The sequence below is a fragment of the Sorangium sp. So ce362 genome, from assembly GCF_051519845.1.
Classification (GTDB): domain Bacteria; phylum Myxococcota_A; class Polyangia; order Polyangiales; family Polyangiaceae; genus Sorangium.
The window spans coordinates 9,562,925-9,793,610 of the sequence record NZ_CP150332.1; the positions used below are offsets into that span (position 1 = coordinate 9,562,925).

191 protein-coding genes are annotated in these 230,686 nt (G+C 71.6%); 85 read left to right on the forward strand and 106 right to left on the reverse strand.

The genetic code is table 11. The features are described 5' to 3' along the window. Positions 1-331: 331 nt before the first annotated feature. The gene (locus WMF17_RS36770) at positions 332-1,231 is read left to right on the forward strand and encodes a fumarylacetoacetate hydrolase family protein (RefSeq protein ID WP_437598045.1); all 900 of its coding nucleotides are present in this window, start codon (positions 332-334) and stop codon (positions 1,229-1,231) included. 37 nt (positions 1,232-1,268) lie between these two features. Here the strand turns inward: WMF17_RS36770 and WMF17_RS36775 are convergent, their stop codons facing one another. Then, on the reverse strand, positions 1,269-1,751 hold the full coding sequence (locus tag WMF17_RS36775) for a hypothetical protein (protein WP_437598046.1): 483 nt from the start codon (positions 1,749-1,751) through the stop codon (positions 1,269-1,271). Beyond that, positions 1,748-2,263: a hypothetical protein gene (locus tag WMF17_RS36780; protein WP_437598047.1), complete on the reverse strand. Its 516-nt coding sequence runs from the start codon at positions 2,261-2,263 to the stop codon at positions 1,748-1,750. The genes WMF17_RS36775 and WMF17_RS36780 overlap by 4 nt, the downstream gene beginning before the upstream one ends. Positions 2,264-2,433: 170 nt before the next feature. On the opposite strand from WMF17_RS36780, the gene dacB reads away from it, so the two are divergent. Beyond that, positions 2,434-4,008, forward strand: a complete 1,575-nt coding sequence (dacB, locus tag WMF17_RS36785; protein ID WP_437645701.1) for a D-alanyl-D-alanine carboxypeptidase/D-alanyl-D-alanine endopeptidase — start codon at positions 2,434-2,436, stop codon at positions 4,006-4,008. Positions 4,009-4,171: 163 nt separating this feature from the next. Here dacB and WMF17_RS36790 read toward each other — a convergent pair whose 3' ends face one another. The 4 genes from WMF17_RS36790 to WMF17_RS36805 form a co-directional block, all read right to left on the reverse strand. Continuing rightward, the gene (locus WMF17_RS36790; RefSeq protein ID WP_437598049.1) at positions 4,172-5,968 is read right to left on the reverse strand and encodes a sigma-70 family RNA polymerase sigma factor; all 1,797 of its coding nucleotides are present in this window, start codon (positions 5,966-5,968) and stop codon (positions 4,172-4,174) included. Between the two features lie 1,111 nt (positions 5,969-7,079). Next, the gene (gene rplT / locus WMF17_RS36795) at positions 7,080-7,439 is read right to left on the reverse strand and encodes a 50S ribosomal protein L20 (protein ID WP_437598050.1); all 360 of its coding nucleotides are present in this window, start codon (positions 7,437-7,439) and stop codon (positions 7,080-7,082) included. Between the two features lie 26 nt (positions 7,440-7,465). Further along, the gene (gene rpmI, locus WMF17_RS36800) at positions 7,466-7,663 is read right to left on the reverse strand and encodes a 50S ribosomal protein L35 (RefSeq protein ID WP_437481252.1); all 198 of its coding nucleotides are present in this window, start codon (positions 7,661-7,663) and stop codon (positions 7,466-7,468) included. Positions 7,664-7,885: 222 nt separating this feature from the next. Continuing rightward, the gene (locus WMF17_RS36805) at positions 7,886-11,734 is read right to left on the reverse strand and encodes a DUF3857 domain-containing protein (protein ID WP_437645703.1); all 3,849 of its coding nucleotides are present in this window, start codon (positions 11,732-11,734) and stop codon (positions 7,886-7,888) included. Positions 11,735-12,458: 724 nt separating this feature from the next. Between WMF17_RS36805 and WMF17_RS36810 the strand changes: the two genes are divergently transcribed. From WMF17_RS36810 to rimI, 6 genes are all read left to right on the forward strand, one after another. Then, positions 12,459-12,941, forward strand: coding sequence for a roadblock/LC7 domain-containing protein (locus tag WMF17_RS36810; protein WP_012239856.1), 483 nt, complete (start codon positions 12,459-12,461; stop codon positions 12,939-12,941). Positions 12,942-12,952: 11 nt separating this feature from the next. Next, positions 12,953-13,543: a GTP-binding protein gene (locus WMF17_RS36815; RefSeq protein ID WP_437481258.1), complete on the forward strand. Its 591-nt coding sequence runs from the start codon at positions 12,953-12,955 to the stop codon at positions 13,541-13,543. 426 nt (positions 13,544-13,969) lie between these two features. Further along, positions 13,970-14,479 (forward strand): hypothetical protein, encoded by a 510-nt coding sequence (locus WMF17_RS36820; RefSeq protein ID WP_437645704.1) that lies wholly within the window; start codon positions 13,970-13,972, stop codon positions 14,477-14,479. Between the two features lie 99 nt (positions 14,480-14,578). Then, a complete protein-coding gene (gene alr / locus WMF17_RS36825) occupies positions 14,579-15,859 on the forward strand; it encodes an alanine racemase (protein ID WP_437645706.1) in 1,281 nt (426 codons plus the stop codon). A 65-nt stretch (positions 15,860-15,924) separates the two neighbouring features. Beyond that, positions 15,925-17,121 carry a vWA domain-containing protein gene (locus WMF17_RS36830; protein ID WP_437645708.1) on the forward strand — a complete coding sequence of 399 codons (1,197 nt, stop codon included), beginning with the start codon at positions 15,925-15,927 and terminating at the stop codon, positions 17,119-17,121. Continuing rightward, positions 17,118-17,642, forward strand: a complete 525-nt coding sequence (rimI, locus tag WMF17_RS36835; protein ID WP_437645709.1) for a ribosomal protein S18-alanine N-acetyltransferase — start codon at positions 17,118-17,120, stop codon at positions 17,640-17,642. Before WMF17_RS36830 ends, rimI begins: the two co-directional genes overlap by 4 nt. Positions 17,643-17,657: 15 nt before the next feature. Here rimI and tssM read toward each other — a convergent pair whose 3' ends face one another. Continuing rightward, complete coding sequence (gene tssM, locus WMF17_RS36840) at positions 17,658-20,561, reverse strand: type VI secretion system membrane subunit TssM (protein WP_437598056.1); 2,904 nt, start codon at positions 20,559-20,561, stop codon at positions 17,658-17,660. 123 nt (positions 20,562-20,684) lie between these two features. Beyond that, on the reverse strand, positions 20,685-21,242 hold the full coding sequence (locus WMF17_RS36845; RefSeq protein ID WP_437645711.1) for a hypothetical protein: 558 nt from the start codon (positions 21,240-21,242) through the stop codon (positions 20,685-20,687). A 451-nt stretch (positions 21,243-21,693) separates the two neighbouring features. On the opposite strand from WMF17_RS36845, the gene WMF17_RS36850 reads away from it, so the two are divergent. Next, a complete protein-coding gene (locus tag WMF17_RS36850) occupies positions 21,694-22,431 on the forward strand; it encodes a metallophosphoesterase family protein (protein WP_437598058.1) in 738 nt (245 codons plus the stop codon). A gap of 171 nt (positions 22,432-22,602) precedes the next feature. Here the strand turns inward: WMF17_RS36850 and WMF17_RS36855 are convergent, their stop codons facing one another. Together WMF17_RS36855 and rpoZ are read right to left on the reverse strand one after the other, a co-directional pair. Beyond that, positions 22,603-23,472: a class I SAM-dependent methyltransferase gene (locus tag WMF17_RS36855; protein WP_437598059.1), complete on the reverse strand. Its 870-nt coding sequence runs from the start codon at positions 23,470-23,472 to the stop codon at positions 22,603-22,605. Positions 23,473-23,593: 121 nt separating this feature from the next. Beyond that, complete coding sequence (rpoZ, locus tag WMF17_RS36860) at positions 23,594-23,839, reverse strand: DNA-directed RNA polymerase subunit omega (RefSeq protein WP_437598060.1); 246 nt, start codon at positions 23,837-23,839, stop codon at positions 23,594-23,596. A gap of 147 nt (positions 23,840-23,986) precedes the next feature. Between rpoZ and pyrH the strand changes: the two genes are divergently transcribed. The 3 genes from pyrH to WMF17_RS36875 all read left to right on the forward strand — a co-directional run bounded on the left by pyrH (position 23,987) and on the right by WMF17_RS36875 (position 27,171). Next, positions 23,987-24,748: a UMP kinase gene (gene pyrH, locus WMF17_RS36865; protein WP_437598061.1), complete on the forward strand. Its 762-nt coding sequence runs from the start codon at positions 23,987-23,989 to the stop codon at positions 24,746-24,748. 130 nt (positions 24,749-24,878) lie between these two features. Further along, entirely contained in the window at positions 24,879-25,949 is a 1,071-nt protein-coding gene (locus WMF17_RS36870; protein ID WP_437645713.1) for a peptidylprolyl isomerase, read from the forward strand. Continuing rightward, a complete protein-coding gene (locus WMF17_RS36875) occupies positions 25,936-27,171 on the forward strand; it encodes a KamA family radical SAM protein (protein WP_437598063.1) in 1,236 nt (411 codons plus the stop codon). The genes WMF17_RS36870 and WMF17_RS36875 overlap by 14 nt, the downstream gene beginning before the upstream one ends. A 9-nt stretch (positions 27,172-27,180) precedes the next feature. Here WMF17_RS36875 and WMF17_RS36880 read toward each other — a convergent pair whose 3' ends face one another. Continuing rightward, positions 27,181-29,841 carry a protein kinase domain-containing protein gene (locus WMF17_RS36880; protein ID WP_437645715.1) on the reverse strand — a complete coding sequence of 887 codons (2,661 nt, stop codon included), beginning with the start codon at positions 29,839-29,841 and terminating at the stop codon, positions 27,181-27,183. 709 nt (positions 29,842-30,550) lie between these two features. On the opposite strand from WMF17_RS36880, the gene WMF17_RS36885 reads away from it, so the two are divergent. From WMF17_RS36885 to nusB, 8 genes are all read left to right on the forward strand, one after another. After that, positions 30,551-32,116 carry an acyl-CoA carboxylase subunit beta gene (locus tag WMF17_RS36885; RefSeq protein ID WP_437645717.1) on the forward strand — a complete coding sequence of 522 codons (1,566 nt, stop codon included), beginning with the start codon at positions 30,551-30,553 and terminating at the stop codon, positions 32,114-32,116. A gap of 320 nt (positions 32,117-32,436) precedes the next feature. Beyond that, positions 32,437-32,985 carry a hypothetical protein gene (locus WMF17_RS36890; RefSeq protein ID WP_437598066.1) on the forward strand — a complete coding sequence of 183 codons (549 nt, stop codon included), beginning with the start codon at positions 32,437-32,439 and terminating at the stop codon, positions 32,983-32,985. A 799-nt stretch (positions 32,986-33,784) separates the two neighbouring features. Then, the gene (locus WMF17_RS36895) at positions 33,785-36,451 is read left to right on the forward strand and encodes an Rne/Rng family ribonuclease (protein ID WP_437645718.1); all 2,667 of its coding nucleotides are present in this window, start codon (positions 33,785-33,787) and stop codon (positions 36,449-36,451) included. 6 nt (positions 36,452-36,457) lie between these two features. Then, positions 36,458-36,820, forward strand: a complete 363-nt coding sequence (locus WMF17_RS36900; protein WP_437598068.1) for a PilZ domain-containing protein — start codon at positions 36,458-36,460, stop codon at positions 36,818-36,820. 17 nt (positions 36,821-36,837) lie between these two features. Further along, positions 36,838-37,581: a riboflavin synthase gene (locus WMF17_RS36905; RefSeq protein ID WP_437598069.1), complete on the forward strand. Its 744-nt coding sequence runs from the start codon at positions 36,838-36,840 to the stop codon at positions 37,579-37,581. Then, positions 37,526-38,806 (forward strand): 3,4-dihydroxy-2-butanone-4-phosphate synthase, encoded by a 1,281-nt coding sequence (ribB, locus tag WMF17_RS36910; RefSeq protein WP_437645720.1) that lies wholly within the window; start codon positions 37,526-37,528, stop codon positions 38,804-38,806. Before WMF17_RS36905 ends, ribB begins: the two co-directional genes overlap by 56 nt. Positions 38,807-38,909: 103 nt before the next feature. Beyond that, positions 38,910-39,419 carry a 6,7-dimethyl-8-ribityllumazine synthase gene (ribH, locus tag WMF17_RS36915; RefSeq protein WP_437598070.1) on the forward strand — a complete coding sequence of 170 codons (510 nt, stop codon included), beginning with the start codon at positions 38,910-38,912 and terminating at the stop codon, positions 39,417-39,419. A gap of 16 nt (positions 39,420-39,435) precedes the next feature. After that, positions 39,436-39,858, forward strand: a complete 423-nt coding sequence (gene nusB / locus WMF17_RS36920) for a transcription antitermination factor NusB (RefSeq protein ID WP_437575709.1) — start codon at positions 39,436-39,438, stop codon at positions 39,856-39,858. A 19-nt stretch (positions 39,859-39,877) separates the two neighbouring features. On the opposite strand, the gene WMF17_RS36925 is transcribed toward nusB, so the two are convergent. From WMF17_RS36925 to WMF17_RS36940, 4 genes are all read right to left on the reverse strand, one after another. Further along, entirely contained in the window at positions 39,878-42,340 is a 2,463-nt protein-coding gene (locus WMF17_RS36925; protein WP_437598071.1) for an endonuclease MutS2, read from the reverse strand. Next, positions 42,340-44,286 (reverse strand): sigma 54-interacting transcriptional regulator, encoded by a 1,947-nt coding sequence (locus WMF17_RS36930; protein WP_437645722.1) that lies wholly within the window; start codon positions 44,284-44,286, stop codon positions 42,340-42,342. The genes WMF17_RS36925 and WMF17_RS36930 overlap by 1 nt, the downstream gene beginning before the upstream one ends. Positions 44,287-44,336: 50 nt before the next feature. Then, positions 44,337-45,401: a hypothetical protein gene (locus WMF17_RS36935; protein WP_437645724.1), complete on the reverse strand. Its 1,065-nt coding sequence runs from the start codon at positions 45,399-45,401 to the stop codon at positions 44,337-44,339. Between the two features lie 83 nt (positions 45,402-45,484). Beyond that, positions 45,485-46,483, reverse strand: coding sequence for an NAD(P)H-dependent glycerol-3-phosphate dehydrogenase (locus WMF17_RS36940; protein ID WP_437645726.1), 999 nt, complete (start codon positions 46,481-46,483; stop codon positions 45,485-45,487). A gap of 109 nt (positions 46,484-46,592) precedes the next feature. Here WMF17_RS36940 and WMF17_RS36945 point away from each other — a divergent pair, with 109 nt between their 5' ends. From WMF17_RS36945 to WMF17_RS36960, 4 genes are all read left to right on the forward strand, one after another. Beyond that, positions 46,593-47,666, forward strand: a complete 1,074-nt coding sequence (locus WMF17_RS36945; RefSeq protein WP_437645728.1) for a hypothetical protein — start codon at positions 46,593-46,595, stop codon at positions 47,664-47,666. A 201-nt stretch (positions 47,667-47,867) separates the two neighbouring features. Then, entirely contained in the window at positions 47,868-49,322 is a 1,455-nt protein-coding gene (gene lepB / locus WMF17_RS36950; protein ID WP_437645729.1) for a signal peptidase I, read from the forward strand. Between the two features lie 114 nt (positions 49,323-49,436). After that, entirely contained in the window at positions 49,437-50,090 is a 654-nt protein-coding gene (locus tag WMF17_RS36955; RefSeq protein WP_437598077.1) for a hypothetical protein, read from the forward strand. Positions 50,091-50,228: 138 nt separating this feature from the next. Then, positions 50,229-51,398: a zinc-binding dehydrogenase gene (locus WMF17_RS36960; RefSeq protein WP_437598078.1), complete on the forward strand. Its 1,170-nt coding sequence runs from the start codon at positions 50,229-50,231 to the stop codon at positions 51,396-51,398. A 5-nt stretch (positions 51,399-51,403) separates the two neighbouring features. Here WMF17_RS36960 and kbl read toward each other — a convergent pair whose 3' ends face one another. Then, complete coding sequence (gene kbl, locus WMF17_RS36965; protein ID WP_437598079.1) at positions 51,404-52,594, reverse strand: glycine C-acetyltransferase; 1,191 nt, start codon at positions 52,592-52,594, stop codon at positions 51,404-51,406. Positions 52,595-52,860: 266 nt separating this feature from the next. Between kbl and WMF17_RS36970 the strand changes: the two genes are divergently transcribed. After that, positions 52,861-53,925 carry a hypothetical protein gene (locus WMF17_RS36970; protein WP_437598080.1) on the forward strand — a complete coding sequence of 355 codons (1,065 nt, stop codon included), beginning with the start codon at positions 52,861-52,863 and terminating at the stop codon, positions 53,923-53,925. 32 nt (positions 53,926-53,957) lie between these two features. Beyond that, on the forward strand, positions 53,958-55,370 hold the full coding sequence (locus tag WMF17_RS36975; protein ID WP_437598081.1) for a DUF4331 domain-containing protein: 1,413 nt from the start codon (positions 53,958-53,960) through the stop codon (positions 55,368-55,370). A gap of 39 nt (positions 55,371-55,409) precedes the next feature. Here the strand turns inward: WMF17_RS36975 and WMF17_RS36980 are convergent, their stop codons facing one another. Beyond that, a complete protein-coding gene (locus WMF17_RS36980; protein WP_437598082.1) occupies positions 55,410-56,402 on the reverse strand; it encodes a hypothetical protein in 993 nt (330 codons plus the stop codon). On the opposite strand from WMF17_RS36980, the gene WMF17_RS36985 reads away from it, so the two are divergent. Next, a complete protein-coding gene (locus WMF17_RS36985; RefSeq protein ID WP_437598083.1) occupies positions 56,402-57,943 on the forward strand; it encodes a tetratricopeptide repeat protein in 1,542 nt (513 codons plus the stop codon). The two genes, WMF17_RS36980 and WMF17_RS36985, sit on opposite strands and share 1 nt — an antisense overlap. Before the next feature lie 118 nt (positions 57,944-58,061). Here WMF17_RS36985 and WMF17_RS36990 read toward each other — a convergent pair whose 3' ends face one another. Further along, a complete protein-coding gene (locus WMF17_RS36990; RefSeq protein WP_437598084.1) occupies positions 58,062-58,523 on the reverse strand; it encodes a hypothetical protein in 462 nt (153 codons plus the stop codon). A 14-nt stretch (positions 58,524-58,537) separates the two neighbouring features. Here WMF17_RS36990 and WMF17_RS36995 point away from each other — a divergent pair, with 14 nt between their 5' ends. Beyond that, positions 58,538-59,605, forward strand: a complete 1,068-nt coding sequence (locus WMF17_RS36995) for an endonuclease/exonuclease/phosphatase family protein (RefSeq protein WP_437598085.1) — start codon at positions 58,538-58,540, stop codon at positions 59,603-59,605. Positions 59,606-59,651: 46 nt separating this feature from the next. Here the strand turns inward: WMF17_RS36995 and WMF17_RS37000 are convergent, their stop codons facing one another. Continuing rightward, positions 59,652-60,365, reverse strand: a complete 714-nt coding sequence (locus tag WMF17_RS37000) for a hypothetical protein (RefSeq protein WP_437598086.1) — start codon at positions 60,363-60,365, stop codon at positions 59,652-59,654. A 223-nt stretch (positions 60,366-60,588) separates the two neighbouring features. Continuing rightward, positions 60,589-61,626 carry a polysaccharide deacetylase family protein gene (locus WMF17_RS37005; protein ID WP_437598087.1) on the reverse strand — a complete coding sequence of 346 codons (1,038 nt, stop codon included), beginning with the start codon at positions 61,624-61,626 and terminating at the stop codon, positions 60,589-60,591. 495 nt (positions 61,627-62,121) lie between these two features. Here WMF17_RS37005 and WMF17_RS37010 point away from each other — a divergent pair, with 495 nt between their 5' ends. Continuing rightward, the gene (locus tag WMF17_RS37010; RefSeq protein ID WP_437645731.1) at positions 62,122-62,682 is read left to right on the forward strand and encodes a hypothetical protein; all 561 of its coding nucleotides are present in this window, start codon (positions 62,122-62,124) and stop codon (positions 62,680-62,682) included. Here the strand turns inward: WMF17_RS37010 and WMF17_RS37015 are convergent. After that, complete coding sequence (locus tag WMF17_RS37015) at positions 62,648-63,388, reverse strand: ComF family protein (protein ID WP_437645733.1); 741 nt, start codon at positions 63,386-63,388, stop codon at positions 62,648-62,650. The genes WMF17_RS37010 and WMF17_RS37015 overlap by 35 nt on opposite strands. A gap of 152 nt (positions 63,389-63,540) precedes the next feature. Here WMF17_RS37015 and WMF17_RS37020 point away from each other — a divergent pair, with 152 nt between their 5' ends. The 3 genes from WMF17_RS37020 (at position 63,541) to WMF17_RS37030 (ending at position 69,010) form a co-directional block, all read left to right on the forward strand. Then, entirely contained in the window at positions 63,541-66,513 is a 2,973-nt protein-coding gene (locus tag WMF17_RS37020; protein WP_437645735.1) for a GYF domain-containing protein, read from the forward strand. Next, positions 66,510-67,346 (forward strand): hypothetical protein, encoded by an 837-nt coding sequence (locus WMF17_RS37025; RefSeq protein ID WP_437645737.1) that lies wholly within the window; start codon positions 66,510-66,512, stop codon positions 67,344-67,346. Before WMF17_RS37020 ends, WMF17_RS37025 begins: the two co-directional genes overlap by 4 nt. A gap of 194 nt (positions 67,347-67,540) precedes the next feature. Further along, positions 67,541-69,010 carry an alginate export family protein gene (locus WMF17_RS37030; protein WP_437645739.1) on the forward strand — a complete coding sequence of 490 codons (1,470 nt, stop codon included), beginning with the start codon at positions 67,541-67,543 and terminating at the stop codon, positions 69,008-69,010. A gap of 168 nt (positions 69,011-69,178) precedes the next feature. On the opposite strand, the gene ftsH is transcribed toward WMF17_RS37030, so the two are convergent. The 7 genes from ftsH to mnmA form a co-directional block, all read right to left on the reverse strand. Beyond that, positions 69,179-71,125 (reverse strand): ATP-dependent zinc metalloprotease FtsH, encoded by a 1,947-nt coding sequence (gene ftsH / locus WMF17_RS37035; protein ID WP_437598093.1) that lies wholly within the window; start codon positions 71,123-71,125, stop codon positions 69,179-69,181. A 171-nt stretch (positions 71,126-71,296) separates the two neighbouring features. Further along, the gene (gene tilS, locus WMF17_RS37040) at positions 71,297-72,298 is read right to left on the reverse strand and encodes a tRNA lysidine(34) synthetase TilS (protein ID WP_437645741.1); all 1,002 of its coding nucleotides are present in this window, start codon (positions 72,296-72,298) and stop codon (positions 71,297-71,299) included. Further along, positions 72,295-72,570, reverse strand: coding sequence for a hypothetical protein (locus WMF17_RS37045; RefSeq protein ID WP_437645743.1), 276 nt, complete (start codon positions 72,568-72,570; stop codon positions 72,295-72,297). The genes tilS and WMF17_RS37045 overlap by 4 nt, the downstream gene beginning before the upstream one ends. Positions 72,571-72,679: 109 nt before the next feature. After that, positions 72,680-74,077 carry a class I SAM-dependent RNA methyltransferase gene (locus WMF17_RS37050; protein WP_437645745.1) on the reverse strand — a complete coding sequence of 466 codons (1,398 nt, stop codon included), beginning with the start codon at positions 74,075-74,077 and terminating at the stop codon, positions 72,680-72,682. Beyond that, the gene (locus tag WMF17_RS37055; RefSeq protein WP_437645747.1) at positions 74,074-76,341 is read right to left on the reverse strand and encodes a protein kinase domain-containing protein; all 2,268 of its coding nucleotides are present in this window, start codon (positions 76,339-76,341) and stop codon (positions 74,074-74,076) included. Before WMF17_RS37055 ends, WMF17_RS37050 begins: the two co-directional genes overlap by 4 nt. Positions 76,342-76,531: 190 nt before the next feature. After that, the gene (locus WMF17_RS37060) at positions 76,532-77,185 is read right to left on the reverse strand and encodes a hypothetical protein (RefSeq protein ID WP_437598098.1); all 654 of its coding nucleotides are present in this window, start codon (positions 77,183-77,185) and stop codon (positions 76,532-76,534) included. Next, complete coding sequence (gene mnmA, locus WMF17_RS37065) at positions 77,182-78,339, reverse strand: tRNA 2-thiouridine(34) synthase MnmA (RefSeq protein ID WP_437598099.1); 1,158 nt, start codon at positions 78,337-78,339, stop codon at positions 77,182-77,184. Before mnmA ends, WMF17_RS37060 begins: the two co-directional genes overlap by 4 nt. Before the next feature lie 146 nt (positions 78,340-78,485). Between mnmA and WMF17_RS37070 the strand changes: the two genes are divergently transcribed. Next, positions 78,486-79,808 (forward strand): response regulator, encoded by a 1,323-nt coding sequence (locus WMF17_RS37070; RefSeq protein WP_437598100.1) that lies wholly within the window; start codon positions 78,486-78,488, stop codon positions 79,806-79,808. Positions 79,809-79,869: 61 nt separating this feature from the next. Here WMF17_RS37070 and WMF17_RS37075 read toward each other — a convergent pair whose 3' ends face one another. Further along, a complete protein-coding gene (locus WMF17_RS37075) occupies positions 79,870-80,436 on the reverse strand; it encodes a CPBP family intramembrane glutamic endopeptidase (RefSeq protein WP_437645749.1) in 567 nt (188 codons plus the stop codon). Between the two features lie 144 nt (positions 80,437-80,580). On the opposite strand from WMF17_RS37075, the gene purQ reads away from it, so the two are divergent. The 4 genes from purQ (at position 80,581) to WMF17_RS37095 (ending at position 83,838) form a co-directional block, all read left to right on the forward strand. Further along, positions 80,581-81,300 carry a phosphoribosylformylglycinamidine synthase subunit PurQ gene (gene purQ / locus WMF17_RS37080; protein ID WP_437598102.1) on the forward strand — a complete coding sequence of 240 codons (720 nt, stop codon included), beginning with the start codon at positions 80,581-80,583 and terminating at the stop codon, positions 81,298-81,300. Beyond that, positions 81,297-82,094 (forward strand): zinc ribbon domain-containing protein, encoded by a 798-nt coding sequence (locus WMF17_RS37085; protein ID WP_437598103.1) that lies wholly within the window; start codon positions 81,297-81,299, stop codon positions 82,092-82,094. The genes purQ and WMF17_RS37085 overlap by 4 nt, the downstream gene beginning before the upstream one ends. Next, positions 82,072-83,373, forward strand: coding sequence for a DNA methyltransferase (locus WMF17_RS37090; protein WP_437598104.1), 1,302 nt, complete (start codon positions 82,072-82,074; stop codon positions 83,371-83,373). The genes WMF17_RS37085 and WMF17_RS37090 overlap by 23 nt, the downstream gene beginning before the upstream one ends. Positions 83,374-83,481: 108 nt before the next feature. After that, positions 83,482-83,838 carry a hypothetical protein gene (locus WMF17_RS37095; RefSeq protein ID WP_437645751.1) on the forward strand — a complete coding sequence of 119 codons (357 nt, stop codon included), beginning with the start codon at positions 83,482-83,484 and terminating at the stop codon, positions 83,836-83,838. Positions 83,839-83,865: 27 nt separating this feature from the next. Here WMF17_RS37095 and WMF17_RS37100 read toward each other — a convergent pair whose 3' ends face one another. Beyond that, the gene (locus WMF17_RS37100; protein ID WP_437645752.1) at positions 83,866-85,134 is read right to left on the reverse strand and encodes an NAD(P)/FAD-dependent oxidoreductase; all 1,269 of its coding nucleotides are present in this window, start codon (positions 85,132-85,134) and stop codon (positions 83,866-83,868) included. 123 nt (positions 85,135-85,257) lie between these two features. Between WMF17_RS37100 and WMF17_RS37105 the strand changes: the two genes are divergently transcribed. The 6 genes from WMF17_RS37105 to WMF17_RS37130 are packed head-to-tail and all read left to right on the forward strand — an operon-like array spanning position 85,258 to position 87,437. Further along, the gene (locus tag WMF17_RS37105) at positions 85,258-85,569 is read left to right on the forward strand and encodes a 2Fe-2S iron-sulfur cluster-binding protein (protein WP_437598107.1); all 312 of its coding nucleotides are present in this window, start codon (positions 85,258-85,260) and stop codon (positions 85,567-85,569) included. Positions 85,570-85,601: 32 nt separating this feature from the next. After that, entirely contained in the window at positions 85,602-85,751 is a 150-nt protein-coding gene (locus tag WMF17_RS37110) for a hypothetical protein (RefSeq protein ID WP_437598108.1), read from the forward strand. Between the two features lie 11 nt (positions 85,752-85,762). Next, positions 85,763-86,275 carry a thiamine pyrophosphate-binding protein gene (locus WMF17_RS37115; protein WP_437645754.1) on the forward strand — a complete coding sequence of 171 codons (513 nt, stop codon included), beginning with the start codon at positions 85,763-85,765 and terminating at the stop codon, positions 86,273-86,275. Further along, entirely contained in the window at positions 86,272-86,835 is a 564-nt protein-coding gene (locus WMF17_RS37120) for a thiamine pyrophosphate-dependent enzyme (RefSeq protein WP_437645756.1), read from the forward strand. The genes WMF17_RS37115 and WMF17_RS37120 overlap by 4 nt, the downstream gene beginning before the upstream one ends. Next, the gene (locus WMF17_RS37125; RefSeq protein WP_437645757.1) at positions 86,832-87,014 is read left to right on the forward strand and encodes a hypothetical protein; all 183 of its coding nucleotides are present in this window, start codon (positions 86,832-86,834) and stop codon (positions 87,012-87,014) included. The genes WMF17_RS37120 and WMF17_RS37125 overlap by 4 nt, the downstream gene beginning before the upstream one ends. A 54-nt stretch (positions 87,015-87,068) precedes the next feature. After that, positions 87,069-87,437 (forward strand): PDZ domain-containing protein, encoded by a 369-nt coding sequence (locus WMF17_RS37130; RefSeq protein WP_437598112.1) that lies wholly within the window; start codon positions 87,069-87,071, stop codon positions 87,435-87,437. A 16-nt stretch (positions 87,438-87,453) separates the two neighbouring features. Here the strand turns inward: WMF17_RS37130 and WMF17_RS37135 are convergent, their stop codons facing one another. Continuing rightward, the gene (locus WMF17_RS37135; protein ID WP_437598113.1) at positions 87,454-87,849 is read right to left on the reverse strand and encodes a YbjN domain-containing protein; all 396 of its coding nucleotides are present in this window, start codon (positions 87,847-87,849) and stop codon (positions 87,454-87,456) included. Between the two features lie 342 nt (positions 87,850-88,191). Between WMF17_RS37135 and metK the strand changes: the two genes are divergently transcribed. Both metK and WMF17_RS37145 read left to right on the forward strand, forming a co-directional pair. Continuing rightward, entirely contained in the window at positions 88,192-89,439 is a 1,248-nt protein-coding gene (gene metK, locus WMF17_RS37140) for a methionine adenosyltransferase (protein WP_437598114.1), read from the forward strand. A 343-nt stretch (positions 89,440-89,782) separates the two neighbouring features. After that, positions 89,783-91,093 (forward strand): hypothetical protein, encoded by a 1,311-nt coding sequence (locus tag WMF17_RS37145; RefSeq protein WP_437598115.1) that lies wholly within the window; start codon positions 89,783-89,785, stop codon positions 91,091-91,093. A gap of 82 nt (positions 91,094-91,175) precedes the next feature. On the opposite strand, the gene WMF17_RS37150 is transcribed toward WMF17_RS37145, so the two are convergent. Next, on the reverse strand, positions 91,176-91,811 hold the full coding sequence (locus WMF17_RS37150) for a phenylalanine--tRNA ligase beta subunit-related protein (protein WP_437598116.1): 636 nt from the start codon (positions 91,809-91,811) through the stop codon (positions 91,176-91,178). Between the two features lie 269 nt (positions 91,812-92,080). On the opposite strand from WMF17_RS37150, the gene WMF17_RS37155 reads away from it, so the two are divergent. Both WMF17_RS37155 and WMF17_RS37160 read left to right on the forward strand, forming a co-directional pair. After that, positions 92,081-94,729: an O-antigen ligase family protein gene (locus WMF17_RS37155; protein WP_437598117.1), complete on the forward strand. Its 2,649-nt coding sequence runs from the start codon at positions 92,081-92,083 to the stop codon at positions 94,727-94,729. Positions 94,730-94,788: 59 nt separating this feature from the next. Next, positions 94,789-96,054 carry a hypothetical protein gene (locus WMF17_RS37160; RefSeq protein WP_437598118.1) on the forward strand — a complete coding sequence of 422 codons (1,266 nt, stop codon included), beginning with the start codon at positions 94,789-94,791 and terminating at the stop codon, positions 96,052-96,054. A gap of 41 nt (positions 96,055-96,095) precedes the next feature. Here WMF17_RS37160 and WMF17_RS37165 read toward each other — a convergent pair whose 3' ends face one another. Then, a complete protein-coding gene (locus WMF17_RS37165; protein ID WP_437598119.1) occupies positions 96,096-99,362 on the reverse strand; it encodes an FG-GAP-like repeat-containing protein in 3,267 nt (1,088 codons plus the stop codon). Between the two features lie 487 nt (positions 99,363-99,849). Here WMF17_RS37165 and WMF17_RS37170 point away from each other — a divergent pair, with 487 nt between their 5' ends. From WMF17_RS37170 to WMF17_RS37185, 4 genes are all read left to right on the forward strand, one after another. Then, a complete protein-coding gene (locus tag WMF17_RS37170; protein ID WP_437598121.1) occupies positions 99,850-102,138 on the forward strand; it encodes a GumC family protein in 2,289 nt (762 codons plus the stop codon). 13 nt (positions 102,139-102,151) lie between these two features. Continuing rightward, the gene (locus WMF17_RS37175; RefSeq protein ID WP_437598122.1) at positions 102,152-103,720 is read left to right on the forward strand and encodes an O-antigen polymerase; all 1,569 of its coding nucleotides are present in this window, start codon (positions 102,152-102,154) and stop codon (positions 103,718-103,720) included. Positions 103,721-103,862: 142 nt separating this feature from the next. Then, entirely contained in the window at positions 103,863-105,128 is a 1,266-nt protein-coding gene (locus tag WMF17_RS37180; RefSeq protein ID WP_437598123.1) for a glycosyltransferase family 4 protein, read from the forward strand. Further along, the gene (locus tag WMF17_RS37185) at positions 105,125-106,660 is read left to right on the forward strand and encodes a heparinase II/III domain-containing protein (protein WP_437598124.1); all 1,536 of its coding nucleotides are present in this window, start codon (positions 105,125-105,127) and stop codon (positions 106,658-106,660) included. Before WMF17_RS37180 ends, WMF17_RS37185 begins: the two co-directional genes overlap by 4 nt. 63 nt (positions 106,661-106,723) lie before the next feature. On the opposite strand, the gene WMF17_RS37190 is transcribed toward WMF17_RS37185, so the two are convergent. Then, on the reverse strand, positions 106,724-107,470 hold the full coding sequence (locus WMF17_RS37190; protein ID WP_437598125.1) for a class I SAM-dependent methyltransferase: 747 nt from the start codon (positions 107,468-107,470) through the stop codon (positions 106,724-106,726). A 67-nt stretch (positions 107,471-107,537) separates the two neighbouring features. After that, entirely contained in the window at positions 107,538-109,049 is a 1,512-nt protein-coding gene (locus tag WMF17_RS37195; RefSeq protein ID WP_437598126.1) for a glycosyltransferase family 4 protein, read from the reverse strand. An 825-nt stretch (positions 109,050-109,874) separates the two neighbouring features. Between WMF17_RS37195 and WMF17_RS37200 the strand changes: the two genes are divergently transcribed. From WMF17_RS37200 to WMF17_RS37235, 8 genes are all read left to right on the forward strand, one after another. Further along, entirely contained in the window at positions 109,875-112,031 is a 2,157-nt protein-coding gene (locus tag WMF17_RS37200; protein WP_437598127.1) for a bi-domain-containing oxidoreductase, read from the forward strand. A gap of 173 nt (positions 112,032-112,204) precedes the next feature. Further along, positions 112,205-112,819, forward strand: a complete 615-nt coding sequence (locus WMF17_RS37205; RefSeq protein ID WP_437598128.1) for a MerR family transcriptional regulator — start codon at positions 112,205-112,207, stop codon at positions 112,817-112,819. A gap of 17 nt (positions 112,820-112,836) precedes the next feature. Continuing rightward, the gene (locus tag WMF17_RS37210) at positions 112,837-114,054 is read left to right on the forward strand and encodes an IscS subfamily cysteine desulfurase (RefSeq protein ID WP_437604343.1); all 1,218 of its coding nucleotides are present in this window, start codon (positions 112,837-112,839) and stop codon (positions 114,052-114,054) included. A 72-nt stretch (positions 114,055-114,126) separates the two neighbouring features. Continuing rightward, positions 114,127-114,576 carry a Fe-S cluster assembly scaffold IscU gene (iscU, locus tag WMF17_RS37215; protein WP_437598129.1) on the forward strand — a complete coding sequence of 150 codons (450 nt, stop codon included), beginning with the start codon at positions 114,127-114,129 and terminating at the stop codon, positions 114,574-114,576. Between the two features lie 54 nt (positions 114,577-114,630). Further along, on the forward strand, positions 114,631-115,110 hold the full coding sequence (locus tag WMF17_RS37220) for a HesB/IscA family protein (RefSeq protein WP_437598130.1): 480 nt from the start codon (positions 114,631-114,633) through the stop codon (positions 115,108-115,110). Positions 115,111-115,167: 57 nt separating this feature from the next. After that, a complete protein-coding gene (hscB, locus tag WMF17_RS37225; RefSeq protein WP_437598131.1) occupies positions 115,168-115,704 on the forward strand; it encodes a Fe-S protein assembly co-chaperone HscB in 537 nt (178 codons plus the stop codon). After that, positions 115,701-117,710, forward strand: a complete 2,010-nt coding sequence (gene hscA, locus WMF17_RS37230) for a Fe-S protein assembly chaperone HscA (protein WP_437598132.1) — start codon at positions 115,701-115,703, stop codon at positions 117,708-117,710. The genes hscB and hscA overlap by 4 nt, the downstream gene beginning before the upstream one ends. Beyond that, positions 117,710-118,066, forward strand: coding sequence for a 2Fe-2S iron-sulfur cluster-binding protein (locus WMF17_RS37235; RefSeq protein WP_437598133.1), 357 nt, complete (start codon positions 117,710-117,712; stop codon positions 118,064-118,066). The genes hscA and WMF17_RS37235 overlap by 1 nt, the downstream gene beginning before the upstream one ends. A gap of 43 nt (positions 118,067-118,109) precedes the next feature. Here the strand turns inward: WMF17_RS37235 and WMF17_RS37240 are convergent, their stop codons facing one another. Together WMF17_RS37240 and WMF17_RS37245 are read right to left on the reverse strand one after the other, a co-directional pair. Then, a complete protein-coding gene (locus WMF17_RS37240; RefSeq protein ID WP_437481426.1) occupies positions 118,110-118,385 on the reverse strand; it encodes a hypothetical protein in 276 nt (91 codons plus the stop codon). A gap of 117 nt (positions 118,386-118,502) precedes the next feature. Then, a complete protein-coding gene (locus WMF17_RS37245; RefSeq protein WP_437598134.1) occupies positions 118,503-119,618 on the reverse strand; it encodes a glycosyltransferase family 4 protein in 1,116 nt (371 codons plus the stop codon). A 357-nt stretch (positions 119,619-119,975) separates the two neighbouring features. Here WMF17_RS37245 and WMF17_RS37250 point away from each other — a divergent pair, with 357 nt between their 5' ends. Then, a complete protein-coding gene (locus tag WMF17_RS37250) occupies positions 119,976-120,530 on the forward strand; it encodes a DUF4142 domain-containing protein (protein WP_437645759.1) in 555 nt (184 codons plus the stop codon). Between the two features lie 48 nt (positions 120,531-120,578). Here WMF17_RS37250 and WMF17_RS37255 read toward each other — a convergent pair whose 3' ends face one another. The 17 genes from WMF17_RS37255 to trxA all read right to left on the reverse strand — a co-directional run bounded on the left by WMF17_RS37255 (position 120,579) and on the right by trxA (position 137,107). Next, positions 120,579-121,196 carry a hypothetical protein gene (locus WMF17_RS37255; protein ID WP_437598136.1) on the reverse strand — a complete coding sequence of 206 codons (618 nt, stop codon included), beginning with the start codon at positions 121,194-121,196 and terminating at the stop codon, positions 120,579-120,581. Next, positions 121,193-121,831, reverse strand: coding sequence for a hypothetical protein (locus WMF17_RS37260; protein ID WP_437575774.1), 639 nt, complete (start codon positions 121,829-121,831; stop codon positions 121,193-121,195). Before WMF17_RS37260 ends, WMF17_RS37255 begins: the two co-directional genes overlap by 4 nt. Positions 121,832-121,964: 133 nt before the next feature. Then, on the reverse strand, positions 121,965-122,372 hold the full coding sequence (locus WMF17_RS37265; protein ID WP_437598137.1) for a hypothetical protein: 408 nt from the start codon (positions 122,370-122,372) through the stop codon (positions 121,965-121,967). Between the two features lie 231 nt (positions 122,373-122,603). Next, positions 122,604-123,695 carry a redox-regulated ATPase YchF gene (gene ychF, locus WMF17_RS37270; protein ID WP_437598138.1) on the reverse strand — a complete coding sequence of 364 codons (1,092 nt, stop codon included), beginning with the start codon at positions 123,693-123,695 and terminating at the stop codon, positions 122,604-122,606. A gap of 93 nt (positions 123,696-123,788) precedes the next feature. Beyond that, positions 123,789-124,706 carry a hypothetical protein gene (locus WMF17_RS37275; protein WP_437598139.1) on the reverse strand — a complete coding sequence of 306 codons (918 nt, stop codon included), beginning with the start codon at positions 124,704-124,706 and terminating at the stop codon, positions 123,789-123,791. Between the two features lie 2 nt (positions 124,707-124,708). Next, the gene (locus WMF17_RS37280; protein ID WP_437598140.1) at positions 124,709-126,178 is read right to left on the reverse strand and encodes an MBOAT family O-acyltransferase; all 1,470 of its coding nucleotides are present in this window, start codon (positions 126,176-126,178) and stop codon (positions 124,709-124,711) included. A 144-nt stretch (positions 126,179-126,322) separates the two neighbouring features. Further along, positions 126,323-126,565 carry an acyl carrier protein gene (locus WMF17_RS37285; RefSeq protein ID WP_437598141.1) on the reverse strand — a complete coding sequence of 81 codons (243 nt, stop codon included), beginning with the start codon at positions 126,563-126,565 and terminating at the stop codon, positions 126,323-126,325. Then, entirely contained in the window at positions 126,555-128,273 is a 1,719-nt protein-coding gene (locus tag WMF17_RS37290; protein WP_437645761.1) for an HAD-IIIC family phosphatase, read from the reverse strand. Before WMF17_RS37290 ends, WMF17_RS37285 begins: the two co-directional genes overlap by 11 nt. Positions 128,274-128,515: 242 nt before the next feature. Further along, the gene (locus WMF17_RS37295; RefSeq protein ID WP_437598144.1) at positions 128,516-129,427 is read right to left on the reverse strand and encodes a class I SAM-dependent methyltransferase; all 912 of its coding nucleotides are present in this window, start codon (positions 129,425-129,427) and stop codon (positions 128,516-128,518) included. A 140-nt stretch (positions 129,428-129,567) separates the two neighbouring features. Then, complete coding sequence (locus WMF17_RS37300) at positions 129,568-130,638, reverse strand: DegT/DnrJ/EryC1/StrS family aminotransferase (RefSeq protein ID WP_437598145.1); 1,071 nt, start codon at positions 130,636-130,638, stop codon at positions 129,568-129,570. Positions 130,639-130,682: 44 nt separating this feature from the next. Beyond that, positions 130,683-131,357 (reverse strand): acyltransferase, encoded by a 675-nt coding sequence (locus WMF17_RS37305; RefSeq protein WP_437645763.1) that lies wholly within the window; start codon positions 131,355-131,357, stop codon positions 130,683-130,685. After that, on the reverse strand, positions 131,354-132,943 hold the full coding sequence (locus tag WMF17_RS37310) for a hypothetical protein (protein WP_437645765.1): 1,590 nt from the start codon (positions 132,941-132,943) through the stop codon (positions 131,354-131,356). Before WMF17_RS37310 ends, WMF17_RS37305 begins: the two co-directional genes overlap by 4 nt. 81 nt (positions 132,944-133,024) lie before the next feature. Continuing rightward, positions 133,025-133,297 carry a preprotein translocase subunit SecG gene (gene secG, locus WMF17_RS37315; RefSeq protein WP_437598148.1) on the reverse strand — a complete coding sequence of 91 codons (273 nt, stop codon included), beginning with the start codon at positions 133,295-133,297 and terminating at the stop codon, positions 133,025-133,027. A gap of 105 nt (positions 133,298-133,402) precedes the next feature. Further along, complete coding sequence (gene tpiA / locus WMF17_RS37320) at positions 133,403-134,236, reverse strand: triose-phosphate isomerase (RefSeq protein ID WP_437604344.1); 834 nt, start codon at positions 134,234-134,236, stop codon at positions 133,403-133,405. Between the two features lie 5 nt (positions 134,237-134,241). Beyond that, positions 134,242-135,477, reverse strand: a complete 1,236-nt coding sequence (locus WMF17_RS37325) for a phosphoglycerate kinase (protein WP_437598149.1) — start codon at positions 135,475-135,477, stop codon at positions 134,242-134,244. A 4-nt stretch (positions 135,478-135,481) separates the two neighbouring features. Next, on the reverse strand, positions 135,482-136,507 hold the full coding sequence (gap, locus tag WMF17_RS37330) for a type I glyceraldehyde-3-phosphate dehydrogenase (RefSeq protein WP_437598150.1): 1,026 nt from the start codon (positions 136,505-136,507) through the stop codon (positions 135,482-135,484). A gap of 276 nt (positions 136,508-136,783) precedes the next feature. Then, positions 136,784-137,107, reverse strand: coding sequence for a thioredoxin (gene trxA / locus WMF17_RS37335; protein ID WP_437481459.1), 324 nt, complete (start codon positions 137,105-137,107; stop codon positions 136,784-136,786). Between the two features lie 242 nt (positions 137,108-137,349). On the opposite strand from trxA, the gene WMF17_RS37340 reads away from it, so the two are divergent. Together WMF17_RS37340 and WMF17_RS37345 are read left to right on the forward strand one after the other, a co-directional pair. Further along, a complete protein-coding gene (locus WMF17_RS37340) occupies positions 137,350-137,964 on the forward strand; it encodes a hypothetical protein (RefSeq protein ID WP_437598151.1) in 615 nt (204 codons plus the stop codon). An 82-nt stretch (positions 137,965-138,046) separates the two neighbouring features. Continuing rightward, complete coding sequence (locus WMF17_RS37345) at positions 138,047-138,769, forward strand: polyprenol monophosphomannose synthase (protein ID WP_437598152.1); 723 nt, start codon at positions 138,047-138,049, stop codon at positions 138,767-138,769. Between the two features lie 31 nt (positions 138,770-138,800). On the opposite strand, the gene WMF17_RS37350 is transcribed toward WMF17_RS37345, so the two are convergent. Continuing rightward, entirely contained in the window at positions 138,801-140,201 is a 1,401-nt protein-coding gene (locus WMF17_RS37350) for a serine/threonine protein kinase (RefSeq protein WP_437598153.1), read from the reverse strand. Positions 140,202-140,332: 131 nt separating this feature from the next. Here WMF17_RS37350 and WMF17_RS37355 point away from each other — a divergent pair, with 131 nt between their 5' ends. Both WMF17_RS37355 and WMF17_RS37360 read left to right on the forward strand, forming a co-directional pair. Continuing rightward, positions 140,333-141,235 (forward strand): slipin family protein, encoded by a 903-nt coding sequence (locus WMF17_RS37355; RefSeq protein ID WP_437598154.1) that lies wholly within the window; start codon positions 140,333-140,335, stop codon positions 141,233-141,235. Beyond that, positions 141,232-142,206 carry a hypothetical protein gene (locus WMF17_RS37360; RefSeq protein WP_437598155.1) on the forward strand — a complete coding sequence of 325 codons (975 nt, stop codon included), beginning with the start codon at positions 141,232-141,234 and terminating at the stop codon, positions 142,204-142,206. Before WMF17_RS37355 ends, WMF17_RS37360 begins: the two co-directional genes overlap by 4 nt. A 70-nt stretch (positions 142,207-142,276) precedes the next feature. Here the strand turns inward: WMF17_RS37360 and WMF17_RS37365 are convergent, their stop codons facing one another. Together WMF17_RS37365 and WMF17_RS37370 are read right to left on the reverse strand one after the other, a co-directional pair. Then, complete coding sequence (locus WMF17_RS37365) at positions 142,277-142,933, reverse strand: alpha-ketoglutarate-dependent dioxygenase AlkB family protein (protein ID WP_437598156.1); 657 nt, start codon at positions 142,931-142,933, stop codon at positions 142,277-142,279. Between the two features lie 56 nt (positions 142,934-142,989). Beyond that, entirely contained in the window at positions 142,990-144,207 is a 1,218-nt protein-coding gene (locus WMF17_RS37370) for an STAS domain-containing protein (RefSeq protein ID WP_437604345.1), read from the reverse strand. A gap of 241 nt (positions 144,208-144,448) precedes the next feature. Here WMF17_RS37370 and WMF17_RS37375 point away from each other — a divergent pair, with 241 nt between their 5' ends. Next, positions 144,449-145,672, forward strand: coding sequence for a Bcr/CflA family multidrug efflux MFS transporter (locus WMF17_RS37375; protein WP_437604346.1), 1,224 nt, complete (start codon positions 144,449-144,451; stop codon positions 145,670-145,672). Here the strand turns inward: WMF17_RS37375 and WMF17_RS37380 are convergent. Further along, complete coding sequence (locus WMF17_RS37380; RefSeq protein ID WP_437598157.1) at positions 145,650-146,036, reverse strand: hypothetical protein; 387 nt, start codon at positions 146,034-146,036, stop codon at positions 145,650-145,652. The two genes, WMF17_RS37375 and WMF17_RS37380, sit on opposite strands and share 23 nt — an antisense overlap. Positions 146,037-146,927: 891 nt before the next feature. On the opposite strand from WMF17_RS37380, the gene WMF17_RS37385 reads away from it, so the two are divergent. Next, positions 146,928-148,814, forward strand: a complete 1,887-nt coding sequence (locus tag WMF17_RS37385) for an APC family permease (RefSeq protein ID WP_437598158.1) — start codon at positions 146,928-146,930, stop codon at positions 148,812-148,814. Positions 148,815-148,850: 36 nt separating this feature from the next. Here WMF17_RS37385 and WMF17_RS37390 read toward each other — a convergent pair whose 3' ends face one another. Then, positions 148,851-149,810 (reverse strand): gluconeogenesis factor YvcK family protein, encoded by a 960-nt coding sequence (locus tag WMF17_RS37390; RefSeq protein WP_437598159.1) that lies wholly within the window; start codon positions 149,808-149,810, stop codon positions 148,851-148,853. 45 nt (positions 149,811-149,855) lie between these two features. Further along, positions 149,856-150,614, reverse strand: coding sequence for a DNA methyltransferase (locus WMF17_RS37395; protein ID WP_437604347.1), 759 nt, complete (start codon positions 150,612-150,614; stop codon positions 149,856-149,858). Positions 150,615-151,318: 704 nt separating this feature from the next. On the opposite strand from WMF17_RS37395, the gene WMF17_RS37400 reads away from it, so the two are divergent. After that, positions 151,319-152,080, forward strand: coding sequence for a hypothetical protein (locus tag WMF17_RS37400; RefSeq protein ID WP_437598160.1), 762 nt, complete (start codon positions 151,319-151,321; stop codon positions 152,078-152,080). 77 nt (positions 152,081-152,157) lie between these two features. On the opposite strand, the gene WMF17_RS37405 is transcribed toward WMF17_RS37400, so the two are convergent. Next, positions 152,158-152,478: a hypothetical protein gene (locus WMF17_RS37405; RefSeq protein WP_437645767.1), complete on the reverse strand. Its 321-nt coding sequence runs from the start codon at positions 152,476-152,478 to the stop codon at positions 152,158-152,160. 189 nt (positions 152,479-152,667) lie between these two features. On the opposite strand from WMF17_RS37405, the gene WMF17_RS37410 reads away from it, so the two are divergent. From WMF17_RS37410 to WMF17_RS37420, 3 genes are all read left to right on the forward strand, one after another. After that, on the forward strand, positions 152,668-153,420 hold the full coding sequence (locus tag WMF17_RS37410; protein ID WP_437645769.1) for a hypothetical protein: 753 nt from the start codon (positions 152,668-152,670) through the stop codon (positions 153,418-153,420). A gap of 520 nt (positions 153,421-153,940) precedes the next feature. After that, positions 153,941-154,453 carry a hypothetical protein gene (locus WMF17_RS37415; RefSeq protein WP_437598163.1) on the forward strand — a complete coding sequence of 171 codons (513 nt, stop codon included), beginning with the start codon at positions 153,941-153,943 and terminating at the stop codon, positions 154,451-154,453. Positions 154,454-154,540: 87 nt separating this feature from the next. Beyond that, entirely contained in the window at positions 154,541-156,388 is a 1,848-nt protein-coding gene (locus tag WMF17_RS37420) for a hypothetical protein (protein WP_437645771.1), read from the forward strand. Between the two features lie 27 nt (positions 156,389-156,415). On the opposite strand, the gene WMF17_RS37425 is transcribed toward WMF17_RS37420, so the two are convergent. From WMF17_RS37425 to WMF17_RS37455, 7 genes are all read right to left on the reverse strand, one after another. Continuing rightward, positions 156,416-157,378: a hypothetical protein gene (locus tag WMF17_RS37425; RefSeq protein WP_437645773.1), complete on the reverse strand. Its 963-nt coding sequence runs from the start codon at positions 157,376-157,378 to the stop codon at positions 156,416-156,418. 39 nt (positions 157,379-157,417) lie between these two features. Beyond that, the gene (locus tag WMF17_RS37430; protein ID WP_437598166.1) at positions 157,418-158,626 is read right to left on the reverse strand and encodes a hypothetical protein; all 1,209 of its coding nucleotides are present in this window, start codon (positions 158,624-158,626) and stop codon (positions 157,418-157,420) included. A gap of 756 nt (positions 158,627-159,382) precedes the next feature. Further along, on the reverse strand, positions 159,383-160,633 hold the full coding sequence (locus WMF17_RS37435; RefSeq protein ID WP_437645775.1) for a serine/threonine-protein kinase: 1,251 nt from the start codon (positions 160,631-160,633) through the stop codon (positions 159,383-159,385). Between the two features lie 229 nt (positions 160,634-160,862). Continuing rightward, positions 160,863-162,611 (reverse strand): ABC transporter permease, encoded by a 1,749-nt coding sequence (locus WMF17_RS37440; protein WP_437598168.1) that lies wholly within the window; start codon positions 162,609-162,611, stop codon positions 160,863-160,865. After that, positions 162,608-163,846 (reverse strand): ABC transporter ATP-binding protein, encoded by a 1,239-nt coding sequence (locus WMF17_RS37445; protein ID WP_437598169.1) that lies wholly within the window; start codon positions 163,844-163,846, stop codon positions 162,608-162,610. Before WMF17_RS37445 ends, WMF17_RS37440 begins: the two co-directional genes overlap by 4 nt. After that, positions 163,843-165,963 carry a hypothetical protein gene (locus WMF17_RS37450; RefSeq protein WP_437645776.1) on the reverse strand — a complete coding sequence of 707 codons (2,121 nt, stop codon included), beginning with the start codon at positions 165,961-165,963 and terminating at the stop codon, positions 163,843-163,845. The genes WMF17_RS37445 and WMF17_RS37450 overlap by 4 nt, the downstream gene beginning before the upstream one ends. Continuing rightward, a complete protein-coding gene (locus WMF17_RS37455) occupies positions 165,960-167,024 on the reverse strand; it encodes an AAA family ATPase (protein WP_437651432.1) in 1,065 nt (354 codons plus the stop codon). Before WMF17_RS37455 ends, WMF17_RS37450 begins: the two co-directional genes overlap by 4 nt. 98 nt (positions 167,025-167,122) lie before the next feature. Between WMF17_RS37455 and WMF17_RS37460 the strand changes: the two genes are divergently transcribed. Next, positions 167,123-167,668: a hypothetical protein gene (locus WMF17_RS37460; RefSeq protein WP_437598171.1), complete on the forward strand. Its 546-nt coding sequence runs from the start codon at positions 167,123-167,125 to the stop codon at positions 167,666-167,668. A gap of 33 nt (positions 167,669-167,701) precedes the next feature. On the opposite strand, the gene cysK is transcribed toward WMF17_RS37460, so the two are convergent. Further along, on the reverse strand, positions 167,702-168,658 hold the full coding sequence (gene cysK / locus WMF17_RS37465) for a cysteine synthase A (RefSeq protein WP_437645778.1): 957 nt from the start codon (positions 168,656-168,658) through the stop codon (positions 167,702-167,704). A 51-nt stretch (positions 168,659-168,709) separates the two neighbouring features. After that, complete coding sequence (locus WMF17_RS37470) at positions 168,710-169,780, reverse strand: sulfate/molybdate ABC transporter ATP-binding protein (RefSeq protein WP_437598174.1); 1,071 nt, start codon at positions 169,778-169,780, stop codon at positions 168,710-168,712. Positions 169,781-170,145: 365 nt separating this feature from the next. Here WMF17_RS37470 and WMF17_RS37475 point away from each other — a divergent pair, with 365 nt between their 5' ends. Continuing rightward, a complete protein-coding gene (locus WMF17_RS37475) occupies positions 170,146-171,093 on the forward strand; it encodes an NAD-dependent epimerase/dehydratase family protein (protein WP_437645780.1) in 948 nt (315 codons plus the stop codon). Between the two features lie 459 nt (positions 171,094-171,552). On the opposite strand, the gene WMF17_RS37480 is transcribed toward WMF17_RS37475, so the two are convergent. The 25 genes from WMF17_RS37480 to WMF17_RS37600 form a co-directional block, all read right to left on the reverse strand. Then, positions 171,553-172,329: a PP2C family protein-serine/threonine phosphatase gene (locus WMF17_RS37480; protein WP_437645782.1), complete on the reverse strand. Its 777-nt coding sequence runs from the start codon at positions 172,327-172,329 to the stop codon at positions 171,553-171,555. 187 nt (positions 172,330-172,516) lie between these two features. Further along, positions 172,517-172,765, reverse strand: coding sequence for a hypothetical protein (locus WMF17_RS37485; RefSeq protein ID WP_437598177.1), 249 nt, complete (start codon positions 172,763-172,765; stop codon positions 172,517-172,519). 470 nt (positions 172,766-173,235) lie between these two features. Next, on the reverse strand, positions 173,236-174,786 hold the full coding sequence (locus WMF17_RS37490; RefSeq protein ID WP_437645784.1) for a PGRS family protein: 1,551 nt from the start codon (positions 174,784-174,786) through the stop codon (positions 173,236-173,238). A 20-nt stretch (positions 174,787-174,806) separates the two neighbouring features. Beyond that, positions 174,807-175,916 (reverse strand): hypothetical protein, encoded by a 1,110-nt coding sequence (locus WMF17_RS37495; protein WP_437598179.1) that lies wholly within the window; start codon positions 175,914-175,916, stop codon positions 174,807-174,809. Positions 175,917-176,021: 105 nt separating this feature from the next. Beyond that, entirely contained in the window at positions 176,022-176,270 is a 249-nt protein-coding gene (locus tag WMF17_RS37500) for a PP2C family protein-serine/threonine phosphatase (protein WP_437645786.1), read from the reverse strand. After that, complete coding sequence (locus WMF17_RS37505) at positions 176,267-176,806, reverse strand: PP2C family protein-serine/threonine phosphatase (protein ID WP_437645788.1); 540 nt, start codon at positions 176,804-176,806, stop codon at positions 176,267-176,269. Before WMF17_RS37505 ends, WMF17_RS37500 begins: the two co-directional genes overlap by 4 nt. Before the next feature lie 123 nt (positions 176,807-176,929). Continuing rightward, the gene (locus tag WMF17_RS37510; protein WP_437645790.1) at positions 176,930-177,313 is read right to left on the reverse strand and encodes a hypothetical protein; all 384 of its coding nucleotides are present in this window, start codon (positions 177,311-177,313) and stop codon (positions 176,930-176,932) included. A 5-nt stretch (positions 177,314-177,318) separates the two neighbouring features. After that, positions 177,319-178,905 carry a hypothetical protein gene (locus tag WMF17_RS37515; protein WP_437645792.1) on the reverse strand — a complete coding sequence of 529 codons (1,587 nt, stop codon included), beginning with the start codon at positions 178,903-178,905 and terminating at the stop codon, positions 177,319-177,321. A gap of 149 nt (positions 178,906-179,054) precedes the next feature. Continuing rightward, positions 179,055-180,170 (reverse strand): hypothetical protein, encoded by a 1,116-nt coding sequence (locus WMF17_RS37520; RefSeq protein ID WP_437645794.1) that lies wholly within the window; start codon positions 180,168-180,170, stop codon positions 179,055-179,057. 201 nt (positions 180,171-180,371) lie between these two features. Further along, positions 180,372-181,775, reverse strand: coding sequence for a PGRS family protein (locus tag WMF17_RS37525; protein WP_437645796.1), 1,404 nt, complete (start codon positions 181,773-181,775; stop codon positions 180,372-180,374). A gap of 187 nt (positions 181,776-181,962) precedes the next feature. Next, on the reverse strand, positions 181,963-183,114 hold the full coding sequence (locus WMF17_RS37530) for a hypothetical protein (protein ID WP_437645798.1): 1,152 nt from the start codon (positions 183,112-183,114) through the stop codon (positions 181,963-181,965). Between the two features lie 172 nt (positions 183,115-183,286). Next, a complete protein-coding gene (locus WMF17_RS37535; protein WP_437645800.1) occupies positions 183,287-184,693 on the reverse strand; it encodes a PGRS family protein in 1,407 nt (468 codons plus the stop codon). 164 nt (positions 184,694-184,857) lie between these two features. Further along, the gene (locus tag WMF17_RS37540; RefSeq protein ID WP_437645802.1) at positions 184,858-185,973 is read right to left on the reverse strand and encodes a hypothetical protein; all 1,116 of its coding nucleotides are present in this window, start codon (positions 185,971-185,973) and stop codon (positions 184,858-184,860) included. A 32-nt stretch (positions 185,974-186,005) separates the two neighbouring features. Next, the gene (locus WMF17_RS37545; protein WP_437645804.1) at positions 186,006-187,229 is read right to left on the reverse strand and encodes a hypothetical protein; all 1,224 of its coding nucleotides are present in this window, start codon (positions 187,227-187,229) and stop codon (positions 186,006-186,008) included. 169 nt (positions 187,230-187,398) lie between these two features. Continuing rightward, the gene (locus tag WMF17_RS37550; RefSeq protein ID WP_437598185.1) at positions 187,399-188,175 is read right to left on the reverse strand and encodes a PP2C family protein-serine/threonine phosphatase; all 777 of its coding nucleotides are present in this window, start codon (positions 188,173-188,175) and stop codon (positions 187,399-187,401) included. Positions 188,176-188,625: 450 nt separating this feature from the next. Then, on the reverse strand, positions 188,626-190,116 hold the full coding sequence (locus WMF17_RS37555) for a hypothetical protein (RefSeq protein ID WP_437645806.1): 1,491 nt from the start codon (positions 190,114-190,116) through the stop codon (positions 188,626-188,628). 138 nt (positions 190,117-190,254) lie between these two features. Beyond that, positions 190,255-191,100 carry a hypothetical protein gene (locus WMF17_RS37560; protein ID WP_437645808.1) on the reverse strand — a complete coding sequence of 282 codons (846 nt, stop codon included), beginning with the start codon at positions 191,098-191,100 and terminating at the stop codon, positions 190,255-190,257. 442 nt (positions 191,101-191,542) lie between these two features. Further along, entirely contained in the window at positions 191,543-193,054 is a 1,512-nt protein-coding gene (locus WMF17_RS37565) for a PGRS family protein (RefSeq protein ID WP_437598188.1), read from the reverse strand. Between the two features lie 72 nt (positions 193,055-193,126). Then, positions 193,127-194,254 (reverse strand): hypothetical protein, encoded by a 1,128-nt coding sequence (locus WMF17_RS37570; protein WP_437598189.1) that lies wholly within the window; start codon positions 194,252-194,254, stop codon positions 193,127-193,129. A 163-nt stretch (positions 194,255-194,417) separates the two neighbouring features. Continuing rightward, on the reverse strand, positions 194,418-195,812 hold the full coding sequence (locus WMF17_RS37575; RefSeq protein WP_437598190.1) for a PGRS family protein: 1,395 nt from the start codon (positions 195,810-195,812) through the stop codon (positions 194,418-194,420). Between the two features lie 185 nt (positions 195,813-195,997). Continuing rightward, on the reverse strand, positions 195,998-197,128 hold the full coding sequence (locus tag WMF17_RS37580; protein ID WP_437598191.1) for a PEGA domain-containing protein: 1,131 nt from the start codon (positions 197,126-197,128) through the stop codon (positions 195,998-196,000). A 32-nt stretch (positions 197,129-197,160) separates the two neighbouring features. Continuing rightward, positions 197,161-198,204 (reverse strand): hypothetical protein, encoded by a 1,044-nt coding sequence (locus WMF17_RS37585; RefSeq protein WP_437645810.1) that lies wholly within the window; start codon positions 198,202-198,204, stop codon positions 197,161-197,163. A gap of 27 nt (positions 198,205-198,231) precedes the next feature. After that, a complete protein-coding gene (locus WMF17_RS37590) occupies positions 198,232-199,071 on the reverse strand; it encodes a sigma-70 family RNA polymerase sigma factor (protein ID WP_437645812.1) in 840 nt (279 codons plus the stop codon). Beyond that, positions 199,068-199,367: a hypothetical protein gene (locus WMF17_RS37595; protein ID WP_437645813.1), complete on the reverse strand. Its 300-nt coding sequence runs from the start codon at positions 199,365-199,367 to the stop codon at positions 199,068-199,070. The genes WMF17_RS37590 and WMF17_RS37595 overlap by 4 nt, the downstream gene beginning before the upstream one ends. A gap of 47 nt (positions 199,368-199,414) precedes the next feature. Then, positions 199,415-201,361: a protein kinase domain-containing protein gene (locus WMF17_RS37600; protein WP_437645815.1), complete on the reverse strand. Its 1,947-nt coding sequence runs from the start codon at positions 201,359-201,361 to the stop codon at positions 199,415-199,417. A gap of 278 nt (positions 201,362-201,639) precedes the next feature. Between WMF17_RS37600 and WMF17_RS37605 the strand changes: the two genes are divergently transcribed. The 4 genes from WMF17_RS37605 to WMF17_RS37620 all read left to right on the forward strand — a co-directional run bounded on the left by WMF17_RS37605 (position 201,640) and on the right by WMF17_RS37620 (position 205,600). After that, positions 201,640-202,458: a hypothetical protein gene (locus tag WMF17_RS37605; protein ID WP_437645817.1), complete on the forward strand. Its 819-nt coding sequence runs from the start codon at positions 201,640-201,642 to the stop codon at positions 202,456-202,458. A gap of 573 nt (positions 202,459-203,031) precedes the next feature. Then, positions 203,032-203,997 (forward strand): glycosyltransferase family 2 protein, encoded by a 966-nt coding sequence (locus WMF17_RS37610; RefSeq protein ID WP_437645819.1) that lies wholly within the window; start codon positions 203,032-203,034, stop codon positions 203,995-203,997. Further along, positions 203,994-204,611 (forward strand): class I SAM-dependent methyltransferase, encoded by a 618-nt coding sequence (locus WMF17_RS37615; protein ID WP_437598198.1) that lies wholly within the window; start codon positions 203,994-203,996, stop codon positions 204,609-204,611. The genes WMF17_RS37610 and WMF17_RS37615 overlap by 4 nt, the downstream gene beginning before the upstream one ends. Positions 204,612-204,613: 2 nt before the next feature. Beyond that, the gene (locus tag WMF17_RS37620; protein ID WP_437598199.1) at positions 204,614-205,600 is read left to right on the forward strand and encodes a lysylphosphatidylglycerol synthase transmembrane domain-containing protein; all 987 of its coding nucleotides are present in this window, start codon (positions 204,614-204,616) and stop codon (positions 205,598-205,600) included. A gap of 36 nt (positions 205,601-205,636) precedes the next feature. Here WMF17_RS37620 and WMF17_RS37625 read toward each other — a convergent pair whose 3' ends face one another. Beyond that, positions 205,637-206,275: a hypothetical protein gene (locus WMF17_RS37625; protein ID WP_437598200.1), complete on the reverse strand. Its 639-nt coding sequence runs from the start codon at positions 206,273-206,275 to the stop codon at positions 205,637-205,639. A 110-nt stretch (positions 206,276-206,385) separates the two neighbouring features. On the opposite strand from WMF17_RS37625, the gene WMF17_RS37630 reads away from it, so the two are divergent. The 4 genes from WMF17_RS37630 (at position 206,386) to WMF17_RS37645 (ending at position 211,641) form a co-directional block, all read left to right on the forward strand. Continuing rightward, positions 206,386-208,536: a DUF2079 domain-containing protein gene (locus WMF17_RS37630; RefSeq protein WP_437598201.1), complete on the forward strand. Its 2,151-nt coding sequence runs from the start codon at positions 206,386-206,388 to the stop codon at positions 208,534-208,536. Further along, positions 208,511-208,954 (forward strand): universal stress protein, encoded by a 444-nt coding sequence (locus WMF17_RS37635; RefSeq protein ID WP_437598202.1) that lies wholly within the window; start codon positions 208,511-208,513, stop codon positions 208,952-208,954. The genes WMF17_RS37630 and WMF17_RS37635 overlap by 26 nt, the downstream gene beginning before the upstream one ends. Before the next feature lie 212 nt (positions 208,955-209,166). Then, positions 209,167-210,381, forward strand: coding sequence for an ammonium transporter (locus tag WMF17_RS37640; protein WP_437598203.1), 1,215 nt, complete (start codon positions 209,167-209,169; stop codon positions 210,379-210,381). A 510-nt stretch (positions 210,382-210,891) separates the two neighbouring features. After that, a complete protein-coding gene (locus WMF17_RS37645; RefSeq protein WP_437598204.1) occupies positions 210,892-211,641 on the forward strand; it encodes a YebC/PmpR family DNA-binding transcriptional regulator in 750 nt (249 codons plus the stop codon). Positions 211,642-211,663: 22 nt separating this feature from the next. On the opposite strand, the gene WMF17_RS37650 is transcribed toward WMF17_RS37645, so the two are convergent. Then, positions 211,664-212,461 (reverse strand): CPBP family intramembrane glutamic endopeptidase, encoded by a 798-nt coding sequence (locus tag WMF17_RS37650; RefSeq protein WP_437598205.1) that lies wholly within the window; start codon positions 212,459-212,461, stop codon positions 211,664-211,666. Beyond that, entirely contained in the window at positions 212,458-213,762 is a 1,305-nt protein-coding gene (gene coaBC, locus WMF17_RS37655; RefSeq protein WP_437598206.1) for a bifunctional phosphopantothenoylcysteine decarboxylase/phosphopantothenate--cysteine ligase CoaBC, read from the reverse strand. The genes WMF17_RS37650 and coaBC overlap by 4 nt, the downstream gene beginning before the upstream one ends. Positions 213,763-213,908: 146 nt before the next feature. Between coaBC and WMF17_RS37660 the strand changes: the two genes are divergently transcribed. Next, positions 213,909-214,442, forward strand: coding sequence for a putative signal transducing protein (locus WMF17_RS37660; protein ID WP_437598207.1), 534 nt, complete (start codon positions 213,909-213,911; stop codon positions 214,440-214,442). Positions 214,443-214,595: 153 nt separating this feature from the next. Beyond that, positions 214,596-215,624, forward strand: coding sequence for a tryptophan--tRNA ligase (locus tag WMF17_RS37665; protein ID WP_437645821.1), 1,029 nt, complete (start codon positions 214,596-214,598; stop codon positions 215,622-215,624). Between the two features lie 58 nt (positions 215,625-215,682). On the opposite strand, the gene WMF17_RS37670 is transcribed toward WMF17_RS37665, so the two are convergent. The 4 genes from WMF17_RS37670 to WMF17_RS37685 form a co-directional block, all read right to left on the reverse strand. Further along, positions 215,683-217,428: a VanW family protein gene (locus tag WMF17_RS37670; protein ID WP_437598210.1), complete on the reverse strand. Its 1,746-nt coding sequence runs from the start codon at positions 217,426-217,428 to the stop codon at positions 215,683-215,685. Between the two features lie 65 nt (positions 217,429-217,493). Further along, complete coding sequence (locus WMF17_RS37675; protein ID WP_437645823.1) at positions 217,494-218,819, reverse strand: serine/threonine-protein kinase; 1,326 nt, start codon at positions 218,817-218,819, stop codon at positions 217,494-217,496. A 268-nt stretch (positions 218,820-219,087) separates the two neighbouring features. Then, on the reverse strand, positions 219,088-221,349 hold the full coding sequence (uvrC, locus tag WMF17_RS37680) for an excinuclease ABC subunit UvrC (RefSeq protein WP_437598212.1): 2,262 nt from the start codon (positions 221,347-221,349) through the stop codon (positions 219,088-219,090). Between the two features lie 97 nt (positions 221,350-221,446). Then, positions 221,447-222,124, reverse strand: coding sequence for a hypothetical protein (locus WMF17_RS37685; protein WP_437645825.1), 678 nt, complete (start codon positions 222,122-222,124; stop codon positions 221,447-221,449). A gap of 1,429 nt (positions 222,125-223,553) precedes the next feature. Here WMF17_RS37685 and WMF17_RS37690 point away from each other — a divergent pair. Then, positions 223,554-224,006 carry a DNA-binding protein gene (locus WMF17_RS37690; protein WP_437575826.1) on the forward strand — a complete coding sequence of 151 codons (453 nt, stop codon included), beginning with the start codon at positions 223,554-223,556 and terminating at the stop codon, positions 224,004-224,006. Positions 224,007-224,995: 989 nt separating this feature from the next. After that, a complete protein-coding gene (locus WMF17_RS37695) occupies positions 224,996-225,121 on the forward strand; it encodes a hypothetical protein (protein ID WP_437645826.1) in 126 nt (41 codons plus the stop codon). 2 nt (positions 225,122-225,123) lie between these two features. Here WMF17_RS37695 and WMF17_RS37700 read toward each other — a convergent pair whose 3' ends face one another. Continuing rightward, entirely contained in the window at positions 225,124-226,380 is a 1,257-nt protein-coding gene (locus WMF17_RS37700) for a DUF2062 domain-containing protein (protein ID WP_437645828.1), read from the reverse strand. A gap of 3 nt (positions 226,381-226,383) precedes the next feature. After that, positions 226,384-227,256 carry a tetratricopeptide repeat protein gene (locus WMF17_RS37705; protein WP_437598215.1) on the reverse strand — a complete coding sequence of 291 codons (873 nt, stop codon included), beginning with the start codon at positions 227,254-227,256 and terminating at the stop codon, positions 226,384-226,386. Positions 227,257-227,374: 118 nt separating this feature from the next. On the opposite strand from WMF17_RS37705, the gene WMF17_RS37710 reads away from it, so the two are divergent. Continuing rightward, positions 227,375-229,456 carry a peptidoglycan DD-metalloendopeptidase family protein gene (locus tag WMF17_RS37710; RefSeq protein ID WP_437645830.1) on the forward strand — a complete coding sequence of 694 codons (2,082 nt, stop codon included), beginning with the start codon at positions 227,375-227,377 and terminating at the stop codon, positions 229,454-229,456. Between the two features lie 186 nt (positions 229,457-229,642). Here WMF17_RS37710 and rpsI read toward each other — a convergent pair whose 3' ends face one another. Together rpsI and rplM are read right to left on the reverse strand one after the other, a co-directional pair. After that, on the reverse strand, positions 229,643-230,035 hold the full coding sequence (gene rpsI / locus WMF17_RS37715; RefSeq protein ID WP_437598217.1) for a 30S ribosomal protein S9: 393 nt from the start codon (positions 230,033-230,035) through the stop codon (positions 229,643-229,645). 8 nt (positions 230,036-230,043) lie between these two features. Then, positions 230,044-230,493, reverse strand: a complete 450-nt coding sequence (gene rplM / locus WMF17_RS37720) for a 50S ribosomal protein L13 (RefSeq protein WP_437481539.1) — start codon at positions 230,491-230,493, stop codon at positions 230,044-230,046. Positions 230,494-230,686 lie beyond the last annotated feature (193 nt).

Here is a 230,686-nt window from a genome sequence, read left to right on the forward strand (position 1 = left end):
CCGCACGGCTCCGTCAACAGAACCGAAGCCGGAGGAAACCCCGCGAGGGGGAATCCCGCACCGGCAACAGAACCTGACCTGCCGTGCGAGCCCGTCTGCAACCGGACGGGCCCGAGGCAAGCCTGCGCGACGTGATGCCGCTCTGAATCCGCCGGCATTCTAGGCCGCTCTCCCAGCGCGTCAATGCAAAGGGCAATCCGATCTCCCAAGAAGGCCTGGGCCCCTCGGGATCGGGCCCGACCGCGGCCGCGGGAGCGGGAGCTCCAGCCGCCCGAGGCTTCGGCGGACCGGGATGGTACGCTCCGCCAGCGCTCCGCGACCTGGCCACGCCATGAGAATCGCCCACGTGCTCCAGCTGGCGACGTCCACCCAGGTCGTCGCGCTGGAACGGGACGGTGCGCTCTACGACGTCGCGGAGCTCGAGCGCCACTTCGGGACGAAGCTCGCTGACATCCGCGGCGTCTCGGACTTTCACACCCGCGTCGTGGCGCTCCGTTGTGCCGGTCTCCACGCGCTGGACGACCGGCTCCTCAGCGGAGATCGCCCCTCGTCGACGCAGCTGCAACCGGCCACCGTCCTGTGGCTGCCTCCCTGCGCCACCGACCGCGCGGCGTACATCCAGCTCGGGCCTTACGCGCACGGCGCAGAGCGCCCCTGGTATCGGTTCGGCAACAGCCGCGCGCTGCTTGGACAGGATGCAGCGATCCCCTTCCCCGCGCTCGAGGACGACCCCGACTACGAGCTGAACCTGGCGGCGCTCCTCTGCGAGGATCTTCGGCGCGCCACGCCGGAGGAAGTGGAGCGCGCGATCGCCGGCTACACCGTGCTGAACGACTGGACCGCGCGCGGCCTGGAGGCGCGATCGCTGGCGGGCGGGTTGCCGCCTTCAGAAGCGAAGGATTTCGCGACGCAGCTCGGCCCGGTGCTCGTCACGCCCGACGAGCTCGGCCCGGTCGCGGAGCTGCGGACCCAGGTCCGCGTTGGCGCCGAGGCGCTCCCCTGCTCTCGCGTCGGCGAGTGGGCCTTCTCGCTGATCGAATCGGTCGCGTACATCAGCAACCACATCGAGCTGCGCGCAGGCGACGTGGTCGGAGCAGGCCGGGTCTTCGGCGGGAGCGCCGGCCGGCAGGTGCCGTACGGCGCCAGCGTGGAGCTGATGATCGAGCGCATCGGACGACTGACCGGCAAGCCGGTCCGCGGCCCCGCTCCGTTGCCATGGCGCCGCGGGTGAGCGGCGCCGGCGCATCGCCGCGCGTGGCCCTCGGCGGTCAGAACGAACCGACGACGCCGAGGCCCACGCCGGTCGCGGTGATCACCGGGGCCGGCCGCACCGTCAGCGCCGCGGGCTCCACCGGCTGCGCCGAGCGTGCCTCGGTGGTCATGAAGACGCCCTCGGCGACGAGGCCGAGGCCAGCGAGCTGCGCGAGCCCGCCGACGACGGTGAGCGCCCCGCGCAGATACAGCTTCGCTCCGCAGTCCGGATCGTCAGCGGCGCAGTCGTTCTTGGCGAGCGCGAGCCAGGGGCCCGCGATCGGGATCTTCAGCTCGCTCGACCCGGGCACCTCGGGCCAAGAGGACGCGGCCAGGAACGCCGCGCCATAGGCGAGGGCCGTCACGGCCGCCCCGCCGACGATGACCTTCGCGCGCGCTGACGACGGCGGATACCGCGGAGGTACCGCTGGCTCCTCCGCGTCGGCGGAAGCAGCGGTCAACGCGAGCACGGCGGCGACGGCGAGGGCGGAGCTCTTCATGGAGTCTTCGTGCTGGAGGGCGCGGAGCCGGACTTCTTCGACGGCAGCTTCACCGTGTACGGAACCTCGAGCGGCTCGCCATCGAACGGCAGCACGATCTCTCCGACGAAGGCACGCTTGACGCAAGATTCGGCAGGCGTTCCGGCGAAGGGCGGCCCGACCAGCACGTCGGTCACGCGCCCCTTCTGGCCGTCGAACACGACCTTGACCTCGCCCTCGCCAGTCGGCGCGCTGGGCACGACCTCGGCGCAGTTCGCCGCCTTGTCGCCCCCGCGCCGCAGCGCGATCTCCATCTGCTTCTTCTGGTCGACGTTGAGCCCGCCGCCGTCGTCCGGTGACGCGCTCGTCTCGGCGGCGTCCGAGCTGCCCGTCTCCGCCGGTGCGGCCTGGTCGGAGTTTGCCTGGTCGAAGTTGTAGTCTTCCCCTGCCTGCTTGGGCTTGGCGCCGGAGCATGCCGTCGCCGCGAGGATGATGAGCGGCAAGAGCGCGCGGGTCGAATGCTGCTGGGACACGGAGTCCTCCCTTCGAACAGAACGTGAAGGTGTGCCTGCGCGCACCGTAGCAAGCTCTCCTTTACAAGGACAACCCCGAGCGCGCACCGAGAAGCATCGCCGGGCTGCGCCGAGGCGGTCGACCGGAGGAAGCGCCCGCGGTGGAGACATTGTAGACCCGGAGAGCCGTCATGCCTCGACATCCCCGCCGCGCCGTATCCGTGGTCGCGCTCGTGCTCTCGTCGATCCTCGCCCGCCCGGGTGGCTCGCAGCCGCTCGACGGCGGCACGAGCCCCGCGGAGCGCTCGACCCGCAAGGAGGAGCTCACGCACGGCATACCCGGTGCCTCGAGCGCACCCCGGTCGCCCCTCGGAGCGCATGGACCTCGAAAATTCGACCCAGGCCGCGCTCGAGAGCAGCTCGAGAAGCTCGCCACCGGCGTGCATCGCTCGGGGGGGCGGGTCGGCGTGCTCGCGCTCGACATCGCGAGCGGAGCGACCCTCGCCGCCTTCGACGAGCGCGGCCTGTACAACCCCGCATCCAACGCGAAGCTCTTCACCGCAGCCGCTGCGCTGCGCCTGCTCGGCCCGGGCTACCGCTACCTGACCGGCCTCTACGGGGAGGCATCGAACGGGAGCGTCGCCGAGCTCGTGCTCCGAGGTGCCGGAGATCCGTCGCTCAGGACGCGCGATCTCTGGGAGATGGCGCGCGACCTGCGCGCGGCCGGCATCCGCAAGGTCACCGCGATCGCGATCGACCAGGGGTACTTCGACGCGCGCTTCGTGCCTCCGGCCTTCGAGCAGCAGCCGGATGAGTGGGCGGCTTTCCGCGCCCCGGTCGCTGCGGCCTCGCTGAACGCGAATGCCTTGCGCTTCACGGTGCGCCCGTCGAGAGCGGGTCAGGCCGCTTCGGTCGCGATCGATCCTCCAGGCTTCACGGTGCTCCGTGGCACCGTGACCACCGCGAAGCGCGGCACGCCTGAGAAGATCGTCGTCCGACTCGAGTCGAGCGGTCAGCGCCTCGTCGCGCACCTCAGCGGGCACGTTCCGGAGGGCGGCCGCGCGGTGAGCCTCGCGAGGCGCGTCGATGATCCGCGCATGGTCGTGGCGTACGCGCTCAAGGAGATGCTGCAGGAGGTGGGCGTCGAGGTCTCCGGTGAGGTGCGGCTCGGCGGCGAGCATCAGAAGCGGCTCCTTGTGGCTCACCGCTCGGCGCCTCTCGGCGAGCTCCTCGCCCCCCTCGGGAAGGACAGCGACAACTTCTACGCAGAGACGATCTTCAAGACGCTCGCCGCCGAGAAGCGCGGACGCCCCGGCACAGCTGAGGCCGCGGCGGAGCTGGTCGGCGAGATCCTGACCGAGCTCGACGCCTTCGGAGAGGGCGTCGTCCTGCGGAACGGCTCCGGCTTGTTCGACGCGGCCCGTGCATCGCCAGCGTCCATCGTCCGGCTGCTCCGCGCCGCGCACCTCGATCCGGCGCTCGGCGCGGACTTCACCGCGCAGCTCGCGATCGGCGGCGTGGACGGGACCTTGCGCGGCCGCTTCCGCGGGTGGTCGAAGGAGCGCGCCATCCGCGCCAAGACGGGGACGCTCGCCTCGGTGGTGGCCCTCTCCGGCTACGTCCTCCCGCCGCCCGGCCGATCTCCGATCGCCTTCGCTGTCCTGGCCGCCGACGTCCCGGGGAACATCGAGCCGGTACGAAGAGCGATCGACGACTTCGTCGGTGCGCTCGCCGACGAGCTCTGGAAGGGTGCGCGCACGCCGTGAAGGCGTGCGCGTCCACGGCCACGTGTGCAGCCGCGACGAGCTCCCGATCCCCGCCCGCCGCTGCGCGTGCCCACGCACGAGCGGGATCAGGCGGCTCGATCAGCACGGCCGCGCAGCGTTGCGCTGCGCGGCCGCATCATCGTACCCGCTCGGCGCTCGTCGCTCAGTAGTCGCGCATCTGCTTGCGGATCTTGCCGAGCGCCTGCTCCTGGAGCTGACGGATGCGCTCGCGCGACAGGTTGTACTTGTCGCCGATCTCCTTGAGCGTGAGCTCATCCTCATCGTCGAGGCCGAAGCGCCAGCGGATGATCCGCGACTCGATCGGCGTGAGCGTCGTCAGAAGCCGCCGGACCTCGTCGCTCCACTTCCTGTTCGCCAGGTGGTCGAACGGCGACAGCGCGTTCTCCTCCTGGAGGAAGTCGATGAACTTCCGCCCGTCCTCGTCACCGACTGGGCGGTCGAGAGAGAACGGCGTCTCCGCGTAGAAGTCCTTCACCTTGTCGAGCTTCTCGCGCGGGACCCCCGTCTCCTTCTCGAGCTCCTCGATCGTCGGCTCGTGCCCGGTGCGCGCGATGATCGCCTGCGTCGCCCGCGCTACGCGGTTGTACGTGTCGAGCATGTGGACCGGGATGCGGACAGCGCGGCCCTTGTCGGCCAGAGCTCGGCTGATCGCATGCCTGATCCACCAGGACGCATAGGTCGAGAAGCGGTAGCCGCGGCTGTGATCGAAGCGCTCGACCGCCTTCATCAGCCCGATGTTGCCCTCCTGGATCAGGTCGATGAGCGGCAAACGCCCGCGGTTGTACCGGCGTGCGATCGACACGACGAGCCGCAGGTTGGCCTTCACGAAGCGGTTCTTCGCGTCGTGCTGCGCCTGGAAGGATCGCTCGACCCGATCGAGATACCGGCGGTACGAGCTGGACAACGGGAGCCTCGGCCGCGTGGGACGCGTCTCCTCGGGATCGCTCACGTCGTCCTCGAAATCGGGCTCGCGCACGAGATCGCGCGCGATGGTGAAGGCACGCGCCATCCAGAGGCGATCCGAGTCGGGCAGCCGGACGGCGGCAGCGAGCTCCTCGGAGAGCTGGGTCCACGGCTTCTCCTGCTCGGGCAGGAGCTTCCCCTTCTGCTTCTTGGCGAGGCGAACGAGCTTCTGCAGCTCCGCGATCTGCGGGGCCTTCACCTCATCCTCGCCGGCCTTCACGACATCCTCCTCGAGCGCGGTGAGGATGTATTCGGCCGCAGGCAGGTACGAGAGGAGAGCCACCCAGTGGTCCACCTCCGTGCGCTCGACCGCGCGTGCGGTGTCGAGCTCCTCGTCCGGCCCCATGACGGGATGCAGCGCCATGTCGCGGAAGTAGCGGGCGAGCATCGAGTCGCCGCCGCCGTCCTCGACATCCTTCAGCTCCCGATCCTGGCTCTTCGTCCGCTCGGGCTGGGGCAGCCGCTCGATCGGCCCGATGTCCAGGTCGATGAAGTCGGCCGCCCGATCCTCATCCAGGATCTCCGCCGGGCGGGGTCGGACGGCGGTCTCCTCCGCCTGGTCGTCTTCCAGAAGGTTGAGGGCTGCGATTTCTGGCGTGGCTGTCCCACCCTGAGCGAGCGGGTCGCCCTTCACTACAGTGGCGTTGCTCTTGGTCGACCTCATGGCGGCTCCCTCCACGGTGGTAGCTCCTTGAAAGTGCGAGCGCGGCGACTGGCTGTCCCCGAATCCTTCGACCTCGGAGACCCCCGGATCGGTGGTCTGCGATGCCGCCCGCCGGGGAGCCGATGCGGTCTCGGCTCCCTGCAAGCTCTTGGATGCCGCGAGCCGCGCAGAGGTACCTACAGCAGAGGACTTGGCGTTTCTCCGCGCAGTTTCTGGACGGCGGGCGGTCGACGTGCTCATCTTGGTCTTTGTGTCGGCGTTCACTTCTAAACGGCTGACCTTGCGAGATTGAAATGCCTCGTCACCTTTCAACGGCGGGCGAGACGATTTCGTGCCAAACAGGGAGCAGGAGCTGACCGAAGGAGCCCCTGTTGAAACTGGCAACCGCTGGTGCTTTCTTTTGATTCCGGTCGAACTCTTCGCGCCTGAGGCAGGCCTGCTCTTGCAGAGTGATGCCCTTGAGCTAGCTCCCGATGGCAGCCTAACTCCAGAAGCAAGAACAGTGCCTTTATTGGCGTGCGTTCCGTGTTCTCCCGTTTGAGAGCTTGACCTGGGTGCGGTATGTAGAGTGGAAGGTGCCGTCCGTGTCGTGTCGAGCGAAACATTTCGCTGCGACCGAGCCGAACTGCATGGCTGGGTACGCTTGTGGGGACGCAACAACATCGGCGACCTGTCTCCTTGGGGGGCACATCGAGCTCGCTGGCCTCCCACGGTTTGGTAGGGCCGCCCTCGCAGCACAGGCAAGGGAATGCGCTGTCCTTTCCAGGGTCTAGGATGGGCCGAAGCCGATCGCTGAGGCCGTTCTCTCAGTGAGCTTCGATGTTTCCTGAACCTGGGCCTCCCGATGGCAATGTCGAGCCCTCACCCGACGGCTGAAGGCGGAGAAGGTTATTTTTCACGACAGATCGCCTGGAAAGTTAGTATTTCCAGGCATCGGGCCAGGCTCAGCGGCGTCGCAGCGAAGTACGCCCCCAGACCCGGGATGACGGACGGGAATGGCCTGAGGGACGTCAGGTCCCGAACGTGCGAGGCCCACGTCGAGCGGCGGTGGCTACCCGGTGGAGCGCTCAGAGATCCTGAAGGTGGGTCCGAGCTTACCCTGGCAGCAGGGTCATAGGGTGCCATCAAAGATGCGTAACCGGCGTGCAGGATGTGCACACTGTGCATTTGTTCGGCACCCATTCGCCTCACCGTGGGGAAGGGCGACGCTTCTTACGCCAAGGGCATAACGGCCTGCCCCCTCACAACGATGACGCTCGGACCTCTACGCCACGGCGCATGGCCCGAGCGGCCTGCTGAATGAAGCAGGATCGGCGTAAGAAATGCTACAAATTGTCGTATTGGCGTCCAGACGGGGCGGTCTAGCAGGCTCGACCGGCTGACGGAAGCTCAGCGGAACGAGCAGGCAGACCGCCCGGTGCCGTCACTTCGCGGCGGCAGGCGCGGCAAGCTTTGCCACGGCACCGAACGACGCCGGATCGTGGATCGCGATCTCCGAAAGGATCTTCCGGTCGAGCGCGATGCCTGCCTTCTTGAGCCCGTTCACGAGGCGAGAGTAGGTCGTGCCATTCAGGCGCGCGGCAGCGTTGATCCGGGTGATCCAGAGACGACGGAAATCACGCTTCTTGAGCTTACGGCTGATGTAGCCGTACTCCCAGGCATGACGCAGGACCTCGACCGCCTGGCGGAAGCGATTCTTCCGGCCGAGGAAGTAGCCCTCGGTTTGATTGAGGACGCGGTTGCGACGACGACGGGCCTTGAACCCTCTTTTTACGCGCGGCATCGGAGTTTTACCTCACTGATCCAGGGTCAGCCGTAAGGAAGAAGCAGCTTGACGCGCTTCTCCATCGCCGAATCGACCATGTCGTTCTTGCGGAGACGACGCAGGCGCTTCTTGCTTTTTTCCTGCATGCAGTGGTTGAGCCCGCACTTGCTGCGGCGAATCCGGCCGGAGCCGGTCACCTTGAACCGCTTGGCCGCGGCCCGGTTCGTCTTCATCTTCGGCATGACGCCCTCGATCCGAGTGCCTACCGCTCCCAGCGGCCACCCTCCGAACCACCGGAGAGGCTGTTCCTTGCCGCAGAGATGCGTAGAGGGGGCGCTTTATGGCGACCCGCCGCGAGGTTGTCAAGGCCCAGGCAGGGGGCAGGCGCCGGTCGACGAGCTCCCAGGGCCGCAGGCTCAGGCAGGGCCGCAGGCTCAGGCAGGGCCGCAGGCTCAGGCCGTCGCTCACTTGCCGAGCACGGCCCGCTGGCCGAACGCCCGGTCCGCCGTCTCGCAGAACCTCCTGAAGGCCATGTACTCGGACGGCTTGATCCGGGACTTCGTCAGGGAGATCTGGCTGCGGACGACGATCTTCCCTGCGGACTGCTCGACCGAGATGGAGAACTTACCGAACGGGGTGTCCACCTCCTGGGGCAGCGGCGCCCTGGTGACGCGCCACCCTGCCGGGAGGCGGATCGACCATTCATCCCGGCGCGTGGTGAGCGCAGGGATGATCACGTCGCGGGTGCGCACCGAGAGGGAAGCAAACTCGGTGGCGAGGCGCTGGGCGGGGACAGCTGGGACCGACAGGGTGTCGCCCTCCGCGCGAGCGAGCGCGACAGCTTTTCCTCTCGCCCGCAGCCTCACCGGCAGCTCGATGTCCTCGAGGTCGTTCACCTCGACGCCGGCCTTGCCGGGAGCCAGCTCGACCGTCCCGAAATCCGCGGCGAGGTCCCGACCTGCCCGATCGCGGCGCGTCCCCTCCGCCATGTAGCGGGTCCGCCAATCCGGCGCGAACGCGCCGGCCACCTGGATGTCGACCCCGAGCTGAGCTGACCCGTCGGCGCCGAGCGCGATGTCGACGGTCCGGTGCACGACGGAAGCCTCCGGCGCGGGCTCCGGGAGGCGGACGAGCTTCGGCTTGCCCTCGTTGATCTGAAGCGCCACCGCTCCGCGATCCATGATCGGCAGCTCGGTCGTGCCGGAGTGCTCTGCCGTTCCGTCGAGGTAGAGGTCGAGCGAAGGCACATACGCGATCGCGTGGTCGAACGGAGCGAGGCTCGCGGGCTCCGGCTCGATGCCGCCTCGCATGCGGGTGCGCACGAGGACGATCGTCGCCGGGATGCCGATCTCGCGGAGCATCGTGACGATCAGCGTCGCCTTGTCCTTGCAGTCACCCCAGCCGCGAGCGAGCGTCTGGGCACACCTCCTCGGGCGGATGCCGTCGATGCCGAACTCGAGCGCCACGTAGCGGGTCTCGGTCGCGTACTTGTAGATCGCGCGGACCTTGCTCAGGTCGTCGTTGAGGTTCTTCGTGATCTCGCGCACCCGCTTGCGCACCTCATCGTCCACATCGAACTGCTCCCGCGCGAGGCCCCAGTACCAGGAGCCGACCTCGTCCCAGCTCTTGAACGTCGAGACGTGAACGTGCGCGAGGATCTCGGACCACGCGGGCATCGCCGGCTCGGGGGCGACCGCCGGGACGGAGGCGGCAGAGAAGCGGAAGATGCGTCGGTCGGCGTCTTCCTTGGTCTCGCGCACGAGGCCAGGCAGGGGGGACGCGAAGATGTGGAACGGCTTCGCCTTCGGCGTGATCAGCACGTACTCGCTGCTGGCGATCGGCTCGTCTCCCTGGAGGTACTCGATCTCGCCGAAGTGATCGGCGATCTCGTTGCGAGGGCTGACGTCGTCGATGCGGTACCGCAGCTCGACGACGTCGCCTGCGTTGAGCCGCGGGAAGCTGACGTAGAACGTGCGCGCCGAGGTGTACATCGCGAGCGCCGGGTTGTTCGCGCCCGCCTCCCCGCTCTCGATCGCCCCGTCGACCTTGCCGTCGGCCCGGTAGACCTTCGCGGCCCGGAGGCTCACGGTCTGGCGATCGGCCTGGTACTCGAAGGCGTACTGCCGGGCGCTCGCCGCAGCCTCGTCCGTGAGCGGCTGGAAGACGACCTGCCGGAAGCGGCTGGCGAGGCCGTTCGGGAAGACGGTGGTGACCGTCAGGCTGCGGAGCGTGCGCTTGGGATACTGCCGGTCAGCGCTGCGCCGCATCGGCAGGAAGCGGTCGGGCGCCCAGGCGTAGGCCTCGTCAGCGCGCGGCTTCGGCGGTTCGATGTGCTCGATGTACTCGCGCACGTCCTTCGCCTGAGGGCTGATCGCCAGGATCTGCTGCAGCATCTCCAGCTGCGCCTCCCGGTTGCCCTCCTCGCCGTAGAGATCCGAGAGCGCCCGCAGCGTACCGATGTCCTCCGGCGCCATGGCGAGCGCGCGCTGGTGAGCAGCGAGGGCGCGATCGCCCTGGCCGAGCGCCCGGTACGTGCGCGCCGCGACCGAGCGGGCCCAGACGGAGTCAGGCTCGCTGCGGAGGAAGCGCTCGAGCCAGCGCTCCGCGCCGGCAGGATCGCGGCGCGCCACCGCGAGGTCGACCTGCTGGTGCAGGAAGCTCGAGTCGTCGAAGCGCAGCGCCGCGTACCGCGCCTCCATCTCGACGGCCTCCGTGTCGCGGCCGAGCGCGCGGAGCTGCGCCGCCGATGCGCGGAGCAACGAGACGCTGCTCGGCTGGCGCGACAGCGCGCGCTCCAGCGTGGCGAGGGCGGTGCGCTTCAGCCCCGCCTCCACGTAGAGGTCGACGAGCCCGAGGGTGGCGGTCACGTGATCGGGATCGGCGGCCAGGATGCGCTCGTAGATCGGGGCCGCCTCCCGCCAGTTCGGGCTCGTCTGCGCGAGCCGCGCCTGGGAGAGCAGGACATCGACGTCCTCGCGGCCACGACCCGCGAGCGCAGCGGCGCGCTCGATCCACGCGCGCTGCTGGTTCCTGTCCTCCGAGAGCTGGCCCGCGAGCAGGTAGCGGCGCACGCTCGGCTCGGCCTCGGCGGAGCGGCGCGCCAGATCGCGCGCTCTGTGCTCGCCCTCGGCATCGCCGCCGGTGAGCATGAGGTAGCGCGCAAACGCCTCGAGCAGGGCAGGCGAAGGCCGGGCGGCGCCCGCGGCGCGCTCGAACGCCTGCATGGGCCCCTCGACGGCAGGCGCACGCGCGGCGAGCTTCACGCCCGAGGTCGCTCCTTCGGCCTGCGCCCGCGCGTCGCCCGGGCGCCTGGCGCCGCCCGCTCGCCCCTGCGCCGCCGTCAACTGCGTCCCGATGTCGGAGGTCACCTCCAGATCGAGATCCGGAGCTCCCTTCTCGTTACCGATGCGCAGGGCGAACTTGGGCGCCGACGCGCCCCCGCAGACCTTGATCGTCAGGCGGTTGTAGCCAGGCTTGAGCGACACCAGCGCGGCGAACCGATCGATGTCGAGCTCGCGATACCCCGGATCGGCAAGGACCTTCTCGCCGTTCCAGAACAGCTTGAACGCGCCATCCGAGCCGACCCAGACCGAGATCGGCCGAGGCGCGCGCGTCCCCGCCTTCGCGCGGACGGACGTCGTCGCGTAGCCGCAGACGCCCTCGACCGGGCGGATGAAGTCGCCGAAATCGAACCATCCGTATTGCGGCGCCTCGGGCGGCACGCGCCAGCGGACCGCCCGCGCCTTGCCGTCGTACGTCCTGCCCGCCGCGAGCGGCTGATCGAGCTCTTCCTCGGGCCCGAATGCGCGATCGAAGCCCGCCTTGTTCTCGTTGTCGAACGGGCCGATCGTCGCCCAGCGACCGATGAACCCGAGCTTCTGGATCTTCGCGACCGCGCCGTCGAGATCGCCCCGCCGCCTGCGCGCGTATGCCGAGAGGAGCTCCGCGTAGACGCGGGCAGGCGCGCTGGTCGCGCCGCTCTCCGCGATCGATGCGATCGCCTCCTCGACCTGCGTGGGATCTGCGCGGTCCCACGTGCGCCAGAGCTCGCGCAGCGCGCCGTAGACCTCCGGCGCCCTCGCCGCGCGGACAGCCGCGTGCGCGGCCAGCACCTCGGGGTGAACCGCGCCGAGCTCCGCGCGCGCCTCGGAGCCGATCGACGTGGCGCACACCAGGGCCGCCACCCCCGTGGCGAGCGCGCCGGAGCGGCGCCTCCTCGTCGTCCCCAGGTTGAGCTCGTTCTCGCGGGGCTCGGTCCGGCTGAGCGCGTCACGCATCCACGGCGCTATCCCGTGGCCGAAGCCATCGGTCAAGCGCAAGCCTCGCCCGCGTGAGCGCCGCAGCGGCCCACGTCAAGGGCTGACGCGCTCGGCCCAGCGAAGCGCCCGGCAGGGCGATCCCGGGATCTCGCACGTCGAGGAGCTCGTTCATGCGCCCGCCGCGCCGCCCGCGCTGATCCCAGGAATTTTTCGAACCTTCTGCCCGATACACAGGGGCGATGCGCGGCGCGCCCACGAGCAGCGCGCCCGGACGAGGCCGAAGCGGCGGCCCGAACGCCGACCGCGAACGCGGCCGGCCAGAATAATATAATAAAATCGACCACTTACAGATCGGCTCCCCCGAACGGCGGCCGCGGAAGGGCGCCAGGAGAGCACCGGAACCGAGGCGGATGGAGTCGGGGGTGGGAGCGAGCTCCGTCAGGCTCGAGCACCGCTCGGAGGGGCTCCGCCGCGGGATCCTCCAACTTCCAGAAAGGGCCGCCTTGCTCCGCCGCACCTGCTTCGGATAGAAACGTCCCAAGATGTACGGGCGCACGGTCGAGGAGCAGCCGCATTGCGCGCAGCGAGCCGGCCATGCAAGCGCCAGGCAGCGAGCCTGGCGCCGCGAACGTGGTACCGGTGGTAAGGCAGGCCCGCACAGCGGGAAGCCAGTTCGATGACGATGGTCGGGGACCGCTCGTGCGGCGCCCGGTGATGACAAGGGCTACAGAGCCCGCAATGCCCAGGGCCCCATCGCGAGAGCGCTGGCGGAGGAACGATGGTCAACCCTCAGATGGTGATGTACGAGGAGGAATTCAATCAGATCCAGAGCGTGGTGGATCGCCTCGTCAAGGACGCCAATGCGAAGGTCGTCTTCATCGTTGACAAGAACGGGCAACTGATCGCCGCGAGCGGAGACGTGGACAATCTCGACACCACGTCGCTCGCCTCGCTGACGGCGGGCAACATCGCCGCAACGGGCGGGATGGCGAAGCTCCTCAAGGAGAACGAGTTCGCCACGCAGTTCCACGAGGGTGAGAAGGCGAACATCCACATCCAGCTGGTCGGGAACCGCGTCATCCTCGTGGTGATCTTCGACTCAAAGTCGAGCCTCGGGTTGGTGAGGCTCCGGGTGCGAAAGGCGAGCGAGGAGCTCAACCACATCTTCGAGGCGCTGCTCAAGAAGGTGCAGGAGCCAGGCGCCGACTCGCCGTTCGCCGAGATCACCGACGAGGACATCGACAACCTCTTCAACGACTAGGAGCGCGGTCGATGAGCTTCATCAATTACATGGCGCGCGAGATCAACTGCAAGATCGTCTATTACGGGCCGGGTCTCTGCGGCAAGACGACGAACCTGCAGTACATCTATGAGCGCACCAACCCGGACGCGAAGGGGAAGATGATCTCCCTCGCCACGGAAACCGACCGGACACTCTTCTTCGACTTCCTCCCGCTCGCGCTGGGCGAGATCCGCGGCTTCAAGACGCGGTTCCACCTGTACACGGTGCCGGGGCAGGTCTTCTACGACGCGAGCCGCAAGCTCATCCTGAAGGGCGTCGACGGCGTGGTCTTCGTGGCGGACTCACAGCTCGGCCGCATCGAGGCGAACCAGGAGTCGGTGGAGAATCTCCGCACGAACCTGGGCGAGCAGGGCTACTCGCTCGACAAGATCCCGTACGTCATCCAGTACAACAAGCGGGATCTACCGGAGATCGGCACGGTCGAAGAGCTCCGGTCGCTGCTCAACCCGACCAACGTCCCCGACTTCGAGGGGGTTGCGCGGACCGGCGTCGGCGTGTTCGACACGCTCAAGGCGGTCGCAAAGCTGGTGCTGACCGAGCTGAAAAAGGGCGGCCCCTAGTCCAAGGGGCAGCCCCGAGATCGAAGCACAGCGCGGCGAGCGAGGCAGAAGGCCCGCTCGCGCGCGCTGCTGCCATCAGGCGCGCTGGTAGATGCGGTTCCGCCGGTTGCGGTTCTTCGCCTTCAGCTTGGACCGATGGCGCTTCGACTTGGAGCGCGTGGTCTTCCGAGGACCTTTCGACAGCATGAGGAACATGGACAGGCTCCGTTGAGGCGCCCGGCGCGGAGGCGTTGTGCCGCCGCCGCCGGTGCGAAGGGGCGGCAACGTACGGCATCGCAGGGCAAAGTTCAACCGGAGAGCACCTCGACCAGGCGGCCCGCCTGGTCCACCCGAGGGCAGGCCAGGTGTGACACCGGGGCGGAGCTTTTCTGCTATCGGTGTTCGTACCCCGTGCGGTTCAGGATCCTCCTTTGCCTAGCCGCCTCGGTGACCGCATGCGGCGCGAGCATCAACGCGGTCTACGAGGGGGACGTGCGCTTCGAGCACTGCATGGCGCTCGACTCGCTGGCCGACGTCAAGCCGACGCTGCGGCGCGCGTGCTGGGACGAGTGGCTCCAGTTCTATACGTTCGGTCAGACGCGCGATCGCGTCGAGTACGCCACGCTCCGGGCGAGGCAGCTGAGCCACGCCAGCGACTTCGACGAAGGCGAGTGGAGCCCGCCCAGCGGCCGGGCTCCCGCCGTGCCGGAGCCGACGAGCGCGCTCGCCCCGCCGCCCAGGCTCCTGACCGCCGACGTGGTCGCGCCCGCGGACGAGGCGGACGCTGGCGCCGCCGAGACCGCGCCGAGCGCCGCCGAGGACGCCGCGCCGCCGGGGGCGGCGTGCAGCGCGGCATGCGAGGCGAGCTGGAAGGAGTGCCAGCGGGACTGCAAGTCCGCCGGCTGCGAGAAGGGATGCTCCGGCAAGTACACACGGTGCATGCGCGGCTGCTTCTGACCGACCGCGCAGCGCTCGGCGAACCATGCCTCACCTTGTCGCACCAAGATGGCCTGGAATCTTGACCCGCGATCGAGCGTAGGTCTATCCGCGTACACGATGTCCGCTTCGCACGCGCCCACAGAGCTCAGCAGCACGCCTCCTGATCGCAACGGCACGGCGTCGCCCCTCGAAGCGCTCGGCTCGGGCGCTGGCCCCGTGCGGGTGCTGCGGCCGCGGCGGGCGGCGCCGGCGGACGCAGTGCGGCCGACCCGCGCGGAGGTGAACCTCGCGCACCTGCGGCACAACCTCCGGGTCCTCGAGCGAGCGCTGAACGGCGCGAAGCGGCCGCAGATCTGGGGCGTGCTCAAGGCCGATGCCTATGGACACGGCGCGCCGGCAGTCGCGCGGACGCTCGAGCGCGCCGGCATCCCCGGCTTGGGCGTCGCACTTCTGGAGGAGGCCATCGAGCTGCGAGACGCCGGCATCCGGCTGCCCATCCTCGTCATGGGCGGCTACTACGGCCCGCGCCGCGAGGGGTTCGAGGAAATCATCGCGCGCGATCTCGTGCCCGTCGTCTACGACGCCGGCCAGATCGAGCGCCTCGCGAACGTGGTGCGGCTCGAGCAGCGCGATCGCGTCGGCGTCCATCTCAAGGTCGACACCGGCATGGGACGGCTCGGCGCCACGAGCTCGGAGCTCGAGGCGGTGTTCGCGATGCTCGCCAAGCACCCGGAGGTGAGGCTCGACGGGCTCATGACCCACCTCGCCTGCGCGGACGCCGACGATCTCGGCGTGACGATCGAGCAGATGAGGCGCTTCGAGGAAATCGAGCAGCGGGCGAAGAGCTTCGGGCTCACGCCGCGGGTTCGACACGCCTCGAACAGCGCGGCCATGCTGCGCCTCCCCGCAGCGTGGCTCGACATCGTTCGACCCGGGGTCGCGCTGTTCGGCATCTCGCCGCGCGCAGGGCTCGCGCCAGACCTCAAGCCGGTCATCCGGGTGCGCAGCGAGGTCGTCGCGCTCCGCACGATCGCGAAGGGCGACAGCATCGGCTACGGCCACACCTGGCAGGCTTCGCGGGAGAGCGTCGTGGCCACCGTGCCGATGGGGTACGCCGACGGCCTGAGCCGCCAGCTGTCGAACCGCGGGGCCGCCCTCGTGCGCGGTCAGCGCGCGCCGATCGCGGGCGCCGTGTCGATGGACCTCACGATGCTCGACGTGACGGACGTGCCGGGAGCGCGCGTGGGCGACGAGGTCGTGTTCCTCGGGACACAGGACGGCCCGCTCGGGCGCGCGACGATCAGCGTTGAGGAGATCGCCGCGCTGACGGGGACGATCGCCTGGGAGGTGCTGACGAGCATCTCGCGTCGCGTGCCCAGGTTTTACCGAGAGCCCTGAGCTCGCGCGCGTCGACGCTCGCCGCCGGCGCTGGCGGTGCGAACGGGCGTGATACGCTGCTCTCCATGAAGACGGCCGTGAAGCAGCGGGCCGGCGTCCGCGGCATGCTATGCCGCCTCGGAGCCGCGCTTGCGCTCGGCGGCGCGGCGATGTCCGCTTGCGAGGACGACGGCCCGAAGCAGCCTCCACGCAGCGGCGGCGGCCAGGGAGCACAGGAGCCGGAGGACGGGTTCGACCCGGGGCCCAGAGGATCGAGCGGACCACCCCCCGTGGACGCGGGTGGGCTCTGCGGCAATCAGATCCACCAGGTGGAGATCTCCGAAGCGCCGAACCTCTACTTCGTCCTCGATGCGTCGGGCAGCATGCTCAGCCCCGCCTCATCGCGCGCGACCCGCTACGACCGGGTTCGCGAGGCCGCGGTCGACCTCGTACGCAACCTGGGTCCACTGATCAACGTCGGCGCCGCCGTGTTCCCGCTGAACGCGACCGCCGAGGCGCCGTGCAGGCCGGGCGGTGAAGTTTTCCCCGTCACCCCGGGAGCTCCCTTCGCGGCCTCGCAGGAAGGCGCCTCGACCTCCTCGAGGTTCCGCTCGGCGACGCGCATCGAGCCTCTCGGCGGGACGCCGACCGCGGCAACGCTCGCGGCGCTCGCGCCGAAGCTCGTGGAGCTCCCGGGCAAGACCATCGTCGTGCTCGCGACGGACGGCGGCCCGAACTGCAACAGCTCCGCGACGTGCAGCGCCGAGGACTGCATCGCCAACATCGAGCAGCAATGCCCCGAGGAGAACTGCTGCACGCCCTCGGGCCTCTCGGGACCAGGAGGGTGCCTCGATCGCGACGATACGGTCGCCGCGATCGCGCGGCTCGCGACGAGCGGGATCGAGGTCTATGTGGTCGGCATCCCGGGGAGCGAGTTCTACGGCGATGTCCTCGACCAGATGGCGCTCGCCGGCGGCGCGGCGCAGTTCGTGAGCCCCTTCTACTTCAAGGTGGAAGACCTCGACACGCTGGGCAACGTCCTCTCGAGGATCGCCAGCATCGTCGTCTCCTGCGAGTTCGACCTCATCGATCCGCCGCCCGAGGACGGGCAGACCAACGTCTACCTGGATGAGGAGGTGGTCCCGTACGACCTGGAGAACGGCTGGCGCTGGAGGTCCCCCGCTGTCGTCGAGCTCCTCGGGGATGCGTGCCAGAAGCTCAAGAGCGGGCGGGTGGGGCAGGTCCAGATCGTCTCCGGCTGTCCCACGGAGGTGGCGAGGTGAAGCGCGACGCGACGAAGGGCTCGGTCACGCTGATCCAGCTGACGGCCGAGTCCGCGGACGACGCTGCGCTCGACGAGATCGACGCGGTCGCGGCCGCGGCCTTCGACGTGCCGCAGTTCTCGGCGCGAGAAGAGCTGCGCCGCCCATGGACGCGCTGCTGGGTCGCGCGCGAGGAGCGACGCGCGCTCGCCTTCCTCATCGCGTGGCACGTGGTCGACGAGCTGCACGTGCTCAACGTCGCCACGTTCCCGAGCGCGCGGCGACGCGGGCTCGCCACGGCGCTGATGAGCCGCTCGCTCGAGTACGCGCAGCAGCAGCAAGTGCGGCTGGTCCTGCTCGAGGTGCGCCGCTCGAACCGGGCGGCGATCCGGCTCTACCGGAAGCTCGGCTTCACGGCGATGGGCGTGCGTCCGCGGTACTACAGTGACAACGACGAGGACGCGGTCGAGATGGTGCTCTCGCTCGATCCGGCGACCGGCGCGGTGCAGCCAGGCCGCGACGAGATCCGCATCGAGGTCTGACCGGCGCCGCGCCGCTCAGCGCGGGACAGCTGCGGGGAAGCGGGAGGCCGCCGCGAGCGGCGGCAGCCGCGCGGCCACCACCTGAAGCGGGGTCAGCAAGAGCGGCCGGAGCAGCGTCTTGGCCCGCTCATCGAAGGGCTGGAGGAGCGCGTCCGCCTGCCGTATCGCCTCGATCAGCCGGTCGGCCATGAGGCGCGCGTCGACGTTGGGGTTCACGTCCTCGAGCCGCTGGATCTCGTCGCGGAGGGAGCTGAGAAGCGAGATGTACCTCGCCAGGGGCGTGTCCGTAATCGGCGCCGAGCCGCTCGGCGCGGTGGGAACGCCGAACTCGACGGTCCGCTTGAACTCGTCCGGGACCGAGCTCGTACGGTTTCGTATGAGCTTCACGTCGAGGGGGACCTTGAACCTCGTCTTCTGCTCGATCTTCTTCTCGACGTGCTCCTTCCCGCGCTTGAACAAGCCCGTGTCCTCGATCGCGCTGCGATCCCGCTTCCATTGCGTGTTGTCCTCGAGCGCGCGGATGATGCGGAGGTACGGGTAGTCCGGCTTGGCGAGCTCCATGTAGAGCTCCTTCGCCTCCTTCAGGTTGGCCGGCGTCCGCACGGTGAGGTCCGTCATCCAGTCGGTCCACTGCGCGGAGTACCGGGCGTCGTAGTCAGCAGCGAGGCCGTCCAGGTCCTTGTCGATCGCGGCGTTCTCTCCGGGCGCGAGCGGAACGACCCACTCTTCTTCCCTCAAGAGCTCGGCGCCTTGGCGGACCTTCTCGAGCACCTCGAAGTGTCCCTTCTCGGTGTACGGACCGTCGACCTCTTTCCAGCGCTTCTCCTTGGCGTACTGCTTGCTGCCGATGACCTTCAGCACGTCGGGGCGGTCGGCGAACATGTCGCCCAGCGTGAGCGGGGGGTACTTGCGGTTCGCGCGGCTGTTGTCGCCCGTCTCGTCGTACTTCTCCTCGATGATCGAGTTGACGAAGAAGTCGTAGTAGCGCTTCCGCACCGGCACGGCCTGGAGCATCGCGCGCACGCTCGCGACCAGCTCCGCCTTGTGCGCGATGGGCGTGACCCTCTTCTGCTTGATCAGCGACAGGTAGTACGTGACGTGCCGCTCGAGCTGCTTCTTCAGCTCGGTCTCGTTGAGGTTCGACGTCGGCCGGAGCACCTCGGCCCAGAGCGAGGTGAACCTGTCCTTGGCCCAGTCGACGTCGAGGTGCTCGACGTCGCTCAGCATCAAGTACAGCTTGAGGTTGTTCCGCTCGCGCAGGTAGTGATCTCCCTTCGCGAGCTTGAGGCGGTCCTCGAGCCGCTGCTTGCACGGGATCACGAAGCCGTTCTGGAGGCTCGCGATGTAGACGTGCAACAGCGGGGGGTAGACCGTCTCGCCCTGGAACATCGTCCAGCCCATCCCGTCCGGCGGTCCCTCCTCGCGCGCCCTGTCGATCTGTTGTAGCCGATCCAGCGCGGGCCGCAGCGCGGCGAGCTTGTCCGAGAGCGGTCGCGTGTCCTCCCACCGGAGCGCGCTGACGGCGCGCCCGTCTGCCTCGACCTCGCGCAGGAACTCGCGGTTGTTGGCGAACGACACCAGGCTCGGGATCGCCAGGATGATCCCGAGGGTCGCCGCCGCCGCGCTGATCGCGCCGCGCACGATGCGCTGGCGCCGGATCTCGCTCGCGCTCCTCGCGGCGATGTCCCCGTCCGGGAAGACGACGTTCATGAACACGTCGTGGAGGAAGTAGCTCTTCGACTCCACGTTCTGCTGAGCCACGGCCTCGTGCGTGCGGATCCCCATCGCCTGCCCCATGCGCTGGAGCACCCGATCGAGCGGCCTGCCCTCCTGCGTGCCGCTCGTGAAGTAGAAGCCGCGGAAGATGGGCGTGCCCTGGAACGCGTTGACCATGAAGACGGTCGAGACCAGATCGGAGAGGTTCCGGCGGATGCCCGAGAACTCGAGCGGGAACTGGTAGACGCGCTCGCGCCCCTCCCGGCTGCGCTCCATGACGAGCCGCTTCAGCGAGCGACCGTGGACCTGCTTCGCCATGGCGTCGAACTCAGCGTCGAAGAGCCTTCCCGGGTCGGCCTTGTCCGCGCTCAGCTTGAGCGTCGCCCCCCACGCCTGGGCGCGGTCGCTCTTGCGCATGTCGCCGAAGAACTCCGAGAAGCCCGCGATGAGATCGCACTTCGTGAACAGGAGGTAGACGGGCAGCACCATGTGGAGCTGCGTCATGACCTCGTCGATGCGCGCCCGGAGCTTCTTCCCCATCTGCTCGATGTGCTGCTCGTTCGCGTCGATGAGATCCGCCACGCTCACCGCGACGAGGATGCCGTTGAGCGGGCGGCGGGCGCGGTGCCTGAGGAGCATCTGCAGGAACGCGATCCACTCCTCGTGGTCGTCCTGCTCGGTCGTGTAGCGCCCCGCGGTGTCGAGGAGGATCGCCTCGTTGGTGAACCACCAGTCGCAGTTCCGCGTCCCGCCGACGCCGCGCACGCCGCCACCGTTGCTCGGGTGCGCGTAGGGGAAGACCAGGCCGGAGTGCTTGAGCGCCGTCGTCTTCCCCGCCCCGGGCGGACCGATGATGACGTACCAGGGCAGCGAGTAGAGCGCGCCGCTGCCGTGCTTCTTGCCCTTGCCGAGCTTCGAGGTCTTCAGCGCGCTGATGCCGCCCTGGACCTGCCGCTGGAGCTCCTGGATCTCGGCGCGCCGCTCGGGCCGCGCGTTGAGCGCCTGCTGCGCCCCCTGCTGGACGATCGCGCGCTCCAGGGCAGACGCGGCGCGCCCCGCCTTGACGCGGCGATACACGAAGAGCGCGAGCGCTGCGAGCGCGATGACGACGCTCGCCGCGATCGGGATCGCCGTGGACAGGCCGAACGTGAAGTACGCCGCCCACGAGATGAGGAGCAACAGCCCGAAGAGGACCCACAACACGCCAGCGACGATACCACCGGTCGCCGCGTCCGCAGCACGTCCCACGCGGCGCGCAGCGATCGGCGGCGCGCCGCGTGGTGCCGCCGCGCCAGCGCGAGCAGCCCGAGCGCGGCGACCCCTGGATCAGTCGTCGCCGCGCTCGTAGTCGCCCGGTTCGAGCGCGGCGTCGGTCTCCTCGCCGGCAGCGAGCCGGCGCGAGCGGACCGCGTCCAGGGCGATGTCGATCACCTCGAGCCGCGTCGACGGGGCGTAGTACTCGTTCTCCGAGACCTGCGGCAGCTCTGCGAGCCTGGCCGCGACCACCTCGCGGTCGTCCTCGTCCAGATCGAGCGCCGCCGGATCGCCGCTCAGCGAATCCTCGGCCAGGTCCCGCCCGACCTCCGCACCAGGACCCCGCGAGAGCGCCTCGCGGACGAAGATCACCGGGCTGAACGCGAGGTGAACCGACTCGAACTCCAGCTGCCAGTAGGTCGGATCCTCTCCGTCCATGCGCCACCACGACGCGTGCCGGCGCCGGATGACCTCGCCGAAGTAGACGCCCGCCATGTGCGCAACCACCGGCAACGCCTCGACCCTCTCCGACGTCGCCCCACGGGCCTGCTCGAGGTAGTGGTCGAGCACGGGCAAGGTCTCCGGCCGGTAGTCAAGCCGTACACCGAGGGCGCGCTCCACAAACCGCACGCACCCCTCGGCGAGGTCCTCCACAGCGGACGGCGGTGGCGACGCGGGCGGCGCGACAACAGTTGCAGCGGACAGACCAGACTCGGCTGACCGCTCCGCAGAAATCGGAGAGGCACCTGCACCGTTCTGTTTGGTATTCATGGGCTCCACGCTATCCTTCTCCGGTGCGGGTGGCCGCTAGTCAACGTGGTCGTGCTGGGAGCGCCTCCGCAGGCTCGGTGGTCGCAGCAGTCCGGGCGATTTCGGAAGTTTCGGGATCTTCGGGATGGAACGCGGCCGGTCCTCCAGCCTCCGTCAGGAGGTTCCGGGCGCAGCGGAAGCATGGGTCGCCGGAACTGCTCCGAGAAGCCGGCACCCCTCAACCCCGGCCCGACCAGTCCGGCCGCGGATTCGGGTTTGAATTCCTAACGGAAGTCGAGGCCTTCGTGCTAAGCTCCGCCCTCGCGTCGAAATGAGACTCGGGATTTTCAGCGATACGCACGCCAACTACGAGGCGCTCAGCGCTGTGCTCGAGTCCTATCGCCACGAACGCATCGACGTCTATTACTGCCTCGGGGATACGGTCGGCTACGGCGGCTCGCCGAACGAGTGTGCCGACCTCGTCCGGAAGGTGGCCAAGAAGACGATCCTCGGCAACCACGATGCGGCCGTCGCAGGTCGGATGGACTACTCGTACTACTACGAGGCTGCCCGGCAGGCGCTCGACACGCACGCGGCGATGCTCTCCTCCGAGAACGCAGCCTGGCTGCGGAGCCTGACGTATCAGGAAAAGTTGACGGACATCAACGTCGACCTCTGCCACGGCTCGCCCGTCCGGCTCGAGGAGTTCGAGTACATCTTCGCCCCTGAGCAGGCGCGCGAATGCCTGCCGATGTGGAACGAGCTCGGTCACATCACGCTGATCGGCCATTCACACCTCTGCAAGGTGTTCGCGCTCACGCCGAACACCGTCGAGGAGCTCCCGGCGGTGGATTTTCAGCTCGAGCAGGGGCGCAAATACATCGTGAGCGTCGGGTCGGTGGGACAGCCGCGGGACTACGACAACCGCGCGAGCTACACGATCTACGACAGCGACACGAAGCGCTTCGAGTTCAAGCGCGTCGAGTACGACATCGAGACGGCGGCGGAGAAGGTGCTGCGCGCCAAGCTCGAGCGCAACTTCGCCCACCGGCTCTACATCGGCGTCTGAGGCGACCGGCGCACGGCGCTCGATACGGCAGGCGCGCGCGCGTTCAGTCGCCCGGCGCGTGATGATGCACCGGGCGACCTGGTGCCGCCGCGGGGCGGCACCGCGCGGGGCGGCCCTGCTGTCACGGGTCTTCCTCTGGCGACGCACGCATTTCGCGGCCGCGCCCGGCGTTCAGGAGCGGCCGGCTCGAACGGAGCGACGAGGCCGGCAGTGATAGAGCAGCATGCTCGTCTGGTTGTCAGGCGGCGCTGCGGAAAAATCGCTGCGGAGCTCCGTGAGCTCGAAGCCGTTGTAGTGGAGCAAGGCCTCGAGCTCCTGCGGATAGAACTGACGATGGGCGAGCGGCGTCATCCATCGCTCGCCGCCGTTCACGGCCGTGAACTCCATCGAAACGAACAGGATCTGCCGGACCTTGTCGTAGTCGAACCGTTCGGTGTACCGGACGACCTCGCCTGGACCGTCCTTTGCGGGATACCGGAAGCGCGGCGTGGCATAGGCGCGATCCGGATCGCGCGCGAGCTCGGCCGGCTCGGGCATGGACACGTCGAAGACGAGCTCGCCCTTGGGCGTCAGATGTTCGCGCGCTCGCGCAAGGAAACGCTCCACGTCGGCTCGCGTATACAGATGCAAGAACGCGTTGAAGGGGCAGAGCACGAGCGGAAAGCGGCGCCCTAACCGCAACGCCCGCATGTCGCCCCGCCGCAGACTCACGCGGGAGGAGACGCCGCGCGGCTCCCGCCCGAGCTGCGCGCGCAGATCGCCGAGCATCGGCGCCGACAGATCCACACCCGTGATCCGGACCCCCGCCCTCGCGACAGGCAGCGCGATCCGCCCGTTGCCGCAGCCGTACTCGAGCACCGGCCCGCCGGACGCCACGGCGAGATCGACGTAGTAGCGGACGTCGTCCTGTCGGCGAGCGTACGTCTTCGAGTAATACGCCGGATCCTCGTAGTGGGCCGACGTCCCCGCCTCGAGCTCCGGATCGCGACGCTGGCCGGAGCTCGAAGACCGCCTCGCGCGCGTCGTGGTCTCAGCTTTCATGCGAAGCAACAGATCAAGCGCAGCGCTGGCACAACGACGGGAGCGCGCTGGAGGAACAGGGCCCCGACGGAAGCGTGCATCACCAGAGCACGCTCGCCCGGTGCGCCATCAGCGCTGGCCCTCAGCGTTGCTGACCGTTGGCGTTCATCTGCTGGAGCCACTCGGACACGACCTCGTGGGAGCTCCGGTGGAAGTGCACCTTGCCCGCCGCGATCTCTCGAAGGCTGGTCACGGCAGGCTTGTTCTTCGTCTTCACGAGGGCGTCCGAGCCCTTCATGATCTGCCGCGTCCGGTTGGCCGCAAGCACGACGAGGGCGAAACGGTTTTCCTCGCGTTCGAGGCAATCTTCCACAGTTACACGCGCCATAGGGGGGCCGAGAGTAGCGCCCTGCCCGGTCAAGCGCAAGGTACATGCCGCTCGGTGGCTCTATCCCGCGGCGCGCTGCCACGTCGCCGATCGATGGTGCACGTTGCTCGTTGCCCTCGACGCAGGTCCCGACTACGAGGTGCGACCGTGGCCGCTGAGCAGGATTCTCTCCTTCCCCCTCCCCCTCGCCCGGCCCCCGGGCTGAAATACCGCCGCATCGTGCTCAAGCTGAGCGGTGAGGCGCTCTGCGGCGAAGAAGGCGGATTCGGCATACGCCCCGAGACGCTCCATCACGTGGCCAGCGAGATCGCCGAGCTCCAGCGGATGGGGGTGCAGATCGGGGTCGTCGTGGGCGGCGGCAACATCTTCCGCGGGCTGAAGGGCGCGAGCGCGGGCATGGACCGCTCCCAGAGCGACTACATGGGCATGCTCGCCACCGTCATCAACGCGCTCGCCCTGCAGGACGCGCTCGAGAAGACGGGCGTGCCGACGCGCGTGATGACCGCGATCGAGATCCGGCAGGTCGCCGAGCCGTACATCCGCCGCAGGGCGATGCGTCACCTGGAGAAGGGCAGCATCGTCATCTTCGCCGCGGGCACGGGCAACCCGTTCTTCTCAACCGACACTGCGGCAGCGCTGCGGGCCATGGAGATCCAGGCGCAGGCGCTGTTCAAGGCGACCAAGGTCGAGGGCATCTACGACCGCGATCCCGTGCGCCACGAAGGCGCGCAGATGTTCGCGCACCTGAGCTACGACCGCTTCCTCGCGGACAGGATCGGGGTCATGGACTCGACGGCGGTCACGCTCTGCCGCGAGAACAAGATGCCCATCCGGGTGTTCAAGCTCATGACCCGCGGCAACATCCTCCGGGTGTGCAGGGGCGAGGAGATCGGCACGGTCGTCGACTGAGCGCGCGCGCCCGAGCGCCCCGCACCGCCCCGCGCGGGCGACGAGCCGAGGCACCCGCCAGCGCGCCGACGTGAACCCGGCCGGCGCCCCCGCGAGCCACGAGGAAACCGTGCTAGACCCCGAGCCAGCAATGATCCGAGCTCCGGTGCGCCGATCCCTGCTCGCTATCTCGCTCGCCGCGCTCGTCGCGAGCTGCGATGAGCCCGCTCTCCAGGCCCCGTCGGACGCGGGGGAGCCGGTCCTCGGGCTCACCGCGGAGCAGTCGACGCGCGTGCTCGCGAAGGTCGGCGAGCGGGTGATCACCCTGGGCGACTTCGGCAGGACGCTGGAGCGGATGGATCAGTTCGATCGGCTCCGCTACCAGACGAAGGAGCGACGCCGCGAGCTGCTCAGCGAGCTCATCGACGCGGAGCTGCTCGCGCTGGAAGCCAGGCGCCGCGGCCTCGAGAAGGACGCCGCGGTCGAGGACGCGATCCGGCAGATCCTCCGCGAGGCGATGATCGCCCAGGCGAGGAAGGGCCTGCCGGCGCCGGCCGACATCCCGGCCTCCGAGGTGCGCGCGTACTACGAAGCGAACGCCGACAAGTTCAGCGAGCCCGAGCGAAGGCGCGCCGCCGCCATCGTGGTCGGCGACAAGGCGCTCGGGGAGAAGGTCCTCAAGGAGGCGCAGAAGGCCGGGAGCGGCAGCGCATGGGGGGAGCTCGTGCTCAAGCACTCGCTCACCGCGCCGAAGGACAGGAGCGCGGCGCCGCCGCTTGACCTCGCGGGCGAGCTTGGCATCGTCAGCCCACCCGGCGATCCGCGCGGCGCCCACCCGCAGGTCCCGGAGCCGGTCCGCGCGGCCGTCTTCCGGATCGGCAGCGTGGGGGCGGTGAGCGACGAGCTCGTCGAGGCCGACGGCCGGTTCTACATCGTCCGCCTGAGCGGGCTCACGGGCGGGCACCGGCGCGAGCTCGCGGCGGCCGAACGCTCGATCCGCGTCGCGCTCCTTCAGCAGAAGATGCAGGAGCAGGAGCGCGCCATCGAGGACGAGCTGCGGAAGAAGTTCCCCGTCGAGATCAACGACGCGGCGCTCTCCTCGGTGAAGCTGCCACAGCAGCTCACGCTGCCCGGGAGCACGCCGCAGCCCGATCCCGCGAAGCCCAGCGCGCCGCAGCCGGCCGGCGGTGCCGCGCCCCCATCGAGCGATGCCGGCAGGTAGCGCGCTCGTCGCCGCCACGCAGCTCGCCCGGCGACCCAGCGAGGACGGCGCGAACGCCCGCGCTGTGGTGCTGCCGGAGCCCCCCGTGGCGCCCGCCGCGGGCGACCAGCAGGGAGCGCGTCCGGCCCGCGCGAAGGCGCGGACGAGCGACTGGACATGGCAGCTGCGCCATGCGCTCTCGAGCGCCGACGATCTCCACCGGACGCTGTCGCTCACGCCGGAGGAGCTCGCGGGCGCGAGGCGCGCCGAGAAGGCCGGGCTGCCCATCCGCGTCACCCCGTACTACCTGAGCCTCTGCGACAAGAGCGATCCGGCGTGCCCGATCCGCCGGCAGTGCGTGCCGCTCGCCGACGAGGCCGCCGAGGTGCCCGGCGACCTGGTCGACCCCCTCGGCGAGGTCGCGCACGAGGTCGCGCCCCACCTCGTGCAACGGTACCCGGATCGCGCGCTGCTCCTCGCGACCGATCGCTGCGCCGTGTACTGCCGCTTCTGCACCCGCTCGCGCATGGTCGGTGACGGCGGCGGCGCCGTCGCGCTCGAGCGCCTCGCGCCGGCCATGGCCTACCTCGAGGCGCACCCGGAGGTGCGCGACGTGATCGTGAGCGGCGGCGATCCCCTGGCCGTCTCGACGGACCGCGTCGTGCGGCTGCTCGCCCGGCTGCGACAGATCCCGAGCGTCGAGACGATCCGCATCGCCACGCGCGTGCCGGTCACGCTCCCGCAGCGTGTCACCGCAGAGCTCGTGCGCGCGCTCAGGCCGCACCATCCGCTCTGGGTGATGACGCACTTCAACCACCCGAAGGAGCTCACGCCCGCCGCCGAGCGCGCCTGCAAACGGCTCGTCGACAACGGCTTCCCCGTCATGAACCAGACCGTGCTGCTGCGCGGCATCAACGACGACGCGACGACGCTGGCCGCGCTCTTCCGGGGTCTCGTGCGCTGGCGCGTGCGCCCCTATTACCTGCTCCAGATGGACCCCGTGCGCGGCACCGCGCACCTGCGCACGCCGCTCGCCACCGGCATCTCCCTCATGGAGCAGCTCCAGGGTCGGCTCACCGGCATCGCGCTGCCGAAGTTGATCGTCGATACGCCCGGAGGGATGGGCAAGGTGCCCGTCGGCCCGGACTACGTCGTCGACCGCCGGCCCGGGCGCACCGTGCTCCGCACGCACCGCGGCGTCGAGGTCGAGTACGTCGACCCCCCGCTGCAGCCCGGCGGCTGAGCCGCCCGCTCAGCGGCCCGGGCCGCGCGAGAGCGGCTTCGCGATCCGGAACGACAGGTTCAGGGCCCGCGTGATCCCGAAGAAGCGGGTGCGCGACGCGCTCCTGCACTGCTGCGAGTCCGTGGCCCAGCTCCCGGAGCGGGCGATGCGCCACGGCGGCGCGTCCCCGCCGGCGTCGGCGGCCGACTCGATCTCGCGCGACGTCTCCGCCCAGGACCTCTCGCCGTTCACGTCGGCGACCCACTCGCGCACGCCGCCCGCCATGTCGCGCACGCCGCAGGGCGACGTGTCGATGGGGAAGGTCCCGACCGGCTCCAGCTGCGACAAGAAAGGTCGCGACGAGCGCATCAAACAGAACGTCGGATCGAAATGGTCCCCCCACGGGTAGAACCGGCCGTCGGTCCCGCGCGCCGCCTTCTCCCACTCCAGCTCGGTCGGGAGCCGGACCTCGATCCCGTCGCGCTCGCTCCGGAAACGGCAGTAGGCCACGGCGTCGAACCAGTCGATGAGGATGACGGGCAGGTTCCAGAGGTGCCCCTCCTCCGCCGGGAACCGCTTCTGCGCGTCGCCCTCGACCACGGTGGGCAACGGCTCCCAGCCGCCGCCGCTGGCCGGCCGCGCCACGTAGCCCTCGGAGCCGCGCGTCCCGTGCGGCGCGCGCTTGAGCGCGAGGTCGAGATCGCGCGTCTCGAGCTCGTTCAAGAACTCGCAGTACTCGCGGAAGGTCACGGGAAACTTCGCGATCGCGACGTCGGGTACGTGGAGCTCGGCGCGACGGAGCGGATCGTAGGCCTGCGCGTCGCCGCCGGCGATGAAGGTCCCCCCGGGGATGTAGACGAAGCCCTCGCCGATCTCGGCGTCGGTGTAGAGGTTCACCTCGACGCGGTGGTGGGTGCCCCGCTTGAGCAGCAGCGGGTAACGCACGTCGCGATGACCGGCGCGCTTCAGGATGAAGAGGTAGCTGCCCGGCTTGAGGTGCACCTCGCGGAGCGGCGTGCGGCCGAGGGTGCGCTCGTCTCCCGCCATCAGGATGCGATCCTTCTCGACGTAACGGTACGCCACGACGCTGGCGCCAGGCGGCGACGAGTCGACCGAGAGGACCGCGTCGGCGGTGAGCAGCGCGGTGTATCGCCCCACGTCGAACTCCGCCACGAGCGCCTCGTGGTAGATGCGCGCCGCGTGCTGGTGCTCCTGGTCCGCCCGCACCGCGCGCGACCAGTACAGGTCCGCGAGCCCGGCGCGCGCCTCGACCAGATCCGGATCGTACGCCAGCGCCTTCGTGTAGAGGTCGATCGCCTCCGCCGCCGCGCGCGCCTGCTCACGCTCGACCCCGGCCGCGCTGTCCTCGAGGTGCCAGCCGGCCCGCTTGCGCTCGATCGGCTCGTACTCCTTCACGTCCTTGAGCAGCCGCCGCGCCTCCTCGACGAGCCGCTCGCGCTCGCTGTAGAGCCGCCGGTCGCGCTCGAGCGGGGCCTTGGCGAGCTCGCAGAGCTTGATCGCCTCCTCGCGGCGGCGCATCCGCTCCTTGGCGCCCTCGAGGAACGCCTCGGCCTCCGCCGCGACGCGGTCGGCGGTCGGCGGTCGCTGATCGGGATCCTTCGCGAGCATCGCCAGGCAGAGGTCCTCGAGCAGCAGCGGGCAGCTCGGCGAGATCGAGCGCGGCGGTCTGGGGTCGCGCGTCTGCGTCGCGAGGATCACGGCGAGCACGGTCTGCGCGTCGAACGGGTGCTCGCCGGTCAGGATCTCGTAGAGCACCACGCCGAGCGCGAAGATGTCCGCGCGGTGATCGATCCGCTTGTGGTCCCCCCGGATCTGCTCCGGCGCGATGTACCCGGGCGTGCCCGAGAGCGCGCTCGCGACCGCCTCGTGCCGCTTCCGGCCGAAGTCCTGCCCGCCCGGGTCGATGGCGATCGGCTCGCTCACCTCCGTCCTCGAGAGCAGCTTCGCGTTGCCCCAGTCGCCCAGGTACACCTCGCCGTAGTCGCCGAGCAGCACGTTCTCCGGCTTGATGTCGCGGTGGGCGACGCCTCGCCGGTGCGCGTAGGCCAGCGCCCGCGAGATCTGCACGAACGCGCCGATGAGCCGGACGAGCGGCCACTGCCTGCGGAGCTCGGGGTTCGTCAGCACGTTCTGCAGGCTCTGCCGCTTGACGACCCGCATGGAGTAGTAGGGCTGGCCGTTCGGCAGCGTGCCCAGGTCGTAGACCGGGATGATGTTCGGGTGCTCGAGCTGGGCCGTGATGCGCGCCTCGGTCCGGAAGCGGTTGCCGACCGCGGAGTCCGCCTCGGCCCCGGGCTTCAGCGTCTTCAGCGCCACCACGCGCCCGATCTCCCGGTCGCGCGCCTTCACCACCTTCCCGGCGCCCCCCGCCCCGAGCGCCTCGCCGACCTCGTAGCGGCTGCCGCCGGTGTTCACGGCGCGCGTGGCGGAGGTCGCGAGCGTCGGGAAATCGGCCACGACCTCCTCTCCCGGCAGGTCGATCTCCCGCTGCGTGTCGAAGCGCAGCGCGTCCGGATCCTCGATCTGCGGCGCGAGGGCGCGCACGACGGGCGGGCTGCGCCCCTCCTGCGCGAGCAGCTCCGGCAGCGCCGCCAGCTGCTCCGGGGTGAGGATCCCCTCGAAGAGCTCCTGGGGCGTCGAGGCGCCGCCGAGGGTCCATCGGCAGGCCATGTCCCAAAGGGCGTTGGGCTCGATGAGCCCTCGCGCCACGGCGGCGACTGCCAGGGCACGAGCCTCGCGAGTCTGAGCGAGCTTCACTCGAGCGACCTCTCGTCCGAAACGATCTCACCCTGCGACGCGAGGCGGAAGGCCACGCTGGAACCGCTGAGCGCAAGGCGACGCAAGCTACGAGGGCGTAGCGCTCCCGCAACGGAGCCAGGGGTGCCGGTGCCGCGGTTCCGTGCGCATCCGACGAGGCGCCGCACGTCAGCTGCCGTGGCAGGCGACCGCGCTGCTGCCGCACCGGCCCGAGCTGCCCCGTTGGAAGTCGCGACGCGGCAGGGCCATGGCGGCGATGGCAGCCCCTGCGCCCCGGTCCCCAGAGACTCTACGTGTCGGAAATTCCTGCATTTCCCAGCGACAAATGAGCGCTGCCCAGGTTACGTGGTGTCCCCTCGCCTGTGCAAGAAAGTAGGGGGCGGTCCTCCAGTGCCCGGTCATTTTTCGTCGCATGTACCCGCGCGTCTCACCTTTCGTGCGTCCGACTCGTTTCCGCCTACCTCGTCAGGTGTCGTCGCTGTCGTGTACCAGCGGGTGGGTCCGTCGCCCCGTCGCGCCGGCACAGGGTTTCGCCGTCGCGCCGACCTGCCGCGCCGGCCCCTCCGTCGGGCACGACGGGGTTTTCGATCCCCGTGGGGGTCCATGGTAGGTACGGCGCGGCATGGCTGATCCGACGGCCCTGATGCCTCCGGCGCTCGCTCGCCTCGACGAGATGAACCGCCGCGCGCTCGACGGGGGCGGGAAAGATCGCATCGCCAGGCAGCACGAGGCCGGCAAGCTCTCCGCGCGGGAACGCATCGACCTGCTCCTCGATCCGGGCTCGTTCGTCGAGATCGACCGGTTCGTGGTCCACCGGTGCGCCGACTTCGGCATGGACCAGCAGAAGGTCCTCGGCGACGGCGTCGTGACCGGCTGGGGCCTCATCGACGGGCGCAAGGTCGTGGTGTTCGCGCAGGACTTCACCGTGATCGACGGCTCGCTCTCCGGCGCGTACGCCTCGAAGATCTGCAAGGTGATGGACCTCGCGATGAGGGTGGGCGCCCCCGTCGTCGGGCTGAACGACTCGGGCGGCGCGCGGATCCAGGAGGGGGTGGAGTCGCTCGCCGGTTACGCCGACATCTTCCTCCGCAACACGCTCGCGAGCGGGGTCGTCCCCCAGGTCAGCGCGATCCTCGGGCCGTGCGCGGGCGGCGCCGTCTACTCGCCCGCCATCACCGACGTCATCCTGATGACCGAGCGGACGAGCTACATGTTCGTCAACGGCCCCGAGGTCATCAAGACGGTGACCCACGAGGACGTCACCAAGGAAGACCTGGGCGGCGCCGCTGCTCACGCCGCCAGGAGCGGCATCTGCCACCTCACCGCCCCCGACGACCGGGCGGTGCTCGCGCAGGTCCGCGAGCTGCTCTCGTTCCTGCCCTCCAACAACACCGAGGCTCCGCCGCGCCGCGGCGCGGTCGATCCGGTCGACCGGGAGGTGCTGGAGCTCGACACGATGCTCCCCATCGAGCCGTCCGGGCCGTACGACGTCAAGCGGCTCGTCCGCGCCGTGGTCGACGACGGTTGCTTCCTCGAGATCCACGCGCGCTACGCGCAGAACATCGTGGTCGGGTTCGCCCGGATCGGCGGCGCGCCCATCGGGGTAATCGCGAACCAGCCCCAGGTGCTCGCCGGCTGCCTGGACATCAAGGCCAGCATCAAGGCGGCGCGCTTCGTCCGGTTGTGCGACTGCTTCAATGTCCCGCTCGTCACGCTCGTGGACGTCCCGGGCTTCCTCCCGGGGCTCGACCAGGAATATGGCGGGATCATCGCTCACGGAGCGAAGCTGCTCTATGCGTTCGCCGAGGCGACGGTGCCCAAGATCACGGTGATCACCCGCAAGGCTTACGGCGGCGCCTACGACGTCATGGCGTCCAAGCACATCCGGGCCGATTACAACCTCGCCTTCCCGACGGCCGAGATCGCGCTCATGGGCCCGGAAGGCGCGGTGAGCATCGTCTACGGCAAGGAGATCCAGCAGGCGACGGACCCGGACGTCGCCCGCGCACGCTTCGTCCAGGACTACAAGACGAAATTCGCCAGCCCGTACAGGGCGGCCGAGCTCGGCTTCATAGACGAGGTGATCTACCCCCGCATGCTCCGCATTCGACTGGCCCAAGCCCTCGACCTCCTGCGCGGCAAGCGCGACAAGAATCCATCGAAGAAGCACGGAAACATCCCGCTTTAGTAGAATTTTCGAACAGCTCGGGCCCCACGAGAGCCCCGCTCAGCGACAGTTCAGCCCCCAAAACCGCATAGAACGCCTGGGAAGGAGGGAGCCGGATCGAGCGACGCCGTTGCGCGGCCGATCCCAAGCGTGTAAAAACAACTTGCGTGGCTGTTTTTCTTTGCTCTCCACGCGCGATGCTTCTCTCTGACCAACGATCTGCACAAGCGCACCCGGGGGCCGGCTGCATGAAGACGGGTGGTTTGGCGGGCATACCGAGCGTTGGGGCGTCGCCGAGTATACGAATGAGGGGTCGGTTGGGTTCTGTGGAGGTATTGAGCATGAAATCTTGGGTATTCGCTGCGTTTTTGATTTCCGGTTGCGCCCTCGTGGCGTGCGGTGACGACAGCACCGCCTCGCCGACCAGCGGCAGCGGCAGCGGCAGCGGAGGCTCCGGCGCCAGCAGCGGCTCCGGCGGCAACGGCGGCAACGGCGGCAATGGCGGTAACGGCGGCGAAGGCGGCAACGGCGGTTCGGGCGGCGAAGCAGGCGCGAGCACCACGAGCTCTTCCTCGACGGGGATCCCGACCTGTGATGACATGACGGACACTTGCGGCCGCAACAACAATTCGGGCTGCTACCTGTGCGCCGCCGATGGGGCATGCAAGGAGTTCATTGACGCCTGCCTGGATGACAAGACGGGCTGTCTTGCCCTGGCGCAATGCATCGATCGCTGCGACAACAAGGAAGATCCGGCCGCGTGCGTCGAAGAGTGCCGCACGGCGAACGAGGCCGTGGTGGAGGCCTACGATGCCATCACCAAGTGCACTGTCTGTGAGCAGTGCGCTCAAAACTGCGATGCATCCGAAGAGCCGCTGTGCGCGATGTGAGGCGCTGACGAACAGCAGGTCATTCTCCGAAGGGGGCGTCCGATGGCCGCCCCCTTCGGCCCTTTGTACGCTCCCCGGCACGACCGCCATCGCCCGGGCTCCGCTGTAACTGCGCATTCACGAAGCACGCGCGCTCGGCGAGCGGCTCGCCAGCGCTGGCCGAGATCAGGCGCAGGAGGGCGGGCACCGGCGGCTGCTCGGGGCAGGACACGGCGGCAGCGTGCCAGCGGGGCCGCTGGGAGGGGTGCGGCCGGACGCCGAGCGAGCGCCGGCTGCTCGCCGCTGGGAGAACGCCGTCCCGGGTTGGCCTGCCCCGTCCCGGATTGGCCTGGCCCCGTCCCGGGTTGGGCACCGTCCCGGGTTGGGGCACCGTCCCGGGTTGGCCTGGCCCCGTCCCGGGTTGGGGCACCGTCCCGGGTTGGCCTGGCCCCGTCCCGGGTTGGGGCACCGTCCCGGGTTGGCCTGGCCCCGTCCCGGGTTGAGGCCCCGTCCCGGCTTGGGCCCCCTCCCGGGTTGGACGCTTGCTCCCCGGTGGCGGGCGCCGGCACGCGGTCCAGCGCCCCCCGGCCAGGGTGGGTCCAGTGCCAGACGCCGCCGTCGCTCGGGGCCGGCAGCAGGCGCCGCCGTTCCTCGGGACGGAGCGGCGAATACGCGAGGTAGCTCACGTACTGGCGACCGGCCTGCCTCGGCGATCTCCGTCCCCACGCCCTCAATCGCGCAGCGCGCTCCGGGTTGCGCCTTCATGGCCCGGGCAACCCGTGGTAACGCTTGGCGGCGCCGCCGATGTGCGGCATCCGACATGGGAAAGAACCTTCTCGTCATCAATGTGGACATCCGCGAGACACGCGTCGCGCTGATCGAAAATGGGATCATCGCCGAGCTGCATCTCGAGCGGGAGAGCTCCAAGGGGACGCTCGGAAACATCTACCTCGGCAAGGTCAGCCGCGTTTTGCCCGGAATGCAGGCCGCGTTCATCGACGTGGGGCTCGAGCGAGCCGCCTTCCTGCACGTCGAGGACCTCATCCGGCCCGACGATTTCGAGGCATACCTGGCTGGTCACCGCCGTCCCGCCGAGGAGGAGCGCGCCTCCTCCCGCGGCCGCGCCGCGCGCGCCAGCGAGGCGCCCGGGCATGCAGAAACAGAAAGCGAGGCGCACGAGCTAACCGGCGCAGAGACCGCGCCCGAGGGCACCGACGCGGCAGCCGAACACCACGAGCCCCAGGAGGGGGCGGATTTCGGGACCGAAGAAGGGTTCGAGGCCGAAGGCCCGCTCGCGGCGGACAGCCCGCTCGACGAGGCGAGCGACGTGCCGATCGAGCTGCCCACGGCGCTCGACGTGCTCGGAAGCCCTTCCGGACAGGCGTTCACCGGCGTGGGCTCGATGGTGACCCTCGACGAGGCCGACGACGAGCCGGAGATCGACGGCGGACACGTGGACGACGACGACGACGAAGAGCTGGTCGCGCCAGGCGGCAGCAGCGACGTCGACGAGGGCGGCCCGGAGGACTCGGGCCCCGACGAAGCGGAGGCGGAGGACGACGACGAGCTCGACACGCCCGCCTACGACGTCGAGCCCGCCTCCCCTCCGCCGGAGGATGCCGCCGACGTGTGGAGCGCAGACGCTGAGCGCCCGGAGGCGCGCAGCGACGCCGCGGACAGCGGGGAGACAGAACCGGTAGCAGCGAGGGCATCGGACGAGCCCGTCGCGCATGCCGCCGGCGAGTGGCCGGCCAGGCAGGAGGCGAACGCGTCGCCGGCCGCCGAGGGCGCCGTCGCGGCAACCGCGCCGGGTGATGAGGTGCCGCCGGCAGCGCGTGCGCGCAACGGGCGCACACGCGGACGGCGGGAGGCGCGCGTGCGCCGGTCAGGACGGACGCGCGACCGGCGCGCCAACCTGGAGGGCGCCAGCGGCTCGCCCGAGGGGGTGGTCGCCACGGAAGCGCGCGAGGCGCCGCGCGAGGGGCGCGAGCCGCCGCGCGAGGGGCGCGAGCCGCCGCGCGAAGGGCGTGAGGGGCGCCAAGGGCGCGAGGCGCCGCGCGAGGGGCGCGAGGCGCCGCGCGAAGGGCGCGAGCCGCCGCGTGAAGGACGTGACCGGGGCGGGAAAGGGCAGCAGGGCGGACGCGAAGGGCGCGGGCGCGAGCAGCGGACGCGAGAGCGCGGACGCGAGCCGCCGCGGGACGGCAAGGGCAAGGGCGCCGCGCGCGGCCAGCAGAATGGGCGCAACTGGCAGAACGAGCCGCCGCGCATCTCGAAATCGACCCCGATCCGCGAGGTCGTCCGCGAGGGGCAGGAGGTCATCGTCCAGATCTCGAAGGAGCCCATCGGGACGAAGGGCGCCCGGGTCACGAGCCACATCTCGCTCCCCGGCCGCTATGTCGTGTACCTGCCGACGGTCGATCACATCGGGATCTCCAAGCGGATCGGCTCGGAGAAGGAGCGCTCCCGGCTGCGCGACGCCATCGAGGCGATGAAGCCGCCGCAGGGCGGGCTCATCGTGCGCACGCTCGCCGAAGGCCTCACGAAGAAGCAGCTCAAGGCCGACGTGGGCTACCTCGTGCGCCTCTGGGGCGAGGTGGCGAAGAAGCGCGAGAGCGACGTGAGGGCACCGGCGGTGCTCTACACCGAGCTCGACCTCGTGCTGAAGACCGCACGCGACCTCTTCACCGACGACATCGAGAAGATCGTGATCGACGATCGCGATGAGTACATCCGCCTGCGGCGCTTCGTCGAGATGTTCATGCCCGAGCGCGCCGACGCGGTGGAGCTCTACGAGGGCACCGAGCCGATCTTCGACGCGTACGGGATCGAGGACGAGATCCAGCGCGCGCTGTCGCGGAAGGTCCCGCTCCCGTCGGGGGGGCACCTGATCATCGATCAGGCCGAGGCGCTCACCGCGATCGACGTGAACACGGGGCGGTTCGTCGGCAAGGGGTCGAAGGATCTCGAGGAGACGATCCTGACCACGAACATGGAGGCGGTCGAGGAGATCGCCTATCAGCTCCGGTTCCGCAACATCGGCGGGCTGATCATCCTCGACCTCATCGACATGGAGCGCACCCAGAACCGGGAGAAGGTGCGGCGCCGCCTCGAGGAGCTGCTCTCCAAGGACAAGGCGAAGACCACGCTGAACCGGATCTCCGATCTGGGTCTCATCGAGATGACCCGGAAGCGGACGCGCGAGAGCCTCGGGCGGACGATCCTCGAGCCGTGCTTCTACTGCGACGGGACGGGCCAGCTGCAATCCAAGCAGACCGTCGCCTACGAGATCCTGAGGCAGATACGGCGCGAACGGATGAACCTGCCCGGCTACTCGGTCGTGGTCAACGCGCATCCGGCCGTGATCGACCTCCTGAAGAACGACGAGCGCATCGCCGTGCAAGAGGCGGAGCGGCTGTTCCAGCGCCGGATCGATCTCGTACCCCGGAAGGAGTACCACCTCGAGCAGTTCGATCTGCAAGGTAAGTAAGGCGCCATGGTGGACGATCAGGGTTCTCCGGAGAGCATCGACGCGAAGACGGGACGCAGGGAAGAGCGCGTCACCATCAACAAGGAGTTCGAGTCCTATGACGCGTTCATCAACGAGTACGTGACGAACATCTCGCGCACCGGCGTGTTCGTCCGATCGAAGACGCCGCTCGCCGTCGGGACGCAGGTGAACCTCCGGTTCACCGTGATCATGGACGACATCGAGACGATCGAGGGCGTCGGCGAGGTCGTGCGCGTGCACGACGATCCGCAGGGGATGGGCGTCGTCTTCACCGAGCTGTCGAGCTACTCGCAGGGGCTCATCGACAAGCTCCTGACCAGCCAGGGACACCGCACCTCGAAGGAATAGGCAGAGGGGCGTCGACGATGTTCACCGGGCTTGTCGAGACGATCGGGATCCTCCGCCGCCGGAGCGGCGGCGCCGTGGCCCGCGCGCTCGTCGAGACGAGCCTCGGGCCGCTGACGCTCGGCGAGTCCGTGAGCGTGAACGGCGCCTGCCTCACCGTCGATCGCATCGCGCCCGGCGGGTTCGAGTGCGATATGTCCTCCGAGACCCTCGGCCGCACGACGCTCGGCGCGCTGCAGATCGGCGCGCGGGTCCACCTCGAGCGGGCGACGCCGCTCGGCGCGCGCATGGGCGGGCACGTGGTGCTCGGCCACGTCGATGGGCTCGGCCGCGTCGTCGAGCAGTCGCGGGCCGGCGACGCGGTCCGCCTGAGGGTGAGCGCCCCGGACGAGCTCGCTCGTTTCCTCGCTCCCAAGGGCTCGATCGCCATCGACGGCGCGAGCCTCACGCTCAACGACGTGTCCACGCCAGGCTCCGCGGAGACCTGGTTCGACGTGATGCTGGTGCCGCACACCATCGGCCGGACTCTCCTCGGTGAGCTCCGCCCCGGCGCAGCCGTCAACCTTGAAGTTGACGTGCTCGCGCGCTACGTGGCGCGGACGCTCCAGGTCGCGTCGCTCGCCGGCCTGCAGAGCCTCTCGAGCAAGGATGCGCGCGATAGCAAGGCCTCTGCCGAGCGCGGCGAAGAGCGTGGAAATACGGGAGAGCATGCGGATCACGACGAACGACTCCTCGCAAAGCTGCGCGCGGGGGGATTCTGGTGAGGCGCTGTCCGCCTCGAGCGGCAAGCTCGGCCAGGACATGACGTCCGGCGGCCCGATGCCTCACCGGCTGACCATCGACAAGGCGGTCCTCGACCGCGTGAACACCGCGCTGGATCACATCCGCGCGGGCAAGATGGTCATCCTGGTCGACGACGAGGATCGCGAGAACGAGGGGGACCTCTGCATGGCGGCGGAGGCGGTGACCCCCGAGGCCATCAACTTCATGGCGATGCACGGGCGCGGCCTCATCTGCCTCGCCCTCGACGAGGAGCAGGTCGCGCGCCTCGAGCTGCCGATGATGTCGGCGCCGGGGCGGAGCGGGCCGCCGCTCGGCACCGCCTTCACCGTGAGCATCGAGGCGCGCTCCGGGGTGACGACGGGGATCAGCGCCGCCGATCGGGCGCACACGATCCGGGCCGCGATCGCGCGCGACGCCAAGCCGGAGGATCTCGTCACGCCGGGGCACGTCTTCCCGCTGAAGGCGCGCCGCGGGGGTGTGCTCGTGCGGACGGGGCAGACCGAGGGGTCCGTGGACCTCGCGCGGCTCGCCGAGCTGCGGCCGGCGGGCGTGATCTGCGAGATCATGAACGACGACGGCAGCATGGCCCGCATGCGGGACCTCGAGGTCTTCGCCGCGAGGCACGGCCTGCTGATCCTGACGGTGGCGGACCTCATCCAGTACCGGCTCCAGACCGAACGGCTGGTCCGCCGCGTGAGCGACCGGACGCTCCGGCTCGACCTCACGGGCACGGAGTGGACCGCGTACGTCTACGAGGTCATCAACGAGCAGCGGCAGTTCCTCGCGCTGACCAAGGGCGTGGTCGCGACGACGGAGCCCATCCTCTGCCGCGTGCACTCCGGCTCGACCATCGCGGATCTCTTCAGCTCGACGCCCTTCGACGGCGGCTCGAACCTGCGCGAGGCGCTCCTCGCGATCGAGGGCGCCGGCGTCGGGGTGGTCGTCTACATCCCGTCGCGAGGGGACCTGAGCCGCGAGCTGGAGCCGCTGAAGGGCCCGGGTCCCGACGAGAGCGCCCCCGTGGTGAGGACGCAGCAGCCGTCGACGCTGCGGGAGTTCGGCCTCGGCGCGCAGGTCCTGGCGGACCTCGGGGTGCACCAGATCCGGCTCCTCACGAACAGCCAGCCGAAGATCGTCGGGATCACCGGCTTCGGGCTCACCGTGACCGAGCGGGTGCCGCTCGTCTCGATGAAGGGCGACGCCTGACGCGCGCTGACGCGCTCGGGTCGCGCAGGTAGAAGGGGCGCTCGGATCAGGATCGCGAGCGCAGCGACCGCGCACCCCGCGCGGCAGGAGAGAGGAACGGCGGATGGCAGAGCAAGCGGTCGGGCAGGCACAGGCGAGGGTGATCGAAGGGAACCTGGTGGTCCCGCCGGGGGCGCGCTTCGCCGTCGTGGCGAGCCGCTTCAACCACTTCATCGTCGACCGCCTGGTCGAGGGCGCGCTCGACGCCATCGCGCGGCACGGCGGCTCCCTCGAGCGGACCTCCATCGTGCGCGTCCCGGGCGCGTGGGAGATGCCCACCATCGTGGGGAGGCTCGCGCACAAGAAGAGCGTCGACGCGATCGTCACCCTGGGCGCCGTGATCCGGGGCTCGACCCCGCATTTCGACTACGTGGCGGCCGAGGTCACGAAGGGGATCGCGACCGTCTCGCTCCAGACCGGGGTGCCGGTCACGTTCGGGGTCCTCACGACCGACTCGATCGAACAAGCGATCGAGCGGGCGGGCACAAAGCATGGCAATAAGGGGTGGGAGGCCGCCGTCAGCGCGATCGAGATGCTCGCGCTCGGCGCCGCGCTGGACGCAGCTGGCCTCTAGACGAAGGTTCTGAGAGATGGGTGCGCGTTCTACCGGCCGCGAGGCGGCCTTGCAGATGTTGTTTGCGTTGGAGGCCGGCGGAAACCCGGCGCCCCGCGTCGTCGCGACCTTCTGGCGCGAGACGCCCGGGGACCCGGAGGGGCGCGCCTACGCGGACGAGGTGGCGATCGGCGTCGCCAAGGACCTCGCGGCCGTGGACGAGGCGATCCGCAAGGCGAGCACGAACTGGCGCCTCGAGCGGATGGCGCGGGTCGATCGGAACGTGCTCCGGCTCGGCGCGTGGGAGCTCATGAACCACCCGGAGGTGCCGCGCGCGGTCATCCTCGACGAGGCGGTCGAGCTCGCCAAGCGCTACGGCAGCGAGGAGAGCGGCGCCTTCGTGAACGGCGTGCTCGACCGGGTCGCCGAGAACCTCGGCCGCGTCGACCGGGACCGCTGAGCGCCGCGGCGCGCGCGGCTCACCACTTCAGCCACGCGACCGTCACGCCGTCGCCGCCCTCGCCGGGGCCGCCCGGGCGGAGGCGCGCCACGTAGGGGCTCCCGCGCAGCGCCTCGCGGACGGCGTCGCGCAGGGCGCCCGTGCCGTGCCCGTGGACGAAGAACGTGACCCGGCGGCCCGCGCCGAGCGAGCGGTCGAGGAACTGCTCGGCCATCGCGACCGCCTCGTGCGCGCGCAGGCCGCGGAGATCCACGGTGTTGTCGGCCGTCTGGATCGGGACGTCGGGGTCCGCCGCCGCGTCCAGGTCGACGCGGCGCTGCTGCGGCGCCGCGGCCGCCGGCGGCGCCGCAGCAGCGCCGCGCAGCTCGGCGATCGAGGTCGTGAGCTTGAGCGCGCCGGCGGCGACCCGCAGCTGGCCGCCCGAGAGGACCTCGACCACCTCGGCCTCGGCCCGCAGGCGAGGCACGTAGACGCGGGTGCCGACGCGGACGGCCGCCGGATCGATCGCCGGCCGCGCCGGCGGCTCGTCCCTCGGGCGGAGCTCGAGCTCGCCGCCGATCGACGTCTTCTGTCCGACCGCATCCATGGCGCGCGCGGCCGCCCGCACGTCGTCCTCGGTGGGCTTGCCGCGCAGCCGCGACTGCGCCGCCTTGAGGTCCTCGCGCGCGCGCCGCAGGCTGGCGAGCAGCGCCTCTCCCTCGCGCGTGATCACGCCGCGCTCCTTCTCCCGGAGCCGCTCGATCTCCCCCTCCAGCTCCCGCCGCTTCGCGCGGGAGGCGCCCGCTTCCCGCTCGGCGTCCTCGCGCGCGAGCTCGAGCGCGCGGCGCTCGGCGGCGAGCTTCTCGACCATCTGCTCGAAGGTGACCGCCTCCTTCGTGAGGAAGCGCTCGGCCCGCTCGAGCACGGTGCCCGGGATCCCGAACTGCCGCGCGACGGCGAGCGCGCTCGAGGCGCCGGGCACGCCGACGACGAGCCGGAAGGTCGGGCTCATGGTGGCGAGATCGAAGCCGACCGAGGCGTTCTCGAAGCGCTGATCGCCCAGCGCGAGCGCCTTGAGGCCCTCGTAGTGCGTGGTGCAGGCGACGGTGCCGCCGCGCGCGCAGAGCGAGTCGAGCACGGCCGCGGCGAGCGCCTCGCCCTCGCGCGGATCGGTGCCGCCGGCGAGCTCGTCCAGCAGGACGAGGGCGCCGGGGCGCGTCTCGCCGAGGATCCGCCCGAGGTTCTTCACGTGGGCGCTGAAGGTCGACAGGTTCTTGTGGAGGTTCTGGTCGTCGCCGACGTCGGTCAGCACGACGTCGAAGAGCGCGACGCGGGAGCCGTCCCTCGCCGCGACCGGCAGGCCCGCGCGGACCATCAGCGCCGCGAGCCCGAGCGTCTTCAGGGCCACGGTCTTGCCGCCGGCGTTCGGCCCGGAGACGATCATCGCGCGACCCGTGCTCATCGAGAGATCGCTCGGGACCACCTTCACGCCGTCGAGCGCGAGGAGCGGATGGCGGCCACCGTTGAGGGCGATCGAGCTCGGCCGCGCCGCGGCCTCGGAGGCGCCGCGATCCACGGCGAACGCGCCCTCGGGGACCTCGGGGAAGGTGAGGTCGAGGTCGCGCGCGAGCCGCGCGGCGGCGGACCTCACGTCGGCGTGGGCCAGCGCGCGGGCGGCGGCCGCGACGCTCTCGATGTCCTCGGTCACGCGAGCGGTGAGCGCCGCGTAGATCGCCTGCTCCTCGCGCGCGACCTCGGCGTCGACCATCTTCATCCGGTTGCCCGTCTCGACGAGCACCCGGGGCTCGACGAACACGGTGGCGCCGCTCGCGCTGGTCGCGTGGACGATGCCAGGGAAGCGCTCGTGCGCGTCGGACCGCACCGGGAGCACGTAGCGCCCGTCGCGCTCGGTCCAGTAGCGGTCCTGGAGGATGTCCTCGTGCTTCTGGATGAGGTCCTCGAGGCGGCGGACGAGCCGATCGCGCACCGCGCGCCGCTCCGCGCGCAGCGCCTCCAGGCGGGGCGAGGCGCGATCCGAGAGCGTGCCGTCCGGATCGAAGGCCGCCGCGAGATCGCGCGCGACGGCGTCGAGCTCGGGGTTGGTCGCGCACGCCGCATAGAGCGCGGGCGCGATCTGACGCCGGCTCTGCAGGTACTGCCGCGCGGTGCGCGCGGCGTCGAGCAGGCCGAGCACGGCGCGGAGCTCCTCGTTCGCGAGCGACGCGCCGATGCGCGCGCGATCGAGCGCGTCCTCGAGCTCCGCGACGTCGCGCGCCGGGACCGGCTCCCCGGCCCGGGCGAGCTCGACCGCCTCGCGCACCTCCGCGAGCGTGGTGAGCGCCTCGGCGCGCGTCGACGCGAACGGCAGCGCCCGGGCGAGCCGCTTGCCGGCGCGCGACGCGCAGCGCTCGGCGAGCGCCTCGAGGATGCGGTCCCACTCCAGGTCGGCGCGGGTCTTGATCGGACAGGGATCTGCGAAGGGCCCCTCGGGGTTGTATTCCATCACGCTTCGGTCGGATCGCGGGCCACGCCGCCGGCCCCGCTCGGCATCGGGTTCTGCTCCTTCTCGAGGTAGCGGAAGATGGTGCGCGGGTCGACGCCGAGGTCGCGCGCCGTCTGCGTGCGGTTGCCGTTGTTCCGCTCGAGCGCCTCCAGCACGTACCGCCGCTGGAACTCCTCCTTGGCCTTCTCCAGCGGCATGACGGACGCCTCGGCGCCGGGGCCGAGATCGAGGTCCTCCACGGCGAGGAGCGCCTGATCGCAGAGGACCAGCGCCTTCTTGATGCGGTTCTCGAGCTGCCGGATGTTGCCCGGCCAGGAGTACTTCTTGATCGCGGCGAGCGCGGCGGGGCTGAAGCCGCGCACGGCGCTGCCGAGCTCGTCCGCGTACTTCGAGAGCAGGACCTTGGCGATGATCAGCACGTCGTCGCCGCGCTCACGGAGCGGCGGGAGCCACAGGTTCACGACGTTGAGCCGGTAGTAGAGATCCTCCCGGAAGTTGCCGGTGCGGATCTCCTCCTCGAGGTTCCGGTTTGTGGCGGCGACGATGCGGATGTCGACCTTCTCGGGCTTCGAGTCGCCGACGCGGAAGACGACCCGCTCCTGGAGGGCGCGGAGGAGCTTCACCTGGAGGTTCAGCGGGAGCTCGCCGATCTCGTCGAGGAACAGCGTGCCCTTGTCGGCGACCTGGAACTTGCCCGGGCGGCTGGCGATGGCGCCGGTGAAGGCGCCCCTCACGTGGCCGAAGAGCTCGCTCTCGATGAGGTTCTCGGGGATCGCGCCGCAGTTGATGGTGACGAAGGGGCCGCCCTCGCGCGGGCTGCGCCGGTGCAGCTCCTTCGCGATGAGCTCCTTCCCGGTCCCCGTCTCCCCCGTGATGAGCACGCTGATGTCGGTCGCCGCGACCTTCTGCAGCTTGCGGAACACCTCGAGCATCGACGGGCAGGCGCCGATGATCTCGCCGAACTTCTTGTCGTGCAGCTCGGCGACGAGCTTGGCCTTGTCGGCCCTGAGGGCGTTCAGGAGCATCGCGTTCTGGAGGATGAGCGAGGCCTGGGACGCGAAGATGCTGAGCAGATCGAGCTGGGCGCGATCGAAGAGGTGCTTGATCTTGTCGTTGCCGACGTAGAGCGCGCCGATGATCTGGCCCTGCGACAGGAGCGGCGCGCACATCACGCTGGAGAGCTTCATCGCGATGACGCTGTCGCTCCGGCCAAACTGGGTGTCGGCGAGCGCGTCGGAGACGATCACGGGGCGGCCCGAGGAGATGACCTGCCGCACGATGCTGTCCGAGATCCCCCCGGCCGCGTCGGTGATGGCCTCCTTGCGGATGTTGCGCGACGCGCGCACCGCGAGCTTGCGGTCGCCGCCCGCGGACGTCGCGGCCGGAGCGCCGCCGCGGACCGCCGAGTCGGCCGCCGCCTCCGCGCCCTCGAGGAGCAACAGGAAGCCCTTGTCGGCGTGGCTCAGCTCGATGACGTCGTCGAGCATCGCCTCGAGGAGCTCGTCGACGCTGCGCCGGTTGATGAGCTTCTCGCTGAACGCGAACAGCTTGCGGACGCCCGCGAGCTCCGACGAGCCCTGCGGCGCCGCGGGCCGCTCCGCCTCGCCGTCGCACGCCGGGAGCCGCTCCTGGACGGTGGGCGCCTCGGCGAACATCGAGAACCCGACCTCCACCGCGCCGAGCTGGAGCCGGTCGCCGTGCACCAGCCGGGCGCGCCGCTTCTTCTTGCCGTTGATCGCGATCTCGCCGTCGCGCTCGCACTCCTCGACCACGAAATCACGCCCGTCGAACACGATCTGCGCGTGATGATCCAGCACCCCCGCCCCCGCGACCGCGACGTCGTTTCCGAGCGCCTTGCCGAGCGTCGTGACCGGCTTGTGGACGCTGTACAGGCGTGGCGCGCCCTCGGAGGCGAAATACTTCAGGGTCGGCATCGAGAGCAGCATAGCAGGCGTGCCGCGGCCTCATGCAGCCGTGTTGGCCCGCACACCGCGGCTTACCAGAGCTCTCCGATGACGACCGCGCCCATGCCGCCTCGGTAAGGCACCATGCCGCCGCCGAGCACGCGCGCGAACGGGGGATCGCCGCGCTCCTCCTGCGCGTCCAGGGCGACGTCGCCGCTCGGGTCCGGCCTCCCGAGGAACAAGGCGCCCGCCACGATGCCGAGGGTGCCCGCCGCGCCCTGGGCGATGAGGCCGCGGCGAGGGTCGTGATCGCTGCCGATGTACGCGAAGTAGATGGGCAACGACACGACCGTGCCGATGCCGAGGCCGCCCCACATCCACGCGAGCTGGTTCCACGACGGCGTCCAGGCGATGGACAGGCCGACGGCGCCCGCGGTCGCGACGTTGAACCCGATCAGGCCGCCGAGCGAGATGCTGTCGTTCGACTCGCTCCATCCGCCGTTGCTGGCGGCGGCCCCGAACTCGCTGCCGATGAGGGAGCCCCACACCGCGCCCGAGGCGATGAGCATGTTGGTCTGCGGCTTGGGCCGGAGCAGATGGTAGAAACCCCAGCCCGCCGCGCCGCCGACGGTGGAGCCGATCACCTCGGAGGTGGCGAGCCCGAGGAACCCCCACTCCTTGCCCTTGCGCGCGCTGACGTGCTGGTAGGAGGCGATGCCGAGCCCCTCGCCCGCGCCGATCACCATGCCCGTGGCGATCGCGGAGGGCATGCCGCGCGGCATCGGCGGCGAGTCGAGGAAATAGACCCCGACCGGCGCCGCGACGCCGAGGAGCGCGGGCGCGATGAACTGCACGCCGGGATCGTCGATGCCGACGAGCGCGTCGAACCAGATGCCGGTCCCCATGCCGTAAGCCACGGACGTGGCGTAGAGATAGCCGACCTCGAGCGGCGTCGACTTGGGCAGGCTCTTCTTCTGCGGCGGCGCATAGGCGTAGCCGCCGTACGGAGCGCCGTACTGGCCTCCGCCGTACTGGCCCCCGTACGAGCCGCCCTGCTGGCCACCGTAGGGCGGCGCTCCGTACTGGGCAGCGGCCGTCCAGCTGACGCTCGACACGAGGAGCGCGGAGAGGAGACTCACGAGAGGTCGCGTGTGCATCGCGCCGCCACTTTACACGCTCGCGCAAGGCGAGGCGCGCGGGCCGCGCGAGAAAGCGCCTTCCCGCGAGCCAGCCCCGCGCCTCACTCTTTCGTGAGGGCGCGCGTCATGAGGTCGACAACGGCCTGCGGCGGCGGCTTTCCCTCGTAGAGCATCCTGTACACCTCGACCGTGATCGGCGCGCTCACGCCCAGCTTGTTCGCGAGGTCGTACGCGCTCTTCGCCGTCTTCACCCCCTCGGCGACGTGGCCGAGCCCCTCGAGGATCTGCTCGAGCTTCCGTCCCCTGCCCATCTCGAGCCCGACGGTGCGGTTGCGCGACAGCTCGCCCGTGCACGTGAGCACCAGGTCGCCCATCCCGGAGAGCCCCGCCAGGGTGAGCGGGTTCGCCCCCTTCGCCGCCGCCATGCGGCCGATCTCCGCGAGGCCGCGCGTGATGAGCCCGGCGCGCGCGTTGTGGCCAAGGCCGAGGCCGTCGCAGATGCCGGCCGCGATGGCGACGACGTTCTTGAGGGCGCCGCCCACCTCGACGCCCACGACGTCATCGGACGAGTAGACCCGGAACCGATCTGTCGCGAGCATGCGCTGCACCGCGTGCGTCTCCGGCGGCCTCCTGCCTGCGACCACCACGGTGGTCGGCTGGCCGGCCGCGACCTCCCGCGCGAAGCTCGGGCCCGACAGGTACGAGAGCCGCGGCTCGGCCTCGCGCCCGAGCTCGTCGACGAGCACCTCGCTCATCAGCATCAGCGAGTCGTTCTCGATGCCCTTCGTCGCGCTGCAGACGAGCGCGCTCCGCGGGATGTGGGGCTCGGCCTCGCGGACCACCGCGCGCAGCGCGTGCGACGGCACGACAACGACGACGAGCTCCGCGCCGCGGAGCGCGCCCTCGAGGTCGCTCGTCGCGCGCAGGCTCGCGGGCAGCTCCACGCCCGGCAGGTACCGGGGGTTCTCGTGCTCACGGCCGATGCGCTCGGCGAGCTCCCCCTGGTGCGCCCAGAGCGCGGTGGGGTTGCCCTTGTCCGCCAGCAACTTCGCCAGCGCCGTCCCCCAGGCGCCGGCCCCGATCACTGCGACGTTCGCCATGGAGGCGACCCTACCATCACCCGCGCGCCCGGCCGAAAGCGACGTGCCCCGCCTGCGCGCTGTGCACGCGCGCCGCTCGATCCGCCGGTGTTTCGACTATGCTGCGCCCATGCTCTTCCGCACCGCCGCGCTGCGCGCGCTCGGCCTCGCGCTCTGCCTCTCCCTGCTCGGGACGGTGTGCGGCGCGTGCGGCCAGGGCGCGCTCGGCGTCATGCCGGGCATCGTGAACGATCCGGGGAACCTGTCGCTCCGCAGGGCGATCCTGTCCTTCGCGACGAGCCAGCTCTGCAGCGAGATGCGGAAGCGGAGCGTGCCGCTGCGCCTCCGCGACGAGGATCCGGTGACCGGCCGGTTCTACCCGGGCTCGTGCGTCGCCCAGGAGCTGGCGAACGGCCACCTCTTCCTCCAGTTCGGGGGCAGCGGCGTGGTCTGGACGAACCTGACGAAGCGCATGAGCTTCGATGCGAGCGCCGCCGTCGAGTACGATCACGACTTCCTGATGGATGGCGACACGATGTACGTGTACTTCCGTCAGCGATCGACCACGGCGGCGAGCTTCACGACCAAGCTCGTCGAGCAGCCCGCCGCGATCTCGCTCGGCGGCGTGTCGCTGGCCCAGGGCAGCGCGTACGCCAACGCGCTCGGCGCCCAGCTCGTGAAGACCGAGATCGCCCGGGGATTCACGGTCATCCGCGACGACGACGGCGCGGTGCAGTTCGGCCTCGGCATCATCGAGAAGGGGCAGCGGCCCCACGCTCCCTACGCGCGGCGCGAGAACGGCAGGCTGCTCCTGGCGAACGAGCGCACCGAGGTGCACCAGGACCAGCGCGACTACATCGGCCCGCTCGAGATCATGGACAGCGGCGAGGCCATGACGCTCACGGTCGCCGTCGACGGCGCGCCGGGCGTGGACGTGATCCTCGTGTCCCGGGGCACCGGGGAGCAGTGGCTCCAGGCGTACCTGACGCAGCCCGCGCCTCCACCGCTCTCTGCGGCGCCCCTGCTCGACGAGCCGGTGTACTCCGGCGCCCCCTGGCGGCGGACGGTGCCGCTGCCCGAGGGGCAGTACTACCTGGTCATCGACAACACGAACGCCGCGGGGCGGACGCAGCCGACGACATACGCCCGCGACGACCGGGCCGCCCTGGTGAGCTACGCCGTCGAGATCGGGGACGCGCCCTGACGAGGGCGACGGCGACGGTGACAACGACGGACCGCTCGTCGCCTGCCGCGCCTGCGCACTTGCCGCGGCGAGGGGCGGCGTATACATAAGCTCCCTCTTGCCGCCGCGCCCCGATGAATGCCGTCGCGCCCCGATGAACAACACCAGAGCGTACCGTCGGTCGCGGCCAATCGGCCCGCTAGCTCGGAGCTCAGACCCTCGATGAGGGGAAACGCTAGCTCGGAGCCCCGCGTCAGCGCGGCCAAGGCGACCGGAGGCGCGGACCCGCGCGGGACCGGCAGCGCTCCTCCGCCCGGAGGCAGGGACGGCCGGGTGCTGCGCTTCCTTTTCCACCTCGTGTGGATCTGCCTCGTGCCGTTCGCGCTCGCGGTCGCGAACGTCTGGCTGCTCACCCCGTCGTCCGAGAGCGGGAGCACCCAGCCGCTCCGCGTCTTCGTCGGCGAGCAGCAGATCCCGGCCGGCATCGTGCTCTTCACGATCTTCGCGATGATCTTCTGGCGGTTCCGCCACGAGCTGCCGTTCGCGTCGGCGATCGGCGTCGGCGGCCGCCGGGACATCCCGCCGAAGGCGCGCGCCCGCTTCGAGGACGCCGCGGCGCTCCTCGAGGAGGCCCACCGGATCCTGCGCACCCGCAAGCGCGACGTCGAGCGCGAGCTGACGAGCGGCGAGCGCGAGCAGGTGATGCAGGCGATCGCCGCCCTCGAGCGCACGATGAGCTCCGAGACGTTCGACGCCGACGAGTTCGACGCCGCCCACAGCCGCGCCGATCGCGCGGTCGGCGAGCACCTCGGCCGCTGGCGCAAGGGCGAGATGCGCGAGTACGCCGAGTCGATCGGCATCGCCGTCGCCGTGGCGCTCCTCCTGCGCGCCTTCGTCGTCGAGGCGTTCAAGATCCCGAGCGGCTCGATGATCCCGACCCTCATGGTCGGCGACCACATCTTCGTCAACAAGTTCACCTACGGCCCGCTCATCCCCTGGACCGACCAGCGCCTCTTCCCTCGCCTGCCGCCGACGCGCGGCGACGTGATGGTGTTCAAGTTCCCCGAGAACAAGGAGCAGGATTTCATCAAGCGGACGATCGCCGTCTCGGGCGACACGCTGGAGGCGATCAACGGCCGTCCCATCCTCAACGGCTGGCTCGTCCCCCACTGCCACGTCGGCCCGTTCCGCTACGAGGGCCGGCAGGCGGAGCTGTTCGTCGAGTTCCTCGGGGAGAAGTCGTACTTCACGCTCTACGACATGAACCCCGACGAGACGATGTGCGTGGCGAGCGACGACTGCACGCCGGGCTCCACGTGCCGGGGCGGCGTCTGCGGCATGCTCCAGGGCCCCTTCAAGGTGGCCGCCGACGAGGCGTGGGTGATGGGCGACAACCGCAACAACAGCCACGACTCGCGCAGCTGGCGCGGCGGGCTCGGCGCGGGCGTGCCGTTCGAGAACATCAAGGGGCGCGCGATGTTCGTGTGGATGAGCTTCGGTCCGGGCGGCGGCATCGCGCAGGATCGCCTCTTCGTGAACGTGATGGGTCGCCCGAAGCTCCCCGGCGCCCACGAGGCGACCCTGCAAGAAGGCCTCGACAAGTGCCTGCGCGAGCGGCCTCCCGTCTCCGAGACGACGCCGCCGCCGGCGCCCGCGCGCGTGCCATCCAAGCGCTGAGGCCACCGAGACGAGCGCGGGGGGGGAGCTGCGCTCCCCGCGAGGCTCGTGTACGGTGCCCCGGCCTCAGGCCAACGTAGCGATTCCCCCCGGCCCGAGGCGACGGAGGAGACGATGGCACGTGCGGTCGAGATGTGGAGCCTTGTGCTCGCGGGCAGCTTGCTCGCCGGAGCAGGGTGCAACAGGGAGGAGGCCTCGACGACGAGCGCAGCGACCTCGGCGGAGCCCTCGGCGCCCCCGGCGCCCCCCGCGGCGTCCGTCGCGGCGGACCCCATCGGGTACGTGGCCACCTACCCGACCATGGAGCCCCAGCCCGGGCGCCGGCGCCTGCTGGAGCAGTTCGCCGTGCACCCGTCGGCGGACGCCCAGTCGAAGGAGCTCGCGCGGCTCGACAGCGGCGCGCTCGTCGACCTCAAGGCGAGCTACCAGGACTGGATGCTCGTGGCCTTCCAGAGCGGGGGCCAGCCCACGCTCGGATGGATCGAGCTCAAGACGAACGACAGCCGCGCGACGACCGCGACGGACGCCGACGTCCACCAGGCGACGGCGACCCCTGCGCCCAGGACGGCCGATGCGGGCGCCCCCACCGGCGGGGCCACCGGCAGCGACGCGGGCACGACCGGCAGCGACGCAGGCGCGACCGGCACCGGCACGACCCCCGAGGCCGGGACGACCGGCGACGCAGGTGCGGCCGGCGACGCCACGACCCCCGACACGGGCGCGGCGGACGGCGGCACGGGTCGGCGCAGGATCGAGCTGAAGAAATAGGTAGAGCTGCTGAAGAAGTGAGCAGCCCGAGCGCAATTTTCTGATGGGCGCTCGCTTGTCCACGCGCCACGCTACATACCCCTGAGGCGCCCGAGCGCCAGCTGCGCGCCTCGGAGCCCTGAGACAGGAGCCAGGTGCATGAGCGACGCGATGTGGGCGCTGACGTACAACCGCGAGAGGCAGCCGTGGGAGTCCACCGTCGGGCTGTCGAAGGACGAGGTCGAGCGCCCGGCGATCGACGAGGCCAAGGACTACCACGACCGCGCGAGCGTCCTCGTGAAGCCCATCATGACGGGCTTCTGCGGCTCGGATCGGGGCATCTGGTTCCGCAGCGCCTTCAAGGACATGATCTTCAAGTCGCTCGATCGCGACCGGAAGGCGACGCGCACGATCGGCCACGAGCTGCTCGGCCGCGTCGTCGACCTCGGGACCGACGCGCGCCGGACGTTCGGGCTGGAGGTCGGCGACATCGTCTCGACCGAGAGCCACATCGCCTGCGGCGCCTGCTACCAGTGCCGCGTCGGCGACACCCACGTGTGCGCCGACGACAAGATCATCGGGATCAGCGAGGATGGCTGCTTCGCCGAGCTCGTCAAGCTGCCGGCGAAGAACCTGTGGCGCACCGACATCGCCAGGATGCGGCCCGAGGTCGCCGCGGTGCAGGAGCCGTTCGGCAACGCCGTGCACGCGTGCACCAAGGTGAACCTCCGCGGCAAGCGCGTGGCGATCTTCGGCTGCGGCACCATCGGCCTCTTCGCGGTCGCGATCGCGCGCGCGATGGGGGCCATCTACATCATCGGCGTGGAGCCGGCGGAGCGGAACGCCGAGATGGCCGGCCGCCTGGGCGCCGACGTGGTCCTGCGCCCGCACCGGGCGAGCCCCGACCGGCCCCACGCGAGCGATCCGGAACTGACGGAGCAGGTGCGCAAGCTGACGGACGGGGTCGGCGTCGACGTCGTGCTCGAGATGAGCGGCGTGAACAGCAGCGTGAACAACGCGATCCACGCGGCGAGGCGCGGGGGCGACGTCATCCTCTTCGGCCTGAAGAGCGGCGACGCGGTGATCGAGAACTTCGACCGCCTCATCGTGGACGGCATCAGCCTCCACAGCGTGATCGGCCGCCGCATCTTCGAGACGTGGCACATCACGCGCCACCTGCTCGAGTCGCGCGATCCGAACATCCACGACCTCATCTGGGAGGTCATCCTGAACCGGGGCCAGGGGACGGTGTTCGACTTCCAGGACTACGACGCGGCGGCCTTCCAGGAGGCGATCTCGAGCCACCCGAAGGTGATCCTCCGGTACTGAGCCGGTCAGCCGACGACGCCGAGCTGCCGGCCGACCTTCCGGAAGGCCTCGATCGCACGGTCGACGTGCGCGGGCTCGTGCGCGGCGGAGAGCTGCACCCGGATGCGGGCCTCGCCCTTCGGCACGACGGGGTACGAGAAGCCGATGACATAGATGCCCTCGGCGAGGAGCGCCTTGGCCATCTCGTTCGCGAGGCGCGCCTCGCCCAGCAGGATGGGCACGATCGGGTGGATGCCCGGCCTGATGGTGAACCCGGCCTGCGCCATCCCCTGCCGGAACCGGCGCGCGTTCTCCATCGCTTGCTGGCGCAGCGAGGGCTCGGCGTCGATGAGGTCGAACACGGCGATCGAGGCGCCGGCGATCGCGGGGGCGAGCGTGTTGGAGAACAGGTAGGGCCGCGAGCGCTGCCGCAGCAGGTCGACGATCTCCTGCCGGCCGGTCGTGAAGCCGCCGCTCGCGCCGCCGAGCGCCTTGCCCAGGGTGGAGGTGATCACGTCGATGCGGTGCATGACCCCGCAGAGCTCCGCGGTCCCGCGCCCCGTCGGGCCGATGAACCCGGTCGCATGCGAGTCGTCGACCATCACCATCGCGCGGTACTTGTCGGCGAGATCGCAGATGGTATCGAGCTTCGCCAGATATCCATCCATCGAGAACACGCCGTCGGTGGCGATGAGCCGGAGCCGCTTGCCGGCGGTCTTGCGGAGGATGTCCTCGAGAGCGGCCATGTCCCCGTTCGGGTAACGGTGCCGCTCGGCCTTGCAGAGGCGGATGCCGTCGATGATCGAGGCGTGGTTCAGCGCGTCCGAGATGACGGCGTCCTCGTCGCCGAGGAGCGTCTCGAACAGGCCGCCGTTCGCGTCGAAGCAGGACGAATAAAGGATCGCGTCCTCGGTGCCGAAGAAGCGGGCAATCCTGGACTCCAGCCGCCGGTGCAGGTCCTGCGTGCCGCAGATGAAACGGACGCTGGAGAGGCCGAAGCCGTGCGAGTCGATCGCCTGCTTCGCCGCGCCGATGACCGCCGGGTGCGACGACAGACCAAGGTAGTTGTTCGCGCAGAAATTGAGGACCTCGACGCCCCCCTCGGTCCGGATCGCCGGCCCCTGCGGCGTCGCGAGGATCCGCTCTTCCTTGTAGAGGCCCGCCGCACGGATGTCCTCCAACGCCCGTGCGTACAATGACCGAGCGACATCGAACATGGCTGTCGTTATAAAACGGGGCTGTCAGCGGGTCGACGGGGGAACGCCGTACGGCCGTCCCGCGTGGCGCTGCTCACCGGCCTGAGCGCCGGCGGGCGACCCCGGACACGAGAGGCAGGGTGCGCGGGGCTTTGTCGCGCGTGGCGCGGCCGCGGCCTACTCGATCCGGGAGGGCCGTGGCAGAACGGCCGCGTTCGGCGCCGCGCGATCGCCGCGCGGCTCGCGCGAGCCGGGCGCACGAGCGACGCTGCCGGGGAGGAGCAGGCATGACGGAAGCCAGGGGGGACCTCCGGCGAAGCGCCGGTGTGCTGTGCGCTCTGGCGTCGCTTGCGGCCGCCGCGGGCCACCCGGGTTGCAGCCGCGCGGAGGACGCGCCTGGACGGACCATCGCGGGCTCCGCCGCGGGGACGGGGGGCGCGGCCACGACGAGCGGTACGGGCGGCGGGGGCGGCGCAGGAGGCGATGCGCCCTATGCGATCTCGACCCTTGCCCCGGCGACGGCGTTCGACGCGACGCCGGACGCCGGCGCGGCGTACGTGTACTTCACGGGCATCGACGCTGGCGGCAGGGCCGGCGTCTTCAGGACCAGCGCGCACGGCGGCGGAGGCGCCACCGAGATCGCGGCTGGACCGCCCTTCGTCGCGCCGCTCGGGATCGCGGCGAGCGCGGGCGGCGGCCGGCTCTTCGTGGCCGATCCGGGCGCGGGCAGCGCGGCGCTCGACGACGCGGGCGCCCTGTTCGCGATCGACTTGCCCGGCGGCGCCGTCGCGCCGGTCCGCGGCGGCGAGGGGATGCATGCGCGCGGCCTGGAGGTCGTCCGGGGCGCGGACAGCGAGGAGCGGATCGTCTTCTCGGGGCGCGATCGCGAGGGGGGCGAGCCCGGCGTGTTCGCCCTGCCGTCCGGCGGCGGCGAGGCCTCCGCGATCGCGAAGGGGAGCCCGCTCGTCGATCCCAGCGGCGTCGCCGTCGCCAGCGGGGGCGACATCTTCGTCTGCGACACCCTCGCGAGCCCCGACAGGACGGCGACCGTCTTCAGGATCGAGGACGGCTTCGTGAGCGCGTTCGCGACCGGGCTCCACGTCGGCTATCCGTGCGGCCTCGCGCTGACGCGCGACGACGCGGCGCTGCTCGTGCTCACGCGCAACGTGGCCCGAGGCGCCGACGAGGTCGTGCGGATCGAGGTGGCGTCCGGGGCGCGCTCGGCGACGGCCACCGGCGCCCCGAGCCACGACGAGCCCGGCGGGCTGCACCGGGCGAAGGGCGCCGACGTCTTCGCGTTCGTCGATCACAGGGCCCAGGAGCAGGGCTCGGTGTTCCTGCTCAGGCAATGAGCCGCAGAGGAGCGATGGGAGGACCCGCACGCATGATCCAAAGGCCGTCGCGCGCCGCCGCCGTCTTCGCGGCGTGCGTCGCGCTCAGCGCACCCGGCGTTGCTGCAGCGTCGAGCCACCGCGAGGCGCCGGCGATCGCGGGGGATCCGGCCGCCGACAACACCGATCTGTACGCGTGGGTGGAGGGCGGAAACCTCGTGATCCTCGCGAGCTACATCCCGCTCGAGGAGCCCGCCGGCGGGCCGAACTTCCACGGCTTCTCGGACGACGTGCTCTACGAGGTGCACATCGCCCGCGGGCCGTCGAGCCTCGAGGACGCGCTGACCTACCAGTTCCGGTTCTCGACCACGCCGTACCGCGCGGAGGATCCGGCGGGGCTCACGCCGGCGCCGAGCGGCGGCAACGAGTTCTTCGCGCAGCTCGCCGGCGCGGAGCAGACGTACACCATCACGAAGATCGAGGGCGGGGCGTCGACGGTCCTCCTCGCCGACGCCCCGGTCGCGCCGCCGAACATCGGGAGGCGGACGAACGAGCTCGCCTATCAGATCACCGGCGGCGGCTACCCTGCCTTCGCGACGTCCTCGAAGTTCCTCAAGCGGATGGCCGGCGGCGAGGGGCGCGCCTGGGCCGGGCCGCGCGACGACGGCTTCTACGCGGATCTCGGCCGGGCGTTCGACCTCGCGGGGCTGTGCCCGCTCCTCTCGGCGCCGAACCCGTCGTGCACCGCGCGCGACAACCTCGCCGGCTTCAACGTGCACACGCTCGCGCTCGAGATCCCGCTGGCGATGGCCAACGGCGGATCGGAGCCGACGCGGGGACCGAGCGACCGGCAGACGCTCGGCATCTGGGCCTCCGCGAGCCGACGCAAGGTGCGGATCCTGCGCGCGAACGGCAAGGAGGACGGCCTGGGTCCCTGGGTGCAGGTGTCGCGGGTCGGCCTGCCGCTCGTCAACACGTGGATCATCGGCCTGCAGGACAAGGACAAGTACAACCGCGCGCACCCGCGCGACGACCTCGTCCACTTCGGAGCGTACTTCCTGAACCCGATCCTGGTGCGCGACGCCGAGTTCGCGGGCCTCTACCGGGCCGGCCAGCCGCTCGCGGCCTTCGATCCGGAGGCGCTGAAGCAGAACCGGACCGATCTCATCGACAGGTTCAACCTGAAGCCATCGAGCCTCGGGGGACACACCCTGGAGACCGTCGGCGACGTGCTCCGGATCGATCTGGGCATGCCGTCGGGCTTCCCGAACGGCCGCGCGCTGGTCCCCGGCGCGGACCATGAGCAGACCGACGTCACCGACGCCCTGTTCACGCTCCTCCTGACCGGCGCTCCCGGGGCGACGGCGGGCGACGGGGTCGCGGCGAACGACGCGCGGTTCCTGCCGGCCTTCCCGTACCTCGCGACGGCCTGGGAAGGCGCGACCCAGGGGCATTTCCGGCCCTGAGCCGCGCGGCGCAGCGCGGCGCGACACGCCGCTCGCCTGTCACGGCGCTGCGCATCGCATCCCGCACACGCCGCCTGCGCCGCCCGCGCGCCCGTCCGGTCGAACGCACGCGGCGCGGCACTCGCTGTCGCGCGCGCAGGCCGCGCCCTCGGCCCTGGGCGCGGCGCAGCGCCCGTCCACGCAGCGCGCGCCGGGCGCGCAGAGCCCGCCGAGGCAGGCGGCGCCGGCGGGAGGGAGCGGCGCCGCGCTGCAGCGCGCGTCGACGCAGCGGCGGCCCCGCCCGCAGTCGGCGTGCGCCTCGCAGCGGCCGCCGGGCGGGACGTCGTCCGCGCACGCGCGCCCGGCGCAGTGGCCGCGGCACTCGGGGTGCGACTCGGCGTAGCGCGTCTGGCGGGTGACCGCGGCCAGCGCGTCGACGGAGAGGCCGCAGGGGCCCGCGGCGCGCGGGGCGCGGCAGATGCCCGCGTCGGTGGGCCCGGCGCCGTCGCAGCGCAGCCCGTCCGCGCACTCGAGCGACGACCGGCACCGCGCCCCCTCGCCGAGCGCCCCCCGCACGATCCCCTCGCAAGCAGGTGGGATCGGGGCGGCGAGCGGAGAGACCCAGTCGCACCCCTCGAGCGATCGCTCCATCGCCTCGACGCAGCGGCCGACCGCGTCGGCCGAAAGCGCCACCGCCTTCGCGCGCGCCGCGAAGCTCAGCGCGCGCGAGCACTCCGCGCCCGCGTGGAAGCCCGCGCCGCCACCGCAGCACGCCGCCTTGCGCCGCGCGGGGAGCGCGTGCAGCGCCTCGCACAGCCGCGCCGCGAGCGGCTCCGGCGCGCCCTCGGCCTTCGGGTAGACGGGGGCGATCTCGTCGCCGGCCAGGGTGTCGGCCGGCGACGTCGTCGAGGAGCCGGCGTCCGGCGAGGGCGCGGCTGTCGCACCCGCGTCCGGCGCGCTGCGCTGCGCGCGCGCGCAGGCGGCGACGAGCTGCAGGAGCAGCGCCGCGGCGCAGCGCCGTCGCAGGCGGTCGCCATCCGTCGAGACAGGCAATGCGATCTCCTCCGCGCCGCGCGCTGCTGGTCGATCGAGCGATGCGCTGGAGCGGCGAGCTTGCCGGCGCAGACCGGCAAGGCAAGCTCTTTCGCGACCGGATCGAGGTCGCGACGCCCCGGCGAGAGGCGCGGCTCGCCCCGGGCGGAGCTCCAGCGCGCCAGGAGGTCAGCGCTCCGATGCTGCGACGAACGGGTCTCCTCTTCGCCTGCGCTGCCCTGAGCGGAAGCCCCGGTTGCACCGAGCGATCGCGCGCCGAGGCCGTCCCGGCCGCGCCGGCGTCGCTCGAGCGCCCCGCCGCGGCGCCGGCGCCCTCGAGCCTCGACGCGGCGCGCGGGCTCGCCCTCGCGGCCCCGGCGGGCGCGGGCGCCGTCGATCGCGAGATCGAGGCGCTGTCGCGGCGGCTCACGAAGGCGCCGGGGGGCGCGGATCTCTGGAGCGCGCTGGGCTACGCGTGGATCAGGAAGGCGCGCGCGTCGGACGATCCTTCGCTCTACCTCCGCGCTCACGCGTGCGCGGAGGTCGCGCTCGCGCTGGCGGACGGCGATCGCGCGTCGCTCAACCTGCTCGGCCTCGTGCTGCTCCACGATCGCCGGTTCGCCGGGGCGCGCGACGCCGCCGAGCGGGTGCTCTCGCGCGACGAGGGCGACGCGCTCGCGCTCGGGACGCTCAGCGACGCGGCGCTCGAGCTCGGCCATTTCGAAGCGGCGGCCGCGGCGGCGCAGCGGATGGTCGACAAGCGGCCCGGCCTGCCGTCCTACGCGCGGGCCGCGCACCTTCGCTGGCTCCAGGGCGACGTGGCGAGCGCGAAGCGGATCATGCGCCTCGCGATCGACGCCGGCGATCCACGCGAGCCCGAGGCGCTCGCGTGGACCCTGGCGAAGGCGGCCGCGATGTTCTGGCACGAGGGCGACCACGAGGCCGCGGACCGGGGCTTCGAGCGGGCGCTCGCCGCGCAGGACGCGTATCCACCGGCGCTCGCCGGCAGAGCGCGCGTCGCGCTGGCCCGCGGCGCCTTTGGGCGCGCCGTCGAGCTGCTCGAGCGGGCCCATCGGCGGAGCCCGGAGGCGGAGATCGCGTGGCTGCTCGGCGACGCCAGGACGGCAGCCGGCGACCACGCCGGCGCGGCGCAGGCCTACGCCAGCGCGATCGACGCGGGGCGCAGGTCGGACCGCCGGATGCTCGCGCTGTACTACGCGACAAAGGGTCTCGAGCGCGACGAGGCCCTGCGGCTCGCCGCCGCGGAGCGCGCCCTCCGCGGGGACGTCTACACCGAGGACACCCTCGCCTGGGCGCTGTACCGCGCCGGCAAGCTGCCCGAAGCGCGCGCGGCGAGCGACAGAGCGCTGGCGCTCGGCACCAGGGACGCGCGCCTGCTCTACCACGCGGGGGCGATCCGGATCGCCCTGGGCGACATGGAGCGAGGCGAGCAGCTCGTGCGGGCTGCGCTCGAGCTGAACCCGGCGTTCGACAGCACAGGGGCCGCCGAGGCCGAGCAGCTCCTTGCGCGGCGCAAGCCCCTCGGCGGCTCGGCCCGCTGACGGGCTCGATGTGGCTGGACGCGCGAGGTGCGCCGTGGTCGAGCGCGCGAGTCAGGCCGAGGGAATCTCGACGTCAGCGATGTCAGCGACCTCAGCGATGTCAGCGACCTCAGCGACCTCAGGTGTCGTATTTCACCGTCGACGGGACGACCAGCGGTGGAGGAGCGATGGCGGGCTGCGAAGGCGCCGGAGCGGGCTCATCGGTGTCTCCCGAGCCCGGCTGGCTCTTGGGTGGTTGGCCATGGAGCTCGCGGAGCCGGGCGGGCGCGGGCTCGATCGCCGTTGGGGCCTCGTCCGTCCCCTCGCCCTCCCCTGTCGCGACAGGGGGTATGCTCACGGCGGGCGGAGGTGGGACGAACATCCTCGGCACCCGGATGGAACGGGCGATCGACGCGACCTCGGGGAAGCTCGCGGCCATCCGCTCGACAAACGCTGCACGGGCCGCATCATCGGGGGCGGTCGCCGAGGCCTTCGCGACCCGCAGCGCCGACCAAAGCTCATAGTACCAGGCGGAGAGGGAGGCATGCGCTTCCAGCAGGTCACGAATGGTATCCTCGGAAACGATGATGTTCTTGCCCATGGGCGAGAGGATACATGACCGAGCGGCGCCTCCCACCTGGTTCGAACGGCACAATCCCCGTGGACTCGGCGCCGGACGGCCGCTCCGCGAGCGCGGCGGTGCACGGCGCTCGTCGCGGCGCCGAGGCGCCGGTGGACGGCGGCACGTCGCTCAGGATCATCACCTATAACGTCCGCTATTTCGGGCACGGCACGCGGGGCATCGCCTCGACAAGCGCCGCGATCGCCCGGATCGCGACGACGCTGGCGGGGCTGTCCCCGTTGCCCGATCTCGTGTGCCTCCAGGAGGTGGAGACGCAGTCGCTGCGCTCCTCGACGATGAACCCGCGGTGGCACCCGGAGGAGACGCAGCTCGAGCGCCTGATGAACGAGCTGCACGCGGCGCTCGCGCATGCAGAGCGGCCCGAGCGCTACGTCGCCTACTACTTCCCCGCGCACATCTACAGGCTCACCTCGCGGACGAACATCTACACGACCGGGCTCGCGGTGATCGCGCGCGACACGTTCCGCATCGGACACCACAACGCAGAGCGCCCCCACGACATCACCCACCGGCGGAGGGTCAAGAGCCTGAAGCAGACGCGCATCTGCGCGCACGTATCGTTCGAGCACGAGAGCGGGCAGAGCTTCGATGTGTTCAACACCCACCTCAGCCTGCCGAGCGTGTTCTCGAGGGAGTTCTGGACGGGCGAGGCGCGGATGGGGTTCGGACCGAACCAGCTCGAGGAGGCGCGGGTGCTCGCCGACTTCGTCCGCCGCGAGCAGCGGACCGACAACTTCGTCGTGGTCGGCGACTTCAACTCGCTGCCGGGCTCGCCGGTCGATCGCTTCCTGCGCGAGGAGATCGGCTTCGTGGACGCGTTCGCCAGGGTCCGCTGCCTCTCCGAGCGCGAGGCGCGCGCCTTCCCGACGGCCGGCTTCATGAACCTGCGCATGCACCTCGACCACGTGTACTCGTCCGAGCGCCTCGAGTGGATCGACTTCGCGGGCACGCACCCGTTCGGGCACAAGGGGGCGTTCGCCGGGCTCTCCGATCACGTCCCGCTGATCGCGCGCTGCCGCCTGCCGGGCGACTCCGGCTGATCGCCCCGCCGCGCGGCGCTGCCGCCCCGAGCGCGGCGCCCGGCGCTCACCCCGGCAGCCAGAGCAGGTCGTCCATGATGGGCTCGAGGCACGCGGAGATCTGCGGGCCGAACTCGCCGCCGCACGCGAGCTTGCCGAAGCAGGCGCGGACCTCCTGGCGGCCGCGGCTGTTCATCGCGCCGATCGCCCGCTCGAGCTGCGGGCCGAGCCCCTCCTCCAGGCTCTGCCGGCACGTGTCGTAGTCGAGGTCTCCGCACCCCGCGAGCCGGCCGCAGAGGACGGCCATGAACGGGGCGAGATCGGAGCGCGGGAGCGTGGTGGCCGTCATCGCCTCGGAGCCGCAGCGGCTCACCTCCTGCGCGTAGGCGGCGGTGAAGGGATCGCCCTCGAACCGCCGCAGCGCTGCCAGCGAGCACTCCGAGGTGGCGCGGAGCATCGCCGGCGAGGCCATCGTCGTCATCTGGGTGCATTGCTCGAACTTCGGCCAGCCCTTCGCCTGCTCGGTGGCCCGCTCGTAGAGCTCCTCGAGGTAGACGCACCACGCGCGCTGGGCCTCGCGCTGCTCGCGCTGCTCGACGGTCGCCTTCCGCTCCCCCCGCCCGTCGCGCGCCTCGGGCGCGGGCCGCGCGGGCGCCTTCGCGGAAGCCGCGGGCGGCGGCGAGCCACCGCATCCCGAGGCGAGGGCTACGGAGATCAGCGAGGCCGCGCCGAGCATGGAGAAGGCGGCGCGGGAGCTGCGACCACGGATTGTGCCTTTCACGAGAGCCTCCTTCGTCGGACAGGCTGCGAAGCAGCTTTCCAGGCCACCGAGGCCATGCGCGTGCAGAACCGGCCCAGCGACGGTGCACGTGCACAGCTCAGGCCACGCGCGCGCCGGTCGACGCGGCCGCGAGCGAGCGGGGGCGCTCGGGGAGCGCGGCGGCGGACGCGGGGAGCGCGGCGGAGCGGCGCGGCGGCGGAGCGGCGCGGCGGGCTTTGCTCGATCAGCGGCCGGCCCGAGAGCCGGGCCGCTGGCCGATGAGCAGCTTGAGCTTGAAGAGGGCGCCGATCTGCCCGCGATCCATGGCGATGCGCGGGAAGTTCAGGGGGTCGAAGGACGAGAGCATGCAAAGGCCGGAGTTGTTGGTGAAGCCGATCTCGAAGCCGGCCTCCTTCACGGCGCGATGGAACGCGCCGCACAGGCTGTATCCGACGGGGTACGCGACCGCGTGCACCGCCTCGTTCAGCGCGTCGGAGAGGACGTGGCGGGAGCGCGTGAGGTCGCGCGTGGCCTCGTCGGGCGACAGGGTCTGAAGGACCCGGTGGCTGTGGGAGTGCGACTGCACGTCCATGCCCGCCCGCCGCAGCGCCGCGATCTGGTTCCAGTCCATGATCGTCCTGGCCGCGAGCGCGCGCTCCTCGCAGAGATCGATCGACACCCCCGTGGCGCGCTCGATCTCGTCCCACAGGCGCCCGATGTCGACGCCGGACGTGCGCTTGATGGTCTGGCAGACGCGCGTCGCCGCGGCGATCGGGTCGCGGAGCGGATCGAGCACGAGCGTCGCGGGGTAGGCGATCTCGACGCGCGCTCTCCGGCACCGGTGCATGAGGAGCGCGACGCGGTCCCACCAGAAGAGGCGCCCCCTGTCAGGGTACCCGGTGGCGATGAAGAACGTGGCCGCGACGCCGGCGCGCTGGAGGAGGGGCAAGGCGACGTCGTGGTTGTCGCGGTAGCCGTCATCGAACGCGACCATGACGGGGTTCGGCGGGAGCTTCCGGCCCTTGGCGAAGAGCCGCACGTCCCGGATCGACACCACCGTGCAGTGCGCCTTGATGACCGCGAGCTGCTCCTCGAACTCGCGCGCGCTCACCTCGGCGACCCCCGGATCGAGCTCGTCCACCTCCGAGAGCTCCGCGATGCGGTGGTAGGTGAACACGGAGAGCACGGGCAGCCGGAGCTTCGCGCGCAGCCACAGGAAGCGATCCAGGAGCCCGAGGGTGTCGAGCACCCCGGCGGCCAGCGCACGACGACCGCGCGGCATCCCTCTGCGAATCCACGTCAGTGGATGTGCGACGACGTACACGAATGTATTCCAGCACACAAACAGCGTCCGTGCTTGCTTTCCGGAGCGGCTCCGAAGGAAACGCTCCTGTGCGCCGTCTGGTGTGCCGCCGAGCGGGAGAGTTCGGTTCGACAGCAGACGATGCGGCTAGACTGGCGGTCGATGTTCTCGACGGACGCGCCCCAACCTGATTCGGCCGAGAAGGCGTCCCAGCCTGAATCGCCTGGGGACGTGCCTCAACCTGGGGACGTGCCTCAACCTGGGTCAGATGGGGACGCGCCCCAACCTCGGTCGGCTGGGGACATGCCCCAACCTGGTTCGGCTGGGGACCATCCGTCGAAGCCGCTCTCTCCCCAACCTGGTTCGGCTGGGGACGCTGGGGACGCTCCCCAACCTCGGTCGGCTGGGGACCATCCGTCGAAGCCGATCTCGCCGCTCGGCACCATCGGAGTTGCGCTCACGACGGCAGCGGTCGTGTTTGCGCTGGGGATTTACGCGGTCGAGACGAGCCTGCCCGGGCTGGAGACGCGCAGCCGAGAGGCTCTGCCGGCGAAGGCGGCGGGCGACGGGCCCGCGCGCGCCATCGCTGCAGCATCGAAGCGAACGGACGCTCCCGAGCAGCTGGCAGCCCCGCCCCCCGCGAGCACGACCGAAGCTGCAGCGCAGGCCGCACCACCACCGCCGAGCGCCGAGCCGCCGGCGCCTCCTGCACCGCCGAGCGCCGAGCCGCCGGCGCCTCCTGCACCGCCGGGCGCCGAGCCGCCGGCGCCTCCACAGCAGCCAGCCGTCGAGGCCGGAGCGCGCACTCCGCCGATCCCACGCAGCGGCTACGGCATCCTCAAGCTCAACTCCTCCCAGAACGCGACCGTGTACGTGCTGGGCGTGGCGGTGGGGCCCAGCAATCAGCCCATCGAGGTGCGCTGCGGGCGCCGCTTCGTGCGGATCGGGGAACCGACGCGCGACGGCACGCGATGGCTCACCGAGGGCAGGAGCGTCCGCATCAAATGCGGGGCGCTGACGGAGGCGAGCTTCTGAGCTCGTCCGCGCCGCTCTCGGCGGTGGCGAGGACGAGATAGGTGACCGAAGCAGCCCCCGCGCCGAGGAGCGCCTCCCGGCACGCCGCGAGCGTGGCGCCGGTCGTGGCCACGTCATCCACGAGCGCGACCCTCCGGCGCTGGACGCGCTCCGGCGCGCGGACCCGGAATGCCCCCACCACGTTCTGCAGGCGGAGATCGCGCGGGAGCTGCGCCTGCTGCGCGGTGGACCGGACACGGCAGAGGGCCCGCGGGGCCAGCGACGCCGGAAGTCCGCCAGCGACGTGCGCGGCCAGCAAGGCCGCCTGGTTGTACCCCCTATCGGCGAGACGGCGCGGATGCAGCGGCACCGGGACCACAAGGTCGACGCTCATCCCCGCCTCACGCGCCGCGCCGAGCAGCAACCGGCCGAGCGGGCGCGCGAGATCCGGGCGATCTCCGTACTTGAAGCGCCGGATCCCCTCCGCGAGCGACCCGCCAAACGGGGCGAACGCGACGAGCTCGGCGCCCGCGGCGGCGCTGGAGCCCGCCGCCTCTCGCGGCGGGCGCTCCGCGTAGGGCACGACGGTCCGCGCGCAGTCAGCGCAAAACACCGCAGCATCTGCGATGAGCGTGTCACAGCCAGCGCAGGACGGCGGGCTGAGCGCACGCGCAGCGGCGGCGGCCAGGAAGCGGACAGCGGCGACGATGGCGTGGAAGGGGCTCATGGGCTGGCAGCCCTATCGTCGTCAGGAGCGGGCGCGCGGTTGCGCGAGCGGACGAAAGAAGATCTCTTCGCAAAGAACGCGCGGTACGATCGCGGAGTCGTGGATCACGTCCTGAAATTCAGGCGCTCTCGCAGGGGGAGGAGGGGCCGCCGTTGAGCGCGTGGCGATGGACGGATGAGCGCGGCGTCCAGCGGCTCGTGAGCACCGCCGAGCTGCGCAGCGCGCTGGCCGCCGGGGTCATCCCGGGCTCCACGCTCGTGTGGCGCCAGGGTATGGAGGCGTGGGCGCCGGCTTCCAGGCTGCCGGAGCTCGCCGACGCCGCGCAGCTCCGGCGCAAGCCGGAGGCGGGCGCCGCTGCGCCCGAGGAGCCGCCCGCCGGGGAGTCGGCTCGCGACAGCAGCGCGACGCTGGAGCTCGAGCTCGTCGAGGAGCTGGACCCGGCGCCCGCCCACCCCGGCCAGCGCACCGGCCCAGCGCCCCCGGACAGGTCCGCGAACGAGCGGAGACCGACGGCGCACCCGAGCCGTGGCACAGCGCGCCCGCAGCCGCCGCCCCCGCCGCCGCGGAAGCGCGAGTCCATGAGGACGCTCACGGGGATCGATGTTCCGGCGAGCGCGCCAGCCAGCGGACAGAGCGCTCCGATCGTCGTGCCATCGGCGGGCGGAACGTTCGACGCGGGGGTCGCCCGCGCGATCACGCAGCTGCCCCGCTACGACGGCTCCTCGACAGGCGACGAGGGAGCGCCCGCTATCCCGCGCGCGCCGAAGCTCCCCTCGGCGTCGGAGGAGCACGAGGACACGTCGTCCGGTCAGCATCCGGCCGGCGACGCAGACGTGGCCGCGGGCGGCGCCGGCGCGACGAGGGACGGCGACGAGCCCGCGGCGCCGAAGCGCGCGCCGGGCGCGGCAGCGCCCAGCAGGCCGGGCGCAGCGCCGAGGGCCGCGGGCTCGTCGCCGCGCGCAGCGAGACCGCCCCGGCCCCCGCCACTCCCTGTCGGCCGCGACGCGGCGCCCGCCGGCGCTGCGCCGCAGAACGATGGGCGCAGCGGCGCGGATCCGGGCGCCGTCAGGCCTCTCTCGGCAACGCCGCCCGCGCCGTCGAGCTCCAGCCGGGGCACGAAGCGGCCCGCGGCGGGACGCACCGTGCCGCCGCCCCCCGTGCCGGTCCGGTTCCCCGCGGTTCCGGCGAGGAGGCCTTCGGGCGCGCAGGCGCCCGATGCGCCGGCTCGGGCGGCGGCAGGCGCGAAGGCCCTCGTGCGCCTCGGCTCGCTCCCCGCGCCACCGCCGCGCCCTCCCGCGGAGGCTCTCCACGCGACGCCGATGGCACCGCCGCCGCTGCCCTTGCAGCCGGCGGTAGCGCTCCCGTTGCCCCCGGCTGCCCCGATCCCCCCGGCCGATGCAGCGCCCGTCTCGAGCGCCGCCGCCACCGCGGCGCTCGAGACCCGTGGACCTCGCCTTGCAAGCCTTGCGAGCCCTGCGATGTCCGGCAACGGTCTCCTGCCCCGCAGCGCCGAGAGCACGTCGGTCGACGACGGTCGGGATCCCTCGGCGAGCCACGCCGGCAGCGAGGCCCCCGAGCCCTCCACCACGACGGGACCGCACCGCGAGGCCAAGGAGCACTCCGCTGCGCCCGTGCCCGGCGAAACGAAGCGCTCCCCCCTGCCCGACGATACGTCGATGGGGCGCCGCGAGTACGCGACGATCCCTTCGGCCGGCGTCGGCGCAGGCTCGCCGCAGGGGAGCCCGGCCGCGCGCTCGTGGCCAGGCTTGCCCGGGCTACAGAGCTCGCAGCGCGGTCCGGCAGCCGCCGACGCGCCGCTTTCGCCGGGCCAGCGCTCCGATCGCAGCTCCGTCGCGGGATCGAGCGGCGGCGCGCCCGCGCTCGATCCGCGCGCGCTCGCGGCGCGACGCGCTCAGCCGCCCCTCGCGGGCTCGTCGAGCACGCTGGCGCGGGGCGATGGCAAGCGCTTCTCCACGGCGGTGCCCGTGCCGGTCTCGTCGCTCATCGGCATCTGCGGGGCAGCGGTGCTCATGAGCGTCGCCGCCTTCTTCGCGGGGCGCCACTCCGTCGCAACCCCACGGCGGCCGCCGGTCGCCACGGCGCGCCCCGCGCTCGGCGCCGCGCAGGACGTCGCGCGCTCGGCGATCCCCGTCCCGCTGAAGCCCTGCTGGGTGGCACGCCAGCCGCAGCAGTGGGCGCCGCTCGTTGCGAAGAGCATCCCCTTCGAGGTCACGGCGACGAAGGACGGCAAGCTCCTGGTGGGCTACGCCAAGAGCGCCATGGAGGCCGTCGGCCTCGAGGTCGATCCCGCGACCGGGAAGCGGAGCGAGCGGTTCTCGAACCGAGAGGCCGCCGACATCGTGAGCATCTCGCCCGTCGAGGACGCCTTCACCGTCCTCACGTCAGCGCAGCAGGCCATCCGCTCCCCGGTCAACGTCCCGGGGCCACGGCCCTTCGTCGTCGGTCTGGCGGACGGCGCCGTGGTGGCGGCCGACAACCCCGGCGCCACGCCTTCCCGGCTCTGGCCGGTGCAAGGCGACGAGCCGCTCGAGGCGCCGCGCGCCCTCGCGGCCGGGGCCCACGGTTACGCCGTCGCATTCCGCCGCGAGAAGGCCGTGTGGACAGGCTGGCTCGACGCCGAGCGCAGACCCGCCGGCGAGCTCACCCGCGTGACAGGCTCCGGAGGCGCGCTCGGCAAGCCGTCGCTCGGCTGGAACGAGCGCGCGCTCGCCGTCGTCTTCGCCGATCGGCCGATGGACGGGCGATGGGAGATCCGCGCCGGGCAAGCCGCGTCGGGCGATATCCCCGCGTCGACCCAGGTGATCCCGCTCCCTTCCGGCGGCCCCGGCGGCGACGCGTTCGCGCCGGACATCGCGGGGCTCAGCGATGGCCGCTGGCTCCTCGTGTGGACCGAAGGCCCTCCAGGGAGCCGCGCCATGCGCGCGCAGACCTTGGCGCCCAATTTCTCCCCGATCGGGGATCCGATCGCGCTCTCCCCCCCCGCCGGGAACTTCGGCCAGGGCGTGCTCGGCGTCTCGCCGCGCTCGGGCTACGTGGGCGTGGTGTTCCTCTCGAAGCCCGCCGCGAGCTACGAGCTCTGGGGGGTCATCCTCCAATGTGGATGACGAGGGCCTCGGACGGCGCGAGCCGGCTCCGGGCGGCGGCGCTGGCGCTGCTGCTCGTCGCGGCGCACGCGCCAATGATCGCCGCGTGCGCCGCGCAGACGTCGCAGATCGAGCAGGGTCGGGCCCTGCGCACGGGCAAGCAGCCCTACGACGAGTTCTTCGAGGCCACGCGCGCGCTCCGCGAGGAGTCGCTGAAGGCCGAGGAGCTCGCGGACGCGGCGCAGGCCGAGCTCGCGCGCGCGCTGGGGCTCGACCGGAGGTCGGCCGGCGATGCGATGCTCGACGCGGCGCGCGCGCGCGCCGCGGAGCTCCGCGCGTCGGGCGTGCGGCTCCACGTCGAGCTCGTGCCAGAAGCGCGGCTCGTGAACGCCCGGGGCGGGCGCTCGCCCGACGCGGACGACAGGGGCGTCATCGAGGCGTTCGAGGCGTCCTTGAAGAGCTCCCTCGCGGCGGCGAAGCAGCTCGACGAGCTGTCGAGGCGCGCCGTGGAGCTCGAGAAGAAGCGGGCGTCCCTGGCAGCCGAGTCGGCCGAGGCCATGGCGGGCGATCCGCAGCGCCGCGATGTGAAGCGCGAGCTCGCGGCGGCCGAGCGCGTGCTCGCCGAGGCGGGCGCGTCCGCCGAGCGGCACGCCGGCAGGGCGTCGAAGCTCGCGCTCGATCTGGTGCTCGCGGTCGATGCGGGCGGCGCTCCGGCGCGGCGAGGCGCGGCGAGGCGACCCCTGTCGAGGCAGCCTGCCGGCAGCGTCAAGGCGCCGCCGCAGCGCGGGAGCGGCGCAGGGGCCGCGCCGAAGCCGCCGAAGCCGCCGCACGGCGAGGACGATTTCGATCCCTGACGCCGCCGGCGCGGCGGCTCGCCTTGCCCGACGCCGGCACCGCCGGACGGGAGCGGCGCTGCTTCCCCACTTGTCCGACGAGCGTCGGGACGCCTATCCTCCGCGAGCGATCCAGGAGCGCGGCCCGCCTGAACGCCGCGCGCCGGGCCGCGCATCTGCCGTTCGACGACCCCGCGCTCCGGCCCTCCTCGCTGATGATCCGATCCCTGCCGTTCGCCTCCATCGCTCTGGGATCGGCGCTCCTGGCGATCGCGCTCGCGCCCCGGACTGCGGCGGCTCAGGCGCCGCCGCAGTCGGAGGGCGTGCCCCTCGGCGGGTTCACGTTCCGCCCGTCGGTGGAGCTCCGGCTCCGCGGCGAGTTCCGCCGGTACCCCGTGGACACGGGCGGCGACGTCTACAGCTCGAACGCTGTGCTCGCCGAGGGCTTCGGGGGCGCGCTGCCGCCGCTCCTCGACACCGGCAACGTGGTCAAGACCCAGTGGTTCTTCGTCCAGCGCGCGCGCCTCGGTCTGGCCGTCGATCACGGGCCCGTCACGGGCGTCTTCACGCTGCAGGACACGCGGCTCTGGGGGAGCGACGACGCGATCTTCGTCGGGGCGGGCGAGCCGTCCCTCCCGGAGACGGCGCCCTACGAGGCTTACGTCGACCTGCACACGCGCTCGGGACGCCGCGCCTTCGTCCGGCTGGGCCGGCAACGGATCGCGTGGGGCGACGGTCGCCTGATCGGGGCGAACGACGAGACGCTCACTGCGCGCTCGCTCGATGGCGTGCGCGCAGGGGTGCAGCTCGGCAACGTCGACCTCGAGGCGATGGCCGTGCTCCTCGCGGCGCCTGGCGGTGCTCCGCCCGAGGTGTCCGGGACGCGCAAGCCCATCTCCGCCGGGACGGGGACGCAGCTCTATGGCCTGAACGCGATCTGGCGCGTCGCTCCCCTGCTCCACCTCGAGGCCACGGCGCTCGCGCGTATCGCCCGCGAGCCTCGGCCGAGCTGGCTCACGCCCGGAGATACCGTGGTCCTCGACGCGCGCGTCTCCGGCGAACGTCGGGGCTTCCGCTATGCGCTCGAGGGGGCCTACGAGCTCGGCCGCGTCGCCACCTTCACGGCCGACCGCCCGCTCGGCGCGTTCGCGGCCGCTGCGCGGGCGGCGCTCGAGACCTCCCTCCCCGCCCACCTCACCTTCAGCGCCCGCGGCGCCTACGCGACGGGCGACGACGGCGCGCTCGAGGAGGGCGAGACGCAGCGCCGCTTCGATCCGATCCTGCCCGACGCGCAGGACAACCACGGCCCCATGGGGCTCTACGCGTGGTCCAACGTGATCGAGGCGGGCGGAGGCGTCCGCGCCTCCCCCCTCGACGCGATGACCGTCGCCGCCGGCTATACGTTCGTCGGCCTCGCCTCGCCCGGGGGCAGGTGGGTGACCGCGCGCCTCCTTCCGGTCGGCGCCGCCGCTGACAACGAGAGCCGGACGCTGGGCCACGAGATCGACGTCTCGCTCGCCTTCCAGCCGTGGGAGCCGCTGCGCTTCGCGCTCGGCTACGGCCTGTTCATCTTCGGCGACGGCGCCCAGGCGATCGTCGGGAAGGCGAACCGCGCGCACGACGACGGCCGCCCGGCAAACCTGCAGCAGTGGGCGTTCTTGCAGACAACCCTGAGCGCCCCCTGAGACGAGCCAGGGCGACGCCGGGTCGCGCGCGTCAGTGCGCCGCGTGCGCCGCCGTTCGGAGGTGAGGGGGATTCGAGGCGTCTCGGATGGCCGCGCCGTACCGTGTGGCGCCGCGGCGGTGCGGGGGCTCGCCCTGTTGGCCGGGCGCGGCCCCCGCGCGCTTCGCGATCAGGTGCTCGGGGCAGGCTTCGGGGTGCCGAAGATGCTGGCCGCGCGGCGCTTCTCCTTGGCGGCGCGATCGCGATCGCTGTAGCTCGGGATCACGACGCGCTGGCGCTGCGGCAGCTCGCGGCCGGAGACGATGGCGTCGACCTCCTCGGCGTCCAGCGTCTCGCGCTCGAGGAGCGCCGTGGCGAGCCGCTCGAGGATCTCGCGGTTGTCGGTGAGGAGCTGCCGCGCCTCGGCGTGGGCGTCGAGGATGAACCGCCGCACCTCGTCGTCGATCTGGTTGGCGATCGTCTCCGAGTAGTCGCGGCGCCGGCTCGTGAAATCGCGCCCGAGGAACACGCTCTCCTCGTCCGAGCCGTACGAGATCGGCCCGATGACGTCGCTCATACCGAACTCGGTCACCATGCGCCGCGAGAGGTTCGACGCCTGCTTGATGTCGTTGCCCGCGCCGGTCGTGAACTGGCCGAAGATGATCTCCTCCGCGACGCGGCCGCCCATCAGCACCGAGAGCCGCGCCTTGGCGAAGTCCCGCGACATGCTGAGCCGGTCCTCCTTCGGCAGCTGCTGCGTGAGGCCGAGCGCCGGGCCGCGCGGGATGATCGTCACCTTGTGGACCGGATCCGAGAACTTCTCCAGGAGCTTCGCGACCAGCGCGTGACCGGCCTCGTGGTAGGCCGTGGTCCGCTTCTCCTCGTCGCTGATGACCATGCTGCGGCGCTCGGCGCCCATCATCACCTTGTCCTTGGCCATCTCGAAGTCGACCATCGTGACGACGTCCTTGTCCTGACGCGCCGCGAGGAGGGCCGCCTCGTTGACCAGGTTCTCGATGTCGGCGCCGACGAAGCCGGGCGTCCCGCGCGCCAGGATCTCCATGTCGACGTCCGTGCCGAGCGGGACCTTCTTCGTGTGGACGCGGAGGATGCCCTCGCGGCCACGCACGTCGGGGCGGTTCACGACGATGCGCCGATCGAAGCGGCCAGGCCGCAGGATCGCAGGGTCGAGGACGTCGGGGCGGTTCGTCGCGGCGACGATGATCACGCCCTCGTTCGACTCGAAGCCGTCCATCTCGACGAGCAGCTGGTTCAGCGTCTGCTCGCGCTCGTCGTGACCGCCGCCGAGGCCCGCGCCGCGGTGGCGGCCGACCGCGTCGATCTCATCGATGAAGATGATGCACGGCGCGTGCTTCTTGCCCTGCTCGAACAGGTCGCGCACCCGGCTCGCGCCGACGCCGACGAACATCTCGACGAAATCCGAGCCGGAGATCGAGAAGAACGGCACCCCCGCCTCGCCGGCGATCGCGCGCGCGAGGAGCGTCTTGCCCGTCCCGGGGGGGCCCATCATCAGGACGCCCTTCGGGATCCGGCCGCCGAGCTTCTGGAACTTCTTCGGGTCCTTGAGGAACGCGATGATCTCCTCGAGCTCGTCCTTCGCCTCGTCGATGCCCGCGACGTCGGCGAACGTCACCTTGTTCTGCGCCTCGCTGAGCAGCCGCGCGCGCGACTTGCCGAAGCTCATCGCCTTGCCGCCGCCGGCCTGGAGCTGGCGCATGAACAGGTAGAACATCACGAGCAGGAAGATCGTCGGCAGGAGGTACATGATGGCCCCCGGCCAGAACGGAGAGGCGTCCTCCTTCTCGAAGTACACCGCGACCTTGTTGTCGACGATCGTCTTCGTGATCTGGTCGGCGTTGTCAGGGCCGATCGTGACCTTCTTCGTCTTCGCCCCGCTCTTCGGATCCTTGACCCAGAAGGTGTACTCGCGGTCCTTGATGGTGACCGACTCGACGTGCGGTTCCTGGTCCTTGGGCTCGACCTGGACCTGGGCCATGAACTCGCTGAACGCGACCTGCGTGGCGGGCCGGGAATCCGGGCTCAAGAACTGCCAGATCGCCAAGAACATCATGATCAGCAGAACCCAGAGCAGCAGCGTCTTGTGCGATTGCTTCACGAGGACCCTCTAAGCTCGCGCGGCGAGCCGGCGTGTACCGAAATTGTACGCGTGTTCCAGTCAGCATGCCACCCGTCAGCTCGGTCGTCGACCGCTCGACCGCGGGTCTTCCCCGCGCTGACACGGCGAAAAAGGGAACTCGACAGGGGACGCGGGTGGGGTTGCATGCGGTCAGGCCCCGCGACGTACAGACTTGTCCTCGATAAGCACGCTGGACTCCTCTGGAAAGCCCAGGGAGATCTCTCCACCGCCGCGAACCCGGACGCGCAGCGGCCGCCCGAGCTTGCGAGCCCGCTCGATCGCGAGCCGCTGCGCCCGGCCGAGCGGCACCGAGAGCGGCTCGCTGCCGCTGAGGACGGCCGCCTCTCCGCCGGAAGGCGGATCTCGGCCGGCAACGAGCATGTCCGAGAGCGCGCAGAGGTGCTCGACGATCGCCGGCGACAGGTCCTCGAGGAGGGGGAGGAGCTCGCGACGAACGCGAACACGGGTGAAACGGGGGTCGCCGTTGCTGGGATCCTCCGCGAAGGCCAGATGATGTCGGCTGAGGTGGGCCAGCACGTCGGCGCGGCGGGCGAGGAGCAGCGGGCGGATGAGCTCGACGCCGGCTGCCGAGCCCGCCTCCACACCGCTGCGCGCCGCGCCGGCGGCCTCAGGCCAGAGCGGAGCGCGCGGCGGCAGCACGGCCAGGCCTCGCGGCCCCGCGCCCCGCAGCAGGCGCAACAGCACCGTCTCGGCCCGGTCGTCCGCGGTATGGCCAGTCGCGATCGCGCGGGCGCCGTGCGCCGCCGAGGCAGCCGCGAGCGCGGCGAACCGGGCGGAACGCGCCCTGGCCTGGAGATTCGCGCCGGGCGCCACGTCCACACGGGTGCTGGCATAGGGGACGCCGAGCCGCTCGGCCAGGTCGCGCGCGATCGCGAGCTCGGTCGCGGCCGCCGCGCGCAGGCCGTGGTCGACGCCGTGCGCGACGACCACGTGGCCGATCCGCCGCCGGAGCAGCGCCAGGACGTGCAGCAGCGCCGTCGAGTCGGGGCCTCCAGAGCAGGCGCACAGGACCACGTCGCCGCGAGCGAGCAGCCGCTCGTCCCGGATCAGCCGCTCGGCGAGGCGGATCAGCGACGGGGGGTGCGACCGGCCCCGCCTGGGCGGCGGGGGAGGTCCGGGGGACGGGCTCATCGCAGCTCGAACGCCTTGCAGAAGATGATCGCGTCGCGATCGTCGAGCGACGGACTCACGTGCGGCGCGACCGGGTAACCGAGCGAGCAGCGCGGCGCGCGCTCGGAAAGCACGGCGACGCCCTCGTCGCGCTCGGTCTCCGCCGGATCGAACGAGGCGCAATCGGGGCAGGCGAACACGAGACGATAGCGCCGCGCCTCGTCGCGGAGGCGCTCGTCGAGGTGGTGAATCATCCCCGCAGCGTAGCGCAAGCCGCTGGGCGGAGGCGCCATGCGGCCGCTCCGCAGCCCGCGGTCCGGGCTCGGCGGCGCTGTCTGCAGCGCGGCGAGCTGCCCCGTGGGACCGCGCAGCGCGGCGAGCTGCCCCGTGGGACCACGCAGCTCAGCGAGCCGACCGGCGGGCGCGGGTGAGGCGGACGATCGATTCGATGTGGCTCGTCTGAGGGAAGAGTTCGACCGCCTCGATGTCCGTGATCTCGAAGCCGCCGCGGAGGATGACGCCGAGGTCGCGCGCCAGGGTGGCCGGGTCGCACGAGACGTAGACGACCACGCGCGCGCCCGAGGCCGCGATCGCGCGCGCCGCGCCGGGCGCCCCGCCGCGCGGAGGATCCAGCACCACGACGTCGGAGCGCGCCGGGATCGGGACCTGATCGGCGTCCGCCTCGATCGCCCTGCCAGCGAGGCCGCGGGCGGCGAGGTTCTGGCGCAGGCAAGCGACCGCGTCGGGCGAGAGCTCCACCGCCGTGAACGACGCGAGCGCCGGAGCTCCCGGGGCGGCGGCGTCGGCAGGCTCGGCGACCGGAGAAGGTCGCGGCGCGCCGCGCGCGAGGAGCGCCGAGAGCGTCCCGCTCCCGGCGAACAGCTCCAGGACGTGCGGCGGCCGGGTCGAGTCGAGGTGAGCGAGCTCGGCGGCGCGGCGGGCGAGCACGGCGCCGCCCTCCTCGGACGGCTGCCCGAAGCCGCCCGGCGCGAGGAGCAACGGCAGGCCGTCGGCGCCCAGGATCGCCGGCCGCGGATCACCGAACGACGCGGCCTCGCGCGCGCCGTCCAGCGTGACGCGGGCGCCGGCCCACGCGCCGCGGGCCGTGCGCTCGTCGAGCAGCTGCCACACGGCCGGCGGGAGCTGGCCGCGCCACAGGATCTCGACCACCGGGCGGCCCGATGCGCCCTGCGAGATGAGGACATCGCCCTCCCCCTCGGCCCCGCGGAGGACGCCGGGCAGCTCGCCGGCGAGCGGCGCGATCGCGTCGACCAGCACCAGGCAGCGGTCGATCGCCACGACGGCGTGCGTCCTCGGCGCGCGGTAGCCCACGCGCACCTCGCCGCGCTCCGCGCGCGCGAACAGCCGCGCGCGCGATCGATAGCCGAGCGGCTGAGGCGCGGGATGCACACGGATCGGCGGCAGATCGGCGTCGGTGAGCGAGGTCGCCCGCGCGATCGCTTGCCGGAGGATCTGCTCGTGCGCGGCCTGCTGCGCCTCGACGCGGACGTGCATCCAGTCGCAGCCGCCGCAGGCGTCCGCGAAGCGGCAGGGCGGAGCGATGCGGTCGGCGCTCGGCTCGACCACGCGGAGCAGCCTGCCCCTCGCCGGGCGCGCGCTCCGATCGAGCTCGACCTCCACGAGGTCCCCCGGCGCCGTCGCGGGGACGAAGACGACCTCGCCCGCGAGCCGACCGACCCCCGCGCCGCCTGCGGCCAGCGCATCGATGCGCAGCTGAGCTCGCTCGCCGGCGAGGGGCCGCGCCCTGCCACCGCTCGAGCGGCGCTGAACAGCCTTCATCCCTTCATCGTAACGCGCCGCAGGCCCGTCGGGTCGCGGTGGACGAGAGAAGCTTCGCCGACGAGCGTGAGCGCGCGCTCGCGCCCGCCCCCCGCGGACCCCACGAACGCACCGGAACGCGGCTGGCCGGTGGTGGTCGCGCCGGTCGAGGCGGGCGGCGCCGCATCGACGCCCCTGGAGGGCGAGGGCTGCACGGTCATCGTCTTGATGTAGATCAGCGCGCCGATGCCGATGACGCACAGCGCGGTGAGGGCGATGACGGCGACGAGCACGAGCGTGTTCCTGCCATTTCCCTTGGACACCGCGTCCTGCGTGGCGGCCCAGATGGCCGCCGGATCGGGGCGCGGCAGGGAGAGCGCTGTCTCGATCTGCGACTGGGGAGGCTGCGCCGGCGCGGTGGGCGCGAACAGCTGGGCCTGCCCCGAGGTCGTCGATACCGGAGGCGGAAACGCCGGTGCGGGCGAGCCGGCGAGAGGCGGAGGAGCCTGAGCATAGCCCTGGCCGTTGAACGGCAGCGCGTACGGGACGGCAGCTTGCCCCTGCGGCGACGCGTCGAAGGCAGGGGTCCTGCTCACCTGCCGGTAACGCAGAGCATCGCTCGGGCCATGGGGGACCTGAGCCGGGATCTGGAGCGGAGCCTTCAGCGGGAGCGCGAGCGTGGACGCGAGCGAATCGTCCAGATCGCTGTCCAGGAGGTTCCCCTTGGGGAGGGTAATCCGATCGTCCGTGTCGAGGTCGAGCGGAAGAGTTGGATTCGCCGGGATCGGCGGAGGCGGAGCCATGGGGTGGCCGCCGGGCGCCCGCGGTGGGCTCGCGGACCCGGGCGGCGCGCCGGGACGCACGGTGGGAAGAGCGGACCGGACGCCGCGCTGCGAAGGCGGCGCTGGTGTCCGCTCCGGGACCATGCCGGCCGCCGGGCGCAGCATCGGGCGCTCGCCGTACGGGAGCGGCCGCACCGGCTCGGCGTGCTCGCGCGTCGCGACCGTCGTCGGGACATCCTCGTCGTCGTCCATCAGCGACGTGGCCACCATCTGCCGGCCGGCCGCGTCCCGCTGCGGCGTGCGCCCGACCGGCGCGATCCCGCTCGCCGGCGCGGCGTTCTGCGAGACCTGCGGCGGCGTGAGACGCTCGTGCGGCTCAGGCTCCCGGTCGCGGCCGCGAAGCCCGACGCTGTCCGTGGCCGTGGTCGAGCTTCGCCCGCGCACCTGCTCGACGTTGATCGTGGACGTCACCTCCGCCGCCCACGCGAGGTGCGCCTCGCGCTTCTGGATGCGGTCGACAAACACCTGCTGCACGAAGTGCGCGACCTCCTCGGAGCCGACGAAGATCCCGCTCCTCATCAGGAAATTTTGCAAGGCCCGTGAAAATTCGCGCGCCGTCTGGAAGCGATCCTGCCTGTGCTTGGCGAGCGCCTTCATGACGACGCTCTCCAGCTCGATGGGGTAGTCGGGCACGATCGTGGACGGCGGCGGGACCACGCAGGCCTGCACCTTCTCGAGGGTGTCGAGATCCGTGTCCATCCGGAAGAGGCGCTGGTTCGTCGTGAGCTCCCAGAGGACGACCCCGAGCGCGAACACATCGGTCGTGCGATCGACCTCAATGCCCCGCACCTGCTCGGGAGACATGTACGCCAACTTGCCTTTCAGCGTTCCCGCACGGGTGGACGACAGCCGATCGGCGACCTTGGCGATCCCGAAATCCACGACCTTGGTGTAGCCGTCGTAGGTGAGGAACAGGTTGTGCGGCGTCACGTCGCGGTGCACAAGGCCGAGCAGCTGGCCGTTCTTTCCACGCAGCTCGTGGGCGGCGTGGAGCCCCTCTGCTGCATCGGAGCAGATGCGCGCAGCGAGCTCAGGCGAGAGGCGCAGCCGGCGCTCCTCTGCGCGGCGCATCACCTCCCGGAGCGGCTCGCCGTGGAGGTATTCCATGGCGATCCAGTAGGTGTTGTCGTCCTTCCCGAGGTCGAAGACCTGCGCGACATTGGCGTGGTTGATGCCAGCCGCGATGCGCGCCTCGTCCAGGAACATGTCGACGAACTGATCGTCCTCGACCAGATGAGGATGGATCCGCTTGATCGCGACCCATTTCTGGAAGCCGCCCGGACCATCCATGCGGGCCAGGTGAACGCTCGCCATTCCGCCCACCCCGATCTCGTCGACCACGCGGTAACGACCCAGGAAGTAGGTCCCCTGCTGCTTCTCGGGCTCCTTCGCGCGCGCTTCTGGCGATGAATGGGTCGACCCGGGGCTGTGAGGTCCGCCCATTCGTGATGCGGGTCGCGGCGGGGGTTGGGGCATGAGCGGTCACTACTTTACCGCGAGTTCGCGGCGCTTTGCCATGTCGTCTCGGCCGGGAGACCTGGCAGATGGTCAGCTTCAATCCACCTGGGTGCTGAAGGTTGCTGTCCCGACAGGTAGGACACCACCAGAGGCCCAGGACGGAGTGGCGACGGGCTCAGGGGAACGGTTGCCCAGGTTGACCTCGCTCGAAGTAGAACCGGAAACTCCCGGTGACCCGCGAGAGGAGCTCCTGCGGGATGGCGTCCGCTGGATGGCCGAGCCCGGCGTCGCGAGGATCACCGACCCAGATGTCGAACGTCGCGTCCGTGTACTTGTCGACCGCGGCCGTCTCGTTGGGATCGCCGCTGAACAGCGCGTGGAACTTGATGGTCCCATCGACGGCGTAGAGCACGATGTTCTGGTTGTGGCACGACCTCTGGAGGTACAGCGCCATGTGAACGAGCGGGGCGAGCCCCTCCGGCTTCGGCGTCGGCGGAGGCGAGCCCGGCAGCTCGACGCCGGGCGGGAGCCCGACGCTCAGGTCGACGTCGAGCTTGTTCACCTGCTCGTCCCCGCGGATGAGGGCGACGTCATCGATCAGGACCGCGAGGCCGTCCGAGACCTCCTGGAGATCGCTGCCCCGCTGCACCCGGATCAGCAGCGTGGAGCGGTAGGGGACCGCGGCGAAGAAGTCGGGGCGCATGTCGTAGCTGTCGTCCCAGCAGCCCGCCGCCCGCAGCCGCGAGCTGTAGACCTCGCCGTCCCCCTGCCCGAGCGAGCACCCCAGCGAGAGCGCGCAGGCAAGGGGCACGAGCAGGCGAGCCGTCACGACGCCGCCCCCGCGCGAAGGGCGGCCTGGATGCGGCCGCCGCCGAGGACGCGGTCGCCCCGGTAAACGACGGCCATCTGACCGGGAGAGACGGCGCGCACCGGGCTGGCGAACCGCGCCACGAAGCTCTCCGCGCCCGTCGCAGGGTCGCGCCGCCGCTCGATGACGCCGGGCGCCCCCTCGTGCCGCGCGCGGACCCGCACCTCGGCCTCCAGGGGGAAGACCGCATCGTCGCACCACACGGCGTCGGTGATCTCGGCGCCCGCGGCGTAGAGGTCGCCCTCGTCGCCGAGCTGCACCGCGCCGGACCCCGCGTCGAGGCCCACGACGAACGCGGGGCGCCCGAGCGAGACGCCGATGCCCTTGCGCTGGCCCACCGTGAACCCGTGCACCCCGCCATGCGACCCGACCACGCGGCCGTCCCGATCGACGATGGGGCCGGGCCGGAGCCTGTCCGCCGCGCGCTCGGCCACGAAGGGCGCGTAGCGGCCGGAGGGGATGAAGCAGAGCTCCTGGCTCTCGCCCTTCTCGGCGCCCGGGAGCCCGCGGGCGATCGCCTCGGCGCGCACCTCCTCCTTTGTCGAGTCGCCGAGCGGGAAGAGGAGCCGCGACAGCTCGTCCGACCGGAGCATGTGCAGGAAATAGCTCTGATCCTTGTGTCGATCGCGGCCGCGGTAGAGCCGGGCGCCGCCCTCCTCCACGACGACCCGCGCGTAATGGCCCGTCGCCACCCACGCGACGCCCAGCCGCTCCGCCAGCGGGAACAGCTCCCGGAGCTTGACCGAGCGGTTGCAGGCCACGCACGGGCTCGGCGTCTCGCCCGCGAGGTAGGCGTCGACGAACGGATCGACGACGTGCTCGCGGAACAGGGCGCGGCGGTCGAAGGTGTAGTGCGGGATCCCGAGGTGGTCGGCGACCCGGCGGGCGTCGTGCTGATCCTCGGGCGCGCAGCAGCGGCTCTTGACGCTGCCGTCGTCGGGGTAGTCCCAGAGGTGCAGCGTCACGCCGACGACCTCGTAGCCTGCGTCGCAGAGGCGCGCCGCGGCGACCGCGGAGTCGACGCCGCCGCTCATCGCGATGAAGACGCGAGCCCCCGGGGAGAGCCGCTCGCCGGGCTGCGCCGTACCGTCGGCCTCTCGGACAGGAGTTGCCATTTCCGTTCTTATAGCGTGAATCGCTCGCCGCGGTCGGGCGCCACGGGCGAACACGCGCGGGGCAGCAGCGCGCAGCCGGAGGATCAGATCGGCTCGCCGCCATTCACCCTTGGCCCCGCGCGCGGCGCGCGTGTACCGTCTGCCAGATGCCGAGCGGGGTCGTGCTCGTGATCGAGGACGAGGAGTATGTCGCGGACCTGCTCGCCACCGCGATCCGCGAGGCGGGTTACGAGATCATCTACTGCGCCACCGCGGAGGCCGGGCTCTCGACCGCCTGCACGCTGGAGCCCGAGTGCATCGTCTGCGACGTCGGCCTGCCCGACCACGACGGCTACTGGGTCGCCCGCAACGTCCGCACCCAGCCGTCGCGGGTGTCCGTCACCCCCTTCCTTTTCCTCTCCGCCCTCGACGACCAGCAGTCCCGCCTCGAGGGGTTCCACGTCGGCGCCGACGTCTACATGACCAAGCCGTTCCGGGTCGGCGACGTCGTCGCGCAGATCGGAGCCCTCGTGCAGATGGCGTCCCGCCTCCGCCAGCGGCGGGACAGCCTCATGTCCATCCCTGCCTCCGTCGACCAGACCGCGATCGAGGGCGACCTCAGCCAGATGTCCATCGCGACGGTCCTCACGGTCCTCGAGATGGAGCGGCGGTCGGGCGTGTTCGAGGTGAGCAGCAAGAAGCGGCGCGCTCAGCTCGACATCGCCGAGGGGTGCATCGTCCAGGGGACCGTGGGCGGCACGCGCGTCTCGGCGCTCGGCGCGCTCCGCACCATGCTGGCCTGGAAGGTCGGACGATTCGCGTTCATTCCGGGCAGCCATCCCGTGCCGTCGGAGCGAAAATCCATCGCCGCCTACCTGCTCGAGGCCACCCGGCTCGAGGACGAGAGCACCCGCGTCGATCTGCAGCTCCCGCCGTCGCGGCGCCGCCCGGAGCCCCGGATCGCGACGACGGCGCTCGGCGGGCCGTCGTCCCTCCTGGACGACGTCGCGCCGCCGTCGTCGCGCGCGCCGCTCGAGGAGCGCCTGCGCCGCGGGCCTGGCGCCACGCCGCGGAAGGCGGCCGACAGCGTCCTGACCATCTCCGATGTGCCGCCGTCCATCGAGCTGAGCTTCGAGCTCGAGGCTGCGCCCCCGGGGGCGCCCCCGACGCTGCGCTCGCTCGCCCGCATGGCCGCGCAGCCGCCGTCGAGCCGGCGCGGCGCGGCGGAGAGCGAGCCTCCCACGGTCCCGCGCGGCAAGAGCTGGCCCTCCCCGTCACGACCGCCGTCCCGCCGGCCGACCGAGTCGCCGCCTTCGCCGGGCCGCGCGGGCGAGGGGCAACGCGCCGTGGAGAAGGGCGATCTCTCCCGCGGGACCCTCGCTCCTTCGGCGAGCCAGCCGGCGAGCGACGAAGGTCCGTCGCGCACGAGCCCGGTCCCCCAGCGACCGGTGCCTGCCAGGCCTCCCCGCCCCGACGCGAAGAAACGTTGAAGGCTGGGGGCCTCTCCCCTCCCAGGGGCCGGGTAGCTCGGCAAGACCTCTCCCCAACCGACTAGAGCGTCGCCGGCCGCTCCGCCTCGCCCGGATCGTGGTCGCGCAGGTAGCTCAGGTTCACCGCGTTCACGACGGCGTGCGCAAGGAACGGCCCGACGAGCGACCCCGTCGCGGCGAAGATGGCGCCGAGCCCCGCGCCGACCGCCATGGCCCACCCCACCCAGACCCAGCGGCTCGGCCCGCGTATCTGGTGCGCCAGGCCGAAGACGAGCGCGCTCAGCAGCACGCCGAGGAGCGGCGTCAGGAGCCCGCGGAAGAGCAGCTCCTCCCCGAGGCTCGAGAGCCCCGCGAGGAGCAGCACCTGGCCGAGCGAGAGGTCCAGCGCGACAGGGCGGAGCTCGCTGTGCAGCCGCCGCGCCCAGTCGAACCGGGCCACGGCGATGCGGGTCATCACGACGACCCCGGCCGCCAGCGTGAGACCGAGCGCTGCGCTCGCCAGCAGCGCGGCCAGCGGCGGCAACGACAGCCACGGGCTCGGGTGGATCCACGGCAGTCCATCCCGCAGCACCAGGGCCAGCGCGATCGCCAGCGCCGCGAGGACGAGGTAGCCGGAAGCCGCGCGCATCGTCGCGTCGGTCCGCCCGGTCCGCCCGGTCCGCGCCCATCGCGATGGCATGTCCCATCATGGCACGCCGCCAGGAGCCGGTGAAGCGGCGTGCCCCCTCACGACCCCTGGCCGAGCGGCTGCAACCGGACTACGTCGACGGCCATGCACGCGACCGTGGTCATCTTCCCGGGCTCCAACGCCGATGCCGAAATGATCCATACGCTCCGCGACGTGCTCCAGGTCCGCACGTCGACCGCCTGGCACCGCGACGCCGAGCTCCCCGCTGGCACCGACCTCGTCGCGATCCCCGGCGGGTTCTCCTACGGAGACTACCTGCGCTGCGGCGCCATCGCGCGCACGAGCCAGATCGTCCCCGCCATCCGGCGGCACGTGGAGCGCGGCGGCCTGGTGCTCGGCGTCTGCAACGGGTTCCAGATCCTCACCGAGGCGGGGCTGCTCCCGGGCGCCCTCACCCGCAACGCGCACCTCCGCTTCGAGTGCCGCGACATCTTCGTGACGCCGCGCGCGGAAGGGCCGTTCACGAGCGGCCTGCCTCGGGTGCTCCGCCTGCCGATCGCCCACGCCGAGGGGCGGTATCAGGCGGATCCGGAGACGCTCCGCAAGCTCGTCGAGGATCGCGCCATCGCGCTCCAGTACTGCAACCGGGAGGGGCTGGTCGGCGGGGACGCGAACCCCAACGGATCGGCGATGGACATCGCCGGCATCTACGGCGGGCCCCGGCGCAACGTGCTCGGGCTGATGCCCCACCCCGAACGGATGAGCGAGCCCTTCCAGGGCTGCGCGGACGGGCGCGCCCTGTTCGACGCCGTGCTGCGCCACGTGACCGGCGCCCGCTCGGCATCCGCCGCGAGCGCGCCGTGAGCCAGGCGTCGGCCGGCGACGCCCGCTGCCATGTGTGCGCCGCGGCGCTCGCGCCGGGGAGCGATCGCTGCCCGCAGTGCGGCGCGGACCAGCGCGCCGAGGCGTGCCCGCACTGCGGCGGCGTGGCCGGCGTCTCCGCGCACGCCGAGCTGCGCTTCCGGTGCGATGTCTGCGGCGGCCCGCGCGTCCCGATCACCGACGCCCGCGTCAAGCGATCTGACCGCGAGCTGCCGCTGCTCCAGAAGGCGCGCGCCGCGGCCTCTGCGCGCTCGGTCTGGCGAGCCGCGGGCATCGCGGCCGGCGCGCTCTTCGGCTTCGAGGTGTTCCTCTTCGCCGTGCTGCTGCTCGTCCTCGACGCGAGCGTCGGGCTCTTCGCCGCCGGCCTCCTGACGATGGCGCCCGTCGCCGCCTTCGCCCTCTGGTCGTTCCGGCGGGCCAAGTCGCGGGGCCGGGACATCGCGCCCGCGCTCGACGCCGCGTGGGTCTCCGTCGCGTCCGACGTCGCCCGCCAGACCGAGCGCCCGCTCACCGCCGGCGGGCTCGCCTCGACCCTCCGGATCGCCGAGCCCCAGGCCGAGGAGCTGCTCGCGCTGCTCGAGGTCAACGACGTCGTGCGCGGCGCGGTGAGCCCCGCGGGCGAGTTCGGCTACGCGCCGAAGCTCCGCGTCGGCGCCTCGCCGGCAGTCGAGCTCGGGGCCGAGAGCGCGGCGCACGCCCTCGCCGCCGAGGACGAAGCGCTCTCCACCGAGCCCCTGAAGCAACGGACCGCCCATGTCGAGCCCACGAAGCGCTGATCCCAAGCCGAAGCCGGACGCCACGCGACAGAAGACCCGCGCGCTCCGGCCTGCGCCGCAGGCGCGCCGCGCCCTGACCCACGTCGGCGGCGCGACGCGGCTCGAGGGCGACCCGGCCGACGCGGCGATGCTCGCCCACGCGCTCGATGTCGCCAGCTCGAGCACGGCGGAGGAAGCGGCCCGCGCCCACGTCCACGGGTTCCACAGCTACCCGGCGCGGATGCATCCGGACACGGCCCGGCGGCTCATCGAGGCGCTCTCCAGGCCGGGCGAGCGGGTGCTCGACCCGTTCTGCGGCAGCGGCACCGTCCTCGTCGAGGCCCGGCTCGCGCGCCGGGCAGCGATCGGCGTCGACGCGAACCCCCTCGCCGTGCGCCTGGCCCGCCTGAAGGTGCAGGACAGCACCCCGGGCGAGCGCGAGCGGCTCGTCGCCGCGGCCCGCGAGGTCGCGTCCGCCGCCGATGAGCGCCGCAAGGCGCGCGCCGGCCCGAGCCACCGGTACGGCCCCGAGGACGTCGCCCTGTTCGAGCCGCACGTGCTGCTCGAGCTCGACGGGCTCCGCGTCGGCCTCGACCGCCTCGCGGGCCACGGCGCCGACGCGCTGCGCGCCGATCTCGAGCTCGTCCTCTCGGCCATCCTCACGAAGCTCAGCCGCCGCACGTCCGACACGTCGGAGCACGAGCTGCCGCGGCGGATCGCCGCCGGCTATCCGGCGCGGCTGTTCATCCGCAAGGCGGAAGAGCTCGCCCAGCGCCTCGCCGACGTCGCCGCGCCGCTGTCCGCGAGCCCGCCCGCGTTCATCGAGGAGGGCGACGCGCGCGTGCTGCGCGGCGTCGAGCCCGGCTCGGTCCACCTCGCGGTCACGTCGCCGCCCTACCCGGGCGTCTATGACTACCTCGCCCACCACGAGGCGAGGCTGCGCTGGCTCCGGCTCCGGAGCGCCCGCTTCGAGCAGGACGAGATCGGCGCCCGCCGGCACCTCGATCCGCTCGGCCCCGAGGCCGGCCGCGTGCGCTGGCGCGAGGAGCTCGGCGGCGTGCTCGTCGCGCTCGCGCGCGTCCTCCGGAGCGGGGCGCCGCTCGTGCTGCTGCTCGCCGACAGCGTGGTGGCCGGCGCGCCGGTCTACGCGGTCGACGTGGTCCGGGCCGCGGCGTCCGGCGCGCGCTTCGCGGTCCGCGCGGTCGCCTCGCAACCGCGCCCCCACTTCCACCGCCCGACGGCGCGCGCCTTCCAGCGGCGCCCGCGCCACGAGCACGCCATCCTGCTGATCCGCGCCTGATCCGCCGAAAATTGCCCCGCGGTGCGGGCCCGTGGCAGGGTGCCCCGGCCTCGAGCAGGGCGTCACGCGGCCGGCACCGGCCGCGGGCGACGCCCCGGGCGCGCGACGATGGCAAGAGCACTCCTCGGACTTCTCCTCCTGTGTGGCACCGCCGTCCTCGGCTGCGGCAAGGCCGGCGGCGATGCCGGGAAAACCGACCTCGACAGCACGGGGGTCGACGCGTGCGACGGCTACCTGGCCACGATGACCGCCTGCGCCAGCAAGCTGCCCGCGGAGACGAGGAAGGGCCACGAGGCCGCGATCCGGATCGCGCGCGACGTGCTCGCGGCGAAGGCGGAGGCCGACGACGAGGCGCTGGAGGGCGACGCGAGGGCGGAGGCGCGCGGCGCGCTCTCGGCCGCCTGCAAGCAGATGAGCGACGAGGTCCGGGGCCGCGCCGCCTGCGGCGCGCTGACCGAGCGCTGAACGGCGCGCGGGGCCGCTCGCCGCGCGTCACGTGAAGGTGGGCACCTCCGGCGGATAGTGCTGCCGGAGGAACGACGCCCACTGCGGGCGCCGCTCGGCGTGGAACACGTCGCCCGCGAGCATGCTGGTGATGAGCTTGCGCATCGTGGGCCGCTGGTTCTCCTCGAACAGGATCTCCCGGAAGTGGCCCTTGTAGAAGCCCTGCACGACGCCCAGGAAGAGATCGACGGCGTAACGGACCTCCGCCTCGTAGCCCGCGAACGCGGCGCGCGAGGTGTCCCCGGCCTCGAGCGCGCGGTGGATCGCCGTGGCCGCCAGATCGGCGCCCTTGATGGCGAGGTGCGCGCCCGTCGAGAAGAGCGGGTCGAGGAAGCCGCCGGCGTCGCCCACGAAGAGCCAGCCGTCTCCGGCGAGCTGATCGATCCGGTACGAGAAGTCGGCGAGCGCCCCCACCGGCCTGGTGCGCCGCGCGTTCGCGAGGAACCCCCGCGCCCAGCCGCTCTCGGCGACGGCGCGATCGAAGAGCTCGTCGAGGCTCTCCCCCTTCCTCCGGCTCCGGAGCCAGCTCGACGACACGACCGCGCCGACGCTCGTCACCTCGCCGCGGAACGGGATGAACCAGAACCACCCGTGCTCGAAGATGACCACCTGGATGTTGCCCTGGTGGATCCCTTCCTCGCGGACCACGCCCTCGTAGTGGGCGAAGAGCGCCGTCTTGTCGAGCTCGGCCACCTGCGCCTTGCGCCGCATCCTCGAGGCGAGGAGCGTATCCCGCCCCGTCGCGTCCACGATCACCGGCGCGCGGAGCTCGACGGCGTCGCTCGAGTCGGCGGGCGCGGCGTCGCCGGACCGAGCGCGAGGCCGCGCCCGCACCCCGACCGCGCGGGAGCCGTCGAACAGCACCTCGACGGCCTCCCACGACTCGCGCACCTCCGCCCCGAGCTCCGCCGCGCGCCGCAGCAGCAGCTGGTCGAACGCGTCGCGCTGCACCTGGTAGGCGAACTCGAACTTCGGCTCGAACGCGTCGACGAAGCTGTACGTCCGCATCCGCCCCGTCGACGAGCACAGGAACCGGGCGCCATATTTGCGGAGGAAGAACGCGTCCAGCTTCTCGTCGAGCCCGAGCCGCTCGAAGACCTCGCGCGAGCGAGGCAGCAACGACTCGCCGATGTGAAAGCGAGGGAACCTCTCCCGCTCGAGCACGAGGGCCCGGCGGCCGAGCCTGGCCAGCGACGCGGCGAGCGTCGACCCCCCCGGCCCGCCGCCGAGGATGATTGCGTCCCAGCGATCCGTCATGCGCCCGTCGTATAGTGCGTGGAGACGCCCGCGAAAATGCGCTCCCGGCGCCGGCGCCGGGAGCCGACACGCCCCCGCCGCTCGGGCGGTGGCCCCGCGGTCACGGTGCAGGAGGAAGCGGCGATGCCCACGGTCGTGTTCGAGGCCAGCGCGCTCGGTCCCGCCGTCTCCGCGGAGGCGGGAGCGGACAGGCTCATCGATGTCTGCGACGACGCGCGCGCTCCGGTCGTGTTCTCGTGCCGCGACGCGCGCTGCGCCACCTGCCGCGTCGAGGTCGTCGAGGGGGAGCAGCACCTCGATCCGCCCACGCGCGGCGAGATCGAGCTGCTCGCGCGCCTCGGCGCCCCGCCGCGCCTCCGCCTCGCCTGCCAGGCGGTGCTCCGCGCCGGCCCGGGGCTGGTCCGGCTGCGCGGCGTGATCGACGGCGACGGCTGAAGCTGCCCCGGCATTGGCGGGGCTGGCCAACGGTGTTAAGGCAGCAACGGCCACGGCAGCGCCGTCGACGGAGCTTCACCGATCTGCTCCAGGAGCTCATCGACCGCGGCGCGGACGTGCAGGGGATCGACGTCTACAAGCGGTGGCTCGAGGTCGACCGTCGCGCCTGGGCGCTCATCTAAGGAGTGAGCTGATGTCTCACGGTTCAGGCAAATCGTACGCGCCCGACCTCGTCGCCGCGCTCAAGGAGGCGGGGTTCGACTTCTTCGCGGGCGTGCCCTGCTCGCTCCTGAAGGGCCTCGCCTCGCTGCTCGACGGCGACGAGGGCGCCCGCTACATCTCGGCGACCCGCGAGGACAGCGCGATCGGGATGGCGGTCGGCGCCTGGCTCGGCGGCCGGCTGCCGATGGTCCTGATGCAGAGCTCCGGGCTCGGCGTCTCCGTGAACGCGCTGGCCTCGCTGAGCACGATGTACGAGGTGCCCACGCTCCTCGTCATCTCCTGGCGCGGCGAGGGCGGCAACGACGAACCGGAGCACATCATGATGGGCGAGATCATGCTTCCCCTGCTCGATCTCATGAAGATCCCCCACCGCGTGCTCTGCGCCAGCGAGCCGATGGGGCCGCAGGTGCGGTGGGCGAAGGACGTCATGCTCTCCACGAGGCGGCCGGCGGCGCTCATCGTCCCGGCGGGGGTGCTCGAATGAACAAGCGCGAAGCGCTCGAGGTGTTCACGGCGGCGGTCGGGGAGGACGACCTCGTTGTCCACTGCCACGGCATGATCGGCCGCGAGCTCTACGCGACGCGGGACCGGCCCTCGAATTTCTACATGATCGGGTCGATGGATCTCGGCCTGTCGATCGGCCTCGGCCTCGCGCTCGCGCAGCCGCGCAAGCGGGTCTTCGTGCTCGACGGCGACAGCAACGTCCTCATGGGCATGAACGCCCTCGCCAGCGTCGGGAGCGAGCGGCCAGCGAACCTCCTGCACGTCGTCATCGCCAACCGCTCCCACGCGTCGACGGGCGGGCAGCGGACGATCTCGGGCGACGTGAAGCTCGAGTCCGTCGCCAGCGCCGTCGGTTACCGCGCCACGCACCGCGCCGACGCCGTCGAGTCGCTCGACGCGTCGCTGCGGGCCGCGCTCGTGCAGCCGGGCCCGGTCATGGTCCTCGCCCTCGTCGAGGGCGGCGCCGTGCAGGGCATCGGCCGCGTCGTGGAGGCGCCGCCGGAGCTCGCCGCCCGGTTCGCGGCCGAAGCGCGCCGATGAGGGCGCTCCGGGTCGCCGCCGGCCGCGGCGGGCGCATCGGCCGGGACGCGCCCAGGTCGCTGAAGGTCGAGCCCGTCAAGGACCCGCGGTTCGTTCACGGGAGCATCCTTATCGCCCAGAGCGCGACGATGAGGCGCGTGAGCGGCGATGTCTCCTCCCGGATCAGCTGCTTTATCTGAATCCGCGCTGGTCGAGGGACGTACGGGAGGCCCCTGGGGCGCTATGGTGTCGCCGTGGCAAGCAGATCCTGGAGCGCGGCGCTCCTCCTCATGGCCGCCGGTTGCACCGCCAGCGTGGGATCCATCGGGGCGGTCCTGGGGAGAGACAACGAGTCGCAGGCGCTCTATGTGCGCGACGTGCCGCGAGGGCTCGCCGCCGAGCGGGCCGGGCTGATCCCGGGCGACGAGCTCGTGATGGTCGATGGCGTCTATGTCCGGGATCTCTCGTCGGCCCAGCTGCGCGATCGGCTCCGCGGCGCCGTCGGGAGCGCCGTCGAGCTCACGGTCGTGCGCGGAGGCGACGTGCGGCGCGTCCGGGTCGTGCGCAGCGAGCTGAAGGCGCACGAGGGGCTCAAGCCGAGAGAAGAGCAGATCGTGCCATGAGGCGCCGGCCGAGGCCTCATGGCGCGGCGAGCTCCAGAAGCTCGGCATAGTGCTTGTTCGTATAGAAGGAGAGCACGTCGACGGCGTCGCGCACCTCGCTCGGATCGAGGTCCTGGAGGCGATACTCGACACTGAGGATCACGTCGCCCTCCTCGTCGGCCGAGAGCTTGGCCATGTTGATCTCGCGGTTCAGCTGGAGGAGGCGCCGCACGATCGCGTCGCCCTCCTCGAGATCCATCGGGAGCCGCACGAACGGGATCACCGCGAAGACGACGAAGGGAGGAGAGAGCCGCACGAACAGAGGGAAGAGCCGCTCGGCCCCCTGGAAGTCGCTGCGCATCGTGTCGGTGGACACGACCTCCACAGCCCAGCCTTCGCGCTCGAGGCAGGTCTTGATCTCGTCGAACGTCATGCGTGGCATCATAGCCGCTGGAGACGCGCCTCCGGGAGTGCGCTGGACGGGGAGCGGGCGGCGGACGCGCCGCGATCGTCCGATCTCCCGGGCCGCCCGGCGAGATCCCCGTCGGCGGCGCAGCTCCGTCGCCTGACGCCGGCCGCGGAGGCGCGCCGGCAGGCCACGTGCTGCCCAGGCAGCAGCGCGCGCCGACATCGCGCTCGGGCCGCGCGGGCCGGCCCAGCCGGCAGCGCGTCCGGCCGGCGCTTTTGTCCCCGACCGGCCGCGGCCCGCGTTGACGGTTCCCCGCGCTCGAACTATGCGAGAGATCCGTTTTCGAGCCCGCCGAAGGAGCGATTCATGCGCCGTTACCAGTTCACTTCCGAGTCCGTCACCGAAGGTCACCCCGACAAGGTGTGCGACCAGATCTCCGACGCGATCCTCGATGGTATCATCGAGAAGGATCCGACGGCCCGCGTCGCCTGCGAGACCCTGGTGAAGACGGGCATGGCCGTCGTGGCCGGCGAGATCACGACCTCGGCGTGGGTCGATATGCCGGTCGTCGTGCGCAGCACAATCAAGGACATCGGCTACACCGACGCCTCGATGGGCTTCGACTACGAGACTTGCGCGGTGCTCACGGCGATCGAGAAGCAGTCGCCCGATATCTCCCGCGGGGTCACCGAGGGCGAGGGCCTCTTCAAGGAGCAGGGCGCCGGCGATCAGGGGCTCATGTTCGGCTTCGCGACGGACGAGACGCCGGAGCTGATGCCCGCCCCGATCACCTATGCCCACCGCCTCGCCCGGAAGCTCGCCGATCTCCGCAAGTCGAAGAAGCTCGACTGGCTGCGCCCCGACGGCAAGACCCAGGTCACGATCGAGTACGAGGAGTACACGCCCATCCGCGTGAGCGCCGTCGTCGTGTCGACGCAGCACAGCCCCGAGGTCAAGCACAAGACGATCGTCGACGCCGTGCGGAGCATGATCATCGAGAAGAGCATCCCGGCGAAGCTGATGGATCGGAACACGAAGGTGTACGTGAACCCGACCGGCCGCTTCGTGGTCGGCGGCCCCTTCGGCGACGCCGGCCTCACCGGCCGCAAGATCATCGTCGACACCTACGGCGGCATGGGCCGGCACGGCGGCGGCGCCTTCAGCGGCAAGGACCCGACGAAGGTCGATCGCTCCGCCTGCTACTACGCGCGCTACGTCGCGAAGAACGTCGTCGCGTCCAAGCTCGCCTCGCGCTGCGAGGTGCAGATCGCCTACGCCATCGGCGTCGCGCAGCCGGTCGGCGTGCACATCAACACCTTCGGCACCGGCCGCGTAGGTGACGAGGTGCTCGAGAAGTACATCATGCAGAACTTCGACATGCGGCCGAAGGCGATCATCGAGCAGCTCGACCTGCTGAAGCCCATCTACCGCAAGACGGCGGCGTACGGCCACTTCGGGCGCGACGAGTTCAGCTGGGAGAAGACGACCCGCGCCGCCAAGATGGCCGAGGATCTGCTGCGCCCGACGCTCTCCGCGGTGCCGGTGACCGTGAACGGCTCCGGCAAGAAGGAGCCGAAGCGCAAGAGCAAGAAGGAAGTGGGCGCCCAGGCCTGATCGTCCAGAACGTCCCGCCCGGCGCAGGTGGCGCGGGGCAGCAGGTTCTGGCGGCCCGCGCCCCTCGCGGGGACAGAGAGCGCCGACGCTGTAAAAGCGCCGGCGCTCTCTGCTTTGTCGACGATCTGTCGCTGCGGCTCGCCTCCTGTGAAACGCGCTGGACGCTGGCGCCTGTCCCGGGAGCCGGTGCCACGATGTGCGAATCCGACGCACAAAAAAGCACCGCGCTTCGCCGGGATGGGCTGACTGTTGCTGCGGCTTCTGCTGATAAAATCATCGTCGACTCCCGTATCGCCGGCTCGCCCTGAACCTCCCTGGTTCCATGCGACCTCGAGGAGCACCGATGACACGTTGGTTGAATTTCTTGAGCTTCATGACCGCGGCGGGATGCATGGGCGTGGCCTGCACCGGGAAGATCGGACCGGTGGGCGGCCTCGCCGCGGGCGGGGAGGGCGGCGCCGGGACCACCTCGGGCGACGTGATACCGTCGCCCGCGACGACCGACGGGGCGACCACCACCACCACCACCACGGGGACTGAGGGCGCGGGGGCAGCCGGAGGCGCGGACTGCGGCGGCTCGCCGGACGACGACGCGGACGGCGACGGCTTCACGGAGAACCTCGGCGACTGCGACGACTGCAACGCGCTGGTCAACCCGGCGGCGCTGGAGCTCGCGACGGTCGGCGGCGAAGGGGGCGCCGCGCCGGAGCCTGTCGACGACGACTGCGACACCGTCGTCGACAACGTGCCCGAGCCGTGCGACGACGGGATCGCGATCGACGACGGGAGTGCGCTCAGCGCCGCGAAGGCGGTCGAGCTGTGCAAGAGGCCGCGCTGGGCCGGCGACTGGGGGGTGATCTCCGCGGACTGGGTCATGGTCGACGGCGCGCCGCCCCCGGAAGGGGAGGAGCAGCGCGCCAACTTCCACCTTGGGCACGGTATCCTGCCCGGGTTCGGGCGCAACGTCCTGCCGAAGGCAGGCGCGCGGCTGCTCGCTCTCTCGAGCGGCACGGCGCGGCAGCAGGACGACGAGGGCTTCGAGAGCCCGGTGGGGTTCAACAAGAAGTACGAGGGCGAGTTCCCCCAGGGCTTCCCGAAGGCCCCGCATGGCTGCGAGGATCTCGTGCCCGCGAAGCCGTCCGACCCGACCGCCATCGAGATCACGATCCGGGTCCCGTCGAACGTCCGCGGCTTCGCGTTCAACAGCTATTATCTCACCTACGACTGGCCGCGTGCCTGCAACGATTTCAACGATTACTTCATCGCCCTCCTCACGCCGCGGCCAGCCAACCTCATCGATGGGCACATCCTCTTCGACGACAGGAGGAACGCGATGAGCATCAACAACACCCTGATCGACGTCTGTGCCTGCGAGGGCGGCCCGCCCTGCGATCTCGACGGCCGGGCGTACGCGTGCACGAGCGGGACGAGCCAGCTGCTCGGGACGGGGTTCGAGAGCCGCGCTGGGACGGGCTGGCTCGTCACCTCGGCGCCCGTGGAGCCGAACCAGGAGATCAAGATCCGGTGGGGAGCGTACGACGCCGGCGATCACGAGCTCGATTCGACCGGGCTCGTCGACAACTGGGTGTGGCTCACCGAGAAGGACGAGACCGTGGTGACGATGCCCGTCGATCGGCCTGCGCCGGCGCCGTAGGGCGCCTCGCGCCGGCGGCGCGCCGCTCGCCGAGCGCCGCCGGCGTGCGCGCTGGCCGAGGAGCCCGCGCGTTCCGGGCGGCTCAGGCCGCGACCGGCGCGTCCGAGGTCGCGGCGCCGACGCCGGCGAGCAGCTCCCTGTACCAGGCGGCCGCCTCCGCCGCGCGGCCCGGCAGCGCGCGGCTGCCCCAGAGGACCGAGAGCGTGCGCGTCGTACCGGCGTGCGTCTTCGTCCGCTGCGCGTCCTTCACGGCGTTGGCGCACGGGCCTTCTGCATCGAAGACGCAGAGGAGCCCCTCGAGGTCGATCTCCTGCCCCGAGGCGTTGAACACGTAGCGGGCGCCGGCGGGCGCGACGTCGATGCGGAGCGGGGGCCTTGCGCGATCGAGATCGATCACGCTGATGGGCAGCCCGGTGTGCAGCGACACGGCGTTGCACGCGTCCACGGCCGCGTTGATGGTCGCCAGCGAGCCCGCGTCGGCGGCGCGGATGAGGTACTCGGAGGCCGGCTTGCCCCGGCCGGTCGGCTTGTAGCCGCCGTGCCGGAGCAGGTCGCGGACCGCCGACCGCACGGCGTCGTCCGAGCGGAGCGGGGCCGAGGCCTTGTCGGACAGGAGGCCGCGGAGCGCGTCGCTCACCGGCACCTCGCCGAGCGGCGCGGGGAAGGTCGTGACAAAGGCGGCGGCTTCGAGCAGGGGATGTGCCGAGATCGTGAGCACGCGGCGCACTCTACACCAGCGGCGCGGTCGCGCGAGCGGCATCCGCGGCAGACGCGCGAGCGTCGATATCAGCGCGCTGCTCGCCAGAGGCGTAGTTGGGCGCGAACGCGATGAGTGCCTTGACCCACCCCTTCCAGGTCTGTCAATCCCGGCAGCGCGCGCAGGCCGAGCCTGGAATGCCGTGGTCAATCTCGTCCGCTCGCGACGAAGATCGACTACCCTGGCGGGCCGTGGATCCGGACTACACACGCTCGAAGCCGAGGTCGCCCATGGAGCGCCGGCGCTCCATGGGCGCCGCGGCGTGGAGCCGACCAGCAGGCGCCGCGTCGCCGCTCGCCGAGCGCGTGATCCCATGGCTGCTCGGGGCCGCCATCGCCGGGTCCGTGCTCGCCATCGGCGCGGTCCATACGCCCACGCTGGCATGGGTATCGTCGGTCACTGCCATCGCTGCCGCGCTCTCTCTCCGCGCCGGCGCCCTCACCGACAGGCCGTCTTCTGTGCGGATGCTGCCGGTGCTCACGCTGCTCGGCTTGACCGCTTATACGCTGCTGCAGACCGCGCCCCTGCCGCTCACATGGCTCGAGAGGCTCTCGCCGGCGAGCGCCGACATCTGGGCGCGCGCCCTGATGCCGCTCGGCGAGGCGGCGCCGCGGTACGCCAGCATCTCGCTCGATCCAGGGGCGACGCTGGTCGAGGCCGTGAAATGGCTCACGTATGCTGGCATTTTCATCACCGCAGCGTTCGTCGGCGCCAGGCACGGCGCGAAGCTTGGAATCACCCTCGTCTTCGGCAGCGCGTTCCTCGCCGCGCTCACGACGATCGCCCACGGGCTGCTCGGCGCGACCAAGGTCTTTGGCCTGTATCAGCCGCGCTTCTCGGTCGCGTCGTGGCACATCGGGCCGCTGCTCAACCCGAACAACCTCGCCGGTTACCTGAACCTCGGAATCCTCTCCGGGGTCGGGCTGCTGCTCACGAGCAGGCCGCTCCTGCCGACCTGGGTTGTCGGGGTCGGGCTCACCACGATCGTGGGGGTCGGCATCATCGCGTCGTCCCGCGGAGGGCTGCTCGTGCTGCCGCTCGGCCTCGCCCTCTTCGCGCTGCTCTCGCGGCAGAGGCGCGGCAGGCGGCGCTCGGGCGCCCGCGCGCGGGGCCCGGCGACCTGGCTGCTGAGCGTGGCCATCGCCGGCGGCGCGGCGCTGGCCGCGCTCGCCACCACGAACCGCACCCTCACGGAGATCGCCGACGATAACCTCGACAAGCTGTCGTTCTTCTACTCGACGCTCCCGCTGCTCGCGGATCACTGGCTCCTCGGCATCGGGCGCGGCGCCTTCGAGACGGTGTTCCCTGCTTACCGGCAGTCACCGGGGAACATCGTGTTCACGCACGCGGAAAACTTCGTGCTCCAGTGGGCGGCGGAGTGGGGCATTCCGGCGGCGGCGGCCGCGCTCGTCGCGCTCGGGTTCGCGTTTCGCCCTGGCAAGATCGCGTTGCGCGGGAGCACGGCGGCGCTGGCCGCGTGGGTCGGCTGCGTGGTGCTCCTCCTGCAGAACCTGTTCGATCTCGGGCTCGAGGTGCCCGGTGTCACCATCGCGCTCGCGGCGACCCTGGGCTCGCTCTGGGGTGAGGCCCACCGCGAGCGCCCGCGGCGCGATGCTCCGGCAGACGAGCCCGTCGCCGGACGGCGGCGACCGTGGCAGGCGGCGGCGTGCGCCGCGGCCGCCGGGCTCACGCTCGTCGCGCTGATGGTGCGCTTCGGCTGGCGCGACGTCGACCACGACCGCCAGGCGTTGCGCGCTCTGAGCGACGCCGGCGCGGCGAGCGGCGCCGGCTGGCCGCGTTTCCGCGAGGAGCTCCGCGCGGCGATGCTCCGCCACCCCGCGGAGCCGTACTTCCCGTTGCTCGGCGCGGTCACCGTGCTGCAGGGCCGGAGCGAGAGCCCGATCCCGTGGCTCCAGCGCACGCTCGAGCGCTCGCGCCGCCACGGGCGCGCCCACCTCCTGCTCGCGGAGGTGCTCGCGTCGCGCGGCGCCAAGGAGCAGGCGCTCCTGAGCCTCCGGCTCGCGGTGGAGGACGATCCCGACGTGGTCGGCACGGCCGCGAGCCTCGCCCGGCAATGGACCCGGCGCTGGGACGAGCTGCTGCGGGCCGTGCCGGAGGGAAAGGCCGGGGTCGCGATGCTCGAGCGGATGGCGGCCGCGGGGGACCGCCGGGACGAGCTGGATCTGCGCCTGCGCTGCGCGGAGGAGGCGATCGCGCGCGCTCCGACGCGCGTCGGCGCGCGCTGGGCCGCGGGCAACGCGCTGCTCGCGATGCTGGACGATCCGAGCTCCGCCCGCTGCGGCGGCGCGGGGGGCGACGAGGCGCAGCGGGGCGCCTGCGAGCGGCAGATCGAGGCGCACGCGGCGGCGATTCAAGAGTCGAAGGGCGACTCGTTCTACGCGGTCCAGCTGCGGGCGCGGCTCCTCCTGCTGCGCAAGAAAAGCGCGGAGGCGGAGCTGCTGCTCGCGGGGAGCTGCGAGCGGCTCGACAACCGGGTCGGCTGTCTCCGCCTGCGGGTCGTCGCGGCGGCGCAGCTCGCCTCAGCCGAGCGGCTCCTCCCTGCGAGCCGCGACCTGATGCTGGCGTCGTGCAGCGCCCACGCGGCGTGCGCGTCGGCGGCGACCTGGGTCGGCGACCTGCTCGTCACGCGCAAGGACTACTCGTCTGCCGTGACCTACTACGCGCGGGCGGCGCAGGACGAGCCGACGGAGGAGCGCCTCCTCAAGCTCGCCGACGCCGCGAGCGGGGCGGGCGCGCACGTCGAGGCGGCGGCCGCGCTGGAGCGCCTGCTGCAGCGCCGCGGCGGCCACGACACCGAGCTGCGCAAGAGGATCCTCGACGAGCGGGCCAAGGCCCTGGCGCCTTCGCTCGCGCCGTAGGTAGACTGCGCGCCCCCTGTGGCCATGCGCGCCTCTGTCCGCCTCCAGCGAAGCGCCTTGTGAAGCTGTCGTCGTTGCCGCGCGCCCTGATGCACGGGGGCACGGGGGTCGCGTTCGCCGTCCTCCTGCCGCGCGCCGTCTCGCTCGGTTCCCAGTGGGTGCTCGCGCTCTCGGCCCAGCCCGCGGCGCTCGCCACGTTCGCCAACTACACGTCGCGAGGGATGGTCGTCGTCTCGCTGGTCGCCGCCGGCCTCGCGCCCATCCTGGCGCGCCGGACGCGCGCGCTCGCGACGAGGGCGGGCCGCGCGCTCGCCGGCGGCGCGCTCGCGATGATCGCCGCGATCGCCTTCAGCAGCACGCTCGCCCACGAGCTCGCCTTCGGGCTGGGCGGCGCGGCGGGGCTCGTCACCGCGTTCTTCAGCGCGTGCACGCTGCTCGCCGCCGCCGCGCCCAGCATCTGGCCGCTCTTCCAGCGCGAGGGCCGATACCTTCAGGCGCTCGCGGTGCTCCTCGTCTTCTCGCCTGGCGCGTCCATGCTGGCCGCGCTGAGCGGCCGCCCCTGGGCCGTCGCGACGGCCATCGGGCTCGCCGGCGCCTCGCCCGCGCTGCTCCTGCTGCGTCCGACCCGGCTCCGGCGCGCTGCCCGTTATGCGATGCTCATCATCCGGCGCGCGGCCCCGCACTCCATCGCGAACTTCTCGACGGTGGTCGTCTATCCCATCTCGCTCAGCGTGAACCTGAAGTACATCGGCGAGCATCGGGTCGGGCAGCAGGTGCTCTACTGGTCGTTCGCGCTGGCCCTCACGAACGCCTCCCAGGCGTTCGCCGCGCGTGCCGTCGCGGGCGCGAGCGGCTCGGGAGACGAGGCGACCTGGCACACGCGCGCCCTGCGCGCGTGGCTGCCGCCGGCGGTCGCGCTCTCGGCCGCCGGTGCGCTCATCTACGTGCTCTTTGCGATCCCGATCCCCTGGCTCCCTCATACGGGGGCTGCGCGTGACGCCATGACCGCGACGATGCTGGTCTCCGCGACCGGTCCGCTCATCACCGACGCCCTGTGCGTCTACTTCTCGGGCCCGCGTTCGCGCCGCGCGCTCCCCGTCGGCAGCGTGCTGAGCAGCGCCTGTGTCGCCGGGTGCCTTCTCCTGGCGCCGGGCCCCCTGGTCCGGCATTTCGGCGTGTTTGGCCCGTCGGTGCTGGTCGGCGTGGCGCGCCTCGCCTTCGTGCTCGACGCGCCCATGCGACGGTACGCGCTCGGAGCGATGGTCCTGCTCATCGCCGCGTTCGCCGTCGCGCTGGCGCTCGGGCCGGGCGTGAGCTTCCAGTAACTCGCCTCGACCTGGGGGAACCGCTGGCCCGTGTCGGGCAGCTAGCCACGTCGAGGCCAGGCTCGCGCGGTGCTCCCGCGGCGCGCCGCGCGCCGGCCCGCCGGAGCGGCCGCCGTGGCCCGGGCCCTGCCGAGGGCGAGGAGCGCGAGCGCGATGCCGCCGAGGCCGGCCGTCCACGAGGCGCCGGGTTGCCCGGGCGTCTCGGAGCAGACGCAGCCCCGGCCGTAAAGGAGCGTGTCCCCCGGCAGCGCCACGTCAACACCGCCCACGCCGACCCCGACCCCGCCGGCCCCACCGGCCCCGGTCCCGCCAGCGCCGGACCCGCCGGCCCCAGCCCCACCGATGCCGACACCACCGGCCCCACCGGCCCCACCGGCCCCGTCTCCACCGGCGCCGCCTTCGCCCTGCGGCATACGCACGATCACCCCGTCCGAGCCGCGATCCGGGGAGAGCCCGGCGGCGGAGACCGCGCGGACGCCGACGTAGTACTTCGCCCCGTCGAGGAGCGGCAGCCTGCTGATAGAGGCCTCGGTGACGTTGCCGACTTCCCGCCACGCCGGCGAGCTCACGTAGTTGCCCTCGCCGCCCACGACCGCCACCTGGTAGGACGTGGCCGTCGGGACCTTCGACCACGCCACGTACAGCGTGTCCCGGGTCTCGATCTCGTCGACGTCCTCGCTGGAGCCGTTCGTGCTCGGGTCGATCTCCCAGACGTAATCGGGGGCGGGCAGGTTCTCGTGCCGCAGGTTGTAGAGGTAGCCGTCCGCGACGCTCACGACGATGTCGTCATGGCCGTCGCCGTCGGTGTCCGCGAGGATCGGCGCGCCGACGGGCTCGCCGAAGGCATGGGACCACAGGAGGCGCTCCGAGCACGCGTCGACCGCGTAGAGGAAGCCGTTCGTGGAGCCGACCACGACGGTGGGGCCTGCGGCCGCGAGCCCGGTGAGGTTCTGCGAGATCGCGGCGTCCCCGAGCTGGCCCATGACCGCGCCCGCCTGCTTCGCCGCTTGCTCGTCGGCGAACGAGGCGTCGCCGGCGAGCACGACGAAGCTCGACCGGCCAGCGCCGGGGCCGTCGAGCTTTGTGAACGAGAGGCGCGCCGGGTACACGAACGAGCCCTCGACGAGGAGGGGCCTCCCGTCGCACCTGGCGATCGCGCCGTGCGGGTACGGGCGGCTGCCCACGGGGCCCCTCCAGAGCGCGGCGCTCAGATCGTGCGGCAGCGTCCTCTCGGGGTGATACCCCCCTTGCAGCGTCATCTCGAGCCGCTCGTCTCCCGACACGTCGGCGAGGATCGGCATGAAATAGGGCAACCGCTCCGTGCTCTCGCCGAGGGCGCTGCCGTCTCGGCCCGACAGCACGCGGGCGGAGTTGATCGCCACGGCGACGTCCTCCGCCCCATCTCCGTTCCAGTCGGCGATCGCGACGGCCTGGGTCCCGGCCGAGGCGTTGATGTCATGCTTCCATCGCATCCCGCCGCTCCGATCGAGCGCGAGGATCTCGGTGCGATAGGTGGGATCGACCGTGAGCGCCACGAGCTCGGGCGCGCCGTCGCCGTCGAGGTCTCCGTGCAGCACGTCCCACGCGGGCGGCTTCTGCAGCGCGGTCTCGCTCGTCTGTCGGCCGTTCGCGTCGAGCGCCACGACAGCGTACCTCGGCGGATCGACGAGCGGGTGCCGCCGCCTGAAGCACGCGAGGGTCGCCGGCGAGCGGTCGTCGGCGGGCCAGATGGAGGCGCCGAACGCGTCGATGACGCGCCAGGCCGCCTTGGCCGGCGCGACATTGCTCGCGCCCTCGGACGCGATCCGCAGGAGATCTCCCCGGCTGTCGACGACGACCACGCTGGCGGCCGCGTCCCCCGGCGACAGCTTCGCCGCGATGGGAGCGCGGCCGAAGTCCACGTACGCGCCGGGGCCTGTACTGTAACTGCCGACGCGCAGGCCCGGCACGACCTCGCGCCCCTCGTGCATGAGGTTCATCGGCGCGAGCGAGGCGTCGAGCAGCGCGACGAACCCGTCTTGGCGGGAGACCATGAGCCGCGGCGACGCCGGAGACGTCGCCGCCGGCACGTCGAGCGCCGCGACACCGACGCCGAGGTCGACCCGGTAAACCGCGGCAGGCGAGGCTCCGGCCGCGCGCGTCGTGTACGCGGTGAGCGCCACCGGCGCCGAGGTGGCTTCGAGCACGATCTCGCCGCGCCCGTCACCGTCGAGATCCGGCGTGACCAGCGCCTGGCTGAGCCCCGTCTGCTGCGCTCGCCCCCAGTCGAGCCGCGTGCGGACCAGCTCTCCATCGAGCGACCAGAGCCGCTCGACGCGCTGTCCAGCTGCGCGGCTGAACCGGAACGCCGACACGCGCTCCTCGCGCGAGGTGAGGATCCACTGCCCCGCGCCGTCCTCCCCGGGGATCGCGCCCTGCGCGATCTCCTCGGGGATGACGGCGAGCTCGGCGCCCGTGGCCGCGTCGAGCACGAACGACGTCCACGTCTCGCCCGTCTTGCCGCTCGCCAGCACCTCGAGCGCGCCGTCGCCGTCGAGATCCCAGGCGAGGCGCGTCGGGGCCCGCGCGTCGCCGCCGTCGTTGGGGCTGAGCGTCTTTCGCCAGACGACGGCCAGCGATGGGCTCTCGCCCGGCCTGTACGCGAGCAGGGAGACATCGCGCGCCCCCTCGCCGCTGAACACCCGATTCTGAAAGCAGAGCGCCCGCTGGGGGCTCCGGGGATCGCCCAAGGTCACGGCCTCGCACGACGCGCCGCCGAGGTGCGCTCCGACGATCGCGGACTCGGCGAAGACGTCCCCAGCCCCGGAGACCAGGAGCAGTCTGTCATGAGAAGATAGGAGGAGATCGGCTGTTCCGTTCCCGTCCCAGTCGCCCACGGTGTCGATCGAGGCGTTGCAGTGCGCGCGTTTCGGCGGGGAGGGCAGCCTCTCCACGGCGCTGAACCCCCTCGCGAAGCTGTAGATGACGCCCGGGCTGTCGGTCCGCACCGAGCAGCAGCCGCACTCGTCGAGGAACAGATCGAGGTGGCCGTCGTCGTTGAAGTCTGCGAGGCGCGCCGCGCCGAGTACGCCGAGCTCCGAAGCGTCCTCCATCCAGAGGACGACCCCGCTCGCCCCATCGAGCACGGCCGCCCCCGCGCCGGTCAGGACGATCACCTCGAGCAGGCCGTCTCCGTCGAGATCCTCGACGGCCTGCAGGGTCCGGAAGCCCATCGAAGGGGTCTTCCAGCGGGTGAAGCCCTGCGGATCGGAGAGCGTCACGCGCCCTCCGGAGGCGAAGAGCAGGTCGATCTCGCCATCCTGGTTCACGTCGCCTGCGAACACGCTTCTGGAGGAGAGCGCTCCGCCCAGGTACGAGCGCCAGTAGGGCGCTGGCTTGACGATATTGCTCGTGGACGGCGTGGCGCCCGTGCGCTGCGGGTCGTGACGGGCAGAAGGCCAGTCTGCGAACGCGTCATTTCCGGCGAAAAGGAGCGCCGAGCACGCTGCCATCACGCCTGCACGAGTGACGATCGATGACCGTGTCATTCTGCTTGTCCTCAAACGAGCGAGCGGAGCACGCGGCCGAAGTGTAGTCCATCCCGGCGGGGCGGCAGCCGCGAGCAAAAGTCCTCCCGGCTGGCACCTCTGCCGCGCCCGCGCCCGGGCATTCGGGCCGTAGACAGCCCGAGCCGCGCATGTTATACTACATCTGCTCCCATTTCGGAACGCCGGCTTGAATTTTGGGGTCTTGGGGCGCACCTTAGCCCTCCGCGCGGACCCCTACCCTGGGAAACGCGCCTCTAGCGCACGACTTATGGCCGACGAACTCAGAGCCCCCTCGGCATCCCTGTCCCCAAACGACGCTTCCACCGAGCGCTCGTTCGATCTCGTGGCGGCCTTGCGCATCGTTAGCAAGCACTGGGCCACCGCGCTCTCGACGCTGCTCTTCGTCGCCCTCAGCGTGACGTTCTACACGCTCGGGCAGAAGAAAATTTATCAGTCGACGACGACAGTGCAGCTCGATCCGAACCCTCCGAGGCCGCTCGGCCGCGGAGTCGACACCGTGGTCGACATGGGCGCTGGGTCGTACTGGAACAACCGAGAGTACTACGAGACCCAGTACAAGGTCATCCGGTCGATGCGGGTGGCGCTCGCGGTCGTCGCCCAGCTCAACCTGCAGAGCGACGCTTACTTCCTGGAAAACCTCCCGAAGGAGGCGGCGGCTCCCGCGCCGAAGACCGTGACCGCCGAGGAGGCCGCGGAGCTCCTGCTCGAACGGCTCTTGATCGAGCCGGTGAAGGACAGCCGCCTCGCGGTCGTGCGCTACATCGATGCGGATCGCGACCGGGCTCAGCGCGTGCTCTCGACGCTGATGGATGTTTACATCGAGCAGAACCTCGATGAAGCGCTCGCCTCGACGAACTCGGCGGTCGACTGGCTGAGGATACAGCTCGACAAGCTGAAGAACGACCTGGAGGCGAGCGAGACCTCGCTCCACGAATACAAGCTCAGCAATGACATCCTCGACGTGGATTTCGAGGACAAGACCAACCTGCTTCGTGAGGAGATGAAGCAGATCAACGACGCCCTCACGTCCGTGCGCACGCGACGGGAGGAGTTCGCCGCGAGGAACCACGAGCTGTCGAAGGTCGACCCGAACACCCCGACCGACCTCCCCGCCTCGGAGCTCATCCAGAGCCCGGTCCTCCAGATGCTGCGCGCGCGCCAGGAGGAGTGCGTCCGCGAGCGCGACGCGCTCATCGGCTCTGGCAAGGGCGATAACCACCCGGACGTCCGCGCCGCCAACGAGCGCATCACCGCCAACAGGAACGCGCTCATCGCCGAGGTCAAGAATGTTCAGGGCGCGGTGAGCCGTGATCTCGCCATCGTGAAGCGCCAGGAGACGGGCCTCGCGGCGCTGCTCGAGGACTCGAGAAGGCAGGCCTTCGGGCTGAATTCTCTGAAGATCGAGTACGACCGCCTCCGCAGGACGAAGGACAACACGGAGAAGCTCTACCAGCTCGTCCTCGAGCGCACGAAGGAGAGCGATCTGCAGCGGATGATGCGGGTGAACAACATCCGCGTCCTCGACAGGCCGAGCCTCGCGCTCACCCCGCTGCGTCCCCGCGTCGGGACCAACATCGCGGTCGGCATCTTCGCCGGGCTGCTCCTCGGGATCGGGGCGGCGCTGGGGCGGGCGTTGCTCGATCGCACGCTGAAGACGCCGGATGAGGTGGAGCGGGAGCTCGGTCTACCGCTCCTGGGCCTCCTGCCGGAGTTCGACAAACGGGGCAAGAAGGAGGCTGAGCTCCGCAAGGCGAACCGCCGCGGCAGGCGCGCTGCCCAGCCGGGCCGGCGCGAGCTCGTCGTCCATGATCAGCCGAAGAGCGGGATCGCGGAGGCGGCCCGCGCGATCCGGACCAACCTGCTCTTCATGTCGCCCGACCACCCCTACAAGACGCTGCTCGTCGCGAGCGCCGGGCCCGCGGAGGGAAAGACGACGGCGTGCTGCTGCATCGCCGTCGCCATGGCGCAGGCAGGACAGAAGGTCGTCCTCATCGATTGCGACCTCCGCAAGCCGCGCCTCCATCACATCTTCGGCAAAGGCATGGAGATCGGCGTCACGAGCGCGCTGCTCGACGACTCGGTGGTCGACGACGAGAGCGCGCTCAGGACGGAGGTGGAGAATCTCTATGTCATCCCCGCGGGCCCCATCCCGCCGAACCCGGCGGAGCTCCTGCACAGCGATCGCTTCAAGGCGCTGCTCCGCAAGCTCCAGGGCCGCTTCGACCGCGTGCTCATCGACAGCCCTCCCCTGCTCGCGGTGACCGACGGCACCGTGCTGTCCACGCTGGTCGACGGCACCGTGCTCGTCGTACGAGCATCCGTCACGACGCGCGACTTCGCGCGCCATGGGATCCGGGCGCTCTACGACGTCGGGGGCAAGACGGTGGGGGTCGTGCTGAACGCCGTGAACCTGAACCGGCAAGAGTACGGCGTCTATCACTACTACGGCTACAAGAGCGACGAGCCGTACCAGACGCCTGCCGAGCCGGCGCCGTCCGACCCAGCGGGACCGCCTCCGCCTCCTCTGCCCAATTGAGGAGCGCCGGCCCTTGCTCTCCTCCTTGAGGCTCCCCGGCGCACGGGGCATCCCCCGCGCCCGCGGCGCTCGGCGCGCCGCCAAGGCAGCCCCCGCCGAGGCGAGGCCGCGCCGCGTCCGGCTCTGGGCGACGATGCTCGTCGCCGCCCTGGCGACGCTCGGCCCCATCCTCGAGGGGACGCTCGGCGACGGGCTCGGGTGGACCGTCGGCCTCGTGGTCCTGATGCTCGCCCCGTCGCTCGCCCGCGCCGGCGGTCCCCGCTTCCATCCGCTGGATCCGGAGACGTACGTGCCGGCCACGTACTTCCTCAGCGTCGCTTACACGCCCGTCCTGCGGCTGCTCATGTCCACCGGACTCCATCTGTCGAGCCGTGACGAGGCGGCCATGGAGGTAGCCTACGTCGGCGCAGCCGGATGCGCGCTCGTGTGCACCGCCCTGAGCCGGGCCCCCGAAGCGCCGAACCTCGAGCGCCTGGTGCCGATGCACAACCCGAAGGCGATCCTGGACCAGGACTGGGGGACAATGGCGGCCGGAGCGCTCGGGATCGGGCTCGTATTCGCGTGGATCGCCTCGATCGGCCTGGGGAGGTTCTTCTCGCTGAGCTACGGGGCCACCCACCTGGAAGGGCATGGCAAGGGCCTGTTGATCGCCGGCTGGTACCTGATCCAGATCGCGGCCGTCTATTTTTTTCTCCGGATCGCGTCGCTCCGCAAGGCCCGCCTGCGGGTCCCGATGACGGTGTACGTCGCCGGGACGCTGCTCCTCATGACCTTCCTGCTCAACACGGCGACGGGACGGCGAGGCCCTCTCATCTTTGCGATCCTCTCCGTCGGGCTCGGGTTGCATGCCTTCGGTGTCCAGATCCGGCGCCTGTGGCTGGCCATCGGCATGGTGTGCGTCCTCTTCTACGGCATCGCGATGGACGGCGCCCGGTTCAAGCAGGGCAGCGGGCTCGACGCGCAGATCGAGTCAGCGGTGCTGCGCCTCGATCAGACAGAGAACGTGCTGGAGATCGGCGAGCTCCAGCGCGTCTACGATAACCTCGTCAACATCGTGAACGAGAGGCCTCCCCTCGTAGCTTACCCGGGCGAGAGCTGGATCAACGCCATCCTCATCCTGGTGCCCAAGCCGATCTGGCACGAACGGCCGCTCGCGCTATCGGAGCGCTATGTCATGTGGATGGATCCTGACTTTGCGCGCCACGGCGGCGGCTTCGCCATGAGCGCCGCCACCGAGGGATACCTGAACCTCGGCTTCCTCGGCACGTTCCTCCAGATCTCGGTGATGAGCGCCGTCTTCTTCATGCTGCCGCTCCTCATGGCAGCCGCGCGCGATACGCCGCTGTTCGGCCGTGCGACCGCCGTGTGCCTCGCCTCGTTCGCGTACTACCAGTTCCGGGGCGAGCTCAGCTCCCTGCTCAAGATCACGCTCACGCTGGGGGCCGCGATGCTCGTGGGGGTCCTGATGGCCTCGGTCGCCAAGCACGTGCGGCACAAGCTCTCTGCAATGGGTACAGTGCGCCATGGATCTGAGCGGCCCCTGCGCCAAGCACGCCTCGGCCAGCCGTCGTCGAGCCAGTAGGGTCCCCGCGCTGCCGTCCGGCGACCGACCGACGGCCTCGCCTCGCGACGAGGCCGCGGCGGCCGCGGACGCGAACGGCTCCACCAAGAGAACGGCCGAACGAACCCCCAACGAGAACCTGGCCTGAAGCGCCACGCGGACCATGCGCATCCTTTACGTCTCCCCTTACTTCCCGCCCGAGCCGGGCGCCCCCGCGGCGCGCGTATCGGAGCTCGCCCGAGCCTGGCGCCGCACCGGGCACGAAGTCACCGTCCTCACAGGCCTTCCGAACCACCCGACCGGGGTCGTCCCGCCGGAGTATCGAGGTCGGCTCCGCATCGAGGAGGACTTCCATGGAGTGCGGGTCCTCCGCACGTGGATCTACGCCGCCCCCAACCGGGGCAAGGTGCGTCGCTCGCTCGCGTACGGCTCGTTCGCCGCTTCCGCCCTCACGCTCGCGCAGCGCGCGTTGCCCCCGAGCGACGTGCTCATCGCGACGAGCCCCCACTTTCTCACGGCCGTGGCCGGCTACGGGCTCGCCAGGCTCCGCCGGCTGCCGTTCGTGTTCGAGGTGCGCGACCTCTGGCCCGAGTCCATCGTGGCCGTGGGCGCCCTCCCGGCAGGGCATCCGGTCGTGCAGGGGCTCACCATCGTCGAAGAGCAGCTCTACCGGGCGGCCGACGAGATCGTCGTCGTCACGCAGAGCTTCCGCGAGCGCCTCGTCGCCCGAGGCGTGCCCGCCGACAAGATCGAGGTCGTCCGCAACGGCGTGGATCTCGGTCGTTTCACGCCGTCGCCGCGCGACACGCCGCTCCGGGCGAAGCTCGACCTCGGGGACCGCCTCGTCGTGGCGTACGTCGGCACGCACGGGATGGCGCACGGCCTCTCCGCGGTGCTCGAGGTGGCGAGAGGCCTGCTCGCGCGCGACGACATTCGCTTCCTGTTCGTCGGAGAAGGGGCGGAGCGGGCGAGCCTGGAAGCGCGCGCGCGTGAGCTCGGGCTCACCAACGCGACGTTCCTCGGCGCGCTCCCGCGCGACGCGATCACCGAGGTGTACGCCACCGCCGATATCTGCCTCGTTCCCCTGCGCAAGACCGAGCTCTTCGGGACCGTGATCCCCTCCAAGATCTTCGAGATCCTCGCCATGGCGCGCCCGGTCGTGATCTCGGTCGACGGCGAGGCACGGGCGATCGTCGAGGAGGCGCGCGCCGGCATCTTTGCTCCGCCCGAGGACGTGCCGGCCATGACCCGGGCCATCGTCGAGCTCGCGTCCGATGCCGACAGGCGGAGGCGCATGGGCGAAGCGGGGCGGTCCTACGTCATCCGTTCGTTCGATCGCGACGCCCTCGCGCGCGACTACATCGAGGTGCTGGAGCGCGTGGTCCTTCGCTCGGGCTCTCGCGGAGATCAGCGGAGAAGCAGGCCATGAACCTCCCGCGGGTCGCCCGCACCGTGGCGCAGCTCCACCCCGTTCAGGTGCTCGCCCGTCCGATCGCGCTCGGTCAGCGCGCGCTCGGCAAGGTGCCCACCGCGGCGCGGCCTCCGCGCCTCCGCCCCGGCTTCGCCCCGCCGAGCGCGCGCTTCGCGGCCTTCGCGGACGCCGAGAGAGCGCGCGGCGGCGCGCGCCTGGCCGCGATTCCCGAGGGGTCGCTGCTGCATGCGTACGAGCGCGCCTACGGTTATGAGCTCGGGGCCGACCCCACGCTCCAGGCCCCGGGCACGTGGGACGCCCCCATCGCGTCGCATCCCTTCCCCGCCTCGGTGCGCGCCCGCCGGCTTGCGGTCGCCGCGCGCCTCGGGCGCCCTGGGCTCTCGGCCGAGCTGGCGCGCGCTTGTCGGGCCGTCGCGCTCGGCCTCGAGCTGCACCTGCTCGCCAACCACCTGCTGGAGAATGCCATCGGGCTCGTGTGCGGCGGCGCGGTCACCCACGGGTTCGAGGCCGAGGCGTGGTGGACGCTCGGCTCGGCGCTCCTCGCCTGGCAGCTTCCGGAGCAGTTCCTGGACGACGGTGGGCACTTCGAGCTCTCCGTCTCGTACCACCTCGCGCTGATAGCCGGGCTGCTCGAGGCGATCGAGCTCACGCAGGCGTCGGGGCGCGAGGTGCCCGAGCTCTGGCGGACGACGGCGCGGAGGGCGCTGTCATGGGCCGCCGCTGTCCGCGCTCCGGACGGCACCTACCCCCTGTTCAACGACGCCGCGCTCGACGCCGCGCCCGAACTCGATCGCGTCCTCGGCCTCGGCGCGGAGCTCGGCCTGTTCGAGCCGGCCCGAGCGCCCGGCGCAGCGCTGGACGACGGGGCCTCGCTCCAGCATCTCGCCGCGACCGGCTGGGTGATCCTGCGGTCCGGCGCTCGGGCCTGGCTCGCGTTCGACGCGGGGGCGGACGGGGCCTCGTATCAGCCCGGCCACGTGCACGCCGACGCGCTCACGTTCGAGCTGTGGCTCGGGGGCGAGCGCGCTGTCGTCGACTACGGCGTCTCCAGCTACAAGGCGGATCGCGACCGGGGGGAGACCCGGGCCACGCGCGCGCACAACACGATAGAGCTCGGCGGCGCCGACTCGAGCGAGGTGTGGAGCGCCTTCCGCGTCGGCCGCCGGGCGCGCGCCGAGGTGCGCCGGATCGAGCAGGCCCGCGCGCATGTCGCCGTGGAGGCCGAGCACAACGGATACCGGTTCCTCCCCGGGGCCCCCGTGCATCGACGGGTCCTCGAGCTCTCCGAGCGCGAGCTCGCGATCCACGACGAGATCCTCGGCGGCCGGACGAGCGCGTGCTCCCGGCTCAGGCTCGACGAAGCCACCTGGCGGAGCCAGTCGATCGCGATCGAGGGCAGGGGGCTCACGCCGGACCGGAGCTCGGGTGTCTGGTTCCCCTGCTTCCGGCAGCCGCGGGCGGCGGTGGTCTTCTCGGGGAGCGGCCAGGTACGGGGTGGCTGGCGCGGCGGGTTTCGCATCCGGTGGTGACCGCTCCTCGCCGGGAGCGCCGGGCGCCGCGACGACCTCGCGTCCCCGCGCGAGGGCCGCGCTTCACTCGCGCACGAGGCTGCCCGTGAGCGTGATGCGGAACGGCGCGAGCGCCTCGACCTTGTCGAGCAGCAGGTGCAGCGCCAGCGCTGCCTGGTGGAAGCCGGGGAAGAACACCGTATAGCTCGGGTGATCGACCCCCGTATAGAGCTTGTCCACGCGGAAGCCTGTCGCCTTCGCGATGCGGCGCACGGCCCACACGGTGTTCATGCGGAAGTAGGTCTGGTACGGCTTGGGGTTGTTGCTGCCGTTCGACGCGCGCAGCATGCCCACATAAAAATCGTGGAACCACTGCGGCGTCAGGTGCGTCGCGAGCCCCGAATACGACAGGAGATTGGGCGCCGTGAACACGAATCGCCCGCCTGGACGCAGGAGCCGGTGCGCCTCGCGCAGCACCGCCTCCGGCCTCTCGAGGTGCTCGAGCAGGTGGTCCGCCGCGATCGCATCGGCGCAGCCGTCCGGCAGCGGGACCGACTCGCCGAACGCGCAAACGTGCTTTGGCGCCGGGTTGCGCGCGAGCGCCTGCTCGTCCGGATCGACGGCGTAGATGGTCTTCCCGTCGAGCGGCACGGTCGCCACCTTGCCGAACCACAGCGGCCCGCAGCCGAGGTGGATCACGTCCTTCGCGGGAAGGACCGCCTCGTCCACGAGCCCCTGGTAGGCCTTCCAGTAATGCTCGCGATCCGTCAATTTGTAATAAAGCGCGTTCGTCTTTGTATTGAAGTCGACGGCTTTACGGATGATCTCCACGTTCTCTCCTAGGTCGTTCGTCCATCTGGCCTGGCGGCGCGAGCCCGCCAGCCGCTGGAGGAAGGGCTCAAACCACCGACAGGCGCCCCTGGGGAAGCGGCTCGAGCGTGCGCGAGGACGGCCGGCGCAGCAGCAGCCGCTCCGCCGAATCCGCCACGAGCTGCAGCAGCATGTCCGCCTGCGGGCTGACCGCGCTCTCCTCGCTGTCCCAGCGGAACCGCAGCTCGACGGTCTCGCCGGCGAGCTCGATCACGAACACCGCGACGACCGCCTCACGGAGCTGCAGCGGCGTCGCCGTGTCCCGCGTCCAGGTCCAGGGCTTCACACGCGCGTTGCCGTTCGCCCCCTTGGAGCTCACTTCCATGGCCAAGAGCCGCGCCTCTGCCGCGAAGCGCTCGAGCACCGCGCGCAGCCGCTCGGGGCCGCTCGCGGTCTCGATCTCGAGCAGCGCCCGCGGCACCGCGCGGCGCAGCGCCTCCACGACCATCTCGCGCGGGCGCTTGGCGGCGGCGGGGCGCGCCCCGAAGAGCGCGAACGAGCCCGCCGCGCGCACCACCATGAAGAGCACCGCGCTGCAGGCCAGCAGCGCGAAGCCGATCTCGTGCGAGCGGCCGACGTACGCCACCAGCGCGACTACGGTGAAGAGCAGGCTCAGCCCGTAGAGGATCAGCACGGCGCCGCGGTGCGAGTGGCCTTTGTCGAGCAGCTTGTGATGGATATGCGACCGGTCCGCCGAGAAGATCGGCCTGCGGGCGATGAAGCGCCGCACCATCGCCGAGATCATGTCGAAGATCGGCAGGCCCAACGCGAGCAGCGGCACGAGGACCGCGAGCGCGGTGCCGCCCTTGTGCGTGCCCACGCCGAAGAGCGGGATCGCCGCGAGCATGAACCCGAGGAACATGCTCCCGGTGTCGCCCATGAAGATCGTCGCCGGGTGGAAGTTGTGGAACAGGAATCCGACGATCGCGCCGGCGAGCGTCGCCGCGAGCAGGCAAATCACAAGGTTGCCCGGGTAGCCGCCCAGGTATGCGGTGATGAAGTTGGCGACGCACGCGAAGAAGCCCACCCCCGCAGCGAGCCCGTCGAGCCCGTCGATCAGGTTGACGGCATTGATGATCGCGACGAACCAAGGGATTGTCACGAGGAAGGACAGCGGCCAGAAGGAGACGTGGCCGAAGTATGGCAGCGTCACACACTCGAGGCGGAGCCCGAAAGCCCACGCGAGCGAGGCTGCGAGGATCTGCGCGAGCAGCTTGTGCCGGGCGCGCATTCCCTTGATGTCATCCCAGGCGCCCGCCGCCGCGATCGTCAGCCCGCCAGCCAACAGGCCGACCACCAGCGAGTGCTGCGTGAACCACTGAAGCGCGATCTGCGTCTGCAGCGCCACGAGAATGAAGAGAGGCAGTATGAAGCCTGCCACGATGGCGAGCCCGCCCAGGCGCGGGATGCATCGGGTGTGCACGCGGCGCGCGGTCGGCTCATCCACCGCCCCCACGGTGAGCGCCAAACGGCGCACGAGCGGCGTCGTCGCCCAGGAGAGCACCAGCGCAAGGATGACCGCAGTGAGCGTACTTACCATCGCTCTCCTTCCCTTGGGGAGTCCCGCCCCCCTTTGGTGCAGCGCGGAGCGCGATATTCATAGCCCGTCATCATAAAATGCCAGAAAAAGCCTTCGTCGATGTGCCCCTACTACCCCATGCAAGCGCCTGAGACAACCGGCGAGCAAGGTACGGACACAAGTGTGAGACGCGAGTCAGTAAAACCCCTAGTAAGCTAACCTTCCGTCATGGTGAGAGATCGCACATTTTACATTTACACTGTAATTATTCAAGCTCAAGGGCGTTCCCGGTGGCCTGTTGAGCGGAAAAATGCGGCCCTGGTGCCCACCGATTACCGTGTTGTCGCGCGGCTCGTGGGCAGCCGACTCGCACTCAGACGTGCTGTTCGCTCGAGCTCCGGCGGTCTCCGGCGGTCTGTGGCTCGAGTACAAAGCGCCTCACCGTTCGTCACAGGTGCGATGCGCAGCAACGAGCTGCCCGTGACGGCCGTGTTCGAGTCGCTCCCTCCTCCACGGCGCCGTTGGCCCGGAGGATGCCTGTGTCGAGCTCAGCAGCACCAGCCCGCCATAGGCATCCTTGCCGCGCCCCAGAAACGGTTCTTCCCGGGGTGCCTCTTCGGTTGCGAAGAGCCCGTCAGAGCATGACACATCATGGCTCGACCCATGAGGCGGAGTCCCGGCCCGCCGCGCCGTCGCGCCGCGCCCCCGCGGGGCATGGAGCGCGCGTGCCGCAGCGGCTCGCCGATCAACGCCAGCAGCGCGCCCCGGGGCAGTGTATAGGAGCGAGCTCCATCGCGCCAGCGCGCGCCGATGGGCACTGGACAGGTAGGTTCGAGGAGAGTCGGCATGCGTCAGGTATCTCAGAGTTATCGGACGGGGAAGCTCGCGGTGGTGGACACCGCGGCGCCCCGCGCGCCCGCGGGCGGCGTCCTGGTGGACACGACGGTCTCGCTGATCTCGGCCGGCACGGAGCGCGCCATCGTCGACATGGCCCGCAAGAACCTGATCGCGAAGGCCAAGGAGCGGCCGGACCTCGTCGCGAAGGTCATCGACAAGGCGAAGCGCGAGGGCGTGCTGGCCGCCTTCGACGCCGTGCGCACCAAGCTCGACAACCCCATCCCGCTCGGCTACTCGCTCGCAGGCCGCGTGGCGGCCGTGGGCGCCGGGACGGCGGGCTTCGCGCGCGGCGACCGCGTCGCGTGCGCTGGCGCGGGCATCGCCAACCACGCCGAGGTCAACGCGGTCCCGCTGAACCTCGTGGTGCCGGTGCCGGACGGCGTCACGGACGAGGAGGCCTCGTTCGTGACCGTGGGCGCGATCGCGCTGCACGGCGTGCGGCTCGCCCGGCCCACGCTGGGCGCGAGCGTGGCGGTGATCGGCCTCGGGCTGCTCGGGCAGATCGCGGTGCAGCTGCTCGCGGCGCACGGCTGCGACGTCATCGGCATCGACATCGATCCGGCCAAGGTCGAGCGCGCCAAGGCGCGCGGCGCGGTGGCCGGCGCGGTGCCCTCGCGCGAGGACCCGATCGAGGTCGTCCGCGCGTTCACCCAGGGGCGCGGCGCCGACGCGGTGGTGATCACCGCCTCGTCGCCGACGAACGAGCCGCTCGTCACCGCGGGCGAGCTCGCGCGCGATCGCGCGCGCATCGTGATGGTCGGGCTGATGCCGATCGACGTGCCGCGCAAAACCTACTTCGACAAGGAGCTCGAGCTCGTCGTCTCGCGCAGCTACGGCCCCGGCCGCTACGACCCCGACTACGAGGAGCGCGGCCGCGACTACCCGATCGGCTACGTGCGCTGGACCGAGCGCCGCAACTTCGAGGCGGTGCTGCGCGCGATCGAGACAAAGCGGCTCGACGTGCAGAGCCTCGTGACGCACCGCTTCGCCTTCGAGGACGCGCTCGACGCGTACGCGGTGGTGACCGGCGAGCGGCGGGAGCCTCACCTGGGCGTGCTGCTGACCTACCCCGCCGGCCGCGCGGAGCAGCCCGCGACGGTGGCGACGGCGGCGACGCACGCGCGGCGCGACCGGTCCACGCTCGGGGTAGCGATGGTGGGCACCGGCGCGTTCGCGTCGAGCGTGCTGCTGCCAGCCCTCGCGAAGACCGCCGGCGCGAAGCTCGTGGCGACCGTATCGGGCCGCGGGCTCTCCGCGCGGCACGCGGCGGACCGCTTCGGCGCCGCCCACGTGCTGGCCGATCTCGACGGCGCGCTGGCGCTGCCCGACGTCGACGCCGTGATGATCGCCACGCGGCACGCGGGCCACGCGGCGCAGGCCGCGAGGGCGCTCGCCTCGGGCCGGGACGTGTTCCTGGAGAAGCCCGCCGCGATCAGCGAGGACCAGCTCGCCGAGCTCGCGCAGGCCGTCGCGGGCGCGAAGGGCCGCCTGCAGGTGGGGTACAACCGCCGCTTCGCGCCCTTCGCCATCGCGGTGCGGGAGGCGTTCGCCCAGCGGCGCGCGGGGCTCGTCATGGTCGCGCGCATCAACGCGGGCCGCGTCCCCGGCACGAGCTGGATCGCGGACACGGCCGAGAGCGGAGGGCGCATCGTCGGCGAGGGCTGCCACTTCGTCGACCTCTTCTCGTACTGGGCGAACGCCGAGCCGGTCCGGGTGAGCGCGCACGCCATCGGCGCCGAGGGGGCGTACCACCGCGACGACAACGTCATCGTCACCCTGACCTTCGGCGACGGCAGCGTGGGGACGCTGATCTACACGTCGATGGGAGATCCCAGCGTTCCCAAGGAGAGCTACGAGGTGCTCTGCGAGGGCAAGGTCGCGCAGCTCCACGACTGGCGCGCGCTCTCGCTGACCGAGCGCGGCAAGACCCGCACGACGCGCGCGCTGAAGGCCGACAAGGGCCACGCGGCGCAGATCGAGGCGTTCGTGCGGGCGTGCAACGCCGGAGCGCCGAGCCCGATCCCCTGGAACAGCATCGAGGCGACGACGCGCGCGACCTTCGCGATCGAGCGAGCGCGTGAGGACAACACGAGCGTCGAGCTGTAGCGCCCGCCGGCCCACCGTCGCGCCCGGCGTCCCGCATCGCCCTCCACCACGGCGCCACGCCGCTACGTCGGCGCCAGTACAAGCCGGTTGACAGCCTCCGTCCAGCGCCCTAGAAGGTCCGCAACCCTCACGCATACGTAAGGGTCAGGGTTTCAACCTGGCGCAGCGCACCTATGACGACACGGCACCACCTTCCTGTCGCGCACGAGCAGAGCACCGGCGGGTCCATCCTGTCAGGTACGTCCAGAACGGATGCGCTCGGGGGTTGCGCTGAGGCCGAGGAGGACGATCGCCTCCTCCAGGTGGGCGATATCGCCAAGGCGACCGGGAAGACGGTGCGGGCCATCCACCACTACGAGGAGGTGGGGCTGCTCACGCCGCACGCCCGCTCCAAGGGGCGCTACCGGCTCTACGACCACGCCGCCCTCAGCCGGGTCCGGTGGATCGGCAAGCTCCACGACCTCGGCCTGTCGCTGAGCCAGATCCAGCAGATCGTCTCGACCTGGGAGGCGTCCTCGTCGGCCCCCGGCGCGATGTCGCGGATCCGGGACGTTTACCAGCAGAAGCTGGAAGAGGTGCGGGAGCAGATCGCGCACCTCGAGAACCTCCAGCACGAGCTCGTCGCGAGCCTCGCCTACCTCGACACCTGCGAGACGTGCGACCCGGCAGAGCTCGTCGCCGCCTGCACGAACTGCAATCTTCACGACAAGAGCAAGGCTGAGCCCGAGCTCGTCGCCGGGATCCGCGGCGGCAATGGGCATTGCCGCCAGGGCTCGAATCACCGCTGAGCGAGAACATCATGGCCATCCAACTTCCGATCTACATGGACTACCACGCGACGACGCCTGTCGATCCGCGTGTCCTCGACGCCATGCTGCCGTACTTCAACAGCAAGTTCGGCAACGCCGCGAGCCGGAGCCACGTCTTCGGCTGGACCGCCGAGGAGGCCGTCGGCCACGCTCGCGAGACGCTCGCCAGGTTCATCGGCGCCTCGAACCCCAAGGAGATCGTCTTCACCTCCGGGGCGACCGAGAGCGACAACATCGCCATCAAGGGGGTCGCCGAGTTCTACAAGGACAAGGGCAACCACATCATCACGAGCGTGATCGAGCACAAGGCGGTGCTCGACACCTGCAAGCGGCTCGAGAAGCAGGGCTACGAGGTCACCTATCTCAAGGTCGACAAGTACGGGATGGTCGATCCGGACGACGTCGCCAGGGCGATCACCGACAAGACGATCCTCGTCTCGATCATGCTCGCCAACAACGAGGTGGGCACGGTCCAGCCCATCGCCGAGATCGGCAAGATCACGAGGGCGAAGAGCATCCTCTTCCACAGCGACGCGGTGCAGGGGGTCGGTAAAATCCCCTTCAACGTCGAGCAGATGGGGGTCGACCTCGCGTCGGTGACGGCCCACAAGATCTACGGGCCGAAGGGCATCGGCTGCCTGTATGTGCGCAGGTCGAAGCCGCGCGTCCGCATCACGTCGCAGATGGATGGCGGCGGCCACGAGTTCGGCATGCGGTCCGGCACGCTCAACGTGCCCGGCATCGTCGGGTTCGCCAGGGCCGCCGAGATCCTCATCGAGGAGGGCGAGGCGGAGTCGGCGCGCATCCTGTCGCTACGCGAGCGGCTCCGGGCCCGGCTCTGGAAGGAGCTCGACGCCATCCAGCTGAACGGCTCGCCCGATCGGCGGCTGCCGGGCAACCTCAACGTGTCGTTCAGCTTCGTCGAGGGCGAGGCCATGATGATGGCAATCAAGGACGTGGCGGTCTCCAGCGGCTCGGCGTGCACGAGCGCCAGCCTGGAGCCCTCCTATGTCCTGCACGCGATGGGCATCGGCGACGACCTCGCCCACTCGTCCATCCGCTTCGGGCTCGGGCGCTTCACCACCGAGGCGGAGGTCGATTACGTCGCTGACCTCGTGATCGCCAAGGTGAACAAGCTGCGCGACATGTCGCCGCTCTACGAGATGCACAAAGAGGGGATCGACCTCAACAGCGTGCAGTGGGCGGCCCACTGAGGCGCGGCGCGGACAGCGCCGACCCGGCAGAGCAAGGTTTCGAGACGAAAGGAAACGGTCGAGGAGAGAGCCATGGCATACAGCGATAAGGTCATCGAGCACTACGAGAACCCCCTGAACGTCGGCACGCTCGACAAGAATGACGAGCACGTCGGCACCGGGCTCGTCGGCGCTCCGGCCTGCGGCGACGTCATGCGCTTGCAGATCAAGGTCGGCGAGGGCGGCGTCATCGAGGACGCGAAGTTCAAGACGTTCGGCTGCGGTTCGGCCATCGCGTCGTCGTCGCTCGCGACCGAGTGGCTGAAGGGCAAGACGATCGACGAGGCGGAGACGATCAAGAACAGCATGATCGCCGAGGAGCTCCACCTGCCGCCGGTGAAGATCCATTGCTCGGTCCTCGCCGAGGACGCGATCAAGAGCGCGATCGCCGACTTCCGGGCCAAGCAGCAGGCGAAGAGGGAGCTCACCGGCGCGGCGCCCTCAAGCGTCGCCAAGAGCACCGCGTCGGCGAGCGCGGAGTAACAGCACCGGCTCCGGGGCGGAGGCGGCCCGGAGCACCGCAGAGGGAGCAGCGCCATGCAGAGCAGCGAGGAGACGACCACGACCACGCCGGCGGACGCCGGGGCCTACCCCGCGCCCGCCACGACGGCGCACGCCGCGCCCGCGCAGACCAACGGGACCGCGGCAGAGGCGGAGGCCAAGCCGAAGCGGACGCTCGCGGTGAGCGACGCGGCGGTCCAGGCGGTCCGGGCCCAGCTCGCCAAGCGCGGCACGCCCGAGGGCGCCATCCGGGTCGGGATCCGCGGCGGCGGCTGCTCCGGGTTCTCCTACGTCATCGAGTTCGATGACAAACCGCCCCGCTCCGGCGATCTCGTCCTGGAGTTCGCCGAGCCGGACAAGGCCACGGTGCGCGTCTTCTGCGACAAGAAGAGCATCCTCTACCTGGGCGGCTCGGTGCTCGACTGGGAGAAGACGCTCATGTACCAGGGCTTCAAGTTCAAGAACCCGCAAGAGGCGACTCGCTGCGGCTGCGGGCACTCGTTCACGGTGGCCTGAGCCGCCGCAGGGGGCGCCCCGCCCTCGCCGCCGAGGCGCCCCTCCCCAGAGCACGTGATGACCGATCCCTTCGATATCCTGGGCGTCGAGCCTCGGTTCGACCTCGACCTGCGCGCGCTGGAGCAGCGCCACCGCGATCTCTCGCGCGCGCTCCACCCCGATCGCTACGCGGGCGCCCCCGCGGCCGAGCGAAGGCTCGCGCTGGGGCGCGCGATCGAGGCGAACGACGCGCTGCGCGTCCTCAGGGATCCGATCCGCCGGGCCGATGCGCTGCTCCAGCGCGCCGGGATCGCGCGGGGCGAGGAGGGCGAGCAGAAGGCCTCCCCTGCCCTGCTGATGGAGATGATGGAGTCGCGCGAGGAGCTCTCCGAGGCGGCGAAGCAGGGCGATCCCGCCCGCATCGCGCGCCTCGGCGGCGCGATGCGGGCGCGCGAGCAGGCGACCCTCGCCGCGATCCAGGCGGCCTTCGCTGCCGCAGGGGACGACCCGGAGCAGCTGAAGGGCGTGCTCGCCATGCTGAGCGAGCTCCGCTACATCCGGCGCTTCCTCGACGAAGTGAGCGCAATCGAAGAAGACATCGCGGATCAGACATGACCCTCCTCGAAATTTTCGACCCCAAGGCAAGGCCCAGCCCGATCGGCATCGATCTCGGGACGACGAACTCGATCGTCGCCCGCGTGCGCGACGGCCGGCCGGTGGTCATCGACGACTGCAACGGCGAGCGGCTCGTGCCGTCGGTCGTGCACTACGACGACCGCGGCAGCGCGATCGTGGGCCACAGCGCGCGACGGCTGGCGCAGGGCCACCCGCGCGAGACGATCGTCAGCGTGAAGCGCTTCATGGGCCGCGACGCGAACGACCCGGAGACGCGGCGGCTCGGGCCGTACGAGTTCGTGGAGCCGAAGGGCCCCGAGGACGCGAAGAGCGTGCGCTTCAAGGTGCGCGACAGGGTCGTGACGCCCGTCGAGGTGTCGGCGGAGATCCTGAAGGAGCTCCGCACCTCGGCCGAGCGCGAGCTCCGGTCCGTCGGCGGCGCCGTGATCACGGTGCCGGCCTACTTCGACGACGCCCAGCGGCAGGCGACAAAGGACGCCGGCCGGCTGGCCGGGCTGGAGGTGCTGCGCCTGCTCAACGAGCCGACGGCCGCGGCGCTCGCGTACGGGCTCGACAAGCAGCAAAACGGCCTGTTCGCCGTCTACGATCTCGGCGGCGGGACGTTCGACATCACCGTCCTCCTGCTCGACAACGGGGTCTTCCAGGTGAAGTCGACCGGGGGCGACAGCGCGCTCGGCGGCGACGACATGGACCGGGCGCTCGCCGAGCGGCTGCTCCAGGAGATGGGCGCGACGCGGCGCACGCCCGAGGTGGTGCGGCTCGCGCTCGACACCGCCCGCAGCATCAAGCACGCGCTGACCGACGCGGAGCGGGTCGAGATCGAGCTGCCCGTGCAGGCGGACGAGGCGAGCCCAGGCCGGCCTGGGTCGAAGCTGATCACCGTGACCCGCGACGAGCTGAACGCGCTCATCGCGCCGCTCCTGGAGCGCACGGGCGTCGCCTGCCGCCGCGCGCTGCGCGACGCGGGCGTCCAGGCCGCGGACGTCGACGGCGTGATCCTCGTGGGCGGCGCGACGCGCGTGCCCTACGTGCGCGACTACCTGGCGAAGCTCTTCGGCAAGGCGCCGCTCAAGGACATCGATCCGGAGGAGGTCGTGGCGCTCGGCGCGGCCATCCAGGCCGACATCCTGGCCGGCTCGATGGAGCGCGCGGACGAGGTGCTGCTGCTCGACGTGCTGCCGCTGTCGCTCGGCATCGAGACGATGGGCGGCGTGGCCGAGAAGATCCTGCCGAGGAACACGACGATCCCGGCGGGGGCGCGGCAGGTCTTCACGACCTACGCGGACAACCAGACCGGGTTCGATCTGCACATCGTGCAGGGCGAGCGGGAGCTCGCCGCCGACTGCCGGTCGCTCGCGCGCTTCGTGCTGAAGGGGATCCCGCCGATGCCCGCGGGCATGGCGCGGCTCGAGGTGACGTTCCGCGTCGACGCCGACGGGCTGCTCGGCGTGGCCGCGCGCGAGCTGACGACCGGGGTCGAGCAGAAGGTCGAGGTGAAGCCGAGCTACGGGCTGACCGACGAGGAGGTGGAGAACATGCTCCTCGCGGCGCTGGACCACGGGGAAGAGGACCTGCTCAAGCGGCGGCTGGTCGAGGCGCGGGTCGAGGGCGAGCGCGTGGCGATGGCGACGCGCAAGGCGCTCGCCGCGGACGCCGATCTGCTCGGGCCAGGCGAGCGCGAGGCGATCGAGGGGGCGCTGAGCGCCCTCGACGCGGCGATCCGCGGGGACAGGCCGGGGCTGATCCAGGCGCGGACGGACGCGCTCGACGAGGCGACGCGCGCGTGGGCGGGGCGGCGGATGGACCGCGCCGTGGCCAAGGCGATCGCGGGCAAGCAGGTCGAGGACGTCGAGGCAAAGGTCGCGGCGGCGAGGGGCGTGGACGCGCACCTGGCCGAGCACCGAGGGGACGACGCGAGCCGCGGGCCGGCCGAGACGGGCGGCGCGAGCGCGGCATCAACGAGCATCGAAGCGAGGAGGAGCTGATGGTCAAGGTCCGCTTTCTGGCCCACGGTCGCGCATGGGAGACCGAGGTCGCGGTGGGATCGACCGTCCTCCAGGCATCGAAGGCCGTGGGCGCCCCCGAGGGCGACGCGTGCGGCGGCGTCTGCGCGTGCTCCACCTGCCACGTGTACGTCACGAAGGGGCGTGAGCTCCTCAGCGAGGCCGAGGAGGACGAGGAGGACATCCTCGACAAGGCGTTCGACGTGCGGTCGAGCAGCCGCCTCGGCTGTCAGGCGACGATCCTGAGAGACGGCGAGATCGAGGCGGAGATCTCCCGGGAGAGCCTCGACGCGTTCTACAACGAGCACCCGAACGCGAAGGATCCGCGCAAGGGCTGAGCCCTGCGCGCGCCCGCTCAGCGCGGGCCGACCGGGGCCGGGGCTAGGACGGCGGTCTCACCTTCGCCGTCGGCGGCTTCGGCTCGCGCGGCGCGGGCGGGGGGTTGCGGAGCTTGTCGAGCTCGGTGCGCGCCTCCGTTGTGATGCGCCGAGCGATGTGGGCGAAGGCCGAGGCGGCCTCCCTGGCGGGCGGCGTCGAGACGATCGCGACGAGGTGCTGCGCGGCCGTCTTCCTGCCGACGGGGACGAGGAAGAAGGTCAGGGCGGCGAGGAGGAACACGACGCCGTTCGTGAGGCGTTTGAAGAAATCGCCGACCACAGGCGCCGAGGGTAGACAGAGCCAGCGGCCGGGGCCCAGTTCTTGGGGTCTTTTGCCCCGCAACGCGGCGCCGCCTCCCGCGCTGCCCGCCCGGGCGCGAGCGCCGCCGTGGGCCCCTCAGCGACCCAGGAGCTGCTCGTAGATCACCATGAGCTTCGATGCGTTGTCGTCCGAGCCGAGGGACAGCCGGCCATGGCTCCGGTCGGACAGCGCGCGCTCTATGGCGCGCCGGAGCGAGCTCGCGCTCCCTGTCTCGAACAGGGACGCGCCCTCGGGACGCGCCACGCAATCGGAGGCGATCACCTGCTTGCCCAGGTAGCCGGCTTCGCGGAGCGCGACGGAATCGCCGTCTGTCGTCGTCGGCCGGAGGAAGATATCGGCCAGGCTGAGCAGGTAGGAGAAGCTGCCTGGATCGAGATCTCGGAAGACGAGGCTGTGCTCGCTGCCATACTCGGCGAGCCCTCGCTCGACCTCGGCGACGTACGTGCTGTCGTATTGCGAATAAAATACGACGATGAGGCCGGGCTTCGCTCCCGTCTCGCGGTGGAGGAGCTTGAGGGCCTCGATCGCGACGTCGAAGCCATAGAGCCGCAAAGCGAATCCGGACACGAGGAGGAGGTCGCCTGTCGCCCTCCGCAGCGGCTCGACCCGGGCATCGAGGGTCGCGTCGCGCACCGGCGTCGGCGGCAAGAAGGCGGGGAGACACGAGATCCGGCCGGGAGCCACGCCGAGCTGCTCCAGGAACCGGACCTGATCGTGATTGACGGCGATGCAGTGGTCGAACTGCCGGAGGACGGTCGCCGCGAGGCGCTTCGCGAGCCCGCCGCTGCGCTCGTAATTCGAGATCATTCTCCCGCCGTGCATCGTGATGAGCTTCGAGCTACCCGGCGGCAGCGACGCAAAAAGGGGGATCGCCGCTGTCGTGAAGTTCGTGAGGGCCGAGACGTGGAAATGGACGAGGTCGCGCCCCCGGCGCCTGAGGTGCGCCATCGCGCGAAGCAGGCGCGTCGGGGCCCTCCCGGCGCCGCACCGGTGGACGGAGAAGGACGTCGGCGCGATGGGCAGCGACGGAGACGCATGGACGTCGATGACGTCCACGTCGAACCGGCCCTGCGCCAGATGGGCTGCGCGCTGCACGTGCACGCTCACGCCTCCATAAGGCGGAGGATAGCCGCCGACGAGGACCAAACCGGCCCTGTCCGAGCGGCACGCGCGCGTCGATCCGGAGTCCATCCGCCTCGATACAAGGCCCAGCAGGAAGGATCTGTCAACTCGAATCCCCCGCCTCGGCGCGTGCGCTGCCCCGGCGCGTCATCGCCGTCCGCTTCGTTTGCGCCGGCTCCTTCAGCGCTCGTTCGATGAAACGCTCGCTCGGCGCTCGCGGCCGCCACGCGCTCGCCCCCCCGCCGCGCCGCCGCAGGCGGGCCGCCCCATGCTCTCTGCCCCTTGCCAGAGCGATGAGGTCTCACGACAAACGACGGGTGGCTCGACCCGGAGGCGCCGAGCAGTGGAGTCCGGCCGTGCCGGTCCCATGGAGCGCTCGGCATGGCCGCCCGGCGAGAGCCGGACAAGGACAAGGAGGGGACTGAGATGCTCAAGCCTGTTCTATTCACCATCATGCTGGGGGCGGCGATCTTGCCGGCCTCGACGGCCGCGCAGGGGCAGGGCTCGACAGGGCAGCAGGCCCAGGGCGGCGACACCAAGCTCAGCAAGTCTGATCGGGAGTTCATCGAGAAGGCCGGCCAGGGGGGGCTCCTCGAGGTGCGGCTCGGGCAGCTCGCGCAGCAGCGCGCCGCGAGCCCGGAGGTGAAGCGCTTCGGGCAGCGGATGATCGACGACCACTCGGCGGCGAACAAGCGGCTCGCGCAGCTCGCGCAGCAGAAGGGCGTCCTCGTGCCGCAAGAGCTCGATCAGGAGCACCGCGAGAACGTCGACAAGCTGTCGAAGAAGACGGGAACCGAGTTCGACCGGGCCTACATGAGCACGATGGTCGACGACCACGAGCACGACGTCGAGAAATTCGAGAAAGCCTCGAAGGAGGCGAAGGACGCCGAGCTGAAGGCCTTCGCCGCCGCGACGCTGCCGCAGCTGCGCGAGCACCTCGCGCAGGCGAAGCAGATCCACGGCAAGGTGAAGGGGAAGTAGCGGCGCGAGGGCGCCGGCCGCGCGGCCGGCGCTCGGCCGAGGGCGGGCTCAGGCGACCACGCGCTCGGGCGTCTGCGCGGGCGGCGGGGTCGTCCTCGACCTCGCCGCGCCGCGGACAGGCGCGAGCTTGCTCCGGAGCTTCTGATAGGCGGCCACGTCGACCGGCTCGCCCCGGACCCAGGCGCGGACGAACGGCGCCACGCCGGTCTCCCACGCAGCGCTGAGCCGCAGGGCGAGGAACTCGCCGTAGAGCGCGGTGAAGAGCGTCTCGAGCTCCTCGATGAGGTACATGCGCTCGTAGAACTGCTCGTCCACGGCGTCCTTGACGACGCTCGGGATCTTGACGCCCGCCAGCGCGAACGCGTCGGCGTTGAAGAGGAAGGCGTACTCGAGCTCTCCGCGGGTGACGCGGACGCGCGCCTGCGAGGGGAGCTTGCCCTGGCGCAGCGCCTCGTGGGCCTCGGGGGCGCTGCTCGGCGCCGCGCCCTTGAGCCGGCTCTGCTCCTTCTCCTGGACGAGCGTGATCTGCCCCTCGAGCCAGAGCTCGCAGACGCCGAGGGCGTCCAGGGAGAAGCGGCCCTCGAAGAGCTCGCTCTCGAACCAGAGCCAGACAAGGAACTCCCGGCCGACGAATCGGCGCTGCTCGATCAGCTCGGCGAGGCTCACCGGGCACCTCCAAGGGGCGATTCGGCGTGGAAGACGGTGGGTTTGAGCACCTCGAACGCGGCCAGCTGCTCGCTCGTCAAGCCGAGCTCGCGGGCGGCCGTGTAGGGGCTCTCGGGCACGAGATCGAGCTCGAAGGTGTCCTCGAAGAGCTCCGCCAGCCCCTCGTGCGCGCGCGGCGACTGGTTCCAGAACCGCACGACGCCGGCCTCCAGGTTCCAGGAGAGGTCCACGACCTTCATCACCGGCATGAGCTGCGCGCGGAGCTTCCTCGACACGACCGCCCGGAGCTCCTCCTTCTCGCGCCGCCCGAGCTTCTCGCGCCCGCGCTTGGCGAGGTGCTCCCGCTCCGCCTCGGCGAAGTGCGCCTTGAAGAGCGCCGCGGGCACCTGCCACCGATCGGTCCTGAGGCCGAGGTTGAGGTACGAGTTGAAGAAGATCTTGCCGTGATCGAGCTCGCAATCGAGCGGGTTCTCGATGGAGCACCACCCGGCGCGCTGCTCTGCGTCCTCCTCGACCGTGAGCGGCCGGAACGCGCGGAGCTGGATGCGCTCGGCGAACCTGTCGCGGAACCCGTCGGGGAGCTCGCCACGGACATAGAACTTCGAGAATGAGATGGATCCTTTGAGTGCGCCCAAATGATCGTCCTTTCGTCCCGTGAGGGCGAAGGAGGTAGCCGAGCGGATCCAGGGGGTCAAAAAACCGGACGCCGCGCTGCCGCCATGGGCCGACGCGCGGCGATGGGGCCGGCCGCGCGGCAGGGCGGCGCGCTCAGAGCGGCTGGAGCAGCGGCGGACGCAGCCAGCGGCCCGAGAGCGGGCCGGTGAGATAGAAGCGGTAACGGAGGAAGTACGGCCGCTCGTCAGGCCCGCAGAACACGACGGTGGACCGCAGGAAGCGACCGAAGGCATCGCCGCCTGGAGCCGCCGAGGGCCTGTGGCCGAGGGGCGGCGCGGGCGTCGCGGGGAAGCGGGGCGGCGCGCCCACCAGGAACCCGCGCGGCAGCGCGCACGGCGCGGGCGGACGGGGCGCCGGCGCCGCGTCGCCGCCCGGGTCCGGGGCGCCCACCTCCTCGGGCGGGACGTCGGCCGCGGCGGCAACGCAGCCCGCCGCGGCGCTCCCCGACGAGGTGAGGAGAACCAGCACACACCACGCGCCGCCGCTCGTCGCCCTGGGCACCGTCCCGCCTCCGTCCACGAGGCGCAAGGTCGCGACGGAACGCCGGCGGTCGCGGCCGGCACACCGCGCCTGCGCGCACAGCGGAGGAGCAACGGCGGTGCCGCGTCGCCCCCCGAAGCAGGGGCGGCGCGGCGCGGACCAGGGGGCAGCGCGATGCAGGGGCGCGGCGAGCGCGCTCGGGAGGGCCGGCGGCGGCGAGCGGGCGCGCTCGAGAATGGACAGTCAGACGTTTCAGACGTTGAAGAGAAAGTGCGCGACGTCGCCGTCCTGGAAGACGTACGTCTTGCCCTCGACGCGCAGCTTGCCGGCGGCGCGGATGGCGGCCTCGGTCCGGTGCTCGACGAGGTCCCCCACGTTGTAGACCTCCGCCCGGATGAAGCCCTTCTCGAAATCGCTGTGGATGACCCCTGCGGCCTGCGGCGCGGTGCACCCGACCGGGATGGTCCAGGCGCGGATCTCCTTGGGACCGGCCGTGTAGTAGCTCTGGAGGCCGAGGAGCCGGTAGGCCTCGCGCGCGAGCGTCGAGAGCGCCGGCTCCTTCATGCCGAGGCTCTCGAGCATCTCGGCGCGCTCATCGGGCGCGAGCTCGTTCAGCTCCGCCTCGAGCTTGCTGCAGACCGGCACGACGCCGCTGCCCTCGGAGGCAGCGCGCTCGCGCACCTTCGCCGCGAGCGGGCCCGCGCCGGAGACGTCGGACTCGTCGACGTTCGCCACGTAGAGGACCTTCTTCGCGGTGATCATGCCGAACGTCTTCACGACCTTCCGCTGCTCGTCGTCGAAGGAGAGCCCGCGGACCGGCTTGCCCGCCTGGAGCGCCTCGAGACACCGCTCCATGAGCGCGATCTTCGGGAGGAGCTCCTTGTCGCCCTTCGCCTGCTTCCGCGTGCGCTCCAGCATCCCCTCGAGCGAGCCGAGGTCGGCCAGCATGAGCTCCGTCTCGATCGTGTCGATGTCGCGGAGCGGATCGACGCCGCCGTCGACGTGCACGACGTCCGCGACCGTGAAGCAGCGGACCACGTGGAGGATCGCGTCTACCTCGCGGATATGACTCAGGAATTTGTTCCCGAGCCCCTCGCCCGTGCTCGCGCCGCGCACGAGGCCGGCGATGTCGACCACCTGCACCATGGCGGGGATGATCTTCTCGCTCTTGATGTACTTCGCGAGCGTCGTGAGCCGGTCGTCAGGGACAGGCACGGCGCCGACGTTGGGCTCGATCGTGCAGAACGGGTAGTTCTGCGCCTCGGCCTTCGCGGCCGTCAGGGCGTTGAACAGGGTGCTCTTGCCCACGTTGGGCAGTCCGACGATGCCGACCTCGACGCTCATGGCGCGCACGTCTAGCACAGGCAGGGTCGCGCGGCTCGGCGCCGTGGGAGCTCCGCCCCAAGGGGAGCCCCGGCAGGCCCGCGCCGCCGTCACTCAGCGGGCGCCACCGGCGCGGTCGGACCCGATCGCGCCGGCGAGGCGACGCGCGGCGTCGGGAGCGAAGTGGAACGGGTCGGTGAAGTTGTCCCTGCTCGCCGTGAGCTCGTCGTCGACGTCGAAGTCGTGGGTCCTGCCGAGCTGGCCGAACCGCAGAGGCAGGCTCTTCCACTCCTCCTCGACGCCCATCTGCCGAAGCCGCTCGTGCACGTCGGCGTGGCTGGGCAGGATCACGAACGTCAGCTCGATCCCCCGCTCCCGGCAGTACGCGGAGATCTCCGCGAGCTTGCCGTAGGCGCCCTCGTTGAAGCGGTACTTCGCGAAGATCCGGGTGGTCGCTTCGCCGAGCTGGACCTTCCAGAACTCGTCCTTGCTCATCGGCGGAGCGGTCGAGGGGGGCGCTGCGCCGAGGTATTTCATGAGCACGAGGTGCTTCGCCGCCGATGCCACATCACGGTTGATCACATAGAGGAGCGGGTTGCTCGCCGTGGCCTCGGCGCCCTTCACCCTGTCACGATCGATGTATTCGTTGAAGTTCTCGATCCCGATCCCGAAGACGACCCGCTCGAGCTCCGCCCTGCTCGCCGCGAACCAGAACAGGTTGATGAACTCGATCGCCGACCCGCCTCCCAGGCTGAGGTTGTGGTAGTCGACGGCGGAGGCCTGCTTCAGGAGGTCCGGGGTCAATAGGTTCATCTTGGACGCGCCGAGGGTGATGTTCGGGAGCGGCGCCCGGTTGAACTCGATGACCTTCCACAAGGGGTTGTTGATCGCGATCGCGACCTTGCTCTTGTCGTGGACAGGCATGAAGCGGGCCACGCCGAACCGCTCGAAGGGGTCGATGACCACGATGCAGAGGGCGTAGAGCGCGAACGGCAGCAGGAGGAGCGAAGCCTTCAGGATGAGTCGCTTCATCGCTAGAATTGCACGTAGATGAAGGTCTGAGTCGCATTGTGCGCGCCGTACAGGAGGATGGACGCGCCGAGGGCGTAGTAGGCCGTCCAGCGAAGGGCGGCGGGCTTCGCCGCGAAGAACGCTCGCAGATCGAATCGCTCATGGACGAGCTCGACGACCAGCATGGCGAGCGTGGCGAGCATCACGATGACGAAATCTGCCTTGTAGTAGCCCAGCGAGCCCACGGTCAGCGCGAGGTGCCCGGGGCGAAGGGCGTTCCCGGCGAAGTCCCCGAGCCCCGAGCCGAGGTGCGTGACGATGTAGACGGCGTCGCTCAGGGTGCTCGCGCGGACGAAGATCAACGTGAAGCACACGAACGAGAAGGTCAGCGCGACGCCGAGCGCGCTCGCGAGGCGCGAGGGCAGCTTGATGAGCTTCGCGCGCTTCTTGCGCGTGAGCGTCTCGAAGGCCATGGCGAGCCCTTGGAGCAACCCCCACGCGAGGAACCCCCACGCGGCGCCGTGCCATAGCCCGCTCAAGGTGAACGTCAGGATGACGGCGAGGACCACGCCGAGCTGGCCCCGATGGCGCATCGCGATCGCGAGCGGGGAGAAGACGTAATCATTGAACCAGCTGTAGAGAGAGATGTGCCAGCGCCGCCAGAACTCGGACAGGCTCGCGGCAAAGTAGGGACGCCTGAAGTTGTTCGTCACGTCGATGCCGAACACCTTGGCCGCGCCGACGGCGATGTCCGAGTATCCGGAGAAATCAGCGTAGAGCTGGAGCGCGAAGAAGACGGAGGCCAGGGTCAGCTCGACGCCGCCGTACTGGCGAGGCTCGCGGTAGATGGTGTCCACGCCGAGGGCGAGGCGATCCGCGACGACCGTCTTCTTGAAGAAGCCCCAGGCCATCTGCCTGAGCCCGTCGGTGACCCTCCCGTAGTCGAAGGGGTGCTCGGCGCGGAGCTGCGGAAGCAGGTGCTGCGCGCGCTCGATGGGCCCGGCGGAGAGGCGCGGGAAGAAGAGCATGTAGAGGGCATAGATGCCGAAGCGCCTCTCAGGCTCCTGATCGCCGCGGTAGACGTCGATGGTGTAGCTCATCGCCTGGAACGTGTGGAACGAGAGGCCGAGCGGCAGGAGGATGTCCAGCGCCGGAGCCGACCCGCCCACGTGCGCGAGCGACAGGGCTGCGTTCACGTTCTCGACGGCGAAATTGTAGTACTTGAAGAACCCCAGCGTCCCGAGGTTCATCGTGAGGCTCAGGGCGAGGTAGAGCTTCCGGCGGGCGTCGTCCGCCCTCGCCATCGCGCGCGCGACCGAGTAGTCGACGGCCGCCATCGCGAGGACGAGGACGAGGTAGGCCGGGATGAAGGCCGTGTAAAAGACGCAGCTGGCGATGAGGAGATGAACCCAGCGCAGCCGGTGCGGAAGGAGATAATAGATCGCCGCGACGACAGGGAAGAAGAGAAGGAACTGAAGCGAGCTAAACGACATGTGTGGCGGTGTTCAAGGTTCGACCTGCACCGTGAGCGTGCTCCGCGCCGCCGAGGGAGGCCGCTGCCGCGACGACCTCCGCCGTCAGGCGGGCGCCGCACCGGCGCGAGAGGCGGGCGTTCACGCGGGCGCGCCCGACGAGCGTTACTTCGCGCGCTTCGCGGCGACCGCGGCGCACATCTCCCCGACGTTCTTGAAAGAATGGATCTCCCTCGAGGTGAAGGTGATCTTGAAGTGCTTCTCGATGGCAGCCACGATCTGAACGTGAGAGAGGGAATCCCAGTCGGGCACCTCCTTCGCCGTGGTGGTCTCCTGAATCACGATGTCATCGTGATCGAGCACCTTCCTGATGATGTCGTCGATCTGGCTCAGGATTTCATTCGCCATGGGGCAAGACCTTTGAACGGATGAAGGTTGTGCGTTGTTCGTGGCCGCGGACGTCGAGGTGCCACCGCCCGTCGCGCGGGTAGAGGCCCAGACTCTTGTAATGGTCCTTCACGAGCTCGTTCTTCCTGGTGGGGAGATACTCCCCGACGATCGTCGCGTAGCCCTCGCGCCGAGCCCGGTCGACGAGGGCGTTGAGCACGAAGCTCTCGAGCCCCCTCCTCAGGACCCGGCAGCTCATGAGCCACGTGTCGATGAACAGCGCGTCGCCTGCCCGCTCGAGGAAGACGACGCTCACCAGCCCGTAGCTGCCGAGCCTGTCCGCGAGGCTCACCGCGAACGGCAGGTGCTGCGGCGACCGCGCGATGCGGCGCACCTCGTCCTCGGAGTACCGGATCGTCCGGAGATTGAACTGGTTGGAGCGCTGGATGAGCTGGGCCACCCGCGGGATGTTGAACGCGGTGAGCGGCTCGACCTCGGCGGTCATCTCGAGGCTCCGCAGGAACTCTTCTTCCGTGGCGAACGTGGCCTTCAGCTCCCGCCGCCGGCCCTCCTCTTGATACTGCCGCGTGCGCGCCCCGTCCTCCGCCGTGGACGAGGTGGTCTCGAAGAGGTTCAGCCGCTGCAGATAGGGCAGGTACAGGGCCGGATCGTCGGGCAGCTCGGGGACGCACACGTCGGGCAGGTTCCTCCGGACGATCTCCCGCTCGGCCGGGTTGTCGTCGACGAAGACCATGGAGTCGAACCCGATCTCGAGGATGGACTGGATATGTCGAATGTTGTCGACCTTGTTCTCCCAGCTCGCGCAGAAGACGGCGAAGTCGTCCAGGCGGAGCACCATGTCGGGGTGCACCTGGAACGGCTCGGCCGCGACGCGCGGATCGTTCTTGCTGCTGACCGCGAGCAGGACCCCCCGGTCCTTGAGCTCCTTGGCCCACCGCTGGAGCTGCGAGTAGGCGGCGCCCACGCCGAGGCCGCCGATCTCGATCGCCTCGACGCCGTCATCTCCGATGACGCCGCCCCACAGCGTGTTGTCCAGGTCGAGCACGAGGCACTTCTTGAAGCGCCCCGACGCCGCCGCGACGATGTCGACCACGCTCCGCGCGGCGACCGGCAAGAAGTCGACGCTGAAGAGCAGGTCCGTGGTGATCGCGATCCTGCGATCCGTCATCGCGTCGCGGCCGAGCTGGCTGCAAAGGAGGCTGAGATCGCTGACGAGGAGATTGGGGACCGACTGGGCAAGATCCATCAGCTGGAAATTGGCCTTGCGGATCTGATAGAGCCAGGACGAGGAGACCTTGTTGGCGAAGCTCCCGAAGACCCCATCGTCGATCTCGGGATAGTTCGTGCAGATCATGGTCGCCGAGAGGTGCTGGCCCAGGACGTCGGCGAGCTGCCCGAGGGTGTCGATGTGGCCCTCCGCGAAGCCGGCTCTTGCGTCCAGCGGGAGCTTCTGGAACCTGGTGAGCAGCTTCTCGGCGGCGTAGAACACGAGCACGAACTGCGGCTTGAAGCGGTGGAGCTCCGAGGACGTATCGAGGATCTGACGCTCTATCTGATCGTAGTCGGCCTCGTAGATCTCGATGTTCAGACCGCTCTCGTAACCCGAGCCACGCAGCGCCTGGACCAGCAGCTGGGTCGCGGAGTCCGCAAGCACGGCGAGGCGGACCACCTTGAGCTGCGAGAAATCCTCTTTGAGGTTTCGTTTCAACTCCGCGAACGTCGACATGGGACACGGTTCCCTGGGGTGTTGAACGCCGTACGCCCCCGGGGCGGCGCAAAACTACACGCGCCTCAGGGGTGGAACAAGCGCTCCTGCCGGGCTATCCGGGACGCACAGCCGAGCGGCTGCTGCCCCGGATCACGTTGGATGCGTCGGGGTCCCGATCCATTCAGCGGCCGAGCGCGCTCAGCGGAGGAGCGCCGCGGGCAGGCCGGGTCGTCGAGACGCGGTTACGCCGGATGGCCAGCGACGACGACGCACGAAATCGTGCTATCGGTCTTGCGCGCGCGCTCGAGCGAGTGGCCGGTGATGGGGAAGAAGCGCGTCTCAGCGATGGCGTAGCCGCTGCTCGCGACCAGATCGACCGCTTCCTCCGGCGTCCGGAGCAGGTACAGGTGATCGGGCGCGGGGCTGTTGACCGGCACGTTGACGAAGAGGCGTCCGCCCGGCGCGAGGGAGCGCCGCAGGCTCTGGAGCGCGGCTCGCGGATCCTCGAGGTGCTCGCAGACCTCGCTGATCACGATGCTGTCGAAGCGCTCGCCGTCGTCCACGGCATCGGCGAAATCGCGCCGCACGAGGCGCGGCGCGCGCCGCACCCCGAGCGCCTGCATGGCGTGCCCGGTCGCGTCCAAGCTCGCCGCGCTGAGGTCCCACGCGGTGACCGCGCCCGAGCGCGCATCCTCGGCGGCAAAGTAGAGCAAGAGGCCGTGGCCGGGGCCGATCTCGAGGTGGCGGTACCCCGGTGGGTTCGACGCGAGGAAGGTGTCGACGTAGTACTCCATGACCGCCGTGTGGTTCGCCCAGAAGATGTGGGAGAGGAGCACTCCGTGCATGTACTGCGTCATGTAAGTGTGGTCGTCGTAGACCTCACGCCGGGCCTCGGCGAGCGTCGAGAGGCGGTACCGGCCGGTGCGCCGGAAGTAGAGCTCCTCCTCGAGGATGCGTTCGCACATCCACCTGTAGTCCGCGCAGATGCGCGGGAGGTCGTCGCCGGCGAGCCGCAGCGCGAGCGACGCGACGCGCTCCGCAAAGCCGAGCTCGGTCGCAGCAAAGCGCTTCCGCAGGAAATCCTCGTGCTCCGGCCATGCCGCCAACTGCGCCTGGACGATCCGTTCGAGCGACGGTTGGACGATCGATGCCATGCGCAGGAGGCTAGCCCAGCTCGCTCGCTCGGGGAACGCCAAACGGGCCGCTCGCGCGCAACGCGCAAACACCCCTCGCGCTCGCAGCGGGAGTATCGGAGGAGGCAGCTGCCACCGACGGAGCACCGCCGCGACGCCGGTCAGACGAAGAAAGCAGTGATGGCGCGCACGACGCGGGCGACCTCCTCGCTCGTGAGCTCAGGGAAGATGGGCAGCGCGAGCGTCTCGCGCGCGGCAGACTCCGCGACGGGGAGAGCGCCGGCCGGCGGGCCGAGCGACGCAAAGCAGGGCTGGAGGTGGAGCGGCGCTGGATAGTAGACCTCGGTGCCGATACCCCGCTCGGCCAGGGAGCTCCGCAATGGGTCGCGCAGCGACGCGTCGTCGAGACGAATGACGTACTGATTGACGCTGTGCCCGGCGGCGCCGGTGTCAGGCAACGACAGGGGCAAGCCCGCCCCGCCGAGCAGCGCGGCATACTGCGCGGCGTGCTCGCGCCGCCTGCCGAGGAGCGCGCCGAGACGCGGGAGCTTGCGCCGGAGGAGCGCCGCCTGGAGGGCGTCGATCCGGAAGTTGCCGCCGACCAGCGTGTGGCGGTGCTTCCTGCGAGCGCCGTGCACCCGCAGCGACCGGACGCGAGCGGCGAGCTCGTCGTCGTCGGTGGTCACGAGCCCGCCGTCGCCGAAGCCGCCGAGGTTCTTGGTCGGGAAGAACGAGAAGCACCCCATGAGCCCGATCGCGCCCGCGCGGCGGCCCGCGCGCTCGGCGCCGAAGGCCTGGGCCGCGTCCTCGATGACCGGCACGCCGCGGCCCCCCGCGAGAGCGAGGAGCTCGTCCATGGGAGCGCAGCCACCGAAGAGGTGGACGGCGATGACCGCCCGGGTGCGCGCGGTCAGGGCGCGCGCCAGGGAGGCGGGATCCAGGTTGAAGGAGCCGGGGAGCACGTCCGCGAAGACCGGCCGCGCGCCGGTGCGATGGACGGCGCCCGCGGTCGCGAAGAACGTGTACGCGGGGCACACCACCTCGTCGCCGGCGCCGATGCCGAGCGCCATCAGCGCGGCGAGCAGCGCGTCCGTGCCGGACGAGACGCCGATCGCGTGCCGGACGCCGAGGTATGCGGCGCACTCCGACTCGAAGGCATCGACCTCTGGACCGAGGATGTAGCGGCCGCTCTGGACGACCGACTGGAACACGGCGGTGAGCTCGTCCTGCATGGCGAGATCACCGCGAGCACGGTCGAAGAAGGGGACAGGCGGCGTCAACCTTCGAGGTCCTCCGCTGCGGGGAGATCGCGGTAATGGCGGCCGGCCGCGGCGCGGGGCGCCGAGAGCGGCGCGTCCTCGTCGAGATCGAGGCAACGGACGACGTCACCGCGTCGCTCGTAGCGATAGCCGCTCTCGGGGCAGCGCATCAGGCCGTCGCGCGAGGCGACGAGCTTGTGACCATGGCGGCTCATCCAGCCGGCGCGCCGGGCCGGCACGCCGGTGACGAGCGCATAGTCGGGGACATCGCGGGTGACCACGGCGCCGGCGCCGATGAACGCGTGGCGACCGATCGTGACGCCGCAGACGACGGTGGCATTGGCGCCCACGGTGGCGCCGCGGCGGATGCGCGTCCGGTCGAGGAAGGCGCGACGGTCGATCTGCGCGCGCGGGTTGATGACGTTGGTGAGGACGGCGGAGGGGCCGAGGAACACGTCGTCCTCGACCAGGGTGCCATCATAGACAGACACGTTGTTCTGGATCCGGACGCCATCCCCGATGACGGCGCTGCCCGCGACGAAGACGTTCTGGCCGAGGACGCAGGCGCGGCCGAGCCGCGCGCCCGCGGAGACATGGCAGAAGTGCCATATCCTCGTCCCCTCGCCGATGTCGCAGGGCTCGTCGATGCACGCCGACGCGTGCGCGAAGAACGGCCTCGCGGGCTGGCTCACGGCGCCTCCTCCGGCGAAGGGCCGGCGGGAGGCGCCGGGCGCCGGGAACCGTCCTCCGGGGCGGCCCGCAAGGCGCCGGCCGCCGAGGGCGCGGGCCAGAGCCCCCAGGCGCCGCGCGTCGCGAGCGGCGGGCCGGCGAAGGCGATCACAGGCGGCCTGACGCGCCCGATGAGGTAGGCCGCGCCCAGGCCGGCGACGCGGCGCGCGAGCGACGCGGGGTCGTCGAAGCTCGACCGGACCGGGGGATCGCGCGGATCGATCGAGCGATCCGGGTGCGCGCCCCCGGGACGGGCCAGGGCGGCGAGCGTCGCGAGGTGGCCATAGTCGACGACCTCGACGAGGAGGGGCGCCGAGGGAGGCGTGAGCTCCGCGGCGGCGCGGCCGATGGCGACCTCGTCCGTCCGCGGGTTGAAGTGCTCGCGGCGCAGGTGGGGCCGGAAGAAGACGCCGGCGCAGAGCACGGCCAGGAGAGCGCCGCCGAGCGCCCTCCGCGCCCCGGCCGAGCCGCCGCGGAAGGCGCGCGCCGAGAGATCCCCCACGGCGAGGGCGAGCAGGATCAACGCGAGGAGGGTCGCGCGCTCGGGGTGATGCGTGGGAGCGCCGTCGCGCACGAGGGCGAGCGAGAGCGCCGCGATCTGGAAGGCGGCGACCGCGCCGGGGAGCGCGTACGGACGGGCCGCGCGGAGGAGCGGCGGGAACGGGCGGGCGCTCCCCGATGCGGCGCCGCGGCGGGCGCGCCAGGCGATGAGGGCGAGGGCGATGGAGCTCAGAAAGAGCTCCGGCTCCTCGCGGACCATCGCGGCGGGGTACGCGAAGAGCCGCAGCAGGGTGCCGTCATCGCCCGGGCCGAGCGCGCTGCGGTAGGAGGCGACGCGGGCCAGGAAGTGCAGCGCCTCCCCGTGGGCGACGCGGTTCCATGCGATCCACGCGGCGGGCCCGGCGAGCGCCGCGAGCGCCGCGAGCGCGAGCTTCGCCTGCGCGGCGCGGCGCTGGCCGAGGCGGGCGGCCGCGAGCAGCGCCATCGCCGCGAAGGCGACGGCGACAGGCCAGGGCTCGTAACGGGAGAGGGTCGCGAGCACGAGCGCGAGCGCGCCGAGGAGGGCGCGCCCGGGCGGCGGCGCAGGCCCGGCCGGCGGCGTGACGAGCGACGCCACCGCGACGAGCGAGAGGGCCGCGGTCGACAGCTCGGGGACCGTCGCCACGCCGAGGCAGGCGCTCCACGGAAACGCGCCCGCGAGCAGCGTGCCGGCGAGCGCGGCGCGGCGGTCGCCCGTGATCCAGCGGGCGGAGAGGTAGACGAGCGCGGCCGACGCGACGCCGAGCGCGAAGGCGACGGCACGGGCGACCTCGAGGGTCGGCCCAAGAGCGCGGAAGAGCGCGCCGTTGAGCCAGAATGGGGCAGGGAGCCAGCTCGTCCCGGTCGGGTCGAGCCGGGGCGCGTCGGCCCACGCCTGCGCGAGGACCACGCGCGCGAAGTCGTCGTCGCTGACGGCCCGGAAGCCGAGCGCGAGGACCAGCGCGGAAACTGCAGCCTTGGCGAGGGCGACGAGGGCAAGGTCGCGCGCGAAAGGGGCAGCGGAGGCCACGGCCCCTCCCGCGGACGACCCCGCGTCGAGCGCCCTGCCCGCTTCCCTCCCCGACGCGGGAGCGGGCCGTAGCACGCGGGCCTACTTCTCCTGGGATTGCTCGAACTCGCGCAGCGCGCGGTCGCCCGCCGACGAGAGATAGGCGAGCGACAAGCTCGTCGCCATGAAGACGGCGGCGCAGGCGGCCGTGAGGCGGGTCATGAAGTTGCCGGCGCCGCGGCCGCCGAACACCTGGGCCGTCGCGCCGCCCATGGCCGAGCCCATCCCGCCCCCGCGGCCCTGCTGGAGGAGCACGACCAGGATCAGGAACAGACAGACGAACACGTGCAGGATGTTGAGGAACGTGTGAAGCATCGACGTCTTTCGGCTGGGTGCTCTGGCCCGCGCGACGGGCCCAGGGGGCAAGGGGGCGAGAGGGCAGGCCGGCACTCCCGTCGCGCGACGGGAGCGGCCCGCGATCTACCCCTGTTCGGCGCGCTCCGCCAGTCGGTGCGCGGCCTCGACGATCTTGGCGAAGCCGGCGGCGTCGAGCGAGGCCCCGCCGACCAGCGCGCCGTCGATATCGTCCTGGGCGAGGAGCGCATCGGCGTTGTCGGCCTTGACGCTGCCGCCGTAGAGGATGCGCGTGACGCCGGCGAGGTCCTCCGAGGCCTTCGCGAGCAGGCCGCGGATGAACGCGTGCACCTCCTGGGCGTCCTCGGCGCGGGCGACCTTGCCCGTCCCGATCGCCCAGACCGGCTCGTAGGCGATGACGCCGAAGCCGGGCTGCTTGGCGAGCTCGTCGAGGAAGGCGCGGACCTGGCGCTCGACCACGGCGAGCGTCTCGCCCGCCTCGCGCTGCTCGAGCGTCTCGCCGACGCAGACGATGGGGCGCAGCTCGGCCGCGATCGCCGAGGCGACCTTCCGGGCGACCGACTCGTCGGTCTCGGCGAACAGCTGCCGCCGCTCGCTGTGGCCGAGGATGACCCAGGTCGCGCCCGCGTCCTTGAGCATGCCCGAGGCGATCTCGCCGGTGAACGCCCCGGAGATCTCGGCGCTCATGTTCTGCGCGGCGATGCCGACCTCGCTCCTCGCCTCCGCGAGCTCGTGGGCCACGGCGGCGATCGCGGTGAACGGCGGCGCGACCACCACCTCGGCCCGGTTGAGCTCGCGGGTCGCCTTGGCGACGGCCGCCGCCAGCGGGCAGGCGTCCTGCCCCCCGGCGTTCATCTTCCAGTTGCCGGCGATGAGCGGACGACGCGAGGCCGCCCGCGGGGCGACGCCCGTGGCTTCGGGCGTGCCCCCGTCGTTCACGGGCTTCACTCGCTCACCTCGGCCGACCGGAGCGCCTCGACGCCGGGCAGCCGCTTGCCCTCGATGAGCTCGAGCGAAGCGCCGCCGCCGGTCGAGATGTGGTCGAAGCCCTGGGCGATCTGCTCGCCGGCCTGCTTGACCGCCGCCGCGCTGTCGCCGCCGCCGACCACCGTGAAGCCGGACGCGCCGCTCATGATGCGCGCGACGTCGAACGTGCCCCTGGAGAAGGCGGGCGTCTCGAAGAGGCCCATGGGGCCGTTCCAGAACACCGTCTTCGCCTTCTCGATCGCCTTGCCGAACAGCTCGATCGAGCGGGGGCCGATGTCGAGCGCCATCGTGCCCTCGGGGATCGCGTCGACCGACGCGGGCTCGCCCTGCGTCGCGTCGATGCTCGAGGCGACGACGGCGTCGACGGGCAGCAGGAGCTGGATGCCCCGGTCGCGCGCCTTGCTCATGATCGTGCGCGCGAGCGGGAGCTTGTCCTCCTCGATCCGGCTCTTCTGGACGTTCTTGCCCTGCGCGGCGAGGAAGGTGTTCGCCATCGCGCCGCCGATGCACAGGGTGTCGACAACGTTGAGGAGCGCCTCGACGACGTCGATCTTGTCGGAGACCTTGGCGCCGCCGAGGACGGCGACGTACGGCTTCTCCGGGCGATCGGTGAGCCGGGTCAGCGCCTTGAGCTCCTTCAGGAGGAGCAGGCCGGCGGCGCGCTCGCGCACGAGGCGCGGCAGCGCGTGCACCGACGCGTGGGCGCGGTGCACGGCGCCGAAGGCGTCGTCGACGTAGACGTCGCAGAGCTCGGCGAGCTGGCGCGCGAAGCCCTCGTCGTCCTTCTCCTCCTCCGGGTGGAAGCGGAGGTTCTCCAGGAGACAGATCTGGCCCGCGCGCAGGTCGTAGATGACCTTCTTGGGCGAGTCGCCGACGCAGTCGTCGGGCAGGTGGACCTCGTAACCGGTGAGCTCACTGAGCCGCCCCCCGCACGGCTCCAGCGAGAGCCCCTCGGTCTTGCCCGGCTTCGGGCGGCCGAGGTGCGACGCGAGGATCACCTTCGCGCCCGCTTCCATGACGAGCTTGATCGTCGGGATCGCCTCGCGGATGCGCGAGTCGTCCGTGATCTTGCCCGTCTTCTTGTCGAGCGGGACGTTGAAGTCGACGCGGATGAAGACGCGCTTGCCGCTGAGGCCGCCGGCATCGCCGGCCGCGGCAAGGTCCTCGACGGAGCGGATTCCGGTGAGCTTCACGGCGCTACACGCCCTTCTTCGCCACGAGCCGCGTGAGGTCGATCATGCGGTTCGAGAAGCCCCACTCGTTATCGTACCACGAGAAGATCTTCGCGAAGCGGTCGCCGAGGACCGACGTCATGGTGGCGTCGAACGTGCTGGACGCAGGCGAGCCGATGAAGTCGCCCGAGACGAGCTCCCGCTCCGTGTAGTCGAGGATGTCCTTCATCGGACCCTGGTCGGCGGCCTGCTTCATCGCGGCGTGGATGCTCTCCTTCGTGACCGGCTTCTCGGTCTCGAGGGTGAGGTCCACGAGCGAGACGTCGACCGTGGGGACGCGGATCGCGAGCCCGTCGAACTTGCCCTTGAGCGCCGGGATGACCTCGGAGAGCGCCTTGGCGGCGCCGGTGCTCGAGGGGATCATGTTGACCGCGGCGGCGCGCGCGCGGCGCAGGTCGCCCTTCCTGTGCGGGACGTCGAGCAGGTGCTGGTCGTTCGTGTACGAGTGCACCGTCGTCATCAGGCCGCGGACGATGCCGAAGTTGTCGAGCATCACCTTGGCGACGGGGGCGAGGCAGTTCGTCGTGCAGGAGCCGCACGAGATGATCGTGTGCTTTTGCGCGTCGTAGAGCTCGTCGTTCACGCCCATCACGACCGTGAGGTCGTGGCCCTTGGCCGGCGCGCTGATGATCACGCGCTTGGCGCCGGCGCTCAGGTGAGCGGCGGCCTTGGCCTTGTCCGTGAAGAGGCCCGTGCACTCGAGGACGATGTCGACGCCGAGGCTCTTCCACGGCAGCTCGGCCGGGTCCTTCAGCGCGAGGATCTCGATCTTCTGGTCGCCGATGCTGATGTGCTTGTCCCCAGCGCTGACCTTCGCCGCCTTGAACTCGCGGTGGACCGAGTCGTACTGGAAGAGGTGGGCGAGCGTCTTCGGATCCGTCAGGTCGTTGATGGCGACCAGCTCGATATCCTTCACGCCGCGCTCGACGAGCGCGCGGACAATGCAACGTCCGATGCGCCCAAAACCGTTAATTGCGATCTTCGTCGCCATCACGAACTCCTGGGAAAGTGGCCGGCGCGATACGTAGTCACCTCGCGCGCGACGGTCAAGCAAAGCCTCAGCGCGCGCGACGCACGCGACGGAGCGGCCTCTCGCCGGGGCATCGTGGCGCGCGCGCGCCGAGGCCGGTGGGTCGGGCGGGCGTTCGAGCGGGCGGGGTGGTCGGTCGACGTTTGCCCGACGCTTGGCCCGCGTTCGAGCGGGCGAGGCGTTCGGTCGACGTCGCGGGGCTGCGTCGCGCGGGCCTCGAGGCGGGGGAGCTCTCGCTCAGACGCCGAGGAGCCGGAGGAGGTTGTCGCGGCTCGTGAGGCCGACCTGCACCCCCTTCTTCTCGCCGCCCTGGAACACCATCACCGTCGGAACGCTCCGCACGCCGTACTTGCGGGTGGTCTCCGGAGCACCGTCGATGTCGAGCTTGGCGACCTTCACCTTGCCCTGGAAATCGTCCGCGATCTTGTCGACGATCGGGGCGAGCGCCTTGCAGGGCCCGCACCAGGTGGCCGTGAAATCCACGAGAACGGGGACGGGGGATTTCAGGACTTCAGACTCGAAATTCTGGTCGGTGAGGGTGTGGACGTTCTGGCTCGCCATGTTTGTCTCCGTCGGTGCCGCGCTGTTCAGGTTCAGGGCTGCACCCGTGTGCGCAGGGTGCGACCCCACGAATTGACCGAGGCTGCTCCAGCCGATCGGCCCGATGCAGAGCGGACGCCCTGTCGGGAAAGGAAATTAACTGGCGCGCACCTTTCCGGCAACCGCCAACCGGCAAGGCCCGGGGCGTGCCCCCCACGGATCCTTCCGCTCGCGCCGCCGTTTTGGTAGATCGCTCGGCCCGGATGTCGTCGGACGAGATCACCCTGAAGCACCTCCGGCGCCCGCGGGGCCGCGGCGCTCCCGCAGCGGCCACGGGAGCCACGGCGACGACGGGCGCCTACGACGTCGAGGAGACCTGGCGCCAGACCGGCAGGGCGCTCGTCGTGCCGCTCGAGCGCGCCCTCTCGCTCCCCGCGCTCCGCGCCGCCTTCACGCGGCTGACCGTGGCGGCCGAGCGGCAGAAGCTGACGATCGTCGAGGAGCCGCTGTTCGGCCTGAGAGGCGATCCCGAGAAGGATCCGCTGCAGCGGTGGGACTACGAGGCCGTGCTCCCGATCCGAGGCGCAGCCAGGCCGGAGGGCGCCGTGAAGGTCGCGCGCGTCGAGGGCGGCATGCACTTCGCCGCGACCACGCCGCGCGGCCTCGACGACCTGAAGCGCCTGTACGGCCACCTGCTCGGGACGTCCTTCCCCGCCAAGAAACAGCGCCTGGCGCGGCCGTACATCCTCCACCGGGTCCACCGCCTCGCGGACGGCCAGGCGCGCGAGCCCGACGAGGTGCTCGCGGTCGCGGTCTATCTGCCCGCGGTGCTGTCGATCGAGCCGGTTCCGGTGCCGGCCGACGAAGCGGAGGCCTGAGCGCAGGCGGACGCGCGCGGACGCGGCGCGGGGCGCCGCACGATCCGCGCACGAGCGTCCGCTCGCGCCGCGCCGAGCCAGGATGGCCCCCCGAACCCTCATCATCACGCCGACGTACAACGAGCGAGACAACCTCGCCGAGTTCGTGAGCTCCGTCCTCGCGACGGTCCCGGACGCGCACGTGCTCGTCGTCGACGACGCGTCGCCGGACGGGACAGGCGCCCTCGGCGATGCGCTCGCCGCGCGCGACGGGCGCGTCCAGGTGCTCCACCGCCCGGCCAAGCTCGGGCTCGGCACCGCCTACCTGGAGGGGTTCCAGCGCGCGCTGGACGGCGGCTACGACGTCGCCTTCGAGATGGACGCGGATCTCTCGCACGACCCGGGCCACCTGCCGGCCTTCCTCGACGCGATCGCCCGGGGCGCGGACGTGGTCCTCGGCTCGCGCAACGTGCCGGGGGGCGGCGTCGAGGGCTGGGGCCTCGGGCGGCACGCGCTCTCGAAGGGCGGCTCGCTCTACGCGCGGACCCTCCTGGGCGTCGGCGTCCGCGACCTCACGACCGGCTACAAGGCGTTCACGCGGCGCGCGCTCCTCTCGCTCGATCTCGGCAGCGTGCGCTCGAACGGCTACGCGTTCCAGATCGAGACGACCTACCGGGCGCTCCGCAAAGGGCTCCGCGTGGTCGAGGTGCCGATCGTGTTCGTCGACCGCCGCGCCGGCCACTCGAAGATGAGCCGGAGGATCTTCGCCGAGGCGATCGTCGAGGTCTTCCGCCTGAAGCTCGACGCCGCGCGCGGGCGCATCTGACCGCCGCGCCCGGCCGGAGCGCGACCGGCGCTCAGCGCCTGCCCGTCCGCGATGGTCTCGACGCGGCGCTCGGCCTGGCCCGCTCGTCGGCATCGAGAGCGCCGAGCTCCTCGTCCTGCGCCTCGTCGAGATCGACGTCGTGGATGCGCGATCGCCCGGGGGGCTCCTGGTCCTCGACGCGCACGCGCGCCGCCGCGCCCTGATCGCGCTGGGCGGCGCCGTCCGGCGCGGGGCGCCCGCGAACGACGCGGGTGGCGCGGAGCAGCGCGAGCTCGGCGACGCGGCCGGCCCGGCGCACGCTCGGCGCGGCCTGCTCGCGCAGCACCCGACCGAACACCAGCGACAGCAGCGTCAGCACCGTCGGGACGACCACCCCGAGCGCGAGGCCGACCGCGATGCGCGCGACGGTGAGGCCGAACATCGCGCCCACGAGCGGCAGGCCGTCGAGGCCGCGCCACGGCGCCGCGGCCCCCTCGGGCCCGCGCGGGCGCCGGTCGTCCTCGTGCGCGCGCCGCGCCGCCTTGCGCGCGTCGCGGTACGCCTTGCGCGCGTCGCGCTGCGCCTTGCGGGCGTCGCTGTACGCCTTGCGCGCGTCGCGCTCCGAGGGGCGCCCGGCGCGCGGCCGCTCGGGGGGCGCGCCGCCCGCGTCGAGCTCCGCGAGCAGCGGCGCGAGGCGCGCGGCGCGGCGCTCCGGATCGGGCTCCAGCATCGCGGAGAGGGCCCGGACGAGGCGCGGATCCGCGCGGCCGCCGAGGGCCGCGGGCACGTCGATCGCGAGCCCGCGGTGCGGCAGGTTCTCCGGCTCCTCGCCGGTGAGCAGGCAGAGCGCGGTCGCGCCGACGGCGTAGACGTCCGACGCCGGCAGCGCGCGCCCCTGGAACTGCTCCGGCGCCATGTACCCGAAGGTGCCGACCACGGTGCTCCCGCCCTCGGGGCGCAGGCGATCGCGGACCGCGCCGAAGTCGACGATCGCGAAGGAGCCGTCGGGCCGGCGGATCACGTTGTTCGGCTTGATGTCGCGGTGGATGACCGCCGGCGCGCGGCCGTGCAGGTAGTCGAGCACGCCCGAGGCGTCCCGCAGGAACCGGACGACCTCGTCCCGCCCGAGCACGGCGCGGCGGCGGCGCATCGCGCCCAGGCTCTCGCCGTCGATCTTCTCCATCACGAGGAAGAGCGCTCCGTCCTCCTCGAAATGATCGAGGTAGGCCGGCAGGCTCGGATGCGAGAGCGAGGCGAGCACGCGCGCCTCGCGCTCGGCGAGCTCCACGCCCTTCCAGCTCGAGGCGCCGCGGATCTGGAACCGCTTGATCGCGACGAGCTTGCCGAGCCGCTTGTCGACCGCCTCGAGCGTGTGCCCCTGAGCCCCTTCGCCCAGGGCGCGCGTGACCACGTAGCGCCCGTCGCGCAACGGCTGGCTCGGCTCGTCACCCATCGCGGGAGCGAGGGTACACCGCCCGCGCAGCGACACCAGGGCGAAGCCGCGCCGGGACGCCCGCGGTGGCCGCGCATCGCGAGCGTCCGCCCGCGCGGCCACCGCGGGGCGCTCTGCTAGAGTCGCAGGCGATGTCCCTGATCCTCACCCTGCTCGCGGCGTTCGCGGTCTTCTACCTCCTGTCGGGGCTGCGGCAGATCAACCAGTGGGAGGTGGCGCTGCGCTTCACGCTCGGCAAGCTGACGGGCCGCGTGACCCCCGGGATCACCCTGTACCTCCCGGGGATCCAGGAGCTCCGGCGCATCGACACGCGGATGAAGAACCGCGATCTCCTCCAGCAGATGGTGATCACCCGCGACAACGTGACCACGATGGTCGATGCGGTCGTCTACTACCGCGTCGTCGATCCAGAGCGGGCCACGCTCGCCGTCGAGAACTACGAGACGGCGATGAAGGACCGCGCGAAGGTCGTGCTGCGCGACGTGGTGGGCGAGACGCGGCTCGACGAGCTGCTCGCGCACCGCGAGGAGGTCGCCGCCAAGGTGCGCGCGCAGGTCGAGGCGGTCGCGGAGGCGTGGGGGCTGCACGTGGAGATGATCGGCCTCCAGGACATCGCGCTGCCGCCGCAGATGCAGGAGGTGCTCGCGAAGGGGGCCATCGCCGAGCGCGATCGGCGCTACGTGGTCATCAAGAGCGAGGCCGACGTGGAGAGCGCGAAGAACTTCGCCGAGGCGGCGAGCATCCTCGCGCGCTCGCCCGGGGCGATGGAGCTCCGGCGCTTCGAGGCGCTGGCGAACCTCAGCCAGGGCAACACAAAGGTCATCTTCGACCTGGCGAAGCCGTACGACGACGTGCGTCATGCGGCGGTGGCCATGGCGGAGGCGGCCGTCACCGAGTCGAAGCCCCAGCGCGTCCATGAGGGGCACCGCGCGGTCGACGCCGAGGCGCAGCGCGAGGCCGAGGCGGCGCTCGAGGCGGACGCCGCGCTCGAGGAGCAGCGGACGGCGCGGCGCGGACGCATGGGCGGGGCGTGATCCAGGCGCTGACCGCGCTGAAGGCCGCCGTCGCGGCGCTGCTCGAGGCGCGCGGCGAGCGCGGGCTCTCCGCCCTCGTCGTCGGCGCCGAGCTCGCGGTCGCCGGGCCGCCGCAGCGGTGGACGATGGGGTCGCGCGAGGTGAGCGCGTCGCGCCTCTCGCTCGCCGTCGACGCGCCCGCGTTCGCGGCGCTCACGGCGGACGCGGCGCGCCTCGCGGCGGTGAAGGAGGCGTTCGCGAGCGCGGTGCGCACCCCGGAGACGGAGCTCGCCGATCTGACGCTGCTCCTGCGCCTGCCAGGCGCCGGGCGCGGGTGGAACCAGGTCTACCGGGAGGCCGCGCTCCCGGCCGCGCCGGAGCGACCGCACCCCGACGCGGTCCTCGGCGGGGCGGCGGCGCTGCTCGACGCCTCGGGCGACGCGCGGGGCGCGGCGATGCTCCGCCGCGCGCGGCTCGAGGCAGCGGAGGTCCCGGGCAGCGGCGGGGTCCCGCTGGTCCGCTGCGTTGTGCGGCTCGACCCGGCGGACCGCGCCGCGCTCGACCGCGACGGCGAGCGGGCGGAGCGGCTGCAGCGCGCCGTGCGCAGCGCCGGCACGCGCGCCGCCGAGGCGATCGCGTCCGTGGAGCTCGCCACGGCGCTCCGCCCGCTCGGCGGGGCGCCGCCGCTCGGCCCGGCCGAGGCGCCGGGCGCGCGGCTCGCGCGGGCGCTCGAGGCGCGCGGCGCCGTCGTGGTGCCCATCTCTCGCGACGAGGGCGGGTCGAGCGGCGGGAGCGTGGAGCTCGCCGTCGTGGCGTCCGGGGAGCTCCTGCGCGTCCGGATCGTCGCGGCCGCCCCGGGGGGCGAGCGTGGCCGCAACGGCTGGAAAATAGATAAAATTCGCACACTTACGGTCGATGCCCAGGAGGTGGCGGCGCCGGAGCGCGCCGCGGAGCTCGCCGCGCTGCTCCTCGGCGGCGGCGACCTCGCCTGACGGCGCGCTGCGAGGCCGGGCCCGCCGGCCCTCGCGCTCGGCCCCGTCAGGCGAGGGCGGCGCCGCCGCGCTACGTTCCCGCCCCGGCGCGCGAGCCCTGCGCAAGGATGCGCCTGAAGGTCAGGTTGATGCGCGGCCCTGCGCCGCGCTGCCTGGGCACGCCGTGGCGGTGGTGGTGCTGGGTGGTCCCGCCCATCACCAGCAGGCTTCCCCCGCCGAGCTCCAGCTCGACGGCGGGAGCGTCCTTCCATTTCCGGGCGGGCTTGAGGACGAAGCGGCGCGGCGCGCCGAGCGACACGGAGGCGATCAGCGGATTCGGCCCGAGCTCCTTCTCCGCGTCGGCGTGGAAGCCCATGGAGTCGGCGCCGCTGCGGTAATAATTCAGGAGGACGCTGTTGAACGCCGGGCGCGACGCGCGCGGAGGCTCGGCCACGGGGAGCTCGGCGCACGCCGACGCCACGCGCGCCTCGAGCTCGGCGAGCGGCGGCGACCACGGCTCGGGCGCCAGCGTCAGCCCCGAATAGGTGTAGACCGCGCCGGGGTCGCCGTACCACGCCGACAGCCGCGGCTGGAGGAGCTCGCGGCCGAAGAGCTTGATCTTGTCCTGCCGCCACGCGACCCCGGCGCGCAGCGCCTCGAAGAGCGCGTCCGCCTCCGCGCGCGGGAGCCACGGATCGAGGAGGGCGAACCAGCCGCCTTCGAGGAGGTGCTCGATCCGCGTGCACACGGGGACCGACTAGCGCGCTGGCCGCGCGCGCGCCAGACGGCGCTGGCGCAGGGCCGTCAGCTCGCCGGCGCCTTGCCGGCGGGCGGCTCGCCGGAGCGCGCGGGCGACTCCGCGCGGGTCATGCTCCGGATCGCGTAATTGAGCGCGGCGCGCAGGTTTCGCTGCGTGTTGATCTGGGAGAGATCGAGCCCGAGCGAGACCATGGTCTGCGCGACGTTCGGCTTGATGCCGGCGACGATGCCGTCGGCTCCGAGCAGCCGGATCGCGGTGACGAGCTCGATCAGGTGGCTCGCGACCTTGGTGTCGACGACCTCGACGCCGGTGAGGTCGAGGATGGCGTAGCGCGCTTGCTTCTCGACGATCTTCGAGAGCAGGCTGTCCATGACGTCGGCGGTGCGCACGCTGTCGACCGTCCCCACCATGGGGAGCGTGAGCACGCCGTCCCAGACCTCGATGATCGGCGTGGAGAGATCGCGGATGACCTGCTGCTGCGCCTCGATCTGGTGCAGCTGAGCGCGCAGCTCGTTCTCTATGCGCTTGGACTCCGAGATGTCGAACGACAACCCGAGCACGCCGCCCCCGGGCTCGCCGCGCCGGTCGTGAAGCGGGGTGACCCAGTTGTCCCAGTGGATACCGAACGATTCCGTGCGAAAGCGGCGCACCTTCCCGTCGAACCACGTGCGCATGTCGCGCATCTCGGGCGCGGGCATGTCGACGCCGGCTGCGTCTGGCTGCTTCCCATAGAAGTCGATCCAGTTGACCCCGGCGAGCTGCCCGGACTTGAGTCCGACGCTCTCGAGCCCCCTGCCATCGTGATAGAAACAGACCCCATCGGGGTCGAGCGCCCAGAACGATATGCTGGCGACGTGCTTGACCATGCTGTCCAGGACACGCGCCTTGTTGCGGAGGGTCGTCAGCTCCTCCTCGGCGATCTCGGGCGTTTCCCGGAGCGACCCGAAGACCGCGCTGCGATCGGGCGATCGCTTCGCCTTGCACGACAGCGACCGGTACGCCCCGCGCGCGTCGCGAAGGCGGACGCGGAACGAGGCGGGCTCGCCCGTCTGCTCGAGCTTCGCCCACGCCTCCAGGAGGGCGGCTCGATCCTCCGGGTGAGCGAGCTCTGCGAGCATCGTGCCCTCCTCGCTCACGGGGCCGATGACCTCTCGCAGCGCATCATTCTCGTGGAGCAGTCCGCCGGCGGCCGACGCGACGAAGAGCAGTTCAGGACAGCTGGCGAAAAACTCCGCGAGCAGCGAGTGCGAAGCGATCTCCATCACGCAAGCATCTCCCTGAGGCAAAAAGACGGGCTCGAGGCTATCGCGCGTGATCCCGCGGGGGAACCCCCATGCCCCGCTCATGCTGACGGGCAAGCGGCAAGACCCGGCAGGGGCGCCTCCTGCGCAGGTAGAGGGGCCGGGCAGGACGCGATGGCTCGATAGATCGACGCTGCGCTGCAGGCACCGGGCGTCCCTGGCCGAGGGGCGGCGCGCGTCCTACATAGCTCGTCCGTCCAAGATGCTGAGCTCGCCCGCCCCGCGAAGGAGCCCTGTTTTCCTCGCCCTCATCCTCGGCGCGCTCACCGCGCTGGGTCCGCTCTCGATCGACATGTACCTGCCGAGCCTGCCGACGCTGCAGCGCGACCTCGGCACCACCGCGTCGGCGGTGCAGCTCACGCTCGCGGCGTACTTCGCGGGGCTCGGGCTGGGCCAGCTCGCCTACGGGCCGTTGACCGATCGGTTCGGCCGCAAGCGCCCCCTGTACGCCGGGCTCGCGCTCTACGTGCTCGCCTCGATCGGGTGCGCGCTCGCCCCGAGCGTGCAGTCGCTCATCGCGCTGCGCTTCCTCCAGGCCGTCGGCGGCGCTGCGGGGCAGGTCGTGACGCGGGCCGTGGTCCGCGACCTCTACGCCGGGGCCGCCGCCGCGCGGCTGCTCTCGCTGCTCATGCTCGTCATGGGGGCCGCGCCCATCCTCGCGCCGACCCTCGGCGGCTGGTTGCTCCTCGTCGCCGGCTGGCGGGTCATCTTCGCGCTGCTCGCCGCGCTCGGCCTCGGCTGCCTGGCGCTGATGGCCGCGGCGCTCCCCGAGACGGCGGCCGCGCGGACCGAGCGGCTCGATCTCCGGGCGATCGGCGCGCACCTGCGCGAGCTCGGGCGCGATCGCGCCTTCGTCGCGTACACGCTGACGTGCGCCTTCGCGCAGGCCGGCATGTTCGCATACATCTCGGGCTCGCCGTTCGTGCTCATCGAGCTATTTCACGTCTCGCCCCAGCACTACGGCTGGCTCTTCGGCGCGAACGCGTTCGGCCTCATCGCCAGCGCCCAGGTGAACCACCGGCTGCTCGGGCGTCGCTCGCCGGCCTGGCTGCTCGCGCGGGCGACGGCCGCGATCACCGCGGTCGGCGCGGTCCTCCTCGCCGTCGCGATCAGCCGCTGGGGCGGGCTCCCCGCCATGGTCGGGTCGCTCTTCGCGTTCGTGGCGAGCCTCGGCTTCATCGGCTCCAACGCGACGGCGCTGGCGATGGACGGGCAGGGCGCGCGCGCCGGGCTCGCCTCCGCGGCGCTCGGCTCGATTCAGTTCGGGATCGCGGCCGGCGCCTCGTCGCTTGTCGGTCTCCTGAACGACGGCTCCGCGCGGCCGATGGCGGCCGTCATGGCGGCCTGCGGAGCGGCCTCCTGGGCCGCGGGCGCGGCGGCCCGGCGGCGCGACGCGCGGGCGCTCAGACCCGCGACGAGGCCTTGAACGAATCGGACACGACCTTCTTGGCGAAGTCGATGATCTGATCCTTGGGGGCGTTCTGGATCGCGTACTTGACCACGTAGCCGCCGGCGACGAGGGTGAGCTGGCGCAGGATCTTCGAGCTCGCGAGCACGCCGAGCGCAAACGCCGCCCCGCCGATGGCGAGCGGAACGATGTACGGGACGTCCTTGACCTTGCCCTGGATGTCCTTGGCGAACTTGAGCAGCATGTCGAGGCTCACCCCGCCCTCGCCGCCCTGCGCCTGCTGCGAGCTCGACTCCTGCGCGCCGCCCTCCTGCGCGCCGCCCTCGTAGATCCCGTTCTTGTACCCGGCCGACGTGTACTGGTCATTACCGATAATGGTCATAGCCCTCTACCTCGTCCTGAAATGATCAGCCTCTGAGATGGCGATAGCTCCCGGCTCTATGCGAAGCACATACCAATCTGGACGACGGCGCAACGGACGCCGCAGCGACGATGAGCCGAGCCACTTGCCGCGGCCGCCGGGGCGAGTCGCGTGCGCGGGGGCGCGCCAGCGATGGGGCAACCTGGTGATGCGTGGCAAATGATCCCGCACCGAGCGCTCCCGCGCGATCGGTGCGCTCCATGTGGGCGCCGGACGTCCTCAGGGGCCCACCACCACGCGCGCTCCCGGGCGAGCGACACGATCGCGGACGAGAGCTCGTGCGGGTCGTGGCGGAGCCGGGCGGCGACTCCGAGCGCGCGGGCGGCGAGGGTGCAGCCAAGCAAGAGCCCGGTCGTCTCAGGGAACGCTCGGCATCCGTAAGAAAAATCACAACAGCGCGCTCTCGACGAGGTCGTGGCTGTCGAGGACGTTGACGCTTGGCCGGCGCAGGAGGAACCCGGCCGCGCCGGCGCCGAGGAGAGCGTGGGGGCGTGGAGGACGTCCGCGACGCAGTCCGCAGCCCCGACCACGGGTGGTCCTCCCTCGCTCGCGCGGACCGCTCCGCACGACGCGCGCGTGACCGCGTGTGTTGTCGATTCGAGCGATCGGCCTGTGTGCTCGATCGGGCCGAGAGCGAGGTCGCATTGGAGCTGCGAGAAGCCGTCAGTCTGGTCTCGCATTCGGTCGATGCCGGCCGCTCGCATGGAGCAGCGCTCGTGCTCGACCAGCATTGCGTCGACGTCGCCAAGAATACCTCGGCGCGCGATGCAATCAGCGTGTGCACGCCGCGCCTCGGCGACGCGCGCGCGAGGGCGCTCTCCCCGGCACATGGTTTGCTCAGCCCCCACGCGCATGTCCCTCACAACGCTCCTGTTCGGCAGGCGGCTGGCCTCGGATGAGGAGGAGAAGGAACAGATAGGCCCGTTCTCCGGGATTCCTGTCCTCGGCCTCGACGCCCTCGCTTCTGCGTCGTACGGGCCCGAGGCCGCGCTCACCGTGCTCCTCCCCCTCGGCACGCGCGGCCTCCGCTACATCGTGCCGCTCAGCGCGATGGTCATCACGCTGCTCGCGATCGTCTATTTCTCGTACCGCCAGACGATCGTCGCCTACCCGAGCGGCGGCGGCTCGTACATCGTCGCGAAGGAGAACCTCGGCACGTCTGCAGGCCTCGTCGCGGCGGCGGCGCTGCTCCTCGATTACGTGCTCAACGTCGCGGTCGCCGTCTCGGCGGGGGTGGGCGCGCTCGTCTCCGCGGTGCCCGCGCTGCTGCCCCACACGCTGGGCCTCTGCCTCGGCGTCCTGATCCTGCTCACCGCGGCCAACCTGCGCGGGCTCCGCACCGCGGGCCTCGTGTTCATGGCACCGACGTACGCGTTCCTCGGCTGCCTGTTCGCGGTGATCGCGATCGGCATCGGGGAGACGCTCCTCCAGGGCGGGCACCCGGCGCCCGTGGTCGCCCCACCCTCGCCCCCGGCCACGCTCGGCACCGCGAGCATTGCGCTGCTCTGCCACGCCTTCGCCAGCGGGTGCACCGCGATGACCGGCGTGGAAGCCGTGAGCAACGGCGTCCCTGCCTTTCGCAAGCCGAGCAGCCTGCTGGCGCGCCGGACGCTCTCGTATATCGTTGCCTCGCTCGGCATCCTGCTCGCCGGGATCGCGATCCTCGCGCAGGCCTACGGCATCACCGCCACCGAGCCCGGCAAGAGCGGGTATCAGAGCATCCTCTCGCAGCTCGTCGGCGCCGTCGTGGGGCGCGGCCCGTTCTACTACGCGACCCTGTCCGCGGTCGTGGCGGTGCTCCTGCTCTCCGCGAACACGAGCTTCGCCGACTTCCCTCGCATCTGCCAGCTCGTCGCGATCGATCGCTTCCTGCCCGAGCCCTTCATCCACCGCGGCAGGCGCCTCACCTTCTCCTACGGCATCGGCGTCCTCGCAGGGCTCTCGGCGCTCCTGCTCGTCGTCTTCCAGGGGATCACCGACGCCCTCATCCCGCTCTTCGCGGTGGGCGCCTTCCTCGCCTTCACCATGTCGCAGGCGGGCATGGTCGCGCACTGGTCCAGGGTCCGCGGCGAGCGTTTCCGGCTCCACCGCGCCATCAACGCCGTCGGCGCCACGGCCACCGCCGTGACGCTCGTCGTCATCATCGTCTCGAAGTTCGCCGAGGGGGCGTGGATCTCGACCCTGCTCGTGATCGCGACCTACGTCACCTTCCGCGGCGTGCAGGCGCATTACGAGCACATCGACGAGGCGGTCCGCACCCACCAGCCGCTCGACCTCACCCCGCTCCCGCCGCCGATCGTGGTGGTGCCGATCCGGCGCTGGGATCTCGTGGCGCAGAAGGGGCTCCGCTTCGCGCTCCAGCTCTCGCCCGAGGTCTACGCGTTCCAGGTGCTCCTCGACGACCCTCGCGTCGAGGATCTGAGCGGCGAATGGCGCGATCTCGTGGAGGAGCCCGCGAGGGCGAAGGGGATTCCGGCGCCGCGGCTGGTGGTGGTCCGGTCCCGCTACCGGCGGCTCTTCCGATCGCTGCTCCGCTTCGTCACCGCCATGGCGCGCGCTCACCCCGACAGGCAGGTGGCGGTCGTCGTGCCCGAGGTGGTCGAGTCACACTGGTACCATTACCTGCTCCACAACCACACGGCCTCGGTCCTCAAATGGCTCCTGCTCATCCGCGGCGGGAAGGGCATCGTGATCGTGAACACGCCCTTCTACCTGTACGATACGCCGAAGACGGCTTGACCGTCGCGCGTGACGTGCCGCGAGCGCCCTCGGGGCTCACCACCACGCGCGCTCCCGGGCGAGCGACACGATCGCGGACGAGAGCTTGTGCGGGTCGTGGCGGATCAGCTTGCCGCCGAACAGCAGGTCGGCGGGGACGAGGAGGTCGGAGGCGAGCCGCCTGTCCGGCGAGGTCACGACCGGCTCGGAGCCGGCGGAGGCGTACTCCGGGAGGCTGGCCGAGGGCCACACGTCGTTGAACAGCACCGCGTCGAGCCGGGCCTCCCCGAGGTACATCGCGATGGTCCCCACGAAGTCCTCGACCGTGTAACCGGGCGTCTCGTTGGGCTTCGTCATGAGATTGCACACGAACAGCGCGCGGGCGCGGCTCGCCGCGATGGCCTCGCGCACCCCCTTGACGAGGAGGTTCGGGACGAGGCTCGTGTAGAGGTCGCCCGGCCCGAGGATGATGAGATCCGCGTCCGCGATCGCCTCGAGCGCCGCCGGATAGGCCGTGGCCTCGGGATCCAGATAGACCGAGAGCACGGGCGCATCGAGCATGTCGGAGAGGTTGTCGATCGACGCCTCCCCGCGGATGGTCCGGTCGTTCTCGAGATGCATCACGAGATCGACCTGATCCATCGTGACGGGGAGGACGCGGTTCTTGACGGAGAAGATCTCGTGCAGGCGCTCGACCGTGAGGGGGAGCGAGCCGGTGATCTCCTGCACCGCGGTGAATATCAGATTGCGCAGGGTGTGCCCGCCGAGGCTCCCCGACCGGAAGCGGTGGCCGAGCAGCTCCTTCAGCGCCGCCGGGTGCTCGGACAGGGCGACGAGGCAGCGCGTGAAGTCGCCGGGGGGCAGGAGACCGTACTCGTCCCGGAGCCTGCCGGAGCTCCCGCCCGAGTCCATCATGGTCACGATCGCGGTGATGCGAGCGCTCAGGTCGCGCAGGCCCGTGAGGAGCGTATAATGGCCCGTTCCTCCTCCCACCGTCACGATCCTCGGCGTCGCCATGAGGGAGCAGGGTACCATGCGGCGCAGCGAGGCCGACACCGGCCGTCACGCCGCCGAGATCTCGGCGCGCGGCCGCGGCATGCACTTCGCGAGGCGGCTCGACGCGACGGCGTGGTATGCGGGCGCGATCTCGGCGCTGTAGCAGCGCCTCCCCGCGGCGAAGGCCGCCACCGCGACCGAGCAGAGCCCGCCGAACGGCTCCCAGACGACATCGCCCGGATCCGAAGAGGCCCGGATGATGCGATCGAGCAGCTTGAGGGGCTTCTGGTTGCCGTGGACGGACCGGGTCTCCTCCTTGAAGCGCTCGGCGCCGCGGACCGCGGGCTCGCGCCAGACGTTGGTCACCCCGACCTCGCAATGGAACTTCGCGCGCAGGCTGGCCCATTCAGGGCCCGTCAGCGACCGCTTGCCGTCGACCGAGAAGTAGGGCCGCCCCTCGGGGCGGCCGTGCGCGTTCGCGAACGCGACGATCCGCTCGAACGCCTCGGCCGGAGGATAATACCAGAGGTGGCAGCGCGTGAAATACTTCCTCGTGGCGGCGTTCTTCACGCCGCACGCCTCGTTCGTGTGGCGCAGCGGGAGTCCCGAGCGCTCCCATTCGCGCCGTAGCCAGGCCTTGAGGGGCAGCCCCGCGCCGCCGCTCTCCAGGAGGACCTTGCGCACGTACTGCACGCACACCTCGCTCACGACCGGGAACTTGCGCAGCGTCCGGGTGTTCGCGTTGCCCGCGATGTGGGCGATCCCCTTGTCCCACACATTGCAGCTCCGGTACTCCCAGCCGTGCTGATCGAGCAGCGGGTGCACGGTCGCCCAGCCGATCTCGGTCCCCCAGAACCACAGGGTGGCGGACGGCAAGGCGCGCTCCGACCAGGCGGCGACGTGGGGCGCGTACCACGCGCCGAGCTCCTTGTGCGTCGGCGGGTCGCCGGGAAAGCCGGAGACGCCATAAGCGCCGTCGGAGACGATCACCGTGGGCCTCGGCCAGGAGGCGTAGTGCTCCAGCGCGTCGCCGAGCGTCAGGACGGGGTGGGGGTCGGTCGATGCGCGCTTCGCGGGGGGCACGCGGCCATCCAATCCAACTGCGCGGATCTGTCAACAAAACGGCAGAGATAGGGGCCGGCGAGGCGGCCGGCGAGGCGGCCGGCGCCGCTGGGCCTCCCCGAGGGAGCGATCTTCTCCTGGAGCGTCCTCGCGAGCGCCTGGAGCTGACGTGCACGGGTGTCGTCCGGAGGAGACAGGCTGTGGAAATGGAGGGAACACTGTTCGAATGGAATCCCGCGTGGAACCGAGTGTGGAATCCCACGTCGACCCGACCGACGCGCGTGGCTCGCTGTCGCGACGGTGATTGTAGCGGCCGGGCGAGCGGCGTATGTTGAGCAGCTTCGTGCCCCCACTTCGCTTGGCCGGCACTCCACCGCGACGCCGGCGGAGCCGCCGGTGCTGGTGTAGCCAGCCCACGCGGGACCATCGATTTCACACGGGAGGAAAGCATGAATGCAATGAATTGCATGAGCTCACGATCCGTTGTTCGCGCGCTTCCGGCCGTCGCCCTTTCGGGATTGAGCCTGCTCGCGCCGCTCCCGGCAGAGGGCCAGTCGGCCGGAGAGCCCAGCCATTTCCGATGGGCCGACACCCTCGTGGCCCACATCGCCCCGGAGAACAACGAATACGGCAGCGGCACGAGCTATGTTCAATGGGCCGGCATCGAAGGGGCCACGGCGTACCGGAGCCGCAGCCTGTGCGCGTCGTTCGTCACCCACGTCCTCAAGCGGGCCTATGGTCTCTCGAGCTACGACATGACCACGTGGTTCGGCAGCACAAGCCCCAACGCCGTCCTCTACCACGACAGGATCATCGATGAGATCGGCTTCGAGCAGGTCCTGACGGTGAGCCAGATCGAGGCGGGCGACATCATCGCGATCGAGTATCCGTGGGGGAGCACGGCCTCCGGGCACGTCGCCATCGCGGCAGGGCCCGCGGTGCTGCGCTCGGCGACCTATCCGCTCGTCGCGGGGACGAGCCAGTACGCGCTCGCCGTCCTCGACGCGAGCACCACCGGCCACGGGACGACGGACACCCGGCACAACGCGGACGGCTCCTGGCACCCGGGCGTCGGGCGGGGCGTCATGCGCATCTATGCGAGCAGCACCACCGGCGCGATCGCGGGACACGCCTGGAGCACGCAATCTGGCTCGACGTACTACGCGAAGCAGGCGCGCGATATCGTGATCGGCAGGGTCGCGGATCCCGACCTCTACCTGCCGCAGTAGCGGCGCGCCCCGACCCCCCGCGCCGCCAGGGCCGCAGCGCCGCCTGGCCCCGTCGGCAGGATGTCTGACGTACCGAGCTAGCGCGGGCTCGACGCTGTCGTCCGGCCCGCCACGCGCCGGAGCCCCGGCGCGTGCTCCAGCGGCTCCGCGTCGAGCTCGAGGCCGTCGAGCATCGCCGCCGTCGCGAGGACGCCGGGCAGCTGGACCTCCGGCGCCCACGCATCGAGCTCCATGAGCTCTCCGCCGACGACCTCCGACGAGCGCATCAGCACCCGATCCCCGCGGGCGCGGAGGAGCAGGGGGACAGCTGGGAGGCGCTCACCGATCTCGCGGAGCGCACGTTGCCGGTGGAGGAGCTGCTCGAGGTGCTCTACTTCCGCGCGCGCGGCCGCCTCCACCGGGCGTCACTGGGAGGCGTCGGCGGTGCTCGACAGGGCGAGGCTCACCGCGCTACGGACGGCCGTTGCGATTCCATCTCTTGCGTTGTTCGGGTGCGCATCCAGCGCCGATCCGGGCACCGAGGAGGCCGTGGGACGTCGGGAGAGGCGGTGACCTCGGCCAACCGCCTCTCGATGAATCGCCTCTCGATGAATCGCCTCTCGATGAACAGCCTCTCGATGAGCCGCCTCACCGCGGACGGCCGCGCGCTGGCCACCACGGATCTGCTGCTCGACGAGGACGGTCGTGAGCTCCTCCGCTACACGATCGCCTGCGCGCTCCCCGAGGGGCAGTCGCTCGTCGGCGAGGTCGGAGCGACGAGGTACCGGTTCGATGGGCGGATCGGCCTCGCGCCCGGCTGGTTGCGCTCCCCGCTCCCCGAGAAGTCGCAGCGCTGGGTCACGGCGTGCCTGCTGGCGCACGTGAACGGGTACGGCGTCGAGGTCGCCATCTCGCTGCGCGGCCGCCATCCAGCGCTGGCCACGGACAGCGCGGAGCGGCGGATCTACCGGCAGGAGGAGATCTCCTTCTTCGGCAACGCATTCCAGCCGCTCGGCAAGCGCGACGAGCTCGGCGACATCGGCTCGCGGATGTATTCTTGCGGCGGCGCCTTGCTCCAGCTGTCGTGCGCCGAGAACGAGACCGCCTTCGCGCCGGAGCGGACGTGCGCGTCGAGGAGCGACTGCAGCCTCGACTTCCTCGGCCCGTGCCGCGACCTGTCGGACGCGAAGGGCAGCGTGTGCAAGGACGCCTCCCTCGACGGGTACGAGCGCTGCCAGGCCGCAGCGAGCAACCGGGCGGACAAGCCCAAGACGACCCGTTACGACGAGGTCGTCACGGTGTTTCTGCAGCGGCCTGACTTCTCCTCCTTCTATCCGCTCTGCACGCCCCTGTTCCCCTGAGCGAGCCCGCCTGCCACGCCGCGCAGCCGCGTGATCCGCGGCGCGGCGCGCCTCATCCTCCCGACCGGCGACACCGCCGTCGACCGGGCTGGCATGCAGGGCGGAGAGACGTGGGCACGAGCTCTTCAATGGCAAGAAGGAAGGCTGCGTGGAGGTCGAGCTCGAGCCCTGAAGGCCTGGCGCGACCGAGGCGCCGTACCGTGCCTCGACCAGACCGAGGCAATCCGTCGTTCATTGGCAAAGGGCGAATCTACCCATATGACCGAGGCCGAGGCACGCGCTCGTGCACCCGGGCGCAGGGGATTGCCGTGTTCTCCTCCACCAGCTCGGGCGGGAGCGAGATCGCAATGGCGGTTTCACAGGCCAATGCTGCTTGGCGAGGCTCGACCGGGCAACAGCGGCCCGAGTCCTCCGTTTCCAGTTGACATCCGCCACGACGCATGGATCAACCAAATTGAGCGCGTTCATGGTTGTCGACCTCGTGCGATACTCTCGCCTGCCATGCTGCTGGAGAGCTCCCATGCACCGACCCCTCCTCGCCCAAGGCCTCGTGCTGTCGCTCGCGCTGTTCGGGTGCTCGGCTAGCCCGGAAATTCCTGAAGCCTACGGCAAGGCGATCATGACCGTGAACGGGGAGGAGCTGGTGCTCGACACGGGCGATGACGGCAAGCGGCCTGTCCCCCGATTCGACAACAGCTGGGACGTTGACTGCTCCCTCCTCAATGGCGAAACCAATCTGGAGCTGGTGGATCACTCGAAGGGCAGGAGGGGCTTCTACTACCTCGATCTCCACCTGCTCGGCAGCGAGCGCGAGGGCGGCGACGCCGCTGTCGTGAACATGCGAATGTACGTTGACGACGAGCTTTTTCATGGCTCCTGTCCGGCCACGCTCCGGACGTCTCAACAGGGGTCGCACGAATGCAAGTTCTCTTTTGCCAAGTGCGATTTGAACGTGTTCGGCGGTGACCAGGACGTTATCCCGGCGCGCCTCGATCTCGCCTCATTTCACTTGAAATGGTGCTTCGTCCCGTGAGCCGGCGCGCCCGCGTCGCGATGCGTCGCGATTGTGTACCCGAGGCAGCGCTGGCCGGCGCGTCCGCCCGCAGGTAAACATCGAACGATGGTGGATGCGTCCCCCCGGCGACGGTTCAGCGCCGCGTTCGCTCGCTGGTCTCGCCGCGTCCGGCGGCGGCTCGCGCTGGAGCTGATCCTCACAGGCGCCGCCGCGGGGCTGATGCTCGGGGCGGCGGGCGCAGCGGCCGCCTGGCAGACGCGGTACGGCGCGCTGCGCCCCTGGATGGCGGGCGGCGGCTTGCTCGGCGCGGTGACCGGCGCGGCGGCGGCGCGGCGGCGGCGGTGGTCGGATCCGAACGTCGCGCTGTTCCTCGACGGCAAGCTCGGCGCCTCCGAGTCGGTCTCCACGGCCGTGGAGCTCGCGGCCGCCGAGCGCGCGGGCGACGGCGCGGCCCGGGCCGGCGCAGCGGCGGCCCACGAGGTGGTGTTCGCGCACGCCGCGGCGGCCCTCGACCGGGCGACCGCCCCGCAGGTCCGCGCGCCGCTGTGGCGGCCCTGGCACGCCGGCGCGCCGCTCGCAGCGGCGGCCATCGGCTACCTCAGCTGGCTCCCGCTGCCGCCTGCGCCTGCGGCAGCAGCGCCCCCGCCCGGGGCCGAGCAGGTGCGCCTGGCCGAGATCGCCGGGCTCGAACGGGTGATCCAGCTGGCCGAGGTCGACGCTCGGGACACCGCGCAGCGCGATCGGCTGAAGCAGCTCGCGGACGACGCGAGGCGGCTGCGCGAAAAGCTGAGGAGCGGCGTCGAGCGCCGCGAAGCGCAGGCCGAGATCGGCAGGCTCCGCGACGCGATCACGGCCGAGCGCCTGTCGCTCGGCGAGGGCGAGCAGCGTCACGGGATGGAGTCGGCGCTCGGCAAGCTCGGGGAGGACCCTCAGCTGAGACGGGCGGCGAAGGCGCTCGGCGACCGCGATCTCGTGGCGCTCGACGAGGAGATGGAGCGGCTCGCGAACCGGGTCGAAAAGACCGACCGCGAGCGGGCCAGGAAGACGCTCGAGGAGGCCGCCGAGGCAGCGAAGAGGGCCGGCGCCCCCGGCGTGGCGGAGGCGCTCGAGGAGCAACGCGAGCTGCTGGATCAGCGCGGCAAGCAGGCCGACAAGCTGAGGGAGCTGGCCGAGGCGCTCGGCGAGGCGCTCAGCGACGAGGGGCGCGAGGCGCTCGGCGAGCTCGGCCGGACCGGGAGCAGAAGGGACGCGCGGCGGCTCGCCGACAGCCTCGAGAAGGCGCTCGAGAAGCTGAGCCCCGAGGAGCGCAAGCGGCTCGCCGAGCGCCTGAAGCAGCGGGTGGCGCGGTCGCCCGAGGGCGCGCCCGGGGAGCCCGCGTCCGAGGAGCAGATGCGCGAGCTCGCGCGGCAGCTGGCGACGCCCGAGGGCCAGCGGCAGCTCGAGGAGCAGCTGCGCCGGATGGCCCAGGAGGGAGGCCCGAGCAGCGAGGAGGCGGAGCGCCAGGGCGCGCTCGACGACGCGCAGCGCGGGGCCGGCGAGGCCGAGGGGCAGCTCGGGGGGACGCCCGTCCCGATGCCGGTCGCCGGCGGCTCGGGCAGCCAGGGATCGGGCAGCGGAGAGCGCGGCCAGGGCTCGCAGGCGGGCGGCGCAGACAAGCAAGGGCCCGGGCAGCCAGGTCATTCCGAGGGAGGCGGGCCGGGCAGCCACGAGGGGCAGACCGGCGCGATCGCGGGGGGCGAGCTGCGCTCACGCGCCGGCGCGAGGCTCAATCCAGGCAGGCCGATGCCCGGGATCGCGATGGGCCGGACAGCGGGGCGCGCCGGAGACACCGCCAACGTGCAAGGCGAGGGCGCGCTCGGCGTCGTGGGTCCCCAGGAGATCGGCGGCGTCGAGCGCAGCGACGTCCCGGAAGAGTACCGCGAGCAGGTCGGTCGCTACTTTCAACCACGGTGAGCCCGGATCGGGCTCCTGGCGGCGGGCTCAGAAGCTCGCGCCGACCAGCAGGCCCTTCGCGTCGGCGGTGACGAGGGGCGCGGCGTGGAAGCGGGGGAGCGCGGCCCGCGGCGCCGGCGGCGTGCGGCCGGACGTGCTGAACGCGTACACGGCCGTCCCGGCGAGCACCACGCCGCCGCCGACGAAGCTCCAGAACGAGAGGTTGGCGAGCGTGGTCTGGCTGTCGCGCAGGTCGATGCGCCGCGCGCTGCCGGAAGGCTCCGCCGCGGCGGACTCGCCCTTCGCCGTGGAGAGGATCGCGAAGGTCACGCCCGACGCGACCCCGAGCAGACCGACCGCTCCGCCCGCGACCACCAGCGGGAGGTTCGAGCCGGCGTCGAGGCTCAGGGCGATGCTCTGGTCCGAGCCCCTCGCCACGAGCAGCGACGTCGACGTCCGGACGCCGGAGCGGCGCGCCTCGATCGTGCGCTTGCCAGGATCGACGAACACCTGGGCCTCGATGGGCGACCGGCCGATGACCTTGCCGTCGATCAGCACCTCGGCATCGTCGACATTCACGTCGATGCGGAGCGCGCCGACCTGCGATTTGGCCTCGGCGAGCCGCTGCTGCAAAAAGAGCTTCTTCTCCTCCGTGTCGCCGAGAGGAAACGTGTTGAGCGCGTACAGGAGGTGCTCGGCCGCCTCGCGGGGCTGGCTCACCTCCAGCTCGACGTTCCCGAGATTGCCCGCGACGTCGAAGCTCTGCTGGAGGTCCCACGCCGCCTGATAGCGCGCCTCGGCCTCGACGAACCGCGCCTCGTCGTAGAACCTGTTCCCCTCCCGGTAGAGCTGCGCGGCACGCTCGCCCGCGCTCGAGTTCGCGGCCGGCGCGTCGGCCGGAGAGGTGGGCATGAGCCGAGCTTTGCCGGTCGCGCTCGCGACGCCCGGCGCCAGAGCGACCGTCGAGCACAGGAGGAACAGAGGCGCGTATTTCAAGAATGGCTTTCGCATGGTGGCTGCCGGAGGATTGCAATCCGGAGAGGCGACGCCTCAGGGGAATGGGCGCGGGGGCGCGGTCGTCCCCGGGGGCGTCGTGGGCAACGCAGAGGACGCAGACGGCAGGACCGGTGGTGGGCTCGGAGGGCTCACGGACGATTCGTAGAAGTCTTCCGGCGCGACAGGCGGCTTGGGGGGACGCTTCACCTGTCCCCCAGGGCGCGCCGACGGCGGGCGGGCAGCGGCCACGGAGTGTGCGGGCGGCGAGGAGGTCCGCTCCGCGGAAGGCGACGCGGACGGTACCGGCGCGGTGGGGACCGGCTGCTCCGCGGTGGGGAGCGGCTGCTCGCTGGCCGCCACCGGAGGCGGCGGCGGCTCGGGCAGCGCGTTCGGGGTGGGCGTCGCGATGCCGGGCTCGGGGGCCGGGACGCGTGCGTCCTCGACGACGGGGGCGTCGCGAGGGCCCGAGGGGTTGGCGGCGCGCCACAGCACCCAGAAGCCCGCGACCGTCGCGCTGCCGAGAAACACGAGCAGCGCGAACAGGCCGAGCGGCGCCGCGCGGCGGCGCGCCGCGAGCGCTGCCGCGGAGGCAGCGGCGGCGACGGCGGCATCGGGGCGCGCTGCGGCCGGCGGCGGGTCCGCTCGAGGGACGGCGGCGGCGGGCTGGGGAGCGGCCGCCGCAGCCGGCCGCTGCTTGCGGGTCGGCTCTTCGGGCGGCGGCCAGACGCCGCTGCCCACGCCGACGCGGGCCGTGCGCACGCCGCCGGGGCGCGCGCCGCCCGGCCCCTCGGGAACCGCCGGCGGGGGGCTCGGCATGCCGTGCACCGGGATCCGGCGCATCGTCGGCCGGTTCCGCTCGTCAACGCCCTTCAAGAGCGACGGGGCGACCTGGATCTTCTGCAGGTCCATCGCCTGGTGCTCCCGGTTCGGGGGCAGGGTGACCGGGGGAACATACACCTGCTTGTCGCTCGGCCCCGCCTCGCGGTCCTGGCGGCGCCGCGGCCTGGGCTCGCCCCACTGCATCATGCGCTCGACGGGCGGCGCTGCGGGGGCCGGCGCTGCCTCGTCCGGCCTGCGGCGCGGATCCTGCGCATGCGCTCGCGGGTGCGCCAGCGACGGGTGCTCCTGCGGTGCGAAGCTCGGCGCGTCGTAGCCGCGCGGCGGCTGCTGCGGCTGCGTCGGCGGCTGCGGCGCGGCGTCGCCCGCAGCGCCCTGACCCGCCGGCTGCCCTGGCGAGCTCTTGTTCGCGTTCCTGTTGGTCATGCCTGCCCCTCTCGCCACGCGCAAAAGGCGCGCCGCTGCCCTGCGTGGGCAGCGGCGCATCGAGCATCCGGTCCAAAGCTCCGCGTCGTCATGGACGTGCTCCCGAGGCGATCTGCCTCGACCGCTGCTCTGCAGACGGCGCGGCGGGCGCCGCGGCAGCGCTCCGGCCGGCGCGGGTGCGCCGCGGGCCAGCGGCGAACGTGCGCTGGCCGGCGCGCGATACGTCGGAGCTCGCTCGGGGATAGGGCCACGGCATAGCCCCGAAGATACCCCACCCAGCCGTCGCCACCACGCACCCAAGCATCACGACCCTTCCGCAGCGATACAACGACGGCGTCCAGGGATGCACCGGGATCGGGAGCCACCGCCGTCACGGGCGTGACGGCGCCGCTCGGTGGCGGCGCGCGCCGGGGCCCCGGACCGCGACCTCGGGCGAGGCGCGGCCCTGCGGGCCGACCGAACGCGAAGTTGACCCTGGCCACCATCCTGCCGTCTCCCTGGACCCCGTGGGTGTTGTCCATGGCTAGGCTGGCGTGTCTTCCTCGATACCGCAGCCTCGATTTATTACACCCATCCTGCATCTGCCTGTCCCCCCACCCAGGTTGAGCCGCCTCCCACCCGGGTTGAGCCGCCCCCCACCCAGGTTGAGCCGCCCCCGCGGCGCCAGCGCTGCCCGTCCATCCCACCCACGCATGGTAGCGGTTTCGTTGCGCCGGGTGAGGTTCCTTGCAACTGCGGCGACGTCGCGGCCGTCCGTCAGCCCGCGACGCTCACCAGCAGCGCCACGGCGAAGCCGAACAGCACCACGCTCACCACCAGCATCGCCATGACCGCCAGGCTGGGCTCCGCGCGCGCCGGCCGCCGTCGCGCGCGCCTCCCCCCGCCCCGCCGCGCCTCCGGCCCGCGCGGCAGCGCAGGTCCCGAGGTGGGCTGCGCCGCCCCGCCGGGCGCCGTGAGGCCGAACGCCTCCACGGTCGCGCTCAACGTCGGTGCGACCAGCGCGCGGACCGGCGGCACCGTCAGCGGCGCCGTGCTCTGCCAGCACGACCCCGTCGGCAAGGTCGGCGCCGGCGTCGCCCCTCGCGAGAGCGCGGCGGCGATGCGCGACAGCTCGTCCGCGAACGCCGCGGCATCCGGGAAGCGGAGCTCCGGGCGCTTCTCGAGCGCCCTCATGACGGCGCGGTCGAGCTCCGGCGGCACCGGCCGCGGCGCGTGACAGGACGGCGGCGCGGGCACCTCGCTCGCGTGGGCGCGCACGAGCTCGTGCACGCGCTTCATGTGCTCGAACGGATCGCGACCGGCGATCAGCGCGTAGAGCACCACGCCGGCTGCATACACGTCGGTGCGGGCGTCGACGGCGAGCCCGCACGCCTGCTCGGGCGAGAGATAGCGCGGCGTGCCGACGAGCACCCCCTCCTCGGTCTGGTAGAGCGACGGCGCCGGCGCGCGGCCGTCGCCGCGCGGAGCGACCACCTTGGCGATGCCGAAATCGAGCACCTTCACCACGCGCCGCCCCTGCGCGTCCGCGTCGCACACGAAGAGATTCTCGAGCTTCACGTCGCGATGGACGATGCCCGCGCCGTGCGCCGCGGCGAGGCCGGCGAGCGTCTGCGTCACGAGGTCGAGCGCCTCCAGCGGCGGCAGCGCGCCGCGCGCCGCGAGCTCCTCGCGCATCGTCCGGCCGTAGAGCCGCTCCATCACGAGGAACGTCCGCCCCTCGGCCGTCCGCCCGAAGTCGGTCACCGTCACCAGGTTGGGATGGGCGAGCCGCGCCAGCGACTGCGCCTCGACGCGCATCCGCTCCACGAGCCGCGGCTCGCGGTTCAGATCGCGGTGCAGGAGCTTCACCACCACGGGCTTGTCGAGGCCCACGTGCGCGGCCTCGATCACCTCGCCCATCCCGCCCCGCCCCAGCCGGCGCACGGGCCGGTACGGCGTTCCGTACAGCAAGGTATCGCTCAGCTCGAGCGTCGAGCACCGGCGGTCGTCGTGCGAAGACAAGGCCATCCCCCGCGGGTCGAGGTGGTGCCGCTGTCGTCACGCGACGCGAGAATCGAGATCCCCTCTCGCTCCCGGACCTCGAGCGCGGGCGCATTTTTCACACGCCCTCAGGAAGCGCTCAAGATTTCGACAGATCCGCGCGCAGGCGCATCCTGAAGCATTCCCGAACGCCGATCCAAATTTCCAAACAATGAACCCGGCGCGTACGATTTCAGGGCACGTCGCGGTGACGCGCTCACGCGAGGGTGCCCGCGGCGCTCCCTGGCTCGGCGTGCTCCGGAGCGGCTGGGGGCGCCGGAGCCGCCTGTTCGGCCGCGAGCGCCGCCTCGTCTTCCTGGGCGAGGAGCGTGTCCGTCACGGCGAGCGCCGCCTCGCGCTGCGCGATGAGGGCGGCGCAGCGCGAGCGCGCCGCTGCGAGCAGGCCGAGCCCGACAGCGACCCAGGCGACGGCGGCCGTGTGCCCGGCGACGACGACGGACCCCGGATCGCTCTGCGCGGCCCTGTCGAGCATCACGAAGGCGTAGAACGGCGAGGGGGCCGCGATGAGGAGGGCGCTCTCGCTGACGCTGAGCTCCGTGACCAGGCCGGCGATGGCCGCGACGATCCACGGGCCGACCGCGATCGAGAAGAGGAGCGTCAGGAGCAGCACCCGCGCCACCATGGGCGCGGCGATCCGCGCGCGAAGAAAGGCGCCGAGCCCGACGAGGAACACGTAGAAGGCGAGCGCGTAGACGGCGAAGTACTGGAGCTGCCGCATCTGGATCTCCGGCGGCCCGAGGGGCACGCCGAGGAGCAGCCGGTGGCCGGCGGCCCAGAGCGCGGCGACGCAGGGGATCCCCACCGCGAGCAGCAGGTACGCCGAGCGGGTCACGCCGGGGCCGAAGAAGCGACGCAAGCGGCTGGCGCGGCTCCGGGCCCAGGTCACCTCGACGCGGCGCGACGGCCCGATCGGATCGCCGGCGAAGAGGCACACGCAGAAGATCAGGAACGAGAACATCGCGCACATGCCCGCGATGATCGCGGCCAGGCGCTCGGACGGCTCCACCGCGAACGCCGGCACCGCGACGGCGGCGGCGACCACCGGCGCGCAGGCAGCGAACCACGTCTTCAGGCCGGAGGAGCGATCGTCGCCCTCGCTCGTGAGGTTCGCGACGGTCACCTGGTACAGGAACCACGCGGGGACGACGACCGCCGCGAGCGGCAGGAGGATCAGGAAGAGCACGTAATCGAGGCCGAGCGGCGCGCGCTGGTACGCGACCGGGAGCCAGATGGGGGGGCCCTCGGGCACCTCCGGCCACGCCAGGTGGGCCGCGTACGAGAGCCCCGTGCCCCCGGCCGAGAACAGGCAGATCGACAGGGGGAACGCGAGCAGCAGCGTGACGAGGATCGCCCCGCGGAGGCTCGCCATCTTCGAGCTGATCGCGAGGCCGAAGGCGACGCTGAGCAGCGCGATCAGGAAGAGGAACAGGAAGGCGATCACCACCTCCATCGCGGTGATCCCGCCGAACAGGAACGGCAGCGCCCCGACCGGCGCGAGCATCACCACGTACATCGAGATCGCCGTGTAGGCGGCGAGGAACTTGCCGCGCGCGATCTCGCCGGGCGGGATGCCCGTCAGGAGCACCGCCTCCCAGGTGCGGCCCTCGCGCTCCGAGGCGATGCTGTTCGCGGCGACCGCCGGACCGACCAGCGCCACAACGAAGTACGCGAGCGAGAAGAAGACCTGGAACAGGATCACGCCCGTCTTCGCGGGCGCGATGTCCCTCGCCACGATGCCGCCGATCGACGCCACGAGCAGCGTCATCAGCACGGCGAGCACCAGGAGGATGATCGGCGTGCGGGCGAGGCGCGCGGCCTGCTTGAGCTCGCGGATCCAGATCGGGTTCGGCTCGCCGAGGAGGCGACCCACGCGGCGCCGCGCCCGATCGACGAGCCGCTGAGACGCCGGGCCGCCGGGCGGCGATGAGCCAGTCTGCACGCTCACTGCACCTCTCCTTGCGTGACCTCCAGGAAGATCCGCTCGAGCTCGTTGCGCTCCGGCTCGACCCCGATCACGCCGATCCCGCGCTGCACGAGGTGCTGCACGATCTCGGCGATCTTCACGTCGTTGCCCGTGTAGCCGACGTGCACGGCGCCCGCGACGATCTCGATGTCGGTGATCCCCGGGCCGCCCCGGAGCAGGAAGGCCGCGCCCTCGGGATCGCCGAGGACCCGCACCTTGACCTTGCGCCGGGAGAGCTGCGACATCCCGGGATAGCCTGCCGCAGGGCCAGCAGGGCCCGCGGGGCCCGCGGCGTGACGCGCGTGCGGGCCGTACCCGGGCGGCGGACCGGCGGCCTGCAGGGGATCGACGGCGGCCGGATCCCCCGGCGCCCCGGGAGGCGGGGGCGCCTCGGGCCCATACGGCGGCGCGTGATGCGCCTGCGCCGGGTACGCGCCCGGCGCGGCGGCGTACCGCGGCGGCGCGTGCCCGAGCGCCTGCGCGGCGCGCAGCGCCTCGAGACGCGCCGCGATCTCGCCGATCGGCCCGGCGACGACGAGGCGGCCCTTCTCGAGGATGCCGATCGACGTGCACACGTCGGAGAGCTCCGTGAGGATGTGCGAGGAGAGGAAGATCGTCTTCCCCAGGCTCCGGAGCTCGAGCAAGAGGTCGCGGATCTCGATGCGCGCGCGCGGATCGAGATCGCTCGCCGGCTCGTCCAGGATGAGGACCTTGGGATCGTGCAGCAGGATCCTCCCGAGCTGGAGGCGCTGCTTCATGCCCTTCGACATCGTGGCGACGATCCGGTCCTGGATCTTGCCGAGATCGGTCAGCTCCAGGACCGCGTCGACAACGTCGAGCGACGGCACGCGGAACGCATCCGCGAAGAACTCGAGGTACTCGCGCACCGTGATCCGGTCGTAGACGCCGGCGTGATCCGGCATGTACCCGATGCTGCGGCGGACCGCCGCCGGGTCGATCGTGACGTCGACCCCGTCGATCTCGACCCGCCCCGCCATCGGCTCGAGCAAGGTCGCCATGACCCGGATCGTCGTCGTCTTGCCCGCGCCGTTCGGCCCGATGAAGCCGAAGATCTCGCCGGGGCCGACGTCGAAGGTGACGTCCCGGAGCACGTCGAGCGAGCCGAAGCGGTGCGAGAGGTGGCGGACGCGGATCGTCGGCGCAGGCCGCTCGATCTGCGCCGCGGGGGGCGGGGCGCCGCCGGGCGCGGCGCTCACGGCCGGCCTCCGAGGCCGACGATCCGCACGAGCACGCGGTCGCTCTCGATCCGCAGCCCGGAGTCGCTCGCGCGACCCTCGCCGCCGTCGAGCTGGCCGAGCAGGACGGGCACGCCGGCGGGGAACCAGTCGACCGCGGTGCCGGCCGCCTCCTCGATGGCGAGCCACGCGGCGCCGAGCCCCGGCGCGTCGGGCTCGAGCAAGGCGACCAGCAGGCTCCCGCCGAGATCGTGGATGTCGATGCCGCCGACCCGCCGCCCGAAGCCCGCGTGCGCGAGCCAGAGCTGGCCCTCGGCCCGCGCCGCGAGATCGACCCCCGCGCGCGACGAGACCTTCTCCCCGTCCCGGATGCGGGCGAAGTAGCGGGCCGCGCCCTCCGGCAGCCACAGGACGCCGCCCCGGAGATCGCGGCCGCTCCGGTTGCTCACGACGAGCTCGCCGCTCGGCTCGGCGACGATCGCGATGCCGTCGCCGAGCGGCGCGGCGCCGTCCTCGCGCACGATCACCGTCTGCCAGGGGAGCGCCGCGACCTCCGTCAGCCGGGCCCCGTCGCGGTCGACGACGAGCCGATCGCGCCGCCCCGAGAGCTCGGCGACCACCGCCGTGCTGATGACGCTGCTCGCGTCGGTCGTGCGGACGGTGAGCTCCTCCGCGCTCGAGACGAAGAAGCCGCGGAACCGGCGCACCGCCCCCTTCGTCATGCCGGCCCCCGCCTCGATCAGCGTCAGGTGCCGCGCCCTGCCTCGCACCCCCTTCGCGAGCAGGCCCACGCCGACGATCGCCGCGAACGCGACCGCCGCGTACACGGGCAGGTGCCGGAGCGCGCGGAGCGGCCTCCCCTGCCGCGCGGCGCGCGCGAAGTTGATCGGGCCGGCGAGCACCGCGTAGATGCAGAGCAGCAGCGCGGAGACCCCGATCGCCCAGCGCGCGCCCTCGTTCGGATCGAGCTCCCGCCGCACCGGATCCAGGTCGAGGCCCATCGCCTCCTCGCCCGGGCGGAAGGCGACCGTCGAGCGGCGATCGTGGGCGCGGCGCGCGAGATCGGCCACCCGGATCTTCACCCACGGGTCGCCGGCCGCGGGCAGGCGCGTGGGGTCGAACGCGAGCAGGTGCACCTCGCCGAGGCCGTAGAACGCCGAGCTGCCATACGGGCTCGCCCGCAGGTTTCCGCCCGACCAGCCGGAGAGCGCCTCGGCCACCTCGGGGCTCGCGCTCGGCGCGGGCAGCAGCACGTTGCCCGGCTTGCCGAGGCCGCTGGGCGCGCCCGGCGGCATGATCTCCTCGAGGGTGGGCGGCGCGACGCCGGCCCTCGAGACCTCGCCGCCGACGAGCGCCGCGAGCGTCGGGTGCCGCAGATCCTCGGGGCGCGCGACCGACAGCGCCAGCGTGCCGCCGGAGAGCACGTAGCCGGCGAGCGCGTCGAGCTCGGCGCCGTTCAACCTCGAGAGCGCGTCGGTCCGCAGGAGCACCGCGTCCGCCGCGCTGTACAGCGCCGGCCGGTCGGGCAGCAGCGGATCGCCCGTCGCGCCGTCGTAGCGCGGCTGCCCGACCCACAGGACGGCGTCCGGCGACGACCCGGGCCCGAAGCCGGTCGGCATGTACAGCGGCGCGACCGGCGCCTCGTGGAGCCCCGCCCGGAGGAGCGACGTCTCGCTGACGTCGAAGAGCACCACCGCGCGCTGCGAGGTCGACGAGAGCGCGTGCGACGACACGGTCGCGCCGCCCTCGTCGAGCGCGCGCACCAGCACGTCGCCGAAGGGCGACACCTGCACTGGCACGCGCACGTTGACCGACGCGCCCGCCCCGACGGTGTACGGCGCCGACGCGACGAAGACGCGCTGCTCGGAGGAGCGCCTCGACGAGACCTCGACCTCGCCTCTCGCCGCCCTGCCGCCGTTGTTCTGGATGCGCACGACGATCTGGTTCCACCCCCAGGGGACAGCGCCGCTCGTCCCGAACACCGGCGCCGCGTCGACGGCGAGCTCCGGCGCGCGGGGCGGCGGCGCCTGCCCGGACGCGGACCCCGCGGCCAGGAGCGCCGCGAGCCACGCCGCGCCGGCCGCGCCCTTCGCCGGCGACCCGATCCGGAGCGCCCGCGCCTCGTCGCCGCGCCTCATCGGCGGATCGCCTGCGCCACGGGCTCGGGCCGCGGCTCGACCGCGGAGAGGAGCGCGGCGACGACCTGATCCGTCGTGATCCCCTCCGCCTCGCCCTCGAAGGACCGGATCATGCGGTGGCGGAGCGCCGGCTTCGCGACCCGCTGCACGTCGGCGAAGGCGACGTGCGCCCTGCCCTGGAGCAACGCCACGGCCTTCGCGGCCAGCACCAGCGACTGCGCCCCGCGCACGCCGGCGCCGAACCGGAGCGCCCTCCGCACGATCTCGGGCGCCCCCTCGACGGCCGGATCGCTCGCCCGCGTCAGCCGCGACGCGTACCGCATCACCGGCTCGGCGACCGCGACGTCGCGGCAGAGCGCGCGGAGCGAGAGCACGTCGTCGCGGGTGAGCACCCGCGGCGGCGGGCCGCCGTCGTGGCCCGTGGTCCGGGCGAGGATCTCGGTCAGCTCGTCCTCGGTCGGGCTCGGCACGAGCACCTTGAGCAGGAACCGATCGAGCTGCGCCTCCGGCAGCGGGTACGTCCCCTCCATCTCGATCGGGTTCTCGGTGGCCAGCACGAAGAACGGCTCTTCCATGGCGTACCGCGTGCCCGCGATGGTGCACGCGTGCTCCTGCATGGCCTCGAGCAGCGCGCTCTGCGTCTTCGGCGTCGCCCGGTTGATCTCGTCGGCCAGGATCACCTGCCCGAAGATCGGCCCCTTGTGCAGCGAGAAGTGGCGCGAGCCGTCCGCCGCCGCGACGAGCACGTTCGTTCCGGTCACGTCGCTCGGCATGAGATCCGGGGTGAACTGGATGCGGGAGAACCTGAGATCGAGGCAGCCGGCGATGGTCCTGACGAGGAGCGTCTTGCCCAGCCCGGGCGCCCCTTCCAGGAGGACGTGCCCTCCCGCGATGATCCCCCAGAGCGTCTGCTCGATGACGTCGCCCTGGCCGACGACGGCCTGCCCGATCGCCTCGCGCAGCCGCGCGCTCGTCCGCTGCGCGAGCTCGAGCCTCGCCTCGAAGGAAGCCGGGGCCGCGCCCCGCTCTCCGTCACTACCTGCGCCTGATTCCGCCGCCATCTGATCGTCCTCGGGCGACGACCATAGCCGGCCCCGCGCCGGGCGTCGATCGGGGCCGAGGCGCGAGGCGGCGGACGCCGCCATGCTATGTTTCATGAATGAGCATGCTTATCCGGATCTGTCGCCGTGCCGTCGCCTCGCTCTTCCTCACCGCGCGCACCGGCGCGGCCCTCACCGCGGCTCTGGCGCTCGGCGCGAGCGCCTGTGCCACGGTGGCCGGCGAGCATGAGGTAGAGACAAAATTCCTCGTCAAGCCGACCTCGCTGTCGACCTTCTCCGGATGGAGCGAGGTCTCCGTCTCGCAGGACCCGAATTCCGTCGACGGCGCTGAGCTCAGGTTCATCCGGCTCGAAGCGCGCGACAACAACGTGCCGGACCTGACGTTCATCAAGAGCATCACGGCCGAGGCCGTCGTCGACGGCGTCGCGACCGTGGTCGCCAAGAAGGCGCCGATGCCTGCCGGCGAGCGCATCGTCCCGCTGGATCGCGCCTATCACGGCGACATCCGGAAATTCTTCTATGACGACGCCGAGAATGACGGTTACACGGTGCACGTCGACTGGCACGGCGAGGTCGATCTGACGAAGACGATCCCGCCGGAGGGCGTGTGGATGAGGGTCATCGTCGCCATCCGCGTCGAGTGATCGCGCCGAGGCGCGGCTGCCTTCCCTGGGCCCTCAGCGGGGCACGGCCATGCGCGCGCAGCCGACGAGCTCCTTGAAGAGCGGCGAGGTGACGTACCGCTCCCCGCCGTCGGGCAGGATCACCACGATCTTCTTGCCCTGCATCTCGTCGCGCGCCGCGATCGACAGCGCCGCTGCCATCGCCGCGCCGCCGGAGATGCCGACGAGGATCCCCTCGGTCTTGGCGAGCCGGCGCGCGGCCTCGAAGGACTCGTCCTCGGACACGGGCACCACCTCGTCGATGAGCTCGCGCCGGAGGATCTTCGGGACGAAGCCCGCGCCGATGCCCTGGATGAGGTGCGCCCCCGCGCGGCCGCCGCTCAGCACGGCGGCGTTCTTCGGCTCGACCGCGATCATCTTCACGCCCGGCTTCTTCTGCTTGAGCACCTCGCCCACGCCGGTGATCGTCCCGCCGGTGCCCACGCCGGCGACCACGACGTCGACCGCCCCGTCCGTGTCGTCCCAGATCTCGCGCGCGGTCGTCACCCGGTGCGCGGCGGGGTTCGCCGGGTTCTCGAACTGCTGGAGCATCACCGCGCCCGGCATCTCCCCCACGATCTGGCGCGCCCGCGCGACGGCCTGCACCATCAGCGATCCGGGCGTCAGCAGCACCTCGACCCCGAACGCCCGGAGCAGCGCGATCCGCTCCGGGCTCATCGACTCGGGCATCGTGAGGATCAGCCGGTAGCCCTTGGCCGCGGCGATCATCGCCAGCGCGAGCCCCGTGTTGCCGCTCGTCGGCTCGACGAGGACGCTCCCGTGGGTCAGCCGGCCCTGCCGCTCGGCGTCCTCGATCATCGCGAGGCCGATGCGATCCTTGACGCTGCCGCCGGGGTTCCGGCTCTCGATCTTGCCGATCAGCTCGGCGCGCAGCCCCTTGCCCGCAGAGCTCAGGCGAACGAGGGGGGTGTGCCCGATCGTCGCCGCGATGTTGTCGAAGATTGAACTCACGTGCCCGCCTCCGTGATGGCCCCCGCCCAGGCGGAACCGCCCGCCGGGTGGCTAGATGGAGTAGTCTTGCACGAAGATCTTCGCATCACGGAGATTTACAAGCACCCTGTCGCCTTCGGACAGGGCGAGCTCGGCGACGCGGTCCTTGGTCAGCTCGACGGAGAGCGGCTGGCCATCGGAGAGGCGGAGCTCCGCCTTGACCATCCATCCGACCCGCGACAGCCGCTCGACGCGCGCCATGCTGGCGTCGTCGGCGCCGGCCGCGCGCGACGAGTCGGGCCGGGCTTGGAGCTCGATGTCGTGCGGCCGCACGAAGGCGTGCACGCTCGCGCCGTTGCCCGTCCCGGGGGGGGCGTGCACCGCGAGGGTCCCGAGCGCGGCCTGGCCGTCGCGGACCTCCCCCTTGAGCACGTTGATCGACCCGACGAAGCTCGCCACGAACTCGGTCGCCGGCCGGTCGTAGATCTCCTCGGGCGAGCCGATCTGCTCGACCCGCCCCTTGTGCAGCACGATGACCCGGTCGGCGAGGTCCATCGCCTCTTCCTGGTCGTGGGTCACGAAGACGCTCGTGATCCCTCGCTCCTTGTGGAGCCTGCGGATCCACTCGCGCAGCTCGAGGCGCACCTTGGCGTCGAGCGCACCGAACGGCTCGTCGAGCAGGAGCAGCGACGAGCCTGGCGCGAGCGCGCGCGCCAGCGCGACCCGCTGCCGCTGGCCGCCGGACAGCTCGTGCGGGAACCGGCCGCCGAGCCCCTCGAGCTGCACGAGGCCGAGGAGCTCGTCGACGGTGGCCGCGATCTCCTTGCGGGGCCGCTTCCGGATCGTGAGGCCGAAGGCGATGTTGTCGCGCACGTTCATGTGCCTGAACAGGGCGTAGCTCTGGAACACGAAGCCGATGTTCCGGTCCTGCACCCGGGTGTGCGTCGCGTTCTTGCCGTTCAGGATCACCTCGCCCGAGTCGGGGCTCTCGAGCCCGGCGATGATGCGCAGGACGGTGCTCTTGCCCCCTCCGCTCGGCCCCAGCAGCGCGACCAGGGCGCCGCCCTCGATCTCGAACGAGACGTCGTCGACCACCTTGTTCGGACCGAACCGCTTCGTGAGCTGCTCGACAACAATTCCCATAAGCGACAGCTAGCCTTCTGCCCTGTCTCTCGCGCGCGCCTCGGACAGAAAAAACCCAGGGCGCCCGAGCGCGGCCCAGCGTCGCTCGCCGGACGGGGAGGCGCAACCAGATTCAGAAATATACATCGGAAAGGTGGGTGTATTTGCAAAAAGCGCCTCGCCTGCGCTCCGGCCCACGCTGCTGGAGCTCGCTCGGCCGCGGGCGCGCGCGTCGCGCAGCGGGGCGGCAGCCGGCCCAATGGACGGGCTGAAGTGCTAGCATCGCCGCGCCGCGACGCGGCAGGACCGGGACGGGAGGCCGCAGGGCGGCAGGACGAGGCGGCGGGCCGCGCGGCGCGGCGCGGCGGGACCAGGACGGGAGACGGATGCGTTGTCTGGTGACTGGGGTGGCCGGGTTCATCGGCGCCCACCTGGCGGAGCGGCTGGTCGAGCTCGGGCATGAGGTGCTCGGGGTGGATCGCTTCACCGACTACTACGCCCGCGAGCTCAAGGAAGGGAACCTGGCCCGGCTGCTCGGCGAGCCGCGCTTCTCTCTCTCGACGGCCGATCTCGCGACGGACGACCTGCGCCCGCTGCTCTCGGCGCGCGAGGTGGTCTTCCACCAGGCGGCGCAGGCGGGGGTGCGCCCGAGCTGGGGGCAGAGCTTCGAGGGCTACCTGCGCGACAACGTGCTCGCGACGCAGCGGCTGCTGGAGGCGGCGAGGGCGCACGGCCGGGTGCGCAAGCTCGTCTATGCCTCGTCGTCCTCCGTGTACGGCGATGCGGACGACGTCCCCATGCGCGAGTCCAGCCGGACCGCCCCTCACTCGCCCTACGGGGTGACGAAGCTCGCGGCCGAGCATCTCTGCGAGCTGTACCGGCGCAACTTCGGCTTGCCGACGATCTCGCTCCGGTACTTCACGGTGTACGGCCCCGGGCAGCGGCCCGACATGGCGTTTCACCGGTTCATCGCCGCCGTGCTGAAGGGCGAGGCGGTCCGCGTGCACGGTGACGGCGAGCAGACGCGCGATTTCACGTACGTGAGCGACGTGGTGCAGGCCAACGTCGAGGCGATGGAGGGCGGGGCGGTCGGCGTGCTCAACATCGGCGGCGGCTCGCGGGTGAGCCTGAACGAGGCGCTCGGGCTGCTCGGGGAGCTCGCCGGGCCGGTGCGCGTGGAGCGGGGAGAGCCGCAGGCCGGCGACGTCCGGCACACCTGGGCCGACACGACGGCGGCGCGGTCGGCCCTCGGATATGTGCCCCGGGTGCCCCTTCGCGAGGGGCTCGCCGCCCAGGTGGCCTGGCAGTCGCGGAGGCTCGGGCTCACCCGGTAGCGGGGCCCGGCGCGCCCTGATGGGCCGGCGGGTTCCGATGGGGGGACGAGAGCGACGACGCGGGGGACGAAAGCGACAACGTCGCGGCGCTGCTCCCACGAGCGTTGCGTTGAAGACGCAAAAAAGGAGGATCTGCTGCGCTGGGCTGCCGTCTGCGACCTTTGGATAACATCCAGACTTTAGGTCCGGTACGGATCGGGTCTATTCAGCAGATCATCGGCCTCTCCGCCGGCGCCTTCGCACGCCACATACGCAGGGTTGTGGCGAAGTTGTAAGCGCCTGACAGCCCACCGATCCGCGTCGCCGCGGCAGGTAAGGGGATAGCGCTCGATCGCGGTGCGTGTCGATCCTTTTCCGACCACGGCTCGCGCAATTTGCGTCGCGGACGCCATTGCGATCCGAGCCGTTATTTTCTCATACCGATCGTCGTGCGTCGCGCCGCGGTTGCCGTCCATCGCGTCACCCGCCTCCGAGGCGCGCCAGCACGCACGTCACGTTGTCCGGCCCGCCGTGCTCGTTCGCGAGGTCGACGAGCAGGCTGGCCGCGAGGCTCAGCTCCTGGTGCGCCTGCAGGACCCCCGCGATTTGCCCCTCCGTCACCGGCCCCCAGAGCCCATCCGAGCACAGGAGGAAGACGTCGCCCGGCTCTGTCGCTTCCACGCGCGACGCGATCGCCACGCTCTCGTCGCACCCGAGCGCCCGTGTCACGGCGCTCGCCCGATCGCTCAGCGCCTCGAGCGCTGCCAGCGCGCCGTCGCCGTCGCGGAGCAGCTCCTCGAGCAGCGAGTGGTCCCGCGTCAGCCGCTCCAGGTTTCCTCCGCGCATCCGGTACACGCGCGAGCCGCCCACGTGCGCGATGTACGCCATCCCCGGCCCGAGCAGCACGCCGGCGAAGGTCGTCGCCATGCCGCGCCGTTCGGGCTGCTGCTGACTCGCCTCGTAGATCGCCCGATTCGCGCGGCGCACGCTCAGCACGAGCCGCACCTCGTCCCGGTCGTGCGGGCTCGCCGCGCCGTACGGCCATGTGTCCTCCAGGTTTGCTTCTTCCTCGAAGCAGCTCTTGACCACCTCGATCGCCATGCGCGACGCCACCTCTCCGGCCGCGTTGCCTCCCAGGCTATCGGCCACCATGAACAGCCCGAGGCACGGCAGCGCCGCGAAGCTGTCCTCGTTGTGGCGCCGTCGCCGCCCCACGTCCGACTGCGCTGCCGCCTCGATGGCGAGCCTTGGATACACGATCGTCCTCCTCGCACGCTCGCCGCCAGGGCGAGCCGAGCCAAGGCGCGCTGGGATGCAGGGCGCCGGGTCCTTCTATCGTGGGCAGCGCGCCGCGGCGCTGCCGCGGTGGTTCAGCGCGCGCGAGCCGTCATCTCCGCGCTTGCGTGCTCTCCTGAACGGGCGCCCTCGCAGCGGCGCCCTTCGATCATTCGTGCTCGTCGTCGTGCAGCGGGAGCTTGGGTCGCGTCCCGGACGGCGGCGTGAGCTCCTCCACCGGCTCCCCTCGAGCGGCTCGCTCTGCTCTGCAGAGCGGGCAACCGTGCTCCGGGTCCCAGTCGACGTCCTCGAGCCCCAGCTTCCGCACCATCGAAAGCTCCCACATCATCATCCGGCTCACGTGGGTCACGTTGCCCGATCGATGCATGCCGTTGCCACGGAACCGCCGCTTGGCCATGTGCGCTCCTCGTGAGGTGAGGGTGCCCATTCTGCCGCCGACGAATCGGCTCACCAAGCGTTCTTTCGCCGAAACCGGCGGCCACGCACTGACTTACGTTTAGCTGCGTTAAATTGTCATGAAATGACATGTTCAATCTCATTTCTCCCAGGACTCGTCGGTCGCGAAGTTCCAGCAGATTCCGCTCGCTCCTCTCCGCGGGCGCTCATCGCCGCTGCCGAGCAACACCGACATCGCCAGCCACCCCGCGTGCAGCTCTCGCCTCACGGTCGCTTCCTCATCCGTGCAAAGTCCGCCATCCACGTGCTCGCTCCTGGCTCTCCCGCCGCGCTCGCTGTCCCGCCGCGCGCGCACACGCCCGCCGGTCGTCGCGCCGGCCGTGGCGCGCCGTGTCGTTCCTCGTCCTCGCCGCCCCACTCCACGCGGCCGCCGCGGCGGAGCTCCGCCGCAGCGCGCGCCGCTCGCCTACCTCAGAACGCCCGCACCTCGACCTTCACGCCCGCGGCGCCCTCCCCCTCCGCGTTCGCGCCCGCGCCGCCGGGGCCCGCCTCGCTCACCTCGATCGTCACCCCCTGCGTCGATGGCATCGCGCCCTTGTACGCGATCCCGATCGCGTGCCCGCCCTGGCCGCCTCCACCGGAACCGCCCGGGCCTCCCTTGCCGCCCGCTCCTCCGGCGCATGCGTCGTTCAACGCCGTCGCGCCCTCGGTCTTCGTGCCGCCGGGACCTCCGGCGCCTCCTTCGCCGCCTTCCTGCCCGGCTCCGCCCTTGCCGCCCGCTCCGCCGCGCCCCGTCTTCAGCTTCACGTCCTCGAAGCTCAGCGCCGCGTTCAGGCTAAGCAGCGCGATGCTCGACCCGCCGGCTCCGCCGCCCCGGCCACCTGCACCGCCGCAGCCGCCCGCGCCTCCCGAGCCGCCGCTCGCCCCGCCGGCCGACGCTTCGTTCGGGCACTTGTCTGCGCCTGCGCCGCCCTTCGCTCCGCCTCCTCCGCCTCCGCCTTGCGCCGTGCCGCCCTTCGCGCCGTCGCGGCCGGTGGCACCGGTGAAGCCGCTGGCGCTGATCTCTCCGAGGCCCGTCGCGCCTGCACCAGGCCCGCCCTCGGTGCCGTTCTCTCCAGCGGTCCCTTCGGTGCACACGTCTGCCCCCTCGCCTTTGCCTCCGTTCACCGATCTCTCTGGCGTGCCCGGTGAGCCTGCGCCGCCCGGGTTCTCCTGGCCGATGCCGCCAGCACCTCCGAGCGAATCGTCGCTCGGGTCGTCCGGCGTGCCGCAGTCGTTCTTGACCGATAGCCCACCCAGCGACGCAGCGGCCGAACATGCTTCGGTTCCTTCGTTCCCCGTCGCGTCCCCCATCGCCCTCGTCTCGTACGCAGCGCCTTCCGCTCCCGCAGCCGCGTCCCCCGCCTCCAGCACGCACCGCACGAGCTCCACGTTCGCCTCTTCCGCCACCGCCGCGATCGACGACACCCCCGCGAGCCGCTCGTCCTCCGCCTCGATCCCGCGCGCCTGCACGTGCACGTCCTCCACCCGCACGCTCGCCTCGGCTCCCCCGCCGCGCATCACCAGCGGCACCTCTCCCGCCCCCGCCGTCAGCGTCGTCTTCTTCTCCCCGCCGACCCAGCCCCAGCCGTTCGCGCAGTCCAGGCCTCCGTAGATCGTCACCCCCGGCGTCACCTCCACCGCCTCCTCGAACGCCTCCGCGCACGCGTACACCCGGCGCGTCCGGCTCTCCTCCGCCAGCGCAAGCGCTGCCCGCAGCGTCCGCACCGGCGCCTCCTTCGTCGCAGCGTTCCCGTCTGCGCCCGACCCCGACACGAACACCCCGCACGCGTTGTCCACCGCGCTCACGGTCTCGCTCGGGATGCACACCACGGGCGTCTCGTCCCATCGCCCGCGGTGATACTCGCACGTGAGCGTGAACTCGCAGTCGTCCGCGTCGTTGCTCCATAGAGCCTCGCAGGCACTCGCTTCGATGGCGAGCCCCAGAGCACCGAGCGCCCAAGCCCTTCTCCGCCTTCTCATCGCGCCTCTCCCTGTTCTCCTCACCACGAGCCCACCACGGCGATGCTTGCACCGCCCGCACCCAGCCCAGTCCCAGCCTCCAAAGAGACCGCGCGCGCTGGTCGCCCTCCGGGCCAGATGGCGTACGTCAACGCAGCTATCGCCAGCGCGCCCGAGGCCACGTAGGCAAGACGCGCCGCATTCGCGTGAACGTCGACACGCGCTGCTGTCCTGCGGAGCTCTCTGCATGCAAGGGCGTGATCGTCTGGGGCGTCGATGCACGCACCGCCGGCTTGCCAGAGCGCTGTTCGCTGCGCGCGCATGTCCGCGCTCGCCCCGTTCGACGCCACCGTGAACCCTGCCGCCGCCCCGAGCCCCACCACGCTCGCCGCGCCCAGCGCGATCACCGGCGCCCAGCTCCGCGGCTCCTCCGCCCTCGCCCCCGCCGCGGGCGCCTTCGGCTTCGCGTCCCCGATCAGCAGCGCGCTCGCCGCTCCTGACCGCATCGCCGCCTTCGGCTTCAACTCCGTCGTGATCTCCTCGCGCGACCCCGCCACCGCCGCCACCGGGATCACCGCCTCCTCGTACCCCGCGTGCCGCAGCACCAGCAGGTGCTGCCCTGGCTCCACGTAGAGGTCGTGCTTCGCCTCCTCCTCCGGCACGCGCTGGCCGTCGAGGAACACCGCCGCGCCCGCGACGTTCGTCACGCGCACACGCAGCGTCCCCACCTGCGCCTTCGCCTCCGCCAGCAGCGCCTCCATCCGCGCAACCTTCTCCGGCTCGATCTCAGGCCCCACCGTGCGTACCCCGAACGCCACGTGCTTCGCCGCCGACGCGGGCTTGTTCAGCAGCAGCTGCACGTGCCCGAGATTCGTCGCGATGTCGTACGACTTCATCCGCGCCCACGCCCGCAGGTACAAGAGCTCCGCTTCCTCCAGCCGGCCTGCCAACTGCGCCGTCCGGCCCTCCTCGAAGTCACGCGCCGCGCGGTCACGCTCGCTCTCCTCGCTCGACCCCGCCGCCGCCCCCTCCTCTCCGCGCGCGCTCGTCGTCGCCGCCGTGCTTCCGAGCAACAACGACATCGCCAGCCAACCCGCGTGCAGCTCTCGCCTCACCGTCGCTTCCTCGCCCTCGCAAAGTCCGTCATCCACGTGCCCGCTCCTCGCTCGGCGCGCTCGCTGTCCCGCCGCCTGCGCACACGCTCGGGTCTTGGTGCGCCCGTAACGGGAGGCAGCAACGCGTCATCACCGCGCACGTCACCCGCCCCCGAGGCGTACCAGCACGCATGTCACGTTGTCCGGACCCCCACACTCGTTGGCGATGTCGACCAGCAGGCTCGCCGCGAGGCTCAGGTCCCGGTGCTTCCCCAGCACGCCCGCGATCCGCGCCTCGGGCACCGGGCCCCACAGCCCGTCCGAGCACACGAGGAACACGTCGCCCGGCTGCGTCGCATCCACACGCGACTCGATCTCCACGCTCTCGTCGCACCCCAGCGCCCGCGTCACCGCGTCACCGCGTCCGCACGGCCGTTCAGCGCCTCTAGCGCTGCCAGTGCGCCGTCGCCCTCGCTCAGCAGCTCCTCCAGCAGAGTGTGGTCTCGCGTCAGCCGTTCCAGCTTGCCGCCACGCATCCGGTACACCCGCGTGTCGCCCACGTGCGCGATGTACGCCATCCCCGCCCCGAGCAGCACGCCCGCAAACGTCGTCGCCATGCCGCGCGTCTGCTCTTGCCGCTGGCTCGCGTCGTAGATCGCCCGGTTTGCCCTCCGCACGCTCAGCACCAGCCGCACCTCGTCCCGGTCGCGCGCCGGCGCCGTGCCGTAAGGCCAGGTGTCCTCGAGCTCTTCGTCCTCTTCGAAGCAGCTCTTCACGACCTCGATGGCCATCCGGGACGCGACCTCTCCGGCCGCGTTGCCGCCCAGCCCGTCGGCCACCATGAACAGCCCGAGGCACGGCAGCGCCGCGAAGCTGTCCTCGTTGTTGCTCCGGCGCCGGCCCACGTCCGACTGCGCTGCTGCCTCGATGGCGAGCGTTGGATACACCTTCGTCCTCCTCGCGCGCTCGTCGTCAGGACGAGCCGAGCTGTGGCGCGCCAACCTCCGCGGCGCGCGTTTCCCTCGATGTGATCAGGCCGCGACGCGCGCGGCCTTCGCTACGTCGCTACCTCAGCACAGCCGCAGCGCCGCCAGCACCACGCCGCACACGAGCCCCACGACGAGGAGCACCGCGCCGACCTGCGCCAGGCGCGACTTGCTGCGCTGCTCGGCCTCCGCCGGCGCCATGCTCACCCACGCTTCGTTGTCCGCCTCCTGCTCGGCGGCTCGCTCCTCGGCCGCCCACTTCTCCACCCAGCCAGCGAACTGCACCAGGCACGCCTCCATCCGGGCGTCCTCGATCCCGTCGATCTCCATCACCCGTCGCGCACGCACCTCGGCGAGCCGCTTCTTCTCCGCCTTCGGCGTCGTCGCGCACCACACCGGATCGCTCCACGGAGCCAGAGAGACCGATGGGTCCTTCAGCGCGGCGGTGATGTCCTTCGGTGCCTTCATCGTGCTCACCCTCCACACGGCGACTGCGCCGCGAAATCCCAGCAAATACCAGCGCTCCCCGGCACGCCGGCGCTCTCCAACGGGCCGCCGGGCGCGGCGTTGCCGCCGTCGCCGGCCGTGCCGGGCGTGAATTGCACCGCTGGTGCTGCGTTCGGGGCCGCCGCATAGGCGATGCCTACGGCGTGGCCGCCTCGACCGCCAGCGCCGGGGCCTCCCGCTCCGCCTTGGCCGCCATCGCCACCACGGCAGCCCCGGGTTGACGGTGGTGTTTCCGATGCAGTTCCGCCGGCAGCGCCGATGCCGCCGTCGGCACCGTTGTGTCCGGCGACTCCGGCGCCGCCCTTGCCGGCCTTGCCCACCGTCACAGTCACGTCCCTCAGCACCAGCCTCGTCCCGAGGCTGAGGATGCCGACGCTCGACCCGCCGGCCTTGCCACCGCCGCCGCCTTTGCCGCCGCAGCCGCCGGCCCCGCCTCCGCCGCCGCTCGCGCCGGGGCCCTCACCAGTGTCCTCGCCGGCCTTGCAGAAAAGCCCTGCTTTCGCTCCACCGCCACCACCGCCCCCTTGACCGCGACCGCCCGTCGTGCCGTGCGTACCGTCGCCGCCCACAACGCCGGTCAACGCGAGCGTCGTGCTGCTTCCGGCAGTGCCAGCAACGCCGGCAGCACCTGACACGCCATCCTCTCCACGCCGGCATTCACCAGCCGCATCGGTTTGGCCGACACCGCCGAGCCCCTTGTTGTTCGGGTTCTCCTCTGGCAACGGCGCGCCGTCCTCCCCGCGTTGCCCGTTGCCCTCATCCATCCCGGGGTTTCCTCCGCGCCCGCCTCGACCGCCGCGCGTCTCGCCGTCCTCGCACGTCGTCACGCCGGGTTCTCCGTCGAGGACGAGGCCGCAAGCGTTCCCCACCGCCCCCGCCGCTGCTCCCGCCTGTGGCGCCTCCGCCGGCGTCTCGCCCTTCGCGCCATCCATCCCATCGCCCGCGGTCACGTCCACCTGCACGAGTTCCGCGTCGACGTCCGCCACCGCCACGCCGATCGACGATCCGCCGGGCTCCGTCGCGCTCGCCGCGCGCACCGCGAAGCTCCGCACCTTCGCCCCGCTCGCACCCTCTGTCAGCGTGAGCGCGATCTCGTCCGCGGGCCCCTCGATCGCGCTCCGCGCGCTGGCGCTCCACGTCCACCCCGCGCCGCAGTCGAAGCCCCCGATCACCTCGACCCCCGCGCCGATCGTCACGCTCTCGGCGAACGCCTCGCCAGCGCACGCGAGCACCCGCTTGCCGTTCGCGTTCGCGATCGCCTCCCCGAGCGACGCGTACGGCCTCGCCTTCGTCCCGTCGCCATCAGGCTCCGCGCTCGCGCTCGCGCTCGCGAACACCGCGCATTCATCGATCACCGCGCCGGCATCTTGCGCTGGATCGGCGTCGCATGCTGGGTTGCCGTTACCGCCGCCACCGCCGCTACCCGCCGGCACAGCGTCGAGACACACGCCCAGCAGGCACTCCGGTGGCTGGACGAAGCATCCTGCTCCGCTCGCGCCGAGCACCACGCCGAACGTCACGATTGCCCCGCCCCTCCATCGCGCGCCTTGCATCGCAGATATCCTCGAAGAAGGCCGGATGCCCTGACTGGACTTCGGGCACGTTGCCACCGGCGTCACGCTAGCCTGTCCCGTCGACGCCATCTTCCCAGCCCCGCAATCTCTCGCGTCCATGCGCTCCATGCACCGCCTCTTTCGCCGCACTACCACGCGCTCGTCACCACGAGACCGCCCCCGTGTACCGCCAACATCGGGCTCACCTTCACGCTCCCCGCCCGCTCGGGAGGCACCTTCGCCAGCCAGGCATAGGCTGCCGTTCCCAGGCCCACCGTCCCCGCACCAATCCAGCTCCAGATCGCCGCATTCCACAGCCCGGATGCGTCGTCGTAGCGCTCCACCGCATCACGGCAGCTCAGAGTGCGCTGCCCCGCGGCGCACACATAAACGCCTCCCTCGCGCCTCAACTCGTCTCGTTGGTCACTGGCGGCGGACCACTTGCTTGCGGCCACCACCGCCAACACCGTCCCGACGCCGGCTGCAACGCCAGCCGCAACCACGCCACCCGTGATCACCGCCGTCCTCGGCCCGCCGGCCCGCTCCTCCGCCCTCGCCCCCGCCGCGGGCGCCTTCGTCTTCGCGTCCCCCATCCCCGGCGCGCTCGCCGCTCCCGGCCTCGCCGCTCCCGGCCCCGCCGCCACCGGCGCCTTCTCCGCCTTCGGCTTCAGCTCCGGCTCGATCGTCTCCGTCATCCGCGGCGCCGCAAGCACCCCCAGATGCTCGTCCTCGTACCCGGCCCGCCGGATCACCAGCAGGTGCGGCCCGGGCTCCAGGTAGAGCTCGTGCTTCACCTCCTCCGCCGGCACGCGCTCGAGGTCCACGAACACCTCCACGTCCGCCACGTTCTTCACCCGCACCCGCAACGTCCCCACCTGCGCCTTCGCCGCCTCAAGCAGCGCCAGCATCCGCGCAAGCCGCTCCGGCTCGATCTCCGGACCGACCGTCCGCACGCCGAACGCCAGGTGCTTCGCCGCCGACGCGGGCTTGTTCAGCAACAGCTGCACCTGCCCGAGGTTCGCCGCGATGTCGTACGACTTCATCCTCCTCCACGCCCGCAGGTACAAGAGCTCCGCTTCCTCCAACTGGCCCGCCAGGTGCGCCCTTCGGCCTTGCTCGAAGTCACGCACCGCGCGCTCTCGCTCGCTCTCCGCGCTCGGCCTCGCCTCCGCTCGCTCCTGCTCTCCGCGGACGCTGCTCGTCGCTGCCGTGCTCCCGAGCAGCACCGACATCGCAAGCCACCCCGCCTGAAGCTCTCGCCTCACGGTCGCTTCCTCGTCCTCGCAACGTCCGCCATCCACCTGCTGCTCCTCGCTCGCTCTCCGCGCTCGGCCTCTCGCCGCGCGCACACGTCCGCCGCTCGTCGCGCCAGGTCCAGCGCGCCGTCTCGCTCGTCGTCTTCTCCGGCCCGCTCCACGCTGCTGCTGCGCAGCCTCCGCAGCAGCAGCGCGGCTCACGCGCTCACGTCAGAACGCCTGCACCTCGGCCTTCACCCCCGCCGCTCCCTCACCCTCGGCGTTCGCTCCCGTGCTGCCGGGCCCCGCTTCGCCGAGCTCGATCGTCGCTCCTTGCGCCGGCGGCGCCGCGCCCCTGTACGCGATCCCCAGCGCGTGCCCGCCGCGACCGCCGCCTCCTTGACCACCCGGGCCTCCCTTGCCACCGGGACCGCCAGCACACGCATCGTTGAGCGCTCTCGCATCTTCAAGCTTCTTGCCGCCGGGACCGCCGGCTCCTCCAGCTCCGCCATCCTGCCCAGCGCCGCCCTTGCCGCCGGCTCCGCCGTGCCCCGTCTTCAGCGTCACGTCCTCGAAGCTCAGCGTTGCGTTCAGGCTGAGCAGCGCAATGCTCGAACCGCCCGCTCCGCCGCCTCGCCCGCCGGCGCCACCGCAACCGCCCGCGCCTCCAGAGCCGCCGCTCGCGCCTCCGGCCGACTCGGCCAACATGCACTTGCCGTCGCCCGCGCCGCCCTTCGCTCCGCCGCCTCCACCTCCGCCTTGCGCGGTGCCGCCCTTGGTGCCGCTGCTGCCAGCGACGCCGGTGTAACCAGCTGCGCTGATCTCGCCGAGACCGCTCGCACCTGCTCCCGGCCCGCCCTCGGTGCCGTTCTCGCCTGCGATCCCGTCGGTGCAGACCATCGCCGCTTCCTCACCCTCACCCGTGCCGCCGTTCAGCGTTTCACCCGGCGAGCCTTTTACCCCCGGGACGCCGGTGTCCACTTCACCGTTTCCGCCAGAGCCTCCGCGCGAATCGTCGCTCGGGTCCTCCGGCGTGCCGCAGTCGTTCTTGACCGACGCCCCGCCGGACGTGCGGTCCCCCGAGCACGCCTGCTCTCCGGGCTTCCCGTCAGGGCTCCGCATCGCGCCGACCCCGTACGCGGCGCCCGCTTCCCCCGCCGCCGCATCGCCCGCCTCCAGCACGCACCGCACAAGCTCCACGCTCGCCTCTTCCGCCAGCGCCGCGATCGACGACACCCCCGCGAACGCCACCTGCTCGTCCGGCCCGACACCGCGCGCCTTCACGTGCACGTCCTCGATCCGCACGTCCCCCTCGCCTCCGCCTCCGCGCACCACCAGCGGGATCTCTCCAACCCGCGCCGTCAGCACCGTCTTCTTCTGCTCCCCGGCCCGGCCCCACCCGCTCGCACAGTCCAGGCCCCCGTAGATCGTCACCCCCTGCGTGACCTCCACCGCTTCCTCGAACGTCTCCGCGCACGCGTACACACGCCGCTTCCCGCGCTGCTCCGCGAGCGCCAGCGCCTCACGCAGCGTCTTCACAGGCGCATCCTTCGTCGCGGCGTGCTCGTCGTTCCCCGACGTCGACACGAACACCCCGCACACGTCGTCCACCGGGGTCGCGCTCTCGTTCGGCACGCAGTCGGAAGGCGTGCCGCCGCCACTTCCAGTCAGAAGAAAGTAATCACATGTCAGCATCCGAGTGCAGTCGTCCGTCACGTCGATCCGCAGGGAATCGCACCCCGTGGTCATGACAACGGTCGCTGCGCTTGCCCAAATCCACTGTCTTGCTTGGATTCCCATGGCTTCTTCTCTCGCGAACCCGTTACCAAGCGCCAAAGAGCGCAAGCCCTGCACCGTGAGCGATCACTTGAGGCGACACGCGCACCCCCGCCGCTACTGGCTGTTGTGGCCGGGGCCAGAGCGCATACGTCGTCGCAGCGATCGCAAGCGCACCCGATGCGGCGTAAGCTGCCCACGCCACTCTCCCGAATGCCTCTTCACGAGAACCCGCTTCGTAGAGCCCAGAACATTGGGTGGTGAACGAGCTCGGCGGCTCGTTGCACTGGCCACCGGCCATCAAGATGGCGTGCCCCTGAGCATCGACGTCCGCGCTTGCCTTTCTTGACGCCACCGTGAATCCCACCGCCACCCCGAGCCCCACCGCGCTCGCCGCCCCCAGCGCGATCACCGGCACCCAGCTCCGCCGCTCCCCCACGCCCGCCCCCGCCGCGGGCGCCTTCGTCTTCGCGCCCCCCATCCCCGCCGCGCTCGCCGCTCCCGGTGCCGCTGCGCCCGGGCCCTTCCCACCCGGCCCCGTCGCCGCCGCCTCCGGCGCCTTCGGCTTCAGCTCCGGCTCGATCGTCTCCGTCATCCGCGGCGCCGCAAGCACCCCCAGATGCTCGTCCTCGTACCCGGCCCGCCGGATCACCAGCAGGTGCGGCCCGGGCTCCAGGTAGAGCTCGTGCTTCACCTCCTCCGCCGGCACGCGCTCGAGGTCCACGAACACCTCCACGTCCGCCACGTGCTTCACCCGCACACGCACCGTCCCCACCTGCGCCTTCGCCTCCGCCAGCAGCGCCTCCATCTGCGCAACCCGCTCCGGCTCGATCTCTGGCCCCACCGTCCGCACCCCGAACGCCACGTGCTTCGCCGCCGACGCGGGCTTGTTCAGCAGCAGCTGCACCTGCCCGAGGTTCGTCGCGATGTCGTACGACTTCATCCGCGCCCACGCCCGCAGGTACAAGAGCTCCGCTTCCTCCAGCCGGCCTGCCAGCTGCGCCCTCCGGCCTTCCTCGAAGTCACGCACCGCGCGGTCGCGCGCGCTCTCCTCGCTCGACCCCCCCACCGCCCGCTCCTGTCCGCGCGCGCTCGTCGTCGCCGCCGTGCTTCCGAGCAGCACCGACATCGCCAGCCACCCCGCGTGCAGCTCTCGCCTCACCGTCGCTTCCTCGCCCTCGCAAAGTCCGTCATCCACGTGCCCGCTCCTCGCTCGGCGCGCTTCGCTCGGCTGTCGCCTCGCGCGCACGTCCGCCGTTCGTCGCGCCGGCCATGGCGCGCCGTCTCGCCCGTCGTCCTCTCCGCACCGCTCCGCGCCGCTACCGCGGCGCACGCTCCGCCGCAGCAGCAGCGCCGCTCACGACCTCACCTCAGAACGCCTGCACCTCGGCCTTCACGCCCGCCGCCCCCTCGCCCTCTGCATTCGCGCCCGTGCCGCCTTGGCCCGCTTCGCCCAGCTCCACCGTCGCTCCTTGCACCGGCGGCGCCGCGCCCGTGTACGCGATCCCGATCGCGTGACCGCCCCGACCGCCGCCGCCGGAGCCGCCTGGACCTCCCTTGCCGCCAGCCCCGCCCGAGCAGGCGTCGTTCAACGCGGTCGCTGCCTCGGGCTTCGTGCCGCCGGGGCCGCCCGCTCCTCCTTCGCCGCCATCCTGACCGGCCCCGCCCTTGCCCCCGGCTCCACCGCGCCCCGTCTTCAGCGTCACCTCCTCGAAGCTCAGCGCCGCATTCAGGCTGATCAGCGCGATGCTCGCTCCGCCCGCGCCGCCTCCTCGCCCGCCCACTCCGCCGCAGCCGCCAGCGCCCCCCGAGCCGCCGCTCGCGCCGCCCGCCGACGCTTCGTTCTGGCACTTGCCGTCGCCCGCGCCGCCCTTCGCGCCGCCGCCTCCGCCGCCGCCCTGCGCCGTGCCGCCCTTCGCGCCATCGATGCCGGCGGCGCCGGTGAAGCCGCGGGCGCTGATCTCGCCCAGGCCCGTCGCGCCTGCACCAGGGCCGCCCTCGGCGCCTTTGCCTCCGGCGGTCCCGTCGGTGCACACCTCCGCACCCGCGCCTTTGCCTCCGTTCGTCAGATTCTCTGGGGTACCGGGAATCCCGGGGAGACCCGTGTCCGCTTCGCCGTTTCCGCCTGAGCCTCCGCGCGAATCGTCGCTCTCATCCTCCGGCGTGCCGCAGTCGTTCTTCACGCTCCCGCCTGGAACGACGATCGCCGCCGTGCACGCCTCGCCGCCGCTGTTTCCCTCGGCTCCGCCCATCGCGCTCGTCTCATGCGCGGCTCCCTCTGCTCCCGCCGCCGCATCCCCCGCCTCCAGCACACACCGCGCCAGCTCCACGCTCGCCTCTTCCGCCAGCGCCGCGATCGACGACCCCCCCGCGAACGCCACCTGCTCGTCCGGCCCGATCCCCCGCGCCTTCACGTGCACGTCCTCCACCCGCACCTTCGCCTCGCCTCCACGCACCACCAGCGGGATCTCTCCAACCCGCGCCGTCAGCACCGTCTTCTTCTGCTCCCCGGCCCGGCCCCACCCGTTCGCGCAGTCAAGGCCCCCGTAGATCGTCACCCCCTGCGTCACCTCCACCGCCTCCTCGAACGTCTCCGCGCACGCGTACACCCGCCTCCCGCGGTGCTCGGCAAGCGCCAGCGCCGCGCCCAGCGTCTTCATCGGTGCATCCTTCGTCGCGGTATTCTCGTCGTTCCCCGACGACGACACGAACACGCCGCACACGTCGTCCACCGCCATGGGGTTCTCGCTCGGCACGCACCCGGCAGGGGTTTCCATCTCGTTCCACAGCCCGCGAAAGTGCTCACAAGTCATGAGAAATTCGCAATCCTCGGTCGTGTTGGGCCATGCAACGTCGCAGCCACAAAAGATCACGGCGAGCGCCAAGACCCCACGCATCGAGCGCCTTCTTTGCATTCTCATCGCAACCTCTCGCGAGCGCTTCACCAGACACCTCGCACGACGAGTCCAGCACGGCCCGGACTCAACTCGGGCGATGCGTGCATCCCGCGGGACGTTGCAGTCCGTGCACGCGGCCAGAGCGCGTAGGTCATCGCACCAATCACTAGAGCACCGGAGGCCACATACGCGACAGTCGCCGTCCGCGTGCGTGTTTCGTGGCGCGACGCGCTGTCGCGAAGCCCCGAACATAGATCGCTGTACTCACCGGGAACCTCCACGCAGCCGCCGCCGGCCTGACGCAGCATCGCGTGCTGCCTGTCTCCATCCGCGCTCGCCGCGTTCGCCGCCACCGTGAATCCCACCGCCACCCCGAGCCCCACCGCGCTCGCCGCCCCCAGCGCGATCACCGGCACCCAGCTCCGCGGCTCCTCCACTCCCGCCCCCGCAGCGGGCGCCTTCGTCTCGCCCTCCCCCATCCCCGCCGCGCTCGCCGCTCCCGGCCCCGCCGCTCCCGGCCCCGTCGCCGCCGCCTCTGGCGCCTTCGGCTTCAGCTCCGGCTCGATCGTCTCCGTCATCCGCGGCGCCGCAAGCACCCCCAGATGCTCGTCCTCGTACCCGGCCCGCCGGATCACCAGCAGGTGCGGCCCGGGCTCCAGGTAGAGCTCGTGCTTCACCTCCTCCGCCGGCACGCGCTCGAGGTCCACGAACACCTCCACGTCCGCCACGTTCTTCACCCGCACCCGCAACGTCCCCACCTGCGCCTTCGCCTCGTCGAGGAAGTGCCGCATCCGCGCGATCTGCTCAGGCTTCGCCGACGGCGGCGCCGTCCTCAGCGCGAACGACAGGAACGTCGCCGCAGACCGCGGCTTCTTCAGCTGCAGCTGCACCTCTCCGAGGTTCGCCGCGATGTCGAACGACCTCACCAGCGCCCACGCCTTCAGGTACAAAAGCTCCGCGTCCGACCACCGCTTCTGCTTGAACGCATCGTTCCCCTCCCGGTAGAGCTGCGCCGCGCGGGCGTTGTCGCCGCGCGCCTCGTCCTCCCCGGCCGCTGCCGCCGCGCTCGGCGGCGAGGCCTGCGCGAGGGCCGCGGCCGGCGCGAAGGCGCACAGCGCGCAGAGCGCCGCGCCCGTCAAGTGCATCGTCAGGTTCCTCATCGCGTGTTCCATCGTCGATCCATCCCGGCGGCTCAATCGAAGTTCGGCGTGTCGTAGGGGCTCGGCGGCGGCGGCGCGTCCGGTCCCGCCCGCGCAGGCGCCGCGCCCGCCGGCCGCTTCGGCGCGTCCCGCGCCTGCGCCGCGGAAGCGCTCGCAACCGGCGACGCGCTCGCAACCGGCGACGCGCTCGCAACCGGCGACGCGCGCTGCGAGGCGGCCGGCGCACCCCGCCTGCTCTGCAGCGCGGTCGTCGCCGCTGCTGCCGCCGCCTCTCCGCGCGGCATCGGCCGCGCGGAGACGGCAGCTGCTGTGGACGCCACGCTCGCAACCGGCGGCGCCACCGCGCTCCCGACCGGCGCCGCCTCGCTCGCAACTGGCGCCGCCGCGCTCCCGACCGGCGCCGCCTCGCTCGCGACCGGCCCCGCCGCGCTCGCCACCGGCACCCCTGCGCTCGCCGCAGCCATCCCCTCCGCTCGCCGGACCGCTGCCGTTGCGGCCTGCGCCGCGCCGCCTGCGCCACGGGCCACCTCGCCCGCGCCGTCGCGTGCTCCCCTCCCGGATCGCACCACCGCCACCGCGATGGCCAGCAGCACGCCCATCACCAGCACAGCCGCCGCGCGCCGCCCGCCCGCCCGGCGCGCCGCGCGCCGCGCCGCCGCGATCTCCGCGATCTCCGCGAGCCGCGGTGCCCCGCCCGCTGCTCCCGCGCTCCCCGCCGGCACGCTCTCCGCCGCCGCATCCCCCGTCGCCGCCTCGCTCCCAGCGGCCCCGCCGTCCTCGCCTCGCCCCCCGTGCCACTCCGCCAGGATCTCGCTGTCGATCACGATCGGCTGCCGCTTCGTCACCGCCAGCCCCTCCGGCATCGACACGCTCGGCGCCCCCACGTCCGCGAGCGGCGCGCGCTGCGCCGGGTTGCGCGCCCCGCCGCCCCGCCTCGCGCCCTCCCGCGGCGCCGGCACCCGCCGCGGATCCTCGATCTGGATCCGCTCCATCTCCACCGTCGGGTGCGGCGGACGCGGCGCGACCTCGCCCACCGCGTAGGCCCTCGCCTCGTCCTCTCCCTGGCTCTGGATCGCCCGGGTTGTGTCACCGACCGGCTTGAGCGCGACAGCAAGAAGGAAGAGCAGCAGAAGGATGGATGCCCACCCCCGGTCCGTGCTCGGCCCTTCGGGCCTGCGCGCGGCCCGCCCCTCCCACGTCCCGCGCTCCGCGCGGGACGGGAGGGGTACGTCCGCCGCCGGCACCCCGGTTGTCATGGAAAGGTCCGAAGACCGCTCGGCCGTGGTCCTCCTCTCGATCCCGCCTTCGTCTCGGCCGCGAAGCTCGATGACACCGCCTCGCGTGCGGCGAGGCGCTCGACGTCCAGCGCCTCGCCCGCCGCACGCGAGCGACAGCCCCACCTGCAACACCTCATCACCGCTCACGTCAACCGCCTCCGAGACGTGCCAGCACGCACGTCACGTTGTCCGGCCCGCCGTGCTCGTTCGCGATGTCCACCAGCAGGCTCGCCGCGAGGCTCAGGTCACGGTGCCTCCCGAGCACGCCCTCGATCCGCCCTTCGGGCACCGGGCCCCACAGCCCGTCCGAGCACACGAGGAAGATGTCTCCCGGCGCGGTCGCCTCCACGCGTGACTCGATCGCCACGCTCTTGTCGCACCCGAGCGCCCGCGTCACGGCGTTCGCCCGGTCGTTCAGCGCTTCGAGCGCTGCCAGCGCGCCATCGCCGTCGCGGAGCAGCTCCTCCAGCAGCGTGTGATCCTGTGTCAGCCGGTCCAGCTTGCCGCCACGCATCCGGTAGACCCGCGTATCCCCCACGTGCGCGATGTACGCCATGCCTGGCCCGAGCAGCACGCCCGCAAACGTCGTCGCCATGCCGCGCGTCTGCTCGTGGCGCTGGCTCGCGTCGTAGATCGCCTGGTTGGCACGCCGCACGCTCAGCACCAGCCGCACCTCATCTCGGTCGTGCGCGCTCCCCGTGCCGTAGGGCCACGTCTCCTCGAGGTCTTCTTCCCCCTCGAAGCAGCTCTTGACGACCTCGATGGCCATCCGGGACGCGACCTCGCCGGCCGCGTGGCCGCCAAGCCCGTCGGCTACCATGAACAGCCCGAGGCACGGCAGCGCCGCGAAGCTGTCCTCGTTGTGGCTCCTGCGGCGGCCCACGTCCGACTGCGCTGCCGCCTCGATGGCGAGCTGTGGATACACGATCGTCCTCCTCGCGCGCTCGTCGCCGAGACGAGCCGAGCCAAGGCGCGCCGCGTATCGCGGCGCGCTCAATCCTTCTCACGACCACCTCAGCGCACGAGGCGGTGCTCCTTGCTCAGCGCTTCAGCGCGCGTGGGCCACGTCGGCGCACGCGCGTCCCTGTCAGGCGCCTGGCTGAAAAGGGGTCCGCTTCTCCTGGGCTGCTGCCAATGGCCATTGGATAGATATCCAGACTATAGGCCTGACGAAGCAGTGGAGGATTTCAGCAGACCATCGGCCCACCCGCCCGGCACTCACGCTTTCCCAGCAGTGTTGTTAGCCCCGAGCAGCCCACCGACCCGCGTTGCGGCGGCGCGACAGAAGGTACTGCCTGGGCCCTCTCTACGTCCAGCCTCCTGAAGCGATGTTGCCCTTGATTTCTCGGGGAAATCTCATTCCCTCCAGAGCGATTCAATTCTCACACGATTCACCTGATCCGAAATTCCAGCACATGCCGGCGCTCCCCGGCGCGCCGGCGCTCTCCGTCGGACCGCCGGGCGCGGCGCTGCCGCCGTCGCCGGCCGTGCCGAGGGTGACCTGCACCGCCGGCGCTGCGTTCGGGGCCGCCGCATAGGCGATGCCTACGGCGTGGCCGCCTCGACCGCCAGCGCCGGGGCCTCCCGCTCCGCCTTGGCCGCCATCGCCACCACGGCAGCCCCGGGTTGACGGTGGTGTTTCCGATGCAGTTCCGCCGGCAGCGCCGATGCCGCCGTCGGCACCGTTATGTCCGGCGACTCCGGCGCCGCCCTTGCCGGCCTTGCCCACCGTCACAGTCACGTCCCTCAGCACCAGCCTCGTCCCGAGGCTGAGGATGCCGACGCTCGACCCGCCGGCCTTGCCCCCGCCGCCGCCTTTGCCGCCGCAGCCGCCGGCACCGCCTCCGCCGCCGCTGGCGCCGGGGCCCTCCACGGTGTCCGCGCCGGCCGGGCAGAACAGCCCGGCCTTCGCTCCACCGCCACCACCGCCCCCTTGACCACGCTTGCCCGATGTGCCGGTGGCGCCGTCGCCGCCCGCGATACCGCTCAACGTCAGCGTCGTGCTGCTGCCCGCGGCGCCAGCGACGCCGCGAGCTCCGCTCTTGCCGATTGTGCCGGGCTTGCAGTCGCCGTCTGGATCCGTCTGTCCCGCGCCGCCAAGCCCGGACGCGTCTGGATTCGGCTCGGGCAACGGCGCGCCATCCGCACCGTTCTGCCCGTTGCCGTCATCCGTCCCCGGGCTTCCTCCGGGGCCGCCTCGACCGCCGCTCGTCTCGCCGTCCTCGCACGTCGTCACGCCGGGCTCGCCGCCTCGCACGGCGGCGGGTAGCGCGCACGCGTTCGACGCGCTCATCGTCTCCGCGCTCGCGCCCGCCTGTGGCGCCTCCGCAGGCGTCTCGCCCTTCGCGCCATCCATCCCGTCGCCCGCGGTCACGTCCACCTGCGCGAGCTCCGCCTCGATGTCCGCCATCGCCACGCCGATCGACGATCCGCCTGCCACCGTCGCGTTCGCCGCGCGCACCGCGAAGCTCCGCACCTTCGCCCCGCCGGCGTCCTCCGTCAGCGTCAGCGCGATCCGATCCGCGGGCGCCTCGATCGCGCTCCGCGCCTCGTCGCTCCACGTCCACCCTGCGCCGCAGTCGAAGCCCCCGATCACCTCGACCCCCGCGCCGATCGTCACGCTCTCCGCGAACGCTCCGCTCGCGCACGCGAGCACCCGTTTGCCGTTCGCGTTCGCGATCGCCTCCTCGAGCGACGCGTACGGCCTCGCCTTCGTCCCGTCGCCGTCAGGCTCCGCGCTCGCGCTCGCGAACACCGCGCACTCGTCCGTCACCGCGCCGGCGTCCTGCGTCGGATCGGCGTCGCACCCGGGCCTGATATCACCACCGCCGCCTCCAGCGCCGTTGAGCACGCAGTGGGTGAGCATGTGCTCGCAATCGTCAAGCAGAGGGAAGGGCAAGCAGCCCGCAACGGCTGCGCTCGCGATGAGCAACCCCACGATGAGCACCGATGCACGACGAGCAGTTCGACGCATGATTCTGTCTCCTCGATCCACGGCGTCCGCTCAGAGCACACCGGCCACCGAAATCCCGACGCTGTCAGCTCCTACCAACGGCGTTACCAGCACGCGCCCGTGTGGCCTCGATGGCTTCGTCGAAAACCCGTAGATCAGCGTCCCAACGCTGGCCGCCCCGGCGCCCACGAAGCTCCAGAATGCTGCGTTGGTCCAGCGTTGATGCACCTCGAATGCGTCCCTCAAGCCGGCGCACGCTGCGCTCGGTGCGTCCGCACGCGAGCATGCGCCAGCACCGTGGTTGCGGACCACAGAGTCGCGTCGTTCCTCGGCATCGCTGCCCTTCGTCACCGCCAGCACCGTGAACACCACGCCCGCGACCGCCGCCGCCCCCGCCGTCGCCGCGCCGCCGGTCAGCACCGCTTTTCTCGGCCCGCTGGCATGTGCCTCCGCGCTGCCGGCCGGCGGCGCCACGATGGGTGCCTTCGACAGCTTCGCCGGCTCCGCCTCGCTCGCCACCGGCGCCTCCTCCGCCTTCGGCTTCAGCTCCGGCGTGACCGTCTCGGTGCTTGCTGGCGCCGCGAGCACCCGCACATGCTCGTCCTCGTACCCCGCGTGCCGGATCACCAGCAGGTGCGGCCCTGGCTCCAGGTAGATCTCGTGCTTCACCTCCTCCGCCGGCACGCGCTCGCCGTCCACGAACACCTCCGCGTCCGCCACGTTCTTCACACGCACCCGCACCGTCCCCACCTGCGCCTTCGCCGCATCAAGCAGCGCCAGCATCCGCCCCAGCCGCTCCGGCTCGATCTCTGGACCCACGGCGCGCACCCCGTACGCCAGGTATTTCGCCGCTGACGCGGCCTTGTTCAGCCTCAGCTGCACCTGCCCGAGGTTCACCGCGATATCGAACGACTTCAGCCGCGACCACGCTCGCAGGTACGAGAGCTCCGCCTCCTCCAACCGACCCTCCACGTGCGCCTTCCGCCCTTCCTCGAAGTCACGCACTGCGCTGTCACGCTCATCCTCTGCACTCGCCCTCGGTAGCGGTCGTTCCTCTCCGCGGACGCTGCTCGTCGCCGCCGTGCTCCCGAGCAGCACCGACATCGCAAGCCACCCCGCATGCAGCTCTCGCCTCACCGTCGCTCCCTCGTCCGCGCAAGATCCACCGTCCACCTGCTCGCTCCTCGCCCCTCGTCGCGCTCGGCCTCGCGCCGCGCGCACACGTCCGCCGTCCGTCGCGCCAGCTCCAGCGCGACGTCTCGTCCCTCATCCTCGTCGCCTCGCTCGGCGCGGCGGCGGCGTCCTCTTCGCCGCGGCCACCGCACCGAGCTGCGTCACCTCAGAACGCCCCCACCTCGACCTTCACGCCCGCGGCGCCCTCCCCCTCCGCGTCCGCGCCCGCGCCGCCGGGGCCCGCCTCGCCCACCTCGATCGTCGCTCCCTGCGTCGATGGCGTCGCGCCCTTGTACGCGATCCCGAGCGCATGCCCGCCTCGCCCGCCTCCTCCTTGACCACCGACGCCCCCCTTGCCACCAGCACCGCCGGCACACGCGTCATGCAGCACGGTCGCACTTTCAAGCTTCTTTCCGCCGGGACCCCCAGCGCCTCCAGCACCTCCAGCCTGGCCAGCCCCGCCCTTGCCGCCCGCTCCGCCGCGCCCCGTCTTCAACGTCACGTCCTCGAAGCTCAGCGCCGCGTTCAGGCTGATCAGCGCGATGCTCGACCCGCCCGCGCTGCCGCCTCGCCCACCGACTCCACCGCAACCGCCCGCGCCTCCAGAGCCGCCGCTCGCGCCGCCGGCCGACTCGGCCAACATGCACTTGCCTTCGCCCGCGCCGCCCTTCGCTCCTCCGCCTCCGCCTCCGCCCTGCGCGGTGCCGCCTTTCGTGCCGTTGCTGCCGGTCGCGCCGGTGAAGCCGCTGGCGCTGATGTCACCCAGCCCCGTCGCGCCCGTGCCGGAGACGCCGAAATCGCCAGCCGCACCTTCGGTCCCGTCGGAGCACACCTGCGCGCCTTCGCCTCTGCCGCCGTTCAGCGTTGCACCCGGCGAGCCCTCGGTCCCGGCCCCGCCGCTGTTCGCTTCGCCGTTTCCGCCTGAGCCTCCGAGCGAATCGTCGCTCTCATCCTCCGGCGTGCCGCAATCGTTCGTGACCGACGCCCCACCGAACGTTCGCTCGCCCGAGCACGCCTCGCCTCCGCTGTTGCCCTCGGCTCCACCCAGCGCGCTCGTCTCGTACGCAGCTCCCTCGGCTCCCACAGCCGCATCCCCCGCCTCCAGCACGCACCGCGCGAGCTCCACGTTCGCCTCTTCCGCCACCGCCGCGATCGACGACATGCCGGCGAGCGACACGTCCTCCCGCTCGATCCCCCGCGCCTGCACGTGCACGTCCTCAAGGCGCACCTTCGCCTCGGCTCCCCCGCCGCGCATCACCAGCGGCACCTCTCCCGCCACCGCCGTCACCACCGTCTTGCGCTGCTCGCCGACCCACCCCCAGCCGTTCGCGCAGTCCAGCCCCCCGTAGATCGTCACGCTCCCCGCGACCTCCACAGCCTCCTCGAACGTCTCCGCGCACGCGTACACGCGTCGGGTTCCCGTCGCTTCCGCCTGCGCCAGCGCCAGCGCTGCCCGCAGCGTCTTCACCGGCGCTTCCTTCGTCGCGGCGTTCCCGTCGCTCCCCGACGCAGACACGAACACCCCGCACGTATCGCTCACGGCCGACGTCGATTCGCTCGGAACGCACGCGACGGGCGTGCCGCCGCCGCTTCCAGTCAGAAGAAAGTAATCACAGGTCAGCATCCGCGTGCAGTCGTCTGTCACGTCGACCCGCAGGGAATCGCACCCCGTGGTCATGACAACGGTCGCTGCGCTTGCCCAAATCCACTGTCTCGCTTGGATTCCCATCGCTCTTCTCTCGCGAACCCGTTACCAAGCGCCAAAGAGCGCAAGCCCTGCGCCGTGAGCACTCACTTGAGGCGACACGCGCACCCCCGTTCCCATTGGCCGTCGTGGCCGGGGCCAGAGCGCATACGTCGTCGCAGCGATCGCGAGCGCACCTGATGCGGCGTAAGCTGCCCACGCCACTCTCCCGAATGTCTCTTCACGCGACCCCGCTTCGTAAAGCCCAGAACACTCGGTGGCGAACGTGCTCGGCGGCTCGTTGCACTGACCGCCGGCCGTCAAGATGGCGTGCCCCTGAGCATCGACGTCGGCGCTTGCGTTCCTCGACGCCACCGTGAACCCCACGCCCACCCCGAGCCCGACGACGCTCACCGCCCCCAGCGCGATCACCGGCATCCAGCTCCGCTCCTCCACCCGCGCCCCCGCCGCGGGCGCCTTCGTCTTCGCGCCCCCCATCCCCGGCGCGCTCGCTGCTCCCGATGCCGCCGCTCCCGGCCCCGTCACCTCCGCCGCCTTCGGCTTCAGCTCCGTCGTGATCTCCTCGCGCGACCCCGCCACCGCCGCCACCGGGATCACCGCCTCCTCGTACCCCGCGTGCCGCAGCACCAGCACATGCGGCCCGGGCGCCACGTAGATCTCGTGCTTCGCCTCCTCCTCCGGCACGCGCTGGCCGTCGAGGAACACCGCCGCGCCCGCGACGTTCGTCACGCGCACACGCAACGTCCCCACCTGCGCCTTCGCCTCCGCCAGCAGCGCCTCCATCCGCGCAACCCGCTCCGGCTCGACCTCAGGCCCCACCGTGCGTACCCCGTACGCCACGTGCTTCGCCGCCGACGCGGGCTTCTGCAGCAGCAGCTGCACCTGCCCGAGGTTCGTCGCGATGTCGTACGACTTCATCCTCCTCCACGCCCGCAGGTACAAGAGCTCCGCTTCCTCCAGACGGCCTGCCAGCTGCGCCGTCCGGCCCTCCTCGAAGTCACGCACCGCGCGGTCACGCTCGCTCTCCTCGTTCGACCCCGCCGCCGCCCGCTCCTCTCCGCGCGCGCTCGTCGTCGCCGCCGTGCTTCCGAGCAACAACGACATCGCCAGCCAACCCGCGTGCACCTCTCGCCTCACCGTCGCTTCCTCACCCTCGCAACGTCCGTCATCCACGTGCCCGCTCCTCGCTCGGCGCGCTCGCTGTCCCGCCGCGCGCGCACACCTCCGCCGTGCGTCGCGCCGGCCGTGGCGCGCCGTGTCGTTCCTCGTCCTCGCCGCCCCGCTCCACGCGGCCGCCGCGGCGGAGCTCCGCCGCAGCGCGCGCCGCTCGCCTACCTCAGAACGCCCGCACCTCGACCTTCACGCCCGCGGCGCCCTCCCCCTCCGCGTTCGCGCCCGCGCCGCCGGGGCCCGCCTCGCCCGGCTCGATCGTCGCCCCCTGCGTCGACGGCATCGCGCCCTTGTACGCGATCCCGATCGCGTGCCCGCCCTGGCCGCCTCCCCCGAGGCCGCCCGGGCCGCCCTTGCCGCCCGCTCCTCCGGCGCACGCGTCGTTCAGCGCGGTCGCGCCCTCGGGCTTCGTGCCGCCGGGACCTCCGGCGCCTCCCTCGCCGCCTTCCTGGCCCCCGCCGCCTCGGCCTCCAGCTCCGCCGCGCCCCGTCTTCAGCGTCACCTGCTCGAACCCCACCGTCGCGTTCAGGCTGATCAGCGCGATGCTCGCTCCGCCCGCGCTGCCGCCTCGGCCGCCCGCTCCGCCGCAGCCGCCGGCGCCCCCCGAGCCGCCGCTCGCGCCGCCGGCCGATGCTTCGTTCGGGCACTTGTCTGCGCCCGCGCCACCCTTCGCTCCGCCGCCTCCTCCGCCGCCTTGCGCTGTGCCGCCCTTCGCGCCGTCGCTGCCGGCGACGCCGGTGAAGCCGCGGGAGCTGATCTCGCCGAGACCGGTCGCGCCCGCACCAGGCCCGCCCTCGGTGCCAATGTCTCCTGCGGTCCCTTCAGTGCACACGTCTACACCTTCGCCTTTGCCTCCGTTTATCGCAGCGACAGGGCTGCCATCATCACCGCTGCCGCCGGTGTCCGGGCGGCCATTGCCGCCGTAGCCGCCGAACGAATCGTCGCTCGCGTCCTCCGGCGTGCCGCAGTCGTTCTTCGCGCTCCCGCTCGTCACCACGATCGCCGCCGAGCACGCCTGCTCTCCGGGCTTCCCGTCCTCGCTCCGCATCGCCCCCACCCCGTACGCCGCTCCCGCTTCCCCGGCCGCCGCGTCGCCCGCCTCCAGCACGCACCGCACAAGCTCCACGCTCGCCTCTTCCGCAAGCGCCGCGATCGACGACACCCCCGCGAACGCCACCTGCTCGTCCGGTCCGACACCGCGCGCCTTCACGTGCACGTCCTCGATCCGCACGTCCCCCTCGCCTCCGCCTCCGCGGACCACCAGCGGGATCTCTCCAACCCCCGCCGTCAGCACCGTCTTCTTCTGCTCCCCGGCCCGGACCCACCCGCTCGCGCAGTCCAGGCCCCCGTAGATCGTCACCCCCTGCGTCACCTCCACCGCTTCCTCGAACATCTCCGCGCACGCGTACACACGCCGCTTCCCGCGCTGCTCCGCAAGCGCCAGCGCCGCACCCAGCGTCTTCACAGGCGCATCCTTCGTCGCGGCGTGCTTGTCGTTCCCGGACGTCGATACGAACACCCCGCACGTGTCGTCCACCGCGCCCGCGCTCTCGCTCGGCATGCACCCGGCAGGAGTGCTTCCGCCAGCTCCTACCGACGGTAAGTCCTCACACGTCAACGCGCGCCGACAATTCCCGGCCTCGTTGCTCCAAAGGACCTCGCAACCGCCCGCAACGGCCACCACCCCGACGGACGCGACGAGCCAGCACGCTCTGCAGATCCTCATCGTGCTTCCTTTCACGGTCATCACCAGACGCCCAGCACCGCGAATCCTGCGCCATCCGTTCGCAGCTCAGGCAGCGCACGAATCCGGCTCGTTCGCGTCTCCCGTGGCTGCCCCCACAGCGCATACGCAGCCGCACTAATCGCTAACGCTCCCGATGCCACGTAAGCCAGACGCGCTCCATTGCCGAACGTGTCGATGCGACGAAGCGCGCTGTCGAGCTCATCGCATGGGCTGACGAACGCCGCGGAAGGCTTCCTGCACTGCCCTCCCGTTTGCAGGATCGCATCACCTCGTTTGTCAACGTCCGCACTCGCCCCGTTCGACGCCACGGTGAATCCCACCGCCATCCCGAGCCCCACCGCGCTCGCCGCCCCCAGCGCGATCACCGGCGCCCAGCTCCGCCGCTCCTCCATCTGCGCCCCCGCCGCGGGCGCCTTCGGCATCGCCTCCCCCATCCCCGGCGCGCTCGCCGCTCCCGATGCCGCCGCTTCCGGCCCCTTCCCACCCGGCCCCGCCGCCACCGGCGCCTTCTCCGCCTTCGGCTTCAGCTCCGGCGTGACCGTCTCGGTGCTTGCCGGCGCCGCGAGCACTCCCAGATGCTCGTCCTCGTACCCGGCGTGCCGGATCACGATCCGATGCTCCCCTGGCTCCACGTAGATCTCGTGCTTCGCCTCCTCCTCCGGCACGCGCTCGCCGTCGAGGAACACCTCCGCGTCCGCCACGTTCTTCACCCGCACCCGCACCGTCCCCACCTGCGCCTTCGCCTGGTCGAGGAAACCCCGTATCCGCGCGCGCTGATCGGGCTTCACCGACGGCGGCGCCATCCTCAGGGCGAACGCGAAGAACGCTGCGGCGGACCGCGGCTTGTTCAGCTTCAGCTGCGCGTGCCCGAGGTTCGCTGCGATGTCGAACGATCTCATCAGCGCCCACGCCTTCAGGTACAGAAGCTCCGCGTCCGACCAGCGCTTCTGGTCGAAGGCGAGGTTGCCCTCTCGGTACAGCTGCGCTGCGCGCGCGTTGTCGCCGGCCCCGTCGTCCTCCACCTGCGCAGGCGGCGGGCTGCCCTGCGCGCGGGCAGCGACCGGCGCGAGGAGACAGGCGGACAGCGCGCAGCACGCGACCGCCGTCCAACGCATCGTCAGGTTCCTCATGGCATCTCCCATCGTTCATCCATCCCGGCGGCTCAATCGAAGATCTGCTTCTCATCCGGGCTGGGCGGCGACGGCGCCGGCGCGCTCTCCGCTCCGCGCTCTTCCGGCGCGCCCCGCGGGCTCGCAGGCGCCTCCGGCGCGGGCGCCGCGGAGCCAGTCCCCCTCGGCCTCGGCGCCGCGGGCGCGGTCGCGCTCGGCGCCGCAGGCTGCGGCGCAGCCTGCCCTCTCGGGCCGCTCTCCTGCGATGGGACCGCGGCCCCGCGCGGCCCCTCCGGGCGCGCCGCCGTCGGCGCGGAGCCCGCGGCTCTCCCCGGCGTCCCCGCTGCGTTCGCATCCGGCGTCCCCGCTGCGTTCGCATCCGGCGTCCCCGCCGCGCTCGCATCCGGCGTCCCCGCCGCGTTCGCACGCGCCGCGGCGGCCCTCTCTGCCCGCCGGGCCATCACGCCTGCGTCTTCCAGCGCCCCGCCTGCGCTGCGGGCCACCGTCACCGCGTCGTTGTGGGCTCCCCACCCCGATCGCACCACCGTCGACCCGATCGCCAGCAGGATCCCCATCACCAGCACCCACGCCGCGCGCTGCCATCTCGTGCGGCGCTCCGCGCGCTCCGCGCGCCACGCCGCTGCTGCATCCCTCGCCGTCGTCTCGCTTCCCGCCGCTGCATCCTTCCCGCTCCCCGCGCTCCCCGCCGCCTCGTCTCTCCCAGCCGCCTCGCTCCCCGTCGCCTCGCTCCCCGCCGCCTCGCCCCGTCCTCCGTGCCACTCCGCGAGGATCTCGCTGTCGATCACGATCGGCTGCCGCTTCGTCACCGCCAGCCCCTCCGGCATCGACACGCTCGGCGCCCCCACGTCCGCCAGCGGCGCGCGCTGCTCCGGGTTGCGCGCGCCGCCGCCCCGCCTCGCGCCCTCCCGCGGCGCCGGCACCCGCCGCGGATCCTCGATCTGGATCCGCTCCATCTCCACCGTCGGGTGCAGCGGCCCCGGCGCGACCTCGCCCACCGCGTAGGCCCTCGCCGCGTCCTCTCCCTGGCTCTGGATCGCCCGGGGCGCGCCCGCCGCTTCGCCGTCCTGCTTCGCCATCGCCTTGCTCCCTGCTGCCCGCGCCGCCTACCGCCCGCGCGACCCGGGTCCTCGCTTCCCCGCGCCTTCCGCGCCTTCCGTGCCTCCTGCGCCTCCACCCGCCGGCCCATCGCCCCGCACCCCGCGCAGCACCGGCGCGCCCCACGACTCGCCCCGCAGCAGCGGCATCTCCTTCACCCCCCGCTTCCACAGCGCCTTGCGCAGCCGCTCCCGCCCTCGCTCCAGCCGCCGCCGCACCGTGATGTACGACACCCCGAGGAACGCCTCCGCCTCGCGCATGTCCATCCCGTCCACGAACACCGCCCCGAACGCCCGCTGCTCGTCCTCGGGCAGCTCGGCGAACGCCTCCGCCAGCGCACGGATCGCCCCCACGTACGCCATGCGCTCCGCCGCCTCCTCGTCGGACACCGGCCGCCGCATCGCCGCCACCCCCGCCACGACCCCCACCGTCGCCAGCGCGTCGCAGAACTCCTGGAGCCGCCCCTGGATCTCCTCCGGGCCGTCCCGCAAGAGGTCGAACCCGCCCTGGTGGTGCTCCGACAGCGCCGCCATCGCGCGCCGCATCGCCACGTCGCGCCGCCGCGCCTGCGTCTCCGCGCGGATCAGGTCCAGCATGCTGCCGTCCATCCGCGCGCGCGCGTACCCCTCGAACGAGACGCCCTGCGCCTCGTCGTACCGGCGCACCGCCTCCACCACGGCCGCCGAGCCCGCCGCGGCGAGCTCGTCCCGCTCGACCAGCCCCGCGTAGCGGCGCGCGTACCAGCGGGCCTGGGCCTCGACCATCGGCAGCGCGCGCTCGACCAGCGCCCGCTGCTTCGGCGTGAGCAGCGGCAGCACCTCGGCGTCTTTGTCCGCGCCGCCCGTCACGCGCCCTCCCTCCCGCCGCCCGCCGCGCCCCCCGTGCGGTCGTGGCCACGCTCCGCCGGCGCGCCCTCGCACGGCACCTCCCCGCTCGACGACGGCACCGGCCGCGCCATGAGCTGACGGAGGAGCGCGGCCGAATAAGGGTTCTTGACCAGCTCGTCCTCGATCGCCTCGCGCATCTGCGCGAGCATCTCCTCCGGCACGAGCCCGCGGTACCGCGCGAGGCTCCGCTCGACCGTCTCCGCCACGACGCGCTCCGCGCGCAGCCGCTGCTCGTCGTTTCGATCGTCCTGTGACATTCCAGCCTCCTCTCCGCGCGCGCTCCAGCGCTTCGCCCTGCACGTCCCTAGAAAATCGGTGTGTCTCCGAAGGGTGGGGGCCCCTGCCGCCCCGGCTTGGCCGATGCCGCCGGCCGGCGCGGCGCGGCGCGGCGCGCCGACCCGACCGGGGTTGCCGGCCTGACCGAGGTTGCGCCCTCCGCTCCGACCGAGGTTGCGCCCTCCGCTCCGACCGAGGCTGCGCCCTCCGCTCCGACCGAGGCTGCGCCCTCCGCTCCGACCGAGGCTGCGCCCTCCGCTCCGACCGCGGCTGCGCCCGTGGCTGCGCTCCCGGCGCCCGTGGCCGCGCCCGCCGCGCCCGTGGCCGCACCCGCCGCGCCCGTGGCCGCACCCGCCGCGCCCGTGGCCGCACCCGCCGCGCCCGTGGCCGCACCCGCGGCGTCGCGCGGCCCCTCCGGCGGGGCGATCCAGCGCGTGGCGAACGCGCTCGCGAGGGAGGCCGAGAGCACCAGCGCGATCAGCATCCACGGCGCCATGCGCACCTCGCGCCCGGCGCGGGCTCCCTCTCCCCGCTCCCCCGAACCGCGCTCGCCCTCCGCGGCCAGCTGCCGGAGCATCGGGCTCGTCGTGCGCACCGCGGGCGGCCGGGACGACCCCTGCGGCGGACCGGACGGCGACGACAGCGCCGTCACCTCCATGATCTCCGTCCCCCGCGTCGTCCTCCCTTGGCTGCCCGGCGCGCGCCCGTCCCCCTCGCGGCCCGCCGGCCACGGTCCAGGCCCGAACGCCGCCGCCCGGACGCTCTCCAGATCCATCGGCGCCGTGCCCCCGGACCCCAGGGCGGGCGCCGGCGACGCCACCACCACCCTGGCCGACGGCTCCCGCCGCGGCACCTCCAGCGTCGGCCCCGTCACCGGCGCCCGGTAGACCGCGCGCCGCGCCGGCCGGTCCGGGATCGGCGGCTCGCCGGGCGGCGTCGCCAGCGAGATCCGGCCCTCCGCCTCGTCCTGCTCGAGGCGCCTGCGCAGCGCGATCATGCCCTGCGCCATCTCGGCCATCGACAGGTACCGCGCCGCCGGCTGCTTCGCCGTCGCGCGCCGGATCACCTCGTCCACGTACGCCGGCAGCCCCGCCACCTCCGACAGCGGCGCGGGATCCGCGAAGAACTGCCAGTTCACGAGCTTCGTCCGGTCGTCGAAGGCGTCGCGGAACGGGTGGCGGCCGGCGATCATCTCCCAGAGCACGAGCCCGAGCGAGTACACGTCGAAGCGCGCGTCCGCCTCGTTCCCGGCGAGGTTCTCGGGCGCCATGTACGCGGCCGTCCCGAGGCGCACGTTCCGCTGGGTCGTCCGCATCTCGTAGGGGATGACCTTCGCGATCGAGAAATCGACGACCTTCACCGACCCGTCGACCGTGAAGGCGATGTTGTCCGGCTTGACGTCGCGGTGGATGATCTGGTTCTCGTGCGCCGCGTCGAGCCCCCACGCGACCTCGAGCGCGACGTGCAGCGCATAGAGCGGCGACAGCCGCCCCTGGCGCTCCAGGACGGTGGCCAGCGTCGGCCCGTCGAGGAACTCCATGAGCATCCAGGCCGTGCCGTCGGCCTCGCAGCCGATGTCGAAGACCTCGACGACGTTGGCGTGCTCGATCCCGAACGTCCCGTGCGCCTCGGCCAGGCTCCGCTCCGCCTTCCTCACGTCCTTCCGGTCGCGCAGGTGCATGATCTTGAGGGCGCACCGCGCCCCGGTGATCCGGTGGCGGGCCTCGTACACCTCGCCCGAGTACCCGGCGCCGATGAAGCGCACGACCTCCACCTGGTGGAAGACCTGACCCGGCGCGAACACCTGCCGCTCGATGGGTTCTCCTGCGTCGATCACGGCGCTGTCCCCCTCCTTCCCGGGGTCCACGCTACTCCACGGGGTCGAGGAAGGGATCTCGTCGGTGGCGGCCAGCGCCGCGGTGGGCAGGACGGCCGTGATGTCCGGCGGCGCGGCGGGCCATTTCGCGTTCTCCATGAGCGGGTGCCTCGCGGGCGACCGCCTCGAAGGAGGCGCCGCCGTCGGCATCCATGTCGGGCCGGCGCCGCCGGAGTGCTCACCGATTCCGCGAGACGCCTCCGAAAAAAGAACGTGCCGGCCGCCGCGAAGCGCTCCCCGGGTCGCGTGGCGCTCCCCTGATCGCGTGGCGCGCCGAGCAAGATTCCGACGGCGCACAGGGGATGAAAGCGCTTGCGGGATCGCGCGCGCCTCTCGTTAAATACAGAGTTTCCTGGGGGAGGATGAGGGAGGAATCGATGGCATCCTATGGATACAGCTTCGTCACGGACAAGGCGTTCAGCGCGTTCGCGCGTGATCTCGATCAGGGAGCTTGGAAGAGCGTCTCTATCGACAAGTACGATGTTCCTAACCGCGTCCCGGCGGCGTTGCTCCTCGAGGCGCCGAAGCCGGTGATCTGGAAGGCGCGCGCGCGCTGGAGCATCGCGGCGCTCGACGAGGCGCTCGGCGTCGCGTCGGCCGCCGCGCTCGCCGAGCTCGACACGGAGTGGGACACTGCCCAGCGGGCGCTGCACCTGTTCCTGGCGTCGGCGGCGGAGAGCAAGGATTCCGCGCAGCGCGACGCGGCCGTCCGGCTCCGCGGCGCCCTGCTCGCGGGGGCCGGCACCGAGCAGACCCGGTACACGTACGACGCCGAGGTCGACCACGGCTGGCACCAGCTCTCGGTCGCCGGCAAGGCGCCGCTCGCCGCCGACGTGAAGAAGGTCGGCGCCGGTCCGTACCTGAAGCGCGTCGAGGAGGCGACCGAGGCGCTCGCCAAGGGGCTCGGCCGCAGCTCCGGCCAGAAGCGCGCGGTCGCGCGGTCGAAGCGCATCCGGGAGGCGGTGGTCGCGTGCACGCAGGCGTTCAACGCCATCCACGACGACATCGGCTGGCTCATCGAGCACACGCCGAGCGGCAAGCACCGCGAGTTCCTCGTGGCGCTCCACGCGCCGTTCCTCGCCCTGCTCGAGCGCAGCCCGCACCGCGCGCCAGCAGCCGCCGCGCCGCAGGAGGAGCAGGACGCCGCCGAGGAGAACGCCGAGGCGCCAGAGGCGCCGGAGAGCACGCCCGAATGAGCGCGACCGCCAGCCGGAGCGCGACCGGCCGGCGGCTCATGCCATCCTGCCGGGCCTCCGCGGCCCTTCCCTGAACCCCTGCCGGGCCTCCGCGGCTCTTCTCCGAACCCCTGCCCGGCCTCCGCACCCCTTCTCCGAACCCCTGCTGGGCCTCCGCACCCCTTCTCCGAACCCCTGCTGGGCCTCCGCAGCTCTTCTCCGAACCCCTGCTGGGCCTCCGCAGCTCTTCCCCGAACCCCTGCTGGGCCTCCGCAGCTCTTCCCCGAACCCCTGCCCGGCCTCCGCAGCTCTTCTCCGAACCCCTGCCCGGCCTCCGCAACCCTTCTCCGAACCCCTGCCCGGCCTCCGCTGCCCTTGCCTGAACCCCTGCCCCTGCCGGTGACCGGCAGCACCTTGCCTTCGCGCGAGCGACATCCGGCGGCGCTTCCCGAGGACGGAACCGCACGTTCCTGTGGCGATCTGCTATCCTCCGCCGCCGTGATTGTGGACCAACCCCCCACACCTGCCCCTACGGAGGCTCAGGAGGACCGAGTCACCTTCGGGCTCTCCGCCTTCGATCCTCGTCCGAGCCTGATGGCGCCCTCCGTTGCGCCAGCCGCCTCGACGGCGCCGCACGTCTCGGTGGTCGTCCCGGGGCTGAACGAGGCGGAGAGCCTCGCCGAGCTCGCGCAGCGCGTCGATCAGGCGCTGAGGGGGCGCTTCACCTACGAGCTCATCTTCGTGGACGACGGCAGCACGGACGACACCTGGGCCGTCATCTCCAGGATCCGCGCGGAGAACCCGGTGGTGAAGGGCATCCGACTGCGGAAGAACTTCGGCAAGGCGACCGCGCTGACGGCCGGCTTCCGCAAGGCGAGGGGCACGGTGGTCGTCACGATGGACGCCGATCTCCAGGACGACCCGGCCGATCTGCCGAGCTTCATCGCCAAGGTCGAGGAGGGGCTCGATGTCGTGGTCGGCTGGAAGGTCAACCGGCTCGACCCCAAGAACCGCCTCGTCCTGTCCCGCATCTTCAACGGGACGGTCCGCTCGGTCACGGGCGTGAAGCTCCACGACATGAACTGCGGCTTCAAGGCGTACCGGAGCGAGGTGCTGCGCACCATCCCGATCTACGGCGATCTCTTCCGGTTCATCCCGGCGCTCGCCGCGTGGCAGGGCTTCCGTGTCGCGGAGATCCCCGTGCGCCATCACGCCCGCAAGTACGGCAGCTCCCGCTACGGCCTGGAGCGCATCCTGCGCGGCTTCTTCGACCTCCTCAGCGTCATGTTCCTGACGCGCTACTCGAAGAAGCCGATGCACCTCTTCGGCCTCATCGGCCTCGTGTTCGCGGCGGTCGGGGTGACGATCAACGCGTACTTGAGCCTCCTCTGGCTGCTCGGATACAGGATCGGCGATCGGCCGCTGCTCCTCCTCGGCGTGCTGATGATCCTCCTCGGCATCCAGTTCTTCTCGATGGGCTTCATCGGCGAGTTTCTCACCTTCCAGATGCAGCAACGGCACCAGGCGGACGAGCTGCCAGTCCGCGAGGAGATCGAGTGATATCCGACGCTTACTTCGGACGCTTCGAGACCGCGAAATACCGGAATGCAGGCGCGCTGAAGCGGAAGCTCATCCAGCGCTTCGCTTCCGCGATTCACGATCTCTTCATCGAGGCGAATCCGGTCCAGCGCGTGCTCGAGATCGGGGTCGGGGAGGGCTTCCTCTCCGGCTATCTCTCCGAGAAGTTCCCGGAGAAGCAGTTCACCGGCGTGGACCTCAACGCCGCCGATATCGAGCGGCTGCAGCGGCTCTTCCCGCACATCCAGGCGCGCGTCGGGAGCGCCTACGATCTCGGCGAGCTGCGCGCGCTCTCGCCCGGGTTCGACCTCGTGATCTGCGCCGAGGTGCTCGAGCACCTCGACACGCCCGACCGGGCGCTCGCCGAGATCCAGCGGCTCGCACCGAAGCGCGTCCTCCTCTCCGTGCCGCATGAGCCGTTCTTCAAGCTCTCGAACCTGCTCGCAGGGAACAACGTGCTCCGCCTGGGCAACGACAGCGATCACGTCAACCACTGGAACCCGACGTCGTTCCGCCGCCTCGTCGAGCCGCGCTTCGACGTGCTGCAGATGACGACCTCCTATCCCTGGATCCTCTGCCTCGCAGCCCCGCGCTGAGCATGCGCCGCACAGTCGTCAGGGCGCTCGTCCGCCTCGTCGGACCGCTCCTGCTCGCGATCGTGATCCTGCGCATCGACGATCGGGGCGCGGTGCTCGACGTGCTCGCCTCGGCCTCGGCTGCCCCGCTCGCGCTCGCCGCGGCGCTGAACCTCGTCAACATCCACCTCAAGGTGGTCCGCTGGGACGCGCTGCTCCGCGCCCGGGGCATCCATTACCCACTCGGGCGCGCCTGGATGTCGTTCCTGACGTCGCTCTACGTCGGCATGCTGACCCCGGGGCGCGTCGGCGACGTCCTCCGGATCCGCTACCTGCGCCATGACCTCGGCGTGCCCTACGCGGAGGGGCTGGCCTCCGTCGTGATGGACAGGCTGTGCGATCTCTATGTGCTGGCCGCGTTCGTCGCCGTCGGCGTGGCGCATTACAGCGCGGTCATCGCTGGCCGCCTGGCCTGGCTGACATGGGGTGGCATTGCGCTCACGGTCCTCGCGCCGCTCGTGCTGCTCATCCCCGGGCTCGCCGAGCGGCTGATGCTCGCCGTGTCCCGCAAATTCGTGAAGGAGCCCGCGGCGGATGCGGAGCCTGGCGCGACCAGCCGTTTCCTCGTGGCGTTGCGGGCCCACGTCGGGCGGGGGCTCTTCGTCGCGCTCCCCGTCACGGTGGCGACGTTCATCGTCAACTTCGTGCAGGGCTACCTGATCGCGAGGGCCCTCGGGATACCGCTCTCGCTGTTCGACGCCACCTGCCTGCTCGCCATCGCGAACCTGCTCGGCCTCCTGCCGATCTCGATCGCCGGCGTCGGCGTCCGTGAGCTCTTCTTCTCCCTCGTGTTCCCGTCGCTCGGTTTCACCGCCGAGCACGGCGTGAGCTTCGGCCTCCTCGTCTTCGCCGTCATCTACCTCACCATCGCCGCCCTGGGCCTCGTGAGCTGGCAAATCGCCCCGCCACCCTCCGCCCCGGCCACCCCCGCCACCCCCGCCCAGCCCTGAATCCCTCCCCCCCGCACCGTTCGCGGCGCGCACCCGCTAGAGAGAGAAGGGGGTGGTCAGGGTGAGGGCCTCCCCGTTGAAGGCCGGCATGCGCAGGGCGGCGGCGCGGAAGGCGTCGCTCACGCACTCGCCGATCTCGGTCCCGACGAAGGGCAGGCCGTCCAGCTCGACCTGGGCCCCGCCGCTCGGCGCGAAGGTCACGGTCACGCTCCCCTCGCCGCTCGGGCCGTCCGGCTGCCAGCAGCGCTGCGCGCGGATCCGGCCGTGCTCGAGCGCGGCGCCCGCGGCCCTGCCCACGCGCAGGCGCGCCGCGTCGACCCGGCGCGACCCGGGATCGTGCCCGTCGTGGGAGCGCGGCAGCACCTCGGCCGACGCGGGGTACGGAGCGCCACGCGGCGGGCAGTGCGCGGGGCGCACCATCGCATAGCCCGTCGCGGTGGCGAAGCCGCACACAGCGAGCGCCACAAGCAGGGCGCGCTGCCCGCCGCCCCGGCCGTGAGGCCCGTCGAACGGGCCGTCGTCGCTGGATCCGCCGCGCAGCCGCTCGACCTCGGCTCGGATCTCGGCGAGCTCCGCATCCCGGGCGGCGAGCGCCGCCTCCCGCTCCTTCAGCTTGGCTTCAAGGGTGTCGATGCGGGCGCGGGCCGCATCGAGATGATCCCGGTAGTGCGACATGGACCCATTCTACCGCGCCCCGCGGGCGGCGCCCTGCCCTTCCGGCGCCCCCCGCGCCGTTCCTTGACAGCGGGGGGTAGGGTCAAGTAGCCGAGGGACCCGCCTCTCCCATGCTAGAAAACCACCGCACCAGGCTGAACAGCGCGCTCGCGAAGCTCGACGGCGCTATCGAGCGGCTCGCGCGCGCCACCTTGACCCTGGCGCCGTGGCCGATCCTCTTCGGCATGTGCGTCGCCGTGACGGCCTGGGTCTTCACCCACCCGAGCCGCCTCGCCCCGTTCGCGACGAACAAGCTGAACGAGCTGGAGCGCCGCTGGATGACCGGCGGCGTCGTCGCCGCCATCGTGGGCGTCGGGCTCGCCTACTTCCTCGTGATGCTGGCGCGGCGGGTCCTGACCCGCTCGTGGGACGTGGTGGGCACGGCAGGCCGCCTCAACCGCGCCCTGCTCCCCCTGCTCGCGCTCCCGTTCGTCGCCGCGCTCAAGCTGCCGAACATCGAGAAGGACAGCCCGAAGACCGCGATCTTCTTCGCCGCCCTCGCCGCCGCGGCGGTGGGCGCGGGCGTCTACGCCTGGGGCCGCGGCGAGCGGTTCGCGCCCGGGCTCGACGAGGCGCCGCCGCGCGCCGGCGCGCTCGCGAAGGCCGGGCGGTGGTTCGCGCCGCTCGCCGTCCTCGCGCTGTGGACAGGCTACAGCGCCTTCTTCTCCCGGCTCGCGCTCACCAACCACCGCGCGCTGCACACGCGGACGACGGACCTCGGATACTACGACAACATCTTCTATCAGTCGATCCACGGCCGGCCGCTCGGCTGCTCCTGGATCAAGGCCGGATACCACGGCTCCGCGCACTTCGATCCCATCCTCGTCCTGCTCTCGCCGCTCTACCTCATCTATCCGAGGGCGGAGTTCCTCCTCGTGCTCCAGTCCGTGTGGCTCGGCGCCGGCGTCATCCCCGTGTACCTGCTCGCGCTCGACAAGCTCGAGCACCGCGGCAAGGCGCTCCTGCTCGCCGCCGCGTGGGCCATGTACCCCGCGCTGCATGGCGCGAACATGTACGAGTTCCACTCGCTCACGCTGATCTCGCCGCTCGTCGTCTGGCTCCTCTACTTCTACGAGACCGGCAGGGACAGGCTGTACTGGGTCACCCTCGCCGCGCTGCTGCTCTGCCGGGAGGACGTCTCCCTGCTGATGTGCTTCATCGGGCTCTACGCCGTCCTCGATCGGCGCGCGGGCAGGACGCGCCTCGGCTGGGTGACCATCGCGACGAGCCTCGTCTACCTCGTCATCGTGAAGCTGTTCTTCATGACGTCGGCCGGCATCATCATGTCGGGCAAGGACGCGTACTCGTTCGCCTACTACTACGAGGACCTCATGCCGAACCGGAGCGGGCTCGGCGGCCTCCTCGTCTCGCTCCTCACGAACCCTGCCTTCGTGCTCAAGGTCATGCTGGAGGAGCCGAAGATCCTCTTCCTGCTCCAGCTCTTCGTCCCCCTTTGCTTCCTGCCCTTCCTCGCCAGACCCGGGCGGTGGATGCTCGCCTACGGGCTCGTGTTCTGCCTGTTCGCCTCGCGCGACGCGGTCTTCTCGATCCACTTCCAGTACTCGTCGGTCCTCTTCCCCATCGCCTTCGCGCTGACGCCGATCGCGATCAAGCAGGTCGAGGACTCCGCGCCGGCCGCGTACCTCGGGCTCGACGGGCGGCGCCTCTCGCGCGCGCTGCTCGCGGCGGTGCTCGTGGCGAGCGCGCTCGTGTCGTGGAAGTTCGGCGGCCTCGTCGACAACGCCTCGTTCAGGGGCGGCTTTGCGCGTGTGGCGCGCAACCTTACGCCCGAGCAGGAAGCCACCTACGCGTGGGTGAGGCAGCAGGTCGAGGCGATCCCGCCCGGCGCGATCGTCGGCGCGACGAACAAGATGGGGCCGCACGTGTCGAACCGGAAGGAAGCGTATTTCTACCCGGGGGACCGCCCCGCGATCCTCCAGTACGTGCTCCTCGACGAGGGGGAGCTCAAGGGCAAGGACCTGGAGCGCCACAACGCGACGGTGAAGCGCGGCGAATTCGTGGAGGTCAGCCGGCTGAAGAAGATGGCGCTGTTCAAGCGGGTGAAGCCGGCGTCGAAGCGGTCGGCGCCGGCGGCGCTCGACGAGCCCCCTACCGGCGACCCGCGTCCGGAGCTACGAAAGCCGGACAAGAACGACGGCGGCGCGCCGCCCGAGCCCACCAGCACCGCGGAGCAAGATGAAGACCCTCCTCCTGGCCCATGACTTCGATGAGACCTCCGAGCTCGCCCTCGACACGGCGATCGAGCTCGCCCGAAAGCTCTCCGCGAAGATCGTCGTTGCGCACGTGTACAGCCTGCCCGTCTACACCTTCCCGGAAGGCTCGTCGCTGATCCCCTCGGCCGAGGACGCCGCGCGCCTCGCCGAGGCGGCGCAGCGGAGCCTCGATCAGGTGCTCGAGCACCGGCGCGGCGCGGGCGGCGTCGAGATCTCGGGCGTGCTGCGCGCCGGCGTCCCCGATGAGGAGATCTGCCGGCTCGCGGAGGAGATCGGCGCCGACATGATCGTGATCGGGACGCACGGGCGCGGCGCGATCGCGCGGGCGCTGCTCGGCAGCGTGGCCCAGCGGGTGGTGCGCGCGGCGAAGGTCCCGGTGCTGACCATCCGCGGCCCGCAGCCCTGAGTTGCACGGCGGGGGCACGCGCCCCCGCGATCCACCAGTGACTTCCAACACGGGGTGCCGCTTCGGGCCTGACGTAGGTGCATCAGGAAACGATCGCGTCCGGGATCGGGTGCAGCCGGATCGGGCATTAGAAATTTCCTTACTCGCTGCCAAATGCGTCCGGCCGCGGGTCCGAAACCTCGTTGAAACTTCGGGCACGTTACGCCCGAGCCATGAAGATCGACACTGGGGATACGGCCTGGCTCCTCGCATCGACAGCCCTCGTCCTTTTCATGACGCCGGGCCTCGCCCTGTTCTACGGCGGCATGGTGCGCCGCAAGAACGTGCTCTCGACGCTCATGCACTCGTTCGCGGCGCTCGCGGTGATCTCCGTGCAGTGGGTGGCGATCGGGTACTCGCTCGCGTTCGGCACGTCGCAGGGTGGGCTCATCGGCGGGCTCGACTATATCGGCATGCGCGGACTTGGAGGGGTGGAGCGGGGAACCGTGCCGCACCTCGCCTTCGCGGCGTTCCAGATGATGTTCGCGGTGATCACGCCCGCGCTCATCGCGGGGGCGTTCGCCGAGCGCATGCGGTTCCCGGCGTACCTGGTCTTCATCCTGCTCTGGTCCACGCTCGTCTATGATCCCGTCGCCCACTGGGTGTGGGCGGAGAAGGGCTGGCTCTTCGAGATGGGGGCGCTCGACTTCGCGGGCGGCACCGTGGTTCACCTCGCCGCGGGCGTCTCGGCGCTGATCTGCTCGCTCGTGCTGGGCAAGCGCACGGGGTACCCGCACGAGCGGCACGTGCCGCACAACCTGACGATGACCCTGACGGGCACGGGCATCCTCTGGTTCGGCTGGTTCGGGTTCAACGCCGGCAGCGCGCTCACCTCGGGCGGGCTCGCGGCGCTGGCGATGCTCGACACGCACCTCGCGGCGGCGGCCGGCGGCGCGGCGTGGCTCTTCGTCGAGTGGGCGCAGCGGGGCAAGCCGACAGCGCTCGGCGTCGCGTCCGGCATCGTGGCCGGGCTCGTCGGCATCACGCCGGCGGCCGGGTTCGTCGCGCCCTGGGCCGCGGTCGTGATCGGCCTGCTCGCGGGCGCGGTCTGCTACTTCGCGGTCGTCTCGAAGGAGCGCCTCCGCTACGACGACTCGCTCGACGCGTTCGGCGTGCACGGCGTGGGCGGCCTCCTCGGCGCGCTCCTCACCGGCGTCTTCGCGGAGAAGGCCCTGAACGAGGCCGGCCGCGACGGCGTGATCGCCGGCAACCCCGGTCAGATGGTGCCGCAGCTCGCCGGCATCGTGGCCGTCGGGCTGTACGCCGCGCTCATGACCTTCCTGCTCCTCAAGCTCGTCGACAAGCTGATCGGCCTGCGCGTGGCCGAGAGCGACGAGCGCGAGGGCCTCGACGCCACCGAGCACGGCGAGACCGGCTACGCGCTGTAACACGGCGGGGGCACGCGCCCCCGCCGCCCCGCCGAGCCGAGCTCGGCGGGGCCCCACCACGTTAGTTACACGGCGGGGGCACGCGCCCCCGCCGCCCCGCCGAGCCAAGCTCGGCGGGGCCCCACCACCCCGCGATCCACCTGCGCCCTCCGATACGTTCTGCCGCTTCGGGCCTGGCGTGCGTGGCATCGGGGGACCATCGCGTCAGGGAGCGGACGCGAGGCGCGCGCGATGGGGGGCGGGCCTCGGCCGCGCTCGATCTCCTGGTCCGGAGGGGTACGGGCGGCCGAGGCACCGTCGTGGTTGCCTCCACACGGGCGCACCGCTAGAGCGACAGACGGTCCGAAACGCGGGGGCGCTGGGACCGCCAAGAGATGGTCGACCTCTCATGGCGGTCCCGGCGCCTCGGCGATCCCTCTCCTCGGACCAATCGGTGCTCCAGCTAGCGCCGAACCTTTCCCCTGGGCGCGCTCCGCGAGCGAGCGCCCCGTCATCACGGAGCAGACAGGCATGAGCGGCCATTCCAAGTGGGCCACCATCAAGCGGAAGAAGGGCGCCCTCGACGCAAAGCGCGGCAAGCTCTTCACGAAGCTCATCAAGGAGATCACCGTCGCCTCGCGCATGGGCGGCGGAGACCCGAACGGCAACCCGCGCCTCCGTAAGGCGGTCAACGACGCCAAGGGCCAGGCGATGCCCGCCGACACGATCAAACGCGCCATCCAGCGCGGCACCGGCGAGATCGAGGGCGCGAACTACGAGGAGATCCTCTACGAAGGCACCGGCCCCGGCGGGACCCTGTTCCTCTGCGAGGCGATGACCGACAACCGGAACCGCACCGTCGCCGAGATCCGGAAGATCTTCGAGAAGAACAACGGGCAGCTCAGCGCCGGCGGCTCCGCGCAGTGGGCCTTCGACCGGAGGGGGATCCTCCTCATCGCGAAGGACGCGGCGACGGAAGATCAGCTCATGGACATCGCCGTGGGCGCGGGCGCCGACGACTACAGCGACCAGGGCGAGGAGTGGCAGGTGCTCTCCAGCGTCGAGAGGATCGAGCCCGTCGTGAAGGCGCTCGAGGACGCGAAGATCCCGGTGAAGTCGAGCGGCGCAGGCTACGTCCCCAAGACAAAGAAAGAGGTCGCGGGCCGCGACGCCGAGGTCTGTCTCAACCTCGTCGACTCGCTCGACGACCACGACGACGTGCAGAACGTCTACGCCGACTTCGACATCCCCGAAGAGGAGCTCGCGAAGCTCGAGGGGTGATCCCGGCGAGGGCGCCCGGACGTCACGGGCGCCAGATCGGGAAGCTCACGATCGCCCACGAGAAGAACGCGTGGGCGAAGATCGCCGGCGGCAGGCGGCCGGTCCGGTGCACCACGCGACCCCACACGAGCGAGCAGCCGAGGCCCGCCGCGACGAGCAGCGGGTTCGGCCCGGCGAGCGGATCGCCGAGCAGAAAGAGCGTGGGGGCGTGCGCGGCGGCGAACAGCGCGCTCGACAGCAGCCAGGCGGTCACCGGACCGAACGGCCCCTCGAGCGCGCGCATGACGAGCCCACGCCAGACGACCTCCTCGAGCGCGGCAACGACGAAGACGACCGCGCCGGCGAACACGCGCGCGTCGGCCAGGGGGTCGCCGAGCTGGAGGTACAGGCGAAAGAGCCACGCCTCGCGCGGCGAGCCCCGCGGGGCGAGCGCCAGCTGCACCGCCATGGCCAGGCCGTAGAGCACCGCCGCGACGAAGGCGCCGCGCGCGAGATCGCCCGAGAGGGGGCGGAGCGCGGCGCGGAGCTCGCCGCGCCGGCGGAGCCACATCACGGTCACCGCCGCGAGGACGGCGTAGAGCGCGCCGAGCGCCGCGAGCATGCCGGGCGCGCCCGCGCGATCGGGGTGGAACGCGTACGAGACCGCGAGCGCGACGCCGGCGGTGACGGACGCGGCGATGAGCGCGGCCTCGCGGCGCGAGGCCCGCGGCGGCTCGCGCGGATCGGTCGCCCCCGGATCGCGCGGCCGGGCCAGGAGGGCCGAGCCCGGGGCGGCCGGCGGGGGCGCGACGGCAGGAGGCGCGGCGTCGCCCGGCATCATCGCGCGCACAGCTGCACGACCCTGTCGAGGATGCGGTCGGCGAGCACGGGCTTGGGCAACACGCCGAGCGAATCGGCGGCGTCGCGGGTCACGATCGTGGCGCGGTTGTCGTCCCGGCCGAACGAGTCCGCCGCGTGGTTGGCGACGATCATGTCGACGCGCTTGGCCGCGAGCTTGTGCCGGGCGTAGGCGATCACGCCGTCGTCCGTGGCGGTCTCGACGGCGAACCCGACGAGCACCGGCGGCCGCGCTCCGTCGGCGCGCGCGGCGCCGGCGCGCGCGAGGCCGACCTCGGCGAGCAGGTCGGGGTTCGGGACGAGCGGCAGCGAGGCGAGATCGGGCGTCCGCTTCAGCTTTGTCGCGTGCTGCTCGGCCGGGCGGTAGTCGGACACCGCGGCCGTCATGATCAGCACGTCGGCGCCGCGCAGGTCCTCGCCGAGCGCCTGCCAGAGGGCGGTGCGCATCGCGAGCGCGCCGCGCACGTCGACGCGCCGCGCGCCGGGCGGCGTGGCGAGCGACACGGGACCGGCGATGAGCGTGACCTGCGCCCCACGGAGCGCGGCCCGCTCGGCCACGGCGAAGCCCATCTTGCCGGTCGACCGGTTGCCGAGGAACCGCACGGGATCGAGGTCCTCGAGCGTGGGCCCCGCGGTGATGACGACGCGGCGCCCCGCGAGATCGCGCGGGGCGAGCCGCGAGAACGCCGCGGCCGCGATCGCCGCGGGATCGGCCATGCGCCCGAGGCCGCGATCGCCCGAGGCGACCTCGCCGAAGACCGGGCCGACGAGCTGAACGCGCCCGTCGGCCTCGAGCGAGGCGACGTTCCGCGCCGTCGCGGGGTGCGCCCACATGCGGGGGTGCATCGCCGGCGCGGCGAGCACCGGGCCCTTCGCGCACAGGGCGAGCGCCGTCACGAGATCGTCGGCGCGCCCGGCGGCGAGGCGGGCGAGCAGGTCGGCGGTCGCGGGCACGAGGAGCACGAGGTCGGCCTCGGCGGCGAGCGCGACGTGCAGCTCGCCCGCGAAGCCCGGGTCCCACATCGTGTCGCGCACCGGCTCACCGCAGAGCCCGCTCAGCGTCATGGGCCCGAGGAACTGCTGCGCCGCGCGGGTCATGATCGGGAGCACGCGCGCGCCGCCCTGGATCAGGAGCCGGGCGACCTCGGCGGCCTTGTAGGCGGCGATGCTGCCGGAGACCGCGAGCGCGACGGTCGGTCGCCCGCCGGCCGAGGCGTGGACAGCGGCCGGCGGAGCGGGGGTATCGGGATGAGGCGCAGGAGATGACGGTGTTCGGCCGGACATGACGCAGGTGCCAGCGTGGGGGAACCGCTTCGCGGTCCCGGCAAACATCGGTCGGGGGATCCGCTCCGCGGTCCACCTCCGCCCACCGTGGCACGAAAACCGGCAGCCGTACACGCTGCGCCGTGGGCGGATGCTACCCTTGCCGGGTGCGCTCCTTCGATCGGCCGCGGAGCCGCGCCCCGGCCGGCTCCGAGCAGCTCGTCACGGTGGCGACGTACAGCGAGTCCGTCGAGGCGCAGATGGGACGCTCGGCCCTGTCCGCTCATGGCATCCGCGCCTTCCTCGCCGATGAGCACGCGGCGACGCTGACCCCTCATTATATCGGCAGGTCCCTCGGCATCCGGCTCCAGGTGCCGCGCGCGGAGCTGGAGCGAGCAGCCGAGATCCTGAAGCCGCCGCCGCCCGTCGATGACGATCGCGAGCTCGACGAGGACGACGAGGTGGCCGAGCTCGATGGGCCGAGGTGCCCGGCGTGCGGAGCGCGCTACGCTTACCGCGAGTGGGCCCCGGGTCAGATCGTCGCCCTCATCGCGCTGCTCGGGTTGCCGCTCCTCGTCCTGAAGAAGCGGTGGCACTGCCGCAAATGCCACGCCTACTGGGCCCCGGAGGCAGCTGCGCCGAAGCGCGGAAGCCCCTACCGCGCTCCGCGCGGCGGGGCCGTGCGGCGCTCGAAGGGCTAGTGTGTCGGGCAGCGTCCGCGACGCGGCGCCCGGGTGCCCGCGCCTGCCACCGTGACGCGACGCCCAGAAATCCATGGCGGGATTTCTGGCACGCAGCACTAGCATCACCCGCCGAGAGCTCGTAATGGGCTCCCTCAGAGGAACACGAGAACCATGGCAAGCACCGTCCTCACCGGCATCAAGCCCACCGGAACGCCACACCTCGGCAACTTCGTGGGGGCGATCAAGCCGGCGCTCGCGCTCGCAGGGACCGCATCGAACGCGCTCTACTTCGTCGCGGACTACCACGCGCTCAACGCCATCCACGACGCGCAGAAGCTCCGCGGCCTGGTCCACGAGGTTGCCGTGACATGGCTCGCGCTCGGCCTCGACCCCGAGAAGGTCATCTTTTACCGGCAATCCGACATCCCGGAGATCTTCGAGCTCACCTGGATCCTCTCCTGCTTCACCGCGAAGGGGCTCATGAACCGCGCGCACGCCTACAAGGCCGCTGTCGCCAGGAACATCGAGTCCCGCGCCGGAGCGTCGAGCGCCGCGAACGTGGAGGACATGGACGACCTCGACGCCGGGATCAACATGGGCCTCTATAGCTATCCGGTGCTGATGGCGGCCGACATCCTCCTGTTCAAGACGAATGTCGTGCCCGTGGGCAAGGACCAGGTCCAGCACATCGAGATCGCCCGTGACATCGCGCAGCGGTTCAACGCGCTCTACGGCCCGACCCTGGTCCTGCCCGCGGCGCGCATCAGCACCGACACCGCGGTGATCCCGGGCCTCGACGGCCGCAAGATGAGCAAGAGCTACGACAACACCATCTCGCTCTTCCTGCCGCCGGAGAAGCTGCGCAAGACGATCTTCAAGTACAAGACGGACTCGTCGCCCCCGAGCGAGCCGAAGGATCCGGACGCGTCGCCGCTGTTCCACCTCTACCGGGAGTTCGCGACGCCGGAAGAGACGGAGGCGCTCCGGGGCCGCTACCGGAGCGGCATCGGCTGGGGCGAGGCGAAAGAGGCCGTGTTCGAGGTGCTGAACCGCGCGCTGGAGGAGCCGCGGCGGCGCTACGCCGAGCTCATGGCCGACACGGCGGGCGTCGACGCCCTGCTCGCGGAGGGCGCGGTGCGCGCGCGGCAGATCGCGAGCGCGACCCTTCAGGAGATACGCCGGGCGGTCGGCGCGCGCTGAAGGCCGGCGCCTGCCCGGCGCCGACCGCCGCCGCCGGCGCCAGGCAGGCGCCGGTCGCTCAGCCGTCGTCGCCCTTCTTCTTCTGCCGCTTCTTGCTCTTGCCGCTCTTCGCCTCGTCGCCCGCCGGGTCCTTCTGGCCTCGGGCTTCTCTCGCCGCTTTGCTCTCGGACGCGGGCTCGCTCGTGGCCTGCATGATGGCGGTGCCCTCGGCGGGCGGGGCGTCTTCACCCCGCGCGCGGCCGCCTTCGCGGTCATCCCCCTTCGCGCGGAAGGTGCCGATCCCCGCGCGCTCGGTCCAGCCGCGCTCGCCGGTGAGCCCCGGCTCGCGGCTCTCGACGGTGCCGCCGCCCGGCTCGGGGCCGGTCACGCCGGGCGTGCGGACGTCCGGGCCCTGCGTGACGACGAGGTACTCGTCCGCCACGTACTCGGGGTGATTGTCGTCGGCCACCTTGACCGCCGGGTCGCGCGGGCCGCTCCCGACATGGACGATCTGCGTGGTCGGCGGGTAGCTGTCGCTCCACTTCTCCCGCACCCCATACGCGCCGTCGCGGACGACCCGCGAGCTCGTCGTCCTGAAGCCGGGGATGCCGCGCTGGGCGAGCACCCGTGTCCCCTCAGGCAGCTTCGGCGCCGGGCGCTCCAGCTCCTCGAACGGGACGACCGCGTCGACGCGGCGAAAGTACGTGACCGTGAGCTTGCGCGAGGGGCCGAGGATCTCGGCGCGCACGACGCCGCCGGCGACCGTCTGGTGGAGCACGACCGGGAAGTCGAACGGGTTCCTGAAGCGATAGTTGATCGTCGGATAGACGACGGTCGCGTCGAGGCCGAGCTTGATGTAGTAGCTCGGACGGGAGTGCGGATAGCGCTCGACGATCTCGAGCCCCGCGAAGAACGCAGCGCCGTGGAGCGTGCCCGAGATCTGGCAGGTCCCGCCGCCGAGCCCGTCGACGAGCTCCCCCTGGGCGATGACCGGAGCGACGCGGTACCCGTGCGCCTCGTCGCGCGGGCCGACCGTCTCGTTGAAGTCGAAGATCTCCCCCGGCAGGACGACCACCCCATCGAGCTTCGAGGCGGCGAGCCGGAGGTTATACGTCCTCTCCTTGGACCTCGCCCCGGTCGCGTAGCGCGTCTCGAAGTAGCCGAGCACCTGGTCGAATTTGACGTTGCCGAGCTGCTCCGCGACGAGCTTCGGCGCGATCGTCTCGACGCTGGCCTGCGCCGTGTCCTCGCCCGCCCGGAGGGCGGCGTCGATCCGCGCGAGCGTGCCGTAGACGTCCAGCCGATACCCGATCTTCTCGGGCCTGAGCTGCTTCGACTCCAGGTCGACATAGGCGTCGACCGCCGGCGAATCGAGCTCGACCTTCAGATCGAGCAGCTTGCCGATCGCCCGCTCGGAGTCGAGGAGGAGCGGGATCGGGATGTCGAGCGGCGCGTCCTCGTCGTCGCGCTCGTGCGCGCGGCGGAGCGCGCTCGCCGGGCGGAGCGCCTCGCGGACGAACTCGGCGAGGCGGACCCGGTTGATCTCGACGCCGAGGTCGTTGCGGCGGAGCGCGCGCGCGGAGCCGTCGGGGAGCACGATCCGGATCTCCCCTGTGGCGTAGCGGCGCACGAGGTCGAGCGCGTTGGCCACGACGTCGCCGCCCGCCGGCACCGGCACCTGCGCCACGCGGAGGACCGGCGGAGGCTTCGGGCCGTCGTCCGCCGGCGGCGGCAGCACGAGGTAGGTGATGACCAGGCCGCTCGTGACGAAGATCGCCACAAGCGCGGCGAACCGCCAGAGCTCCGGCGAGCGGCGAAGATCCATGGGAGGGAGGCCATCTTGGAAAGCCATCCCCGACCCGTCAAGGAAACGCCGCCGCCGGCGGGCCGCTACGGGGCAGCGCGCTCCCCGGGGGCGCGCCCGCGCAGCGCCTTCGACGCGGCGCGGGCGGCCCTGAGGACCGGCGCCTCGATGGAGCCCGCGCTAGGCACGATCAGACCGCCCCGCCCGTGCGACGCGCGGGGGCCGGGCGACGACCGCAGGAGGTACGCGCCCGCGAGCGCCACGAGGACCGCGAGGGCGACGGAGGCCACGGGCACGAGCCAGCGCCGAGCGCGCCCGTCGGGCGGCGGAGAGCTCGGTGGCCCGCTCGCGCCGCGCTCCACGATCGCGCGCCCGGGAGGGTCGACGGCCTCTGGCGAGCTCGGCTGCGGGGGCGGCTCGTCGAGCCCGATCGGGCGCTCGCGTGCGATCTGCATGGCCTCCTGGATCGCGGCGCGCCGGCGCTCGCCGCGCGGGCCGAGCCGCTGCTGCATCAGCGCGGCGAGCTCGTCCGACGTGGCGAGGGGCATCGCGAGCGACACCTGCTCGATGGCGCGGCGCAGCTCGGCCATCGTGGCGAAGCGCTCGTCCCTCGGCTTCGCGAGCGCCTTCATGACGATGCGCCCGACGTCCTCCGGGAGCGAAGGGACGAGGGTGCGCGGCGGCTCGGCGGCGGTCTTGTCGCAGATGCGGCGCACCGTCGCAGGCTCGTTCTCGGCGAGGAAGGGGTGCTTGCCCGTCACGAGCTGATAGAAGACGATCCCGAGCGTGAAGACGTCGGTGCGCCGATCGATGGGCTCGCTGCCCGCCTGCTCCGGCGACATGTACGCGTACTTGCCCTTCACCTGGCCGACCTTGGTTCGCTGCAGGTTCGAGGCGGCCTTGGCGACGCCGAAGTCGAGGATCTTCACCGACCCGTCGTAGCCGACCAGGACGTTTTGCGGCGAAACGTCGCGGTGAACGAGGCCGACGAGCTTGCCGTCGCGGCCGCGCAGCTCGTGCGCCGCGTGCAGGCCGAGGGCCGCCTCGCCCACGATGCGGAGCGCGACGGGGAGCGGGACGCCGCCGCGCGCCTTGCTCTCGCGGAGAACCAGGTTGAGCGGCTCGCCGTCGATGAGCTCCATCACCTGATAGAGGACGCCGTCCTCCTCGCCCACATCGATGGTCTCTGCGACGTTCGGGTGGTGGATCTGCGAGACCAGCGTGGCCTCGTCCAGGAACATCGCCTCGAAGTCGGGGTCGTCGCTCAGCTCGGCGCGCAGCAGCTTGACGGCGACGATCCTCGGGAGCTGACCGCTCGTCCGAGCGGCCCACACCGAGGCCATGCCCCCGAGCGCAATAGGAACGAGGAGCTCATACCGACCGAGCGTGTGGCCAGCGCGTACTTCTCCCATGGTGCTCACGTGCCGCGTAACCCCGGAACGAGGCAGTCCCCGCCGGGAATGGAGCCCCCGAGCGCGGCCTCCATGAGGTCGGGTCCGCGAGAAGCGCTCGGTGTGCCAGGTGGTGTTCTTGCTCGAGGATCGACAGCGTGCGCCCGGAGCGAAGCCGGGCGCCCGTTGCTCGGATCGTCGCAGAGAACGCCTTGGCGCTCAACCCGGAACGCTGTTCGGTCGCAGCGTGATCTTTACACGGTGCATCGCAGAGCGGGCCCGCCTGCGCTCACCGGGTGAGCGCCGGATCCTTGTCGGGATCGCCGCCGTCCTCGACCGGCGCCGGCGCGGCGGGCGGCGGGGCCTCGGGAGACGGGATGACCTTGCGCAGCGCGGACAGGTGGCGCTTTGTGACGCCGGTGACCGCCAGGATCTGAGCGTCGGTCGCGCGGCGCACGCCCTCCAGGGAACCGAGCTCCCGGAGGAGCGCCGTCCTCACCGGGCTGCCGAGCCCTGGGATGTCCTCGATCTCGGAGCGGAGGCGCCGCGCTTTGCCGAGCCGCTTGCGTGCGTGGTTGGCGAAGCGGTGCGCCTCGTCGCGCGCCCGCGCCAGGAAGAAGAGGGCCGAGCTCGTGGAGCGGAGCGGGATACCGTTCTTCTGGCCAGGCAGGTAGACGCGGTCGACGAGCTTCTCGCCGGCCTGCGTCTCGCGCTCCTTCGCGAGACCGACGATCGGTAGGTCGTGCAGGCCGAGATCGCGCGCCGCCGACAGCGCGACCTGGAGCTGGCCGCGCCCGCCGTCGACGACGAGCAGGTCCGGCAAGTCCCACTCGGCTCCGCCGGACTGCGCGCTCTTCGGCGCCTCGCTGCCCGGGCCGGCCGTCTGCCGCTCCGCGAACACCTGCGCAGATTCCGTCTCCGGCGGAGCGTCGCCCGCGCTCACCGGGCCGCTCGTCTCTTCGGCCGCGTCGCCGTCGGTCTCATCGCCCTCGGGCCGTTCGTTCTCGGTCACATCGCCCTCGGGCGCATCGTTCTCGGTCACGTCCTCCGTCACGTCGCCGTCGATCACGTCGCTCGCGGCCGCCTCGGAGGCGCCGGGCGCGGCGACATCGGAGTCTCCGGCCACGGCGTCTGCGAGGGCCGGCGGGCTCGCCGGCCGAGCGGCCTTGCCGCGGCGGAAGCGTCGCGCGAGCACCTCGTACATCGCGGCGTAGTCGTCGCCGTCGGCCACGCTCTTCACGTTGAAGGTGCGGTAGCGCTTCTTGTCGGGCTGACCGTCGAGGAGCGCCACGATCGATCCCACGGTGTCGCCGCCGCCGAGATGCGAGATGTCGCAGCACTCGATGCGACGCGGGAGCGTCGGGAGGCGGAGGCGCTCCCTGAGCTCCTCGAGCCGGGCCTCGAGATCGTCGGAGCTCCTCTGCTTCTCGCGGAACGCGTGAGCTGCGTTCTCGCTCGCCATCTTGAGCAGATCGGCGCGGGGCCCGCGCTGAGGCACGAAGAGCGTCACCTTGCGGCCGCGCCGATCGCCGAGCCACTCCGCGACGCCCTCCGCGCCGTCGGGCAACACGGGCACGAGGACCTCATCGGGGATCATGGTGGACGCGACGCCATAGTACTCGTTCAGGAAGCCGCCGAGCACCTCGTCGTCCGGCAGCTCCATGTTGCGGAGCGAGAAGGACAGCGTGTCTGTCACGCGCCCCTGGCGCACCATGATCACTTCGACCTCCACGAGCGTCCCCTCGCGGTAGAGGCCCACCACGTCTTGATCGACGTCCTTCACGTAGACGACGCGCTGCGCTTCCCGCACCGTCTCGACCGCCCGGAGCTGATCGCGGTAGATGGCGGCGCGCTCGAACTCGAGCTCCCGCGACGCGTCCCGCATTCGCGCGGTGAGCTCGCCCGTGAGCTCGTCATGGCGCCCCTCGAGGAAGAGCGCGACCGAGCGGACCATCTCCGTATAGAGCTCCCGGTCCACATCCATCACGCACGGCGCGAGGCAACGCTTGATCTGGTACTGCAGGCAGGGGCGCCGGCGCGACGCCATCTCGGCATCGGAGCAGGTGCGGAGCTGGAAGTGCTTGTTGACCAGGTGGAGCGTCCGCCGCGCGCTCGTCGCCGAGTGGTACGGGCCGAAATAGCGGGCCTTGTCCGGGGCGGGACGGCGGACCGTCTCGAGCATCGGCCACTCCTTCTGCGTGTCGAGCTTGAGGCAGAGGAAGTCCTTGTCGTCACGCAGCTTGACGTTGAACCGCGGCTTGTGCTGCTTGACGAGCTCGTTCTCCAGTACGGCCGCCTCCTTCTCGGTGGCGGTCACCACCGTCTCCAGATCGGCCACGATCTTCCGGAGTATCGGGATGAAGTACCGGGCGTCGCTCCCGCTCTCCTGAAAGTAGCTGCGGACGCGCGAGCGCAGGCTCTTCGCCTTGCCGACGTAGACGACGGCGCCCGTCTTGTCGATGAACAGATAGCAGCCAGGCTTCGTCGGGAGCGAGGCGAGCTTGGCTGCGAGGAGGGCTTCGGGATCCTGCTTGGCGCTCGGGTTGACCACGGCCGGAACGATCTAGAAGTCGCGCGCGCCGGCAGCAAGCGCTCCGATCACGGCCCTTCCGTCACAGGGGGGCGTCGCGGTCCGCGCCGGTTCTCCTTTACATCTCGGAAACGCCGTCATGCAGCGCGGCACCGCTCGCCGCGGCGGAAGAGACGGAACGCCCCGGTCGAGATCTCACGCCGGCCGCTCGAACGGCGAACGGCGCGAGCGGTGGATGCGCGGTGGCCTGCGCGACAGTCACGCCGCCGAGCTCGTCGCGCTCGACTCGCGTGAGCGCGGCGAGAGGCTCGGCGCAGCGAATGCGCCGCTTCGTCTGGGGCACGCTCGCGGCGCCCGGCGGCGTGGTGCGCTGCCCGCGCGCGCCGGCGTCGACGCCTTCCTGATCACGGTGGCGCGGCCCTCGGTTGTCTCGCCACCGCCGTAGGACGGGCGGCGGAGACGACAGCGGTGATGCCTCACCGCGCCCGGCTCGACGCGAGACACGCCGTCGATCGGCCAGTGGACCGAGCGGCAAGATCTTCGCAGGAGGAGGTCTGCGGTGTCGCGCGTTCGTGCTTCGTGCCCTCGCGGGCGACGGCGTCTTCGCCTCGGTCGCAATCCGGCGCGACTCCTCCTCGCGCCATCGCGCCCAGTCCGTCTGGAGCTTTTTGGCCTTGAGAAAGGCCGCCCGCTGGAGAGTGAGGTTGCCCAGGCCGGCCCACGGTGCCCGCTTGTCCTCGCCGTAGCTGCGCTTCGGGTTCTCCCCGCAAGCCACTTTCAGCCCGCCGGGCGCCACGGTGACGCGCGTCTGGGGACCATCTGGGGAGCATCTGGGAGGGGCCGATGCCCGGCCGGAGCTCCATCGTTACCGCGCACCATCTAATCAGGTTGCCTGAACCCGAAAGGACTTGTATGGTCGTAACACCACCAGCGACTGCCCGTTCGATTCCCGGGTCCTGTGGCCAGAAGGCATCGGCGGACTGAGCCTGCGACGCCACCGGCCCCACCTCTGGTTCCCGTCCGCTGCCGTCCAGGTGCGCCGCTGCGCCTGGTGTCGGGTGGCCCCCGAGGTGGGAGTGCATCGAACAGCCGAGGAGTGACGAACTGTCCACCAGCGTCCATCACCGCCGCCCCGCTCGGGGGATCGATGTCGCCCCCGGCGGCGGCGGTGCCGCGCTCTGCCTCGGCTCGGGGGGGCGAGCCGCGGGCGAGCGTCACCCTGGTGCCCAGCACGAGTGTCACCGCCTGAATCAGGATGAGCGGCTGAGCAGGAGCGGCGGCCTCGTGACCTCCCGCGGGCAGACTTCCGGCTTGCCGGGGCGGCGACCGGGGCGCGGGCGCGGCGAGCGATTTGGGAGACACGACCGGAGGCTGGGCAGCTCCAGCACAGCCGCAAAAAGACGCAGCCAGACCCAAGGCGAGGTGGCCTTCGGCCAGCAACATGGGTGGGCGCATACGCCTCGGGCCGTCGCGTCGATCGGCCAGGGGGATGTCCTGGCAGGTGGGTGGGGTAGCCCTCATGACGTCGACAGCCCCGGAGGGCGGATCGGTGGCCGACACGTTGCGGTCGATCCCGGAGAGCAGCTCGGCCCGGAGACGAGAGCTCGGGCATACAGACACGCCGCCGGGGCCGAGCGGAATGCAGAAATGAAAGACCTCCGGTCCAGCGCACAGGGGTGGGCTGGAACGGCGGCCTCGTCCATGACACGTTGCCTCATCGAGGGCGGCTCACCCGGGGGGTCAGGCTCCTCCGCGCTCCCTCGGTCAGGCGCCCGCTTCGCCTGCTGCGCGGTGGGTCGCTTGTGTCCGGAGCACAGGAAAGCCAATCTTCGTGGGAATGTCGCTGGCTCCACGCGGCTCGGGGGCTGCCCGCGGGGCGCGGCGCGCGGCAGCAAGAGAGGCCGCTGCGCGGCGCAGAGAGGAGCACGGCGCTGTCCATCGCACCCCTCCTGGGTTTGGGCAGAGCCTGGCTTCGCGGAGCGGTGCCACCGGGCTTCGCCCCGCTCCCGCGAAGCCACCAGGCTTGGCTTCGCGGAGCGAAGCCACCAGGGAGACGTGGTGGCTGGAGTCCGGCTCGACCGGTCGTCCCAGCACCCCATGACCGGACGGGGAGCTCGCGAGCGTGGGTTCCCGACGCACGTTGAGGGGACACCTCTCGAATTATTTTCAAGCACGGTGCTGTTCAGCAGTTGACAACTCTAGCTATTCATGGGACGCGAGATCCAATGAGCAACGTCGAAACCGAGATCAAAAGCCACGTTGATGCATTCGTCTCTCAGCTGAGCGGACTTGTCCGCAAAGCGGCTCTCGAGGCTGTCGCCGACGCCTTGCGGGGGGAGGGCCAGCCGGCCGCTGCCGCCGCCGCGCCGCGCAAAGCAGGTCGGGCCAAGGCCGCTCCTCCGGCGCCTGCGGAGGTCAAGAAGGCGGCGGGGCGCCCCGCTCGCGCCGCGAAGCCCACCCGCAAGAAGGGCGAGAAGCGCTCGAAGGAAGAGCTCGCCGCCATGACGCAGAAGGTCCTGGAGCACATCCGGGCCAACAGCGGCCAGGGCGTGGAGCAGATCGCGAAGGATCTGGGCACCACCACGAAGGAGCTGACCCTTCCGATTCGGAAGCTGCTCGTCGAGAAGAAGATCACGTCGAAAGGCGAGAAGCGGGCGACGAAGTACTTTTCCCGCTAAAGCTGGCCGCAACGCGCTCCGGGCGGGTCCGGCCAAGCCAACCGAGGTCGACGTCCAGCCTTCCCCCAGGCCCAGCAGGGGAAATCGTGGCAAGCCAGGAGCTGTCCAGGCAGCCACGGAGACGCCGTACATCGGGGCGGAGCAAGCTCCGCAGCCGTACACGCCTCTGGAACTTCCTCAGAAAAGCTCCCCCAGCAATGGTCTCTCCGCGTAACACCGTGGAGAATCCCGCACGCGCGGTGGAGAAATCCGCGCGCGCGGGCTGTCAGATCCCGCCCGACCGCTGCTGAACGGATCCGCCCGGCGACACGACGCGGGGGGCTGCGCCCGACAGCCGCTGTGCGCCCAGGCTCGCTCCGGCGCCCAGGACGCCGGGTTGCCGCCGAGCCGCCATGCCCGTGCTCCTGTCGTGGGCACGGGAAGGCGGGCAGCATCACGTCACGTCACCGCGAAGCCCCCAACATGTCGTGGGGTGACATCGATGGACCACCACATCTAGCCGCCAGGCGCGGTGGGGTGGTCAGGATTGCCAAGCTGGCAGAGCACGATCGGCGCAGCGCGCGAGCGCCGCCGCTGTGAGCGCCTGGCCCGCTCTGCCTCCTCCGGGTGTCCCGTCGCAGGCCGACGGTTGCGCGCTCGAGGCAACACCGCGTCCCGAAACGGGCTGGCGTCCAACGCACTTTCACAGACATCTGAGCAGGATGCCCCAGGCGGATATTGCGAACTTGCAACGTGGGCGAGCCCAGCGTCCGGCAAGGAGGGACCCTTGGGTGCACTCGACCTCTGTTGATCACGAAGGAACGCGGACAGCCGGGGGGTACAGCCAGGCCCCCTCGGATCAAGCATGGTCTGTGCCACCGGGGAGTCGTTCCGCGGATACGTCGGCTCATGAGCGGAGAGAACCGGAGAAAGCAAACCGCCACCGCGCTGGACAGGTTCTGACCATCCGCGTGCTCGTCTGATCATCGGCGGTGCTCGTCTCACCCTCGGTGGTGCTCGATCGACAGGCAATCCACCTGGCCGAGCCTGCACGCTGGATCGGGCGTTCCGGTGACACCGCCGAGGGCGCCGCGCCGGAGGTGCATGAAGAGATCTCGGCGCGAAGCGCGACTTGAGCTCAGCGCTCGGCCCGGGTCCCGACGATGAGGACATTCGAGAACGGCGTTTTCCCCCAGGCGGGCCTCGTCTCGCACGAGAAGCCGAGCTGCTCGAGGAGCGCCACGATCTCCCGGGCAGGGCGGAAGCGCACACGCTCGCCGCGGTTGAACCGAAGCGCAGTGAAGATGCGCTCCTCGAGGAGCGTGATCGAGCTCCTCAGGCCGCGCTCCGTGTCCGCCTCGCGGACGAGCAGGCGCCCTCCCGGGCGAACTGCGGCCGCCGCCCGTCTCAGGATCGCGTCCTGCTCCTCGACGCGGAAGTAGTGGAGCAGGTCGATGAGCAGCACGGTGTCTGCGTCTCCCAGCTCGGCCTCGCGCGCGTCCGCACACCAGAACTCAGCGGCCAGCGGGGGGGCGGCGTGGAGAGAGCGCTGCTCGCCGGACGAGCCGGGCAGCTCGGACGATCGCGGCAGAGGCGCGCCCGGGTTCCCGCCGGCCGCGCGGCGGGCGTCCTCTATCTTGGCTCGGTCCCAGTCGAACCCACGCGCGCGCGCGGCCCTGCCCAGCTCGAGCAGGAGAATCGGCAGCTGGCCAGCCCCGGTCCCGATATCGAGGACCTCTCCCAGCGCGACCGGGCGGTCGCCGGCGATGTCGGCAATCAGCCGCGCGACAGGATCGCCGAGCAGCTTGAAGCGGACATAGTGAAACCGGGTGCGCTGCGCCGGCGTGGCGCCCTCCGGCGGGCTGTACCGCGCGGCGACGCGCTCGACCGCGTGAACCCACGGCGGCGCGTCGTCGGGGAGCCGATACGGCTCCATCCCGCCGCGCTGCAGCGAGGGCGCGCGGCGCCGCTTCAGCGCGACGAGCGCGAAGACCAGGCCGCCGCCGAGCGCGGCGAGCGCGAGCCCGACCACGGGGGCGCCGAGGAACATGTGCTCGGGGAACTCGGACAGTGCTTGCGCCCAGCTCATCTTCTCATGAAAGCGCAGCCAGCGACCGGTGCGGAGGTACGCCCCGACCTGGACCTCGGCCGTGAGCAGCGCTGGCGCGAACAAGGGGTTGGAGATGTTCGCAGCGACCCAGGCAATCGCTGCGTCCAGACGGAACCACAGGCAGAGGAGGAGGACGAGCGGCGTGTGGCAGCCGAAGATCGGCTGCGATCCGATGAACAGGCCGATCGCCACCGCCACGGCCGTCCGGCCGGCTGACAGCTCGCTGCCACGGAGCTCACGCCACGCGCGGCGCGCCTCCTCGCGGAGCAGAGAGTATTTCGCCAACGCTCAGGGTTTGCCTTCCGGTGCAGGGTGATCCGTCTCCTCCGCTGCATCGGCCGTCATCGTGGACAGGAGGTCGCTCACCTCCGTGGGGGTCGCCTCGTCGAGCGCATCCCAGGAGCCGCCCCTCGTGGTGGTCCGCGATGAGTCGCGCGACACAGCGTCGCCGGTGCGCCCGCTCCGCTGCGCCTCCACCATGCGAAGGTACATCCTCGCCGTCTTGTTGTCGGGCTCGATCGCGAGCGCCTCGCGCCACTCGGCGATCGCGTGCTCGGACGCGCCGAGGGAGTGCAGCGCGACCCCGAGCAGCACGCGCGCAGGCGCGTACTTCGGGTTCGCGTCGCGCGCCGCGGCGTAGTGCTCGCGGGCGAGCGGCAGATCGCCGGCGTCGCGGTACATCGTCCCGAGGCGCAGCTGGAGATCGACGAACGTCGGGCACAGGGCCACGGCCCGCTTCAGCTCGGCGATCGCTTCCTGCGCGCAGCCCGCGTCGGCGTAGGCCTGCGCGAGATCGGCGTGCATGTTGGCGATCTTGCCGCGCGCGAACGGGTCGAGGACGCCGCCGTCCCCCTCGCCGCGCCGGATACGGGAGTAGACCTGTCGCGCCGCTTCGTATTTGCCGAGGTCGTTGTACGTGACAGCGAGGTTCAGCAGCGCCTCGGTGTAGTGCTCGTTCAGCTGCACCGCGCGCTCGAAGTGGGCCTCGGCAGCGAGGAAATCCCCGCGCTCGTGGAGGATGACGCCGAGCATGTTGAAGACGTCCGCGAAGCGGTCGGTCTTCTCGAGGATCTGCCTCAGGGCGTGCTCGGCGAGATCGTACTCGCGCCGCTCGTAGTGCTCCCTGCCGAGAACCAGAAGCTGCTTCAGCCGGTCGTCCATGAGGCCCGCCAGCTTACGCGACCGGCGTACGGTGCGGTCGGGTCTTCCGCGCAACCCTTGCGCTATCCGGGTGGTCGCGCGGTTGCAACCCCGTCGATGCCTTGGTACGGACGTCGGCGTGCCGAGTGCAGTACCCCAGAACCCGCTGGAGGCCTCCGGAGCGCCGGACGCCGCGGACCGCTCCGAGGAGCGGAACGGAGCCGCCGGCAGCACGGAGGGGCCCGGCGCCGCCGCCCCGCTGGACGCGCCGCGCGCAGAGCCCGGCGCCGCCGCCCCGCTGGGCGCGCCGCGCGCGGACCTCGAGCGCGGCAGCGCGGCCGAGGACGTGACGGACGACGCGCTGGACGCATCCAGCAGGCCTGCGACGCCTCCGCTGGCCGCGCCGCTGTCGAGCCATCGCCGGGGCGAGAGCGCTCCGGCCGCGCCCTGGTCGCGCGGCGGCGATCTGCGCGCGCGCGCGGCGCCGACGTGGGGGCAGCTTCCTCCTCCTTCTTCTCGCGGGCGCGGCGCGGCGCAATGGTCGCGCGGCAGCGATCCGCGACAGCATCCCTCGCGGCCGTCGCTCGTGGACGGTGGCCCCTATGCGGGACCCGGCATGGCCGACGGCCCACGCCTGCCCGCCGGCCTCAGCCGGCCGCCCCCGGGGCCACACCTCTCGCCGCGCATGACCGCGGTCTTCGGCGGCATCTTCGGCCTCGCGACGCTCACCTCGCTCATCGCGCTGTTGATCCAGAGCGTCCCGGTGCGCGACGAGCGCGCGCTGGTCGCAGGGAGCCCGGCGGGCTCGGCCGCAGGTACGGAAGAGGCCGCCAGGCGCTCCGCCGCACCCGAGGTGAAGGCCAAGAAGCGCACCCCGCTGCCTGGCCCGTGGCGGATCTCCGAGCTCGCGAAGGATCCGTCCGTGATCCTGGCGAGCGACGTGATGGATCGCCGGTCGTTCATCACGGCCCTCGGCGAGAAGGGCGTGCCGAAGGCGCAGATCTACCGGATCATGAAGGCCTTCGAGGGGCTGCGGAAGTTCGACAAATGCGGCCGCAAGGACCGGTTCACGGCCGCGATGGACCGCTCCACGCGCCGCGTCCGCGCCTTCGAGTACGAGGTCTCGGCGAGCGAGATCTATCAGGCGAGAGAGGGCGCGGCCGGGCTGCTCTCGGGCGCCACGCTCGACATGAAGATCGCCGAGGAGGAGGTCATCGCCGCCTTCTACGTGGGGAAGGATCTCACGAGCGCGTACCAGGCGGGCGGCCTGGAGCCGGGCGTGCTCGACGAGATCGACGACGCGCTGAGCGGGCGCATGTCGACGGAGGGCTTCGAGGAAGGGAGCACCGTCCGGCTGATCGCCATGGAAGAGACGGCGCTCGGGATGTTCTCCCGGTACAAGAAGATGATTGCGCTCGAGTACCGGCCAGCGGACCCCGCCGAGAAGCCGCTGCGCATCTACGATTTCAAGGGGCAGGAAGCCCGCGGCTACTTCGATGAGCGCGGCCGGCAGCCGTACGCGGGCGGCTGGCGCGCGCCGGTCCCGGGCGCGCCCGTGACGTCGAAGTTCAACCCGAAGCGGATGCACCCGGTGCTGCATAGGCCCATGCCCCACAACGGGACGGACTTCGGCGCGCCGACGGGAACGCCGGTGTACTCGGCGTACCGCGGCGTCGTCGAGTGGGTCGGCCCCGCGGGACCGAGCGGCAACCTCGTCACCGTCCTGCATCCGAACGGCATCAGCACCGGTTACGCCCACCTGTCGAGGTATGCCCCCGGCATCAAGGTCGGCACGAAGGTGGGCACCCACCAGCTCGTCGGGTACGTGGGCTCGACGGGCCGCTCGACGGGCCCGCACCTTCACTTCAGCGCGAAGAAGGACGGCAAGTACTTCGACGCCGAGACGCTCCAGCTCGACGGCGAGCGCGTGATGCCCGGCGTCGATCGCGCGGCGTTCGCCGCGGCGAAGGAGGCCCTCGACAAGCGGCTCGACGCCATCCCGCTGCCCGAGCCGCCGCCCGAGCCGGTGAAGCCGGAGGCCGCGGAGCCGAGCCCTCCGCCGCCCGCGGCCGCCGGCGGCGAGGCCACGGCCTCCGCGGCGCCCGAGGTCGGGCCGAGCGGGCCGACCGAGCCGGAAGCGAAGCCGCCCGAAGGCGCCGGCGACGACGAGGGCGAGCTCATCCAAGGCCCCGATCTCAAGAACCCGCCGGAGACGATGTGACACCGGGCGGGCCGAGAGGTCCGCTCGGAGAGAACAGAAGTACGAGGATGCCGGGACGAGCCCTCGCGTCCTCGACGTCCTCGGGTGGCCGACAGACAAAAACATCGAGGACGCCGAGGGATGAGCCCTCGCGTCCTCGATGTGTTTGCCATGGCGTCCGCCCTGAGGAGCGGCGACCTGGGCCTGCTACCGCTTCGAGTACTGGAAGCGCTTTCGGGCGCCGGGCTGGCCGTACTTCTTGCGCTCCTTCTTGCGCGCGTCGCGCGTGAGGAAGCCCGCGCGCTTGAGCGACGGCCTGCGCTCCGGATCGAGCTCGCAGAGGGCGCGCGCGATGCCGTGCCGCATCGCCTCGGCCTGGGCGCTGTGGCCGCCGCCGACGACGGTCGCGTTCACGTCGAACTGCTCGAGCACCTCCAGCAGTTCCAGCGACTGCCGCATCACCATCCGCGAGGTCTCGCGGACGAAGTACTCGTCGGCGGGCCTCTTGTTGACCTTGATGGTGCCGGTGCCCGGCGAGAGGAAGACGCGCGCGACCGCGGTCTTACGCTTCCCAGTGGCGTACGTTCTCGTTTCCGTCATGGCTTTGCTCAGCTGTAGCTAAGGGGCTGCGGCTTCTGCGCCGCGTGGGGGTGATCGGGACCGGCGTAGACCTTGAGCTTGGTGATGAGCTCACGTCCGAGCACGTTCTTCGGGAGCATGCCCTTCACGGCCTTCTGGATGGGGAGCTCCGGCTTGCGCTCGAGCAGATGACCGTACGCCTCGGAGCGGAACCCGCCAGGCGCGCCGCTGTGCCGAACGTAGTTCTTCTGCTGGAGCTTGCGACCCGTCAGAAGGACCTTCTTGGCGTTCACGACGATCACGAAGTCGCCGGTGTCGACGTGCGGGGTGAACGTCGGCTTGTTCTTGCCGCGAAGCACCGTGGCGATGCGGCTAGCAAGGCGGCCGAGGGGCTTGCCTTCCGCGTCGATCACCCACCACGTACGCTCGTTGCGGGCCTCCGCAGGCTTGGCGGAAAAGGACTTGGGCTGAGGATTCATTGGGCGAAAAACTCCGGAAGGGCGCCTGCCAAAAACGGGCGCAACTTCTACAAGGCGGCCCTCCGCCTGTCAAGCGTCTCGGGTCCTATCGTGGGGCCCTCGTCGTCATCGTCATCGTCTGGCGGGGGTCGATCAAGCGCGTCGATCCGACGTTCTGGCGACGTTCTGGTCGCACGAACGCTCGCGCCGGCTC

Excerpts from the sequence above, each read along its gene's own strand:
- WMF17_RS36770 (WP_437598045.1), top strand. The coding sequence starts at position 332 with ATGAGAATCGCCCACGTGCTCCAGCTGGCGACGTCCACCCAGGTCGTC.
- WMF17_RS36775 (WP_437598046.1), bottom strand. The coding sequence starts at position 1,751 with ATGAAGAGCTCCGCCCTCGCCGTCGCCGCCGTGCTCGCGTTGACCGCT.
- dacB (WP_437645701.1), top strand. The coding sequence starts at position 2,434 with ATGCCTCGACATCCCCGCCGCGCCGTATCCGTGGTCGCGCTCGTGCTC.
- rplT (WP_437598050.1), bottom strand. The coding sequence starts at position 7,439 with ATGCCGCGCGTAAAAAGAGGGTTCAAGGCCCGTCGTCGTCGCAACCGC.
- rpmI (WP_437481252.1), bottom strand. The coding sequence starts at position 7,663 with ATGCCGAAGATGAAGACGAACCGGGCCGCGGCCAAGCGGTTCAAGGTG.
- WMF17_RS36810 (WP_012239856.1), top strand. The coding sequence starts at position 12,459 with ATGGTCAACCCTCAGATGGTGATGTACGAGGAGGAATTCAATCAGATC.
- WMF17_RS36815 (WP_437481258.1), top strand. The coding sequence starts at position 12,953 with ATGAGCTTCATCAATTACATGGCGCGCGAGATCAACTGCAAGATCGTC.
- alr (WP_437645706.1), top strand. The coding sequence starts at position 14,579 with ATGTCCGCTTCGCACGCGCCCACAGAGCTCAGCAGCACGCCTCCTGAT.
- WMF17_RS36830 (WP_437645708.1), top strand. The coding sequence starts at position 15,925 with ATGAAGACGGCCGTGAAGCAGCGGGCCGGCGTCCGCGGCATGCTATGC.
- WMF17_RS36850 (WP_437598058.1), top strand. The coding sequence starts at position 21,694 with ATGAGACTCGGGATTTTCAGCGATACGCACGCCAACTACGAGGCGCTC.
- WMF17_RS36855 (WP_437598059.1), bottom strand. The coding sequence starts at position 23,472 with ATGAAAGCTGAGACCACGACGCGCGCGAGGCGGTCTTCGAGCTCCGGC.
- rpoZ (WP_437598060.1), bottom strand. The coding sequence starts at position 23,839 with ATGGCGCGTGTAACTGTGGAAGATTGCCTCGAACGCGAGGAAAACCGT.
- WMF17_RS36870 (WP_437645713.1), top strand. The coding sequence starts at position 24,879 with ATGATCCGAGCTCCGGTGCGCCGATCCCTGCTCGCTATCTCGCTCGCC.
- WMF17_RS36875 (WP_437598063.1), top strand. The coding sequence starts at position 25,936 with ATGCCGGCAGGTAGCGCGCTCGTCGCCGCCACGCAGCTCGCCCGGCGA.
- WMF17_RS36880 (WP_437645715.1), bottom strand. The coding sequence starts at position 29,841 with ATGGCCTGCCGATGGACCCTCGGCGGCGCCTCGACGCCCCAGGAGCTC.
- WMF17_RS36885 (WP_437645717.1), top strand. The coding sequence starts at position 30,551 with ATGGCTGATCCGACGGCCCTGATGCCTCCGGCGCTCGCTCGCCTCGAC.
- WMF17_RS36890 (WP_437598066.1), top strand. The coding sequence starts at position 32,437 with ATGAAATCTTGGGTATTCGCTGCGTTTTTGATTTCCGGTTGCGCCCTC.
- WMF17_RS36895 (WP_437645718.1), top strand. The coding sequence starts at position 33,785 with ATGGGAAAGAACCTTCTCGTCATCAATGTGGACATCCGCGAGACACGC.
- WMF17_RS36900 (WP_437598068.1), top strand. The coding sequence starts at position 36,458 with ATGGTGGACGATCAGGGTTCTCCGGAGAGCATCGACGCGAAGACGGGA.
- WMF17_RS36905 (WP_437598069.1), top strand. The coding sequence starts at position 36,838 with ATGTTCACCGGGCTTGTCGAGACGATCGGGATCCTCCGCCGCCGGAGC.
- ribB (WP_437645720.1), top strand. The coding sequence starts at position 37,526 with ATGCGGATCACGACGAACGACTCCTCGCAAAGCTGCGCGCGGGGGGAT.
- ribH (WP_437598070.1), top strand. The coding sequence starts at position 38,910 with ATGGCAGAGCAAGCGGTCGGGCAGGCACAGGCGAGGGTGATCGAAGGG.
- nusB (WP_437575709.1), top strand. The coding sequence starts at position 39,436 with ATGGGTGCGCGTTCTACCGGCCGCGAGGCGGCCTTGCAGATGTTGTTT.
- WMF17_RS36925 (WP_437598071.1), bottom strand. The coding sequence starts at position 42,340 with ATGGAATACAACCCCGAGGGGCCCTTCGCAGATCCCTGTCCGATCAAG.
- WMF17_RS36930 (WP_437645722.1), bottom strand. The coding sequence starts at position 44,286 with ATGCTGCTCTCGATGCCGACCCTGAAGTATTTCGCCTCCGAGGGCGCG.
- WMF17_RS36935 (WP_437645724.1), bottom strand. The coding sequence starts at position 45,401 with ATGCACACGCGACCTCTCGTGAGTCTCCTCTCCGCGCTCCTCGTGTCG.
- WMF17_RS36940 (WP_437645726.1), bottom strand. The coding sequence starts at position 46,483 with ATGGCGAACGTCGCAGTGATCGGGGCCGGCGCCTGGGGGACGGCGCTG.
- WMF17_RS36945 (WP_437645728.1), top strand. The coding sequence starts at position 46,593 with ATGCTCTTCCGCACCGCCGCGCTGCGCGCGCTCGGCCTCGCGCTCTGC.
- lepB (WP_437645729.1), top strand. The coding sequence starts at position 47,868 with ATGAGGGGAAACGCTAGCTCGGAGCCCCGCGTCAGCGCGGCCAAGGCG.
- WMF17_RS36955 (WP_437598077.1), top strand. The coding sequence starts at position 49,437 with ATGGCACGTGCGGTCGAGATGTGGAGCCTTGTGCTCGCGGGCAGCTTG.
- WMF17_RS36960 (WP_437598078.1), top strand. The coding sequence starts at position 50,229 with ATGAGCGACGCGATGTGGGCGCTGACGTACAACCGCGAGAGGCAGCCG.
- kbl (WP_437598079.1), bottom strand. The coding sequence starts at position 52,594 with ATGTTCGATGTCGCTCGGTCATTGTACGCACGGGCGTTGGAGGACATC.
- WMF17_RS36970 (WP_437598080.1), top strand. The coding sequence starts at position 52,861 with ATGACGGAAGCCAGGGGGGACCTCCGGCGAAGCGCCGGTGTGCTGTGC.
- WMF17_RS36975 (WP_437598081.1), top strand. The coding sequence starts at position 53,958 with ATGATCCAAAGGCCGTCGCGCGCCGCCGCCGTCTTCGCGGCGTGCGTC.
- WMF17_RS36985 (WP_437598083.1), top strand. The coding sequence starts at position 56,402 with ATGCGATCTCCTCCGCGCCGCGCGCTGCTGGTCGATCGAGCGATGCGC.
- WMF17_RS36990 (WP_437598084.1), bottom strand. The coding sequence starts at position 58,523 with ATGGGCAAGAACATCATCGTTTCCGAGGATACCATTCGTGACCTGCTG.
- WMF17_RS36995 (WP_437598085.1), top strand. The coding sequence starts at position 58,538 with ATGACCGAGCGGCGCCTCCCACCTGGTTCGAACGGCACAATCCCCGTG.
- WMF17_RS37005 (WP_437598087.1), bottom strand. The coding sequence starts at position 61,626 with ATGCCGCGCGGTCGTCGTGCGCTGGCCGCCGGGGTGCTCGACACCCTC.
- WMF17_RS37015 (WP_437645733.1), bottom strand. The coding sequence starts at position 63,388 with ATGAGCCCCTTCCACGCCATCGTCGCCGCTGTCCGCTTCCTGGCCGCC.
- WMF17_RS37025 (WP_437645737.1), top strand. The coding sequence starts at position 66,510 with ATGACGAGGGCCTCGGACGGCGCGAGCCGGCTCCGGGCGGCGGCGCTG.
- WMF17_RS37030 (WP_437645739.1), top strand. The coding sequence starts at position 67,541 with ATGATCCGATCCCTGCCGTTCGCCTCCATCGCTCTGGGATCGGCGCTC.
- tilS (WP_437645741.1), bottom strand. The coding sequence starts at position 72,298 with ATGAGCCCGTCCCCCGGACCTCCCCCGCCGCCCAGGCGGGGCCGGTCG.
- WMF17_RS37045 (WP_437645743.1), bottom strand. The coding sequence starts at position 72,570 with ATGGCGCCTCCGCCCAGCGGCTTGCGCTACGCTGCGGGGATGATTCAC.
- WMF17_RS37050 (WP_437645745.1), bottom strand. The coding sequence starts at position 74,077 with ATGAAGGCTGTTCAGCGCCGCTCGAGCGGTGGCAGGGCGCGGCCCCTC.
- WMF17_RS37055 (WP_437645747.1), bottom strand. The coding sequence starts at position 76,341 with ATGGGCGGACCTCACAGCCCCGGGTCGACCCATTCATCGCCAGAAGCG.
- mnmA (WP_437598099.1), bottom strand. The coding sequence starts at position 78,339 with ATGGCAACTCCTGTCCGAGAGGCCGACGGTACGGCGCAGCCCGGCGAG.
- WMF17_RS37070 (WP_437598100.1), top strand. The coding sequence starts at position 78,486 with ATGCCGAGCGGGGTCGTGCTCGTGATCGAGGACGAGGAGTATGTCGCG.
- WMF17_RS37075 (WP_437645749.1), bottom strand. The coding sequence starts at position 80,436 with ATGCGCGCGGCTTCCGGCTACCTCGTCCTCGCGGCGCTGGCGATCGCG.
- purQ (WP_437598102.1), top strand. The coding sequence starts at position 80,581 with ATGCACGCGACCGTGGTCATCTTCCCGGGCTCCAACGCCGATGCCGAA.
- WMF17_RS37090 (WP_437598104.1), top strand. The coding sequence starts at position 82,072 with ATGTCGAGCCCACGAAGCGCTGATCCCAAGCCGAAGCCGGACGCCACG.
- WMF17_RS37095 (WP_437645751.1), top strand. The coding sequence starts at position 83,482 with ATGGCAAGAGCACTCCTCGGACTTCTCCTCCTGTGTGGCACCGCCGTC.
- WMF17_RS37100 (WP_437645752.1), bottom strand. The coding sequence starts at position 85,134 with ATGACGGATCGCTGGGACGCAATCATCCTCGGCGGCGGGCCGGGGGGG.
- WMF17_RS37105 (WP_437598107.1), top strand. The coding sequence starts at position 85,258 with ATGCCCACGGTCGTGTTCGAGGCCAGCGCGCTCGGTCCCGCCGTCTCC.
- WMF17_RS37115 (WP_437645754.1), top strand. The coding sequence starts at position 85,763 with ATGTCTCACGGTTCAGGCAAATCGTACGCGCCCGACCTCGTCGCCGCG.
- WMF17_RS37120 (WP_437645756.1), top strand. The coding sequence starts at position 86,272 with ATGAACAAGCGCGAAGCGCTCGAGGTGTTCACGGCGGCGGTCGGGGAG.
- WMF17_RS37125 (WP_437645757.1), top strand. The coding sequence starts at position 86,832 with ATGAGGGCGCTCCGGGTCGCCGCCGGCCGCGGCGGGCGCATCGGCCGG.
- WMF17_RS37135 (WP_437598113.1), bottom strand. The coding sequence starts at position 87,849 with ATGACGTTCGACGAGATCAAGACCTGCCTCGAGCGCGAAGGCTGGGCT.
- metK (WP_437598114.1), top strand. The coding sequence starts at position 88,192 with ATGCGCCGTTACCAGTTCACTTCCGAGTCCGTCACCGAAGGTCACCCC.
- WMF17_RS37145 (WP_437598115.1), top strand. The coding sequence starts at position 89,783 with ATGACACGTTGGTTGAATTTCTTGAGCTTCATGACCGCGGCGGGATGC.
- WMF17_RS37155 (WP_437598117.1), top strand. The coding sequence starts at position 92,081 with ATGGAGCGCCGGCGCTCCATGGGCGCCGCGGCGTGGAGCCGACCAGCA.
- WMF17_RS37170 (WP_437598121.1), top strand. The coding sequence starts at position 99,850 with ATGGCCGACGAACTCAGAGCCCCCTCGGCATCCCTGTCCCCAAACGAC.
- WMF17_RS37180 (WP_437598123.1), top strand. The coding sequence starts at position 103,863 with ATGCGCATCCTTTACGTCTCCCCTTACTTCCCGCCCGAGCCGGGCGCC.
- WMF17_RS37185 (WP_437598124.1), top strand. The coding sequence starts at position 105,125 with ATGAACCTCCCGCGGGTCGCCCGCACCGTGGCGCAGCTCCACCCCGTT.
- WMF17_RS37195 (WP_437598126.1), bottom strand. The coding sequence starts at position 109,049 with ATGGTAAGTACGCTCACTGCGGTCATCCTTGCGCTGGTGCTCTCCTGG.
- WMF17_RS37200 (WP_437598127.1), top strand. The coding sequence starts at position 109,875 with ATGCGTCAGGTATCTCAGAGTTATCGGACGGGGAAGCTCGCGGTGGTG.
- WMF17_RS37205 (WP_437598128.1), top strand. The coding sequence starts at position 112,205 with ATGACGACACGGCACCACCTTCCTGTCGCGCACGAGCAGAGCACCGGC.
- iscU (WP_437598129.1), top strand. The coding sequence starts at position 114,127 with ATGGCATACAGCGATAAGGTCATCGAGCACTACGAGAACCCCCTGAAC.
- WMF17_RS37220 (WP_437598130.1), top strand. The coding sequence starts at position 114,631 with ATGCAGAGCAGCGAGGAGACGACCACGACCACGCCGGCGGACGCCGGG.
- hscB (WP_437598131.1), top strand. The coding sequence starts at position 115,168 with ATGACCGATCCCTTCGATATCCTGGGCGTCGAGCCTCGGTTCGACCTC.
- hscA (WP_437598132.1), top strand. The coding sequence starts at position 115,701 with ATGACCCTCCTCGAAATTTTCGACCCCAAGGCAAGGCCCAGCCCGATC.
- WMF17_RS37235 (WP_437598133.1), top strand. The coding sequence starts at position 117,710 with ATGGTCAAGGTCCGCTTTCTGGCCCACGGTCGCGCATGGGAGACCGAG.
- WMF17_RS37245 (WP_437598134.1), bottom strand. The coding sequence starts at position 119,618 with ATGGACTCCGGATCGACGCGCGCGTGCCGCTCGGACAGGGCCGGTTTG.
- WMF17_RS37250 (WP_437645759.1), top strand. The coding sequence starts at position 119,976 with ATGCTCAAGCCTGTTCTATTCACCATCATGCTGGGGGCGGCGATCTTG.
- ychF (WP_437598138.1), bottom strand. The coding sequence starts at position 123,695 with ATGAGCGTCGAGGTCGGCATCGTCGGACTGCCCAACGTGGGCAAGAGC.
- WMF17_RS37275 (WP_437598139.1), bottom strand. The coding sequence starts at position 124,706 with ATGAAGCGACTCATCCTGAAGGCTTCGCTCCTCCTGCTGCCGTTCGCG.
- WMF17_RS37280 (WP_437598140.1), bottom strand. The coding sequence starts at position 126,178 with ATGTCGTTTAGCTCGCTTCAGTTCCTTCTCTTCTTCCCTGTCGTCGCG.
- WMF17_RS37285 (WP_437598141.1), bottom strand. The coding sequence starts at position 126,565 with ATGGCGAATGAAATCCTGAGCCAGATCGACGACATCATCAGGAAGGTG.
- WMF17_RS37295 (WP_437598144.1), bottom strand. The coding sequence starts at position 129,427 with ATGGCATCGATCGTCCAACCGTCGCTCGAACGGATCGTCCAGGCGCAG.
- WMF17_RS37300 (WP_437598145.1), bottom strand. The coding sequence starts at position 130,638 with ATGCAGGACGAGCTCACCGCCGTGTTCCAGTCGGTCGTCCAGAGCGGC.
- secG (WP_437598148.1), bottom strand. The coding sequence starts at position 133,297 with ATGCTTCACACGTTCCTCAACATCCTGCACGTGTTCGTCTGTCTGTTC.
- gap (WP_437598150.1), bottom strand. The coding sequence starts at position 136,507 with ATGGCGACGAAGATCGCAATTAACGGTTTTGGGCGCATCGGACGTTGC.
- trxA (WP_437481459.1), bottom strand. The coding sequence starts at position 137,107 with ATGGCGAGCCAGAACGTCCACACCCTCACCGACCAGAATTTCGAGTCT.
- WMF17_RS37340 (WP_437598151.1), top strand. The coding sequence starts at position 137,350 with ATGTCGTCGGACGAGATCACCCTGAAGCACCTCCGGCGCCCGCGGGGC.
- WMF17_RS37345 (WP_437598152.1), top strand. The coding sequence starts at position 138,047 with ATGGCCCCCCGAACCCTCATCATCACGCCGACGTACAACGAGCGAGAC.
- WMF17_RS37350 (WP_437598153.1), bottom strand. The coding sequence starts at position 140,201 with ATGGGTGACGAGCCGAGCCAGCCGTTGCGCGACGGGCGCTACGTGGTC.
- WMF17_RS37355 (WP_437598154.1), top strand. The coding sequence starts at position 140,333 with ATGTCCCTGATCCTCACCCTGCTCGCGGCGTTCGCGGTCTTCTACCTC.
- WMF17_RS37370 (WP_437604345.1), bottom strand. The coding sequence starts at position 144,207 with ATGGAGATCGCTTCGCACTCGCTGCTCGCGGAGTTTTTCGCCAGCTGT.
- WMF17_RS37375 (WP_437604346.1), top strand. The coding sequence starts at position 144,449 with ATGCTGAGCTCGCCCGCCCCGCGAAGGAGCCCTGTTTTCCTCGCCCTC.
- WMF17_RS37380 (WP_437598157.1), bottom strand. The coding sequence starts at position 146,036 with ATGACCATTATCGGTAATGACCAGTACACGTCGGCCGGGTACAAGAAC.
- WMF17_RS37385 (WP_437598158.1), top strand. The coding sequence starts at position 146,928 with ATGTCCCTCACAACGCTCCTGTTCGGCAGGCGGCTGGCCTCGGATGAG.
- WMF17_RS37390 (WP_437598159.1), bottom strand. The coding sequence starts at position 149,810 with ATGGCGACGCCGAGGATCGTGACGGTGGGAGGAGGAACGGGCCATTAT.
- WMF17_RS37400 (WP_437598160.1), top strand. The coding sequence starts at position 151,319 with ATGAGCTCACGATCCGTTGTTCGCGCGCTTCCGGCCGTCGCCCTTTCG.
- WMF17_RS37410 (WP_437645769.1), top strand. The coding sequence starts at position 152,668 with ATGAATCGCCTCTCGATGAACAGCCTCTCGATGAGCCGCCTCACCGCG.
- WMF17_RS37415 (WP_437598163.1), top strand. The coding sequence starts at position 153,941 with ATGCACCGACCCCTCCTCGCCCAAGGCCTCGTGCTGTCGCTCGCGCTG.
- WMF17_RS37420 (WP_437645771.1), top strand. The coding sequence starts at position 154,541 with ATGGTGGATGCGTCCCCCCGGCGACGGTTCAGCGCCGCGTTCGCTCGC.
- WMF17_RS37425 (WP_437645773.1), bottom strand. The coding sequence starts at position 157,378 with ATGCGAAAGCCATTCTTGAAATACGCGCCTCTGTTCCTCCTGTGCTCG.
- WMF17_RS37430 (WP_437598166.1), bottom strand. The coding sequence starts at position 158,626 with ATGACCAACAGGAACGCGAACAAGAGCTCGCCAGGGCAGCCGGCGGGT.
- WMF17_RS37435 (WP_437645775.1), bottom strand. The coding sequence starts at position 160,633 with ATGGCCTTGTCTTCGCACGACGACCGCCGGTGCTCGACGCTCGAGCTG.
- WMF17_RS37450 (WP_437645776.1), bottom strand. The coding sequence starts at position 165,963 with ATGAGGCGCGGCGACGAGGCGCGGGCGCTCCGGATCGGGTCGCCGGCG.
- WMF17_RS37455 (WP_437651432.1), bottom strand. The coding sequence starts at position 167,024 with ATGGCGGCGGAATCAGGCGCAGGTAGTGACGGAGAGCGGGGCGCGGCC.
- WMF17_RS37460 (WP_437598171.1), top strand. The coding sequence starts at position 167,123 with ATGAGCATGCTTATCCGGATCTGTCGCCGTGCCGTCGCCTCGCTCTTC.
- WMF17_RS37470 (WP_437598174.1), bottom strand. The coding sequence starts at position 169,780 with ATGGGAATTGTTGTCGAGCAGCTCACGAAGCGGTTCGGTCCGAACAAG.
- WMF17_RS37475 (WP_437645780.1), top strand. The coding sequence starts at position 170,146 with ATGCGTTGTCTGGTGACTGGGGTGGCCGGGTTCATCGGCGCCCACCTG.
- WMF17_RS37485 (WP_437598177.1), bottom strand. The coding sequence starts at position 172,765 with ATGGCCAAGCGGCGGTTCCGTGGCAACGGCATGCATCGATCGGGCAAC.
- WMF17_RS37490 (WP_437645784.1), bottom strand. The coding sequence starts at position 174,786 with ATGAGAAGGCGGAGAAGGGCTTGGGCGCTCGGTGCTCTGGGGCTCGCC.
- WMF17_RS37510 (WP_437645790.1), bottom strand. The coding sequence starts at position 177,313 with ATGAAGGCACCGAAGGACATCACCGCCGCGCTGAAGGACCCATCGGTC.
- WMF17_RS37515 (WP_437645792.1), bottom strand. The coding sequence starts at position 178,905 with ATGCAAGGCGCGCGATGGAGGGGCGGGGCAATCGTGACGTTCGGCGTG.
- WMF17_RS37535 (WP_437645800.1), bottom strand. The coding sequence starts at position 184,693 with ATGGAAACCCCTGCCGGGTGCGTGCCGAGCGAGAACCCCATGGCGGTG.
- WMF17_RS37540 (WP_437645802.1), bottom strand. The coding sequence starts at position 185,973 with ATGAGGAACCTGACGATGCACTTGACGGGCGCGGCGCTCTGCGCGCTG.
- WMF17_RS37545 (WP_437645804.1), bottom strand. The coding sequence starts at position 187,229 with ATGACAACCGGGGTGCCGGCGGCGGACGTACCCCTCCCGTCCCGCGCG.
- WMF17_RS37555 (WP_437645806.1), bottom strand. The coding sequence starts at position 190,116 with ATGCTCACCCACTGCGTGCTCAACGGCGCTGGAGGCGGCGGTGGTGAT.
- WMF17_RS37565 (WP_437598188.1), bottom strand. The coding sequence starts at position 193,054 with ATGACCACGGGGTGCGATTCCCTGCGGGTCGACGTGACAGACGACTGC.
- WMF17_RS37575 (WP_437598190.1), bottom strand. The coding sequence starts at position 195,812 with ATGCCGAGCGAGAGCGCGGGCGCGGTGGACGACACGTGCGGGGTGTTC.
- WMF17_RS37580 (WP_437598191.1), bottom strand. The coding sequence starts at position 197,128 with ATGAGGAACCTGACGATGCGTTGGACGGCGGTCGCGTGCTGCGCGCTG.
- WMF17_RS37585 (WP_437645810.1), bottom strand. The coding sequence starts at position 198,204 with ATGGCGAAGCAGGACGGCGAAGCGGCGGGCGCGCCCCGGGCGATCCAG.
- WMF17_RS37595 (WP_437645813.1), bottom strand. The coding sequence starts at position 199,367 with ATGTCACAGGACGATCGAAACGACGAGCAGCGGCTGCGCGCGGAGCGC.
- WMF17_RS37600 (WP_437645815.1), bottom strand. The coding sequence starts at position 201,361 with ATGGAGAACGCGAAATGGCCCGCCGCGCCGCCGGACATCACGGCCGTC.
- WMF17_RS37605 (WP_437645817.1), top strand. The coding sequence starts at position 201,640 with ATGGCATCCTATGGATACAGCTTCGTCACGGACAAGGCGTTCAGCGCG.
- WMF17_RS37610 (WP_437645819.1), top strand. The coding sequence starts at position 203,032 with ATGGCGCCCTCCGTTGCGCCAGCCGCCTCGACGGCGCCGCACGTCTCG.
- WMF17_RS37620 (WP_437598199.1), top strand. The coding sequence starts at position 204,614 with ATGCGCCGCACAGTCGTCAGGGCGCTCGTCCGCCTCGTCGGACCGCTC.
- WMF17_RS37625 (WP_437598200.1), bottom strand. The coding sequence starts at position 206,275 with ATGTCGCACTACCGGGATCATCTCGATGCGGCCCGCGCCCGCATCGAC.
- WMF17_RS37630 (WP_437598201.1), top strand. The coding sequence starts at position 206,386 with ATGCTAGAAAACCACCGCACCAGGCTGAACAGCGCGCTCGCGAAGCTC.
- WMF17_RS37635 (WP_437598202.1), top strand. The coding sequence starts at position 208,511 with ATGAAGACCCTCCTCCTGGCCCATGACTTCGATGAGACCTCCGAGCTC.
- WMF17_RS37640 (WP_437598203.1), top strand. The coding sequence starts at position 209,167 with ATGAAGATCGACACTGGGGATACGGCCTGGCTCCTCGCATCGACAGCC.
- WMF17_RS37645 (WP_437598204.1), top strand. The coding sequence starts at position 210,892 with ATGAGCGGCCATTCCAAGTGGGCCACCATCAAGCGGAAGAAGGGCGCC.
- WMF17_RS37650 (WP_437598205.1), bottom strand. The coding sequence starts at position 212,461 with ATGATGCCGGGCGACGCCGCGCCTCCTGCCGTCGCGCCCCCGCCGGCC.
- coaBC (WP_437598206.1), bottom strand. The coding sequence starts at position 213,762 with ATGTCCGGCCGAACACCGTCATCTCCTGCGCCTCATCCCGATACCCCC.
- WMF17_RS37665 (WP_437645821.1), top strand. The coding sequence starts at position 214,596 with ATGGCAAGCACCGTCCTCACCGGCATCAAGCCCACCGGAACGCCACAC.
- WMF17_RS37670 (WP_437598210.1), bottom strand. The coding sequence starts at position 217,428 with ATGGATCTTCGCCGCTCGCCGGAGCTCTGGCGGTTCGCCGCGCTTGTG.
- WMF17_RS37675 (WP_437645823.1), bottom strand. The coding sequence starts at position 218,819 with ATGGGAGAAGTACGCGCTGGCCACACGCTCGGTCGGTATGAGCTCCTC.
- WMF17_RS37690 (WP_437575826.1), top strand. The coding sequence starts at position 223,554 with ATGAGCAACGTCGAAACCGAGATCAAAAGCCACGTTGATGCATTCGTC.
- WMF17_RS37705 (WP_437598215.1), bottom strand. The coding sequence starts at position 227,256 with ATGGACGACCGGCTGAAGCAGCTTCTGGTTCTCGGCAGGGAGCACTAC.
- rpsI (WP_437598217.1), bottom strand. The coding sequence starts at position 230,035 with ATGACGGAAACGAGAACGTACGCCACTGGGAAGCGTAAGACCGCGGTC.
- rplM (WP_437481539.1), bottom strand. The coding sequence starts at position 230,493 with ATGAATCCTCAGCCCAAGTCCTTTTCCGCCAAGCCTGCGGAGGCCCGC.